The organism is Mediterraneibacter flintii (assembly GCF_055387595.1).
On sequence record NZ_AP031405.1, the window covers coordinates 865074 to 1095759 of the forward strand.

The window sequence follows — 230686 nt, forward strand, 5'->3', positions numbered from 1 at the left end:
ATCGTCGAATGATTAAGAGGAGGATTTTTGATGAATACATTGAAAAACTTACTTTCCTTGAATGATGATGAACGCTTACTTGCCGAAGTAAGAACATATCAGGAAAAACTCATAAGCAATGCTGAAGAACCGATATGGGAAAGAAAGTGGCTGACAATCGAAGAAGCCGCAGCATATTCCGGTATAGGAAGAACGAAGTTGCGTGAGTTGTCTAATCAAGCAGGTTGTCCCTTTGCAATATGGATAGGCAATAAAATCCATATTGTGAGGGAACGACTGGACAAATATATAGATAAGCAGTTTAGAATTTAGGAGGATACAATGGCGACAAAAAGAAAAGATAAATCAAGGGTTGTTCTGAAAACCGGAGAGGTTCAGAGAAAAGACGGTACTTATCAATTTAGCTGGCAGGACAGCCAGATGAAAAGAAGATTTGTTTACGCAAGAACTTTAGATGACCTGAGAGAAAAAGAGAAGCGTATTCAGAAAGATAAATGTGATGGTATTAAGACCGAAGCACGATACACAACCATTGATGAATTATTTGACCTTTGGGCAAATATGAAAAGAGGGCTGAAGAATAATACCTTTGAAAATTACAAATATATGTACAATACCTTTGTTCAACCAGTGATTGGAAGTAAAAGAATATCAACGCTAAAAAAATCGGATATTAAGAAATACTACAATTATCTTGTTGATGAAAGAAATTTGAAGCCTTCAACGATTGATAATATACATACGGTTCTTCATCAGGTTTTACAGATTGCTGTCGATGATGACTTCATCAGAAATAACCCGTCAGATAATGTGTTGAGAGAATTGAAAAAAGCACATTGTTTTCAGTCGGAAAAGCGTAGAGCGTTGACGAAACCGGAGCAGGAGCTATTTCTGAATTTCCTGAAAACCCACCCTGTATATGAACACTGGTATCCGGTCTTTGCAGTAATGATAGGAACTGGACTTCGTGTGGGGGAAGTAACTGGATTGAGATGGTGTGATATTGATATGGAAAGTGGAATGATTGATGTTAATCATACTCTTGTATATTATGACCACAGAACTGAGGAAAGTAAAAGCGGCTGTTATTTCAATGTAAATACAACGAAGACTCCGGCAAGTATGAGGCAGGTTCCAATGCTCGGTTTTGTGAAAGAAGCATTTGAACAGGAGAAACAGAAGCAGAAAGATTTAGGGCTTCATTGCGAGGTCACGATTGACGGATATACAGATTTTATTTTCATCAATCGTTTCGGTCAGGTACAGCACCAAGCCACACTCAACAAAGCAATCCGAAGAATTATCCGTGATTGCAATGATGAGCAGTTTTTGCACAGTGATGAACCTGATGTGTTACTTCCTCATTTTAGCTGTCACTCGCTTAGACATACATTTACAACAAGAATGTGTGAAGCTGGAGTAAATATAAAGGTTATTCAAGACGCACTCGGACATTCAGATATTTCAACTACACTGAACATCTATGCTGATGTTACAAAAGAAATGAAAGCGGCAGAATTCAAAGGATTGGATAGCTACTTCAAAGTATAATATTGGACTTCACATATGGAGAGAGAACATACAGAGTGTTGTGTGTTCTTTTTTCTTGTTCTGAAGCAGGAAAAGATAAGGCTTCGTTACTTTGATGTGGATTGACATTGTAAATAAAAGAAGTTATAATTTGATGCATATTACTATGTGTTTTCCTATTTGATTATCACCCTACATCATCTACATCAAATTTTACATCATTTGCCCGCAAAATGACTCAAAGAAGGGCAAAGATATAGAGGAGGCGATAATTTGGAAATAAGTAATTTATATAGTATTAGTACGAGCTTGGGCGAGTATGAAGGAACCACAAAAAAGGTCCCGACAATGAAGTCACAGGGTGCTGCGAAGAATGCAGCTAACAACGAAGCACAGGGTGAAAAAGCTATTGTAGAAGAAAAGACGGCGGAAAAAATTGATTTTTCCAATGTGAAAATTGAGCCGCTGTTTGAAGAAATGGTGGATTTTGATACTTTTAGCAAGTCAGATTTCCGCGCTGTGAAGATAGAAGATTGCGAGGCGGTTCCGAAGTCAAAGAAGCTTTTAAAGTTTACACTGAACGACGGAACAGACCGCAAGCGCACGATTTTAAGCGGGATTCACGAGTATTACGAGCCGGAAGAATTGATAGGAAAGACAGCGATTGCAATCGTAAACCTGCCACCTAGAAAGATGATGGGAATTGATTCTGAGGGTATGCTGATTTCAGCGGTACACGAGGAAGATGGCAAAGAGGGATTGAACCTGTTGATGGTGGACAATAGGATTCCGGCAGGTGCGAAACTCTATTAAAGTGATGTAAGGATGTATCATTTTGCAGGACAAAACGAGATGTACTTCATTTGATGAATTTCCGAAAAAACAGCAATTTGTAATAAATTTACATCATCTGATGTGGAAATCGGTGCAAGCAAAAAAATCGCATAATTAGTACAATGAGTGGGCAATTCCAATTGGGATTGCCCATTTTCTGAATGGACGGAAACGCAAATCGAGAGATTGGATGTGATAATGATAAATACGAAAAATGCTTATGGAACTGAGATAAGGGGGTTATGATGAACGAGCGAATTCAAAATATTATGACGAATATAGATAACAAAGTGTTTAAAAAGATTGCAAAAAACTATTAAAAAATGTAATATGAAATCTGAAAAAGATACGGGATTTATTTGCAAATGAAAAATTTAATTGGAATTACACTCTTTGGAGTAATATAGACCGAGCAATTGCCAAAAAGTTTCGGTTGGGTGTTTGGATTCAATGGTAAGGTAGATACTTGCACCGGAAAGCGTGAAAGAACAGTACAGACAGATGATTGCAAAAGCCGATGAGGATATGCAGGAAAGTGAGTAGCAAAATGCCGTTTTCAAGAAAATAAAGATTTTAGGAGATATTTATATGAAAACTATCCGATTATTATACCCGGACTATGTAAGTGGTGGGCTGGATACATATTATTTTGGTGCGAATATAATGGCACATATTTTACCACAAAATGAAAACCAAAAACTTGTTAAGGTTGACATTGAACTACCCGATGGAAAAACACTGCCAATAAGTGATGGCATTTATGGGAAAGATATTGTTATACAAGGCATTAAAAATGCAATGGAAAAGATTACAGTAGAAAAGCCTGATAAGATTATTACGATTGGTGGAAATTGTATAGTGTCACAGGCTGCGTTTGATTATCTCCACGGGAAATATGAAAATGTAGGCATTATATGGATTGACGCTCATCCAGATGTTTCTATGCCTAAAGACGGTTATCCTAATGCGCACGCTATGGTGTTAGGATCTTTGCTCGGTAGTGGCGACCCAGCGTTGTCAGACTTGATGCAGAATCCTAAATTTAAACCAAATGAAATACTTTATGTTGGTTTACAAGGTCTGCATGATTATCAGAAGAAGTTTTTGGACGAAATAGGTGTTGATTATAAAGTTCAAACGGAGTTTTTTATTTCTAATAATGAAATTAAAGTATTTACCGACCGTTTTGAACACATTTTAGTTCATTTTGATATTGATGTGTTGGACGAACATTTTTTCCATTCCACATATTTTGCTAATCCGGAATTAGTCGGAGATGGTGCAGGTGGTGGAAAAATGACAATAGAAAAACTTTCAGAAATACTGCAATATATTCAGGAAAATACGGACATTATAGGTTTTACTATTGCAGAATATCTTCCATTTGATGAGTACAGATTGCATAAAATGTTTTCTGCAATCAGTTTGTTTTCTGATTAAAGAATTTTCGATTAGAATAACAATGAAGCGAGGTAGTGGATATGGAAAAAGACCCGTTTAAGGAATATTTAAGGGAGTCTGAACCGGATAAAGTTCATAAGAGCTATGCTTGGAGCACAGCAATCGGACTTCAGGCGGTGGACGGACTCAAACCATCTAAATATTTGATTGATACTGCCATTCAGAATATTGAGGGCAAAATCACGATGAAGGAAGCGCAGAGTCTTATCGACAGCTACTATAAAGAAAGACCCGTGCATTTGTCTGATGATGAGCGTACCGAAGAAGCAGATAAAGTTTCTTCCCGTATTGCGGAAATTCTTTCTGAAACAGCGTTCTCATTTTCTCCGAATGCGTATATCTCTATCCACCGCAAACTCTTTCAGGGCATTTACAAACACGCCGGAAAGATTAGAGATTACAACATCACAAAGAAAGAATGGGTGCTTGATGGGGCAACCGTTATGTACGGTAGTGCTTCAGAACTGAGAGCAACACTTGAATATGATTTTTCACAGGAGAAAGATTTTAGTTATAAAGGACTTTCTATGGACGAGATTATTCATCATCTTGCGGTGTTTATTTCAAGGTTATGGCAAATCCATATCTTTGGCGAAGGTAATACGAGAACGACGGCAGTGTTCTTCATTAAATATTTGAGGACGCTCGGGTTCTCTGCAACCAATGATATTTTTGCGAAAAATGCGTGGTATTTCAGAAATGCACTTGTTCGTGCAAACTACACGAATTTAAAAAAAGGTATTCACGAAACAACAGAATATCTGGAAGCGTTTCTCAGAAACTTGCTTTTGGACGAGAAAAATGAACTTCATAATCGAAGTCTTCACATAAGTGAACTTTTGAATGAAGAAAAAGTGGATATTGAGAATGAAAAAGTAGATATTCAAGACAAAAAAGTGGACATTGAAAGTGTACTTTCCGAAAAAGGCAGTGATTTCTCAGTAAAAACAACTGTTCATATCCGTAGACTCTTTGAGAGGTTTGGCTTTGATGAAGTGTTTGGAAGAAGTTCAGTTATGAAACTTCTTGAGCTGAAAAGTTCAGGTGCTTCCAAACTTCTTTCCAATCTGGTGCGGGCAGATATTATTGAACCGGTATCCGGTCACGGAAAAGGAAAATATAAATTCAAAAAGTAATTTAAAGGAAAATATTGAGAAATACAAAAAAATCAGTATTTTACTTAATGTTAAAATACATTGCTTGCATCAACGGGCAGTTCTGTCTACAATGGAGATAATCTATGGGAAGGAGATTATCCGAATTCTAAATGAAAATATGAAAGCAATTAGAAAATCAAAAGGACTTTCACAGCAGCAACTTGCTGTTAAGCTGAATGTAGTACGACAAACTATATCTAAATGGGAACAAGGATTGTCAGTTCCCGACTCTGATATGTTGATTATTATATCGGAAGTACTTGAAACACCCGTAAGCACATTGCTTGGAGAAACTGTTGCAGAGAACGAGACGGATGATTTAAAAGTGATTTCTAAAAAATTAGAGGTGATAAATTCACAACTGGCACAAAGGGAAATTATGAGAAGAAAGCTCCTTCATTGGCTGCTTATTTCTTTGTGTATGGTTATAATAGCAATTTTTACAGTTCTAACAGTTATAAACAGTCCATATTTAGGTTGGGATTACAGTGATCCGGAAATTGCTGTCTTGGGAGTGGCTTTTCATTCATTTGAATGGCTGTTTGTCAGGGTGGCGCCGATTATCTTTATCGGTGCAATGATTGGAGTTTTCTTGACAAGGAAGAAGGTATAAAGATAGAAAATCGTTTGAGCAGTTAGTCTATAAATCCTAGGTTAACTGCTTTTTCTATGATATAAGAAGCGTTGTTTCCTAATACAATAAAACTTTTCAGGAATGTACACTGCGCATAATTGGAAAATGGATGTTTACAATTTATTTAAAATTTCAAAAAGACTTGACTTAGAGTATACTCCAGGATATATGATGGCTTAGTAACGTAAAGCAAAGAATCATATAGGAGGGAAACGAATATGCAGAATTTTGATTATCAGACACCGACCAGACTGATCTTTGGAAAAGGAGTGATTTCCAATCTGCCTGAGGTGATGAAACCACTTGGAAAAAGGATTCTTTTGACATATGGCTCGGGAAGCATAAAAAAGTTAGGATTGTATGACAAGGTAAAAGAGCTGCTTGCAGAATTTGAAATCTATGAGCTTTCTGACATCCAGCCAAATCCGAAGTATGATCCGAGTGTACTGGATGGTGTACGTATCTGTAAGCAGCATACAATAGATGCTATCCTTGCGGTAGGCGGCGGCAGCGTACTTGACTGTTCCAAAGCGATTGCGGCAGGGGCAAAATATGACGGTGATCCGTGGGATTTGATTTCCTATAAGGTATCCGCGAAGGACGCTCTGCCGATTGTAGATATCCTGACGCTGGCAGCTACAGGGAGTGAATATGACTGTGGAGGGGTAATTTCCAGAACAGAGACAAATGATAAAATTGGATACGTCGATCCACATTTATTTCCAGTATGCTCTATTCTTGATCCGACGTATACATTTTCGGTATCGAGAAAGCAGACGGCAGCCGGCTGTGCGGATGCGATGAATCATGTCATGGAGCAATACTTCACGGAGGATACGACATTGTTGAATGACGGTTTCTGTGAGGCAGAATTAAAAAGCTTGATGGTGAATACCAAAATTGCCTTAGAACATCCAGAGGATTACAGGGCAAGGGCAGAATTGATGCTCTGCTGTACATACGGGTGCAATGGTATTCTTGCGCTGGGAAACAGTGCCTCCGGTTGGCCCTGTCATGGTATGGAGCACGCGCTTAGCGCTTACTATGATATTACGCATGGAGAAGGGCTTGCCATTCTTACACCGAGGTGGATGAAGCATATTCTGAATGACAAAACCGTAGGACGTTTTGTAAAATATGGGGTCAATGTATTTGGAATAGACAAAAATCTTGATAAATATGAGATAGCAAATAAGGCTATTGAGGAAACCTATAAATTTTTTGAATCCATAGGGCTTCCAATGCATTTAAAGGAAGTAGGTATTGACGAGACCAGAATCGAAGAGATGGCACATCATATTGCAGTAAATGAGGGGCTGGAAAATGCATATGCACCTTTGACGGAAAAAGACATTACCGCTATTTTAAGGGATTCTCTATAATAGTTTATACAAATACTGCCGCGTTTCGGCGTGAGAAAGCCCTGTTTGCTCAGAGCAGAAATCGTTATTCCGGTTATAGACGAAGAAGCGAATGTAACGTATCATAAGGTTTATAAAAGACAGAAGAAAGAGAGAGAAGAGATGATATTAAGTGTGAGCAGAAGGACAGATATACCAAAATATTTTTCCGACTGGTTTTTCCAACGGATAAAGGAGCAGTATGTCTATGTCCGTAATCCGTTCAATTCGCGGCAGATCAGTAAAATAGATATTTCACCGGAGGTAGTAGACTGTATTGTATTCTGGACGAAAAACCCCGAAAATATGATGAAGCGGTTGGATGAATTAGCAGGATATACGTATTATTTTCAATTTACCCTGACAGGCTATGGAACGGATATAGAGACAGATACTGCACATAAGAGAGAACAAATTATACCTGTATTTTGGAAGCTGGTGGAAAAAGTAGGAAGAGAAAGGGTAATATGGAGATATGACCCGATTCTTTTTACAGAACGGTATACAGAAGAATATCACTTAAATGCATTTGGACAGATAGCAGAGGCTCTGTGTGGATATACAGATAAATGCGTAATCAGTTTTGTGGATATATACAAAAAAATTAGAAAAAATATGGAGGCCCTCGGAAGAAAAGAGATAGACAAAGCGAGACTCATAGAATTTGCAGGTAAAATTAGGAAGGCGGCGGAAGCAAACAGGATACAGGTGTGCTCTTGTGCAGAGGAGCTCGATCTTGAATTATGCAAAATCCAGCATAACTGCTGTATTGACAAAGAACTGATAGAAAAGCTGACAGGCTGCAAAATCCAGGCAGAGAAGGACAAGGGACAGAGAACAGTTTGCGGATGTGTGGAGAGTATTGACATTGGCGCTTATAATACTTGCTTAAACGGCTGCAAATACTGCTATGCGAATTTCAAACCGGAAACAGTTAAGGAAAATTTAAAGAACTATGATCCTAAATCACCTTTGCTATGCGGTGTTATTTCGGAGAAAGATAAGATTACAGAGAGAAAAGTAAAGTCTCTAAAGGAAGAACAGATATGTCTGTTTGAATCATAGAGTAAAAGCCCTCCGGGCGGGATGCGCACGCCGCAATAAGGAAATTTTACTGCTTTGCGGCATTGCGGCGGCGCGCAAAGTGGACAATCCCCTTAAGAGTGAGAGGCAGGAGAGTTGAAGTGGGCTTGCCCACTTTGTTCGGTATCAGAGCTGGCTTTTACAAGAAAAACGGCAATTCCCAAGAGTATGGTCGCGCCTGCGGACATACACAGAAAGGTAATATTTAACCCGTGCATACCGGCATTTTCTCCGTATTGAGGGACAGAATTATCAGCGATTACTGTCATAATGCCCACGAAGACGGCAGAGCCGACCGCACCGGCAATGGTGCGCAGGGAGGTTAAAAGAGCAGTCGCATCTGCCACCTGTGTATTTCTGACATAGGAGGTCCCCCATGTGATAAGCGGCATCATAAGACAGCCGATTGCAATACAGCGGATGACATTATAAGAAGCAGCGATTATGACAGAAGTATGCATTGTAATGAAATACATTCCCAGATTACTGATGATAAGAAAAGCTGCGCCGTATATAAAGAGTTTCTTCATTCCCAGCTTGTCGAAGATTTTTCCGGCGAGGGGGCTGACGATCGCCATCGCGAGGGAACCAGGCAAGGTGACAAGCCCAGAAACTGTGGCGGAATATCCCATTATGGACTGTACATATAAAGGCATGATGACAGAAGAGCCCATCATAATAAAATACAACAGCATGCTTCCGATGACGCTTAAAGCGTACTCTGTACTTTTTAATATACCGAGTTCCAGAAATGGTTCTTCTATATGAAGCTGCCTGTATGTAAATAGAGCAGAGGTGATGATGCCTGTTGTCAGAGGAATGAAAACAAGAGGAGAAGTAAGGCCGTAAGCGCTGATATTTCCGATACCGAGAGTGACCCCGCCGAAGGCAAAGACACTTAAGATAAAAGAAAGAGTATCAAATTTCTTTTTATACGTTTCCAAAACATCATCAAATACAAACCATGCGATTATAAGTGAGAGAAGCATAACTGCAAGCGCCAGCCCAAAGATGGCTCTCCAGTTGATGACATCGACAAGGATGCCGGCCAGTGTGGGGGCAATGACAGGTGCAGCGCCGCATGCCAGTCCGTACCAGCCCATGACAGTTCCCTTTTTTTCTACAGGGTAGATGGAAAGGATAACGACCTGGGAGATGGACATTAAGATCCCATTTCCACATGCCTGCAATACTCTTCCTGCCATCATAACAGAGAATGTGTTTGAAAAAAGGCTGATGACCAGACCTGCGATAAAAATAGAAATTCCACCCAGATATAATTTTTTTGTGGGGAGCCTCCGGATCAGAAAGGCAGTGAGGGGCATAATGATCCCCATTGCCAGAGAATATCCGCTTGTCAGCCATTGACCTGTCGTGACACTGATAGACAGATCCGCAGCGATAGGAGGCAGAGCTGTTGTCATGGCTGTGGAAAGCATAGAGGAGGCAATCGTGGAAACCAGTATGTTCATAAATATAAATGTTTTTCTCCGGTCTGTTATTTTAGTTGTATCGTACAATTTATATATCCTCCTGTTTTGTATAATATTCTTTTATTTTTTCCAGAATTTTGTAAAGAGCATACTTATCATCATCAGACAGTGGGTCTGTGAGCTCATGGTGCTCTTTTAATCGTATACTTCTTACACGCTGGGCCTCTTTTCTCCCATCTGATGTGACAGAGATAATATAAGTTCGTTTGTCCGTTTCTGAAAGCGTTCTTGTAATGTATCCTTTTTTCTCCAGCTTTGACAGTATTTCACTTAAGGAGGTGGAACGAATCTCAAGAATATGGGAAAGGCGTCTCTGTGTGATTGTGCCTGCTTCGTCCAGGAGAAAGAGACACTTATACTGTCCGGAAAAAAAGTTCATATTTTTATGGCTGGATTTTGCGAGGTTTTCCAATTGCCGGACAACCTGGTAAAAAAGCTCAGTCAGCTCATGATCATCGGGATAACACATGATTTTTGTTTCCTTTCTTTTAAGAGGTACCTCTAGAATAATACAAGAGGTACCTCTTAATGTCAATAAAAAGTTTTAAATAGTGTATAGAATGATATAGATCGTTAAAAAAATAGCACTCACCTCTTGACAGTGCTAACAACTATGTGCTATATAATAGATAGAACAAAGGAAGAGGAACAAAAAGGAAGGTTCTGATTCCTTAGATTCTTTGCTTACAACACTTAAGTATTTGTCTAAGAGTGCTGATGGCAGCCGCGTAAGCGGTTCATAGAACAAAAAGATTAGAATTTGAAAGGAGAAATGACTTATGTTGATGCCTAGTATTTTTGGAGAAAATTTATTTGATGATGATTGGATGAACTTCCCGTTCGAGAGTGACTTCTGGGGAAAGAAGAATCCTCTGTATGGAAAACACGTAAAAAATATGATGAAGACGGATATTCGTGAGCATGAGGGCGGATATGAGGTCGACATTGATCTTCCTGGATTTAAGAAAGATGAAATCAGCGTCCAGCTGGAGGAAGGGTATCTGACAGTGTCTGCTTCTAAAGCTATAGACAAAGATGAGGAGGATAAGAAAGGGAAATATATCCGTAAAGAGCGCTATGCAGGGGCAATGCAGAGAAGCTTCTATGTAGGAAATGCTCTTACACAGGAGGACATCAGGGCAAAATACGAAAATGGTATTTTGCGGCTGTCGATTCCGAAGAAGGATGAAAAAGCAGTGGAGACGAAAAAGCATATTGCAATTGAAGGCTGATGCCAAAAGAAAGGTGTTTCGTCACATAGAGCATAAGAAAGAGCCCTGTCAACGTTGGCAGGGCTCTCTTTTCTTTCTGGAAGCTTACTCGATTTTCCACTTTCTTGCTTTTCGATTGGCAGTCCAGAAGTCCTTATACATACCCTCCTCTTTGAGCAATTCTTCATGCGTCCCAGACTGCATAATCTGTCCATCATTTAATACCAGGATTTGGTCAGCATTGCGAATAGTAGAGAGTCTGTGCGCAATTACGACTAAAGTCTTATCCTTAACCAGTTCACTAATTGCACGTTGTAACAATACTTCATTTTCTGGATCAACGCTGGCCGTCGCCTCATCTAACAGAATAATAGGAGCATTTTTCAGCATTGCTCTCGCAATAGAAATCCGTTGGCGTTCTCCGCCGGATAAATTAGCGCCTCCTTCGCCGATTCGTGTCTGATAGCCGTCCGGCATAGCCATAATAAAATCATGGCAGCAGGCTCTTTTTGCCGCATCAATTACCTGTTCGTGAGAGACAGCCGGACTTCCGAATTTAATGTTGTTTTCGACAGTGTCTGAAAACAGATATACATTCTGAAATACCATGCTCATATTTTTCAGTAAACTGTCGCAGGTATATTCCTTTACAGTATGACCGCCTACAAGGACAGCGCCTTTCTGAACATCCCAGAATCGGGCAATCAAACGAGAGATTGTTGTTTTACCGCTTCCGGATGGACCGACGATCGCAGTCATCTTCTTTTCCGGCACGCGGAAGCTCACATCCTTTAAGATCGTTTTTCCCTTTTCATAAGCAAAATCCACATGTTGAAATTCTATTTCCTGTGATTGTAAAGGAATATTCTTTCCACTTTCATCCAATACCTTTGCGTGCTTCATTTCCTCTACGCGATCCAGTGACGTCTCCAGAATTCGTATCATCTGTGTCATCTGTCCCATAACCTCCACCGGTGTGAAAACAGAAAAAGCTGCGAGCAGACTGACCGCAAGCATAGGGAAGCTCATTTCGCCGGACAGCATAATAAGCTGCGCACAAAGCATAATAAAACATGCGGCTATGCGGAAGATAGAAGAATATATCGTGTTTAACGGGGTAAAGGTTTTTTCCAGTGCGTAAGCTGCAGCCGCCCCTTTTTCGTAAGCGGCGCGTATAGTACTTAAATTTTTTTGACACATATTAAAGGATTTTACAACAGAAATTCCCTGGATATACTCTAAAGTCGATTGTATGGCTTCTGTCTGAGCCTCCTGCTGCTTTCGAGTAAGTTCCCGCCCCTTTTTTTGCATGACATTGTAAACAAGGAAAGAGAGGGCAACTCCCGCTGCAAAAATCATTCCGATACGCCAGTCAAAAAGCAGCAAAGCAGCCGTAATCACAATCATGCTGACAACGCCGGTTGTTACTTTATCGAGAATATGCATGGCATACTGCTCCAAAAAAACCAGATCTGTTGTTACGGTTGCGGTAATTTCGCCTAAAGATTTTTCGTGATAGTAACCCATGGGAACACTGCGAAGCCGATTTCCCAATGCAATCCGTTCTCTGGCGACAAATTCGAAGCCGGCTGTACTTTGCAGGCGATATACAAGATATTGAAATAAGATTTTCAATATAAGAGCTGCTGCAAGGATTCCCAATACAACGCCCCATGTATGACCATTAAGAGTCTGGTCCAGGAAGGCTTGTATAAGGAAATAGTATACCGCAGCCAGAGGCAGCATGCCCGCCATAGCATTCAAAAATCCACAGATAAAACTGCCCCAAAGCCGCCCCTTTAGATTACCAGAAAGATCGAGTACTCTTTTTATTATCTTTAACATTTGATTCTACCTCCGTCCTACATCATCCATTCCATGGTACTAATATGTGCTTTCCACATATCCTGGTAGGTATGGGAGGACAGCAGTAGCTGTTCATGGGTGCCATGGGCTGTAATCTTCCCATTTTCGAGTACGCAGATCTGATCTGCATACATGATTGTGGATAACCGGTGAGCTACGACAATCAGTGTTTTTCCTTTTGTAAGCCGGCTGATGGATTGCTGCAGCTTATCTTCATTCTCTGGATCAATAAAGGCAGAAGCTTCGTCTAATATAATAATCGGAGCGTCTTTTAAAATTGCTCTGGCTATAGCAAGACGTTGTCGTTCTCCTCCGGAGAGGCGTGTTCCGGCATCGCCGGCATCCGTATTAAGACCTTGTGGAAAACGGGTCAGAAAATCGCCGCAGCCCGCTTCCCTGGCAGCCCGTTCTACTTCTTCATCTGTTGCTTCCGGGCGGCCGATCCGGATATTCTCGCGCAGACTCATATAGAACAGAAAATTATCTTGTGAAACATAACTGATATGCTCCTCAAGCTCCTGTAGCGAAAGATTACGAATATCTTTTCCGTCAATCGAAATAACTCCGTCATTCACGTCCCAAAATCGGGCAATCAATTTAGCCAAAGTAGATTTACCTGAACCGGAAGGACCTACAAGGGCAGTGACGGTTCCGGTTTTTGCCTTTAAAGAAACACCCTGGATTACTTCTGCATTCCCATAGCCAAAATGCACGTCATGCAGCGCTATATCTCCACCTCGAATATGCTCTGGCTGCTCTGGAACAGGCATCTCTTGCATGTCCAGTAAAGCCTGTATTCTAGGCTGTATCTCATTGATAGCAGCCAGGTTTTCCATAAATTCCATCATTTTTTGTAAAGAGGACGAGATACTCATAGACAAAAGAATACAGACGATTAGTTCTGAAAGCGTTAAATGATCGTTAAAAATAAGGAGCATCCCGATTGGAAGGACAAATGTAATTGCGGAAGGCATGATTGCCTCTCCTGTACTCATAAATGGCCAACAGTGCCGATACCATTTTAAAGTAATATCCCGTACTTTCAGGATGGATGCCTTCAGACGATCCATAGGTGAGGTACTCTGGTCAAAGGCTTTGATGACCTCCATACCATTTACATATTCCACAATCGCGCTGTTCATAGCCGCATTGGACTCCATATATTCCTTCATTACTTCTCTGCGTCCAAAAACCATGCTGTAATAGACAATTGCGCCCAGGACGGAAGGAAGCAAAGCGGCCAGCGCCATCCGCCAGTCAATCGTAAGCAGATAGATGACGACAAATGCCGGCACCAGTATGGCTGCCGTTAGTTCTGGGATTGCGTGAGCCAAAGGATATTCCAGCCTTTCTGCGTCATCAATAATCAGCTGCTTATATTCACCGGAGGATTTCTGCTGTACCGTACCCATAGATACCTTTGCCATTTTTTCCATAATCCGGCAGCGGATATTCCGGATAATCTCATAAGCTGCTTTGTGGGAACACATGGTAGATTTCGCATACAAAATTCCCTTGCATAAATATCCTGCAAGAGCTGCCAATGTCAGGAACACTGCCAGATTCACTGTCAGTTCCCCCGTTAGTACACTGCTTAGTATGATTGCTACCGCGATATAGGGAAAAATGCCGAAAGCAGATGACAGGACAGACAGAATGACTGCAAAACGCAGCTGTCCCTTTTCCAATTCTGCAAATTTTAAGATACCTTGTAAAGGAGATTCCTCCTTTTGCTTTTTCAATCTTGTCACCTCATTTCTCAAACTGCATGATCTCATCATAAATACCATCTAAAAATTCCATGTCATGCGTAATAACAAAAATTAATTTTCCCTGCTTTTTCAATTCTTGAATCGTTTCTTTTAATCGTTGCATATTTTTTCCGTCCAGACCACTTGTAGGCTCATCGAACACTAAAATGTCGGAGCCGGATACAAAAGCGGCAGCTATGGTTACGCGCTGCTTTTGTCCGCCGGATAACGACAAGGGATGGCGTTCTGCTGCTTGCGATAAGCGAAGCTGTTCTAGAATGGTATCCATATCACAGTTTCTATGATTTTTTCGTTCTGCCAGTTCCAGCTCGTGACGGACGCTTTCTGTAAAAAGCTGATAATCGGTATCCTGCATTACAAAATAAGTTTGTTTATTCCGTTCTCTTGCGGAAACTGTTTTTCCATCAAAAAGAAACGTCCCTGCGGAGGGTTTTAATAAGCCGCAAAGTATTTTGGCAAAGGTTGTTTTACCGGAACCATTGCTGCCTACAATTCCGACCACTTTGCCAGTAGAACTCCAGTCGAAACGAAAATTCAAATCATGGAATATCTCGGTTTTATCCAGATGAATGGCCAGGCCGCGCCCTTCCACAGTCCGAGTGCTTTTCTCTTTTGTTACTGCCTTTGAAATATCGTGCATACTGATTTTCTGGAAGCTCCGTAATCCCATCCTTTTTCTTTTGGCTTCACTTAATTGTTCGACTTGTTCAGGAGACCAAATCTGCTTTATTTCTCCATTCTGAATGTAGACGTAACGGTCTGCAACACCCCTTAAATAAGAAAGCCTATGTTCCGATATAATCATCGTTTTTCCTTCACGCTTTAAATCCAGTAAAATTCCCCTTAAGATCTCCATTGTTTCCAAATCCAGATTTGCGGAGGGTTCGTCCAGTACCAGTACAGGCGTATCCATTGCGTAGATAGAAGCAACAGCCAGCTTTTGACGTTCCCCGCTGGAAAGTGCAAATAGGCTGCAGTCCTGCAGAGATTCCATATGCAGATTGTGAAATGCTTTCTTTATGTTCTGATTGATGTTCTCGGTGCTCATAGACAGATTTTCGCAGCCGAAAGCGACTTCGTCTGTAGAATTTACAGTGAAAAACTGTGAACGCGGATCCTGAAATACAGTACCGATATGACGACTGATCTCGTATTGGGGCATTTCTGGAAGATTTTTGTCGTTTAACAGTAGTTCTCCGGTTAATCTTCCTTCATAGAAATTTGGCACTAGTCCATTGATACAGCGAGTAAGTGTTGTTTTTCCACACCCACTTTCTCCGGTCAGGACAAGACATTCACCGTCCGGTATTGTAATATCAATGTGTTGAATTGCCTGAACTTCAGAATCAGCGCTATATTGAAAACATACATCTTTTAATGTAATCATTGAAATCCTCCCCGCCTTTCTATCCTAAATGGTCATATAAAAGAATACCTACGTCTACTGCCAGAACAAGCAGAAAATACACAATATCTTTTATACGAATTTTTGTAGGAACCCGTTCCCCGCGAGGGGAAGGATTTTCGATTGCCCGCGTTACTGCAGACGCAGATAATTCATCTGCTACGCGGACACCACGCATCATAAATGGAACCAGAATATATTCTGTAGTCAATACCGGCGCTTTTAAAAAGGTAAGAGGGTTCAGAGGAACGCCCCGCGTTTTAAGAGCGTCCCGAATCTGTGACAGCTCCTGGCTGATCGTAGGAATAAAGCGCAGAGCGACGGCTACGGTCAACGCCATTTTTCGGGGACAGTGAAGCTTTTGCATTCCGGTGACCAGTTGACTGACACTGATACTGCGGATGGACAGTATCATAATTCCCACCATAGGAGAAAGGCGATGAAGCAGGAAACAAAGCCTTTCAATGAATAGAGGCACCGGATAAAAAGCGGTCAGTTCAAACAGCAGGTCGATTACAGCAAAGTATACCGCCAGGCGCAGCGCTTGTCTGGGTAGTCTTAAATACAATAAAAACAGGAGCAGACCACATATTTCAAGAAATATTCCTATAGAAGAAGAAATCCAGAACATACATATTGCCGTAACCAGCACTTGTAAAATAATCATTCTTGGATCAATCCGGCACATATTTAGATAACTCCTGCCTTTTCAAAGTGCTTACGCAGCATTTTCTTTGCAATGAAAGCCGCCAGAACAGAAACAACCAGCATTACAGGAACAGCCACATAAGCTGCTGTCGTATGTGCCGCATTTATCAATCCTTGTGTAGCTTCTTCTGAATAGCCATGTGTATAATAGTAAGAAGAATAGTAATACAGTGGTGCAAGTGCGCCCAGATAATAGGCAGCCACATACAGGACAAACGTAACTGTCAGAGCTTTATAATTTTGGTATTGTGTTTTACTTGCGATCACTTCTCCGACAATACCAAGAATAAGCATCCAGAGCAGAACAAAGACTCCTCCGAACAATGCCCACAGAACACCGACAATCGCGCAGGTCATAAGTACCGCGCCTTTCTTATGTACCTTTGCCATAATCAGCATATAGAATGGTGCTGAAAACAGAGCGACAAAGGAACAGGAAAACATATAAATTGTCATCTCCATGCCTGTTACAGCTCCTATGAGCATTGTTACTACGTAAAGAATGGCTCCAAAGATACCAATGGTTGCAATATCCTTCATTTTTAAACCTTGTTGTTTCATTTTATAACTCTCTCCTTTCTTGGTTAGTTTTATCTAACTAAAAACGATCATATCAATTTCAAAAATACTTATGTGTCACATTTCCGCCAAAATATAGCACATTTCAGTATAACCATATTCATTTTGCAGAGAATGAAGATATGTGCACACAAAAACCGACGTATCCATTTTGGGTACGTCGGCATATATCTTTTTGTCTTATTTGACATACTATTTATTGCTTTTTCGCATTTCTCCCGGGGATATTCCGTAGTGTTTCCGGAACACGCGTATAAAATATCCTGTATGGGAATAGCCTACCATCCATGTCACATTGCTGGCAGTATATTTTCCTGTAAGCAGCAATTCTTTAGCGGTTTCCATTCTTTTTTCAGTAATATATTCGTTGACCGTACAGCCAAAGCAGTGCCGAAAGCCTTCTGTCAGGCGTTTTTCACTGATTGCTGTCCGCTTGGCAATTTGCGTAATCGTAAGCGGATGTGCGAAATTGTTGTTAATAAATTCGCGGGCCCTCAGCAGTGCTTCATACTCTCCGTCTGTAATTGCAAAACCCAGAATATTACTTGGAGATTGACAGATCACTTCTTCGCAAAAAACAGCGATTAGGCGTAAGATTTGCCCTTCTACATATATTTTTTTCAACTCGTCGCAATAAGAACAATTCATAATTTCAGATAATATTTTACTGACATTAGGCGTATAACAATATAGTTTTGTTTGTCCGGCTGTTTCAGTACTGCTAAGTGCATTGCGCAGACAAATTGCAGAAAAAATTTGCCGATAGGTGTTTCGATCCAATGTAATACTGACAGAACGACAACGCTGTCCACCGCGGAACATACTGCGGCAACGTCTGATTATGCCATAGCTGACCTGGCATTGTTGCGCGCCCAGAAGAAAATGATATTCTTTGTTCTCTTGCAGATAACACCATTCAAACCGGCCATCCAGACAAAAGTAGATTTGGAAAATTTCTTTTTCTTGAAATTCTTCTTCCATCACCGTATCTCTTGAAAAGACAAAGTCCGATATTGTCAGGCTCATACCTGAACGAATATCGATTGTCTGAATATTTCCCTGTCCGATTCCATCAGGAAAGCTGAATTTTGTAGTCTTAATCCGCCTTCCTTCATTTCGTTGGCCATTGAACAGCAGATACATAGAATTTAGTGCAATGGCATTTTGAGGATAGTCAATGAGCATGCGGCACCTCCATAAAATGAGATACAATACAATTTCATTATAGTTAGCGATGACTAATCGGTCAAGCTGTTCTTCGGGCAACAAATTTATATTTCATATTGACTTAGAGTTTGCTTCAAGTGCTACAGTAAATATATAAAATGGAAATGGAGGTTATGACTATGAATAAAAGACTGGTGACGTATTTTTCGGCAAGTGGTGTTACAGCAAGAGCAGCAGAGATTTTGGCAGAAGCGGCGGAGGCTGACATATATGAGATCAAACCGAAGGTTCCTTATTCTGCTGCAGATTTAAACTGGATGGATAAAAAGAGCAGAAGCTCTGTGGAGATGAACGACCCTGATTCACGTCCGGCGATTGCAGGGAGCACTGCTCATATAGAAAAGTATGATGCAATTTTCTTGGGGTTTCCTATCTGGTGGTATACGGCACCCACGATCATAAAAACATTTTTGGAAAGTTACGATTTCACAGGCAAAAGGATTATTCTATTTGCGACGTCAGGAGGCAGTGGGCTGGGAGATATAGCAAAGACATTAAAAAAGGTATGTCCGGAAGCAGACATAAAAAATGGAAAGCTGTTAAATGGAAGGCAGGACAGGGAGAGCTTGAAAAAATGGGCGGACAGTATGTCTATATAGGCAGAGGGGACTGCAAAAATCAATAACGAAAGGAGTAACAGATGGATACAGAAAAAATGCAACATGACTTAGGTGAAGGCGCGGTTTTCGAAACAGGGGAGCCTAATACTGCATTTGCAGAATATTTTACCGGACAGAGTTATCTAAAAATGCTCACGACAGATAGAATCGGTATTGGAAATGTGACATTTGAACCAGGGTGCCGCAATCATTGGCACATACATCATAAAGGCGGCCAGGTGTTGCTTGTGACCGGCGGGAGAGGATATTACCAGGAATGGGGAAAAGAGGCAAGGCAGCTTCATCCTGGTGATGTGGTAAATATTCCACCGGGGGTAAAACATTGGCATGGAGCCGCGCCGGACTCCTGGTTTTCCCATATTGCAGTGGAAGTTCCGGCAGAAGGGGCATCAAATGAATGGTTGGAGCCTGTAAATGATGAGATATATGGAACGTTGAAATAGTAAGTAAGAGAACATCCGGCTGGATGGACCATCCCATGCGGCCGGAAAATTTTTTAATCGGAGGGAAAGGAAATGACAGAAAAAGCAGAGCTGTATTACAAAAAATTATATCCAAAGAAGGAGCCGGAATTAAAAGAGACAGATCCAGAATTTGCGGAATTGTTTTATAACTTTTCCCTGGATGATGTGGTAAACAGTGATGGACTGAAAGACCGTACCCGTATGATGGCAGTCCTTGCAGCGTTAATAGGATGTCAGGGCGTGGAAGAGTTTGCAGAGATTCTTCCGGGAGCGCTTCATATGGGAGTGGCGCCTGAGGAAGTAAAGGAAATTACCTACCAGGCGGTGGCATATCTCGGAATAGGCAGAGTACGTCCGTTTCTGACAGTAGTAAATTGGGTATTCAGGCAACAAGAGATCCCGCTTCCGACCAAAGGACAGACGACAGTAGAAAGAAGGGAGCGAAAAGAAAAAGGAGAGGAAAAGCAGGTAGAAATTTTCGGAGAAGGGATGAAAGGCTTTGCAGAGTCCGGCCCAGATGAAAGTCGGCATATCAACCGATGGCTTTCGGAAAACTGTTTTGGAGATTATTATACACGCAGTGGATTGGATATAAAAGAACGGGAAATGATTACATTTTGCTTTATCGCGGCACAGGGAGGCTGTGAACTGCAGCTTATCTCTCACGCGTTAGGAAATATGAAGATAGGAAATGATAAAGTATTCTTGATCCAAATTATTTCTCAGTGTTTGCCGTATATCGGATACCCCAGGAGCTTAAATGCCCTTCGCTGTGTAAACGAAGCAGAGAAACAGTTATGACAGAGTATGTGCATTAGCTGATACCTGCCTTTCGACAAAAAATTTCCTTTTTCTGCATAAGTGTGATAAGATACCCTCATATGACAGAAAGGAAATGAAAAATGCAGTATACATTTTATGAGTTAGTCTGGCTGTACTATATCTATTCGTTTATTGGTTGGGTGGCAGAGGCAGGGGTTGCCGCCTACAAAAGACATACCTTTGTCAACCGCGGGTTTGTAAATGGACCGCTTTGTCCTATCTATGGGGCTGGTGCGGTGGCAGTGGCGGTTTTTCTTCCAGAGCTTAAGCATCGGATTGCTTTTTTGTTTCTGGGAGGCATGATTATTACTACATTTATTGAATATCTGACCGGCCGCCTGATGGAAAAGCTTTTTCAGAGAAAATGGTGGGACTATTCGAAAGAACGGTTTCAGCTAGATGGATATATTTGTCTGAAAAATTCAGTATTGTGGGGCCTTTGTTCCGTTGCCATGATCTGCTTTTTTAATCCACTGTTTTGTGAAGGGATTCTGTGGCTTCCCCAGTGGATAGGAGAAATTGTGCTGTGGGTATTGTCAGGGTTTCTCATAGTGGATTATATTGGTTCCGCACTTGCAGTTCTTGGGCTGAAGAAAAAAGGCGGGCGAATCGAACAGATTACAAAAGAGCTCAGAAAAACATCCAGAATATTGGAAAATGCTTTGACCCGTCAGATTCAGAAACGTATGGTAAAGGCATTTCCTAATATCGGACAGGAAAAAAGCATCGAGCAGGAAAAGTGTGTACCTAGAGTATTTGCGGAAGGGTGCGGATTCTATAAGCTGGCCTCTTTATTTTTTATCGGAGCGTTTCTAGGAGATATTGTGGAGACCGTTTTCTGCCTGCTTACGACAGGGAGGCTGATGAGCAGAAGCAGTGTCGTGTACGGGCCGTTTAGCCTTGTATGGGGAATTGCATGTGCAGTGCTGACCTGGATTCTCTACAGGTACAGAGAGAAAAGTGACCGGTATATATTCTTATGTGGTACATTTTTAGGAGGCGCATATGAATATATATGTAGTGTCTTTACAGAGCTGGCGTTTGGCACTGTGTTCTGGGATTACAGTAAAATACCGTTTAACCTGGGAGGAAGAATCAATCTGCTGTACTGCTTTTTCTGGGGAATTGCAGCAGTTGTGTGGATGAAGGGCATCTATCCCAAGCTATCGCAGTGGATAGAAAAACTTCCTGTAAAGCTGGGGAAGATTCTGTGTATCTGTATGCTTGTATTTATGTCTGTAAATGTGGTTGTATCGGCTCTGGCGCTGAACCGATACACAGAGCGTCAGGCGGGAAAGGAAGCGGAAACGGCAGTCAGTGTATTTTTGGATGAACATTTCCCAGATGCAAGGATGGAACACATTTATCCGAATATTATTCTGACGCAATAAGCTGCAGTTGGTGTTATAATAGGAAGGAAATAATGAAGAAGGAAGGAATATTTATGTGTAGTGATTATATGAATCGGGCAGCCAAAATGGAAGAAGAATTGAAAAATTGGAGGCGGACGCTTCATCAGATGCCAGAGCTGGGGCTTTCGCTAAGTAATACCAGCGCTTATATTGCGAAAGAGCTTGACAAAATGGGAATTGCATATCGAATATTGGATAAAGGTGCGGGAATTTTAGGAGAGATTGGAGGCAATGGTGCAACGGTTCTGCTTAGAAGCGATATGGACGGACTGCCGATTCGTGAGGAAAGTGGTGAGGAGTTTGCGTCTGTAAATGGAAATATGCATGCCTGTGGGCACGATATGCATGCGGCGATTCTGCTGGGGGCTGCAAAAATGCTGAAGGAGCAGGAAGCATCCCTGCAAGGGAAGGTACTGCTTTTATTCCAGAGTGGAGAAGAACCGTTAAAAGGGGCGATAGAGGTTGTAAAGCAGGGGGTAGTTGACTCTGTGCAGGCGGCATTTGCCATGCATGTGGCGTCGCAGCTTCCCACCGGTGTGCTGATATACGGTGAACATCCAATGTCCTCCTCTACAATTTTTGAAATTACATTTCAAGGGAAAGGCGGACATGGCTCCATGCCGGAATATTGTATTGATCCGATTCATGCCGGAGTACAGGCATATCTGGCGTTTGAAGAGCTGATTGCCCGCGAATGTGCAGGAAGTGACGAGGTAGTCCTTACAATCGGAAGCTTTCAGGCTGGAAGTGCGCCGAATATTATACCAGACAATGCAGTGATGCAGGGAACGCTTCGGACATTTGACAGAGAGAAAAAAGAATATATATTGGGACGTATACATGAAATGTTAGATGGAATTGACAAAATGTGCAGAGTCAGCCACACATTTACTATATTAAGTTCGGTAGATGACGTAGTGTGTGATAAGGAGCTTAACAGACAATGTGCGGCAAGTATACGTAAGCTTTCGGACAAGCTGGTGATAAAGGAACTGTTCCATGTGATGGGTTCCGAAGATTTTGCGGCAATTTCGCAGAAGGTTCCGTCCAGTTATTTTGGACTGGGGGCCGCGGTGGATGTACCTGAAAAATGTTATGGACAGCATAATCCAAAGGTTCGGTTTAATGAAGCTTGTCTTCCTGTAGGGGCGGCAGCTTATGCCCAAGTTGCAGCAGACTACCTGGAAAGATGGAATCAGGAGGAACAGAAAAAAGCATAGAATACCTTTTTGATTTATGAAATTTACGTTTTATTTCTCGTTCACATGTAGTTTCTCCCATTTTCCTGTCCGATACCGGAAATAGGAAATCAGATAATTTGCAAGCCACCCGAGAGGAACCGCCATCCAGACCATCGCGATTCCATATCGGGGAGCCATGCTGGCTGCAAAGAGAACGCGGATGCTTAAATTTACAAGGTTTGCTATAGTGAACATTGTCATATCTGAGGCGCCGCGAAGAACGCCGTCTGTAATCATTTTCAGCCCGATCAGAGCATAGAACCATCCCATAAAGCGGGTACAGCTTATTCCGGTAGAGAGGGCGAGTTGCGTCCCTTCTTCTCCGAGAAACATAAGGATAAGTGGCCGGCTTGCAAGCTCCAGAAGCAGACAGAGCACGACGGCGATCACTGCGACAATCCGATACCCAGTGTGATAACCCTTTTTTACGCGAGTATATTCTCCGGCGCCGATATTTTGGGCAGTATAAGAAGAGATTGCATTGCCGATGGCTGACATAGGGACAACGCAAAGACTCTCAATGCGCATGGCGGCAGAATATCCGGCAAGCATCTGTGCTCCGAAGCTATTTACGACAGACTGGACGAGCATCATTCCGATAGATACAGTAGACTGCTGCAGAATAGATGGAAGGGCAATTCGGGTCATAGAGACAAATGCAGAGGCAGAGAACCAGGAAGTTTTTTCACTCTGATATGCGCGCAGTTCTTTTAAGAAAATAAAGAAGGAAAGACCTGCCGAGATTCCCTGTGCAATAAACGTCGCCCATGCGACTCCGGCAACGCCGAGATGTAGAATATATACGAAGTAAATATCCAGAAGGATATTGAACAGGGAAGAGAAGATAAGCAGATACAGGGGAATACGGGAACGCCCTAACGCGTTGAACATAGAAGAGAGAACATTATACATGAAAAGAAAGGGAAGTCCCAGAAAATAGATCCGCAGATATTCTGCTGCCTGATCCAGAATATCTGCGGGTGTATTTAACAATTTCATGATCGATTCTCCTGCGGCGAATCCGAATATACCGAGCAGAATACTTAAGGCGAGAAAAGAGACAAGTGCCGTATGGACAGTAAGGCGCATTTTCGCGTAATCTCTTGCCCCAAATGCCTGTGAAACAATGACCGAAGCGCCAATTCCGCCTCCGATAGCGATAGAAATAAATACGGTAGTAAGAGAGTAAGAGGCGCCTACCGCAGCAAGCGCACGCTCACTGACGAAACGTCCTACAACAATAGAATCTGCCATAGTGTAGAACTGCTGGAACAGATTTCCAATCATCATAGGCAGAGAAAAGATAAGCAGGGCTTTCATGGGACGTTCGTGAATTAAATACTCTTTCTCCATATTTTTCCACCTTTCTAAAATATACTCTAAAGGGCACAACGTAATTCATTCCCGTATAGTATATGCAACTTTTAGCGTAGAATGTGTCCGTCTGTTGTGATTGTGATAGTCTGTCGGGGAAGAAGCTTGCCGCTGTTTTGCAATGCGTTTGCAACGGCAGCCTCGATACCGCCGCAGCATGGAACCTCCATGCGTATGACTGTGACATCTCGGATAGAATTCTGACGGAGAATTTCAGTAAGCTTCTCTGTATAGTCTACTGCGTCCAGCTTTGGGCATCCGATCAGTGTGATCCGTCCGCTTATAAAATCTTGATGAAACGAAGCATACGCATATGCCGTACAGTCTGCCGCGATCAGCAGAGAGGCATTTTCAAAATACGGCGCTGTAATAGGGGCCAATTTTATCTGGACAGGCCACTGCATAAGCTGCGAAGGAGTGTGTAAAGCAGAAGGGGCACGCTCTGTGTCTGGGACTGACGGTAAAGCCTCTTTGGAAGCGGAGCGCAGGAGACGCGCGCGGCTTCCTGGACAGCCAGCGGCGGAAGGCTGTAAGTTCGGCTTGTGTTTCTTTTTCATATTCGCCTCTACTGCTTCTTTATCGTAAGCCGCAGCCTCACGTTCTACAAAGGTAATTGCTTTTGTGGGACAGGCGGGCAGACAGTCGCCAAGACCGTCGCAGTAGTCGTCACGAAGAAGCTTTGCTTTTCCATCTACCATGCCGATAGCTCCTTCATGGCATGCTTTGGCGCACAGCCCGCAGCCATTACATTTCTCTTCATCAATCTGAATGATTTTTCTTATCATATAAATTCCTATCCTTTCTACTGTATCATTTGCTTTTACAAGGACAGTATACTATACTTTTTAACATAAAAATGTTGTTTTGACAACGAAAGGAACATGATTTTATGAAAATAGAGGATATTTCAAAGACAGTTTTGTTCCAGGAGATGGATAAGAATGCCATAGAGGAGCTTCTGCAATATTTAAGTGTAAAAGAAAAGACATACCAGAAAGGGGAAGTCATCTATCATATGGGTGACAGTGTGCAGAGCATAGGTATTGTGGTGTCAGGAAGTGTGAATATTACCAAAGGGGACGTATGGGGGAATGAGACGCTGTTGGATCATGTTGTATGCGGGCAGGTATTTGCGGAGACGTATGCCTGTGTCCAAACAGAACCAATGATGGTAGAGGTCGTTGCGGCGCAGGAAACGAAAATCATATTTCTGCATATAGGGAATCTGCTGCAGAGGAAGCTTCCGGCATGCAGGTGCTATGAGCAGTTTTTGAAGAATCTAATCCAGGTTATGGCTTCTAAAAATCTGCATCTCTCACGCAAGATGAGTCATGTTACTCCAAAGACCATTCGAGAAAGGCTGCTCTCCTACCTGTCTTATGAGGCAGTGAAGCACAGGAGCAGGGAATTTGATATTCCGTTTAACCGGCAGCAGATGGCAGATTATCTTCTGGTGGAAAGAAGTGCGTTGTCTAAGGAGCTGTCTAAGATGCAGAGAGAGGGTATGCTCACATACAGAAAGAATCACTTTCGCTTATACGAAAAAACGTAATGATTGTACCAATGCGGTTTTCAATTCATAAAAAAATATGATAGAATAAAGTATTACCAAAGGCAGCAGTCTTTGAAGACTTGTAGAATAGTATTGAAGAAAAAGTGGGGAAGACCGCATGTATCATATTGCGATTGTAGAGGACGAGAGAACATTTTCAGAACAGCTACAGGAGTTCTTAAAAGAATACCAGGAAGAGAAGAATATAAAGTTTAAAATTTCTGTATTTAAAGACGGGGCAGAGATTTTAGAGGAATATAAGCAGATCTATGATATTATTCTGCTGGATATCGAGATGCCGGAAATAAATGGGATGGAGACGGCAAGACGTATTCGAAAGACGGACGCAGAAGTTGTTCTGATGTTTATTACAAACATGGCATCCTACGCAATACACGGGTATGAGGTAGGAGCTTTGGATTTCATTATGAAGCCTCTGACATATTATACATTTTCGGTGAAGCTGACGCGGGCGCTAAGGAGGGTGAAGAAGAAAGAACAAAAAGAGATTCTTCTTACACTGCCGGATGGTGCGAAAAAGATAGAAATCCAGCAGCTTTATTATGTGGAAGTGCAGAACAGGATCCTGCATTATCATACAGATACAGGGGTCTATCGGATAAGGGGGACAATGCAGAGCGTGGAACAAAGGCTTGCACCATATCCGTTTGTAAAGTGCAATCACTGGTATATCGTGAATCTGATGCATGTGTCAGAAGTGAGAGGCAACATTGTAGTTGTCGGTGGAAGCAAGCTGGAGATCAGCAGGCGGAATAAGACGCCGTTTTTGAAAGCACTGACAGAATATGTGGGAGGGGCGTATGATGGATACAGTAAATAGCTGGATTTGTGAAATTGCCCTTCTGACAAGCGGATGTATCTATATACGCACGATTGAGAAAAGGGAAAAATTCCGCAGGGTGGTTTTGCTGGATGTGGCAGTATTTCTGCTTCTGGCGGGGATTTTGATTTACATAGTAAAGGCAGAGCTATCCTTTGGCAATCTTCTTATGCGAGCGTTAGAATTTCTGGTCATCGTGCATTTTATGTGTGTTGCCAGGAAATTGTCTGTAAAGGCGGGAATCTATTATGCGATATGGGCGTTTATGTCCTGGCAGATTTTATATGAAATCTGGTTTATGATAGAAGTGTCAAGAGAATACTTTTTTAAAGAAAATTTTGTAGTCAGTGTATGGATAGAATGTATGGTTTTTCTGGCAGGCTATCTGATCGCGGCATTTACCATCGCCAAGTGGATGCCGGAGAAGGGACGCAAGAAAATCGGCCCAAGACAGCTAAGTGCCGCATGCCTTACATTCTGTGTATTTGAATGTATCGCGTTCGCGCAGCAAAATAGAGCGCTTACGGAGAACGTAGAGAGATGGTCTATACTGCATGTTTCGCAGGTTTTACTGGCGGTTGTATTATATTTGCAGAATGAACTATTTAAAAAGAGTGAAATGAGGCAGGAATTAGACATGCTGAATTTCCTGTGGAAGAAAGAGCAGGAACAATATCTTCTTTCGAAAGAAAACATAGCTCTGATCAATCAGAAATGCCACGATTTGAAGCATCAGATACGGGCGATCCGGCAGTTAAAGCAAGAGGATATGGAGCAGTATTTAAAGGACATGGAGGAGTCTATACAGATTTATGAAGCAATTGTAAAGACAGGCAATGAAGTATTAGATACGATCCTGACAGAAAAAAGCCTGTACTGTAGACGACATGGCGTTACAATATCCTGTGTGGCGGACGGAACCCTTCTTGATTTTATCCAGACAGTAGATCTGTATGCAATTCTGGGAAATGCGGTGGACAACGCAGTGGAAGCGGTGGAGAAATTCCAGGAGAGAGAAAAGCGGCAGATTGATATTTTAATATACAAAGAAAAGAAATTTCTGGTGATCAATGTTGTAAATCCAATAAAAGAAAATTTGGTCTATGGGGAGGAAGGAACGTTTCCGATCACAACAAAGAAGGACAAGCATTATCATGGTTTTGGACTTCGCAGTATCGAACATATGGCAAAGAAATATGGCGGATGTGTGAATATCCATGAGGAGGACGGCTGCTTTTCTCTTACGATTCTGATACCGCTTCCAGAATAAAGAGAACCACATAGGTCACATTTTTGACCAGTTAGGTAAAATAAATTGTAATAAAAGAAAGAACTTTGTAAAGTATGTAATATAGAAGTACAAAGTTCTTTTTTTATATGGATTAGAGTGTCAAAAGTTACCTTTTGACACCCGAATCATCATAGGAAAATCCTTCGGGCAGTATGCACACTGCGCGTAAGAGGGAGCTGGCTGAAAACAGCATCTTCAAGTCCAAAAGGAAAACAGAGGGTTTGAAGAAGAAAGGAGGAGAATGAGAAGGACGGTAAATCTGATGAAGGACTGGAACTTCATCAATCAGAATGGCAAGAAACGCCTGGTAGACTTGCCGCATACATGGAATGACACCGACGGACAGGACGGCGGGAACGACTATTTCAGAGGAACCTGCATATATGAAAAGCAGATAGAAAGGCCCAAAACTGCGGAAGAAGAAAGAATATATCTGCAATTTCATGGAGTGAATTCCAGTGCAAAGATTATCTTAAACGATGAGGTAATCGGAACCCACGAGAATGGATATTCTACCTTTCGCTTTGATGTGACGGACAAGCTTAAAGAAGTCAATCAATTAAGAGTGGAAGTAGACAACGGTGTAAACGATAGAATTTATCCGCAAGTGGCAGACTTTACATTCTATGGAGGCATCTACAGGGATGTGGAATTTTTGATTGTATCAGAGAAGCATTTTGCTCTGGACTATCATGGAGGCTGCGGAGTGAAGGCGACGCCGGATGTAAAAGATAAAAAAGGGATTCTGCATGTCCAGTCGTATATAAATGAAAAGGCAGAAAAGGAAGACTGTTCTGTACTGCTGGAATTACAGGACAGTGCCGGAAACACAGTGGCAGAGGCGGCTGGGACGGACGTGACAATGGAAGTAATGGACGTCCATCTCTGGCAAGGGGTGAAAGACCCTTATCTTTATAAATTAAAAGTGCGCCTTATGCAGACAGGGGAGATACTAGACGAAATAGAAATAAACTGTGGATTTAGAACCTTTTATGTAGATCCGGATAAAGGATTTTTCCTAAATGGGAAATCTTTTCCTCTGCGCGGTGTATCCAGACACCAGGATCGCAGAGGAATCGGCAATGCCATCTCACAGGAACAAATGGAAGAGGATATGGAGATGATACGGGAGATTGGAGCGAATACGATCCGCCTCGCCCACTATCAGCATGACGCATATTTCTATGATTTGTGTGACCGTTACGGCATAATTGTCTGGGCAGAAATTCCATATATTTCTGTGCATATGCCAAACGGAAGAGAGAATACGTTTCTACAGATGACCGAGTTGATTGTCCAAAATTATAATCATCCTTGTATTGTGGCATGGGGACTGTCCAATGAGATTACTATTTCTGGAAATTCCAGGAAAAATAAAAAGGATATGCTGGATAACCACAGAAAGCTGCAGGAATATGTCAAGAAGATGGATCCGACAAGAGTGACTACACTTGCCTGCTATGCAGTCTGTCATCCGTTTCATCCGGTATCTAAGATCACAGACGTTGTGGCGTGGAACCTATATCTAGGCTGGTATGTGCCGGGATTGTTTTTAAATGACTGGTTTATGAAATTTTATCACTGGAAGTATCCAAAGCGGTGTCTTGGATATTCTGAGTACGGTGCGGAGGGAATGCCAAACCTGCACAGCGCCAAACCAAAGCGCGGGGATCACTCGGAAGAGTATCAGGCGAAATACCATGAATATATGCTGGAATGTTTTGAAAGACATCCATTTTTGTGGTCAACCTATGTATGGAACATGTTTGATTTTGCGGCGGATGCCAGAGATCAGGGCGGCGAGCCGGGGATGAACCACAAAGGGCTTGTGACATTTGACCGGAAGATAAAAAAGGACAGCTTTTATATATATAAGGCATGGTGGAGCAAGGAACCGTTTGTACATCTCTGTGGGAAACGTTATGAATACCGCGCAGAGAAAACAACGGAAGTTACAGTATATTCCAACCAAAAAGAGGTTACTTTATATCAGAATGGAAAGCGGATCTCCACCAAGCAGGGGCGGCATGTATTTCGTTTCCAGGTAGAGTTAGAAGAGGAGAATCATCTGGAAGCGATTGCCGGAGAGTGGAAAGACAGTGCAGTGATTTACAGGACATCAAATCCGCGTCCGGAGTATAAGGTGAAGAAAGGAAAGAGCCAAAACTGGGTATAAGAAGGAGGGTATTATGGAAGAAAAAAAGAAGGAAATGAAAACAAGGAAGAAAGCGTATAACAAAGCGCGGAGAAAAGCGATCCGCCCGTGGAAAGGATTGACGATATTCAGTGCAGTGCTTTCCGTCATTTTGATTCCGGCGCTGATCGTGCTGTCAATTTTTGACAATACTGTAGCAGCATTCGTAGGAGGAACCTTCTGGGAACTGCAAAATGAAGACAAAAATGCGGTGTATTATGAATCGGATTTTGCTTCTGTAGAAGAGATGAATGCATATGGACTGGAAATCTGTAAACAAGTGGAGGCAGAGGGGGCGGCCCTTTTGATGAATGAAAACAATGCTCTTCCACTTGACAAGGGAGCAAAGCTTAGCTGCTTTTCAAATTCTTCCACGAATTTGGTATATGGTGGTACAGGCTCCGGTAATATTGACGCTTCCAAAGCAGATAATTTAAAGACAGCCCTGGAGAAAAGCGGATTTGAAGTAAATGAGACGCTCTGGAACTTCTATGCCGGAGAAGAGACAGAAGAATATGCACGCGCCCAGGGTGGAATGGTAAGCTTAGCGAGTGCCTCTGTCTCAGAGGTACCGTGGGATGTCTATACAGAAGAAGTAAAGGACTCTGTAGCTTCCTATGGGGACGCAGCAGTTGTGGTATTGTCCCGTGTCGGAGGAGAAGGGGCAGACCTGGAATTTAAGGAAAAGAATTATCTTGCATTGGATGAAAATGAAAAAGAGATGATGGAGAATGTGGCGGCGATGAAAGCGGACGGAACCATCAGCAAGATTGTCGTTCTTATCAACTCAGCAAATGCACTCCAGGTAGATTTTCTAAAAGAAAATGTCTATGATGTAGATGCCTGCATGTGGATTGGAGACGTAGGAATTTCTGGTATAAACGCGGTCGCAGAGATTCTGTCCGGAGAGGTCAATCCTTCAGGAAGCCTTGTGGACACGTATTTATATGATAACTATTCCTCACCGGCTATGGTAAACTATGAACCTATCACATATGAAGGCTATGAAGAGGGCGTGATTCCGGAAAATGCGAGCACGTATATGATTTACCAGGAAGGCATTTATGTCGGTTATAAATATTACGAAACCCGTTATGAAGATTATGTTATGGGAACCGGAAATGCAGGGGAATATACCTACCATGAGGATGTCGCGTATCCATTTGGATATGGAATGAGCTACACAGACTTTGCCTACAGTGATATGAAAGTGCAATACAATGCTTCCTCCGATCAGTTTGAAGTGTCTGTAAAAGTAACGAACACTGGGGACACCTATGCGGGTAAAGAGACGATTCAGGTATACTCTCAGTCTCCATATACACAGTATGATATAGAGAATGGAGTGGAAAAGGCGGCAGTATCACTCTGCGGATTTGCAAAAACAGACAGCATTGCTCCGGGAGAATCTCAGACAGTGACAGTGTACGTTGACAAAAGAGATCTTGCGTCCTATGACACATACGGAGCAGGCACCTATATTCTGGATGCAGGAGACTATTACCTGACAATCGGAACAGATGCCCACGACGCAGTCAATAATACACTGGCGGCAAAAGGATATACAACAGAGAACACGAAAGGGCGCATGGACAAAGACGGAGATGCTTCCCTCGTGTATAAATGGAACCAGCCAGAATTCGACGCAGAGACGTATTCTGTATCTGCAAACGGAACAAAGATTGAAAACCAGCTTTCCAACGCTGACATTAATCTGTATGAAGGAACCGAACAGGAGATCACATATCTTTCCAGAAATGACTGGGAGGGAACCTTCCCTGTAGAAAGCCTGAAGCTGGAACTGACAGAACAAATGACAGAAGATCTCCAGGACGTACAGTATGATCCGGCAGACTATGAAGAAATGGAAATGCCGACAATGGGTGCGGACAATGGATTAAAGCTCTATGATATGATGGGACTGGATTTTGATGATGAAAAATGGGAGGATCTACTCGATCAGCTTACCTTTGACGAGATGGTAACTCTGATAGGAGATGCGTTCCATTGGACAATGCCTGTAAAATCGGTGGAGGCTCCGGGAACGAGAGATGAAAACGGGCCGCAGGGACTGACCGCTTCCCTGATTGCTTCTGACAAAACACAGATGGATGCCACCGCATTTACATCGGAAGACGTGATGGCGGCAACCTTTAATGTCGATCTTATGACGGAGGTTGGTAAGATTATCGGAAACAACTGTATTCATGCAGGCGTATCCTGCCTGTATGGCCCGGGAAATAATATTCACCGTACACCGTTTGGAGGAAGAAACTTCGAGTATTATAGTGAGGATGGCTTCCTGTCCGGTAAGATGAGTGCATATGAGATAGGTGCAATCCAGGATAAAGGAATCAATGTTGTAATGAAACATTACGCACTGAACGACAGCGAACAGGATCGAATCGGACTTGGCGTATGGGTAAATGAACAGGCAGCGCGCGAGATCTATCTGAAGGCATTCCAGGCTCCAGTGGAAGAAGGCGGAGCAAACGGTGTGATGACAGCGTATACACGCTGGGGCTGTATCTGGTCTGGCGGACACCGAGGATTGATGACCAATATTCTGCGTGATGAGTGGGGATGTACAGGAAAGAATATAACAGACAATGTATTGACAACTTATGTAAACGGAGTAGACGGCCTGATGGCAGGCGTGACCATTTTTGATGCGATGCTTCCTTACGTTACCGATCAGCTTCCAAAATACGAAGAGGATCCTGTGATTGTAAACGCAATGCGGACAGCATGCCACTACAACCTGTATGCAACGCTGCATTCCGCAGGGATGAATGGAGTAGGAGAGAATACGACCATTAAAACGGTTGACTTAACGGTACTTGTGATATTGAGAATTGCAGTAGCTATATTTGCAATCCTGTTTGTACTTTCTCTTGTAATGTGGATCTTAAGAAAGCGGAAATTCAAACAGACGGAAATTTATACAAGCTACAAAGAATATAAGAAAGCGTATAAGAGTGAAAGGCAGAAAGAATCATGAATGAGATGAAAGCGGCATCAGTAAATCGGGCAAAGCTCTATCAGTTGGTGCTTTTCCCCTTCAACAATGGTGCGACAAATGTATACTACATCCTGACGATGAATTATATAGCGTACCATGCGAATGGTGTTCTGGGGCTTGCTTTGATGTTTGCTACGACAATGGTGACGGTAATGCGTGTCTTTGACGCGTTTACCGACCCGATTATCGGGATGCTCATAGATAAAACATCTGGAAAACTAGGGAAATTCCGCCCGTATATTATCCTGGGAAATGGAATCATGGCGGTGTCCGCGGTGATTCTGTATTTCGGAACCCGTATGATCCCAGAAGACATGATGTGGCTGCGTTATACGGGATTTGTGTTGATGTATATGCTCTATGTCATCGGGTATACGTTTCAGACGGCGTGTACACGTTCTGGCCAGACGGTACTTACCAATGATCCGAAACAGCGCCCATTATTTACCATATTCAATACCGTTGCTTCACTGGTCGGCATGGGCTTGATTCAGATTGTGGCGACAGTGGTAGGCGGAAAAGTAGGATATGGATCAGAGGCATTTTTTAATTTTGTAATTCCACTGGCCATCATTCTTTCCGCAGTGCTTACACTGCTTGCGGTGATTGGAATCTGGGAGAAAGACCGACCGGAATACTTTGGAATTGCGGGAGAGAAGAAAGAAAAGGTAAAGCTGAAAGAATATGCGGATATTCTTGTGAAGAACAAGGAACTGCGCATGCTTATGCTGGCAGGAGGAAGTACAAAGCTGGCATTTTCCATTGCGACAAACGCCAGTGTGGCATGTATGCTCTATGCCTCTATGATGGGAAACTACAGCGGACTGTATCTTCCCATATATATCATCTGTTATGCGGCTTCTGTGCCCTTCTTTTTGCTCAGTGTAAGAACTGCACAGAAAAAGGGGCAGAAAGCGGCTCTGGCACAGTATACAAGGGTGGCGCTTATCTGCTATGTTGGGGTATTGGCACTCTTGCTGTTCTGGAAAGAAGGCAGTGTGCTTACGACTCTGTCACTTAGCCATCTGAATCTCTATACGATTTTATTTATACTTTGTTATGCAGTTGGCTACGGTGCATATTATTCTACGGCAGATATGCCGATTCCTATGGTCGCGGACTGCTCGGACTATGAAACGTACAGAAGTGGAAAATATGTGCCGGGAATTATGGGAACCTTGTTCAGCCTGGTAGATAAGCTGGTATCATCACTGGGTTCTACGGTGGTGGGAATTGCAGTTATGGTAATCGGAATCCAGAAGCTTCCAGATACAAACACTCCTTATATGGAGGGAATGAAATGGGTTGTGATCGTACTGTTCTGTATCATTCCTATGATTGCGTGGGTACTCACCTTATATGCAATGCACCGTTACAGCTTGTCCGGAGACAGGATGCGGGAAATCCAGGAAGTTAACGCAGCGCGCAAACAAGCGGTCAGTGAGGGAATGGATATAGAAGAAGCGATGGAAAAGTGGAAAACAATGGAAGATTTAGAAGAGAAAAAGTAAAGGTCTGACAAAACTAATAAAAAGACAGGTGTAAAAATCTATCGCAGAGGATAGATAAAAGAAGAAGCACCGACTTGTGTGACGGCGGCGGAAGCGCGTCATGCAGGCGGTGCTTTTTGTGATGCAGGAAACAAAAACCAAAATTTACAGAATCTTTCAACAAACGTGCAAAATATTCCTTGACATTCGGGGGGGGGGGTACTATTATAGTCATAGAATTTTATTTATAATTTCAAGGAGGCAGAAATGAGAAAGGGATTTATAAAGAGAGTGGCAGGACTTGCCGCAACGGCGGCTTTTGCGTTTACCATGGTGTTTGCCGTTGCAGCGGTTGACGTGCAGGCGGAGGACAAGCCGATAACGCTGACGCAAGGGGAGACGACGGCGACGTATGCCACGGTAGCGGAGGCGGTTGCAGCCGTGCAGACAGGCGGCGCGCAGGCAACGATTACGCTGACCCAGGATTTTACCGGGGCAGGCGTAAAGGTTCAGGCAGGACAAAATATCGTATTTGATTTAGGCGGACATACATGGGATATTACAGATACGGTAGGTTCGGCGGGGACGGAGACAAATGGATTGCAGCTTTTGCAGGGTTCCACGGTGACCATAAAAAATGGAAAGGTTACTTCAAGCACGGCGAAACTCCTCGTACAAAACTATTGTGATTTGACAATAGACGGCGTTACCATGAAGGCGGCTGACGGCAGCGGTAATTTAACCGTTTCCAACAACAACGGAAGCACGAAAATCACAGGCGGTTCGGTCATTGATGCGCCTGCGGGCGGATCGGCGTTTGACAGTGACAAGTGGGGCAGTTATGACGGTGGAAATGTGACGTTGGAAAATGCCGTTGTGAACGGCAATGTGCAGGCAACGAACGGTGGTAAGATAGAACTTCAAGGCGGAACGATAAACGGAAATGTTTTCGCAAGTAATTATGGAAGTGATGCGTTTAGCAAAGAGTCAGCGACGGTAACGGTTTCCGGAACAACAATCAATGGAAATTTTACCGTTCAAAATAACGGAGCAGGTACGATTTCCGGCGGTATGGTAACGGGTACGGTATCTTCTGAGGGAACGAACACGGTATCGGTAACGGGCGGAGAAATCGGAACGGTCGGCAGTCAGGTTACTATCTCGGGCGATTATGCGAACATCACCACAGCAAGTGGTGCGACCAAAACCGTTGTAGGAACCGCAAGGGTACAGGCAGAAGTGCAGGCCCTTCAATCGGGAGACAGCGTGGAGATTTATGTTGGGGAAGGAACTCAGCTGACGGTTGCGGACGGCGTGAAAGTCTCAAACAAAGGAAACGGCAATGTGGTAATCAACGGCGAGACGGTTGACGCAAACGAGAATGTCACGGTTCACACGCATCAGGCGCAGAAGGTAGAGGCAAAGCAGCCTACGGCGACGGAAGCGGGAAATATTGCATACTGGTATTGCGCGGGCTGTGACAAATATTTTTCCGACGAGGCTTTGACAAAGGAAATTCAAAAAGCGGACACCGTGATTCCTGCTACAGGTAAAACGGAGGACGGAAAAGGAGACGACGATAAGGGCGAGAAGCAGCAGACAACAGAAAAGGAACAGATTTCAAAGGTTCCGAAAACAGGAGATACCGCAAATATCTCTGTTTATGCGGCAGTGATGCTGGCGGCTCTGGCAGTACTTGGCGTAGCGGCGGCAGGCAAGAAAAAAATGTAAATCACAAGCAGATACAAGAAGAAAAAGGACAGTCAGCTTACCTGTCCTTTCAGACGGAAGACAAACCGGGATTAGAAAAGATAAGAAATCCCCGGTTTGTCTTTTTCTTTGAAAATTCAAGACAAAAAAGAAAAGCCGTTTTCTTAAAGACGGAAACAGCCTGTATCTTTCTTTTTTGCCAACTTCTTTATTCCCTATGGTATGGCGTATGTTCTCACAGATTTCCATATAGTCTTCCCATACAGCTTCCTGTGGTCTTTACTGTCTGTATATTTATGCAGATAAGGACAGCCTTTACATTCGCATGGCCCACATCAAGAGAGCTTTTGACAGAAAAAATGAATGGTGCTCAAGAGGTCAACAATACGGTTATTGAAGGAACAAAAGATACCGTTTATAAAGAATATGAAATTTCTGAATTGATAGGCAGTAAAATAGACAAAAGTGATCTGAATAAACCAGTATCGGAGATTACTAAAAAATATCATGCAATTTAGATGTAAAACAAGGGTTTATGAAAAAAATACTTGCAATTTGATTACACATATGATAATATATTACTCGTGTCAGAGATGATGCGGGTGTAGTTCAATGGTAGAACACCAGCCTTCCAAGCTGGATACGTGGGTTCGATTCCCATCACCCGCTTTTTTCATACCTAAAAATAAAATACCTTTTGAGTCTGCAAAAAGCAGGCTCTTTATTCTTATAGGGAAAACTTCATTTTCTATACAAGAAAACCCTCTGAGGATGCACATTTCAATGTTGTCAACTTAAATTAAAAAATGCGCACTGCGCGCAGCTAGAAAATGGCTGCTGACGCAGCCTTGCTTCGGCGCGAGAATGTGCAAAGTACATTCTTTATTCTTCTGGCAGGATACATACGCCGCGGTGGGAGATAAAAAGAGATAATTTTTTTGTTCCTACAGGCACAAGATATGCTATACTATATTTTAAAAGACACATCGTAACCCATTCCCTTCGGGTTTCGGCAGAACATTAAGAAGAAAGGCGATATACATTATGAAGTTTAATATAACCGACAATGTTGTTACAAGGGCGCTTTCGCGTATCTGTGATTTTGTGATTCTCAACATTTTGTGGCTGGTCTGTTCGATTCCGATCGTGACAATCGGCGCATCGACAACAGCTTTGTATTCTGTGATGCAGAAAATCGTAAGAAACGAAGAAGGATATATTGCCCGAAGCTTTTTTAAAGCATTTAAACAGAATTTCAAACAAGCTACCATAGTGTGGCTGCTGATTGCGGCACTGGGCTTGATTCTTTCGGTGGATCTAAATATGGCTCGTTCCTTAGAAGGGACTATACGGATTGTATTTCAGGTTATATTTGGATTTTTTAGTTTTTGGTTGTTTGCTATATTCTTATATGTGTTTCCTTTGCTTGCCCGATATGAGAACAGTACGAAGGCAACATTGAAAAATGCAGTGATTCTGTCCATTGCGAAACTGCCCTTTACGTTTTTGATGATGGTAGTTGTAGTAGTTCCTGTGGCAGCTTCCCTGCTTACTGTACGGACAATTCTTTTGTCGGTTCCAATCTGGATGGGAATCGGAGTTTCGATAGTGACATGGTTAAATGCGTATATTTTAAAAAGAGTATTTAAAATATTTGAAACAGATTAGAGAGGTTGGAGAGATGAATTTTTTAGAAGAACGGATCGTGAAAGACGGAGTAGTCAAAGAAGGAAATGTATTAAAGGTAGACAGCTTTTTGAATCATCAGATGGATATTGAATTGTTGGAGGAGATGGGAGGAGAATTCAAACGGCGTTTTGCCGGAAAGCATATTAATAAAATTCTTACGATTGAGGCGTCCGGGATCGGGATCGCCTGTATTACGGCGCAGCATTTTCATGTTCCTGTTGTTTTCGCAAAAAAGTCACAGAGTATCAATCTGGACGGAGAAATGTATGTGGCAGAGGTAGAGTCTTTTACTCATAAATGTAAAAACCATGTGATCGTCGCACAGAAGTTTTTAGGGCCAGAAGATCATGTCCTGATTATCGACGATTTTCTTGCCAACGGATGTGCTTTGCAGGGGTTAATTCAGATTGTGCAGGCCGCAGGTGCGACTGTGGAGGGAATCGGAATCGCCATTGAGAAGGGATTTCAGTCCGGTGGAAGAATTATAAGGAATTTGGGCTTTCAGTTAGAGTCTCTTGCGATTGTGGATGGAATGGATGCGCAGACTGGAAGTATTCAGTTTCGTCCCCAGGAGGAGAAGCAATGAGCCAGAAGAAACCAGCGCCGATAGAGGGGCTGGTTTTTGATATGGATGGACTGCTCGTAGATTCTGAAAAAATAGTGCAGAGATCCTGGGAGCATGTGGGGAAAATCTTAGGGTATCCGGATATTGGCTCTCACATTTATCATACGATCGGTATGAATGTGGTAGGCAGAGAGGAATATTTTAGGAAACATATAGCGGAGGACTTTCCGATGGAGAAATTCACTGCTATGACAAGACAGAAATTCCATGAAATTGTAGATACAGAAGGACTGGATATAAAGCCGGGGGCAAAGGAGCTGCTTCTCTTCGCGAAGGAACGCGGACTTAAGATGGGCCTTGCCACCTCGTCTCGCAGACAGCATGCGCAGGAAAATTTAACCCGACTGGGGATATTTGGCTACTTTGATGGTGTAGTCTGTGGGGATATGGTGACAAGAAGCAAACCAGATCCGGAGATCTATGAGAAAGCATGCCGTATAATTGGTACAAGACCGGAGAATACAATCGCGCTGGAGGATGCACCTTCAGGTATACAGTCCGCATATGGGGCGGGGATGCGCCCGATTATGATTCCGGATATGGTGGAACCGGCGGAAGAGACAAGGAAGCTTATCTGGCACCGGTTTGATACTTTGTTTGATGTAATAAAGCTGTTGGAGCATATTCTTCTATGAAGAGAAATAAGTGAATTTTATAAAATTAAGCTATAAATTCTGTGAATTTTGCACATTGTTATTATGAGACCGTTCTCCTTTTATTTAAGATTTCAGCAGCATTTTTCTTGCGAATATAGCGGCTCCGATGATTCCTTTTCCTACAAATGGAGTGGAATAAATAACGTCAAATCCATAAGACAGCACATCTTTTCCGACAGAGGCATTAATTTCCTTTTCGAACTGTTCTTTTGGGAAATCTTTCATTTCAGGAATGCCGCCTCCGATGATCAGTGCATCTGGATTAAATATGGTTGCCATAATTGCATATATATTAGCACAGGCTGATACAAAATCTAGTAGAGGCTCTTCTGTTTTGTGTAATGTAAATAATTCGCTGATCGGGGAATCGGGATAATATTCTTTCCGAATTTGCTGTAAGCGCCAACCAGAAGCATAGCATTCACAGCATCCTTTTTTTCCACAGCTACAGAGTTCTTCTTTGCCATAATAGGGAATGTGTCCAAGATCAAGTGCAGCCCCATTTTTCCCTTTTAAAAAGTCTCCGTTGATGATTACAGAAGCGCCGACACCTGTACCGATATAAATTCCAACCAGAACCTTTTTATCCTCAAGATGATGGGTTAGCGTGTCATATAACATTAGATTGTTGACATCATTATTTACAAAAACAGGAACGTGGAAGTGTTTTTTAATATTTTCTGCGATATTTACATGTGAAAAGACAGCTTCCCCAGATTGATTCCGGATATTTGTTGTACATATTACCGTGGCATTGTCATTTTCTACGGAAGAAGGAACACCAATAGAAATGGCGTCGATATGGGTGATATTTGTGTCGTACAGATATTCCTCAATCAACTTACAGAGCGTGCTAATAGGAGAAGAGGAGCTTGCAATGCACTCACTTTTCAGAACAAGTGGTTTGATTAAGTTATTTTTATTGTTTACAGCTCCAATTCTCAAATTTGTGCCGCCCAGATCAATTCCGATTATCATATTTTCCATAGTTTCTGCTATTCTCCATCCTTTTTATTTTTTGGAAATGTAGTGTCAGTATACAAGAGAAACATAGTATCCTTCGTATACTGACATTATTTGTAACTGTGAAGAGATGAAACAGTTAATTTTATATTAAGAAAAGCAAATGAAGATGTCAATACAAGAGTTTTAGTAAATAGTTATAAAAAACACGTGGACAAATTAAACAAAATAAATAAAAAAAATATAGTTTAGATATACATGTTGACAAATGAAAGGAGAGAGATATATAATCAAGAAAACGTTTACATACAGAGCGCGAAGTGGGGGAAAGTACAATGGAAAACAGGAGAGTTAGTATCAAAGATGTGGCGAAGAAAGCGAATGTGTCAACGGCTACGGTTTCCAGAGTTGTAAATAATAAAGATGGAGTAACACAGCAGATTTCAGAGAAGGTACAGGAGGTTATCAAGGAATTAGGGTATAGTCCCAATACAGCGGCAAGATCGCTCGTGAGGCAAAGAACCAATGCGATTGGAATCGTAGTAAATAATCTGCATGATCCATTTTTTTATGATTTGATCAAAGGATTTGAGACAGCGGCACAGCAGACAAGTTATTCGGTTGTATTTTGCAGTGCGCTGGGCGGAGATGTAAAAAGTAAAGAGAATTATGTAAAATACCTTTCGAATGGTGTAGTTGATGCAGTTATCCTATATGGTTCTTACCGAAGCGATGAAAGCATGATCAAGTATATACAGGATAATGAGCAGATAGAATTTGTGATGATTGAAAATGATGTACCGTCTTTACAGTGTAATAAATTACTGATCGATAATTTTGGCGGCGCAAAAAATGCAGTGAATTATTTGAAAGAGAAGAAACATCGAAAGATTGCACATATTTGTGGAAATCCGAATAAAAAGGTTACGATCGAGCGATTTAATGGCTACATACAGGCGATGCAGGAAGCTGATCTTGAAGTGAAAGAGGGATATATTCAGTATTCGTCGGCGGATTATAGAAGTGGGTATGAGAGAATGAATGCACTTTTAGATCTGGAAGAAAGACCTACGGCAGTTTTTTGTTCTGATGATGCGCTTGCCAGCTATGCTGTACGGGCGGTGCTTGACCGAGGATTAAGAGTTCCGGAAGATATTTCGATCATGGGATTTGATAATCAAAGAATTTTACCGGATCGATACAGGGGACCGGAAATTACAACGGTAGAACAGCCGTTGTACACGATTGGAATGGATAGTATCCGATTGGTGAGTGAACGACTGAGTAATACAGATACGAAAATGCCTGTAAGAAAAATGTATGAAACTAAGATTATAGAACGGGAGACCGTTTGTGAGTATCATGGATAAATTATAAAAACGGGAGAGCTGGTATGAAGAATTATAATCGGTTATTAGAGGGAAAACGAGTATTTGTCACAACAGGAGCCCGGGGGATCGGAAAAGAAATTGCATTATTATTTGCGTCACAGGGAGCTGTTGTGGCGGTGGGCGGGAAGAACGTGCCACGCCTTTGCCAGACAATCAAAGAAATACAAGAAGTATCCCCCAAAAGCCGCGGATATGAAGTGGAACTTGGAAATAAAGAGAATGTTGAGCAGGTAGGAATACAGATTTTAGAAGACTTTGGCGGTATTGACATATTGGTGAATACAGTAGGGATCAATGACCATGGCAGAGTCGATGAATGTACGGAAGAACAGGTGGAGAAAATGATTTCCGTGAATTATAAAAGTTTTCTTCGCTTTTCTAAAATTTTTTTACCGGGAATGAGAGAACGGAAGAACGGAAATATTATAAATATTTCTTCAATACACAGTGTAGAAACAATGCCAGGATTTGGAATCTATGCGGGAACAAAGGGGGCGATGAATGCGACATCTCGTGCAATGGCACTAGATTATGCATCAGAAGGTATCCGTGTAAATTGCATCTGTCCGGGTTTGATTATGAGTGACAATATGATAGATGAAATCCAGACATATCCGGAGGGAGAGGAAAGAGAACGATTTATGGAACTTTTATATCGGATGCAGCCATTAGAACCGGGAACAATGGAAAATATAGCAGATGCCGCACTTTATCTGGCAAGTGATATGTCAACGTATACGACAGGTCAGATTCTCATGGTGGACGGAGGCGCAAGCATTAAAGCTCATTGAGTAAAGGAGAACAAAGAATGGATTTTTACGAGAAAAACGGAATTATTCCGTATATTAATGCGCATGATACCTATACTATGTATGGCGGAAGCAGGATGGCGGAGAATACATTGCAGGCGATGAAGGAAGCTGCCGCTTCTTTTGTGGATCTTAAGCAAATGCAGATTCAATTTGGAAAGAAAGCAGCAAAATTAACAGGAAATGAGGCGGCATATTTTACAAATGGTGCAGAAGGAGCGTTGCTGCTATGTGCTTGTATCTGTATTGCAGAAGACAGTGAATATTATTATAGGAAATTACCTGAAATTGTAGGGACAAAAAGAGAATTTATTATTATGCGGGCACAAAGAAACGCGTATGATGCAGCATTGGCAGTTAGTGGTGCAGATATTGTGGAAATTGGTGATGCAGACGAAACACTAGAGATGGAATTGGAAGGTTCTATCAATGAAAAAACAGCAGGGGTGGTCTATTTTGCATCTACATTATATCAAAGAGGGTCACTTCCACTGGAAACTGTAATTGCAATAGCAAAGAAATACAACGTACCCGTCATTGTAGATGCTGCGGCACAGCTTCCACCGAAAGAAAACCTGAAAAGGTTTACACAAGCGGGGGCGGATATGGTGATTTTTAGCGGAGGAAAAACTTTATGCGGTCCGCAGGACAGTGGTGTGATTTTTGGAACGAGACAGTGGATTGAAAGATGCATTCGGTTTGGTGCGCCGGAACATGGAATCTGTCGTGTATCAAAAACGTCCAGAGAAGCAATGGCAGGGTTGTATATAGCACTTGAAAACTATGTACTTCAGGATGAAGAAAAAAGAGATGGTGAACTTCGTGAGATTTTGCGAAGGATTTCTGAAAGAGTAGCAAAAATAGAAAAAGAGATTACGTTAAAAATTATCGAACGGGGACCGGTAGGCCAAAAATATCCCAGATTATTTTGTTATCTTTCTGAAAAGAATAGTTCTGAAAAAATTGTAAGTTTTTTGAAAAAAGAAAGAATTTATATAGGAGAGGATAGAATAAACAATGCCGTATATATCAGCCCTTTAAATTTATATAAAGAAGAGGCAGATATAGTAGCAGAAGTGCTTTGCAAAGCACTCGAAGCAGAATAAAATATTTTTTTTAGCTTAGAAAGTAAACGTTTACAAAGGGGCAAAATATGAGAAAGAGTTTTTATGAAGCACATAAAAATGAAATAAAGAAGCTTGGAGAATCAGCGAAGAAACAGCTATTAGAAGATCACATTCCATTTTGGGAGCCAAGGGTTTTGGATCAGGAATATGGAGGATATTTTAACTGTTTTGACAGAGAAGGAAAATTGATAAAGACAGTGAAACCTGGATGGTTTGTAGGAAGAGATATGTATAGCTTCGCAGCTTTGTATCGATTTATCCAGAAAAAAGAGACATGGCTTAATATTGCAGAGCAAGGGTATCGTTATACAAAGGGAAATTTTTATGCAGGCAATGGGCGGTTTCAAAAATTGCTTACGAGAGAGGGAAAAGTTTTAGAAGGAACGACTTCGATTTTTACCGATCATTTTGCGATAAAAGGGTTATATGAATATTTTAAAGCTGTACTGCCTGACGAAGAAGAGCTTGCAAAAGTGCGGCAGTTGACAGAACAATTATTTCAAAATGTAAAAGATGAACAGGTTCTACGAAAAGAAGGAATCCGAGCAGGATGGCAGAAGCATGCAGTGAATTTTATGACGTTATTGGTTGCCTTGGAAAGTTTTGATTTATTTGGAAACCGATATGAAGATGTATTGAGAGAATGTGTCAGAAAATCGTTATATGAATTTGCAAACAGTGAACTGCAGGCACCATTGGAGTATGTAAAGCAGGACGGAAGACCAGAGTTGAGTGGAGAAGGAAGATTGGTAGATGCTGGACATGCTATGGAATCGTTATGGTTTGCGATGGAAGCGGGATGCATGTTAGATGAACAATCATGGAAACTGCGTGCAGAAGAGGTTTTGGATTGGGTGATCGAACGCTGTTATGATGAAAATTATGGTGGATTTATCCAACATATCGATGTGGCTGGGAAAGCACCGGAAGAACAATTTTTGGTGACGGATTATGAAGGAATACCGGCCGCATGGGACAGCAAAATCTGGTGGGTACAGGCAGAAGGTTTGAATGCGTTATTTATGAGTGCACTGTTGAATGAAAATGAAAAACATTTTATTTACTTTAAGAAATTATATGAATATACAGAACTTTATTTCAGAGATAAAAAATATGGGGAATGGTATTCAATTTTAAACAGGGAGGGAGGTGTTTTATGTGATTGGAAAGGTTTTGAATTAAAAGGCCCATATCATATTACAAGATGTTTAATGAAAATCAGTCTTCTTGCAGAAAAGTATTTAAAATGTAAAGAAGACGAGAATGAAAAGGAGGAAAAATCAATATGAAAAAAAGAGTTGCAAAAAGATGGATGGCGGTAGCGCTCGGCACAACATTAGTTGTATCTATGGCAGCAGGATGTGGAAAGGGAAGCTCTTCTTCTGAAGAACAAGAAGGTGTGAAAACCATTGAATGGTGGACACCAAACTGGGATGAAGTAGAAAGTAAAGAGATGGCAGCCGAATTTGAAAAAGAACATCCGGATATAAAAGTAGATATTGTGGTAACTGATTGGGATACATATAAAAGCAAAATTACAACAGCAATCAGTACAGATAATGCACCGGAAATATGCACCATGCTGTTGACAGATGTTGCTCCGTTTGCAAACAAAGGCTTGTTAGAGCCAATGGATGAATTGGGAAAAACAGCTGGAATTGATTTTGCAGATATTGTGGAACCGGCATTGGATATTACGTCTGTGGATGGAGAAGTATATGGAGTTCCTTTCCGATATGATGGTTCTGGAATTTACTACAATATAGATATGTTGAAAGCAGCAGGATATGAGACATTTCCAGAGACATGGGATGAAATGGTAGAAATGAGTAAGAAACTTTCAACAGATGGCAAATATGGTTTTGCATGGCCGTTAGGAAATCAGGCAAATGCGGCGACACGTCTGGTGCAGCAGATGTATACATATGGCGGAGATGTATTGGATGAAAATGGAAAATGTATGATGAATAGTCAAGCGGCTAAGGAAGCACTTAAAAATATTGTAGATTCAATTCAAGAAGGCTATGCTTCACCGGGAAGTTCTGAATTTGATAATACAACAATGAGAGAATCTTTTGGACAGGGGAATCTTGCATTCATGCTGACAGGTCCGTTTGATGTAGAGACATTGAAGACAGATTATCCAGAGCTTAATTTTGGAACAGCTGTTATTCCGGGGGGTTGATGGAATGGGAACAACAACAGCAAATGGCTGGTGTGTAGCATTGTCATCTAAGAGTGAAAATAAAGAAGAAGCAGCTGAATTTATGGCATATATCACAACACCGGAAAATCAGGCAAGACTGACAGACTCTTTCCCGGCAAGTAAAACAGCAATGGAATATGAACAGTTTGCAACAGAAGAGTTGAAACCATTTATGGAGCAGTTAGATAATTCAAAAGCAGAACCGACATATGAAAGATGGTCAGAGATGGAACCGATCATTTTCCAGTATATGCAAAATGCGGTGGCTGGAACGATGTCGGTAGATGAAGCTTGTGAAGCAATGGCAAAAGATATTGATGCATTACTTGCAAATTAATGAAAGGGAGGGACTTCCCTCCCTATAAATTATAAGAGGCGGAGGTAAAAATGAAAAAATTTTATTTGACAAGAGATGAAAAAAAGGCGATTCCATTTATACTTCCGGGAGTTGCTGTGACAGCATTACTTATCATATATCCATTATTTTATATCATATCTATGAGTTTTAGTGAGAATGCGATTGGACAGAACGGTTTTGCAGGGTTGACAAATTATCTCCGCTTGTTTAAAAATCCAATGTTTACATCTTCAATATGGAATACGCTGGTGTGGACATTGGGAACCGTGATACCGGCATTTCTGCTCGGATTTATACTTGCACTTTTGATCAATAGAAGAGGAACAAGGATAAAAGGTGTATTTCGTAGTCTCATATTTGTTGCGTGGATCATTCCGGGAGTTGTGAAGGCAACGGCATGGAAATGGTTGTTTACCACAGATGGAGGAATGATCAATCATTTATTGATGAGTATCGGAGTAATTGAAAAAGAGATTTCCTGGCTGTCCAGTCCTCAATATGCGATGTTATCGGTAATCATTGTTCAGGTATGGGCATGTGCACCATATGTTATGCTTATGATGACAGCAGGATTACAGCAATTACCGAGAGATCTGTATGAGAGTGCAGAATTGGATGGAGCCGGTTGGTTTAAAAAATTATGGTATATTACACTTCCAATGTTAAAGGATGTAAGTTTCATTTGTATTTTGATGCTGCTTGTATGGGCAATCAATGAATTTTCACTGATTTTTATTATGACATCAGGAGGACAGAAAACAACAACCCTTTCGATTTTGGTATATAATCAGTTCCAGGTTCTTAATATTAATTCAGCTTCAGCAAGTGCTGTAATGCAGTTATTGATCACAATGATATTTGCAGCGCTGTACGTGAAATTTGTCATTAAGGAGGAGAATTGATGGATACGAAAAAAAAGAAAAAATGGCTGGGACATATAGGAATTGTTCTAACATATATTGTTCTAGGATTCGCAGTGATCGCAGCATTATTTCCGCTTGCATGGGTTGCAAGTACTTCTATCAAACCCGGAAACGAGGTGTTTTCCAATCCTCCGTATTGGATTCCGAAAATGCCGACATTGAGCAACTATCTGTTAGTGCTTACGGAAAGTTCGATTCCAAGAGCATTTTTGAATAGTATGATTGTAGGTGGAATTTCTACTGTTATTGCACTTCTTTTAGGAGGAAGCGCCGGATATGCGTTTGCTCGATTCAAATTTAGAGGAAGTAAAGGATTGTCCCTTTTTATGTTGATCAGTCAGATGCTTCCATTAACAGTTTTGATGATTCCGATGTATTATATGGAAAATGCAGTGGGTCTGGTAGACACAAAACTGGGGCTTGCGATTGCACATTTGGCAATCAGTATGCCGTTGGTTACATGGATGGCAAAAGGATATTTTAAGGGAATCCCAAAAGAAATAGAAGAAGCAGCGGTGATGGATGGATGCTCGACGATACAGATGCTTTCCAAAATCGTGATTCCACTTTTAAAACCGGCATTGGCGGCAACCGGAATCTATGCTTTTATTTCATCATGGAATGAATTTGCGATTGCAAATGTACTTACGAGAAGTGAATCCAGCAGGACAGTTCCGTTGGCACTGAGTGAATTTTCATCTTTTTACAGGGTAGACTGGGGACAGACAATGGCGGCTGCAATGTTAATCACAATTCCAATTATTATTGTTTTTATGCTTGTACAAAAGCAGTTTGTAGAAGGATTAGCGAGTGGTGCGGTAAAAGGCTAAATAAAAATATAGAAGGAGAAATAAAAAATGAGTGAGACAGGAAAAAGATTAGAAAATTTAGGAATTACACTTCCGGTTAGAAATAGAAAGGGACAAGGTGTTGTAGATGCTTGTATAAAAGGAGATCTTCTCTTTTTATCCGCACATTTTCCGGTAGATGTAGAGGGAAAACCTGTTTATCAGGGAAAAGTTGGAGCAGAGATAGACAAAGATACGGCGTATGAAGCTGCCAGACTTTGCGGATTGAATATGATTGCAACAATGAAAGATTATATCGGTGAATTGGATCGAGTAGATTATTTTGTAAAAGCGCTTGGATTGATCAATAGTGCAGGAGATTTTTGCGAACAGCCGTATGTTATGAATGGATTTTCAGATCTTATGGTAGAAGTTTTTGGAAGAAGAGGTCAGCATGCACGTTCTGCAATGGGAGCATATGCATTATGGGAAAATGTTCCTGTTACAGTTGAGGCGATTGTAAAAATACGAAAATAGCAGGAGGGAGCATGAATGGACAGTATTAATAGAATCATCGAAGATGGACAGGAAAAAGAACCTGTATATAAAAAGAAAAGAGGAATTGTTCTTTTAAGACAAACAGATGATCTGATTTTTGTTTCAGGACATGGACCGGAAGACCAGATTACTGGAAAAGCACTTTTTTCAGGTAGAATAGGTGAAGATTTAACATTGGAAGAAGGATATGCAGCTGCAAGAGAGTGTGCAATTATTATACTGGGAGCGTTGAAAGATACACTCGGAAGTTTGGATAAGGTGAAGCGTATCGTGAAAGCATTTGGGTTGGTGAACTGCGGAGAAGGTTTCACTGATGTGGAAAAAGTATTTGATGGTTTTTCAGATACGATTGCAGATGTACTTGAAGAACGGGGGTATCATACAAGAACTGTAATGGGAACGAGAAATCTTCCAAATCATAATATTCCGGTTGAAATAGAAGTGATTGTGGAAGTAGAAAGCTGATTTGGGATGGCTGAAAAATATTTTGTGGCAACAGGATATGGCGATATAGAGAAGCATTCCAATCTTATTGTATTGAAAATCACTGATAACGGGAAAATACAAAGAGAACAAGAGGATTATTATGATGGCGGTCCCTCTTATCTAGTTGAAAAAGTTGTATCTGACCGTAGAAGTTATATCTATGCTGCCTTTGAAAAAACGAATGAAATTGTAAAATTTGTATGGGAAAATGGAAATCTGATTGAAGAAAAAAGATTTCAGGCGCCGGGAGAGGGCCTTTGTCATTTATGCTTATCGGAAGACCGTACCATGCTTTATGGAAGCTGTTATATGAGTGGTGACTTTTTTGCAGTGGATACAGAATTGACGCAATGTATTTGGATGAAAAAAGGGCAGAAAGAGTCGCATGCGCATTGTGTTTATCAGGGAAAAGAAAATCAGCTTTACTTGGTGGACTTAGGTTTATCCAGAGTGTGCAGACATCAGCAGAAGGGAAGGGCTTTGGGAGAATGCAATTTAAATTTTCCAATTGACGAAGGTGAAGGACCACGCCAGATATTACTGTGGAATTCGGAAAAGAATGCGGTAGTTATTAACGAGTGTGCAAGCACACTGTCTTTTTGGCAGATGAAACAACAGGTACAGCGAATATGTACCAAGAATACGACAATGTATGTAGGAAATAACGTACCGGGAGATGCGGATATCTGGAAAGAGAAGATTTTATTTGTAGGAAACAGAGGTACAGAAACAGTTTCGGCTTTTTCACTGGAGAGACTGGGAGAAAAGATCGGAGAATGGGATTGCGGAGGGAAATTTCCCCGTGGACTTTTGATTGCGGACGATGAAATTCTTTTGATTTGCTGTCAAAAGAGTGGAAAGCTTGTTAGTTGTCGGTGGGATGAGGAGAATACCCAACTCAATATTTGTGATTCTCTCGACCTTCCGGGAGTGACCAATGTGATTAAAATAACAGCAGAGGAGGAATGACTTTGAAAGATTATATTTTAAAAAACGGGAGGGTATATAATTCTCAAAGCCGGTGTTTTGAAGAAAAGAACATTGTAGTGTCAGAAGGAAAGATTACTGCAATGGAGGCAGGAATTGAAAAAGAAGGTATTACAGAAATTAATCTGGAAGGAATGATTCTATCTCCAGGATTGATTGATATGCATACGCACATATATCCATTATGCGGTTCATCGGAAGATACACTTCCGATGATTGATGGAGAAGCACATATGTTTCAAAATGGTGTGACAACTGCGGTAGATGCAGGAAGTTGCGGATGTAAAGATTTTTTTGATTTTAAAGATCGTTTTATAGATAAATCAAAATTGCGGATTTTGGCATTTATCAATATTGCCTATGGAGGAATGGTCAGCCTCGCTTCTGAATTGGAACCACGGAATTTTTATATAGAAACAGCGGCTGCAATCGCAAGAGAAATTAAGGAAGTTGTAGGCGTGAAAACAGCACATTATCATGTGGGAAAACCATTTGATGAGGAGCATCCGGCGTGGGCTTCAGTGGATGCTGCAGTGAGGGCAGGAGAATTGGCAGGAAAACCGGTTATGGCTGATGTTCAACCGTACTTGCCGGGACGTCCATATGAGGAACTGATTCTTCGACGGCTCAGACCAGGGGATATTCATACGCATGTATATGCGCAGCAATTTCATATCCTGAATGAGAAAAATGAAATGCAAGAGTTTATGTTGGAAGCAAGAAAAAGAGGAACTCTTTTTGATTTGGGACATGGTGCAGGAAGCTTCTGGTTCAGAAATGCAATACCGGCATATGAACAAGGTTTTTATCCGGATACACTGTCCACAGATCTATACCTACACAATGTAAATGGCCCTGTATATGGTCTGCTGAATGTTATGTCAAAGTATTTAAATATCGGAATGTCGCCAGAAGAGGTACTGTATAGAACAACAGCACGTCCGGCAGAGATTATCGGACATCCAGAGCTTGGAAAATTAGAAGTGGGTATGGATGCAGATATAGCTGTTCTGAAAATAAAGGAAGGAAATTTCGGATTTGCAGATAGTGGAAATGCGCGAATGCAGGGAAGACAGATGTTAGAATGTATGCTTACGATACGTGCTGGAGAATTTGTGTATAACCCAATGGCATATGGAATGCCAGATTGGAAGGCAGCTCCGGAAGCTTACCGGATTGCACCAGGAGTCATTGAATTATAAAAGAGAATGCCGGATGGACAAGGAGGAACGAAATGTGATTATCAATACAAGGGAAGAAATTATAGAATTGACACAGGAGTGGAAGGGAGAGCGATTAGAAGACGGACGACCGAAAGTTCCAGATGTATATTTAGATAAATTAAGAACAATGACATTGGAAGAAATCTGGCTTCCACTTTATGTAAAAGGATACCATTTTCAATATGAAGGTGGAATGAAGTATCTACATAGTGAAAAAAAATTAGTGGGAAGAGCAGTGACTTGCACCTTCATGCCGATTCGTCCGGATTTGGCAAAGGTTGTGCGAAAACAAGGAGAAGAAAAGGGCTGGGAAGGATTTTTCAATCAATGGGTTGTGGATAATCTTGGAAACGGAGATGTTGTAGTTGCAGATATGTTTGATAAAGTCTATAACGGTACTTTTGCCGGCGGAAATCTTACAACTGCGATTCATGTAAAAACAGGGAATGGCGGTGCAGTAATATGGGGCGGTGTTCGAGATATTGAGCAGATGAAAAAGATTGATACACAAGTTTTTTATCGGGGAATCGATCCTACACCGATTCGTGAATGTGTGCTGACAGATTTGAATGGCGCCTGCCGGATCGGCAGTGCGGTATGTCTTCCAGGAGATATTGTAATGGGAACAGAGAGTGGATTACTTTTCATTCCGAGTCATTTAGTAAAAGATGTGATCAATAGTGCTGAAAAGACACATGCAAAAGATATTTTTGGCTTTGAGATGTTAGAGAAGGGAATCTATACGACGGCGGCGATTGACAATTCAGTATGGAATCTGGAAATGATGGAACGTCTGATTGATTTTGTAGAAAATGATGATCGGTGTAAGAAATATAGAGGACTGGACTGGAGTTTGGAACTGGGGGCAGCAAAAGGCGCTCCGGAATGCTTGGAAGAAGTGCTAAAAACGTGTCTCATATGAGTCTGTTTTAGAAAGAAATGGAGGTAGAAATGAAAAGATCAGAAATAAATAGATGCATTAAGGAAATGGAAGAACTGGTCAGAAAAAATGGATTTTATCTTCCACCGTTTTGTAATTTTACCCCAGAGGAATGGAAGACAAAAGGCCATGAGTATGACGAAATAAGAGATAATATGCTGGGGTGGGATATTACTGATTATGGATTAGGCGATTGGGAAAAAGTAGGCTTTGCATTGATCACATTGCGCAATGGAAATCAGAATAATCCAAAATATTCTAAAGTGTATGCTGAAAAGTTGTTAATGTTAAAAGAAGGCCAGCATTCGCCGATGCATTTTCATTGGAAAAAATCAGAAGATATAATTAATCGCGGTGGAGGTACGTTGATCATTCATGTATATAATGATGACGGAAAAGAACAGTTGGCAGATACGGATGTTTTAGTAAATGCAGATGGAAGAAGTTATTTGGTTCCTGCCGGAACCGGCGTAGAACTGAAACCGGGAGAAAGTATTACCCTGTGGCCGCACCAATTTCATGATTTTGATGTGAAACCTGGTACAGGAGATGTTTTGATCGGAGAAGTATCCATGTGCAATGATGATAATACAGACAATTGTTTTCAGCCTCCGGTAGGGCGTTTCCCAGAAATTGAAGAAGATGAAGAGCCATATCGTTTGTTGTGCAATGAGTATCCGACGGCTAAATAGAAAAATAAGGGAACATATCAGTTTATGATAGGTGAAGCACATTCTTTTTTTATTCTTAAGAAATTCTTTAAAATCTTATAACGGCCTCCTTTAGAATTACAGTATATTCTGTAAATAGTTAAAGGAGGCTTATCTTATGAATATCCAGACATTGACGAATTATTTTCTTGAATATGGGGCCTTTTTTATTTATTTGATTGTTTTATTGGAATATTTGAACCTTCCAGGTTTTCCGGCCGGCCTGATTATGCCTCTTGCCGGTATCTGGGCAGCGAAGGGAGAAATCAGTTTTCCACTTGTGATGGTGCTGACTGTAGCGGCAGGACTTACAGGAAGCTGGCTTTTGTATCTGCTCGGAAGGCTTGGAGGGCCGAAAGTTATGGGCTTTTATTTCCGAAAGTTTCCAAAACATAAGGCAGTTATTGAGGAGAAGATGGAGCTGCTTAGAGAAAAAGGCCCAAAAGGAGTCTTTATAAGCAAGCTGCTTCCGATGGTAAGAACCATTATTTCGATTCCGGCAGGAATGGTACAGATGGAATTTATGAAATACACAGTTAGCTCTGCACTCGGTATTTTTATCTGGAATCTGGTATTTGTCGGCGCGGGATACTTTTTTGGAGAAGCGGCAATCCAGTTTTTATCATAGGAGGGGGACAGACATGAAAATAGCGATGCTTACAAACAATTACAAACCCTTTGTAGGAGGTGTTCCGGTTTCTGTGGAACGTCAGGCACAGGAGCTTGTGAAACGAGGACATGAGGTGACTGTGCTGGCTCCAAAATACGATGGATATATAGAGGATGACAGTACACCGGAGAGGATTCTGCGGTTTCATACGATGAAGCGCAAGATGGAAAATGGAATGGTATACCCGGGAATCTACATCAAAGAGGCGGCAGATTTGTTTCAGAGAGAAAGTTTTGACCTGATTCATGTACACCACCCTATGTTTACCGGGCCATGTGCCTTATACTTAGGGAAGAAATACCAGATTCCTGTGATCTATACCTGGCATACCAGATATGAGGATTATCTGCATTATATACGCAGCTTTCAGATAGAAGAGAACAGCCCGCTGTTAAAGAAAAAGATAGTTTCTTATCTAAAAGAAAAAGTAGTGCCGGGGTATATGCGCTGGTTTACAAATCAGTGCGATATGGTGTTTGCACCTTCTGAAGGAATGAAACAGCAGATGCAGTCGAACGGTACATGGACACCGACAGAGGTGCTTCCAACTGGACTGAAGGAAAGCTTTTATATACAGGACGCCGCGCATGCACAGAGTATACGCAGACAGTATGCAGAGGGAAGAGACTATGTATTGTGTACAGTATCACGTTTGGAAAAAGAGAAGAATCCGTTTTTTCTGCTGCAAGGAATTGCAGAAATAAAAAAGAGACTCGGAGCGAAGTTTAAAGTATTGTTTATTGGAGAAGGAAGTCAGAGAAAAAAACTAGAGAAGAAGGCAGAAGAGCTTGGAATACGTAAGGAAGTGGTGTTCACTGGCAGTATTCCCAACGAAGAAATACAGTATTATCTACAGGCATGTGATTTGTTTTTATTCGCATCAAAATCGGAAACACAAGGGATTGTGCTGGCAGAGGCTCTTGCGGCAGGAATACCGGTTATCGCGGTGAAGGCAGTCGGTGTGGATGACATTGTACACGATGGAAAGAACGGATTTAGGACTGGGGAAAATATAGAACAGTGGGCAGAAAAAGCAGTGCTGGCATTAAACCCCAGGCAACATGAGAGCTTGAAAAGACAGGCGTTGATTTCGGCACAGGCATACCGTGCAGAGCAGATCGCCCTGCACGAAGAAAGCTTGTACGTTCAATGTATTCTAAGGAAGCAGGAGGAACTTAACTCCAGAAGAAAACTGGAGGAAGGCTGGTCATACAGGGAAAGGAGAGGCAGCAGGGCATGAGAATGAAGAAAGTAGGGCAGTGGATACTGCAACATATTTTTACAGGATATTTGTTACTTCTTAAGAAAACAGTGACCATACAATGGCAGGAAGACACCCAGTATGGTGCGAGTCAGATTTTTGGTTTCTGGCATGAGGACAGTTTCTTTATGAATCTGGTGTTGGAAACACTGGCACATAAAACAAATCCGGTGGATGTGATTGTAACGGCAGATACGCGGGGAAACTATATTGAACATATGATAGGCAGGTGTGGAGGAAGTGCGCTTAGAGTGCCGGACGGATTTCGGGCATTTCGGGAATTAAAAAAGATTTTGCAGGATTCCTACGAAAAAACACGTTCTCTCGCTGTTGCGCTGGATGGGCCGCTTGGTCCCAGACATGAACCGAAAAAGTTGGCGTTTTATCTGTCAGAGCAGGCAGAAGAAGAGTTTGTCGGTATCAGTGTGTCCTATTCTTCCTGTATCCGTCTAAGTCACAGATGGGATAAATACGTGATTCCGCTTCCTTTTACGACTGTGAAAGTACATGTGCAGGATTATGGGATTGTAAAAAAGAATCAGATTCCTGTGCTTCCTGTAGATGCCAAACAGCAGGAATGTGGTATACTGGTAAAGGAATTTTGATGACAGACAATAACATGAGGAGGATAACATGAAGACAAACCATATCTTGATTGTGGAGGATGACAAGGAAATAAGGGAAGGGATTCAGATATATTTAAAAAGTCAGGGATATGAAGTGTTTCAGGCGGCAGACGGAATAGAAGGACTTGAGATTTTGGAGAGAGGAGATCCATCTGGCGATTGTGGATATTATGATGCCTCGAATGGACGGCATCCATATGACAATGAAGCTGCGGGAAAAGTATGATTTTCCTGTGATTATGCTTTCTGCGAAATCAGAGGAGGTAGACAAGATAACCGGTTTGAACCTGGGCGCAGATGATTATGTGACAAAGCCGTTTACGCCGATGGAACTGATGGCGCGTGTAAATTCCCAACTGAGACGGTACAAGAAATTTATGGAGAAGCTGGCGCCCAAAGAAAATCTCCATGTGATCGGCGGACTGGAAATTAATGAGGACACAGTGGAGGTATCTGTGGATGGTAGTCCGGTGAAGCTGACACCGATCGAGTATAAAATTCTTCTGTTGCTTGCAAAAAATCCAGGAAGAGTATTTTCAGCAGAAGAGATTTATGAAAGGGTATGGCAGGAGAAGGCGATTAACACAGATACGATCATGGTGCATGTGCGCAATATCCGCGAAAAAATAGAAATCGATCCAAAAAATCCAAAATATTTAAAGGTGGTGTGGGGTGTTGGATACAAAATCGAAAAACAAATATAGCTGGGGAATTCTCGCAATGCTTATCGTGGCAGCCCTGTGTTCTGCGGGAATGTTGTCCACGTACCGGCTTGTGGCCGAGGATATGGAAGAAGTATCCTCCGAGCGTTACATCACAAGAGAAGCCTATTATGGAGTTGCAGATGATTTGTGTGAGGGGATTTATTTTCTTTATAATGAGTATTCGAATGAGACAGATAAAGCGGATATTCTGGCTGACTATACAGAGAGTGGATTCCTATTGCTGCGCAAATACATGGACTGCGGCGTATTCGATAAGGAAGGAAATCCACTGATAGAAAATTTTTCGGCAGATACGGCAAAAAAATTGACTGCAGAGGAAACAGAGTATGCTTTTCGAGTTGAATTTACGTTTCAAGGGGACGGAGATCTTTCTGACATCAGTGTAAACGGAAGAGAGGTAGACGAACGAACGCAGTATTATGCGCAGAGAAGCTACCTAAAGGAAATGGAAGATACGCAGTTGTCTTATTGGAGTGAGATTTCTACTCCGCGGGACGTGACGATTATCTACGGCATGACAGAAGACAACTTAAATGCATATGTAAATGCTTCCAGTAGTATACAGCATATATCTGCTTATGGCATTATCGGATACAGCCGGCTGATGACGTTTATGATAGTATTCGCCATGATAACCGGCGCGGCGGCATTACTTCTTCCGTTCTGGAAAAAATTAGACATAGGGAGTGCGGCAATATTTCATGCTCCTCTGGAAGTCGCCTTGCTTGTTCTATGGCTGCTGCTGTATGGAATGGTTTATTTTCCGGCATCTGTAGTGATGGCGACGATAAACAAGGATTTACCGCTGATTATTCCAGGGCAGAACAGTCCGGCAAATGAGATGTTTGGCATATTGATTAACTTTGTCATGTGGCTTTGCTTCTATGTAGTTGTATATTGGAGTTTTACCTGTTTGAGGGCTGTATTTACTATGAAGAAGGAATATTTTGTGAAAAGGACACTGACAGCGCGCGCGATACGCTGGTTAAAGACGGGCGGAGGAAGCGTCGGGAAGAAAATCGGAAGTGGAATCGGTAAGGTATGCAGGCGGACAGGTAAATTTGCGGCAAAGCAGTATGATACCCTGCTGCATCTGGACTTTCAAGACAAAACGAACCGGACTATTTTCAAAATTATCGGAATTAATTTTATTGTTCTTGCGATTATATGTAGTATGTGGTTTTTCGGACTTTTCGCACTGCTGGTCTACTCGATTATACTGTTCTTCTTTTTGCGGAAGTACTTTCACGATTTGCAGGATAAATACAAATTATTGTTAAAATCTACAAACCAGCTTGCAGACGGTGATCTGGATACTCCGATAGAAGGGGACATCGGCTTGTTTAATCCGATTCAGAATGAATTGAAAAAAATCCAGGCAGGATTTAAAAAAGCAGTAGAAAAGGAGGTGAAGAGTGAGCGAATGAAGACAGAGCTGGTGACGAATGTATCGCATGACTTAAAAACACCGCTGACGGCGATCATCACGTATACAGATCTGTTGAAAACAGAAAAGGACGAAGAGAAAAGAAGGGAATATATTGATGTACTGGAGAGAAAATCCCTTCGATTAAAAGTCCTGATAGAGGATTTGTTTGAGATTAGTAAGGCGGCGAGCAAAAATGTCATTATGCACTATATGAAAGTAGATATTGTAGATTTACTCAAGCAGGTCGGGCTGGAAAATGACAGAAAGATCAAGGAAGCGAATCTGGAATTTCGCTGGAAGCTGCCGGATCATAAGATTGTTTTGAACCTGGACAGTCAGAAAACATACAGAGTATTTGAAAATCTGATTGTCAATATCACCAAATATGCGCTACCTCATACGCGGGTATATATTGAAATGACAGAGACAGACTCCCGGGTGCATATTTTTATGAAAAATGTCTCTGCCGCGGAGCTTGACTTTAATGTAGAAGAGATTACGGACAGATTCGTCCGAGGGGATTCTTCCAGAAATACGGAAGGGTCCGGTCTGGGGCTGGCGATTGCAAAGAGCTTTACAGAATTACAGCACGGGGAGTTAAAGATTGAGACAGAAGCAGACTTGTTCAAAGCAGAAATCGTATTTCCTAAAAATAATATAGAAGAAACAGAGGAGAACTAAGAAAACTGGCTTTGCAGTGTGAAAGAACCTTTAGACACTGCAAAGCCAGTTGTGTTATAATCTATGTCTTTACTCTCAAAACAGTTCAGACCACTATCAGCCATCAGTCATCTGAATGGGGATTAGCGCGGATTTCACATTTACATGAACGGGGATTTGAGTTATACGTTCTTTTTACAAATGAAAAATGAAAAACATATATGAGTTTTTTAATATATGTAATGAAAATGAACATTAGATATGGTATAATACCTCAATTAAAGACTCAAACCTGTGCTATGGCCCAATACAAGAATGGAGTAAAAGCCAGCAATATATTTTATTAAACTGAGACAAAGGGTATAGGAGGAATTATAGAAATGCCTGCAATAACTGTTATGATGAAGCCATCATCGGGAATGTGTAATATGACTTGTGATTATTGCTTTTATTGTGATGAGACGCAAAAAAGGATACAAGAATCATATGGATTCATGTCAGAAGAAACACTTAAAAATATTATCAGAAAGACAATGATAAATGCAGATGTATCGGTGAATTATGCCTACCAGGGTGGTGAACCTACTTTAAGAGGAATTAATTTTTTTAAAAAGGCCGTAGAATTACAGAAAAAATATAATCGAAAGAATCTTCAAGTGAATAATGCCTTTCAAACAAACGGACTTGCAATTGATGAAGAGTGGTGTCGTTTTTTCGTAGAGAATAACTTTTTGGTTGGTGTCTCTATTGATGGAATATCAGAAGTTCATGATGCTTACCGTCATGATAAAAAAGGTGGCGGTACGTATCAAAGAATCGTGAGAGCAACAGAATTAATGGATGATTATGGTGTAGACTACAACATATTAACGGTTGTAAATCAGCGCACAATAGAAAACATCAATACAATTTATAAAGAGTACAAAAAAAGAGGGGTGAAATATCAACAGTATATTGCATGTCTTGATCCGTTGGGGGATGAACATGGCAAGACGGAATATGGAATTTCAGCAAAACAATATGGGGAGTTTTTAGTACGACTATTTGAACTTTGGTATCGTGACTGGAAAAAAAACAGGCAGCCATATATACGGCAGTTTGATAATTATATCGCGATGATTTTAGGTTATCCACCGGAAGCTTGTGACCAAAGAGGGATATGCGGCGTGCAATATGTAGTTGAGGCAGACGGTGGTGCATATCCTTGTGACTTCTATATGTTGGATGAATACCGGCTTGGCAACTTCAATGAGAATAAAATGAAAGAAATGGATAAGAAACGGGAAGATATAAGATTTATAGAACGTTCACGGCATCTGGAGCCAGAGTGTAGACAATGCAAACACTTTTATTTGTGCAGAGGGGGATGTCAACGTCATCGTGACTTTGTTTATGAAACAGGGAATTTTAGTAATTATTTATGTGAGGGATATAAATTGTTTTTTGATAAGTGCAGTGAACAGATGCTGGAAATAGCAGCTACATTACGATGAAAAAGATGTGGGTTTATGGTGGAGGATATTTTATGAAAGAAAATGCAAAAGACAATTTGTATCAAATCGTCAAATTTGTTGAATCACAAGACATGGAAAAAGAAATAGATATAAAAATGATAGTTCCATATTTAAATAAATATATGAAAATACGTGAAATACCTAAAAACCATTATATTACCAGGGAACAGGAAATGCTTAATAAAGTATATTATATTATTTGTGGGGCTTATGATATGACCCGACTATCCGAGAAAGGAAAGATGAAAGTTCAGGCACAAAGGAGAGCACCACAGTTTATTGGGATAGATAAAGCAATCGACAAGAATATGAAAGGCAATTTTACAAGCATAGCCCTAGAGAAATGTACAGTTTTAGAAATAGATCAGAAATATTTTGTGGAATGTATTAAAGAAAATGGGGATTTGGCGATAAAACTCATTAAAAATATTTCAGAAAAATTGGTGAATGCGTCATTGGAGATAGACCGTTTGGTATTTAACACGCCAAAGGAGCAATTGATGCACTATATATATCAATATTGGAAGGAAAGCCCTGCCAAGCATTCGATATGTAGAATTGAGGAAAAAAATAGTTATACAGCGGATAATGTAGGTATAAGTATAAGAACTTTTTACAGAGTATTGGATATTTTAAAGAAAGAGAAGTTAGTCTGTATACATAAAGGCTGTATAGAGGTGGATGAAAAACAAATAAAAAAAATAAAAGAATTGCTATCTCTGGAATGAAGAACATATGCTTGCGAAATGCCATATGGCATAGACAGTATCGGGAGATTTGCTATTATAAAGATACGAAAATTATATACTTTAAAGTGAATAAGTATCAGGAGGTTTAAAAATGGCAAAGAGACCCAATATTGTTTTTATTTTGAATGACCATCAAGCATATCATGGGCACGGTGTAAATGGCAGTGCAGGTCCTCTTCGACCTAAATTTGATGCATTTGCAAAAGAGGGAATCAACTTTATAAATGGATATTGCGTATCACCGATGTGTGGTCCTGCAAGAAGAAGTCTGCTGACGGGACTATACCCTCATACACATGGACAGATCCATAACGAAAATGATCCGGAATATGTACATCAAGTATACCTGGATAAACTGGCAGAAGAAGGATATAACAACTATTATTATGGAAAATGGCATGCAGGTCCAGGTTGCGCTTATGATCATCACTGCGAAGGCCTTTCAGAAACAGGTTACGGGAATCCGTATAATACACAGGAATACGATGATTATTTAAAGAAAAGGGGGCTTCCAAGAGCACAGCACAGAGTCGAGAGAGTCTTTACACAGGATGACTATGATAGAAAGAATTATTTTCCAAAGTTAAAAGAAGGAAAATTATATCAGTGTGAAGATTTTTGGTGCGGAGAACACGCTATTGGTGTCACAGTTACGCCTAAAGAAACTCATGAATCTTTCTTTTTAGCAAATTTAGCCTGTGATAAGCTGGAGGAACTGGCAGAGAAGAAAGCGGATAAGCCATTTATGTTGAGAGTGGATTTCTGGGGACCACATCAGCCGTTTTTTCCTACACAGGAATTTCTGGATATGTATGATCCTGAAAAAATATTGGAATATCCCACTTTTAATAGTAAGTTAAAGGACAAGCCTCATACGCTACATATGGAGGCAAACCGCCCGATTGGAGATGGAGAAAACATTATATATCCAAATCCTATTTCATGGGGGGAGTGGCAGAAAATACTGGCACATTGCTACGCGCATGGAACTATGCTTGACGCAGCGGGAGGAATGATTGTTGACAAAATTAAGGAACTTGGCTTGGATGAGAACACAATCATCATATGGTCAACAGATCATGGAGATGCAATTGCATGTCAGGGCGGTCATTTCGACAAAGACTCGCATATGGCCCAAGAGGTTATGAGGATTCCTATGGCAATGGTGTGGAAAGGAGTAATCGATCCAGAGCAGATATGCGATAAGTTAGTGTTTACATGTGACATCCCGGTGACAATGTTAGATGCAGCGGAGACAAAATTTTCTAACCCGGTAGATGGAAAAAGCCTGCTTGATCTGGCACTCCATAAAGAACAAGCTAATCAGTGGAGAAAGGAATTAATGTGTGAGACTTATGGGCATGGCTATGGACTTACAATAATCGGAAGAATGATTACGGACGGAAAATGGAAATATGTTTGCACAGAAGACGATCTGGATGAACTGTACGATCTAGAAAGTGATCCATATGAGAAAGTGAACCTTGCAACAATAGAAAAATATTATTCTAAAGTAGAAGAAATGAGAGAAAGACTCAAAAAGTTGCAACAGGAACATCATGATCCGATAAAATTAGAAGATTTGTTGACAAAAGCAGAAAAGTAAAGCGAAATCTAAAGGAAAAGAAACTATATCAGTGTGGAGATTTTGGGTGTGGTGAACATGCTATCGGAGTAACCGTAACTCCAAAAGAGACACAAGAATTCTTGGATTTATTTATGGGGAGGATGGTCACAGACGGACGATGGTTAGTAGACGAAAACACACAGGGAGGTAGATGAGATGAAAAAGCCCAATATTTTATTGATTACGACTGACCAACAGAGATACGATACTATCTGCGCTATGGGATATGAACATATGATAACACCAAATCTTGATCAGATAGCAAGGGAAGGATGCTGCTACCCAAATGCGTATTCTCCAAATCCTGCCTGTCTTCCGGCAAGACACAATATTATTACGGGATTACCAGCAAAATTTCATGGATTTGATGATAATTATTTTGATAAAAATGCAAGGACGATTCCACAAGATCTTCCTACATTTGCACAAATCTTATCTGACAGTGGATATGATACGATAGCTGTGGGAAAAATGCATTTTCAGCCATGCAGGCGGCATAATGGTTTTACAAAAATGGAACTTATGGAAGAGATTCCGAGACACTTAGAAGACGATGAATATGCAATGTATCTTCAGGAAAAAGGATATAAAGACATCCAAAGTATCCATGGAGTCCGGCATATACTTTATATGATGCCTCAGCGGTCACTGTTACCAGAAGAATATCATGGGAGCAGCTGGGTGGCAGAAAGGAGCGTTTATCATCTAAAACAAAATGATGGAAAAAGGCCATTTATGTTGTGGAGTAGCTTTATAGCTCCACATCCACCTCTGGATGTTCCTGAAAGGTGGGCAGATCTCTACAAAGATGTGAAGCTTCCGCCTGTGAAGAAAACAATAACCCCAATCTCTGAATTGGCGGAGGAACAAAGAGATATGACAGACTATCCCAGTGAGAAATATCTGCAAAGAGTACGTGAATTGTATATGGCAGCAATCTCTTTTGTGGATTATAATATCGGAAAGATAATACAACAGCTAAAAGATATGGGGGAATATGATAATACTTTAATCATATTTACCAGCGATCATGGAGAATTGCTTGGGGATTATGGTACATATCAAAAATTCTTGCCATATGACGGCTCTGCAAGGATTCCTTTTATAGCAAGATATCCAGGAAGAATAGAGGCTGGAAGTAAGGATGAAAGATTCGTCGATTTAAATGATCTTTTGCCCACCTTTTTGGATGTGGCTAAAGTGATGTATCCAAATCCGGAAATACTGCCTGGTGAATCAATTCTTGTTAAGCATGGTGTGAAAGATCGCACTGTACAGTATTTAGAATATAGTCATGGTAACAAACGGTGGGTGAGCATCAGAAACAGGAGATATAAATACAATTATTATTATGGCGGTGCGAAAGAAGAATTATTTGATATGCTTCACGATCCTGATGAAACAAAAAATCTGCTATTTGAGAATAGTTCATGTGGTATAAGAAATATCGCAAATGAGTTCAAAGAGCAGTTGATTGCTTATGAGAAAAAATATGGTCTGGACGGCTGTGTTGAAAATAATCAATTTGTTTTGTTTGACGATTATAAAAAAGTATTCCGCAGGGAGAATAATCCGCCTAAATTTACAAAGTATGAAAAGTACCATTATATAAGTCTTGAAGATGAGGTGAAGTTAGCAATTAAACAGGAAGAAGTAGTAAATATAAATGAAATGGATCTGACATTTTATGAAGAAAAAGGTTATTTAGACTTAGACTTATTAAAAAGAGAATAAAACAGTCAGTAGGCTCTTCTGCAAATTCAAAATTGTAGGAGAGCTTGTTAGTTTTTACAAGAAAAAATAGATTATGTTTGAAATAGTTGTACACTGAAGTTGTAGTAATTGAACAAAAATTAAGAGAAAAAATGTAAATAATATCTAAAATATAGTAAGTGTGCCATATGGCATAGAAACATGTAAGGTAAATCGGTTAGAGTAATAACAACTTATAAAGTCCTTGTAAAAAATAAAAGAAAGAGAGGAAAGTTGTATGACAAACAGTGGCAATGGGGGCAAAAATAGAAAAACAGACTATCTAAATTTTGGTAAATATTCGGTTGGTGGAGTAGGATATAGTATGACCAATCAGATTATACTGGCTTATCTGACATTCTTTTGTACAGATATTTTTGGCATTACAGCGTTTACAGTAGCGGGCTTGATGCTTGTTACAAAAGTAATCGATGCGATTACTGACCCTATTATGGGATTTATCGCTGACCAGACGAGAACAAAAAGAGGACGTTACAGACCATATTTGATGTTCGGGGCTCCCATATTAGGCTTTTTGATTTTCATGCTTTTCAGTTCGCCAGATCTTACGCCGGCTTTGAAGGTTATCTTCCTGTATGTGGCTTACATAGCATATTCGCTGGCATTTACAGTGGTCGGAGTACCATTTCAGGCGTTAGTACCTGTTTTGACAAAGGATGCAAAGGAACGATCAATTGTTGTATCATGGAAGAACATCATGGTTCAGGTGGGCAAATTTTTTATTACTTCTTTTGCACTGCCACTTGTAGAACTATTCGGCGGAGGAGTTATGGGCTGGAGAACATACGGAGGTCTTGTCGGAGTTCTGGTTACTATATGTTTCTGGAGCGTTGCTTCTGCAGTAAAAAAGTACGATACTGTTGATGTGGAAATAAAACGAAAAAAAATAAATTTCAGAAAAGAAGCACATTTGATTACAAAGAACAAACCTTTACTAATGCTTATCATTGCTTTTGGTACAGACATGATAGCAAACTCAGCGTTGATGGCAGCAAATGTATATTACTTCAAATATGTATTGAACAGAATGGATCTTGTCGCGATTTCAGCGACAGCATTGACTATCACAGGTGTCATTTCAAATATTGTAATGCCGGTATTGGTAAAGAAATTCGGGAAGAAAAGATTATATTGGTGGGGAACATTTGCGTCCATTATCCCATTGGCAGTTCTACTTGTAAAACCGGTTGTTCCTGCGAATATCTTAATGATTTTACTGGTTATATTTGGCTTAATTTCCGCATTGCCAAGTTCACTGGCATGGGCTATGCTTCCGGATTGTGCAGATTATGCGGAGTATAAGACAGGAATATCCGGAAATGGAGTGATAGCTTCAACATTTACATTTATGAATAAGCTGTGCATCGCAGTAGGAACCTCTGGAGCCAGCTTTATTCTAGCAATGGTTGGTTTTACGGCAAATTCGGTACAAACAGAACTTGTACTGGCTACAATTGTCTTTTTAAGATTTGGAATGCCGATTTTAGGATATATTGCCTCTCTGATTTCTATGCATTTTTATGAGATTACGGATGAAATGCACGCTGAAATCACGAAAGCACTTGAAAAAAGAAGGTAAAGAACTTATAAAATTTTATTGCTGAATGGTTAAGTTAGGAGGAACCATGAAAAAAAATCTTTTATTTCTTATGACAGACCAGTTTGTCTATAATGCTATGGGACATTTGACAAGTGGGATTCTGACCCCTTGTCTCGATGAAATCGCGGAAAAATCCATATGCTTTTCAAACTGTTATACAAATTCACCACTGTGCATGCCTGCAAGGGCAAGTCTTGCGACAGGTCTTTATCCAGAAGAGCTGGGGATCAATAATAATAGCTGTGAAGGGCTTAACTGCCACTCTGTTACTTGGATGCAGCAGATACGAAAAGCGGGATATGAAACAGTACTATTCGGTAAGGCTCACCTTCACAAATTCCCGGCAGATATGCGGGATAAGGAAGAACAAACAAGGGGATATGGATACGATATTGTAGATGAACTTCCGGGACCACGTACATATGGGAAAAAGAAATCAAGTTATTATGACTACTTGAAAAAAAGGGGTCTGCTTGAATGCTACTGCAAAGATATGGATAGACGTTATAAAAATGGACATGTATATGACAGCAGTCCAACGCCATTGGAGACGAGAGATTATGCAGATGTGTATATTGCTAATCGGGCAATTGAGTATTTAGAACACGTATCAGAAAAAAAGCCATGGTTTTGTACAGTAGGTTTTGGCGGGCCACATGAACCATGGGATACGCCAAAAGATTATGTAGAGCTTTATAAAGATATGATGCCGCCCCGGCCTCTTAATGCACCTTATACTTTTAATCCAAACCGTCCTAAGGGAGTGTATGATGAGATATTAAATGGCAAATATGATCCAAATCTTACAGAAGATATATTAAATATGACGTCGGACGATATTTCTGCTCTGCGTCGCAGCTATTATGGACATATTACCTTAATAGACGATCAGATCAAGAGAATCTTAAGCTGTCTTAAGAATAGGGGGATGTTGGACAATACCATCATTGTATTTACTGCTGACCACGGAGAACAAAATGGAGACTATGGTTTGCTATTTAAACAGACCTTTTTTGAAACTTCTATAAAAGTCCCGATGATGATTTTATTACCTTCAAAAGAAGGATGTGAAATAGACAAACCGGTTGAACTAATGGATATAGGTGCAACTTGCTGCGACTTATTAGGCATAGAACAAGAAATTGGTCATGCACGCTCATGGCTCCCATTTTTAAACGGAAGTGGAGAATTAAAAGAACGGATTATAGCACAACTTTATGGTGAAACAATGCTGTTAGAAAAATCGTATAAGGCAGTGTTTAACGGAACAGATGAAATCTATTTGCTATTCGATCTGAAAAATGATCCAAAAGAAAGTGAAAATCTGGCAGGAACTGCAGAGGCTGAAGAGATAGAAAAAAATATGAAAAAATCTTTGGAGCAATGGCGTAAAGGCTTGAGGCAGAGATAATTCTTTAGACTGCTTATAAGATGATTGGTGGTGAGGAGAAAATATGAATAATAGAAATGTTTTATTGATTACAGTTGACGATATGTCATGGGATTCTTTAGGGTGTATGGGATGTAGGGTCCCAGATATTACGCCTAATATCGATCGTTTGGCAGAAGAAGGGGTGTTATGTGAAAACTCTTATGTGGCCATAGCGGTCTGTCAACCGTCGCGCTCCGCATTGATGACTGGAAGGTATCCACATAAAAACGGTGCAAGAGGGTTTGAACAGATTGATTTTTGCGTTACCACGCTGACGGAACATCTGCGGGAATATGGGTACTATAACGGTATTATTGGAAAAGTGCCCCATTTACAGCCAGAAGAAAAATTTGCATGGGATTACGCAGCACATACGCTAACGGAAGAAGAAAGCTGGGGACGGGATCCAAAACGGATGTATGAGCATACGAAAAAGTTTATCAGGCAGGCAAAAGAGAAAAAACGTCCGTTTTTTCTGATGGCAAATTCCCATGATCCTCATCGTCCGTATGCAGGTTCTGAATTCGAAACACCAGAATTTTTGTCAAAATCTGGTAAATGTACCAAGAGAGAGACGGACTTAAATGACGGATCATATTTTCGTGGGAAATATGTGTCGGCAAGGAGATACTACAAGCCAGAGGAAATTGAAGTACCGGGTTATCTACCGAATCTGCCGGACGTGCAAAGAGAGGTTGCAGACTATTATTCGTCCGTACATCGCGCTGACGAAGCTGTTGGATGTATCCTAAAAGCGTTGGAAGAGGAGGGGATGAGTGAAAATACTTTCATTATGTTTCTTTCAGATAATGGAGCAGCGTTGCCATTCGCAAAAACAAATTGTTATCTTCATGGTACAAGGAGTCCGTTTATAGTGCGTCTGCCTGGTGTTATTCCATCCGGAAAACGGACAAAAGCTCTGATATCTTCAATTGACTATACTCCTACAGTACTTGATTTTTTGGAAATAGAGCAGATTGCCGGTGTTGACGGAAAGTCTTTGCGCAATGTACTGGAGCATGATGTACCCCATCAGTATGATACTGTTTTTACTTCTTTTTTTAAAACGGCTAAAAACGCCAGTACAGGGAAAGAACGACATTATCCAATGCGGTGCGTGCAGGGAGTAAAATATGCCTATATATTTAATGCATGGGCAGGAAATGGTGAAAAATTTTTAAATGAATCCACATCAGGGCTTACATTTCCCGCAATGCAAATTGCTGCTGAAACGGATGAAACTATCAAAAGCAGAGTGGATTTTTTTCTGTATCGAATACCGGAAGAATTTTATGACATAGAGAAAGATCCAAATTGTTTATATAATTTAATGGATGCTCCGTCATATCAGGGGCTGATCATATCCTACCGAAAAAAAATGCATCAATATATGGAGCATACGCAGGATGGCTTATTAGATATTTTTAAGAAAAAAGTGATGGATGCAAACCGTCTTCTGTCATAAAAAATCAAAAATATAATGAGGGATAGAGAATGAAAACAGAATTACTAATTGAATTAATGGGGTATTTTGGCTCGATACTCGTGGTTGGGTCCATGCTGATGTCTTCTATTGTAAAATTAAGAATCATTAATTTGATAGGAAGCAGTATTTTTTCTTGTTATGGATTTATTATTCATTCATATCCGATTGCATTCATGAATTTATGTCTAGCAGCTATTAATATTTATAATCTGGTGAAATTGACAAATAATGATAAAAACTATCACTTGTAAGAGGTGTCCGGATTGTCTGCTATCTATTTGAACTTCTTTCACGACCAATACTGAGTGGCATGATTATTTGTGGCATTTTAGGCGGAGTGGTGGGACGTGCTATTAATGCTAAAATTGAAAGCAGCATTGTAGATAAACTTTTCATAATACTTATGTTTGTTATTATCATGATCTGTTTTTATAATATATATTGTTTTTCCTAAAATATTTTAATGGGAAAACGGAATAATATGGTCTTACGGTATTAGTGATAGAACTAAAAATCTTAAGAACGGAAACCAGACAATGTTGATTACAACAACGATAAGCGTTTTTGGAATGACTTAATATTTAAGCGTAAATATTAGAAAAGGGACTGTCATCTTATGACATTGATTATTAACCTTCTTCTTTTGTATATATGAAAGATGTTTATTTATGTACAATGGAAGGAGGTTTTTTATGCCTTTTGAAAACTCTATAGTGATTTTCCCAGTGTGTTGTTTATATAGTTGTGTTATAATCAGGAAAATGATATTGTAATACAATCCTTTCAGGATAGCGGAGTTCGCCTGATAAGGTGTAAAAAGAAAGGGGAACAGAATTGGAAGAGGAAAAGAAAAAGGAATACAGGACACTGCGGCCCTGGCAGGGATTTCTGGTTATTCTTGTGGCGGCCGTATACCTGTTTTTGATTGCCCCGAAAATCGTAGGACAATTGGGAAGAATGGGAAGTATTTTAGGAGAAGCAGGTTTTTTCATTCTGTCTGTGGCTGCGGTCTGGATATGGAAAGGAAACTTAAAAGAAGTGTTCCCTTTCCGAAAGCCGTCTTTTACAGCTATAGCAGGGGTTGTTATTATGTGGATGGGGATGATGCTGGTACTCTCTGTCACTACGCTGATATTACAGTTGTTTTTCCCGGCAGTATATTTTGAGTCAGGGGTTGAGACAGCACTTGGATATGCGGGCACACCGGTAGTCCTGCTGACATTGATCTTAGCGGTATCTCCTGCAATTTGTGAGGAAGTGTTATTTCGGGGTGTGTTTGTCAACAGTCTGCGTCCCCTGAAAAATAAATGGGCGATCCTTCTCATCAGTGGTATCATATTTGGGCTGTTTCATGGCAGTCTGGCTAAATTCCTGCCGACGACTCTGGGCGGCATTGCACTTGGATTTATTTTCCTGGAGACAGGGAATCTGTTTTATAGCTGCCTGTATCATTTTATCAATAATATGTCCTCTGTTGTAGTGATTGCCGCTTTAGGAGATATATACCGGTATATGGCGCAGAGCAGCTATGGGCTTGAGATGCAGGAAATTCCGCTGGCAAGCATAGGATTGTCGGTGATTCTGTCAGCCGCAGCTCCGGCCTGCCTTTATATCGGCAATTATTTGCTGCACAGCCAGACAGAGGGCTATCGTGACACCTTGTTTCCGCGGAAAAAACCGGGTGTCGTGATTTCATTGATTGCAGTCTCCGGCATTCTATTTGTTTCCGGCGTGTATCTTTTTATCTATGGAATGATAGAGGCAGGGCCTATGTTGTATAAGTGAGAAATAGTAAGACACAGCAGAAAAAATACAGTATAATGGAAATAGAGTGTGAAACGGTATGGGAATGGCGAAGAGGAGGTACAAAGGATGAAGTATGAAATAAAAGGGGAAACACTGCCGGCGGTAGTCTGCTATCTGGACAGAGGAGAGCAGATGATCACAGAGAAAGGCTCTATGTGCTGGATGTCTCCGAATATGAGAATGGAGACAACCTCAAACGGTGGATTTGGCAAGGCATTTGGGAGAATGTTTGCAGGGGATTCCTTTTTCCAGAATGTCTATACCGCAGAGGGCGGGAATGGGATGATTGCATTTGCCTCCAGCTTTCCGGGGAGAATCATACCTTATGAAATTCTCCCTGGAAGAGAATTGATTGTCCAGAAATCCGCTTTCCTTGCTTCAGAAGCGGAGGTAGAGCTTTCTGTATATTTTCAGAAAAAACTGGGAAGCGGCATTTTCGGCGGCGAGGGATTTATCATGCAGAAGCTTTCCGGCAGAGGCATGGCGTTTCTGGAATTTGACGGACATATCGTAGAATATGATCTACAGCCCGGACAGCAGATTGTAGTCGATACCGGATATCTTGCGGCGATGGAAAGCTCCTGCATGATGGATATTCAGACTGTGCCGGGGTTAAAGAACATGGTGTTTGGCGGGGAGGGTGTATTCAATACGATTGTAACAGGCCCCGGGCATATCTGGCTTCAGACAATGCCGATGTCGAATGTAGCGGGAGAAATTTTTAAATTCATGCCTTCGAGGTAGAAAATACAGCCGTACTTCGCTTTAAAATCCCTTTCATGTGTGCGATTGCAGTTCCGTAATTGGTGATGGGAATTCCCTGATCCTTCGCACAGCATAGGCGGTATTGCATTTCGCGGTCGTTCAGCATACAGCCTCCGCAGTGAATAACCAACCGATAAGGGGACAAATCAGCGGGGAATTCCGTTCCGCTTGTGAAGGAAAAATGGATATTTTTTCCGGTATGGTTTAAAATCCACTTGGGCAGCTTGACGGTTCCAATATCATTGCATTGTCTGTGATGGGTGCATCCTTCGGAAATAAGAATCGTGTCATTGTCATTTAGTCGATCCAGCATGAGGGCGCCCTCTGTTAAAGTCTGTAGATTCCCTTTATATCTGGCGAACAGGATAGAAAAGGAAGTAAGGGGAATCTCCAGGGGGGTGTCAGCGGCAACTTTTTCAAACACCTGGCTGTCTGTGATTACAAGAGCAGGTGTTTTTTTCAACTGATGGAGGGTTTCTTTTAGCTCTGTATCCTGTACGGCGACTACGGCTGCGCCGGAATCCAAAAGATCCCGCATTGTCTGCTGCTGGGGCAAAATCAGACGGCCTTTGGGCGCGGCGTCGTCGATGGGAATGACAAGAACGACAAAATCTCCGGGAGCAACCAAGTCGCCCACGATTTTTTTCTCCTGCCTTTCTTTCGGCACACAATCTGCGATTCGATTTTTTAGCGTGTCTATGTTTTCTCCTGTATCCGCGCTTACCCATACACTGTTTTGTGTATCAGCGTATGGGGGCCGGACTAAATCACATTTATTATAGACAATGATAAAGGGAATTTTTTTCTCCTGAATTTTATTTAGAATCTCTCTGTCTTTATCGGTGATTCCGGTCCTTCCATCCACAACGAGGAGAGCAATATCTGTTTTGTTCAACATCTGGACTGCTTTTTTTATCCGCAGAGCTCCAAGTTCTCCCTCGTCATCAAGCCCCGGGGTGTCTATGAGGACAACCGGCCCCAGGGGCAGAAGCTCCATGGATTTTAGTACGGGATCTGTGGTGGTTCCCTGTACCTCAGAGACAATCGCCAGATTTTGTCCGGTAACTGCATTGATAATGCTGGATTTTCCGGCGTTTCTTCTGCCGAAAATCCCGATGTGCAGTCGGTTTGATGAAGGTACTGCGTTAAGGCTCATAATATTTCTCCTCTCTTTGCTTCGTAAGAATTGTTCTTACTTGCGATATTTAAAAGACAGATCAGGATTAAAAGCGGAAATCCCTGCGGTTATCTTGTTCAATCAGCCTCAAATTATCCAATACTACAGCGCGTGCCTTTTCGTTGGGAACGTTTAATACCTCTTTTTCAATCAGCTTGTCTCCGATTGCCTTTGTTTTCGGTGAGGCATAGTCTGTCAGATATTCCTTTAAGGTCATCAATGCATTCGGATGGCAGCAGTTCTGAATCTGCCCGCTTTTGCACAGAGACATGAAACGATCGCCGGTTCGTCCTTCACGGTAGCAGGCGGTGCAGAAGCTGGGAATATATCCCATTTCCATCAGCCAACAGACCACTTCATCAAGGGTTCTTGTATCGATAACGTCGAACTGCTCGGATTTTTCGGCATCTGATTCCGGTTCGCAGTAGCCGCCCACGCTGGTACGGGAGCCGCCGCTTATTTGAGAAATACCTAGGTGGAGTACGTGCTCTCTTGTTTTCTGGCTTTCACGGGTAGAAATGATCATGCCGGTATAGGGAACTGCGATGCGGATACAGGCAACCAGCTTCGCGAATGTGTCATCGTCGATACCGTTTTTAAACTCTGAAGAATCAATGTCATCCGCATCACGTAGACGAGGAACACTGATTGTATGAGGTCCTACCCCGAAAGCCGCCTCTAAATGTTCTGCGTGCATCAAAAGTCCGGCAAATTCATAGCGGTATTTATCCAGTCCAAATAAAACCCCCACTCCTACGTCGTCGATTCCGCCTTTCATTGCACGATCCATTGCTTCTGTATGGTAATCATAGTCATGCTTTGGCCCTGTCGGATGAAGGTTTAGGTAGCTTTCCTTATGATAGGTTTCCTGGAATAAAATGTAGGTGCCGATGCCTGCTTCTTTTAAAAGGCGGTAATTGTCCACAGTGGTTGCTGCAATATTGATATTGACTCTGCGGATGGCGCCGTTTTTGTGCTTGATGCTGTAAATCGTGTTGATACAGTCCAGATAGTACTCCATTGTATTACGTACAGGATCTTCCCCTGCCTCGAGAGCGAGGCGCTTATGCCCCATATCCTGCAGTGCAATGACCTCTTGGCGGATCTCCTCTTGAGTTAGTTGTTTTCTGGCAATGTGCTTGTTCTTGGCATGGTATGGACAGTAGGTACATCCATTGATACAGTAGTTGGAAAGATAAAGAGGGGCGAACATGACAATCCGGTTGCCGTAGAAATCTTTCTTAATCTGTTCTGCCAGTTTAAAGATTTCCTGATTTTTTTCCTCCAGGTCACAGGCGAGCAGGACAGAAGCCTCTCTGTGGGAAAGTCCTTTTCGTTTTTTCGCCTTTTCAATCAAGGCGTCAATCAAGGCAGTATTGTGCTTGTTTTCGTCTGCATAGGCGAGCGTCTCCAGGATTTCTTCGTGGTTGATAAAGTCCTCTGCGTGTTTTGAGTTTACATCATACATTGTTATATCCTCCATAGTATTATTTAGTAAGTATTATTTAATAAAGGTCATTTTTCTTCGGTTGTGTTTAAAGAATCGCCACGAGTGACTGTGATATGGCAGCCGACAGAATGTATGCGCTGTTCTAAGTCCTGTATGCATTCTGCCGCCTCCGCCCCCGTACAGATTTTATTGTCATAGAGCGCGTAGTCTTTGCGGACGTTCCCAGGTGAAAGATTTGGCATCACTACATTCGCACCGGCAAGAATTCCCTGCTCCCTTCCGTCTGGTGCGATCGTACCAAGCGCGGTGGTGGCGGGCAGAAGGACTTTGGGAAGCAGCAGGCGGATAAGAGCGAGCAAGAAAAGCGTCAACTCTAAAGTACCTGCGCTTTCGCCGGAAAAAGGCGTGTCGTGGTGCGGGATAAAAGGCCCGATCCCTACCATGTGCGGGTTGAGCTCTTTCAGAAAAAGCATATCCTCTGCCAGATTTTCCGGAGTCTGGTAAGGAGAGCCGACCATGAATCCAGTACCGACCTGGTATCCGATTTTTTTTAAATTCCACAGGCACTGCTGCCGGTGCGCGGCGCTTAGAGACGCCGGATGAAGCCTGGCATAATGGGAAGCATTATAGGTCTCATGGCGCAAAAGATAACGATTGGCTCCAGCGTCAAAGAGTCTCTGATAGCTTTCAAGGGAACGTTCTCCGACAGACAAGGTAATGGCACAGTCAGGGAAAGAAGTATGGATCGACTTTACAATGTCTTCCAGGACAGGATCGGTATAGTACCCGTCCTCCCCGCCCTGGAGTACAAATGTACGGAATCCAAGCTCATAGCCTGCGCAACAGCAGGAGAGAATTTCTTCTTTTGTCAGGCGGTAACGGTTTACATGCGGATTACTTCTGCGTATGCCACAGTAGAGACAGTCATTTTTGCAGTAGTTAGTGAATTCAATCAGTCCGCGTATATAGATGTCGTCACCGTAATATTTTTCACGTGTCCGGAGTGCCAGCGAAAATAAATATTCGCTCACTTCGCTGTCTCGGCTCTGGATAAGCTGTACCCATTCTTCTTTTGAAAGGGCATGGGTGCAGGCAAGCTTGTCGATAAGTTTATTTAAGCTCTTCATGTGTACTCTCCGATTATGCGTTTGTTTTGGCGTAGATAGTTTTTGTGCTGATTCCGGGAAGCATACCCAGTTTTCCGGACAGGGCGCTGATAACGTCATTTGGGGCGTCAATGGCGACGCTGATAATAGAGATCCCCTTTTCCCGGTAGGGGATTCCCATTCTGCCGATAATGTAAGTGGCATATTGACTTAATAGGTGGTTCAACTCGTCTATATGGGTATTTGAATTGACGACGATCCCGATAAGGGCTATTCGTGTTTCCGTGGCAGACACCTCCTTGTAGTATGTGTTTAATCTGTCCAAAGGCTCCCAGTGTGAAATAGCTTTAGTGGCAGGTCTTTCCTGGAAAACAAAAAGACCTGCGCCTTTTAAGCGCAGGTATGACAAAAGCAGAGGGAAACCCTCCTTTACTACCTTTTCATATATGCGCCTTCTTACTTAGGAAATTCCTTTGTAATCAGAACGAAGCTATGAAGAAATTATAGCATATTGAGAAAAAATACACAATAGAGGAGGAAAAGTTCTGCACAACAAACACATGAATGTGTTTCCCTGCTAAGCCTATTGAATTTTAAAAATTTTTACAAATCCATAAGCTCATCCAGATGTTTTTCTGGATTTGTTCCAATTGCATAACGTTCGTTTCTTTTTTATGCTTAACGGACGACGACCCACTTCTGATATCTTTAAGATATTCAATGCCAGTGATAACTTTCTATCATCCAGTGCCCCCGCACTGCTCTCTGGATCTTTTCTATATCTGTCGGAAGACTGCTGATAAAATATCTCTCATCCACTGCCTCTTTTCCATCCGCTTCTGTTATCGTATTCCGTGTCGGCACTATGCTCTTTAACCCGTCTACTTTTTCTTCCGGCTTAGCCACGAGATATCTTCTGTCTGCCAGTACTCCCGTTTCTCTATCTTTCCCCGTGGTTTTTCTATTTTTTTTGTATGCACATTTTTGCAGGAGTTCTTCATCCGAAAAATACCCTTTCACATCCTCCATCAGACTTCCTTGGGTCCCTTTATATTCAGGCTGTCTAATAATTCAGGGAGTGCTGTTATCTCATTTGTTTTTTCTTCCACGCACTTCTGCTCCAGACAGAACCCTCTTTCATCTACTGCACTGACGATATGATTGCCTTTCTGCTTTTTATTTCCATTTCCCCTCTGGGTTGGCAATCGTGGCAAAAAAACACAAGCATGATAATATCCATCCTTTTTTTCGAATATACCAGAAAATCAGGATAGATGTTTACAATTTATTCATTCATGCGTTTGTCGTGGGCTTCGCTCGACAAGGTATAGATTTTTGGCAATACTTTTGATAAAATAGAACTATCATTTGCGATGGTCAGCGTCGGTGTATCATATTGTTTCCTGCGCATCGGCGCCGGAAGAGAGAAAGGGAAAAACAGTATGACAGTGGATGAGATATTACAGAAGATTGTAAAAATTTGCAGGCAATATAATGTAAGGGAGGTATTTTTGTTCGGTTCACGTGCAAAAGGGACGCAACGAGAACGAAGCGATATAGACATTGCAGTTTCAGGAACGGAGGACTTTTCAGTGTTAGAAGAAGAAATCATGGCAATTTCTACGCTTTATAAGATTGACCTTGTAAATATGGATGAATGTGAAAATTCCCTATTACTGGAGGATATAGAAAAGTATGGACGTAAAATTTTGTAAAAGGTATGCATCCTTTCAGAATTCTCTGGCTTCCCTGGCGGAGGCAAAGGACAGAGACATGTCGGATTCTTTTGTATTAAGTGGGACAAGTGCAAAGTTTAGTATTACCTTTGATTTGTCTTGGAAAGTGATGAAGGATATTTTGATTCAATATTACGCGATTACGGGATTTATAGCTGGTTCTCCCAGAGAAGTATTAAAAGAGGCATTCAAAGCGGAATTAATTGACGGGGATGTCTGGATGGAAATGCTGCAGGTGAGAAATCAGCTTATACATGATTATGACGGAATGATTGTTAAAAAGTATTGCAGGCAGATCATAGAAATATATATTGATAAATTTTATGAATTCCAAAAAAGAGTAGATAGCATTGGTGTATAAGAGGCAACACGCCTCAAGCTGCGTGATTTCGGCGATTTTCAGCGTTATACTCAATCGTTGCACTTCATCAGTACGCCTCAATCGTCTGTCCTTCATCGACCGTATTGCTCTTTGTACACCGACGCTACAGTGTTGAGAGAAATATAGAAGCAGAGGAACAGATTTTTCTTGTCGTATATGTAAGCGTGTGATAAAATTAGACTAAAGTACAAACATCAGTCTAAAAAGTGGGCACGACAAATTTGCCGGACGTTAAGGGGGGAGAGAAGATGAGGCTGATTACAGATATACAGAAGTATTCGATCCACGACGGAGATGGGATCCGCACAACGGTATTTTTTAAAGGCTGTGCGCTGAAATGTCAGTGGTGCCATAATCCGGAGACGCAGAAGGCAGAAAAAGAGCTGCTGTATAAGGAAGATGGCTGTATTGGCTGCGGCGCGTGCAGTAAGGTCTGTCCGCGTGGGGCGGTCAGTATACAAAATGGCAAGGCGCATACGGACAGAAAAGTATGCACCGCCTGCGGAGAATGTGCAGATGCCTGTAGTCTGAATCTGCGGGAAATTGCAGGAAAAGAATATACGGCAGAGGAACTCGTCAAAGAGCTGAAAAAGGATGAAATGTTTTATGAAGAGTCCGGCGGAGGAGTAACATTATCCGGCGGAGAGGTGATGCTTTTTGACATGGATTTTGTGGAGGCAGTGGCAAAGAAGCTGAAGCGCGCGGGAATTGATGTGGCGATCGATACGTGCGGGTATGCTCCGCGTGAGAATTTTGAAAGAATTCTTCCTTTTGCGGAGACCTTTCTCTATGACATAAAGACGATGGATAATGCGGTACATAGGAAATATATTGGCTTTGGAAATGAACAGATTCTAAAAAATCTGGAATATTTAAGTCGTATGGGAGCAAGGATATACATTCGCATACCTACGATAAGAGAGGTGAATGGAGATGCGGCAAGTATGAAAGCGATTCTTTCGTATCTGAAGGAAAAGAAGATACGGGTAGTACAGATTCACCTTCTGCCCTATCACAATACAGGCAGTTCTAAATACGCGCGGATCGGGAAGCAATATATGGGGGAAGCGCTGCATGCTCCTTCGAAAGAAGAGATGGAAGGGCTTGCGAAGCTATTCAAAGAAGCAGGATATAAAGTGAAGATTGGAGGATAAAAGGAGGCAGTAATGGAAGAAAGAGGTATGAACGAAAGAATCAGGAAGCTAAGAAGAATCAGTTTAGACACATCGGCGCATATTGACTTAGAACGCGCAAAATCAGAGACAGAAACGTACCGAAAGTATGAGGGGGAGTTGTCGGTGCCGGAGCTTAGGGCGCAAGTGCTCAAAGAGTATTTCGCGTCTAAAACGCTCTATATCGGAGAAGGAGAATTGATTGTGGGAGAGAAGGGGGATGCTCCGCAGGCGGCGCCTACTTTTCCGGAGTTGTGCTGTCATACGGTGGAAGACATGCGTGTAATGAATGACAGGAAACTGATTCATTTTAAGGTAAACGAAGAAGATTACAAGGTGCAGAAGGAAGTAATGCTTCCCTATTGGGAGAAGCGCTCTATCCGGCACAAAATTCTGCGGGAAATGACGCCGGAGTGGAAGGCTGCCTATGAATGTGGGATTTTTACAGAGTTTATGGAACAAAGAGGGCCGGGGCACACGGTGGGCTCTGTGAAGATCTATGAGAAAGGATTTCAGGATTATAAAGAAGAAATTCAGGAGGCAATCGCACATCTGGATTTCTTAAATGATGCAGAGGCATATGACAAGAAGAATGAACTGGAAGGAATGAAAATTGCCTGCGACGCCATTATGATTTTGGGAGAACGCTATGCGGCATATGCAAGGGAGCTGGCGGAGAAAGAAGCGGATGAAACGCGCAGGGCAGAGCTGCTTCAAATTGCCGCTAACTGTGATGTTGTTCCGGCGCATAAACCGCAGACATACTGGCAGGCGATCCAGATGTACTGGTTTGTACATTTAAGTGTGACAAGCGAGCTAAATCCATGGGATTCATACAGCCCGGGGCGTCTCGACCAGCACTTGAATCCTTTCTATCAGAAGGATATAGAAGCGGGGATTCTGGACGAAGAGAGGGCGTTGGAGCTGCTGGAGTGTCTCTGGGTGAAATTCAATAATCAGCCGGCGCCGCCGAAGGTAGGAATTACGCTGAAAGAAAGCGGTACATATACCGATTTTGCGAATTTGAACACAGGAGGGATTACTCCGGAGGGTGAAAACGGGGTGAATGATGTCAGTTATTTGATTTTGGACTGTATGGATGAGATGAAGCTGCTGCAGCCAAGCTCGAATGTGCAGATCAGTAAAAAGACCCCGATGAAATTCTTAAAGCGCGCCTGTGAGATTTCGAGAAAAGGATGGGGACAGCCGGCATTTTATAATACAGAGGCAATCATACAAGAACTGCTCAACGCGGGAAAATCCCTGGAGGATGCCAGAAAGGGAGGAACAAGCGGCTGTGTGGAGACAGGGGCATTTGGAAATGAAGCGTATATTCTGACCGGATATTTTAATCTGCCGAAGATTTTTGAGCTGACTTTAAATAATGGATATGATAAAGTGGCAGGCAGACAATTAGGGCCGCAGACCGGAGAGGCGGCAGGATTTTCCACATATGAGGAGCTGTTCGAGGCATATAAAAAACAGATTGCGTATTTCCTGGATATAAAGATAAAGGGCAGTAATGTAATTGAGAGGATTTACGCGGAACATATGCCAGTGCCATTTCTATCAGTGATTACAAATGACTGTATCGCAAAAGGGAAAGACTACAACGGCGGAGGAGCCAGATATAATACGAAATACATCCAGGGAGTGGGGATCGGTACAATAACAGACTGTCTGGCAGCGGTAAAATATAATGTCTATGACAAAAAGAAATTTACAATGCAAGAATTATTAGAAGCGCTGGAAGATAATTTTGAAGGACATGAAAGAATCTGGAACCTGGTAAAAAATAAAACACCGAAATACGGAAATGATGATGATTATGCAGACGATATTATGAAGTCCGTATTTGCTTATTATCGGGAACAGGTTACGGGCAGGCCGAATATGCTGGGCGGCACGTACCGGATTAATATGCTCCCGACCACCTGCCACGTATATTTTGGAGAGGTGATGATGGCCAGCGCCAACGGACGCCTGGCGCACAAGCCGGTTTCCGAAGGGATTTCACCGGAGAAGGGGGCAGATACAAACGGGCCGACAGCCGTTGTAAAATCCTGTGCAAAAATGGATCATCTTCAGACTGGCGGGACACTTTTAAACCAAAAGTTTACACCTGGTGTCGTGGCAGGGGAAGAAGGACTTACCCAGATGGCAAATCTGGTGCGCACGTATTTTAATATGGACGGGCACCATATTCAGTTTAATGTAATCGACAAGGAGACCTTAATCGAAGCGCAGAAGCATCCAGACGATTACAAGGATTTGATTGTACGGGTAGCAGGCTACAGCGATCATTTCCGTAATTTGAGCAAGGCTCTGCAAGATGAGATTATAGAGAGAACAGAACAAAGCTTTCATTAAGAAAAAGGCGGTGGGACAATGTCGGAGGTGAGAAAGCATATTGTATTTCATGGCAGAGTTCAGGGAGTGGGATTTCGTTATACTGCAAAATATCTTGCCCAGTCTCTGGAGCTTACCGGATGGGTACGAAATGAATGGGACGGTACTGTGACAATGGAAGTACAAGGACGAGAAGCCCTGATAAATAAACTGTTGAAAGGGCTAAATGGCGGGCACTTTATTTCGATTGAATGGATGGATACGAAGGAAATTCCTCTAGAAGAAGAACGGGGATTTCGCGTACGATAAGGACAGAGAAAGAAAATAAGAAGGAGAAAAGAAAATGAAGCTTGGATTTATCGGAACAGGTAACATGGCGGGAGCCATCATGGGCGGTATCATCAAGAAAGGGGTTTTTAAGCCGGAGGAAATCATTGGTTCAGACATAAGCGAACAGGGAAGAGAGAGAATAAAAAAGATGTACGGCATCTGCGTGACGGCAGACAATAAGGAGGTGGCTTCCAGTGCAGAGGTACTGATTCTGTCAGTGAAACCGCAGTTTTATGAAGAGACGATCGCAGAAATAAAAGACTGTATAGAGGGAAGCAAGATTGTGGTTACGATTGCGCCGGGAAAGACATTGGAGTGGCTTAAGGGACAGTTTGGAAAAGAGGTAAAGCTTGTCCGTACAATGCCGAATACTCCTGCAATGGTGGGAGAGGGGATGACGGCCGCCTGCCCCAATGAATTGGTTACGGAAGAAGAAAAGGCGTATGTGCTGCATATATTAGAGGCATTTGGAAAAGTGGAAATTGTTCCGGAGAGGCTGATGGATGCGGTTGTCTCTGTAAGCGGCAGTTCTCCGGCGTATGTGTTTATGCTGCTTGAGGCGATGGCGGATGCGGCAGTGGCGGCAGGAATGCCGAGACAGCAGGCATATAAATTCGCGGCACAGGCAGTATATGGTAGCGCGAAGATGGTGCTGGACACAGGGAGGCATCCGGGAGAATTAAAAGATATGGTCTGCTCTCCGGCAGGAACAACGATTGAGGCGGTAAGGGTACTGGAGAAGAATGGGTTTAGAAGTGCGGTGATGGAAGCAATGAAAGCATGTGCAGAAGTCTCAGGGAAGATGTAAGATGAACAAAGACAGCACGAAGAAAAGTATAAAAACAAGAATAGTATCTGCGGCATGGCAGTTATTTTATGAGAAAGGCTATGACCAGACAACAGTGGATGACATCATTGCATTGTCAGGCACGTCAAAAGGCTCCTTTTACTATTATTTCAGTACAAAGGATGAGCTTTTGGAGACGTTGTCCAACGTATTAGATGATTTCTATGAAGAATTGGCAGGAAAGATGGAATCATCTATGAATAGCTTTGACAAGCTGTTGTACTTAAATGAAAAGGCACATGAAATGATCGAGAAAAAGGTGCCGATTGACTTGCTTGCTTCTCTGTATTCCACACAGCTTACCGCAAAGGGAAACCGACATCTTCTGGATAAGAATCGGGTATATTACCGTCTTATCACAGAGATTACCGAGGAGGGGCAGAGAAGAGGGGAAATCAGACAGGACAAACCGGTCAGCGAAATTGTAAGATATTATTCCCTGTGTGAACGGGCGCTGATTTCAGATTGGTGCTTAAACCAGGGAAGCTACTCGTTAAGCAGTTACACGAAAGAATATATGCCTGTTATGATGGCGTATTTCAGACAAAAATTGGAGGGATGAGGATGGGAATACAGGGAATCCAGAAGCTGACACTTTTAGACTTTCCTGGAAAGGTAGCCTGTACACTTTTTACTGCCGGCTGCAACTTCCGCTGCCCGTTCTGCCACAATGCTTCCCTGGTTACACATGTAGATGGGAAAAGGGATATACCGGAGGAGGAAATTCTTGCCTTTCTGAATAAACGGCGCGGTGTGCTGGACGGAGTATGTATCACAGGAGGGGAACCGCTACTTTGGACGGACATAGAAGCATGTATCCGTAAAATACGGGAACTAGGTTATCTTGTGAAGCTGGATACAAATGGAAGCAACGTATCGTTGCTAAAGCATCTGGTAGAGGAAGGGCTGTTAGATTATGTGGCGATGGATATTAAGAACGCGCCGGATAAATATGGACTAACAATTGGGATTGAGGGATACCATTTAGAAAATATTCTGCAAAGCGTAGATTTTCTGCTCACAGGTACTGTGCCGTATGAATTTCGCACGACAGTTGTAAGAGAGTTTCATAAGCGGGAAGATTTTGCCGCGATCGGAAGGTGGATAAAAGGGGCGGAAAAATACTACCTCCAGGGATTTCAGGATTCGGGTGATCTGATTGCGCCGGGACTTAGGGGATATACAAAAGAAATAATGGAACAGGCGCTTGCAATTGTCAGGAAAAATGTACCAAACGCAGAACTGCGCGGGATAGAGTAATAATATAGGAAATAAATGACAGTACACCAATATCTAGTGTGTAAACGCAGTAATAAAAACTAGATATTGGTGTTTTTTGTTGACACCATTTTCCATGAATGATACAATGAGTACAGTGTCCGGCAAAAGTAGTCTGCCTGGCATTTACTGTCCGTATACTATGGAAAAGAGAGAAAGATAAATACCTGCCATTGTGCAGCTGGGAGGATATAAAAAGAAAGGAGAAGGAACGTAACTATGTATCAGGTGACAAAGAGGGATGGGAAGATTGCAGAATTTAATCTGGTGAAAATCAGCGAAGCAATCCGCAAGGCATTTGAGGCGCAGGAAAAGCAGTACAATCAAGATATTATTGATTTACTCGCGCTGAAAGTGACGGCGGATTTTGAGCCGAAGATAAAGGAGGAGCTGGTCTCTGTAGAGGACATTCAGGACAGCGTAGAGTCTGTACTGATTAAGGCGGGCTATGCAGATGTGGCAAAAGGCTATATTTTATATAGAAAACAGAGAGAAAAAATCAGAAACTTAAACTCTACCCTGCTGGATTATAAAGAGATAGTGGACAGCTATGTGAAAATAACCGACTGGCGTGTAAAAGAGAATTCTACTGTGACGTATTCTGTCGGAGGGCTTATTTTAAGCAATTCCGGAGCGATCACCGCGAACTACTGGCTTTCAGAAATTTATGATGAAGAGATCGGAAAAGCACATAAAAACGCGGATATCCATATCCATGATTTGTCGATGCTGACTGGATACTGTGCAGGCTGGTCTCTAAAACAGCTCATCCAGGAAGGACTGGGAGGTATTCCAGGGAGAATTACGTCTGCTCCGGCTAAGCACTTAAGTGTTCTGTGTAACCAGATGGTAAATTTCCTCGGCATTATGCAGAATGAATGGGCGGGCGCGCAGGCATTTTCTTCTTTTGACACATATCTCGCGCCGTTTGTCAAGGCAGATCATCTGACATACCCGGAAGTAAAGAAATGCATTGAGTCCTTTATTTACGGGGTGAATATCCCATCACGCTGGGGAACACAGGCGCCGTTTTCCAACATTACGCTGGACTGGACGGTACCGGAGGATTTGAAAAATATTCCGGCAATTGTAGGGGGAGTAGATCAGGACTTCACTTACGGCGACTGTAAAGTAGAGATGGATATGATCAACAAGGCATTTATTGAGACGATGATAGAAGGAGACGCGGAAGGAAGAGGATTCCAATACCCGATTCCTACTTACTCCATCACAAGCGACTTTGACTGGTCGGATACAGAAAATAACCGTCTCTTGTTTGAAATGACGGCAAAATACGGTACTCCTTATTTTTCAAATTATATCAATAGTGATATGAAACCAAGTGACGTGCGGAGTATGTGCTGCCGTCTGCGTCTGGATCTGCGCGAGCTCCGCAAAAAATCCGGTGGTTTCTTCGGAAGCGGGGAAAGTACCGGCTCTGTAGGAGTTGTGACAATTAATATGCCGAGAATTGCATATTTGTCGGAGAATGAGGAAGAATTTTATAAGAGACTGGATCGCATGATGGATATTTCTGCAAGGTCTCTGCACATCAAACGGACTGTTATATCAAAGCTTCTGGATGAAGGGTTGTATCCGTATACAAAACGTTATCTTGGCTCCTTTGACAATCATTTCTCTACAATCGGGCTGATCGGAATGAACGAGGCGGGCTTAAATGCGAAGTGGATACGAAAAGATATGACGCATGAGGAAACACAGGAATTTACAAAGAATGTATTGAACCATATGCGGGAACGGCTTTCAGACTATCAGGAAATGTATGGAGATTTATATAATCTGGAGGCAACTCCGGCAGAATCAACCACATACAGACTTGCAAAGCATGATGTGGAGCAGTTTAAAGATATTATTACAGCGGCAGAGTGCAACGGAACACCATACTATACAAACAGTTCTCATCTTCCGGTGGGATATACAGAGGATGTGTTTGCCGCGCTGGATATTCAGGACGAACTACAGACCTTATATACGTCCGGAACGGTATTCCATACATTTTTAGGTGAAAAACTGCCGGACTGGAAAGCGGCTGCATCTCTGGTAAGAAAGATAGCTCAGAATTATAAACTGCCCTATTATACAATGTCTCCGACGTATTCTATCTGCCAGAACCACGGATATTTGTCAGGTGAGCAGTATAAATGTCCGATCTGCGGAAAAGAGACGGAGGTATACAGCCGTATTACGGGCTATTACCGTCCTGTGAAGAACTGGAACGATGGAAAGACACAGGAATTTAAAGAGCGTAAGGTATATGACATTACCCATTCACATATGAAAATAAAAACAAGAGCAGCGGCAGAGGAAGAGAATAGTGTGCAGGCGTCAGGAGTAGAAATGGGCAAGACAGAGACAAGGACATATCTTTTTACGACTAAGACATGTCCAAACTGTAAAATAGCAGTAAGTTCTCTTGAAAAGGCACAGATACCTTATGAGGTAATAGATGCAGAGGAGCATACAGATCTTGTGAAAAAATATGGCGTGATGCAGGCGCCTACCCTGGTTGTTGTGAAGGACAATGAGGTGAAGAAGCTGGCGAATGCGTCGAATATCAGAGAATACGCAAGGAAGGAACAGCAGGAAAAGTAAAAGATTGTAAAATCATTGTACACAGTTATGAGGCAGGGGCAAGAAAAGGAGGCAGCAGTTTATGTACGATATTGGAATTATAGGCGGAGGCACAGCGGGAATGACGGCGGCGATCTATGGACAGCGCGCCGGAAAGCGTACGGTTATCATAGAAGGTACAAATTTTGGAGGTCAGATTGTATCTTCTACCAATGTAGAAAACTACCCGGGAATTGCGAGTGTAAGCGGCAGTGAATTCTCTATGAATCTGCTGGATCAGGCAATGAAACTGGGAGCAGAAACTGTGGTAGAACAAGCAGATAGTGTACAGAAGGAAGATGGAATGTTTGTCATTGAGACTTCTGAAAAAGCGTATCCTTGCCGTTCTGTGATTCTGGCTACCGGAGTGACCCACCGCCATTTAGGAATAGAGAAGGAAGAAAAGCTGGTAGGGGCAGGAGTATCCTACTGTGCAACTTGTGACGGGGCATTTTTCCGAGGAAGAGACGTGGCAGTGATCGGAGGAGGAAATACTGCTTTGCAGGATGCCGAATTTTTGTCAAATTACTGTAGAAAAGTATATCTGATACACAGGCGAGATGAGTTTCGAGGAGAAAAAAGCCTCGCAGAACGTTTGAAAGAAAAAGAGAATGTGGAGTTTGTGCTAAGCGCCACAGTCAAAGAGATTGTCGGAGAGACAATGGTGGAAGGGCTTATCCTGAACAACAAGAAAACAGGGGAGGAGTTCAAGATAGAGGTATCCGGTGTTTTTGTGGCGATCGGACAAATACCGCAGAATGACAAGTTCAAAGATCTGATAAAGTTAGATGAGAATGGATTTATCCTGGCGTCGGAGGACTGTTTGACATCCTGTACGGGAGTCTTCGCGGCGGGAGATTGCCGGACAAAAGAAGTGCGCCAGCTTACAACGGCGGCTGCGGACGGAGCAGTGGCAGGACTGGCGGCCTGCAAATATCTGGCAGGGGAATAAACTGGTTCCACATAAGAGCAGAGGATTTTAACAGAGAGAAATAAAAAACAGATGTTCTGGAAAGGACATCTGTTTTTTATTTATAAAGATTAGAGTATCAAAAGTTACCTTTTGACACCCTAATCTTATAAAAGAATTAATCTAAGAATAATTTCATTCCCATCCACTGCTTCATGTGATTCAGCATTTTTTCGTCCGGCTCAAGTAATACACATGTATTTTTTTGCTCCAGAGAAATCATAACTGCATAAGTTTTAGCGTTAGGTTCTCCGGAAGTAAAGTCATATGTTTTTTCCGCATGATAGGAATTTAAACGCGGTGACTTTGAAGGAGCAATGATCTCAGCCTGCTGGATGTCAAAGCTTAACTTTGGCTTTCTCTTTGCTTTGCTATAAATCGCATCAATTTGTATATCATGGTTCAAGATAGCGTATTCAAATTCTACATTCAGACGCGGAAAAATAAGATAGTAAGCCAGAAATCCCAATATCAGCGCTGGAAGCAGAGCCAACATTCCAATCAGAGGAATACCGAAAAAGAGAATCACAACAATCAGAAGTACAATAAGGATTCGGATAAGCATATCGTAAGACTTAGGCTTACGGGCAATAATCTGTTCATACATAGCATCATTCATAATCAAAGGTTCCTTTCTGTCTGTAAATAATTGATGACCATCATTGCAATTTTATAGGTCATCGCGTCTTCAAATTTTCTTATATCTAATCCAGTTCGTTTCTCCACCTGATCCAACCGATAGATCAACGTATTCCTATGCATGTGAAGCTGTCTGGAGGTCTCCGCTATATTTAAATTGTTTTGAAAAAATTTATTGATAGTGACAGCAGTGTCTTCATCAAAGGTATGTGGAATCTCATTTCCAAAGATTTCTCTTAAAAAGCTTTCACACAGGCGTACTGGAAGCTGGTAAATTAAGCGTCCGGCGCCAAGCTCATTATATGGGAAAACAGTTTGCTCTGAGAAAAAGAGCTTTCCAACTTTCAGTGCCAGGCAGGTCTCCTCATAAGCTCCAGGTAAATCGGATAATGTGCGGATAAGCGAACTAAAGGATACACGCACATGCGTCAATGCTTCCGTATTCAAAGTATCCACAATCATCCTGGCACTTCTGGTACAGTCCTTTGCAGAGATGTCTTCAGACTTTACAGGCTTTATAACAGCAATACTCTGTGCATTTATTGGAACCAGATACGTTTTTGACTGAGACGGGAACAAATTTTTTAAAATTTCTAATACAGTTTCTTCATAGGAAGTTTTTGTTTCCAACAGAAATAAAACACGCAGTTCCTCTGCCTGTATATGCAGCCGCGCTGCGCGATCTGACAAGTCGCAGACAGGGAGTTTGCCGGTCAAAAGGCTGCGAAGAAAATCGGTCTTGTTATATTTTTCTTTATAGGCGGCGCCAAGACAATGAATTTGATTTAACACCGCTTCTATATCATCTTCGGCAGAAAGGTTTACATCAAGAGTAATACCGGTAATTCTTCTTAATTCATTCAGCGCTCGTTTTAGCTTGGGTGTCTGTTCCATAACGTACCTCTTTATTTTATGATTGCCAGGGAATCATAGATTTTCTTAGCAGAAATTTTGCACAGAGTAACCGCGGCAATGCTGGAAAAGGCTGCACCTTAAGTGCAGCCCTTTTGTTATTCTAAGTAATAAACTATGCGGTCATGCCGCCGTATAAAATAGCCACTGTGTGTCAGACAAGCTGCTATTCTTCATTGTAATAGATTAGTTTGTAATCGTCAATTCAGTTTCCTTGTCAAAAAGATGAATTTTTTCCATATCCAGGGCGAATACCGCTTTATCTCCGGTTCTTAAGGTTGTGCGCGGATTTACGCGGGCAGTCATCTGTGTTCCTTCTACATCGAAATACAGGTAAACCTCTGCACCAAGAAGTTCATATACCTTAATAGTAGATTTGATGACACTGTCGGGAGAATTACTGATAAACGCTTCGGAATCGTGTACGTCCTCCGGACGGATACCCAGGACAACCGTCTTTCCGTCATAACCACCATCAATAAGTGCCTGCTTTTTGGAAGCTGGAACCTTCAGCACGTGCTCTCCGATTGTCAATGTGACATCTTGACCGTTTACTTTTACAACGGCATCTAAGAAGTTCATCTGAGGAGAACCGATAAATCCGGCAACAAAAAGATTACAAGGTGTATTGTAGAGATTCTGAGGTGTATCTACCTGCTGAACAACTCCGTCCTTCATAACGACGATTCTTGTGCCGAGCGTCATAGCTTCTGTCTGGTCATGGGTTACGTAGATAATTGTCGCGCCTAAATTTTCATGCAGCTTGGAAATTTCGATACGCATCTGTACTCTCAGCTTTGCATCCAGGTTGGAAAGCGGCTCGTCCATAAGGAATACCTTCGGATTACGAACGATGGCACGTCCCATTGCAACACGCTGTCTTTGACCACCGGACAGGGCCTTTGGCTTACGATCCAGCAGTTTCTCCAAATCAAGAATTCTGGCTGCTTCTTTTACTTTTTTATCGATTTCTGCCTTTGGCACTTTACGAAGCTTCAGACCAAAAGCCATATTGTCATATACGGTCATATGCGGATACAGAGCGTAGTTCTGGAATACCATTGCGATATCACGATCTTTTGGCTCTACATCATTCATTACCTTTCCGTCAATCTCTAAAGTACCGCCGGAAATATCTTCCAGACCTGCAATCATACGTAATGTTGTGGATTTTCCACATCCGGAAGGTCCTACAAAGATGATGAATTCCTTATCTTCAATATCCAGATTGAAATCTTTTACTGCGTGGAATCCGTTAGGATAAATTTTTTGAATTCCTTTTAATGATAAACTTGCCATTTGTATAGCCTCCTTGAAAATTTACTTTTCGTTATCTTATGTACTTAGTATAATCGGTGCCGGCAGGAGGGACAATGTAACCAGTAACCAAAAAAAATAAGAAATTATGTACAGATCAACCAGAAATTAAGATAGGCTCTGTCTGACAGAGTATACCCTAAAGGGCACACCGTAATTTACTTCCTTCGGGATGTCGGGCGTTACCCGATAAGGTATGGAAAATAGAGTACAAAATACTTCAAAAAGTAGATAAAAATGGGAAAAGACCTAATATTTTTGTGTCAATATGTCTATGATATATTAATTGTATAGGAAATAGTTCGGTGATTTTAAAAGACAGGTGAGGAAATGATAAAAAGGCAGGATGTTCTTTTAACTAAGTTACTAATGAAAGACAAAATATCAATGAAAGATTTATCCGAAGAATTTCAGGTTTCGGAAAGGACACTGAGGAATGATATTCAAAGACTGCAAGAACTGACAGATGGAGAAGAACTGATTGTGATTTCCAAAGGGTTTATTCATATACGGGACAGTGAAAAATTTCAAAAAGAAGTACAAAAGGCTGCTAAAGATAGTGATTTTTATCAATATCGATTATCAGCGGAAGAAAGACGAATGGCAGCGATTATTATGATTATTTGCGAAGAAGAGTATACAACAGCAGATTATCTTGCAGGTCGCTTGTTTGTGTCCAGAAGTACGATGACAAAAGAAATTATTGAAATAAAGAACAGGCTGGCAGAAGAAGGGATTATTCTGGAAGCAAGAACAAAAAAGGGGTATCGGATCTGCGGAGACGAACTACAAATTCGCAGGCTAGCTTACAAGTTGTTTAAAGGGTTGAAACACGAAGAAGGGATCTATTCCTGGCTGATTGAGAAAGTGCTGCAGGAGAAGATAGAGGGAGCTTATATCAGGCAGGCGCTTCTACAATATGAAGCAGACTATAAGTTGGATCTCCTTGACACCTCATTTAAAGCAATTGAGACATATCTTCTAATTACAGTGATTCGCATTTTACAAGGGAATATAGCAGGTTCTTCTCCAGTGACATCAGAAAATCAGTTTAGTCAGGCAGCTTTGGAGTTACTGCAGAAAGTTTTGAAAGAGTTCGGATACGATGGGGAAGTGACAGAGGAAGAAGTACAGGGATTTAATGAGATATTCATGGACAATTTTAAAATTTCTAGTCAGGATTCTACTACTGATATAGAGATGGTTACAACACAAATGATTATTGCTTCTTTTGTATGGACAGTCTGTATGAGTTTAGACATCAAAGACAGAATTGGATACCAGAACTATGAATCATTGATGGAACATATTAAATCTACGATCTATCATCTGAGAAATAATGACTACAAAACACAGAATCCTTTGTGTGAAGAACTGGAACAGATGTATCCTGAAATATTTGAACATGTGGCGGAGAATATCAAAGATATTGAACGGATGATAGGAAAGAAAATGGAAAAAGACGAAATCTCGTATATTGTCATGCATATTGCTTCGGCTCTAGAACTGCTCAAAGCAGAAAAACAGGAAGTGTCTGCTCTGATTATATGTCCGGCAGGACTTTGCACAGCGATGCTGCTAAAAGTAAAACTGAAACAGAATTTTAATATCTATGTTGAGGACATAATTCCTGCACATAAGCTAGAAAAATACGATAGGAGCAATATAGATATGGTGATAGCTACAGTGCCGCTAAAGGATGAACTAGATATAGCTGTTCAGATTAATCCGCTTCTTTATGAGAATGATATTATAAAAATCCAAAATTATATAAAAGATAAACATATAAGAGAAAAAAAGAAGAACAGACAGCATAAGAAAGAAATCAGCAGGATTCTGTCTTATGTAGAAGAGTATAACAAAATTATTTCTGAAAATGATACGGTTGCACTTTTTTCTTCCGAGGAAAAGCTAGATAGATTGAATCAAAAATATAAACTAATGCCGGAAAAAATACAGGGAAATCAATGGTTTTATAGGGAGCTTTGCGAAGAGATGATGACGTTAGACTTGATAGTAAATGATTGGAAAGAAGCAATCTATGCGGCAGGGAGAATGTTAGAGAAGGTAGGGCACTGTTCAAATAAATATACAGAAAGGATGGTGGAATTGGTTCGGAAAAACGGACCGTATATTGTTTTTGCACCAGGTGTTGCAATCGCTCACGCGTCACCGCGGGACGGGGCGGTAAGTTTGGGAATTAGTTTTATCAGATTAAAAAATCCTGTAAATTTCGGACATGATATAAATGATCCCGTGAAATTCGTACTGGCAGTAAGTATTCCAGATGAAAATAGTTACCTCTCTGTTTTTTTTCATATGGTACGTTGTATGGCAAATAGGGAGATACAGACACTGCTTTTTGCAGCGGAGAATAAAACGGATATTATCAATATGATTAAGTTTTATGAAATACGTCAGTTTAATAATGAACAATAAATAAAAAAGGAGGTGAGCATATGCAGGGAAGGCCAGTTAAGATTTTGATTGCATGTGGCAGTGGCATCGCTACGTCGACGCTTGCAGCACAGGGAGTGCGTGAGATCTGTGAAGAACGTGGAATTGAAGCTGTGATACAGAAAAGTAATATGAGTGAAGTTATGTCCAAGGCAAGCCAGGTGGATATTGTATTTACAACCAATATGTACCGAGAAGAACTTCCGGTACCACTCATGAGCGTAACAGCTTTAATTACCGGTATAGGAGAAGAAGCTGTAAAAAAGAAGTGTGGAGATTTACTGGAAGAGGTTGCCTCAAAGATTTAGAAACTAGGAACGGCGAAGGAAAAGAGATTTATTAAAGGAGGGCTCATATGGAAATTTTAACGAATATAATTCAAGAAATTTTGAATATTGGAGCGATTGCATTTTTACCGATTATTGTTACTATTTTAGGATTGGTTTTCAGAATGAAATTCTTTGAGGCGTTTAAAAGTGGATTACTTTTTGGTATCGGGTTCCAGGGATTAAAACTTGTTATTTCTCTTCTGACAACAACGATACAACCGATTATTGATTATTATGCAGGTTCAGGCGTCTCCCACAGCTTTACTACGATTGATGTAGGCTGGCAGACCTTGTCAGCAGCGGCATGGACATCACCGTTTGCAGCAGTGGTTATACCAGGCGGTTTGATTCTTAATTTTGTTTTGATTAAAGCAAAGGTAATAAAAACATTAAATATTGATATATGGAATTACTGGCATATTCTGATGTCGGCATCCATTTTATATTATATTCTGGGAAATGCAGGTGTATCAGGTGCTCCGGCTGTGATTATCAGTTTTGTTTTTGCGATGGCGCTTATGGTATTTATTAATTTTGTAGGGGATAAGATCGCTCCATGGTGGCAGGAGTATTTTGGATATGAGGGAACAACTTGTACAACAAAAAGTTCAACTCTGGCGGCGATTCCGGTAGTTTTTGTAACAAACAAAGTATTGGACAAGATCCCCCATATTAATAAAATTAACATCAATTTATCCTGGATCAACAAAAAACTTGGAGTACTTGGCGATCCTGCTATTGTAGGTTTTATTGTAGGGCTTTTTATGGCAGTAATTACGTTACAGACACCTGCAGTTATGATACAGGTAGCAGTAGGAATTTCAGCGGTTATTGTACTTCTTCCAAGAATGGTAAGCTTGTTTATGGAAGGACTTGCTCCAGTAAGTAAGGCTGCAAAACAGTTTGTAGTGAAACATTTAGGAGAGGATAGAGAGATTTTGCTTGGCTGTGATTCTGCATTTGGACTTGGAGATCCAGCAGTAATTACTCTTGGGCTACTGTTGATTCCGATTACAATTGCGATAGCTTTTATCATTCCGGGCAATACGTATTTCCCGGTAGGTATATTGGCGTCCATTCCGTATTATGCTGGGATGACCTGTATGATTAGCAAGGGAAATCTGTTTCGAGGATTGGTAAATGGAACGATATTTATGGTTCTTCTGGTATTCTTTATGAATTTTATGGCGGACATAGCAACTACTTTTATAAGCGCCGCAGGAGTTATGGAGATCGCAGAGGGAACAAAAGTTACGGGAGCTTCTCTGGCGAATATTGTGGATATTATTGTAGTGGGCATCGCTAAAATTTTCGGAGCAGTGTAAATTTTTAAAATCAGGAGAGAAGATATGTTAGTGAATTCATACGAAATGTTAAGACAGGCAGATAAATCTACATATGCAGTTTTGTCCCCCGACTTTTTTAACCAGAATAGCCTGAAAGCATATATAGAAATAGCGGAAGAATTCCACAGACCGATTATCGTGGCATATAGCGGAAATATGAAAACAAATTTTCTGACTCTGGAAGATGCTGCCGAGATAGGGAGGTATTATGCTAAAAAAGCAGAAGTTCCGGTGTGCCTTCACATCGATCATGGATATGATCTTAAATTTGTGAAAAAAGCCATTGATTTAGGATTTACGTCGGTAATGATAGATGGTTCTAGTGATCCTTTTGAAACAAATGTAGAAAAAACACAGGAAATCGTTCATTATGCAAAAGAAAAGAATGTCTGTGTAGAGGCAGAAATTGGACATGTAGGTTCTGGAAAGAATTATGAGAACGAAGAAGAAAATGATTCAGTGTATACGGAAGTGAAAGATTGCGTTGAGTTTGTAAATAGGACAGGTATAGATTCTGTAGCTGTATCTATCGGTACAGCACACGGAATATATGCCAAAGGAACGCCGAAATTAAATTTCAAAAGGTTGAAGGAACTGAAAACAGTGGTAAACATTCCTCTCGTTTTACATGGAGGTTCATCCAGTGGGGATGAGAATTTAAAAAGGGCAGCCGAATTAGGGATCAGTAAAATTAATCTTTTTACAGATATTGCAATGAGTGGTTATAGACAGCTAAGGGAGTCAAATGCGCAAAATATGATGGATATGCTGGATGACGGAGATAGAGGGATGAAAACAGCTTTGCGGCATTATTATCATCTTTTAGGGAAATAGGAGTCAGTTATGAAAAAGATAATAAAAACACCTGTATTCGGTATCAATTCTAAATCTTATATGTATGGAGCAGCACTCTTGGAGCTTGCAGAATATGCGGATCACCTTGCAGAAGAATATGATATGTCTATTATGTTTAGTGCTCCGTATGCTGACCTGGGTAAGATTGCAGCAGAGACAAAGCATATTATTTTAAATGCACAGGGAATGGATCCGATACATACCGGCAGAGGAATGGGGCATGTGTTGCCAGAATCACTGGCAGAGGCTGGAGCTGACGGAGTCTTTCTTAACCACGCGGAACGGCCTATGACACTGAGCCAGCTAATTAAAGCGGTTTCCCGTGCAAAAGAATTACAGATGCATACAATTGTTTTGGCAGACTCTGTACAGGAAGCGCGGATGACAGCTCTGCTTAAACCTACGATGATTATATGTGAACAAACGGAATTAATAGGCACAGGAAAAACAGCGGATGTGAAATATATGCAAGAAACAAAAGAGGCAATTAAAGAAATACATCCAGGAATTATTGTATTACAGGGAGCCGGAAACAGAACCGCAGAAGATGTATACAACGCGATTAAAAATGGATCAGAAGGCTCAGGGGCAAGTTCGGGAATTTTCTTAGCAAAGAATCCGAAAGAAAAGATTAGGGAATTGTTTGAAGGCGCTTTAAAAGCGCGTGAAGAATTTGGAAGCAGGGTGTATGGGGAGGAGGAAATATGACGGTTAAAACAAAAGAACTGAGTTTACAGACGAAAGGGAAAAAGATAACTTTTTTTAACATCACAGAAGCAGTGAATCAGTTTATAGAAGAGACAAAAATTGTGGAAGGGATCCTAACCGTGCAGACAGAACATACAACTTGTTCTGTATTCTTTGAAGAGATGGTACACGATTTTGACATAAAAGGCGATGAGTTTCTTCAGGTGGATTTAAACAAAGGTTTAGAAAAGTTATTTCCAAATCAGACAAGCAATGATGGATATTATCGATATCCGGGACCGGAGCATCTGCGGTTGGCAGAAACAAACCAGGCATTTATTGACGATCCGTCTATTATGTTAAACGGACCGGCACATTTAAAAGCGACGATGTTGGGAGCGAGCCAGACGTTTGTGATTAAAAAATGTAGGATACAAACAGGCAGATGTGGAGACATCTATTTTGCTGATTTTGATTATTGCCGTCCGCGGTCCCGTAAAGTTCATATGTGTGCTCTGGGAGAATAAAATTCAAAAAATAAAGTAAATACAGGAGAAATGGAGGATTGGCAGATATGGAAGAAACAATGAAAATGGCACTCTGGTATGGCCCAGGGGATGTAAGGATAGAAGAACGTCCCATGTTTGAATTGGAAGAAGATGCAATCATCATGAAAGTAAAAGCGTCGTTGACATGCGGAACAGATGTAAAGACATACAAAAGAGGGCATCCAAGCTACAAGCCGGGGATTTCTTTTGGACATGAAGCGGCAGGAATTGTACATAAAAAAGGGAGTAAAGTGACAGGATTTGAAGTGGGTGACAGGATTGTTCCTCACAGTGCAGCGATGTGCGGCGAATGTTACTACTGCAAAACAGGAAGGAATGATGGATGCTGTGAACATAGAGTACGGATTAAAGGAGGTCATTCGGAATATGTTTACATTCCTGGACCCGTTGTACGGCAGAATACATTCCACATTCCAGATGATGTCAGTTATAAGGCAGCGGCATTGACTGAACCGCTGGCATGTGCGATGTACGGAGCAGATATGACAAAATTCAGTTATGGAGATACGGTTGTGGTAATGGGAGCAGGTCCAATAGGTCTGATGATTGCCTTAATAATCAAAAGAAGGGGCGCTCATGTTATACAAGCTGATTTTTCGAAAGACAGGCTGGAAGTCTCACGAAAACTTGGAATTGATACGACGGTAGTCTTGAATCAGGAGATGGATATTGTTCATATGATTCGAAATCTTACTCCGCAGAAACGAGGGGCGGACGCAGTCGTTGATGCGACAGGTCAGCCTGCTGCATGGGAAAATTGTATTATGATTGCCCGCAAAGGGGGCTATATCAATCTATTCGGAGGCTGCAAACCGGGTACGAAGATAACAATAGATACGCAGACGATGCATTACGGAGGATTGACGATTGCTGCTTTTTTCCATACGACACCAAAGCATGTGATGATGGCGAACGAGATGATTAATCACCATGAAATTCCGGAAGATATTTTTGTTACAGGGGAATATCGGCTGGAGAATCTGATTGATGCACTTGAAGCACATGCAAACCAACAGGGGATTAAAAATGCAATTATATATGAGTAGACGGTTGGTTTAGATGGAAAATTATGAGGATATTGTAGAGCGCATTGACAAGACGGAGGAAGAAGAAATGATAAACGAAATATTAATAATTGAGGATAATCCCGGGTCATGGGAAGAGGCGGTTCGGGCGGCATATAAAGAACTTCATGACAGGCATTTTGTAAAGGAATCTTTTTTACAAGGGTGCATGGAACGGGAAAAGATTTATCCGACAGGCTTAATGACAGAAGTGCCGGTTGCGATACCTCATACCGATTCTATTCATGTAATAGTTCCGGCAATTTGTGTAATAAGACTGAAAGATCCTGTTTTATTTCGGAATATGGAAAGCCCGGAAAATGAGGTGCCTGCACAGTTTGTATTCTGTATGGCGTTAAAGTCAGGAGATGCTCAGATTGACATGCTGAAAGCAATATTAAATACAGCGCAGGATAAAAAATTTTTACAGGAAGCAAAGACAGAATCTCTGGAGACAGTAAGAAAAAAATTGATGAGAAGATGGGAGGTAAAAGACTATGTATGATACAATTGAACAGGCGAAAGAGGATGTGATGTGGGGTGTAAGGACAATGGTTGAAAAAGGATATGCACTCGGTACTGCCGGGAATATAAGTGCCCGTGTACAAGACAAGGAAATGTTTGTGATTACACCTTCCTCGCGTTCTTATGCAACACTTAAAAAAGAGGATTTATGCCTTCTGGATATGGAAGGGAATATAGTAGAGGGAAAGTATAAGCCGTCTGTGGAGGCGGTGATGCACCGCTATATATTTGAAATGAGACCGGAGGTAAAGGCGATTGTACATTCTCATTCGAAATATGGTACTCTGGTAAGTTCCATTAAAGGAGTAACAAAATTACCGATTATAGATGTAGAAAGTATATCTTATTTAGGCGGTGAAGTGCCGGTCGCACCGTTTGCCCCCGCGGGTTCTCTGGAACTTGCAGAAAATGTAAAGGGAGCAATAGGTACAAGCGCAGGAGTGCTTATGGAAAACCATGGAACAATCGGAGTTGGAATATCTATGGAAAAAGCGATGATTGCCAGTGATAATATCGAAAGGACGAGCGAACAGTATTTGATACTTCTTGCATCTGGAAAAGAAAAAAAGGAGATACCAGAATCATACATAGAGACTGTAAAAAAGATTTCACTTAGAAATCGAAATATTGAAGGATAAAGGAATGCCAGGAAAGAAGAAGGAGACAATTATGGGAAAGTTTAAAATAGCGCCGGAAATATATGAATATGCTGACTTTGGGGGATTTATAAAAGATTTTCCGATACAAAAGGATGACTTAATACTGACGCAGAGATTTATTTATACTCCTTTTATTGCACCTTTTCATCTAGAGTGTCAAGTGATTTTTCAGGAAGATTTCGGAGAAGGAGAACCATCAGACGTAATGGTTGATGCGGTACTAGAAAAAGCTCATAGTCTGAAGTATCGCAGAGTTATTGCAGTGGGTGGGGGCACAGTGATAGACATAGCGAAATTGTTGGCCTTAAAGGCATTTCGCTGTGCAGAAGAAATTTTTTTAGACTCGTCTAAAATTATAAAAGAAAAGGAATTAATTATTATACCAACTACCTGTGGAACAGGAAGTGAGGTTACAAGATCTTGTATTATTTCATCTATAAAGAAACAAACAAAAGTTAGAATGGCCTTTGATGCGTTCTATGCGGACAAAGCAGTTTTAATCCCACAGTGTATACATACCTTGCCATATCGTTTTTTCGCCTATAGTTCTATCGATGCACTAGTTCATGCAGTAGAATCATTCTTGTCACCGAAATCAAATGCCTATACTGATTTGTTTTCAGTTGATGCAATAAGACTGCTTGTAAAAGCGTTTGACAAAATAGTGGTGGAAGGAGAGGAAAGCAGGCAGAAGTGGGAGTCAGATATTTTAAGAGCAAGTAATTATGCGGGAATATCTTTTGGCAATGCAGGGTGCGGTGCAGTACATGCTCTTGCTTTTCCGCTAAGTGGTAGATACCATGTAGCACATGGGGAAAGCAACTATCAGTTTTTCTGTGCTGTCCTGGATAAATATTATGAAAAGAATGCAAAGGGAAAAATGAGCAGATTGTGCGATATTCTGTCAGAAATACTTAAGTGTAAAAAAGAGAGAGCACTTTCCGAGCTTAAGGAGCTGTTAAATCAAATATGGCCAATCAAAAAACTCAGGGACTTTGGGATGAAAGAAGAGGAAATAGAAGAGTTCGCAAATGAGGTGTACGATGAACTTCAGCCAGTGCTTGCGACTAGCTATGTGCCATTATCCAGGGAAGAGTTGAAAAGGATCAATCAGAGTTTATATTAGTAAAAAAAGCATTTTCAAATACGAAGGCGTATGAGGCGTAAGGTTTCATACGCTTTTTATCATATATTTACATAGGTCATTCCCCTATGTTATTCTTTTTACAGAATCTATTGGAATCTGAATATAAGAAGGAATAAGAAATGACAAGAGAAAAGACCGGATTGATTACCTTACATACAGCAGTGCTTCTTATGGGACTTGCAGGACTTTTTGCAAAATGGCTGCATCTTCCCTCCATAGTGATTGTATTGTGGCGTGTTCTGTTTTCATGTCTTTTTCTTCTGATTCTTTTAAAAGTGAAAAAAGACAGTTTGAAATTGAGATGCAGAAGGGATTATTTATTTTTGATTGCGGCAGGAGCTGTGCTTGCTGTACACTGGACGACTTTTATGCAGTCTATACAAAGTGCCACAGTTGCAGTGGGAACACTGACATTTTCTACATTTCCGCTTTTTGTAACGTTTTTAGAACCGATACTATTTAAAGAAAAATTGAGAGCAGGCAACGTACTGTCAGCGGTAGTGATGCTTGCGGGAGTGGGGATCATTGTACCTCGGTTTGAGCTTGGAAATTCTATGACGCAGGGAATTCTCTGGGGGATGGCGGGGAGCTTAAGCTATGCGGTACTTTCTTTGATGAACCGAAAATGTATGGAGAAGTATTCCAGTATACTGACGGCGTTTTATGAACAGGCGACGGCGAGTATCCTTCTGCTTCCAGTGTTATTCTTCAACAAGGAGAAGGCGCAGGGAAAGGAGTTTTTACTTTTGCTTTTGCTGGGAGTTTTATTTACGGCAGTGGCGCATACATTGTACATTGAAAGCCTGAAATATGTAAAAGTCCAGACGGCAGGAATTGTATCCGGTTTGGAGTCGGTTTACGGCATTGTGGCAGCGTTTCTGTTTTTAAAGGAAGCGCCGACAGCGAGAGAGTTGATTGGAGGCGGCATTATACTTGGAGTGGTCTTTTATACAAGCATAGTATCGGCGCGCAAAAACGCAGACGGTTTAAAAGGAAAATAACAGGAGGAAGAGGTGAAGAAAACAGGATGGAAAAGGTATTGGAATATTTTACGATAGACGGGGCAGTCGGAGGCAGTCAGGCATGGTTTCACAATGTAGTTATGTATATGGGAGGATGCGCTGCGGCGACAGCATGTGACAGTAGCATTTATTTCGCTTTACATAAAGGATGGACAAACTTATACCCGTTTGATATACACCATCTTACAAAGGAAGAGTATGTGCGCTTTGCGATGAAAATGAAACCCTATTTAAAGCCAAGAGTGGGTGGAGTGAAGAAGCCTTCCATGTTTATAGAAGGATATGCGGCATATTTAAAAGATGTAGGCAACAAAACGTTGCACATGGAGGCGTTTGAAGGGGAACATTCTGATGAAGAGGCAGAACATTACATCAAGCAGCAGATTGATCGGGGGTATCCGGTACCCTATTTAATGTTGCGGCATCAGGACGAGAGGTATAAAGATTTTGAATGGCATTGGTTTTTGTGCTATGGGTACGAAATACGGGATAATAGGATGTGGATCGCAGTAGCTACATATGGGCAGAAGAGTATGCTTCCACTAAAGGAGCTGTGGAATACGGGATGGGAAGAAAAGGGAGGACTGATTGGATTTTATTGACGAAAGAAGGGAAATTCGTTACAATATGTGCAGTATATATGAAAGAAAAGAGGAAAAGAATATGGCAAATCCAGTAGTGACATTTGAAATGGAAAATGGAGATATTATGAAAGCAGAATTGTATCCGGAAATCGCGCCGAATACAGTGAAAAACTTTATTTCTCTGGTAAACAAAGGGTTTTATGACGGATTGATTTTTCACCGTGTAATCAGCGGATTTATGATCCAGGGAGGCTGTCCCGACGGAACCGGTATGGGCGGCCCAGGATATACAATCAAAGGAGAGTTTTCTCAGAATGGCTTTGCAAATGATTTGCTCCATGATGAGGGGGTCCTTTCTATGGCGCGTGCAATGCACCCAGATTCTGCGGGGTCACAGTTTTTTATTATGCATAAGAAATCTCCGCACCTTGACGGAGCATATGCGGCATTTGGCAGGATAACAGAAGGCATGGACGTGGTAAATAAAATAGCAGATACGGCAACGGATTACAATGATAAGCCGTTAGAGACACAGAGAATGAAAAAAGTAACAGTAGAGACGTTCGGTACGGAGTATGACGAACCGCAGAAAGCGTAACTTTTACGGAGAAAAACAATGAGAAAAAAGCTGACACAGCCGGCAGGTGTATGCCTGCTGGCGCTTTTTTGTTGCGCTCTTTGGGGAAGTGCTTTTCCTTGTATTAAGATAGGGTATGAGTGGTTTGAAATAGAAGGGGTGGGGAGTCAGATTCTCTTTGCAGGGTATCGGTTTTTCCTGTCTGGTATTTTTACATTTCTGATAGGATGTATACTGGAGAAGCGGATTTTGACAATGAAACGTTCCTCTTTTCCTTATATTCTGCGCCAGGGGCTTCTTCAGACGACAATACAGTATGTATGTTTCTATGTAGGGCTTGCGCATACTACTGGGACAAAAGGCTCTATTATCAATGGTTCAAATGCATTTTTTTCTATTATTGCGGCGCATTTTATCGTGAAGAATGAAAAGATGACTTGGACGAAAACGGCAGGTTGCCTGTTTGGACTGTGTGGAGTCGTTGTGATTAATCTCGCGCCGGGTGCGCTTTCCGGCGGATTTCATATGATGGGGGAGGGAATGGTGCTGCTGTGCAGTATGGCATACGGGATCAGTACGGTGCTGGTGAAGCTGATTTCTGACAGAGAGAGCGTTATGACAATCACTGCCTATCAGACTTTGTTTGGAGGTTTTGTATTGATCCTCATGGGGATGGCTTTAGGAGGAGAAGTAAGCGGCGGCGATTTTAAAAGTGTGTGCCTGATGCTATATATGTCTATCCTTTCTACGGGTTCATTTAGTATATGGACAATCCTTTTGAAATATAATCCGGTGGGACAGGTTGCAATATACGGATTTACGATTCCGATATTCGGGGTGTTATTTTCAGCAATATTTTTGGGAGAACAGATCGTGTCTATCCAGAATATTGCCGCCCTGGTTCTTGTCAGTGCAGGAATCTGGTTGACTTACAGGAAGCCTTGCAAAGAAAAAGAAGAGACGGTACAATAGAGAACGATATAAGAATATTTGGTGTAATCTTTGGAGACAAAAGCCGATGGAAATGATAGAAGCGAAAAAGCTTGTATATGAATATGAAAAACGAGATGAAGATGGGAATGTGACAGGTCTAAACAGAGCAGTCGATGGAATTGATCTGCGGATTTCTGAAGGTTCTTTTGTTGCGATTCTGGGGCATAACGGTTCTGGAAAATCTACTCTTGCCAAGCATTTGAATGCGATACTGGTACCGACAGGAGGTACGGTGTGGGTGGACGGTAAGGACACAAAAGATCCAAAGGAACTGTGGAATGTACGCCAGAGCGCGGGTATGGTGTTCCAGAATCCAGACAACCAGATTATCGGTACGGTTGTGGAAGAAGATGTAGGGTTTGGTCCTGAAAATTTGGGTGTGCCTTCAGAGGAAATCTGGCAGAGAGTGGAGGACAGCTTAAAGGCCGTCGGTATGATAAAATACAGGAGCCATTCTCCAAATAAGCTTTCTGGAGGACAGAAGCAAAGAGTAGCAATCGCAGGGGTGATTGCTATGGAGCCAAAGTGTATTGTGCTGGATGAACCGACCGCCATGTTGGATCCAAACGGAAGAAAAGAAGTGATCCGCACAGTAGAAAGATTGAGGAAGGAAAAAAATGTAACGGTCATTCTGATCACGCATTATATGGAAGAAGTAATTGACGCAGATGAGGTATTTGTGATGGATGGAGGCCATATTGTGATGCATGGGACTCCGAGGGAAGTATTCAGTCAGGTTGACCGGCTTAAAGAAATCAGGATGGACGTGCCCCAAGTGACGATGCTGGCAGAAATGCTGCGTAAGCGAGGGATTGCATTGCCGAAAGGAATATTAAGGAAAGAAGAGCTGGTGGAGGCATTATGTCGATTAAATTAGAAGAGATCAGTTACGTATATAGTCCGGGGACAGCCTATGAACAGCATGCGCTGAAAAACGTCAATCTGGAAATTCCTAAGGGACAGTTTGTAGGCATTATTGGTCATACGGGGTCTGGGAAATCTACACTCATTCAACATTTAAACGGTCTGGTGAAAGCAACCTCCGGCAGACTGTACTATGAGGGAAAGAATATCTATGAGGAAGGATACGATTTGAAGAAACTGCGCAGCCAGGTAGGGCTAGTGTTTCAGTATCCGGAGCACCAGTTGTTTGAGGTAGATGTTTTAAGTGATGTCTGCTTTGGGCCTAAAAATCAAGGGCTTTCTCCAGAAGAGTGTAAGAAAAAAGCTGTAGAAGCACTGCATCTGGTAGGGCTTTCCGAAGAGTGCTACGGACAGTCTCCTTTTGAATTGTCTGGAGGGCAGAAGCGCCGTGTGGCGATTGCGGGAGTTCTGGCGATGCATCCGAAAGTACTTGTGTTGGATGAGCCCACGGCGGGACTGGATCCAAAGGGCAGGGACGAGATATTGGATCAGATTGAAAGCCTGCACAAAAAGACGGGAATGACTGTCATACTGGTTTCCCACAGTATGGAAGATATTGCGAAGTATGTAGAACGGATTATTGTGATGAATCAAGGAGAAAAAATGTTGGACGGCTCACCGAAAGAGGTGTTTTCCCACTATCAGGAGCTGGAGCAGGTAGGTCTTTGCGCACCTCAGGTAACCTATATCATGCATGACTTAAAAAAGCGGGGATTCCAGGTGAGTACAGATGTAACTACAGTGGAAGAGGCAGCAGAGGAAATTATAAACAGCTTAAAGAGGGAGAGACAATGATTAGGGATATTACTATAGGACAATATTATCCGGCCAAAAGTGTAATACACCGTTTAGATCCAAGGGCAAAGATTGTTTGTACCCTGTTGTTTTTGGTTTCTTTATTTGTTCAGAACAGTCTTCTGGGCTATGTGATTGCCACCGCTTTTTTGGGGACGGTCATATATCTGAGCAAGGTGCCTTTGAAATTCATTGTCAAGGGATTGAAGCCAATTCTAATTTTGCTTTTATTTACGGTTGTGATGAATTTATTTTTAAATAAAGGCGGGGAAACGCTTGTGTCATTCTGGATCTTTCAGATAACAGAGAATGGACTTAGGGTGTCTGTGTTTATGGCAATCCGCCTGATGTACCTGGTCGCTGGTTCCTCCATTATGACGTTTACTACGACGCCGAATGCATTGACAGATGGAATTGAAAAGCTTCTTTATCCTCTGAATAAAATCAAAGTACCGGTACATGAAGTGGCAATGATGATGTCTATCGCACTTCGATTTATTCCGATTCTGCTGGAAGAGACAGACAAGATTATGAAAGCGCAGATTGCCAGGGGCGCTGATCTGGAGAGTGGAAACATTTTACAGAGAGCAAAGGCGATGGTGCCGATTTTGGTGCCGTTATTTGTGTCGGCATTCAGGCGGGCGAATGATCTGGCTATGGCGATGGAGGCGCGGTGCTACCGCGGCGGTGAGGGCAGAACAAAGATGAAGCCGCTTGTGTATCATGGCAGGGACAGGGTGGCCTATGTCATTGTGCTTGTCTATCTGGCAGCAGTCTTTTGCGTCGGACGTTTTGTTCCTTTTTCTATCTGGATATTCTGACAGATGCGCGTTACAGCCACTTCTGAAAAAAGGTGGTCAGCGTGTCAAATGGAATTATATCTGTCCGGTCGTATAAATCTGTATGAACAGCATTTGGAATCAACAGTAGTTCTTTGTTATTCCCTTTTAGTTTCGCGAAAGCGTCTTTGCTGAAATAGCAGGAATGCGCTTTCTCGCCATGCACAATAAGCACTGCACTGCGGATTTCGCTTGCATACTGTAAGATGGGCATATTCATAAAAGACATTGTGCCTGTTATATTCCAGCCGTCATTCGAATTAAGCGAGCGTTCGTGATACCCTCTGCTTGTTTTATAATAATCGTAATAGTCTTTCACAAAAAATGGCGCATCCTCCGGCAAGGGATCGATAACTCCGCCTCCTCTTGCATACTCCCCGTTTTTATAGTCGATACTCCTCTGTGCATTCCATGTCTTTTTCTTCTCGTAGCGAGCCGCTTCGCTATCTTCTGCATCGAAATATCCGTTCGCATTTACCCGACTCATATCGTACATAGTCATAGTGGCGGTTGCTTTTACGCGTGTGTCGATTGCGGCTGCGTTTAATGCCATTCCGCCCCAGCCGCATATACCGATAAGACCGATTTTTTCAGGGTTCACATTTTCTTGAACAGACAGAAAATCTACTGCCGCCTGGAAGTCCTCTGTATTGATGTCCGGTGAAGCCATATATCGGGGAGAGCCGCCGCTTTCTCCGGTGAAGGACGGATCGAAAGCGATTGAAAAAAATCCTCTTTCCGCCATTTCCTGTGCATACAGTCCGGCAGCCTGCTCCTTTACCGCCCCAAACGGACCGCAGACAGCAATAGCAGGTAATGTTCCGTTTATATCCTTTGGGGCATATAAATCGGCTGCTAAAGTGATGCCATAGCGGTTATGAAATGTTGCTTTATGGTGATGGACCTTATTGCTTATTGGGAATGTTTTGTCCCATTGTTCGACTAGTTTTAAATGTTCGTTCATTTTTCGTTTCCTCCTTAGCAGATCTTCCTGCCCATATCATAGGCATTTTTTAATGCCGCGTGTCCTTTGATTTCTCCGATTGCTCCAACGCCGCCAGCGAAGATGGTTTTGGCGAGGCGGACTTTTTCAAAACAATCGATCCAGCCCTGTAATCCCTTGATAACTCCGTCCATAGCAGTTTCTTCGGTGTCCGCGGCAGTGGCTAACAGGTATAGCTCTCTAAACATATAGTTAGATGGAAAGAGTGGATTAGAACGGTCAAGCAGAGTTTTCATCTGTCCGCACATTTCATAAAAATAGACAGGCGTAGCAAATACGATAACATCGGTCAAAAACATTTTCTTAATAATCTCATTTACATCATCGCGGATAATACAACGCTGTGTTTTTTGACAGGAAAGACATCCTTTACAAAAACCGATTGTTTTATTATATAGAGAAATTTTTTCTACGATATTTCCCGCCTCTTTTGCTCCACGTGTAAATGCATCTGCTAAAATTTCAGAATTTCCATTTTTTCTGGGACTGGTAGAAATAATCAATACCTTTTTACTCATTGCAGATCCTCCGTAACAACTGTTTTTATTATTTTGGCGGGTACTCCGCCTACAACAACATTTTCCGGCACATCTTTTGTAACAACTGCGCCTGCAGCAATAATGGAACCATTTCCAATCGTTACGCCTGGAACAATCGTTGCGTTTGCCCCTATCCAGACATTTTTACCAATAACGATGGGAGCTGGGTGCAAAGTGCCTCGTTTGGACGGTGAGAAATCGTGATTTAATGTTGCAAGTACAACACAATGACCAATCAATGTGCCGTCTCCAATCGTGATGCCTCCCTGGTCTTGAAAATGGCATCCTGAATTGATAAAAACATTTTTGCCGACTGTGATATTTTTCCCGCAATCAGAATAAAACGGCGGAAATAATCGGAAAGACGGGTCAACTGGTTTTCCAATCAGCTCTGAAAACAGGGCTCTTATTTCTTCCGGCTCATGGTAACGTCCATTTAATCGGGAGGTAATCTGCATTGCTTCCTCGCTGACCTTGTGCATAAACTCGTGCAGCTCTGAATTGCCAATCACCGCTTTTCCGCAATTCAGATGTTCTAAAAAATCATGTAAATCCATATAATCTCTCCTTATGTATCTGATTTCTTTATAGTATATAATCTGTCTGTGAAAGTATCAAATACCTATATAAAATAAGACTATATGCTTGACAGGCATATAATTAAAACGTATAATTTCACTAGTAAAAATAAGGGGATAGGATATATGGAAGTTCGTATCTTACGGTATTTTCTTGCTGTGGCAAGAGAAGAAAGCATCTCTAAGGCAGCTCAATATCTGCATATTACGCAGCCGACACTTTCGCGGCAGCTTATGGAATTAGAAGAGGATCTGGGAGTGAGGCTCTTAAACCGCGGAAGGCGCAATCACAAAATTACTTTAACGAATGAAGGGGTTCTATTACGTAAACGCGCAGAGGAAATTATTGCTTTGGTTGACAAAACGGAATCAGAGCTTGTTGCGGAAGATGAGATGATTAACGGGGATATTTACATTGGCGGTGGAGAGACAGACGCTATGCGTTTGATTGCCAAAGCTGCCCAAAATCTACAAAAAATGTATCCTCATATTCGTTATCATCTGTTTAGTGGAAACGCGGATGACGTAACAGAAAAATTGGATAAAGGGGTACTTGATTTTGGGATTTTGATAGAACCTGCCGATATAGAAAAGTATAACTATATTAAGCTGCCGGTAAGAGATTGCTGGGGGCTTCTTATGAGAAAAGACAGTCCTTACGCGAAAAAAGAAAAAATTTCACCGGAGGATTTAAAGGAAATTCCCCTTATTACTTCCAGACAGGCGTTAGTACGCAATGAAATATCTGGTTGGAGTGGACAAAATTATGAACAATTCAATATTGTTGCTACATATAATCTAGTCTATAATGCTTCTCTTATGGTTGATGAGGGATTTGGGTATGCATTATGCCTGGACAAGCTGGTGAATACATCAGAAAGCAGTAACTTATGTTTCAAACCTCTTACACCGCGGTTAGAATCACAGTTAGACATTGTCTGGAAAAAACAGCAGGTGTTTTCTAAAGCTGCTGAAAAATTTTTGACAGTGTTAAAAAAGGAAATTGCAATTACAGAATAGAAGGCGAAAGGAAACGGTATGAAAAGAATTAAATTGACCGTTGCGTATGACGGAACAAACTATTGTGGATGGCAGATACAGCCAAATGGAATTACAATAGAAGAAGTGCTCAATAAAAGGCTGTCGCAGGTTTTAAAAGAAGATATACGGGTAATTGGAGCCAGCAGGACAGATTCTGGCGTACATGCATTAGGCAATGTAGCGGTATTTGATACAGACACCAGTATTCCTCCTGTAAGGATCGCGTACGCTGTGAATCAAAAACTTCCAGAGGATATTGTGATAGTCAAGTCAGAGGAAGTACCGGCAGACTGGCATCCGCGGTACTGCGACTGTGAGAAAACGTATGAATACCACATATGGAATGCCAAGGTTCCAGATCCGACTCGGAGACTTACGACCTATTTTGTATCATATAAGCTGGATTTAGACAAAATGCGGCAGGCAGCAGCCTATCTGATCGGTGAGCATGACTTTGCCAGCTTTTGTAATGTGCGGACAAATGTTGAAAATACAGTGCGCAGAATTTATGAACTTACAATAGAGCAAAACGAATGCGAATGGATTATCCGCATCAGAGGAAACGGCTTTCTCTATAATATGGTGCGGATCATTGTCGGAACGCTTCTGCGCGTAGGGAGAGGATATTATACTCCACAAAAGGTAGAAGAGATACTTAAGGCGCAGGATAGGCAGGCAGCAGGGGTGACTGCGCCTCCGCAGGGACTCATTTTAAAAGAAATAACCTATCACAGCGGAAGCTGACGAAAACGATCCGCGCAAGAGGGAGTGTATTGCAACGTTCGTCAGGGCTTCGCCGGAATTTCTCTTTTTTATAACACACTCCTTACGCTTACACTTTCTCATACGCTTCATTTCGCTATGGGCAGTCGCCGAATGACAAGAAACAGGAAGCCCTCTGTTTATATGCAAGCATGACACAGAGTCTTCCTGTTCTTTTCGCACCGCTTGTTGCTTTGTTAACTTTATATTTCTTCCATTAATTTTTGAATAGTTTCTATATCTTCTTCCAGCATTTCTGCAATTTCTTCTACTGAGAATCCCTTTTGTACTTTCTTTTCCACTTGCTTTCGTAGTTTTTGTATGCCGCCTTGTGTTAAACCTTCTCTTAATCCAGAAGCATGTCCTTCCTGACGCCCTTCTTCACGTGCTTTCTCTTGTTCCAGTATCTTTTCTTCCCATGCCTGCATGTATTTCACCCCGATCTTTTCACTGGATTTGATTGCATGGATCCGTTTCTGGATATTATGTATCCTCTCACTGGTACAAGAGGCACTTACTTCCTCTGTGGTATGCTCCATATACCTTAACAGCTCTATCAGTTCTTGTGGTACGCCTTCTGTGCGCTGTCCGCGGGTATTTAAAAATATCCGAACAGCGTCGTCCTGCAAGGATAATCCAGGTACTTCCTTACACTGCATCTGGAAGGTATATCGATATAATCCATAACCGAATAAATCAAAAGGGCAGATAAGAATAATATAGACAGGATTCAGCCTTTGAAATCCCACTTCCCCTGGCTTTAAAAGGTTGGAATCGATTAGCGCCTGATAAAACCGGCTCCGTTTTGGCAGATTCCCTGTATCCTCTCTCTGCACCTCTGCGTTGTATATGCGTTCCTCTTCGTCCATTGCCCAAACATCCAGCCGGACATACCGATTCAGTGGATGGGTGCGCTGCTCCTTTTCTGTCTGGGGCAGGAGCTTTAAGACAACCTCCCTTCCCAGAATAATCTCCAGCATGTCCCGCATTGTATCTGGGTCATCAGCAGCCTGTGAGAATAAAAAACGATCCAGCAGATTCAAATCCTTCAATGTTTTTTGTTTTTGTTCCATATTACTTTTCCTCCTTTTATTATAGGGAAAAGCCTTACGGTTTACAACACTTTCCCCTTAAGTTACACAGCATTTGCCGCAAACGATATAGTGCTTTCTGCAAAGTAGACATTAAACACACAAATATATACCTCACCTGCAGCGTAAGTAATAAAACAGATGCTGTCACAGCAGTTTCCTTTGTTTCATTGGGTAAAAATTTAGAATGCCCTGGCAGTTAAATACCAGAAAAACCGATTGTCCATCAGATGAACATAAATAGAATGATACATGTAAATTTTTAGAATGTAGATTCCTTATATAAGAAATAAAGATACTTCCCTTTCCCTAATATAGATAGATATTAGAAAAGATACCCTTACCTTAACACATCAGAAAACAAACTACAAGAAAAATAAATATAAATTTAACTCACATCATTTTTTCTGTTATCACGCGAGAGGTTTTCTTTTTGTTTTCAATCGCACGATTTCCTAATTTTTTATAGACTTCTGCATAAAGAATGTCAACTAAAAATAACTGTGCAGTTTTATTTGCGATGGAACCTCCTTCCATTGGGCCTTCATTTGCGCCGCATAAAAGCAGGACGTCTGAATACTGTGCGGCAGGAGTTTTTAAAAACTGAGTGATAAAAATAACAGGCACTTTGGAGGAATGGCAAATATGTGCAATTTCAATACAGTCCTTCGTAATACCGGAATTGCAGAAAATAATAGCAATATCTTCCGGGGACAATAATGCTGCCTGTGTCAGCTGTATATGAGCATCTGAATTATAAATGAAGTTAGGAAGAATTTTCATAAACTTGTTTTTTGCTTCGTTTGCACTGGTGCCTGAACCGCCAAATCCAAAGAGATTGATTGTGCGTGCACTCAAAATCAAATTTACGGCTCGGGAAACTGCACTGAAGTTTAAAGTCTCAAAGGTCTGCTCAAGGGCAAGAATATATGCACGCTTTACGTTTGCAGCAGTTTCACGACAATTTGGAGTAGCAGCGACATCGATCGTCTCTTTTTTAAAGCTGGTTTCAGGACTAGATGTGCTAAGTGCAAGAGAAAGCTTGAAATCTTGGTATCCCTTGAGAGATAAGGTACGGCAGAAACGGAATACACTGGTTTCACCTACGTGGCAGAGCCTGGACAAATCTGTGATTGTGGCGTTCAGTGCAGCCTGGGGAGAGGAAAGAACAAAATCCGCAACTTTTTTTTCAGCCTTGGTCATTTTTGAATATCTGCTTGTGATTTCCGTCATCAGGGTAGTTGTAGCCATAGAGACACCTCGCTTTTCTTTACATTGTAACATAGGGGAAAAATGACTGTCAATTTAACCGGAACTAAGAAGAAAAAAGAGGATACGTACAGACCGATTAAATGTCATTAATTAAATATAATGATTCGGGTGTCAAAAGGTAACTTATTTAAATTCTCTTGTCACTTTTCACAAAAAGTAACTTTTCAGACTCCGGTGCGCGGAGCATTCCGATGAACCTCTTAATACGAAAATCACGTCAGCAAAGGCTTCCGTGATTTTTGAGTTTCATCTCCATCGCGCATAAAGTCGTCTGGCAAGTTATCTTTTTGTGAAAATTGCCGGAAGCATTTGCAAAAGTTACCTTTTGACACTCTAATCATATAATAGAATAAAAAAGAAAAAAATTCTTTTTTTATTTATTGTAAAAATATCATAAATTGAATCATAAATCAACTGATAAAATATAAAAAACACACAAAATACGTGTTGACAACTGAAAATAAAAATGATAATCTTATTTCAGAAAAAATATTTTTTGAAAATTCATCAAATTATAATTTGATAAAAAAGAAAAAATTTTCAAAAAATATTCCAACGTAAAATTTTAAAAAGGAGGATGTGTAGAAATGAAAAAGAAAATGGTAAGTGTACTTTTGTGTATGTCTTTAGCGGCTGGCATGCTGGCGGGCTGCGGGGGCGGTGAAGAGAAAAAGTCGTCCAGTGCAAATGGAGATAAGCCATATGCTGGAGAAAAGCTTACCGTACTGTATATGTCAGGTGTATATGCAGATGCGGCGAATAGCATGGTAGATGAGTTTGAAGAACAGACGGGGGCTACTGTGGAGGTTGTAGACTTTCCATATGCAACATTACATGAAAAAGCATTACTGGATCTGACAAGTGGTACGGGCTCCTATGATGTCATAGATGTAGCAAGCCAGTGGGACGGGGAATTTGCACCATATATGACAGATCTTCAGGAATTTATGGATAAGGATGATTACAGCACAGACGTTTTTATTGAAAAAGTGCTTGAAAACTGTGGTGTATGGCAGGGAGTGACGACAGGAATACCGAATGCATGTACTCCGCAGCTCTTTGCTTATCGTACAGACCTTTTGCCCGAAGGAATTCCAGATACATGGGAGGAATATCGAGAAGTAGCGAAATCTTTGACAAATAAAGAAGAAGGTATGTATGGTATATCCGTATCCGCAACAACCGGTCAGCTTGGAGGTACATTTGACTATGTACTGTGGTCTATGGGAGGCGCCTGGGCAGATGAGGACTGGAATGTAACGATTGATTCCGACGCGACGAGAGAGGCCCTGAAACATTTGAAGGAAATTCAGGATTACGCAGATCCATCGATTTTGTCATGGGGAACAGAAGAATCTATCAAGGCATTCCTCGACGGAAATGCGGCGATATGCGAGACTTGGCCAACACTGGGACTGACACAGGCGGCGGATGATGAAAGTCAGTCAAAGGTCGTAGGAAAATGGGCGCTTGATGTAATTCCACATGATGAGACAGGAACAACACTTCTGAGTGCTTGGGATGTATCTATTCCGGCGGCATCTAAAAATCAGGAGCTTGCATGGGAATGGATAAAGATGTATACAAGCGAAGAAAAACAAAATCAATTTTATGAAGAATATGGTATTCTCTCACCACGGGAAGCATTCTGGGAACAGGACGGCATCAAAGGTACATATATGGATACAGTAAGAGAAGCGCTTGATACTGCAAATATGTGGTGGAGAATTCCGGCATCTACAGAGGTAGATACAATGTTAAATACGGTAGTGAGCCAATATATGTCCGGACAGATTGAGTTGGAAGAAGCGGTTTCAAAAATGGAAGAGGGCATGGAGGCAGCATTGAAGAACGCGCCGCCGGAGGAAGGAACGAAGAACTATAATCTTTAAAAGAGATTCAGAGCAGGGCTGTCATATGACAGCCCTGTATGGAAAGGAAGAAAGGTATGGCAAACAGGAAAAAACATGTGCAGAAGAATATCAGAAAAAGCAAAAGCGATAAAGCGGCATCCTGGCTTTTTTTGACTCCGACGATGATTTTTCTGGGAGTAACGGCGCTGCTCCCATTACTTTATTCAGTATATTTGAGCTTTTTTAAGATGAAGCTGAATCTCCCCAATGCGGTTCCGGAATTTGTAGGACTTTCGAACTATATCAGAATGCTTACAGATGAAGCACTCCATGTCAGTACATTAAATACATTATTATTTGCGGTGGTTTCTGTGACACTGGAGGTATTGGTGGGACTTTTTGTTGCTATGGCGCTTTGCTCAGATAAAATGTGGGCGAGGATTATCACTTCGATCTTCTTGATCCCAATGATTATGGCTCCTGTAGCTGTCGGTACTCTCTGGCGCATGATGCTGGATTCTACAACAGGAGTTATTAACTATCTTTTAAGCTTTCTGGGAATACCAAGCATTACCTGGCTAAGCAGCACGAAAACGGCGATGATAGCGGTTATCTTGGTCAATGTGTGGCAGCTAGCTCCATGGGTGACGATTATCTGCGCAGCAGGACTGAAAGCGCTGCCTCAGGACAGTCTGGAAGCAGCAAGTGTGGACGGAGCGTCTAACGGTGTAATCTTCCGGAAAATTGTACTTCCTTACATAGCTCCGCTTCTTACTATTGTTGTGATGCTGCGCTTTGTAGATGCATTTAAAGTATTTGACACAGTGTATGTTATGACAAACGGCGGTCCAGGAAATGCTACAGAAATGCTTCCGAACTATATTTATAAGCAGGGACTGAAATTTTTTGACGCAGGATATTCTGCGGCTCTGGCGATTGTATTTGTAGTAGTTATGACGTTGGTAACTGTAGGATTTTTGAAAATGAGAGATAGGATGGAGGCGCAGATATGAAGAAAATGAAACACAAAGCACCGACTACAGACAACATTATTGGAAATTTTGCGGGGAAACCGGTGCGGGTTATCCTCATTGGGATTTCTTTGATTCTGATTGTGTTTCCTCTCTATTGGCTCATAACAAGCTCTTTTAAAATAGAAGGAGAGTATTTGTCCAACCCTCCGGTCTTATTTCCCAGTATATTTACACTGGATAGTTATCAGGAAATTTTCGGAAAGAACCAGCTTTTGCAGCATTTTATGAATACATTGATTGTGGCGGGCGGCTCAACGATTATATCTGTTATATTTGGAAGTATGGCGGCTTATGCAGTTGCGCGCGGAAGCATTGGAAACAGAGCGAGAAAATGGTTCGGACTATGGTTCATGGTACAGAAAATGTATCCGGCGATTGCTACAGCTATACCAGTTTATCTGGTTATGAGAAGCCTGCATCTGATCGATACAAAGACAGCATTGATTATTATGAATACTAGTTTTAATCTGCCGCTTGTAATCTGGCTTATGATGGGATTTTTCGAACAACTTCCTTTGGAGCTGGAAGAATCGGCTATGCTGGATGGATGTGGGTTTACCAAACGCTTTTTTCTGATTATTTTCCCCCTTACCAAACCGGGAATCATTGCCTCTGCGATTCTTGCGTTTGTAGGAGCGTGGAATGAATTTTTATTTGCTGTTATTTTGAGCATCAATAAATCAAAGACACTTCCGGTCGTCATTGCAGGATTTATCACAGATAGGGGCTTGGAATGGGGGCCAATGGCCGCTACAGCAGTAATTACACTTGTACCGGTTTTAATTCTTGTGTGGGTGCTTCAGAAAAATTTTGTTCAGGGACTTGCGATGGGAGCAGTGAAAGGTTAGGTATAAGAGATGAAGAAAAGAGTATTGTGTTTTGGAGATTCGAATACATGGGGATATGATGCTGTGACAGACGGGCGTTTTCCAGAAGAAGTAAGATGGACAGGCAAGCTTGCCGCACGTCTAGGGAGTGAATACGCTGTAATAGAAGAAGGATTAAGCGGAAGGACAACAGTGTTCGAAGACCCACTGAATGAAGGAATGAGTGCACTGTCATTTCTATATCCCTGTCTAATGTCACAGGCGCCTCTTGATTATATGATTATTATGCTGGGGACAAACGATTGTAAAGAACGCTTCTGTGCAACATCCAAAAATATAGCAGACGGAATGAAAAGACTAGTATGTAAAGCGGCGGCGACACCAGCGTGGAGAGAAAAAGCCAAGATTCTTATTGTTGCTCCGGCTCCCATTGCTCCACAGTGTGAGCAGTCAAAGGTAGCAGGGGAAATGGGAAAGTGCAGCGCTAAATCGGTAGAGCTTGCAGAAGAGTTCAGAAAATGTGCCGAGGAATGTGGATGTGATTTTCTGGACGCGGGACCTGTCTGTACAATGAACCAGATAGATTTTATGCATATGGATGCGGCGAGCCATGATAAATTTAGCGCTGAAATTGAAAAAATAGTAAAAAGGCGGGTATGATTATGGGAAAACCAGTTGAGACGATAAAAGGAAAACTAATAGTATCCTGTCAGGCGCTTCCGGAAGAACCACTACATTCTTCTTTTATTATGGGGAGGATGGCATTCGCGGCTATGGCAGGAGGTGCTGCTGGAATCAGGGCAAATACGAAAGAAGATATAGCCGAGATAAAAAAGAATGTGGATCTGCCTGTAATTGGAATTGTAAAAAGAGATTATGAGGACAGTCATGTATATATTACGCCTACTATGAAAGAAATTAGAGAACTGATGGAAGTAAAACCGGAAATCATTGCCGTAGACGCTACTGGAGGAATACGGCCGGGCGGGCTCAGTCTGAAAGAGTTTTATAAGGAAATCAGAAGCAATTATCCAGAACAACTTCTTATGGCAGACTGCTCTACTTTGGAGGAGGCAGTGTATGCGGACGAATTAGGGTTTGACTTCATTGGGACTACCCTGGTTGGATATACAGAACAAAGCAAAGGAATTAAAATAGAACAAAATGACTTTTTCTTGATCAGAGAAATATTAAAGCGTGTGAAACACAGAGTTATCGCAGAGGGAAATATCAATACCCCTGAGAAGGTACATAAAGTGATGGGGCTTGGTGTATATAGCGTAGTGGTAGGAACGGCAATTACAAGACCGCAGGAGATTACGAAAGAATTTGTAAGGGCATTAGAAAAATGAAAGAATATTATGTAAGCATTGATGTGGGAGGAACAGCCCTGAAATATGGTATAATAGACGAACACGCGCAGATTATAAAAAAGGATAGTGTTCAGACGAATACGGCAGGAAAAGGCGAAGGAATTCTGGAACAGATAGTAAAGATAACGGAAAAAGAACAGGAAAATTTTAAGATTTCTGGAATCTGTGTGTCTACCGCAGGAATTGTAGACTGCGAAAAAGGAAAAATTCTGTATGCAGGAGAACTGATACCTGGTTATACCGGCACAGAGATTAAAAAGCAGATGGAAGAACGGTTTCAAATACCATGTGCAGTGGAAAATGATGTGAATTGTGCGGGATTGGCAGAAGTAGTAAGCGGAGCTGCCGTAGGACGCAAAAGTGTCGTATGCCTCACAGTCGGCACAGGAATCGGAGGTTGTGTGATTCTGGATGGAGAGGTTTATCACGGATATGGAAATTGTGCAGGTGAAGTAGGGTATCTGTATATGGACGGAAGTGATTTCCAGACTCTAGGAGCTGGGAGCATTATGAGTAAAAAGATAGCAGGCAAAAAGAATGGCAGACCAGAAGAGTGGAATGGAATTAAGATTTTTGAATATGCAAAGCAAGGGGATGAGGACTGTATTAGAGCAATTGAGGAAATGACAGAAGTACTCGGGAAAGGAATTGCGTCTATCTGTTATGTCCTGAACCCACAGATGGTTGTGCTAGGTGGAGGGGTAATGGAACAAAAAGAGGTTCTGAAGCCCCTTATAGAAAAACAGATACAAAAATATTTAAAGCCGATTTTACTGGAAAAGACAGAAATTGCGTTTGCGAAACATGGAAATAATGCAGGAATATTAGGGGCTTTTTACAATTTTAAAAAATATTACAGGAAGGAGAAAAACAAAGAGGCAAGAGCATTTGAAACTTGACAATCTGTCAGGTAATTGATAGTATGAAACTAATTAAATGGACTGGATTGTTATGAATGGAGGCAAAACCAGATTTTCGAGGAATAAAGTAAGATTCTTTATATTCTGGAAATCTGGTTTTTTCATCTTTGTAAATCGTTCCATAATAATCTCAGCATAGAGGAGGAATCTAAAAATGAAAATCTACAAAGCAAAAGATTACCAGGAAATGAGCAGGATCGCTGCGAACATTATAGCTGCCCAGGTTATTCTGAAGCCAGATTGTGTTTTGGGGCTGGCAACAGGCTCTACGCCGATTGGCACGTATGACAGGCTGACAGAACTGTATGAAAGCAAAGACTTGGATTTTTCCCAGGTTAAGACAGTGAATCTGGATGAGTATAAGGGGCTTAATCATGCCAATGATCAGAGCTATTATTATTTTATGCACAAAAATTTGTTCGACCGTGTAAATATCAAAGAAGAAAACACCAATGTTCCCAATGGAATGGAGCCAGACGCGGCGAAAGAATGTGCAAGGTATGAAGAGTTGATTCGCTCTCTGGGCGGGATTGATTTGCAGCTTCTCGGATTGGGCCATAACGGACATATTGGTTTTAATGAACCTTGTGATATTTTTGAAAAGGAGACACACTGCGTGGAACTTACGGAGAGTACAATCGAAGCAAACAAACGATTCTTTGCTTGTGCAGATGACGTCCCAAGACAGGCATATACAATGGGAATCGGCACGATTATGACGGCAAAGAAGGTTCTGCTGGTTGCAAATGGAGAGGCGAAGGCAGATATTGTGGCAAAGGCGTTCTTTGGAGAAATTACGCCGCAGGTTCCGGCATCTATTCTGCAGCTGCATAAGGATGCGATACTTGTATGTGACGAAGCAGCATTGTCAAAAGTTCCGCGGTAGTGTGCGGTTTTCTTAAAAAGGAAGGAAAGATAGAGATGAAATGCACACTGGAAGTATGTGTGGACAGTGTTCAGTCTGCTTTAGAAGCACAGAAAGCAAAGGCAGACCGTATAGAATTGTGCAGCAATTTAATCATTGGCGGAACATCGCCGGGAAAGGCACTTTTTCAGCAAGTGAGGTATTACACGGATTTAAAAATCCGTGTATTGCTTCGTCCGCGGTTTGGAGATTTTTGTTATGATAAATATGAGTTTACCCAGATGAAGGAAGAGGCAGAAATGTATCGTGAACTAGGGGCTGACGCGATTGTAACGGGAATTTTGTGCCCTGACGGTACATTGAATGTAGAGCAGATGCAAGGGCTCATTAAAGCAGCGGATGGCTTGGAATTTACCTTACATCGGGCATTCGATATGTGTCGGGATGCGTTTATGGCTTTAGAGCAGGCTGTGGAACTGGGGATTGGAACGATTCTCACAAGCGGACAAAAAAATTCAGCATGGGAGGGCCGTAAGCTGTTAAAAGAGCTGGCAGAAAAAAGTGCAGGTCGTGTGGAAATTCTTGCAGGTGCAGGAATTACACCGGATGTGATTGGAAAATTAGTTTCCTATACAAAAATTACAGCCTATCATATGTCGGGAAAGGTTGTAAAGGACAGCGCCATGGAATTCAGAAGAACGGGCGTAAACATGGGAATTCCAGGGTTCAGTGAGTATGAGATCTGGCAGACAGATGCAGAAAAGATCAGAGAAGCAGCCGAAGTGCTTAAAGGAGTTTGCAAGGATGATTAAAGTAATTGCGTCCGATTTAGACGGGACGCTGTTAAATGAAGAACATAGAATATCAGAGAGAACAATTAAGGCAGTAAAGCGCGCACAGGAGGAAGGTATCTGCTTTATAGCCGCGACCGGCAGAGGCTACAAAGAGGCAGAGCTTGTGTTAGGGCCGGCTGGGATTCGCTGCGGCAAGATTGTTACCAGCGGATCAGAAGTAAGAGATGCGTCCGACAAGATTATCAAAACGATTGCGATGGAGAAAGAGGCTGCGGCGAAGATTTTAGAGATTTCCGAAAAAGCAGGGATTGCGGCGTATATATTTACGGATGAACTGGATGGAGTTATCGGCACGGAAAAAGAGGTAGAAGATTTTCTTGTCGCGCAGATACAGACGTTTCATTTAAACGGTACAAAAGAGGAAATTTTAAAAACCGCTGTGTTTGAAGAGTACAAAAAGAGTACAAATGTAATACCTGATAAAGAGAAGATATTAAAATCTAACTGTAGTATATATAAAATTTTTCTGTTTTCTACCAATCTGGAAATTATAGAAAATATTAAAAAAGAAGTAGAGCGTATACCGGACATTGCCTCGGCTGCGTCATCGCTGGACAATGTAGAGATTACCAGTGTACAGGCACAGAAAGGTCCTGTGCTGAAATGGTATATAGAGAGTATGGGATACCGCATGGATGAGGTAATGGTACTGGGTGATAGCCTGAATGACTATTCTATGCTGTCGATGGATTTTGGCGCCTGTGTAGCGATGGAAAATGCCGTAGAATCGTTAAAAGACATAGCGCCTTATCGTGCGCCATCTAATAAGGAGGATGGGGCAGCATATGCGATTGAAAAGGTGTTGGAAGGAAAGCTGGAGGAACTAAGAGCAGATAAAATAGTGTAAATACGCTCTTGACAAACCATACATAATAGGATAAGATTTCAGCAGATATGAAACAGGCATAGAAGGGAACAAGTAGTAAATGCTCTTCCTGTAAATGGAAGTTGGAGAAAACAGAAAGTAGCCGGCTGATGAGAGGCGCATGATACCGACATTTACGAATACATCTCGGAGCTGCGCATTGAAAGCATATAGAGTAAGAGATAAAGCGTTTTTAACGAAACAGATGTATGTGTGAGTAGACTGCGACGTGGGCACGCGTTACTGTGCAGGGGCTTAAAGCATTGAGCTCTGTGAGATCGGCAGTGTGAGCTGTCGGTAAAACAAGGTGGTACCACGATTGATTCGTCCTTATCTTTTCAGATAAGGGCGTTTTTTGTATACTAGGAAATTTATCGAAATTTCCTAGTATACAAAAAGCCCTCCGGACAGGATGCACCCTGCGCGCAAATAGAACTCTTTTTCTATCCGGTTATATATGCAAAAGAGCACCCCACATTTATGCCTATTCAGACTGGCGGGCTTTTCCCGATAAGGTATTAGTATATGGAGAGCAGAGGGAGGGAATATGAAAAAGAAACTAAGTCCGGCGAAAAAGAGAATCATAGAAAATTATGAGCGACAAAGAACAGAATTTATAGAACGGGGATATCAGGAGAAGTCAGAAGTAATTTCTATAGTGCAGGCGAATGTAATGGTACTTGCTGCGGCGCTCCCGCTTATTATTATAGGGAGGTTTATATGGGGAATATTTAATAGAGGGGATTGGTGGATAGGGGGATGGAATGTCCCGTTACTATGGCTTTTGGTTATCTTTTCTATGGCTATCCATGAAGTATTGCATGGAGCAGGCTGGTGTATGGGAGCGAAAGAAAAATGGAAGAGTATGTACATCGGAGTGATGTGGGAATCACTGACACCTTATTGCCATTGTAAAGAACCACTGCAGCCAGGCAGGTATTTAATTGGATGCCTGTTGCCGGGCGTGATTCTGGGAGCTGGTATATATATTGCTTCAATTATAACAGGAAACGCAATGCTTTTATGGTTGAGTATGATAAATATTCTGGGTGCAGGAGGAGATATATGGATTGCCTGGCGGGTGAGGAAATACCGCACAGGGTATGTGTTAGACCATCCCACAGAATGTGGTTTTCTTATATTTCAGAAACAGGATTAGACATTGTCCCAAATGAGGTGTAAAAAAGAAAGGAGAGAAGAAAAATGGGAATTTATGAAGAACTACAGGCGCGCGGACTGATTGCGCAGGTGACAGATGAAGAAGAAATCAGAGAATTAATTAACAATGGAAAGGCAACCTTTTATATCGGGTTTGACCCTACTGCAGACAGCCTCCATGTAGGACATTTTATGGCGTTGTGTCTGATGAAAAGGTTACAGATGGCAGGGAATAAACCGATTGCTTTGATTGGCGGAGGAACAGGATATATAGGAGATCCTTCCGGAAGAACAGATATGCGTTCTATGATGACACCAGAGCAGATACAACATAACTGTGATTGCTTTAAAAAGCAGATGAGCCGTTTTATTGATTTTTCAGAAGGAAAAGCATTGATGGTAAATAATGCGGACTGGCTTTTAGACTTGAACTACATTGAGTTACTCAGAGAGGTTGGTGCACATTTCTCGGTTAATAGGATGCTGACGGCAGAATGTTATAAACAGAGAATGGAGAAAGGATTAAGTTTTCTAGAATTTAACTATATGATTATGCAGGCATACGATTTTTATGCACTGTATCAAAAATATGGCTGTAATCTTCAGTTTGGCGGAGACGATCAATGGAGCAATATGCTTGCAGGTACAGAGTTAATTCGCCGTAAATTAGGAAAAGACGCGAGCGCCATGACGATCACATTGCTTTTGAATTCTGAAGGAAAGAAAATGGGTAAAACACAGTCTGGAGCAGTGTGGCTTGATCCAGAGAAAACGTCGCCGTTTGATTTTTATCAATATTGGAGAAATGTGGCTGACGCAGACGTGCTTAAATGTATCCGCATGCTTACCTTCCTTCCATTGGAAGAGGTTGACAAGATGGATAGTTGGGAAGGCGCGCAGTTGAATACGGCGAAGGAAATCCTGGCTTATGAACTTACGAAGCTGGTACATGGAGAAGAAGAGGCAAAAAAGGCACAAGAAAGTGCAAGGGCGCTGTTCAGCCAGGGGAGCGCGGCGCAGATGCCGACGGCAGAGCTAGAGGACGGAGATTTTGTAGATGGAAAAATTGATGTTCTCACTCTACTGGTAAAAAGTGGGCTGGTTCCCTCTAAATCAGAGGCAAGACGTGCTGTACAACAGGGAGGCACCTCTGTTGATGGAGAGAAAGTGACAGATATTGCGACATCATATGGACAGGATATGTTCTTAAAAGAGGGAATAGTTTTGAAAAAAGGAAAGAAAAATTTCCGTAAAATTATACTAAAACATTAATATTTATCGGAGAACATGAAATGAAGAGGAGGTAATCGTATGGGATTTAAAGAAGTAAATATTGAGACTTTGGAATTTAACCCTTTTACAAAAATTGGGAAAGATTGGATGCTCATTACGGCCGGAGATGAAAAAAAGCATAATACAATGACTGCCAGTTGGGGCGGTGTGGGAATTATGTGGGGAAAGAGTGTAGCTACCGCTTACATTAGACCGCAGAGATATACAAAAGAATTTGTAGATGCGCAGGAAACCTTTACGCTTTCATTTTATGATGAAACCTACCGCAAAGCCTTGAGTATCTGTGGGAGTAAATCTGGACGTGATTGCGAAAAAGAAAAAGAGGCAGGACTGACACCTTACTATGTAGATGGAACGACCGCTTTTGAAGAAGCAAATATGATTTTTGTCTGCCGTAAATTATATTGTCAGGAAATGGGCCCACAGTATTTTACGCAAAATGATGGAATTGATGAAAAATGGTATCCTGAGAAAGATTACCATGTAATGTATATGGCAGAAATAATCAAAGTATTAGTAAAAGAAATATAAATTTAACGAAGCAACAAGCAGTGCGAAAAGAATAGGAAGTCCCTTGTGTCATGCTTGCATGTAAACAGGGGGCTTTCTATTTCTTTTCATTCGGCGACTGCCGATAGCGAAATGAAGCGTATGCGGAATTGAGCTGGCACTGTGGAAATTGGCAAAAATGCATTCCTTGTCTGTTAGAAAAATTTTAATAGAAGGTACGCAAAAAACACTGTATCAGAACACAGGGCAGGACCCGCTTTACCTCATCCGTTCGAGTGGTTCTAAGCACAAAGTATCTGTGTGTCCATTGGAACATGCAGATACTTTGCACTAAGAACCAGGCGAACTGTATTCGGAACGCTCCTTGTCAATGCCCTGCTTATCTGACACAGTGTTTTTTGCTGTCACTTCCAGTAGAAGTTTTTTCCCCCGCCATTCGGAAGGCGCTTTGTCAGTTAAATTTCTATGAAAAGAAATCGACTTCACGCTGCCACGAATTCCCAACCAGAAAAATTTGTTTACTTCTGATTGGAATATATAGCAACGTGAAGTCGATCTCTTCCGCTTGGAAATATAAACTTAAGCTGGCGAAAGTGTAAGCGCAAGAGGGCGTGTGTTGCAAAAGTGAGGAATTCCGGCGAAGCCCTGACGAACGTTGCAATACACGCCCTCTTGTGCGGATCATTTTGTCAGCTTCCGCAGTGCCAGCTCAATTCCGCATGTGCTTCATTTCGCTATCGGCAGTCGCCGAATGAAAAGAAGCAGACAAACTTCTGTTTACATGCAAGCATGACACAGCGTTTGCCTGTTCTTTTCGCACTGCTTGTTGCTTCGTTAAATTTATATTTCTTCTATTAATTTTTGAATGGTTTCTATATCTTCTTCCAGCATTTCTGCAATTTCTTCTGCTGAGAATCCCTTTTGTACTTTCTTTTCTACTTGCTTTCGTAGCTTTTGTATACCGCCCTGTGCTAAACCTTCTTTTAATCCAGAAGCATGTCCTTCTTCACGTGCTTTCTCTCGTTCCAATATCTTTTCTTCCCATGCCTGCATGTACTTCACTCCGATCTTTTCACTGGATTTGATTGCATGGATCCGTTTCTGGATATTATGTATCCTCTCACTGGCACAGGAGGCGCTTACTTCCTCTGTGGTATGCTCCATATACCTTAACAGCTCTATCAGTTCTTGTGGTACTCCTTTGGTATGCTGTCCGCGAGTATTTAAAAATATCCGAACAGCGTCGTCCTGTAATGACAATCCAGGTACTTCCTTACACTGCATCTGGAAGGTATATTGGTATAACCCATAGCCGAACAAATCAAAGGGACAGATAAGAATAATGTAGACGGGATTCAGCCTTTGGAATCCCACTTCTCCTGGCTTTAAAAGGTTGGAATCGATTAACGCCTGGTAAAACCGGCTCCGCTTCGGCAGATTTCCGGTGTCTTCTTTCTGCACCTCTGTATTGTATATGCGCTCCTCTTCGTCCATTGCCCAGACATCCAGACGGACATACCGGTTCAGCGGATGGGTGCGCTGCTCTTTTTCTGTCTGGGGCAGGAGTTTTAAGACAACCTCCCTTCCCAGAATAATCTCCAGCATGTCCCGCATTGTATCTGGGTCATCAGCAGCCTGTGAAAATAGAAAACGATCCAGCAGATTCAAATCTTTCAATGCTTTTTGTTTTTGTTCCATATTTACTTTTCCTCCTTTTATTATAGGGAAAAGCCTTACACTTTACAACACTTTCCCCTTAAGTTACACGGCATTTGCCGCAAATGATATAGTGCTCTCTGCAAAGTAGACATTAAACACACAAATATATACCTCACCTGCAGCGTAAGTAATAAAACAGATGCTGTCATAATAGTTTCCTTTGTTTCATTGGGTAAAAATTTAGAATGTCCTGGCAGTTAAATACCAGAAAAACCGATTGTCCATCAGATGAACATAACTAGAATGATACATGTAAAATTTTAGAATATAGATTCCTTATATAAGAAATAAAGATACTTCCCTTTCCCAAAATATAATAGAAAAGGTACCCTTACCTTAACACATCAGAAAACAAACTACAAGAAAAATAAATATAAAGTTAATTGACGAAATATAAAATTTAAGCGACAAAAGGGTCGTGTGAAAGAGATGTTTTGCATCGTTCGTCAGGGCTTCGCCGAAATTCCTCACTCACGCAAAGCATCTCTTTCACACTCACACTTTCTCCAACTTAAGTTTATAATTCGTAACGGAAAAAATCGGCTTCACGCTGCTATGCATTTCCAATCAGAAGTAGTATAGATACTTCTAATTGGAGGTCTATAACAACGTGAAGCCGTTTTCTTTTGTTAGGGCACACTTCCCTATAGACGAAGGAAAAACTTCCGACTGGAACTCTGTAGCAGCGTGAAGTCGATTCTTTTTTGTCTGAAATTATAAACTTAAGCTGGCGAAAGTGTAAGCGCAAGAGGGCGTGTGTTGTAAAAGTGAGGAATTTCGGCGAAGCCCTGACGAACGTTGCAATACACGCCCTCTTGCGCGAACCATTTCTTCAGCTTCCGCAGTGCCAGCTCAATTCCGCATGTGCTTCATTTCACTATAGGCAGTCGCCGAATGAAAAGAAGCAGACAAACTTCTGTTTACATGCAAGCATGACACAGCGTTTGCCTGTTCTTTTCGCACTGCTTGTTGCTTCGTTAAATTTCTATTTCTTCAAGCATCTGTTTTGGATTTTCTGCGGGTTTTACTTTGAACAGTGCTTTTTGGATTACTCCATTTTCATCAATTAAATAGGTGCTTCTGACAACTCCCATCATAGTCTTTCCATACATCTTTTTTTCATGCCACACGTCATATGCTTGAATTACTTTCAATTCTGGATCAGAAAGAAGTATGAAAGGAAGGTTATATTTTTCAGCAAATTTTTTGTGTGAAGTGGAGGAGTCTTTGCTAATACCGATAACGATGGCTCCTTTTTCCGTAAACTGTGGGTAGAGTTCCCCGAAAGCGCAGGCCTGCTTTGTGCAGCCAGGAGTATTATCCTTTGGATAAAAATAGAGAATCACTTTCTTCCCTTTAAAGTCAGAGAGGGATATTGCATTTCCGTTTTGGTCGCTGAGCGTAAAGTCCGGCGCTTGTGTTCCAATTTCCAACATGTTTTAAAGCCTCCTAAAAAATAATGAATAAACAATAGTTAAGTGTATGAAAAGAATTATAACACAGATTACAGTACAATGCTTTCTCTTTTTTTGTGAAAGGATTTGTAGTGAGTGGATATGGAAAAGGCGCAAAAAGTAAAGTTATAATTTTAATAGAAAGGAGGTATGCCCAATATGCAGCAAGTGTATATGAATGCCAGATGCAGAGAGATATTACAGATGCTCCTGGAAAGCGATACATATCTGACCCAACAGCAGATTGCTGAGAAAATGCAAGTGTCGAAACGCAGTATTTATTATGACTTGTGCAGAATCAATGAATGGCTTGAATTTTACCATATTCCGGAATTGGAAATGGTCAGAGGAAAAGGGATTCTGATAGAGAAAGAACTGCGTTCTAAGATAGAGGCATGCGCCGAAGGAATTGAAAAGGATGAGAACTATATTCTTTCACCGATGGAGAGAGTACATCTGATTATCTGCATCATTATTTATTCAAAGGAACCGGTGTATATCGACCAGCTTATGGACTACTGTATGGTAAGTAGAAATACGATTTTTAATGATATGCGTGTGGTAGTCAATCAGCTCCAGGACTATGACCTAAAGTTGGAGTATGAGTCGAAAAGGGGATATAGGATCTCCGGAGATTCTATCAAAATTCGGGCAATATTTTTGGTGAATTTTCAGGAATTACAGTCCTTGTTTGAAAATAGAAGTCTGGATTTTATAGAAAGAGAAAGAATCCGTGACAATATCGAGAAGCTGAGAAAAATAGAGGAAGAACTAAATACGAAATATGTAGAGGGAAGCTTAGACTCTTTGGCAGTACTTCTTCCGTTGATGGATGGAAGAGATACAAATTTATATTTTCCTAATCTGAAAAAGGCAGAGCTGGAGAGTACAAAGGAATTTCAATTAGTGGAAAAATATTTTCCTAAACTGTCGGAGAAAGAGAAAATATATCTTTGCTTGCACCTGCTGGGGGCACGTGTAACAGTAGCCTCCAACGATATTTTTGAGGAAGAGTCCAACCAGACGGTCTATGAAATAACGAAAGCGCTGATTGCAGAGTTTGAAAAGATCGCCTGCGTTACATTTGAAAATAAAGAGGAACTTGGACGGGCGCTGTTTGTTCACATTAATTCCTCCCTGTACCGTTACCAGTACGGAATTCAGATCATGGATACCATGAGTAAGGACATTATCCGAGAATATCCGGATTTATTTGATATTACGAAAGTCGTAAGTAAGTATATAGAAAGGCAGATTGGACTGCCGATTCAGGATGGAGAGATCGCATATCTGGCGTTGCACTTTGGGGCACATCTTCCTATCTCTAGAGACAGCCATAATTCTTTTCGCATCTTAATTGTGTGTGCAAACGGTATATCTACAGGAAATATGCTGAGGAGAGAGCTACAGAAGATGCTGCCGGAAGCGCAGATCGTAGATGTGATAGCGGCACAGAACATTCAGAATGCACAAAATATTTGTGATTTGATTGTATCTACTGTACGGATAAAAAGCGTGGTTCCGGTGGTGCATGTACATCCCATTTTAACAAATGCAGACAGAGAAGAAATTTTGAGGCATGTAAAGGAAAAACCGCTTCTGAGAGATGTGGAGAATTTGTTTTCGATTGTAAAACCGTATATTGGTGAAAAGGACTATGAAACGGTAAAAAAGAAGATTGATAATTATTTTTTCCGCGGGAAAAGAGAGGGATCCGGCGATACAAAAGGGAAAGCAAAAGGATTTTTAGATTACCTGGTTTCGGGGCATGTCCAAATTTACAACGAGGAATACCGCTGGACAGACGCTTTGCGTGAATCGGGGAAATGCCTGTTAGAGAATAAAAGCATTGAAAAGCGGTACATTGATGATATTATTTCCCAGCTTCGCTATTATGGCCCGTATATGTTTATCACATCAAGGGTAGTGCTGGCTCATTCAAAGCCGGAAGAGGGGGTAAACCGGCTGGATGTCTCACTCCATATATTTAAGAAGAGTATTGCATTTTCAGACTTTCATCGGGCAAATATCATTATCATGCTGGCAGCGGAGGATCAGGAGAGCCATCTGAAGATTTTAAGGGATATTCTGACTGTATTCTCTATACAGACCAAAATAGATGATATTTTGCAGTTGGAGACACCGGAGGAGGTTCTGGCATATTTGGGAAAATCACTGGAACATGGGGAAGATATATAAACAGGTGCAAAAAACACACGATCTTGCACAAAACAGGTACAATACTTGGACTTCTAAATAAAAAAATGAGATGGTACGATAAATGCGATTCAACAAGATGTGGGAGGGAACAGATCGTGATTTCAGAAATGCTGAGAAAAGAAAACATACAGATTCTGGACCATATAGATGACTGGAAAGAAGCAGTACACATAAGTATGAAACCTTTGGAAGATAAAGGGTATGTAGAACCGCGTTATGCGGAAGAAATTATCAGAAATACAGAAGAGATCGGTCCGTATTATATTCTGACAGAAGACATAGCATTGATTCATGGAAGACCCGAGCAGGGAGTTTTGAAAAAACAAATGGCAGTGACACTGGTAAACAAGCCAGTTAAATTTTCGCAGGACAGTTATCCTGTCAGAATACTGATCGCGCTTGCCGCTACAGATGCGAACTCACATATTGACGTTATGCAGGTATTGGCATCTATTTTTATAGATGAGAAAAAAATACAAAATATGGCAAACTCTAAATCTGTAGAAGAAATCTATACGTTCCTTTTAAATGAGGAACAGGAAAGGAGGCAAATCTTATGTTAAAAATTCTTACAGTATGCGGCGCAGGGCTTGGGAGCAGTTTCGCTTGCCAGATGAGCGTGGAGACTGTGCTAAAAGAATTAGGTGTGGAAGCAAAGCTGGATCATACAGATATTTCCAGTGTTGCGGCACAGACGGCAGATATTGTGATTTCAGGCAAGAATTTTGAAAAACAATTTGAACGTATCACACTGAACTGCCCTGCTGTTTTTCTGGACAGACTGGTAGATAAGACAGAGATTAAAGAAAAACTGACACCCGTATTAAAAGAAGTGGGGGCGTTGTAAAAAAACGGAAGAAAGGGAGAAAGTGAGGAAATTTATATGGCGGTATTAAATTTTATTATCAATAATATTCTGACACAGGCGTCTGTCATCATCGGGTTAATCGCGTGTCTGGGGCTGCTGCTCCAGAAAAAGCCGGCAGGTGTGGTATTGTCAGGAACGATGAAAACCATGCTGGGCTTCCTGGTGTTATCGGCAGGCTCATCCGTACTTCAGAGTGCGCTAACCTTTTTCGGAGCAGCGTTTAATGCGGCATTTGGGCTGGAATCAGCAGTTGTGGCATCTATCGAAAGTATTAACGGTCAGGCGATGGATGCACTTGGACTAGGCGGCGATATTGCGATCACTCTGGCAGGTATCTTTATCGTGAATATCATTCTGGCACGTGTCACCAAATTCAAATATATCTTTTTGACAGGCCAGGCACTGTTGTGGGAAGCGACATTGTGTGTTGTATTTGCATATTTTCTCGGACTGGAAGGGCTTCCGCTTATCATTGTAGGAAGTATTGTGGGAGGTCTGTTTGCAACGCTGATGCCTGCGTTTGCACAGCCGGTTGTGCGCCAGATTACAGGCAGCGACGACATCGCTCTGGGACATTTTTGTACCTTTGGATATATGGTAACGGCGCTGGTTGCAAAGCTGACAGGAAACAAGGAGAAATCCTCCGAGGACATTAAGCTTCCGAAGAGTCTGGAGTTTTTACAGGATACATATTTGTCTGTCATGGTCGTTATGATCCCATTCTATCTGCTGGCGGCAGGATTTGCGGGGCCACAAGCTTGTGCAGAGTATTGCGGAAGTACGAACTATATGGTGTATGCCTTTTTGCAGGCAATGCAGTTTGTAGTCGGGCTGTATGTATTGATGACAGGAGTAAGAATGCTGCTGGCTGAGATTGTTCCTGCATTCCAGGGGATTTCCATGAAGCTGGTTCCAAACTCAAAGCCTGCGCTGGATTGTCCGGTATTGTTTCCATACGCACCGAATGCGGTAATTTTAGGCTTCATCTTTACGACGATTGGATCTTTGATTGGTATGTTGATTTCTCCATATTTCGGAGCGTTTGTAGTTCCAGGAGTTATGAGCAACTTCTTCGCCGGAGGAACGGCGGGAATTTTCGCAAATAAGATGGGCGGACGCAGGGGCGTCGTGATTGGATGTATCGTACACGGTATTTTTATTATGATACTGCCGGCGATGCTTTCTCCAATGCTTGCGGATATTGGCTTCCAGAATGTTACCTGTACGGATGTAGATACCATCATTACTTCCTTCTTCTTTGTAATCATCAAGGGAATTGCAGGAATTTTCTAATATAAAAGAATGGCCGCAGAACAAATGGAGGTATGAAGATGTTCTTATTTGGAAAGAAAAAATCTTCTGCGAAGGAAGAAACTGTGCAAAAGCCGGAAATAAATACAGAAGAACTGTTTCAAAAGGCAGAAGAACTCAAAGCGGAATTAGACAATGCTTTAGACAAAGAACAGAAAGCAAAGCTTTTAACAGAAATAGGGAGCTGCTACTTTCAGGCGGAGGATACGGAGCAGGCAATATACTATTATGAACAAAGCCTGGAAGAAAATAAACAGCTTGGCAGGGCATATACAGATTTATTAAAGCTGTACAATCAGAAACGCCAGGAAGCTGCTGAGGCGAAGGATGATGAAAAAATAAAGGAATATATGGACAAGGTGCAGGGACTTATGCAGTTGTCAAAAGACGTATTGCGAGGCAAGGTTTAGGAAGGAGACAAAAATTTCATGTATAAGAATTTAATTGACTTGTTTAAAGAAAACGAAGGAAAAGGGGCGGTAGGGGCATTTAACGTACATTGTTTTGAAATGCTGCCTTCCATGATAAAGGGTGCGGAGGAATTAAATGTTCCGGTCATTTTACAGACCTCACTGGGGACGGCGGAATATATCGGCTTTGAACCACTGATCGCGGCGGTAAAAGCACTGGCGGAAACATCCTCTGTCAGTGTGGCGCTCCACATGGATCATTGTAAAGACATAGAAGCGCTGAAAAGAGCGATCAACTGCGGGTATTCCTCTGTCATGTATGACGGCTCCTCTCTGCCACTGGAAGAAAACATAAAAAATACAAAAGAGGTGGTGGCGTACGCACATGCACACGGTGTGTCCGTAGAAGGAGAGGTAGGCTCTATCGGCGGCGCAGAGGAAGGCGTGGTTGTGGCGAAGGACGCCGCTATGTATACCAGACCAGAGGACGCGCTGCACTTTGCTTCAGAGACAGGCGTTGACGCACTGGCAGTTTCTATAGGCACGACACATGGACAGTATAAGTCGAAAGCGAAGATTAACTATGAACTGCTTGCGGAATTGAAGGCAAAGCTGGGAGATACAGGGCTTGTACTTCATGGAGGCACAGGTGTATCGGATGAAGATATGAGACGGTGCGTGCGTGAAGGAATGAAGAAAATCAACGTAGGGACAGAGCTGAATAAATCCTATATAGAGGTGGTAAGCAGAACCTTTACGGCCGATGACGTGACACCGCTGACATCACTGCGGAAGCTTTTAGGGCCTGCGAATGACAGAATCAAAGAGATTGTAAAAGAGAAAGCGTCTTTATTTAAGCTATAAAGCGTAAAAAGCAGAGAATAAAAAGGGGAGGGGTGTCCGGTGGAGCCGGCGCCCCTTCCTGAGCGTAAGGGAGAAGATAAAATGAAAGAGACAATGATTCTGCTTGCCGGCTATCCTGCCACCGGGAAGTCTTATCTGTGTAAGCAGATTTTAGAGAAGTATCCTCAGTTTCAAGTGATTTCCCAGGACGATATGAAAGAGGCACTATGGGACGAATACGGATTTGACAGCATGGAAGAAAAGACAAAGCTGGAAATGTTAAGCTGGGAAAAGTATTATAAGGCGGCAGATGAAAAAATGCAGGAGGGGAGGATGCTGATTTCGGATTATCCTTTTAGTGAAAAACAAAAAGGAAGACTAGCAGATTTGGCAGAAAAAAACAAGTATCAGATGATCACGATCCGTCTTACCGGAGATATAGATATACTGTATGAGCGTTCCAGAAGTCGCGATCTGGATCCGTCCAGACATTTAGGGCATCTGGTGAGCAAGTATCATCTGGGGGATGAAATGGAAGATAGAAGCAAGGCGGATTGCATCGTAACGCATGATATTTTCAGAGAACGCTGTATGACAAGGGGATATGATACATTTGAGCTGGGGATTCTTATAGAAATAGATGCGACAGATTATAAGAAAATTAACTATTCAAAGATTCTGGAACAAATTGGAAGGAAAATAGAAAGTGGGGGAAAGGAATGAGTATTTTTTGTATTGGCCAATCTGCATATGATATTACGGTACCGATTGACAGACCGCTGATAGAAAATCAGAAATATCGGGTTGAAACGTTTAAAGAGTGTGGCGGAGGACCGGCTCTGAACGCGGCGTGTCTGTGTGCCATGTGGGGAGCAAAGGCACAGCTTGTATCCAGGATTGGCAAAGATAAATATGGAAATAAATTAAAGGCGTTATTACGAGAATATGGGGTGGGAACAGATTATTTGATACCAGATGAAGAAATAGAGACTCCATACAGTCTGATCGTTTCACGTGCAGAAAACGCAAGCCGTACTATTTTTAATTTTCCAGGGGTGAAAGCAGATATACAGTATACAGTTCCAAAGGAAAAGGCGGATGTGATTCTAAGTGACGGACATGAACCGGATATTACGCTGAAGATGCTTAAGGAAAATACAAATGCTGTGTCGGTAGCAGATGCGGGAACGCTTAGAGAGGGGACTTTTCGGGTAGCGCAGAAGGTGGACTACCTTGTCTGTTCAGAAGATTTTGCGGAACAATACACAGGAAAAACAATGAATCTAAAGGATTGGAAAGCCTGTCAGGAAATTTTCGCACAGATAGAAGCCATCAATCAGAAAATAGCAGTCATCACATTAGGAGAACGGGGGCTTTTGTACCGGAATGAAGAGGGAGAAATCTGTCGTCTTCCTGCCTGTCAAGTGCAGGCAGTCGATACATCAGGTGCAGGGGATATTTTCCATGGCGCTTTTGCATATGGGCTTTATAAGAAGTTCCCCCTTCTTGAAAATCTGAAACAGAGCTCTGTCACGTCGGCGCTTTCTGTGCAGAAGATAGGAAGTCAGGCGGCTATTCCGACCTTGGAAGAAGTGAGAAGAGCAGGGAGAGGGGAAAAATGAGTTTTTATCTATACAGCGCCAAATACGGTGCTGTATTTTTTGTCTAATAATGTATTGATAGAAATTTTGTCACAAAAACATAGGAAGAAAATTGGTGTTTTCATTTAAAGAATTGTAAAGTACGATAATTATAAATAGTTTTAAAACAAAAAATAGTGCAAAAAGTACATATGTATTTCCGCGGAAAAGAAATAGGCTATGAATAATTCATAAAATAAGCTGTTGGAGGAAAGGTAATGCTTAGTGAGTATTTAAATGAAAAAACAATTAGAACAAATATTGCGGCAAGTGACTGGAAGGAGGCGATACAAAAAGCGGGACAGATTCTTGTAGATGAAGGCATAGCCGAAAATACATACATTGAGGCAATGATTGAGAATGGGGAAGTAAACGGCGGATATTTCGTACTGGTGCCGGGAGTGGCAGTGCCGCATGCAAAGAGTGAGGCCGGCGTGAACAAGGTAGGAATGAGTCTTATGACACTAAAGGAACCTATCAATTTTATAACATCACCAAATAATCCGGTAAAGTTGGTTATCTGCCTGGCGGCCACTGATAATAATACACATATAGACGCTTTAAAGCTTTTAGCAGATTTTCTGGGTGATGAAGACAGTGTTTGTCAGGTGATGCAGGCAAAAGAGAGAAAGGAGGTCATAAATGTATTGAATAAATATAACTGACAGAGACTTGCTAAAAAATAAAAAAAGGAGGTGCACAAAAATGAAAATTGTGTGTGTATGTGCGATGGGGCTTGGAAGCAGTCTCATTTTAAGAATGAATGTAGAAAAAGCGTTGGAAAGACTGGATGTCAAAGACGCGAAGGTAGAGGTAGCGGATACTGGTTCTGCCAGAGGAGCAAATCCAGATGTGATTGTATCTTCTCATTCATTTTGTGAAGAACTCGCAGATATGAATGTACCTATGGTAGAAGTGGTAAATTATACAGATATTGCATACATAGAAGCAGAATTAAAAAAAATACTGGATAGATAACAGAGGAATCCCCTCCCTATGTGATGAAAGAAAAGGCTCTGGACAAGCAATTATTTTCGCCACAAAAGAGGGAATAGCTCCAACGGTAGTGTAGCATAAAATTTTATTTCTGTTAAGTGGGAAGAGAGAAATTCATATGAACATATATTGAGTATACAAGAGGAGGAAATGATGAATACAATTATCAGTATTTTGACATCTGTAATAAGCCAGGCAGCTGTGCTTGTAGCATTAATAAGTTTTATCGGACTTGTAGCGCAGAGAGCATCTGTAGAACGAACAATGACAGGTACTTTGAAAACATTTTTAGGATTTCTGATTATGGGGCAAGGCTCAAATATTATCACAGGTATGCTGGATCCATTAAATGAAATTATGATGGAAGCCTTTCATATTCAAGGGGTTATCCCTGTAAATGAAGCGATAACGGCGATGGCATCCGAACAATATGGAACAAAAATGGCGTTTATCGCGTTTTTTGGATTGATTATTAATATCCTTTTAGCACGTTTTACAAAATTCAAATATATATTCTTAAGTGGACATCATACGATTATTATGGCGGCGTTAACAGCGGTTATGCTTTCCATGTTTGGCCTGCCGACAGCCGGTGTTATTGCAATTGGAGCAATCGTGGTAGGCATTATGAGCGTTCTGACACCAGCTATTTCTATGCCGTTTGTACGTAAAATTACTGGAGGAGAGACATTTGCATTAGGACACTGGGCTACAACCGGTTATATTTTTTCCGGGTTTATAGGCAAGATTTTTGGAAAAAATCCGGAGGAGACATCTACAGAAAAGATGGAGCTTCCCAAGTGGATGGGATTTTTTAAAGAACCTGTCATATTGATGGGAATTGGTGTATTTATCATTGAAATTATTTGCTGTGCTTTTGCAGGCAGTGAGTTTGTAGCGAATTATGCGGGAACAACCCACATGGTAGTATGGGCACTTATGCAGGGATTTATTTTTAGTGCAGGTGTTTCTGTTATCTTGCTTGGTGTCCGTATGATTTTAGCGGAACTGGTTCCTGCCTTTAAAGGAATTGCGGAAAGAATCGTGCCCAATGCTATACCAGCGCTGGACTGCCCAACTGTTTTCACCTTTGCCCCAAACGCGATTATGGTAGGCTTTATAGGTTATACGATCGGACAGTTTATTGCTTTTGGAATCTGTCTGGCAACAGGAATGACTGTAATTATACCAACTTTGCTGCACAGCTTTTTTATGGGAGGTACAGCAGCGATATTCGCAAATGCGACCGGAGGAAGAAGAGGTGCTGTTATTGGCTCTCTTTTAACAGGTGTTTTAAACAATATGCTTTGTTCGCTGCTGTTCCCGGCATTTGCAGCTCTTGGGTTTGCGGGAACTACATTTGCGGATACAGATTTTTCTATCATCGGTTTAATCTTCTATGGAATCGCACATCTGCTGGGAGTTGCGTAAAATAAGGAAAGACGGAGGCATAAAAGTGAAAGAAGATATTTTCAGAGACAATTTCGAAAGACTAAGAGAAAGTATGAATACGGCGGATGACACATATTTTTTGCCGGCGTATGAATGTATAAAGGCTACAAAAGAAACGATAGAAAATGGCAACAAAGTGTTGTTGTGTGGAAACGGAGGAAGTGCTTCGACAGCGTCACATATCACAAATGATTTTATTGGACACATGAGGAACTGGGAGAGAACAGGATATCCGGCCATTGCTTTAACAGCAGACATTTCGGTATTGACAGCACTGACAAATGACTATGGATATGAGTATGTGTTTTCTAAGCAGGTAAAAGCGCTGGGTAAATCAGGAGATATTTTGTGGGCGTTCAGCACAAGCGGAAATTCGGAGAATATTATTCGCGCTGTCAAAGCGGCAAAGGAAAGCGGGATAAAAACGGCTGTATTTACAGATGCGGATGGCGGAAAGTTAAAAAGTATTGCAGATATATGGCTTCCGGTAAACAGCAGGCATGCAATGATCGTAGAAGCGCTTCATTTATTTTATGTACATAGTATTGCAGAATCAGTAGAAGCGATACTGTCTCCGGTTTAGAGAAAAGGGGGAGCCTATGCTGAAAAACAGAGGAATCTATATTTTAAAGCGGCTGTTGGAAGGGAAAACAGCATTTTCACTGACGGATTTGGCCGATGAGTTAAGCATCAGTTCCCGTGCTGTGCGGTATGAGTTAGATGAAATAGATTATTTCTTAAAGTGCAACGGCTTCCCCTGTCTGATAAGAAAAAATAAATCAGGAATCGGGTTTGCGGGGAACAAAGCGGAACGATGCCAGGTGCTTAAGCTTCTTGAGGAAAGTGGAGCGTATGGAAGAATACTATCCCAGGAAGAAAGAATGTTTACGATCTTTTATCGTTTACTTACGACGGATGAATATATAACAACACAAAAACTTGCGGATGAACTCTTTGTTTCCAGAAGTACAGTTATGAATGATCTAAATAAGATAAAACGGCATTATCCATTCGAAAGTGCAGAAATTCAAACAGTTGCGCATTATGGCATGAAATTGAAGGGAAAAGAGGAGGACATACGGGATTCTGTCGTAGACTTCATGCAGAAATATGTCAAAATAGAGGAAGTGCTGAGAAGTATTAAGAACGGCAGTAATAAAAAGAACAGGAAAGAAGTTAGTTCACTAGATTATATTTTCAAAGATATTCACTATGCCAGTGTAGATTTTTGCATTAAAAAGATAGAATGTAGGACAAACAGAATATTTCCAGATCATATCTATCTATATCTCTTTTCGAGTATTTCTGTTATGCTGCTCCGCATAAAAGAATATGGCAGGTATGAAGGCGGGGCGCCTGTAGAAGCAGAAGATCAGAAAAACAGAGAAATATTAAAAATGATTATCTGTGATATAGAAACAACGTCAGGTCTTTTTCTTTCAAGTTTTGATAAATATTATGCGGGCAAAATGCTCAATAGTATATTGTGCGACGGAAATCTCGCATATAAAAATATCAATTATATAGATAAGCAGGTTGTAATGCTAGATTTTATCGATAGTGTGGGGAAAAGTCTGGAAGTCGATTTCATCAAGGATAAAATATTGATAGATACGCTAAACACAGATATATGTACGATTTTGAACAAAGACAGACATCCATTGGAATTTAATGAGGATGTTCATTCTTATGTATTGAAGCTGTGTCCAGATATATTGCCTGTTGTAAGAGCATCTCTTCCAGTTTTAGAAAAGGGAATTGGAATTTGTCTGAACGAAAACTGGCTGAATCATATTGCATCTATATTTGTAGAGGCGTTACAAAGATACAGACCTCTGGTGGCGGACAAAAAAGAGGTTCTTATTGTATGTGCTTCTGGTCAAATTACTTCTAGATTACTAAATTACCGGCTAAATGCTATCTTTGAGGTAAATGTGGTAGATATTATTCCATATAACCAATTGGAAGAATATACAAAACATATAGAGGAAGAGATATTAATTATAAGTACGATTCCACTGGATACCAAATCGTATATAAAGGTGAGTCCTACGCTTACCCCCGAGGATATCAGGCTGTTGAAACAATATCTTCCCACTAGAGTGATAGACTATAATTTGTTGGCGAAGATCATGGATGCTGTAACGGACAACTGCCAGATTACAAATTATAAAGCACTTTACGACAGTCTGTTAGATATTTTAGGGTTCAGAGAGTACCATAGAAATTTTGAAAGACCGCTTTTAGAAGATATTATAAGGCCAGAAAATATAGTCATTGAGTATGGCTGTGATAACTGGCGGGAAGCAGTGGAGGCTTCCGGCAGTATCCTTATGAAAAATGGATATATAAAAAAAGAATATATAGATGATATTATGGATACCCTGGAGGAAAAACGGGAATACGTGGTGATTTCAAAGGGAATTGCACTTCCACATGCAAGATCCTTCAATCATGTGAACCGAATTGGAATGTCAATTTTAAGGCTAAAAAAACCTGTTCGATTTGGAAATAAATTTAATGATCCTGTAGAGTTCGTATTTGTTTTCTGTACAACGGATAATACATCCCATTTAGAAGCCTTGCGACAATTTAATATTATGATCAGTGATGAAGAAATCTTAAAAGAACTGCGTAAAGCAACAAAAAAAGAGCAAATTACAGAGCTTATAAAAAGGGTATCTCGGCTATAGAACAAGAAATCAGGGAGGCTTTTCATGTATAAAAATTTGGTGGATCTATTTAAAGAAAACGAAGGAAGAGGGGCAGTAGGGGCATTTAATGTACATTGTTTTGAAATGCTGCCTTCCATGATAAAGGGGGCGGAGGAATTAAATGTTCCGGTCATTTTGCAGACCTCATTGGGGACGGCGGAATATATCGGCTTTGAACCACTGATCGCGGCGGTAAAAGCACTGGCGGAAACATCCTCTGTCAGTGTGGCGCTCCACATGGATCATTGTAAAGACATAGAAGCGCTGAAAAGAGCGATCAACTGCGGGTATTCCTCTGTCATGTATGACGGCTCCTCTCTGCCACTGGAAGAAAACATAAAAAATACAAAAGAGGTGGTGGCGTACGCACATGCACACGGTGTGTCCGTAGAAGGAGAGGTAGGCTCTATCGGCGGCGCAGAGGAAGGCGTGGTTGTGGCGAAGGACGCCGCTATGTATACCAGACCAGAGGACGCACTGCGCTTTGCTTCAGAGACAGGCGTTGACGCACTGGCAGTCTCTATAGGCACGACACATGGACAGTATAAGTCGAAAGCGAAGATTAACTATGAACTGCTTGCGGAATTGAAGGCGAAGCTGGGAGATACAGGGCTTGTACTTCATGGAGGCACAGGTGTGTCGGATGAAGATATGAGACGGTGCGTGCGTGAAGGAATGAAGAAAATCAATGTAGGGACAGAGCTGAATAAATCCTATATAGAGGTAGTAAGCAGAACCTTTACGGCCGAGGACGTGACACCGCTGACATCACTGCGGAAGCTCTTAGGGCCTGCAAATGACAGAATCAAAGAGATTGTAAAAGAGAAAGCATCTTTATTTAAGCTATAAAGCGTAAAAAGCAGAGAATAAAAAGGGGAGGGGTGTCCGGTGGAGCCGGCGCCCCTTCCTGAGCGTAAGGGAGAAGATAAAATGAAAGAGACAATGATTCTGCTTGCCGGCTATCCTGCCACCGGAAAGTCTTATCTGTGTAAGCAGATTTTGGAGAAGTATCCTCAGTTTCAAGTGATTTCCCAGGACGATATGAAAGAGGCACTATGGGACGAATACGGATTTGACAACATGGAAGAAAAGACAAAGCTGGAAATGTTAAGCTGGGAAAAGTATTATAAGGCGGTAGATGAAAAAATGCAGGAGGGGAGGATGCTGATTTCGGATTATCCGTTTAGTGAAAAACAAAAAGGAAGACTAGCAGATTTGGCAGAAAAAAACAAGTATCAGATGATCACGATCCGTCTTACCGGAGATATAGATATACTGTATGAGCGTTCCAGAAGTCGCGATCTGGATCCGTCCAGACATTTAGGGCATCTGGTGAGCAAGTATCATCTGGGAGATGAAATGGAAGATAGAAGCAAGGCGGATTGCATCGTAACGCATGATATTTTCAGAGAACGCTGTATGACAAGAGGATATGATACATTTGAGCTGGGGGCTCTCATAGAAATAGATGCGACAGACTATCGCAAAATAAAGTATACAGAGATTTTAGAAAAAGTAGGCAGTCTTTTGAAGGAGTAAAGTCCTTCAAAAGACGGTGTGCCCTTCAGGGGATTTTCTTCTTGACTTTTCTTTTTTTTGTGATATACTTTGAAAGTCAAAGTATTTTAGAATCAAAGTATTAAGCTGTAAAAGCAGCTAGTTAATATGGAGAATGTATATGATTGGAAAAATATATGGAACAGGCTCCAGCCTGCCAAAACGAATAGTGAGCAACGACGATCTGGCAAAGATAGTAGATACGAATGATACTTGGATACGGGAACGAACCGGAGTGGCAAGACGGCGTATTATCAAGGAAGAAACAACGGTTTCTATGGCGACTGAGGCGGCCCAAAAAGCGCTGGAACAAAGCGGCATTGCAGCGGAGGAGGTTGATTTGATTTTAGTCTCTACGATTTCTTCCGAAGTGATACTTCCCTGTACGGCATGTGAAGTACAGAAAAATATAAAGGCAGTAAATGCGGCGGCGTTTGACATCAATGCAGCGTGCGCGGGCTTTCTCTTTGGATATAATACCGCACAGGCATATATCGCGGCAGGCATGGCAAAGACGGTGCTGGTCATCGGTTCAGAAAGCCTGTCGAATCTGGTAAACTGGAAAGACAGAAGTACCTGTATTTTATTTGGTGATGGAGCTGGGGCCGCAGTGTTAAAAGCGGAAAAAGGAAAGTTGCTTCCCAGCGTGAGTCATTCAGACGGCAAAAAAGGAGAAGCGCTTACCTGCCTGAGCAGGCATAGAAAGGGGAGCCCTGCAAGGACGCGGGATTTACAGGCCTATATGCAGATGGACGGGCAGAGCGTGTTTAAGTTCGCTGTGAAAAAGGTTCCAAAAGCAGTGAAAGAGGTGTTAGAAGAAGCAGGTCTTAAGGCAGACGATATTGATTATTTTATTTTGCACCAGGCAAACAGACGAATTGTAGAAGCAGTGGCGAAACGTCTGAAGACAGATATAGAGAAGTTTCCTATGAATCTGGAGGAATATGGAAATACATCCTCCGCAAGTATTCCGATTCTCTTAGACGAAATGAATCGTAAAGGGAAATTTGTAAAGGGACAGAAGATCATTCTTGCCGGATTCGGGGCAGGGCTTTCCTGGGGAGCAGCTCTTCTGGAATGGTAGAAAGTAACGGTTCAGCCCGCGCCATTCGTAAAACCGCACTGCGTGCTTATCGTGGCTACCGCCACCGTTTTACTCATTGATGGGCGCTTAAGCTCATACAGATGTACGCTCGCAAAAACATGCAAGCATGTTTTATGCTTCCCGCACACTGTATGGCTGAACCGTTACGGTAGAAAGTGAAAAAAGGTAATTACCGGCGTTGCCGGATTACAATATAGGATGCCGGAAGCATAGCAAAGAAAGAGTAGCCTTGCAAAACGGCATACAAAGATTGAAAGAAGAAATAAAAGAAAGGAAATGAAAAAATGTTAGAGAAAATCAAAGAAATTGTAGCAGAATCTTTAGGAGCAGACGCAGCAACTATCACAGAGGAGACTTCTTTTAAGGATGATTTAGGCGCAGATTCCTTAGATTTATTTGAAATGGTTATGGCGTTTGAAGAAGAATTTGAAGTAGAAATCCCATCAGAGGATTTGGAAAAGATTGCAACGGTCGGAGATGTTGTAAAATATCTGGAAGCTCATAAATAAATTATGACAAGGCAAAAGCTGGCGGGGGATTTCCCCCGCCGCTGCTAAAAAAGAGAAGAGGAAGGTTGTCAGCATGAAAACAAAAGTAACCGAACTATTAGGAATTGAATACCCAATCATACAGGGCGGAATGGCATGGGTTGCTGAATATCATCTTGCAGCCGCCGTATCCCAGGCAGGCGGGCTTGGACTGATTGGCGCGGCGAGCGCACCGGCGGACTGGGTGCGGGAACAGATAAGAGAAGCAAAGAAACTTACAGAGAAACCGTTTGGCGTAAATATTATGCTGATGAGTCCTTATGCGGACGATGTGGCGAAAGTGATTGTGGAGGAAGGGGTCAAGGTAGTTACTACTGGCGCCGGCTCTCCGGAGAAATATATGAAGATGTGGAAAGAGGCGGGAGTGAAAGTCATTCCTGTTGTAGCTTCTGTAGCACTGGCAAAACGTATGGAAAGAAGTGGTGCTGACGCGGTCATAGCGGAAGGAACAGAAGCAGGGGGGCATATTGGAGAGAATACGACAATGGTTTTAGTTCCCCAGGTTGTGGATGCGGTAAAAATTCCGGTGATTGCGGCAGGAGGTATCGCAGACGGCAGAGGAATGGCCGCAGCGTTCATGCTGGGCGCGCAGGGCGTGCAGATGGGGACGCATTTTGTAGTGGCGAAAGAATCTCAGGTACATGAAAATTATAAGAAATGCATTATCAAAGCGCGAGACATTGACTCCAGAGTGACAGGCAGAACGACGGGACATCCGGTTCGGGCCCTTCGAAACCAGATGACAAAGGTATATCTGGAGAAAGAAAAGGAAGGCGCGACTTTTGAAGAACTGGAGCTTCTGACCTTAGGTGGACTTAGGAAGGCCGTTGTAGAGGGAGATGTCCAGAATGGAAGCGTGATGGCAGGACAGATTGCGGGAATGGTAAAAGAAGAGCTGACCTGCCAGGAACTGATCCAGAAACTAGTGAGGGAAACAGACGATTTAATTGGAGGAAAGGGCTTCTATGAGTAAAATAGCATTTATCTTTCCCGGACAAGGAGCGCAGAAGGCGGGAATGGGAAAGGATTTTTATGAACAGAGTGAAACAGCAAGAAGGATCATTGACAGAGCGTCCGAATTGCTGGATATAGATATGAAAGCCTTGTGCTTTGAAGAAAATGAGAAGTTGGATCAGACGGAATATACACAGGCGGCGCTTGTGACGGTCTGTATGGCAATGGAAAAGGTGTTGGAAGAAAAAGGGCTAAAGCCGGACGTGACGGCCGGATTAAGCCTTGGCGAGTATTGTGCGGTTGCATCTGCGGGCGCAATGAGCACAGAAGACGCAATTAAGACAGTGAGAAAAAGAGGAATCTTAATGGAAACAGCCGTTCCGAAAGGAAAGGGCGCTATGGCGGCAGTGCTGGGCATGGAGAATGAAGCGGTAGAAGAAATTGTTGGGAAAATAGACGGTGTGACTGTGGCAAATTATAACTGCCCGGGACAGATTGTAATTACTGGATGGACAGAGGCAGTGGATAAAGCAGCGAAAGCACTGAAAGACGCCGGAGCAAGACGGGTTATGATTTTGAATGTCAGTGGCCCGTTCCATTCTCCGATGCTTCAAAAAGCAGGAGAAGAGCTTCAAAAGGTGTTAGAAGAGGTAGAGTTAAAGCCACTTGCGATTCCTTATGTAACCAATGTGACAGCAGAATATATAACAGACAGCAGCCAGACAAAAGAACTGCTTTCCAGGCAGGTAGCCTCATCCGTACGCTGGCAGCAGAGTATGGAACGCATGATAGAAGACGGAGTGGATACCTTTGTGGAAATCGGCCCGGGACGTACACTTGCAGGATTTATGAAGAAGATTAACAAAGAGGTAAAAGTCCGAAATGTCAGTTGCATGGAGGATGTAGAAAAGGTGGTGCAGGAGCTATGTTAAATGACAAAGTAGCAGTTGTAACAGGGGCTTCCAGAGGAATTGGCAAAGCGGTGGCGAAGAAGCTGGCTGCGCAGGGAGCGCTTGTAATTATCAACTATAATGGTTCGAAAGAACGAGCAGAAGAGGTGAAGCAAGAGATCGAAGCAGACGGTGGGAAAGCAGAAATCTACCAGTGTAATGTAGCAGAGTTTTCTTCCTGTGAAGCCTTTTTGGGAGAGATTGTAAAACAGTATGGAAGAATCGATATTCTGGTAAATAATGCCGGAATCACACGTGACGGCCTTTTGATGAAAATGTCCGAGGAAGACTATGATGCGGTACTTGATACAAACTTAAAAGGAACTTTCAACTGTATTCGTTTTGCGGCAAGGCAGATGATAAAGCAAAGAAGTGGACGCATTATCAATATGGCGTCGGTTTCCGGCGTTCTTGGAAATGCAGGGCAGGCGAACTATTCCGCATCTAAGGCAGGGATTATTGGGCTGACAAAGTCAGCGGCAAGAGAATTTGCCTCCAGAGGGATTACGGTCAATGCAGTGGCACCGGGATTTATTCGTACGGAGATGACAGCAGTGCTCTCAGATAAGGTAAAAGATACGGCGTGTGCACAGATTCCTCTTGGGAAATTTGGAGAACCGGAAGACATCGCGGAGGCAGTTGCTTTCCTCGCTTCCGATGAAGCAAGATATATCACCGGACAGGTAATAAATGTAGACGGCGGAATGGCAATGTAGAAGGAGAAGAGGTATGAAAAGAAGAGTTGTAGTAACCGGACTTGGGGCGGTAACGCCGATTGGAAATACAGTAGAAGAATTCTGGAACGGAATCAGAGAAGGGAAAGTTGGAATTGGCCCGATCACAAAATTTGATGTTTCAGACTATAAGGTACAGATTGCGGCGGAAGTAAAGGGATTTGTTGCAAAAGAACGCATGGATTTCAAAGCGGCGAAACGTATGGAGCTGTTTTCACAGTATGCGGTTGCTGCGGCGAAGGAGGCGTTTGAGGACGCGGGACTGGACATGAGCAAAGAAGATGCGTACCGTACAGGAGTGATTGTAGGCTCTGGAATTGGAAGTCTGCAGGCAGTAGAGACAAATTATACAAAGATTGTAGAAAAAGGCCCCAGTCGGGTGAATCCTCTGATGGTGCCTTTGATGATTTCCAATATGGCGGCAGGGAATGTATCGATTCAGCTTGGGCTAAAAGGAAAATGCACAAATGTCGTGACAGCCTGCGCTTCCGGGACACACTGTATCGGAGATGCGTTCCGCGCGATTCAGTATGGGGACGCGGATGTGATGGTTGCGGGCGGTACAGAGAGTAGCATCTGTCCAACTGGAGTGGCAGGTTTTACCGGACTGACGGCGCTTTCCACCTCTGCGGATCCAATGCGTGCTTCCATCCCGTTTGACAAGGACAGAGACGGATTTGTCATGGGAGAAGGCGCTGGAATTGTTGTATTAGAGGAATTGGAACATGCGAAGAGGCGAGGCGCGAAAATTTATGCAGAGCTTGTCGGCTACGGTGCGACTGCGGACGCTTACCATATCACCTCTCCGGAAGAGAATGGGGAAGGCGCAGGTATGGCAATGAAGCTTGCCATGCAGGAAGCGCAAGTGAAGCCGGAACAGATTGACTATATCAATGCGCATGGAACTAGTACGCACCACAATGATCTGTTTGAGACAAGAGCAATTAAATATGCACTTGGGGAAGCGGCAAAAGGGGTTGTTATTAACTCCACGAAGTCTATGATTGGGCATTTGCTTGGCGCGGCAGGCGGTGTGGAATTTGTTGTGTGTGTCAAGAGCATTGAGGATGGGTTTATCCATCAGACGATGGGAACGGTACAGACAGATGAGGAATGTGATTTGAATTATGCGCTGGGGGCTCCGGTTGAGAAAGAAATCAACTATGTTTTGACGAATTCTCTAGGATTCGGCGGGCACAATGCAACCTTATTGTTGAAGAAATATGAAGGGTAGAAATAGAAAATGAAATTTGAAGAGTTGTTACAGTTGGTAGAGGCTGTGTCAAAATCAGAACTGACAGAACTAAAATATGAAAAAGAGAATGAAAAGGTCTGCTTAAAGAAACAGGAAAAAGAAGTGAAAATCCAGCAGATTCTCCCTCAGATGGCGTCAGGCGTACCGATGCAGGGACAGGCGGATCTTGCCTCCTGCGGTACGGACACCTTCTTTGCACAGACAGCTCCGGCAGCAGCTTTGACGCCGGAGACAGGCAAGAGAGAGGAAGCAGATAATACAAAGACAGAAGGCAATATAGTAAAATCCCCTTTGGTTGGAACTTTCTATGCGGCGCCTGCTGAGGACGCGAAAGCCTATGTAGAGGTGGGAGATACTGTAAAGGAAGGGCAGGTTCTGGCGATTGTGGAGGCAATGAAGCTGATGAACGAGATTGAAAGTGAATTTTCTGGGGAAATCTGTGAAATCCTTGTAAAGAACGGAGAAGCAGTGGAATATGGGCAGCCCCTATTTGTGATTCGTTAGAAAGGAAAGGTGCGATAGATGAACAGTTTGAATATAGAACAGATTCAGGAAATTATTCCACACAGACATCCATTTTTGCTTCTGGATGCCATTGAGGACTACGAGCCTGGGCAGTACGCTGTAGGATATAAATGTGTCACATACAGAGAAGATTTCTTCAAAGGACATTTTCCGCAAAAGGCGGTTATGCCGGGCGTCTTAATCTTAGAAGCGCTTGCCCAGACAGGGGCGGTGGCAATTTTAAGTGTTCCGGAAAATAAAGGGAAAATTGCCTTTTTCGGCGGAGTACAGAAATGCCGTTTTAAAGGGATGGTATTTCCGGGAGATAAGTTAAAGCTTGAGACCAGGATCATAAAACAAAAAGGGCCTGTCGGAGTCGGAGAGGCGGTTGCCACTGTGGATGGAAAAGTGGTAGTCAGCGCAGAACTGACATTTATGGTAGGAGAGTAAGAACATGATTCAGAAAGTATTGATTGCAAACCGCGGAGAGATAGCGGTTCGGATTATACGGGCATGTCGTGAGATGGGGATTGAGACGGTGGCAGTTTATTCAGAGGCGGACAAAGAAGCGCTGCATACCCAGCTTGCGGACGAAGCGATCTGTATCGGGCCGGCTCCCTCGTCAGACAGCTACTTAAGTATGGAACGAATCATAAGCGCGACTCTTGTCTCTGGGGCAGATGCGATTCATCCGGGCTTCGGCTTCCTGTCTGAAAACAGTAAATTCGCCCAGCTGTGCGAAAAGTGCGGTATCATTTTTATCGGGCCGGATTCCAGTGTGATTGCCAGTCTGGGAAATAAATCGGTTGCCAGAAATACAATGGAAAGCGCGGGGGTTCCGGTTATACCGGGCAGCAAGGAACCGGTGATGGAAGCAGAAAGCGGAGAAAAAATTGCCGGAGAAATCGGGTATCCGGTGATTATAAAGGCAGCGCTTGGCGGAGGCGGCAAAGGAATGCGTGTCGCTAAGGATGCGTCTGAATTTGCAAACAGTTTCCATACGGCGCAGCAGGAAGCTGTAAACGCATTCGGCGACGGAACGATGTATATCGAACATTTCGTACAGCACCCAAGACATATTGAATTTCAAATTCTTGCTGACAAATATGGAAATGTGATTCATTTAGGAGAGAGGGACTGTTCCATTCAGAGAAATCACCAAAAGATGATTGAAGAGTCCCCGTGTATAGCGCTAAATGATACGCTCAGGGAAAAAATGGGAGAAGCAGCGGTCAAAGCGGCGAAGGCGGCAAACTATGTCAATGCAGGAACGATTGAATTTCTTCTGGAGAAAAATGGAAATTTCTATTTTATGGAAATGAATACGCGAATCCAGGTAGAACATCCTGTGACGGAGTGGGTGACAGGAATTGATTTGATCAAGGAGCAGATACGCATTGCAGACGGCAGAAGGTTAAGCTATACTCAGGAGGATGTCAAGATTACAGGGCATGCTATCGAATGTCGGATCAATGCGGAGAATCCGAAGAAAAATTTCCGTCCTTCTCCGGGAACGATTACAGATATGTATCTTCCAGGAGGAAAGGGCGTGCGCATTGATGCCGCTATTTACAGTGGTTATACAGTTCCGCCGTACTATGATTCTATGCTGGCGAAGCTGATCGTACATGCAAAAAACAGAAAAGAAGCTGTGATGAAGCTAAGAAGCGCCCTGGGAGAAGTCATTATCGAAGGGATCGACACAAATGTGGACTATCAGTATGAAATCCTGCATCATCCGGATTTTGTGAGTGGAGATATTGACATAGAATTCATCGAGAAGATGGGAAAAGAAAAGGGAGAATAATCTCTTTGGAGGAATTGTCTGATGAAATTGCAGAATATGTTTAAAAAGACGAGCAGAAAGAATTATATTGCATTGAAAGAGCGTCCGGAAGTGCCGGAAGGTCTTCTGCGCAAATGCAATAAATGTGGGGCGGCGATTATAGCAGAGGATGTAAAGCAGGGATATTATATCTGCCCCAAATGCGGCGGGTATTTCCGCGTGCATGCTTACAGAAGAGTTGCGATGATAGCAGACGAGGGAACGTTCGAAGAATGGGATAAGGAGATGGAATTTGTAAATCCCTTGTCCTTTAAAGGATATAAAGAGAAGGCAGAAAAATTAAGACAATCTACAGGATTGAATGAAGCGGTTGTGACAGGAAAGGTAAAAATCGACGGTATACCGGCAGTACTGGGGGTATGTGACGGACGTTTTCTGATGGCAAGTATGGGAGAAATCGTCGGAGAGAAGATTGCGCGTGCGGTAGAGCGTGCGACAGAAGAACAACTGCCTGTTATTTTGTTCGCCTGTTCGGGCGGTGCAAGAATGCAGGAGGGCATTATTTCTCTTATGCAGATGGCAAAGACTTCGGCCGCGTTGAAAAAGCACAGTGATGCAGGGGGACTGTATATTTCCGTTCTGACCGATCCTACAACCGGAGGCGTGACGGCAAGCTTCGCCATGTTAGGAGACATCATTTTGGCAGAACCAGGAGCACTGATAGGATTTGCAGGGCCGCGCGTGATTGAACAGACGATAGGGGAAAAGCTTCCGAAGGGCTTTCAGCGTTCTGAATTTTTACTGGAGCATGGCTTTATAGATTCTATTGTAGAAAGAGAAAATATGAAACAGGTTCTTTCACAGATAGTACGCCTGCACAGCAAAGGGGAAATTTTGTGTAAGAAGGACAAAACAAAGACAACAGACACCTGCCTGACAAAGAAAGAAGGAAGGCGGCACGTAAAGCTCCATACAAGAAGTGCCTGGGACAGAGTACAGATTTCCAGAAAGAAAGGGCGTCCCGTTGGTGCAGACTATATAGACAGTTTGTTTACGGATTTTATAGAATTACATGGCGATCGTTACTATAAAGATGATCCGGCCGTCATAGGTGGTATTGCCCGTTTTCATGGTATGCCAGTGACTGTGATTACACAGGCAAAAGGAAAGACAACGAAAGAGAACGTAAAGCGTAATTTTGCTATGCCTTCACCGGAAGGGTACAGAAAAGCGCTCAGGCTGATGAAGCAGGCAGAAAAATTTCATCGTCCGGTGCTCTGTTTCGTAGATACGCCGGGAGCTTTCTGTGGGCTGGAAGCAGAGGAAAGAGGACAAGGAGAGGCAATCGCAAGGAATTTGTTTGAATTGTCAGCTTTGAAAGTTCCAGTGCTCTCCATTGTGATTGGAGAAGGCGGAAGCGGCGGTGCGCTTGCACTTGCAGTGGCAGACGAGGTGTGGATGCTGGAAAATGCCGTCTATTCTGTGCTGTCTCCGGAGGGCTTTGCAAGTATTTTATGGAAAGACAGCGGACGGGCGCGCGAGGCGGCTGAAGTAATGAAGCTGACGGCGCAGGACTTAAAGGAACTGGGAGTGATTGAAAAAATCATTCCAGAGCCAGAGGATTTTACAGCAGACACGATACAAGAAGTAACCTTAGAGCTTGAAGAAGAGCTTGACAGATTTCTGGAGACATATACGCAGATAGACGGCAGGGAGCTTGTACAAGACAGGTATAAGCGCTTCCGGAGAATGTAAAATGCCAGCTTGAAGGCGGGCGGAAGGAAGAAGAGCATGAAACAGTTAAAAATCGGAGAGAAAACAACCAGATTTCCGCTTATACAGGGCGGCATGGGCGTAGGAGTAAGTCTTGGAAGGCTTGCAGGCGCTGTGGCAAGAGAAGGCGGCGTCGGAATCATATCCAGCGCGCAGATAGGATATAGGGAGCCGGATTTTGATAAGAATACGAAGGAAGCCAACTTAAGAGCGATCGGGAAAGAAATGGAGAAGGCAAGAAAGCTGTCTCCGGATGGAATCGTTGGTTTTAATATTATGGTCGCCTTGAGAGAATACGCCCAGCATGTGAAAGCGGCGGTCAAAGCAGGCGCGGACATTATCATATCGGGGGCGGGGCTTCCGACAGAGCTTCCGGCGCTGACAAAAGGGAGCAGTACCAAGATTGCGCCTATTGTTTCTACGGAAAAATCTGCAAAGGTTATTTTAAAATACTGGGACAGAAAATTTAAGCGTACGGCAGATTTAGTCGTGATCGAAGGCCCTTTGGCAGGAGGGCATCTGGGATTTCACAAGGAAGAGCTTGACACATATACTCCGGAAAAGTACAAGGAAGAGATTCGAAAAGTGATAGAGACAGTACGCTCCTATGGAGAAAAATACAAAGCGTATATTCCAGTGGTTGTAGCAGGAGGAATTTACGACAGGGAGGATGTAAACGAGGCGCTTAAGACAGGAGTGGACGGCGTACAAGTAGCTACCCGTTTCGTGACGACGGAAGAATGTGACGCAGATATTCGGTATAAAGAGGCGTATATACAAGCAGAAAAAGAAGACATTGCAATTGTGAAAAGTCCGGTAGGGATGCCGGGCAGAGCCGTACTCAATCCATTTATGAAACGTGTGGCAAAAGGAGAACAGATCCCGCACAGCCCATGTCATGGTTGCCTTGCAAAATGTAGTCCGGCGACGATCCCGTACTGTATTACAGACGGACTGATTGAGGCAGTGAAGGGAAATATAGAAAACGGTTTGGTATTCTGTGGTGCGAAGGCATGGAAAGCCAGACGAATAGAGACGGTAAAAGAAGTAGTAGAATCGCTGTTTGCCGTAGTATAGTATACCCGAGAGGGCATACCGCAATACATTCCCTGCGGGAAGGCGGGCTTTGCCCGATAAGGTATACCCTAAAGGGCATACCGTAATACATTCCCTGCGGGAGGGCGGGCTTTGCCCGATAAGGTACAGAAAGGAGGGGCCTTGCATGAATGCGTATGAGACAATCAATGATATTTTAGTCCACCTGTTCAATGAGATTTGGAAACGGGAGGAGGAAGCTATCATTACAGAAGAATATAAAGATATTACCAACAATGATATGCATATTATAGAGGCAATCGGACTGGGAGAAGAAAATACGATGTCCGTAGTCGCAAAGAAATTGGGGATTACAGCAGGGTCTCTTACAACGGCAGTCAACAGTCTGGTCAATAAAAAGTATGTGCTGCGAAAAAGAAGTGAACAGGATCGCAGAGTGGTGTATGTCAGACTGACAGAAAAAGGAAGAAAAGCATATCATCATCACGCAGAATTTCACAGGCAGATGACGAATGCTGTGATTGAGAAGCTGGCTGAGGAGGAGATTCCGATCCTTTTAAAGACATTAGAGGGACTGGCAGAGTTTTTCCGAGGCTATGAAGCAAAGTCAAAGAAGTAGACGTCTGCCGGAAAGGTTTTGACGTTTTGCATGAAATGAGTTACAATAAGGGTTGTAACAGGAAGACTTGGAATTTTTAAGAAGAAAATACTTGGACGTTTTACAGGAGGGAACAAGTATGGCAGTAAGAAAAACATCTTCAAAAGAGAAAACACCGGTAAAGGCAATCGAGACAAAGAAAGATACGACAAAGGCGATTGAGACAAGGGCAGCTGTGCTGAAGGAACCGGTGCCGGCGGAAAAAACAGAAGACAAAACAACAGTAAAGAAAGCAGCGTCAAAAAAGGCGGTGTCTGCGAAAAAGACATCTGTAAGAAAAGCCGCGAAGAAGGTGGAGCTTAAGACAGAGATGTTCCTTCAGTTTGCAGGAAAAGAATATACAGATAAAGAGATTCTCCAGAAGGTAAAAGAAGTGTGGACGAAAGTCCTGAAAAATAAAGTCAGTGACATGAAGGATGTTAAGATTTATCTAAAGCCAGAGGAATCTGCCGCATATTATGTAATTAATGGAGAGGCAACAGGTCGCGTCGACTTATAAGAATCAAAAAAGGCTGTCTTGGAAACGATTGCAGGTTTTCAAGACAGCCTCTTTGACATATAAGAAGAAAAAAGATTGGGAGGATACATATGAAAGGGGTCAGAGTAAGACAGATTGAAATTGGAAACGGAATACCTAAAATTTGCGTTCCCGTTGTAGGAAAAACACAGGAAGAAATTATAAAATATGCGGAGGAAGCAAGAAATTCTCCGGCTGATATGGTGGAGTGGCGTGCAGATTGGTATGAGGAAATTCTGTGCGAAAACAGGGCAGTCGAGACGGCAGGAAAAGTAAGACAGATTTTAAAAGAAAAACCGCTGTTGTTTACCTTCCGTACAAAGAAAGAAGGCGGAGAAAAGGAGATTTCGGTTCGAGAATATAGTGCATTGAACAGTCAGATGATAAAGAGTGGATATGCAGATCTTATAGATATTGAATATTTTATGGGGAAAGAGGTATCAGAAAGGCTGATGAGTCTTGCAAAAGAAAACCGAGTGAAAACGGTGCTCTCCAGCCATGACTTTGAAAAGACACCTTCACGAAAAGAAATGCTGCTTTGCCTCAAGGCAATGGAAGAGGCAGGAGCCGACATAGCGAAGCTGGCTGTTATGCCCCGCAGGAAAGAAGATGTGACGGAGCTTTTGGCGGCTACGGCAGAAGCGGCGGGTTGTCTGTCCTGTCCGGTGATTACAATGTCTATGGGAAAAGAAGGGATGATAAGCCGGATAAGCGGAGAAACATTTGGCTGCGCGGTAACCTTCGGAAGCCTGGGGAAGACGTCTGCACCAGGACAGATAGAGCTGCATGCCCTCCGGCAAGTGCTCAGTATTTTGCACGAAGCGCATAAAGGGTAGAAAACAGTAGACGAAAAAAGGAGAGGAGATAAAAGATGCGTTATGAGCAGGATTACGTCATGCGGATGATTAAGGAAATGACAGAGGTATTAGCGCGGATTATCTTCCATAGAAAAACGCCGTTCTATGAGCTGGATATGGAGAATAAATACCGTAGCGGGGAAGATTTTTATTTAAAACTCTGCAAGCTGGCAGATGCAGGAAAGATCAATGAGGCAGAAAACCTGCTGTACGAAAAACTAGACAGGGAGGAACAGGACTATCTGGAGATGGCGTTGGCATTTTATTATCATATCAATCAGTACACAAACGACTTCCTGGAGAATCATGGGTATTCCCGTACAGAGATAGAAGAAGGGATTGAGACAGTCTTAAAAGAATTTGGCATGGAAGGAATGCTGGAGGTCGCTAAACTGGAAATCAAATAAAAAGGGGAGAGTATGAATGAAAGAGAAGCGGAGAAAAGACAGAGAAGAAACGCTTAAAAGATTAAAGCAGCAGATGGAATTTATTGTGGAAGTGGACAAAGTAAAGAATATTTTCCGTCAGACATATCTTGCAGACGGAACGAGAAAGGAAAATGACGCAGAACATTCGTGGCATCTGGCTTTGTCGGCAGTTCTTTTGCAGGAACATATGGAGGAAAAGGCAGATATTACAAAAGTGATAATCATGGTACTGATCCATGACCTGGTAGAAATCGACGCAGGGGATACGTACGCCTATGATGAAGAAGGCACGCAGTCAAAAAGAGAGAGGGAGGAAAAGGGCGCGGACAGAATTTTCGGGATGCTCCCTGAGGATCAAGGAGAGATGTTCCGCGCTCTGTGGGAAGAATTTGAGGCGTATGAGACGCCGGAAGCAAAATTCGCACACCTTCTGGATAATTTTCAGCCACTTCTTTTAAATGATGCGTCTGACGGGAAAAGCTGGGCGGAACATGGAGTACATAAGTCCCAGATCTACAAGAGGAACAGACGGATTCCTGAGACGTCCGCCATAGTGTGGGAGCAGATGGAAAAAATTGTGGAAAAACATATACAAAAAGGGAATGTAAAAAAGACGTGCTGATTTGAAAAATTGCCGTTGTTCTTTGTTATATCTTTTTTATTTTTAAGGGGAGTTAGACAACAGTTCTGGCGATTATATATGTATATGAAGTACTGTGTGCACCATTAAGAAAATTAAAATAGGAGAAAAAGTTTCTATTAATGAAGGATTACAAATAGAGATTTTGTGGTGAAAATTTGAGCTTTTTAAATTGATAAATGCTCAAAAAATATAAAGGTAGATAAAAGCTGTAAAAACTTACGTTGAATTTTACAGCTTTTTGCGTATAATATAAGTAGCAGAAAAAATATAAAATCAAGGAAGGAGCTGAAAGAATATGGCAAGTATTTTACCAGTATCTGATTTGAGAAATTATAACGAAGTCCTGAAGAATTGCCGCAAAGGTGAACCTGTATATCTTACCAAGAATGGAAGAGGACGTTTCGTGGTTATGGATTTTGAAGATTATGAACGTGATCGTGCGGAAAAGAAGCTTTTGATGAAGCTGCAGGAAGCCGAAGAAGCAGTTAGAGACGGCGAAGGATGGCTGGATTTGGACGAACTGAAAGCACTTGTGGGGGAATAAGATGTTAAAATTGCGGATTAACCCGATTGTTGCAAAGGATCTGAAGAATATTCGAGATTACATTGCTGAAGACAACGAGGAATATGCGGCAAAAATCATAAAGGAAATTTACGGTAAATTTGAGAATCTTCAGATGTTTCCAGGAATGGGCTCAGATCTTTCCAAACGAGTCAGTTTTCGGACAGACTATAAATATGCGATATGGGAAGATTATGTGATTATCTACAAGGCAGGCAACGAGTATGTAGAGATCTATCGTGTGGGCAATCGTTATCAGGATATCACGAGAATCTTTGACTGATAACTGAAATTTGATAACAAATTGATAACACCGTTCAGTATAGTCTGTGGACTTTGGACAGTGGAGAAAATGCCGGTTACGGTCACACAGAACAGATTTTTCCTGGAGGGAGGAATAAAGAATGTATGAGCAAGAAGTAGAACAGCTTCAAAAGATGATTGATGAGAGCAGGAATCTTGTGTTTTTTGGAGGCGCCGGCGTATCGACAGAGAGCAATATACCGGATTTCAGAAGTGCAGAGGGGATTTATCATCAGGCGTATAAATATACTCCTGAAGAGGTGGTAAGTCACACATTTTTTATGAAGCATCCGGAAAGCTTTTATGAATTTTATAAAGAAAAGATGATGATACTGGATGCAAAGCCGAATCCCGCACATAAAAAGCTTGCCAAGCTAGAAGCAGCGGGAAAATTAAAGGCCGTAATTACCCAGAATATTGACGGCCTGCATCAGGCGGCAGGCAGCAAAATTGTCTATGAACTGCATGGAAGTATTCACCGCAATTACTGTATGCGGTGTGGAAAGTTTTATGATGCGGCTTATGTAAAAGCGTCCTCTGGAGTGCCAAGATGTACCTGTTCAGGTCTGGTGAAGCCGGACGTAGTGCTCTATGAAGAAGCACTGGATCAAACAGTGATAGAAAAAGCTGTTCGGGCAATTACAGAGGCGGATACGCTGATTATCGGCGGCACATCATTGGTGGTCTATCCGGCAGCAGGCTTTATTGATTACTTTAGGGGGAGACATCTTATTGTGATTAACAAGTCAGAGACAGCAAAAAGTGTAAGGGCTCACCTTACGATTTCTGCACCGATCGGAGAAATTTTAAGTCGGATTCAGGTGCGATAAAATACCTGAATCCGAAAAAGAAAATTAACGTTCCCATCTGCCGGAAGCACCGCAGGGAAGAACCAGACCGCTGTTTTTGACCGGAAGTCCGATTTCTTCAGAAACGACATGTCCCTGCCAGGGGTTTAATTCAGTTGCAATCAAGTAGGTTAAGACAGCCGGAGCAAGTCCGGTTGTATAAGAATTTACAAGAAAAAACAGGGCGTCCTTAGATAAAATTTGTGTACATAGTCTGATGAATGGATGTACCATATCTTCAATCTTCCAGATTTCCCCTTTGGGGCCTCTTCCATAGGAGGGAGGATCCATGATAATAGCGTCATAGGTATTGCCGCGCCGGATTTCTCGTTCTACAAATTTCACACAGTCGTCCACAAGCCAGCGGATAGGGGCGTCTTTTAATCCAGATGATACAGCGTTTTCTTTCGCCCAGGTGACCATTCCCTTGGAGGCGTCCACGTGTGTAACCTGCGCTCCTGCGGCTGCGGCTGCAAGCGTTGCGCCGCCCGTGTAGGCAAACAGATTGAGCACTTTTACCGGACGGCCTGCATTTCGTATTTTTTCAGAAAACCAATCCCAGTTGGCTGCCTGTTCTGGGAAGAGCCCTGTATGTTTAAAATTGAAGGGCTTTAGATTAAAAGTAAGAGGGCCATACTGTATCTGCCATTGCTTGGGCAAATCAAAGAATTCCCATTCACCGCCTCCTTTTTTACTGCGGTGGTAATGTCCGTTTTTCTTTTTCCATCCGGTGTCTGTTCGGGGAGTATCCCATATAACCTGGGGATCCGGACGCACTAAAAGATAGCTGCCCCATCGTTCCAGCTTTTCTCCTCTGGAACAGTCAATGACTTCATAATCTTTCCATTTATCTGCAATCCACATCTTATGTATCCTTTCTCATTACTGAAATCTTCAAAATCTGCATATATAATCTCATATACTGCCTGCTTTTTCAATAGTAGAAGTACAGATCCGAGGAAATACAAATAGAGGTCTGGAGGAAAGGCTGGAAGATTTTAGATAGAGGGGAGAGATGAAAAAATTACTTTCTTGGTTCGGTTCTTGTGGATAATAAGCCGATAATGTGGTAAAGTCAAAGAGCAAAGATAAAAACGCAACGTAAGAGGTGCGCTCTTACAGAGCCGGTAGGTAGCCCGGCCGCACCGTCTGGTGTAAGTAACCCTCCCTCCTTAGGGTCGTCCGTTCTTTGTTCATTACAATCATTTTTAAGGAGGAATTGTCATGGACAAAGTATCAGGCAGATTGACAGTATTTTTTGAGGGACCATTTTGGGTAGGTGTTTTTGAATGTATATCGGAGGAAAAACTATCTGTATGCAAGGTTACATTTGGTGCGGAACCAAAAGACTATGAAGTGTATGAATTTGTCTTGAAAAATTACTATCGGCTGAGATTTAGTTCGGCTGTGGCAACTGATGTAAAAGAGACTGTGCGTAATCCGAAACGGATACAGCGAGAAGTGCGAAAACAGGTACAGAACATAGGAATAAGCACAAAATCACAACAGGCTTTGAAATTGCAGCAGGAACAGTTCAAAATTGAACGTAAGACTTTGAGCCGAGAACAACGGGAGGCAGAGAAACAGCGGCAGTTTGAACTAAAACAGCAGAAAAGGAAAGAGAAGCACAAGGGAAGGTGATGGCCGTCCTTATACCTTCGTTTTTGGGCAAATAGATAAAATGTGGTGGAAAGAGATAGTTCAATGGCTAAATAGGTCTGAGAATAATAAACTTGTGATTTATTATAAGAGCGATATATTTAAAATAAAGAGATTGGATTTGTGTCTTAAATAAACTATATTGATAATAATCGTTTTTATTATTTGATGTATGAAAATATGCATAATTACGCATATTCTGTATATGATTTTAGAGAGAAGGCCCTATTGACTTTCTTCTTTGTGCTTGCTAGAATGTAGGTACAAAGAAAGTTTACCACTGACCGATATGTGGTATATAAATGGTCGGGTTGAAAGTATAGTCCTTCGCCGCAAGGCGGGGGACTTTTTCATAATGAGGATATACAAATGAAGAAATCAGGAAATCATCTGATACTTACTAGTGAGCATACTGCTAAAGAGATTGAGCGAAAAGCAAGAAAAATTATAGGAATGTTGAAACGTGGTATTAAATTTACTCCAACGCAGCCGAATGTTATGGTGATATTGAAGAAATTAAGGGAACGCAGATAACTGGTTTTATGGAGTTCAAATATATCTATACCTTGTCGGGCGAAGCTCGCCGTCCCAAAGGGAGTAAAATACGGGATGCCCTTTGGGTATACCTTGTCGGGCGAAGCTCGCCATCCCGAAGGGAGTGGGTTATGATATACCCGTTAGGTATAAGTAAAGACAAAGGAGTGTGAAAGTATGATAACAGTAAATGCAATAGGGGACGCTTGTCCTCTTCCAGTGGTTAAGACGAAAAAGGCACTGGAGAATTTAGCGGCGCCGGATATGGTGGAAGTATTTGTCGATAACGAGACTGCTGTGAAGAATGTCACAAAGTTTGTAAGCCAGACAGGGAAAAAGGCAGTTTCTAAAAAAATAGAAGAGGGCAGATACCAGATTTTGATTGACTGTACAGGAAACAGTGAGGAGAAAGACGGCAGCAAAGAGACACAGCCAGCAAAAAGCGGCGGTTGTGCGGAAAACACAGGAAACGCCGGCGGTACAGTGGTTGTGATTTCTTCAGACAGAATGGGAGAAGGAAAGGATGAACTGGGGAAGGTGCTGATGAAAGGATTTTTGTTCGCACTTACGCAGCTAGATGTCCTTCCTGAAAAAATCCTGTTTTATAACGGAGGGGCGCAGCTTACCTGTGAAGGGAGCGACGTACTCAAAGATCTAGAGTTTATGCAGGAGCAAAAGGTGGAAATACTGACCTGTGGGACATGTCTGGACTACTATGGATTAAAGGAAAAATTAAAAGTAGGAAGTGTGACAAATATGTACACGATCGTTGAGACAATGGCAGAAGCAGGAAAAATTATAAAGCCGTAATCGTTTCAATAACGAAGGCGACAAAAAAGGAGGTGCCTGTGCTGTGAGCAAAGAAAAACAGATTCGTCTGACACAGATGACAAAGACAGCCGGGTGAGCAGCGAAAATAGGTCCAAAGACCCTCTCCCAGGTTTTGGGGGAGCTGCCAAAATTTCAAGATGAAAATCTTTTAGTAGGAATGGAGACATCAGATGACGCCGCAGTATATAAAATTACGGAGGAGCTTGCTATGATACAGACCGTTGATTTTTTTACTCCGGTGGTAGATGATCCATATACATTCGGGCTGATCGCGGCTGCGAATGCGTTAAGTGATGTCTATGCGATGGGTGGAGTGCCGAAAACTGCTTTAAATATTGTGGGATTTCCGAACTGCCTTTCGCCGGATATTTTAGGAGAAATTCTAAGAGGAGGGGCAGAGAAAGTAAAAGAAGCAGGCGCCGTACTCTCAGGGGGACACTCTGTGCAGGATGATGAGCCCAAGTATGGACTGTGTGTTTCTGGTTTTGTCAATCCGAACAAAATGTGGAAAAATTATGGCTGCCAGCCAGGAGATGTATTGATCTTGACGAAGCAGATAGGAAGCGGGATCATCAATACAGCAGTGAAAGCAGAGATGGCATCTGAAAGTGCGGCAAAAGAAGCGGTGCAGGTGATGGCGTCTTTAAACAGAAAAGCAAAAGAAGTATTGGAAAAATACCCAGTCCACGCATGCACAGATATTACCGGTTTTGGGCTGTTAGGGCATATGGTGGAGATGGTGTCGGCAAGCAGTGTGTCTGTGAGAGTAAACGTAGAGGCAATTCCTTATATGGAGGAGGCGCTTGCCTATGCGAGGATGGGGCTTGTACCCGCGGGAGCATACAGAAACAGAGAGCACAGCCAGGCATATGTAAATATTGGAGATGTAGAGGAGGCGTATACGGACGTGCTGTACGATCCGCAGACGTCAGGAGGGCTTCTGGCAAGTGTTCCAAAAAAATATGCAGAGAGGATACTCTGTGAACTAAGACAGGTGAATACAGGGACAAAATCTGCTGTGATAGGAACTGTGGAAAGCAAAAGAGAGACATATATTTATCTGGAGAAGGAGAACGAAGCAGATGGACAGAAATGAATGGCTTCGCAGAATACCAAAAGTAGATCCGCTTCTGGACAAAGAAACTGTCAAAAAAATGGGGGAACAGTACGGATATAACATGGTAAAAGAAGCAGTACGCTATGAAATAGAAAATCTGCGTACATTTTTGCTTGCATGTGAGACAGAAAAAGCGGCAGAAGAAGCAATCGGGAAATTAGAAGAAAATATAGAATTGACCCTTGCAGATTGGAGCCGCCCGTCCATGACGAGGGTGCTAAATGGGACGGGAACGATCCTGCATACAAATTTAGGGAGGGCTCCTGTCGGTAAGAAGGTACTGGATTCTGTCTCTTATCTGGCAGGAGGATATTCGAATCTGGAATATGATTTGGATGAGAAAAGCCGCGGCGAGCGTTATTCTCATTTTGAAAAGCTGCTTGTAAAGATTACCGGAGCCGAGGCTGCAATGGCGGTGAACAACAATGCGGCCGCAATGCTTCTGATATTGAGTACAATGGCGAAAGGCGGAGAAGTGATTGTATCCCGCGGCGAGCTGGTGGAGATCGGCGGAAAATTCAGAATTCCGGATGTGATGGAACAAAGCGGCGCGGTTTTACGTGAGGTGGGAACGACAAACAAGACGCGGTTAAGTGACTATGAAAATGCAGTATGTGAAGAAACAAAGGCAGTTTTGAAAGTCCATACGAGCAATTACCGGATTGTAGGTTTTACAGAGTCTGTTGAAACAAAAGAACTGAAACCCTTAAAAGAAAGCTGTCAGATTCCGCTTATCGAGGATCTGGGCAGTGGGAGCCTGATCGATCTAAGCCGTTATGGACTTCCTTACGAGCCTACCGTACAGGAGACGCTTTGCAATGGAGCCGATATTGTAGCGTTCAGCGGAGATAAGCTCTTAGGAGGGCCGCAGGCAGGGATCATTGTGGGAAAGAAAGCCTATATTGACGCGATGAAGAAGCATCCGCTTACCCGCGCGCTGCGTATCGATAAGTTTACAGCAGGGGCGCTGGAGGCGGTTCTTTTGGAATATCTTTCAGAAGACAAGGCAATCAGGAATATTCCGGTACTTAATATGCTGACGAAAAGAGTAGAAGAAGTAAAACAAGACGCCGAAGAACTAAAAAGTATGCTTGAGAAAGCCTGCGGCGGGGCAGAATTTTTCGTGTGTCCATGCGAGGCGCAGATTGGAGGCGGCGCTCTACCTATGGAGGGAATCAAAAGCTTTGCTGTAGGAATAAAGCCAGAGAAAATTACGGCTGCGAAGCTGGAAAAGCGGCTGCGCAGCCTTCCTCTTCCTGTCGTGGCGCGCGTGGCGGAGAATCAGGTTTATCTGGACATGCGTACGTTTGAAATGCAATTTGCTTCTGCCTTTGTAAAACAAATAAAGGGGCTTGGTGTTCTGGAAGAGGTCTGTATAACAGTAAGAGGCAGATAAGAAGAGGAGAAGTTTCATGGAAAATGTGATCATAGGGACTGCGGGACATATCGACCACGGAAAGACAGCGCTTATCAAGGCGCTGACAGGACGGGACACAGACAGGCTGGAGGAAGAAAAACGGCGGGGGATCACGATTGATTTAGGTTTTACCTATTTTGATTTAAAAGACGGAAGCCGCGCCGGAATTATCGATGTGCCGGGACATGAAAGGTTTATCCACAATATGACCGCAGGCGTGGCGGGTATGGATCTGGTGCTTCTGGTGATTGCCGCGGACGAAGGGATTATGCCGCAGACAAGAGAACACATAGATATTCTTCATTTGCTGGGGGTAAAGAATTGTATTATCGTTTTAAATAAATGTGATCTGGCAGAGGAATCCTGGATTTGCATGGTAGAGGAGGAGATACGTAAGGAATTAAAGGGTACCTTTATAGAACAAGCGCCTCTTGTCCGAGTGTCGGCGATGACGGGAGAGGGAATAGGCAGGCTTACCGAAGAAATAGAAGAGATGGTGCACACAAGAGCCAGGGAGGAGAAACAGGAATTGCCGGTGCGGCTTCCGGTTGACAGAGTGTTTACGCTGACTGGTTTTGGTACGATCGTGACGGGGACATTACTCGGAGGCAAAATAGAAAAAGAGGATACTCTGACGATCTACCCGTCAGGGCTTACATGCAGAGTGCGCAATATACAGGTACACGAAAAGGATATGCCGGTTTGTTCGGCAGGGCAGAGAGTTGCCCTGAATTTAGCCGGCTGTACAAAGGAAGACATAAAAAGAGGACATGTACTGGCTCTGGAAGGTTCCATACAGAGCAGCCGCATTGTAGATGTGAAGCTGACTCTTTTAGAAAATGCAAAAAGAAGTATTAAAAATCAGACAAGACTTCATTTCTTGAGTGGGACAAGCCAGGTGCTCTGCCGCGCTGTGCTTTTAGATACACAGGAATTAAAGCCGGGAGAAAGTGCATACGCACAGCTTAGAATGGAAAAAGAGGTTGCTTTAAAAGAAAAAGACAGGTTTATTGTAAGATTTTATTCTCCCCTTGAGACGATCGGGGGCGGCGTAGTGCTGGACGCGCACAGTGTGAAAAAGAAACGTTTTCAAGAGGCGGTGCTAAAAGACCTGCAAGAGAGAGAAACAGAAGATATACTGACGATACAGATACAGAAGCTCTGCCATATTCCGACATCTGAAAGCGACCTGCACAGGCAGACAGGGCTTGCAAAAGAGACTGTGCAGCTGCTTATAGAGAAGCTGGAAAGACAGAGGAAGCTCCGGTGTATAAAGCTGCAGGGGAAACGATATTGGTGGGAGTCAGCACAGGAGGCGGCATGCAGAGGAAAGATAGAACGTTTCCTGGAGGATTATATGAAACGTTACCCATACAGGCTGGGAGCGCCCCGCGCGGAAGTGAAAAACCAGTTCTTTAAAGAAGGAAAGAAAAATGTATTTGACGCTTATATAGAAATGCTGAACAGAAACAGGGCCCTCATGGTTTGCCAGGAATTCCTCCTTCCGTGCGGGTACCGGGTCCCAAAGGAGGGGGCTTACCAGGAGGTGCGCAGAAAGCTGTATGGGGCGATAAAGCCGGCAAAATATGATTTTGTCAGGCTTTCGGATATTTCATTTGGGAAAATACCCAGACAGACGGTAGATGAGATTCTGACATTGCTTATGGCAAAGGGAGAGATTGTAAAGGTAGCGGAAGATACATTTACAACGAAGGCATATATGGAGGCGGCAAAAGAAACGATCGTGAAAAAATTAGAGAAGGACGGTAAGATTACGATCGCCCAGGTGAGAGATATGTTTGGCACGAGCCGCAGAAGTGCGAAGCCGATTCTGGAATATATGGATAGGATAAAGGTGACACGTAAAGACGGAGCAGAGAGTGAAAGGGTATCAAATCTATGAATTTAAAGCAGTTAGAGGCTTTTGTGAAGGTGGCACGGGAACGAAATTTTTCAAAGGCGGCAAAAGATCTGTTTCTTACCCAGCCTACCGTAAGCGCTCACATAGCCTCTTTAGAGAAAGAACTAAATGTCCGTCTGTTTGTGAGAAATACGAAAGAGGTAGAATTATCTGAGGATGGGAAAAAGCTATTTTACTACGCACAACAGATGGTGGAACTCGAAAAGCAGATCGAGGCAGAATTTGACAAGAGCAGAAAGGAAAGCAGCAGTCTGATTAAGATCGCTGCCTCTACGGTTCCTTCTCAGTATCTTTTGCCAGAAGTACTTGCCTGCTTTGGGCAGCTCTATCCGCAGATCCGCTTAAAGGTGATGGAGACAGACAGCAAAAGGGTGGCAGAGCAGGTAGCGGAAAATCAGGTGGATATAGGCTTTACAGGGACAGTGATAGAAAAGAGAGAGTGCGTGTATCTTCCATTTTACGAGGATGAGCTTGTCCTGATTGCGCCAAACAAAGAGCAGTATCGAGAATATGCCCGACAAAAGGGAAGCGTAGAATGGGTGAAGCAGGAAAACCTGATTCTCAGGGAAGAAGGCTCTGGGACGCGGACAGAGGCAGAAAAGAAGCTTAAGAAGATGGGGATCTACAGACAAGACTTACATATAAAGGCAAGCATTGAGAATACAGAGACAATCAAACGTCTGGTAAGCGGCGGTGTAGGGATTTCTATTTTGTCTAAGCTGGCGGTGAAGGACAAGCTGACGAGTGGAGAAATACTGGGGATTCCTCTGGAAAAAGAAGGCGGAAAAAGAAATATCCATCTTGTTTATAATAAAAATTTTCAGCTGTCAAATCCGGCAAAGGATTTCATGGAGCTTGTAAAGAAGGTCTATAAGGCGGATAAATGCCTGTGTACATCTGGAGAGATATAGAATATTCCTATAAATCAAGAGTTTATATGGGAATTATCGATTAGACATATAAGGGGACAGAGAGATATACTAAAAATACGGGAAACAGGAGAAAAATATGATTTACATGGATAATGCTGCAACAACCATGCAAAAACCAAAAGAAGTGGCAGAGGCAATATGTCAGGCATTGTCTGTGATGGGAAATGCCGGCAGAGGGGCCACAGAGGGTGCGCTGAGCGCGTCAAGAATCATTTATGGGGCGCGGGAAAAACTGGCGGCATTTTTTGGCGCTGAAGATGCGTCCTGTATTGCATTTACAGCAAACTCTACGGAAAGTCTGAATATTGCATTGAAGGGAACACTTCAGACGGGAGATCATGTGATCACGACTGTATTGGAGCATAACTCTGTCCTTCGTCCACTCTACGAATGTCAGGAAAAGGGAGTGGAGCTTACCATTTTAGGCTGTGATAAAAAGGGGAATATTTCTCTGCAAGAGCTAGAAGACAGTATTCATAAGGAAACAAAAGCGATTGTCTGTACACATGGTTCGAATCTGACCGGAAATATGATAGATATTGAAGCAGTGGGAAGAATCGCAAAAAGGCATAAGCTTCTTCTGATTGTGGACGCCTCGCAGACGGCAGGAATTTATCCCATTGATGTACAGAAGATGGGGGTGGATATTCTGTGCTTCACAGGACATAAGGGACTTCTGGGGCCGCAGGGGACGGGCGGGCTATATGTCAGGGAAGGTGTAAAGGTGCGTCCATTGTTAAGCGGCGGAAGTGGAATTGATACATACAATATGCATCATCCGGACAAAATGCCGACAGCGCTGGAGGCAGGAACCTTGAATGGACATGGAATTGCAGGGTTAAGCGCGGCGCTTGATTATCTGGAACAGACAGGGATTGACGTGATACGTGAGATTGAGTTAAAGCATATGAGACAATTTTTTGAATCTATTTCCCGAATGCCAGGTATTCGGATATACGGGGATTTTTCTGCAAAACAGAGATGTCCGATCGTATCTCTTAATATCTGGGACTATGATTCTTCTGAAGTAAGTGATGAATTGAACATGTCCTTTGGGATCGCTACCCGCCCGGGAGCGCACTGTGCGCCCTTGATGCACGAAGCATTGGGAACAAAAGAGCAAGGGGCGGTCAGATTTAGTTTTTCCCACTTTAATACAGAAGATGAAATAGAAGCTGCTGTTTTGGCAGTAAAAGAACTTGCGAAAAGGTAGGAGAGAGGGAAGATGAACTTATCAGATTCAAAGAAAAAACTGGCGTTAGCAGGAATCCTGTGCGGCGCGGTTGCGGCGTGTCTTGCATGGTTTGGAAATCCGGCTAATATGGCGTTTTGTATTGCATGCTTTATACGAGATACAGCGGGAGCTCTCGGCATGCAGTCGACAGAGACAGTACAGTATGCAAGACCGGAAATTATCGGGCTTGTGCTTGGCTCCTTTATCATATCTGTGCTGACAAAAGAGTACCGTTCAACGGCGGGATCTTCGCCTATGATACGTTTTGTACTCGGTATGGTTATTATGATCGGCTCGCTTGTATTTTTGGGATGCCCGCTTCGGATGATTATCCGTATGTCGGCAGGAGATTTAAATGCATGGGTGGCATTGATTGGATTCATACTTGGAGTGGGAACTGGTTGCATTGCTTTGAAGAAGGGCTTTAGTCTTGGAAGAGCACATCTTACGAACCGGATGAGTGGAGGGGTGCTTCCAGTGTTATTGACGGGGGTTCTTCTGCTGTCCGTATGTACATCCCTGTTAAAGGCGAGTGTGAGTGGCCCGGGAAGTATGCATGCGCCGATTCTTTTGTCTTTGGCAGGAGGATTGATTTTTGGAGTGTTTGCGCAGAAATCCAGGATGTGCTTCGCAGGAAGTATTCGGGACGTCATGCTGATGAAAAATTTCGATTTGCTGACGGTCATCGGCGGCGTATTTGTAGTCATGCTTATTTTTAACTTGGCGACAGGAAAATTTGTACCTGCGTTTGATACACCGGGGATTATCGCGCACTCTGAACATTTGTGGAATATACTCGGTATGTATGCAGTTGGCTTTGCGGCTGTATTGGCAGGAGGATGCCCTTTACGTCAGTTGATCCTGGCAGGACAGGGATCTTCGGATGCGGCAGTGACAGTTCTGGGAATGTTTATAGGAGCAGCTCTGTGCCATAATTTTGGACTCGCGGCGAGTGGGACAGCCTTAGATGCGAAGACAAATGAAGTTGTAGCGGGCGCGGTGCCGCTGTATGGAAAAATCGCAGTGCTGATTTGTATTGCGGCATGCTTTGTAATCGCATTTCTCAACAAGCGTAAAGAAAGTAAATAGACAGACAAAGGGGATGGAAGAATGAAAGAAGTAGATGCAAGAGGTCTTTCTTGTCCGGAGCCGTTAATGCTTACAGCACAAGCGTTAAAAGAAAATAACGGTCCCGTCCGGATCTTAGTGACAGAACCACATCAGAAAATGAATGTTGAAAAATATGCAAAAGACCACGGAAGAAAAACAGTATCTGAGGAAACAGCAGATGGGTTTGCGGTGGTGATTGAATAATGCTCAGGAAAAAAGAAAAGAAGCTGATTGTGACATTTCACACAACAGCAGATGCTATGGCTATGGAAAAAGCATGTAAAGAAGCGGGGACAAAGGGGCGTTTAATTCCGGTTCCCCGCGCACTTTCCGCCGGATGTGGTCTGGCATGGTGTGCAGAGCCAGAGGAAAAAGAGCAAATTGCACGAATCATGGAAGAAAAGAAGATTGAAAAAGAAGCCTTACACGAAATGCTTGTGTAAGGCTTCTTGGGTTATAAGTATCATCTTTTTTGCTGACGATATTCCGCCGGTGTCATACCAGTTTCCTGCTGGAAGGATTTATAGAAATAAGAGTGGTAATGATAGCCTAAATAGATCAATATTTCATTTACTGACATATCCGTATTTACCAGGAGGTTTTTGGCTTTATCCATCCGTAAAGTATGTACATATTGGGAATAGGTTAAACCGGTGTTTTTTTTAATCAACCGGTTATAATAATCTGCTTGATAGTGAAACTGTTCGCAGAGCTTTTCTAGACTGATATCCGCTATGTTGCTGTTAATGTATTTGGCAACAGCCTGAAAAAATTTTGTTCCTCGAAGGCGCTTAGAAAATGTATGGATATCAGTGGTATCTGTTAGTTTAAAATTATTTAAGAGTCGCAAAGTATGAATCTGAGCAATCCGTCCATATCCGGTAAGGGCCTGCTCCATCTCGTGGAAGATGGATGCAAGATTCTCTTCGATCTGCACCGCCGCGTCAGAACCGGCATGAAGTTTTAGATAGCTGACATCTCCTTTTAGTTTTCCCCGGACAAGAAAAAAGTCCCGGATTCTTTTGTTTGTCAGGTGATTAAAGAAATAGCTATCCAGTATCTTGTTGGTAATACAACAATAAAAAGCAATTCCTTCGCTCATGGAGCGAATATCTAAATGGGCACACATTGTGTCAAATATACAGATGTCATGTTTGTTTAATACAAGTGTCTGATTCTCAACTTGTGTTACCCTTTTTCCTTTATACACATAAATCATTTCAAAATAATCATGTCTGTGCATATTAGTATCTTCGTTTTCATTTTTCAAAAGATAGGTTTTCTGAGATACCGGCAATGGACAGGGAGAGTAAGTAGATAGTAGATATGTTCTGTCTTTGAGAGGACTGCAATATTCGATTGTCATAAAATATTCGTAGGGAATCTGCAGCACCTTATTAATATATCCATCAAAACTGTAGGGGTTCCAAAAATTCTCTTTTTGAGAAAAAGAAAGATATTTCACGCCATAATTCTCTAAATTTTTCTTGTATTCATTAGCGAAAACTTTTTCTATATGCTCTAAGATCCGCTGCATAAATGCTCCTCCTCGCATGGCATTGTAATAGTGATTACTCTATTATAGTAATACTAAATGGAAAATACAATAGAAAGTCGGATTAAAGTCATTGCAGTTTTACGAAAGTCGGATTAGACAGATTGCTGTATGAATTGATTTTGAATAGAATGAGCGTATCAATTAAACATACTAAACCATTAAGGAGGGACAAAAGAATGAGTAACCAAAAAACAGGTTTTTTACCAATGTGGAAAAAGATTGCTTATGGAAGCGGGAATGCAGGAGGCGGCTTTATCTGGGGAATGGTAACAACATTTCTGTTGATTTATTGTACAAATGTAATCGGCGTTAGTGCGGCGATCATAGGTACGTTATTGATGATAGCAAAAGTATTTGACGGAATTACGGACATTTTTATGGGAAGAATAATTGATCGGACAAATTCTAAAATGGGAAAGAGTAGATTTTGGTATCTGATCAGTTGTGCACCGCTGGGAATATGTATGTTTTTGCTTTTTAATGTTCCCGGAAGGATGGGAGAGGGAGCAAAAAATGCATGGATCTTTATTTTCTACCTATTAATCAGTGCTGGTTTTTATACGATGAATCAAGTTGCCTATAATGTGATGTTGGCCCGTGTAACAAGAAACCAACATGACCAGGTTACAATGAGTGGGGCGGCAATGCTTGGAGGAACTGTAGGAAGCGTGGCTGTTGCTTCTGCTACATCCGGTTTAGTTGAATCTTTTGGCGGCGGTCAGGAGGGCTGGACAATGGTTGCCTTGATTTATGCAATCGTTGGAGTTGCAATTTTACTGATTCCTTTCTTTGTATTGAAAGAATTACCGGAAGAAGAGTTTCAAACGGCAGTATCAACTTCAGATGCGGGAAAACAGGTTATAGAGGAAAAAATTTCGTTTGGTCAAACAATTATTGAATTATTAAAAAATAAATATTTTATTCTTATATTATTACTATATTTTGTTGGGTTTATTAATTCAGGAATGATGCAGTCAAGTATGGCTTATTATGCTGCATATTCATTAGAGAATCCGGACATGACCGGAATGTTAGGAATGTGCTCCACAATACCGCTGGTAATAGGAATTCCGTTTATGCCAAAGTTAATTGATAAGATGGGAATGAGAAAAGCGAATGTCTGTGGAACGTTTATTTCTTTGCTGGGGTGTTTGATCGCTGTTTTAGGACAGTTCTTAGGGGGCATTACGATTATTATTGCGGGGTTGCTTATTAAAGCAGCAGGTACAGTTCCGGGTTCGACAACCTATACGCCATTTATGGTTAAGGCAGATGAATACCATTATCAGAAAATGGGGCACCGTGTTACCGGCTCTCTGTTCTCGTGTGCGACAGTAGGAACCAAGGTCGGGCAGGGACTTGGAACAGCGATTTGCGGCTGGGTACTCACATGGGGCGGATTTGACGGCACAGCGGCAGTGCAAAGTGTGGCGGCCACAAATGCAATTAACTTTTTATATCTTGGATTTCCTGTAATTTTTACCATTATTACAGCATTTTTATATTCACAAATGAAAGTGGAAGATGAAATCAAACAGTAAATATAATTGAAATGATGCGAAAGGAGATAAAATGTTAAAAATTAAAGATTTAAAATGTATGCATCTGGTACGTCCGTTTGGAATTGAAGAGGCACCGTATTTCTCATGGGTGTTGGATAGTGATGAAGAAAATGTAATGCAGGCATATTATCGCCTGCGGGTGACAAATGAAGAGAAGGAGCTTGTCTGGGACAGCGGGAAGCAAAGGACAGATCAATCTACATATGTAAACTATGAAGGAGCAGAGTTAAAAAGCAGAACAAAGTATATTTGGACAGTTATTGTAGAAGATAACCATGGGAATCAGGCAGAAGCCGGCTCGGAATTTGAAACCGCTTTTTTGCATAAGTCTGACTGGAAAGCAAAGTGGGTGAAGTCTCCATTTCCGACAATGGAGAGGAAGGCTCATTTAGGAGACCAACCACCCGCCGTGTTATTTAGAAAAAAGGTAATGCTTGACAAGAAAGTGAAAAAAGCAAGACTTTATGCAACATGTCATGGCGTATATCATTTGACCGTTAACGGCGAGCGCCCGGATGATCGGGAATTCGCGCCAGAATGTACGGTATATCGGGATTATCTTTGCTATCAGACCTATGACGTTACAACCTATCTGTGTGACGGAGAAAACATTCTTGGCATGCATGTCGGGGATGGCTGGTATCATGGATTTATGACCAAGGCAGAGGATGATACATATGATCCTGCTTTTGCAATTTTACTACAGTTAGAAGTGACTTATACAGACGGTACAACGGGGTGTTTCGGTACTGACGAAACGGTAAAAGTAAAGGAAGGTCCGGTACGTTGTGCAGATCTGTATGCGGGCGAACGCTATGATGCGAATTTTATTCCGTATGGTTGGGATAAGCCAGATTTTGATGATCGGGATTGGGCAGACAGTATTGTTGCTGATTTCACCTATGAGACCCTTAAAGCGCAGTATGGACAGCCTGTTCGACCGGTGCGAATTTTGCCGGTCAGAGAAATTTTGACTTCGCCTAAAGAGGAGCGCATTATTGATTTTGGTCAGGTGATTGCAGGGCGGGTACGAATAAAGATTGATGTTCCAAAAGGTACCCAGATAACAATAACGCACACGGAGGGTCTGGATGCGGAGGGTAACTTTTTTGACAATAATCCAACTGCCGACCAGCGGATTGAATATATTTCCGACGGTATAGCCAGAACGTATGAGCCACATTTTACATTCCAAGGATTCCGTTATGCAATGGTTGACGGTATTGAAGAATTAAAAGCGGAGGATATTGTTGCAGTAGTGCTCAGTTCCGAAAAGGAAGATGTTGGAACATTTGCATGTTCCAATGATGATATAAATAGATTATACGAAAATACCCGCTGGTCACAGCGCGCGAATATGTTGTCTATCCCGACAGATTGTCCGCAGCGTGAAAAAGCGGGGTGGACAGGCGATATTCAGGTATATGCGAAAACGGCGTTACTGAATGAAGATGTCACGCCGTTTCTGACCAGATGGATGGAAAATCTTGCCTGCGAGCAGAGAGAAAATGGTTCGGTACCGTTTATCGTACCATTAGCAGGCGCTTTCGCCGGACAGTATAAGATGTACGAAGAGCAGTTCCATACACCGGACGGAGTGGCGCCGGCAGGGTGGGCAGACGCGGCGGTCTTAATACCGTACTATATGTATTGTCTGACTGGAAATACACTTATTTTGAAGCGGCAATATGGTTCGATGAAACAGTGGTGTGATTTTGTTTTGAAGACTGCAAAAGAGAACTGTCCAGATGACAGTACGCTTCCTGATGAGATTGAACAGTATCTGTGGGATACCGGACACCATTACGGGGAACATTTGATACCAAGCTATTCAAAAAAAGGATATGGAGAAGCGACCTTTGAGGCGATTCGTGTATCGACAAAATATGTCGCGCCAATCTATGGCTACTATTCGGTATTCTGTATGTCAGAAATAGCAAAGATACTGGGAAGAGATGAAGACGCCGCTTATTATGGCGGGATGTCCGGTAAAATGAAAACAGCTATTCAAAAAGGCGTCATGGATGAAGATGGGAATATGCCGGGAGATTTGATGGGAGCATATGCTATGCCGTTATACTATGGATTGGTACCGGAGCATTTAAAACAGAAATTTGCGGATAATCTGGTCAGAAAGATAGAGGAGAATGACGGTTGCCTAGATGTAGGATTTCTGGGGATACCGATTCTGCAGGATGCGTTATGCCAGATTGGAAGAACTGACTTAGCCTATGATTTACTCTTTAATGAAAAAGCACCATCCTGGCTTTATGAAGTAAAACATGGTGCCACTACAATTTGGGAAAGCTGGTTTGCATTGGATGAAAGCGGCGCGCCTTTTATCTCAGAGATGGCAGGAATGGTATTTTGTATGAGCCTCAACCATTATGCCTTTGGCTGTGTAGATGATTGGATGTTCCGCAATATCAACGGAATTGATTACGAACAGCCTGGATATAAGAAGATACTGATTCAGCCAAAACTAGATGAGCGCTTAGAATGGGCAAAACGAACGTTTGCATCGGAATATGGAGACATTGTTTCAGAGTGGAAGAAAAACGCAGGAAACTTCGAACTGCATGTTAAGATTCCATGTAATACAACGGCAGTGATCATTCTGCCAAACGGAGAACAGTATGAACGCGGCAGTGGGGACTATCATTTTCAGAGTAATATTTAAACACGAAAATAAATATAGAGTAAAGGAAAAGAGGAATATGGTTACAAAGTCAAATACATTAAAAGAAATCAGTGCATTACCTGAATTTGATGATTATGGAAAGAGCATTGTACCCTCTGAAGGACAGATGGCAGAGATGACGCTGGAACAGTTTGCAGGGCTTTCATGTTGGAATGCACAGAGTATGGCAGATGGCTATAATCGACTTTTGGAGATTGCTAAAACAGGACGGAAAATATATTATTCACTCTGGGATGAACAAGCAGATACTGTGTTAAAAGAGCGTTATTTGGTACATTTTGCAGTAGAAGAAAAGGCGCCATTTGTAATTGTGTGTGCGGGAGGCGGTTACCTGGGGTGTGCTTCGATGATAGAGGCGTATCCCACTTGTGTCCACTTGAACCAAATGGGATACCATGCGTTTGTATTAAATTATCGCTGTGGCGAAAATGCTAAGGCGCCCAATCCATTGGACGATATGGCCTATGCGGTTTCCTTTATTCTGGAGCATGCAGAAGAGTTAGGGGTTGATGAAACAGATTATGCCATTGCCGGATTTTCGGCAGGCGGACATTTGGCGGCATGCTTTGGGACAGAATCGGTAGGGTGGAAAAGCTATAGTTTACCAGCGCCCTCAGCAGTATTTTTGGGTTATCCTGTCATAACATTAGGAGATAAATCGCATGGATCGACAAGAGAAATGTTTCTCGGTAAGGAGAATCTAGGAGACGTTCAACTAATTCAAAAATATTCAGTGGAGCAGCAAATCACACCATCATATCCCCCTACATTTGTGTGGCAGTGTGAACAAGATGATACAGTGCCGATTGAAAACACACAAGTGATGGCGAAGGCATTGGCGGAGAACATGGTGCCATATATTTATGAAACGTTTAACAGTGATGCTCATGGTTGGGGAGCAGGAGATGATACGTTAGCGGCAGGATGGATAGAACGGGCGGTATCATTTTGGGAAAAGGAAAGGTAATAGCGCGATGAAGAACACAGAGAAATCGAATGGGTGCGATTTGGACAGCTTACGAGACAGCTAAAGATATTTAATATATAGTATAACGCCGGTGCACAGGAGTGTTTTGTCGCCTGTACACCGGCGTTACTGTATATTAAACACCATTTTCAAATGTATCCAGAACATGAGGAAGAAGCCTGTCACTATAAGCGGACAGGGAATAATCCCCCTCGCATAGTGCCCAGTCATAGAGAAGGGAACGCTCATACATGGTATATATTTTTGTCAGCTCTTCGACAGAGGAAGTGCCTTTAAATTCACCGGTCTGTATCCCGCCCTCGATGACTTCACGGATCAACTGGAAATAATACCGGTTGTCATCTAACAGGGAACGGCTGTCTTTTGTGATAAGCTGAGAAGAATACAAATAAGCCAGAAGCTTTAAATCAATGCTTGTCTCAATCATATAGAAGAGTTCGTGATTTAAAAGCAGCAGCTTTTCCCGCGCTTTTAGATTAGGATCCATGGAACTGCTGATTTCTTCATATTTCTGGTCGAATAAATCAGACAGGGTGGAAAGGAGCGCGTCTTTCCCCTTAAAATAGTGATAAAATGTTCCTTTGGAGGTTTTGGAAAGCTTTATAATATCCTCAACAGTGGTGTCATGGTAGCCATACTTATAAAATAAATTCCAGGCAGCTTTCACAATTTTGTTTTTGGTGGTTGATTTTTTTCGGGGCATAGTATTATGAAATTCCTTTCTAAAACCGCAGCGGTGATACGCCGGCCCAGTTTTATACTGTATTTATTATATACAGAACACCGCAGATTTTCAAGAATACTCTTGCAGACCTTATGCTTTGGCGCATGAAATTACAGCGCTTCTCCGCGTGCGACTTTGAAACCATATTTGAGAGGGTCATCTGGATCTATGACATAAGTTGAGACGCCGGTTATATACGCGCTTCCGGTAATCTGCGGTACAACGGCTTTAAACGGCCCCACAGTTGTCTCTTCTTTAATCACCCCTTTAAACTGAGAACCGATAAAACTTTCATACACGAAAGGCTCGCCGATCTTGATTTCTCCTTTGGCATAGAGTGCGGCTAATTTAGCGCTTGTTCCGGTGCCGCAGGGAGAACGATCTGACATATAATCCCCGAAAATAACGACATTTCGGTAATTGCATCCTGGCGTATCTGTATGACAATAGAATTCTACCAGATCTAAGGTAGTAATATCCAAGGCAGGATGACAAATAGGGACTTCTTGATTAATCTGACGGCGCAGCTTCATCCCCAAATCAGTCAGCTTTGGGATGGATTCTTTATCGACAGTCCATCCAAGCTGTTCTACATCTGTCAAGGCGAAGAAACTTCCCCCGAATGCGATATCATACCGGATTGTTTTTCCGTCAATGACAGTAGAGAGATTCTCTTTATAAAGAAAGGCGGGTACGTTTGTCAGGGTTACGTTTAAAACCTTCCCATTTTTTACTTCTGCTTTTGCGCGGATAAGTCCGGCAGGAGCATCCAGCACGATTTCTGTGTAGGGTTCTTTAGCGGGAACAAGACCAGATTCGATGAGCGCTGTGGTGGTTCCAATGGTTCCGTGACCGCACATATTTAAGTATTCTCCGGTATCCATGAAAATGACTCCAAAATCCGCCTCCTCATGGACAGGCTCGGTGATAAGGGCTCCGAACATATCGTGGTGTCCCCGCGGTTCATACATCAGTGCTTGGCGGTATTTGTCGTAATGCTTCGCAAGATATTGTTTTCTCTCTATCATCGTCTTTCCTTCTAATTTAGGAAAACCAGAAGTAATAATACGGGTAAACTCTCCGACAGTATGTGTGTCAATCGCATGAAAGACAGATTCAAAGGAATTCAGTTTAATGACAGGGGTATAATTCATGTTCATTCCTCCTAAATTAAAATTTTCATAATAGACAGATGAAAAGTATACCCTAAAGGGCACACCGTAATACAATCCCTTCGGGAGGGCGAGCTTTGCTCGATAAGGTATACCCTAAAGGGCACACCGTAATACAATCCCTTCGGGAGGGCGAGCTTTGCTCGATAAGGTATACCCTAAAGGACACACCGTAATACAATCCTTTCGGGAGGGCAGGCGTTGCCTGATAGGGTATGATTTTGTAAATGCCTATAAATAGACTGCATTCTAGTATTTTGTACGAAAAAGTATAGACCATATTCTAGTATTAAGTTCATTCTTTAAGTATTATTATGGCCGAAACCCCTTGAAAAGTCAATGATTATTTGTTACTATAATTTTGCAGTAGTAGCAGTTCAACCATAGAGTGTGTGGGAAGCATAAAACATGCTTGCATGTTTTTGCGAGCGTACATCTGTATGAGCTTAAGCGCCCATCAATGAGTAAAACGGTGGCGGTAGCCACGATAAGCAGGCAGTGCGGTTTTACAAATGGTGCGGGCCAAACTGTTACGTTGCGTTAATTGTGGAATATATGGGGGTAGAAAGGTAACTGGTGTGCCTCCTGGTCTTCAAAACCAGTGTTGGGCGCCTGCTGCGTCCTGGGTGGGTTCGATTCCCACATGCCTCCGCCAGAAGAATCACTGCTTACAGCAGTAAAAATAAAGGAGTGGCAGAGTAATGGAAAATCTTCAGTTTCTTTTAAAACAACATGTCGGCGCACCGTGCAGATCAGTGGTTGAAGAAGGTGAGAAGGTGGAGAAAGGAACTCTGATTGCAGTTTCGGAAGGTCTGGGCGCGAATCTGTTTTCCAGTGTATACGGAACAGTGAAAGAGGTCAGAGAGGATCGCATTATTGTCTGTCCAGATAAAATACAGAAAGCGGAATATGTACAGCTCCCAGAAGGAACACCCCTGGAGATGGTGAAAGAGGCCGGTATTGTCGGAATGGGAGGGGCCGGATTTCCGACAGGGTTAAAGCTGGATGTAAATTTACAGGGGGGAACCATTCTTGTGAATGCGGCAGAATGTGAACCGGGACTTTGCCACAATATCCGTCAGATAGAGGAACAGACGGATATCACAATAGAAGGGGCGAGGATTTGTAAGGAGATAACGAAAGCATCCAAAGTGATATTTGCAATAAAGGCGAAGAATAGACACGCGGTGGAAAAGCTAAGGGCTGCTTTGCAAAAGGAGGCGGATATGTATATACATCTGCTTCCGGATATTTATCCGATGGGAGAAGAAAGGGCAGTTGTACGGGAATGTCTGGGAAAGCTTTTAGATCCGGTACAGCTTCCGACGGCGGCAGATGCGGTGGTGATCAATGTAGAGACCGTACTGCGTATTGCAGAGGCGGTGAAGCTTAGAAAGCCCTGCTTTAGCAAAAATATAACTGTAATAGGAAAATTAAAGGGCGGAGAAGAACCACATGTGTATATGGATATTCCTGTCGGGACAAGTGTAAAAGATATGATAGAACGCGCCGGCGGCATTGACGGGGTATATGGAGAAATTATTATGGGAGGGCCTTTCACCGGCAGGGCGGTGAATCTGGAAGAACCAGTGACAAAGACAACGGGAGGGATTATTGTGACAATCGACTTTCCGGATCTGCATGGGGCTCCGGTAGGGCTGCTTGTATGCGCCTGCGGCGGAAGTGAAGAACGTATGCGGGATATATGCAATAAAATGCATGGCACAGTAGTGTCTGTAGCAAAGTGTAAGCAGGCAGCAGAGATGCAGAACAAAGCGTTGAAATGTGAAAATCCGGGGAACTGTCCCGGGCAGGCGGCAAAATGTCTCCAGTTTAAAAAGGACGGAGCGCAGTATATCATTATTGGAAATTGTTCTGACTGTTCGAATACGGTAATGGGTTCTGCACCGAAAATGAAATTGAAGGTATTTCATCAGACAGACCATGTGATGCGGACGATCCATCATCCGTTGTACAGAAGGTTGAGAGTTTCGAAGCAGGAGGAGCAGTTGCCGGGAGGAAAATAAATTCCAGGCGACAAAAAATTTTGAAATCATAAAGAACAGATAAAAGAAAAGATATAAAGAAAAGACAGGAGGAGAGAGGATATGTCTATTTCGGCAGAAACTGCGAAAGAACACGCGAAAGATCCGGCAGTGCTTTGTTGTCGGGCGGAAGAAGGAATCACAATCCAGGCGTCCAACTTAGAGGATCCGGCAATCTTTGACGATCTGGTGGATTCCGGACTTTTAGACTTGACAGGGGCACTTACCATTGAACAAGTGCTCGGAGCAAAATTGACAAAAACATGCGACTCTTTGTGTCCGCTGACTTCGGATGTGGTAGAAGGAATTACTGCGCCTACAGAGAAAAAAGATGAAAAGCAACAAAGCGTTGCTTTTGCGGATGAGACAGATCCGATTTTGCGTACGGGATCTGTGCAGAAAGATTGGACATCTGTACAAGGCGGCGTGTTGAAAATTCATATCGGCGAGGGGAAAGATATTGATATTGAACTTCCTGTGACGGCGGCGACGCCAGCAGAGTCTTCTGTTCAGACAGTGCCGGCAGCCTGCGGGGCAGTACAGACACCATCAGCAGACAAAATACAGGATCCGGAGGCAGAGACGGAAGAAAAGACAGTCCGCAGCCTTACAAGAAAACATTACAGAATCAAAGAGGTAAAGCGTGGGCTAGAGACGAAGATAGATAAAGATGTGCTTTACATCCGAGAAGGAATTGAGGCAGAATGTGTGGCTTCCCAGGAGCTAGTACACGATCTGAAAATCGACATTATTACGCCACAGGAGTACCATACGTATTCAGAGACGATTATGGATGTGCAGCCTATTGCCTGCAAAGAAGGAGACTGTGAGTTAGGTACGGGTGTGACAAGAGTTTTAGACGGCGTTGTTATGATGGTGACAGGAACAGACGACAACGGAGTGCAGATTGGAGAATTTGGTTCTTCAGAAGGATATTTGGACGAAAATATTATGTGGAACCGGCCCGGAGCGCCGGATAAGGGTGAAATTTTCATCAAAACACAGGTGACTATCGAAGCCGGAATGAATATGGAGAGGCCAGGGCCTTTAGCAGCGCACGCGGCGACAGATTATATTACGCAGGAGATCAGAGAAGCACTTAAAGCGTTGGAAGATGATTCTCTGGTGGCAGACATTGAAGAATTTCATCAAGTGAGAAGACCTGGAAAGAAGAAGGTTGTGATCGTAAAAGAAATCATGGGGCAAGGAGCAATGCATGATAATCTGATTCTTCCGGTTGAGCCAGTGGGAGTGTTGGGAGCAAAGCCAAACGTAGACTTGGGAAATGTACCAGTTTGTGTATCTCCGCTGGAGGTTCTGGACGGTTGTATCCATGCACTGACCTGTATCGGTCCTGCATCTAAGGAGATGTCCAGGCATTATTGGAGAGAACCCCTTGTTCTCGAAGCGCTTTATGACAAAGAGATAGATTTGTGTGGAGTGATTTTTGTCGGAAGCCCGCAGATTAACGCAGAGAAGTTTTATGTTTCGAAACGGGTAGGAACGATGGTGGAAATGATGGATGTGGACGGCGCATTCATAACAACAGAAGGATTTGGAAATAATCATATTGACTTCGCAAGTCACCATGAACAGATCGGTATGAGAGGAATTCCGGTGGTGGGACTTTCCTTCTGCGCGGTGCAGGGCGCTCTCGTGGTAGGCAATAAATATATGACAAATATGGTAGACAACAATAAATCGGAATCAGGTATTGAAAATGAAGTGCTTGCCTGCAATACGCTCTGTACAGAGGATGCACTCCGCGCCCTTGCCATGCTGAAAAACGCAATGGCAGGTGAAGAAGTGAAAAAACCGGAAAAGAAATGGAATCCAAATGTAAAGTCCTCAAACGTAGAATTGATTTCAAATGTTACAGGAAAGCCGGTGGAGCTGGTAAAAAATGAGCAGTCTCTGCCTATGAGTAAAAAGAGAAAAGAAAAATATGACTGACAGAAAAGAATTACAGTATGGTGATAAGATGATACGTATGGAAGGCGTGATTGTGGAGATCCATGAAGGCTGTGTCGGAATTGATTTAAAGGGAAGGCTTGGATTTCTGAAAATTCCCATGAGGATGCTGATTACCGAGTATCCTCTGAAAGTCGGACAGGAGGTCGCATGGAATATGAGCTTTGTAGAACAGCTTGGCCCGAAGGCAAATGAGAAGTACGTATCGAATCTTGACACATATAGCAGACATCGAAAAGAGATGGAAGAAAAAAATGAAGAAGGAGGCAGACAGAGGTGAGTTTAACGACGGTAAAAGGAATACAGTCAGAAATTTTTGTTCCAATTACTCCGCCGCCAGTTTGGACGCCGGTAAAGAAAGAGCTGAAAGAAATGTCCATTGCACTTGCTACAGCGGCGGGCGTACATTGTAAAAGCCAGGAACGCTTTAACCTGGCCGGAGATTCTACCTGGCGGAAGATTACAAATGATACGCCCTCGAGCGAGTTGATGGTATCTCATGGGGGATATGATAACAGTGATGTCAACAAAGATATCAACTGCATGTTTCCGATAGACCGCATCCATGAATTGGCTGCAGAAGGTTTTATACGGGCGTGCGCTCCTGTGCATGCGGGCTTCATGGGAGGCGGCGGCGACCAGGAAAAATTCAAACATGAAACAGGGCCTGCGATAGCCAAAATGTTCAAAGAAGAAGATGTGGACGCAGTGATCCTGACAGCCGGGTGAGGAACCTGTCATCGCTCTGCAGTTTTGGTGCAGAGAGCAATCGAGGAGGCTGGAATTCCGACAATTATAATTGCAGCGCTCCCACCGGTCGTCCGTCAGACCGGTACGCCACGTGCAGCGGCTCCGCTAGTGCCAATGGGCGCTAACGCAGGCGCGCCGAATGACGTAGAAATGCAGACGGGTATCGTAAAAGCAGCATTAGAACAACTGGTGAAGATTGATACACCGGGGAAGGTGGCACCGCTTCCGTTCGAATATGTCGCAAAAATATAATTGGACGAATAGAGAAGAAACCAGAGGAGTCGGTATTCTTCTCTATTTTTAAATTTCAGGAGCTATTTCTTTTATAATTTTACCCTCATGTATCTGTAGAATACGGTTACAAACAGGATAGAGCGTATCCAGGTAAGCGGAGATAATAAGTTGGGAAGTCTTCTTTTTCTGGGTTCGAAGAATATCCTGATAAAAGAGTGCCTTCTCATGCAGATCCATTTTTAAACAAGGATTATCATATATAATTATTCTGGCGCCACAGGCGACAGCGCGGCAGATGGAAGCTTTCTTTTTGATTAAAGGGTTATCTGTGATAAACTGATTGGCAAATAGGCGATACCCTTCATCGCAAAAATACTCACTTAATAAATCGTGTGTAAGATAGAGCAGTCTGCCTTTTTTCAGAACGATTCCTGCGGAGGAATTTGACTTAAGTGCACTAAAGCAGATATTTGCTCCTAAGTTCATATTGGTAAAAAAGTCATCTTCTTCCGGTATCAGCATAAGTTTATGCTGCTGTACATTTTGCTGTTCCGGAGAATATATATTCCCGTTTACGCGGATGGTTCCGCAGAGAACAGGGAGATTTCCGCGCATCAGTGCAAAAAGCGCTTTGCCGGAATGATAGTTTTTGTTCCACAGTCCCAGAGTCTCACCCTCATAGAGAGAAAAAGTAAGATCCTTTAATTTGTTATTCCATGTATATATGTGAGAAAAATCCAGTAATTTTTTAGAACTGTCGGCGGGGGAGATTTGGGAGAAAACACCGTTTTTTGGAGGCAAGGTTTCTCCTTCAATTAGGGACAGAATAAGAGGGAGCTCCATTTCATCTCGCCCTAATTCCGCAGTGATTCTTCCCTTACGCATGATACAGAGACGGTCTAGGTATGGGAGGATGCAATTTGCCTCGTTTTCAATTAGAACAAGGCTGATACCATGTATGCGCAAGATGTTGAATACAAGGGTCATCTCCTTTCTTGCAGAAGCAGACAGAAGGCTTACCACGTTATCGAGAACCAACACCTGACTGTTGCAAATAACTGCCTGCGCCATTTCAATAAGGAGCCTTTTATGAAAACTTAAATCTGCTATATAGGTATCGGCGGGTTCTTTTATCTTAAGCAGATCGAAAATATAGTTACATTTTTTCGCGTATTCTTTATAACTGTATTTTTTTCTGGCAAAGGCAAAGTTCAATTTGAGTGTATCACGGATGGAAAAGTTGTCGATGAGTGAACCTGATGGCTTAATCAGAAAAATTCCTTCTTTGCGGGCCTGTTCGATGGAACGGAGTACCTTTTTTTGTTCTTTTATATATACGATTCCTGTTTTAGCAGGGAACTCTCCCGTAGCTGCGCCTAATAATGTGGTTTTACCGGAATGGTTTCTGCCTGCCAGACCGACAATCTCTCCTGCAAAAACCCGAAAATCAGCATGGCGGACAATTTTGACAGCATTTTCTTCAAAACAGATATTATGCAGATACAATATTTCTTTTTTCATATAAAACTCCTATTGTCGGCAGAGAAGCAGAGGGAATGTTACCTCGGAGGTTGTCCGTATATTCGGAGTACTGCTTAAAGATATGCCGTATTCATTGCCAAAGGTCAGCTTAATTCGTCTGTTGATATTAATCAGGGCGATTCCGGCGTGTGTGTCTGTACCTGTTGCATGGCTATAATCCGAATAGGCGATGTGCATTGCATTTTCCAGAAATTCAAGACGTTCCTCGCTTATGCCAGCACCATTGTCTGTGACGGCAAGAATAAATTTATGCTCTGTTGTGTAGGCGCGAATCTGTATACGTCCTCCTTCTATTTTGTGCTCCAACCCATGGGTTATGGCATTTTCTACTAAAGGCTGTAATACCATGCGAGGAATCATATACTTATCAGGTAATTCTTCTTCTACGTCAAAGGAATAATCAAATTTATTATTAAATCGGAATTGCTGAACCTTCATGTAATTGTTGATGTTATCCATTTCCTGGCGAAAAGACAAAAGTTCCTGCTTGTCGGAAATCATGTTCCGAAATACGCGTGAGAGAGCTTCTGTTATATCAGAGATTTCTTCCATATCATGTATAAGGGCATATCCTCTGATTGAATCTAAAGCATTATAAAGAAAATGTGGATCGATTTGAGAGGATAATGCGTAGAGCTCGGCCTTTTTTCTTTGTTTTTCTTCAAATCTCTTCTGTGCATTGGCAAATTCCTGCTGCCGGATCAAATGATATAGAGTTGTATCAATCGTAGGAGAAGAAAAGATGTCTCCTGCCTTTTCTGCATCGAAGACAGAAGCGTGCTTTGTAATAAATTCTTCTATATTCCAAAGCTGGCGGATGAGCAGCAGATAAGTAAAAACTCCGCTTAATAAAAGAGAAAGCCCCAGGCATAGTGCAGTTTCGCGGTAAGAAAAATAGCCCTTTGCAGGAGGCTTTAGTTCGTTTAGCAGCCAGCCAAAGAATAAAAACGTACAGATAATGAGCAGAGTGTCTAGCAAAAACACAAAGATTACCTTTCCGGAAGTCAGAAATTTTAGATTCTTCGATACTTTCATTTTTCCCCTCCGTTTGTTCCTAAATGACGTTTTCTATATTCGGAAGGTGTGATTCCCACGGTTTTCTTAAATATTTTAGAAAAATATTTCGTACTGCCGAAACCAGACAGGGAAGCTGTCTCAAGAATATTATGTTTTACGTCTTTCAACAGATTTTTTGAAATGTCAATCCGATATTGGTTCAGGTAATCTAAAAAATTGATCCCTTCTTCCTTTTTAAATAGTCTGCTTAAATATACAGGAGAAAGATTTACTATTTTTGCCGCATCGGATAAGCTGATATCTTCGCTGTAGTGCTCGGCGATATACCGCTTTACAATCCGGATAGGGGGGGGGGTAGAACGACTGTCGGCAGACAGTTGATTTTCGGCTACCATGCGTGCAGTCTCTGTAGATAAAGAAGCAGCATATTTCTGCGGAGAAGATGCGGAAATATAGAGTTTAAGCATACGTTCTTTAAATGCAGTTTCGGATTCATTACATACACCGATGTCATGAAAATAGAGGTAGATTTTTTCAAGTAATTTTACGTATAGGCGATAATATAAAAGACTGTCTTCCTCCAGGACATAGTACGCCCTGGAATACATATCTTTTATGCAGCGTCGTATTTCTGATTCATTGAGAGAGGCTAACGCGTTGGAAAGTGCCTCTTTCCGGTAATCTATAATTGTATTGAGCAATTCCGGCGCAGCATGAAGCTCAGAAGGTGTAAGCAGCTTCTTATTCCAAAGTGCGGTTCTGGAAAGGAGACATTTTATAAGGCTAGAAGCCGCATCAGAGAATGACAGCGGCTCATTGCAAAGACTGCCTAAACAGATATGGAAAGACAGTCCGGCGAATTTCTTTGTACTCCGTTCGCAGTTTTCCAGATGCTTTTTTAAAACAGGGAGAAGGGACTCCTGTTTTTCCACTGTATAATTTAGAAAAAAGAAAGAAATATTTTTGTAAGTATATTCCAATGTTTCCATACATAATTCTTGCAGGGCAGAAAAAAGAACTGTACGGGCTTCCATGAGTAAAAGCGGAACAGTTTTGCCTGAATCCGAGGTGTTTGCCGACGCATCAAGAACCAGGGCGCACATCTGGAATATGCCGGGACGAAAATGCGTCAGATATTGCTCATTAATGGAAAATAATTCACATGGAAAAGAAATGTCCCCTTTAAGTACATGTTCAAAGAATATTTTCTGTGCCTGCTTTCTGCCTGCATCTAGTTGAATTGAGATTTCCTTTAGGGAGTTTTCTCGCTGCTGTGTTTCTGCCAGTTGTTCATATACACGGCGGACAGCACATTCCAGCTCTTCTTTATTAATAGGTTTTAGGAGGTAGTCTACCACATTGCTGCGCAGAGCCTCACGAGCATAGTCGAACTGCTTATGACCGCTGATTACGATAAATTTTACGTTGGTATTGAATTTGCGGACTTCGTTCATAAAGGTCAGACCGTCATAACCGGGCATACGTACGTCTACGATTACGAGATCTGGAACAATTTCCTTTACCAATGAAAGGGCGGCTACTCCATCGTTGGCTGTAGCGGCTATTTCCATTTGATATTTCCCCCATGAAATAAGTTTCTGAATTAACGCTACGACATAAATCTCATCGTCTACGATCAGCACTTTAAACATGAATATCCTCCTAATATGTTTCTACCTTCTATTCCATGTGCAGTGCAGTAAATGAGTTGTTTCACTGCCTACAGAGAATGATTTAATTAACGCTAATCAAAATTTTAGCAGATTTGGAAAGGCTTGACAATAAATAAGACTTTTAAAACCTGCAGTGGTTAAAAATGTATACTTTATGTAAAAAATGGTTCCTTTTTTTCGTGAAATTGACGGTATAAAATGTTTTTAACAACAAACGAAAGGAAGGAGTTGAGGAAATGATTGGAGATACTATATTAAAACTGAACCACATTTCCAAACTGTATCCGGGGGTTGTAGCGTTAGATGACATGAACATGGAATTCAGAGAAGGAGAAGTTCATGCTATCGTAGGAGAAAACGGAGCTGGGAAATCAACAATGATTAAGACGATCTCCGGAGCGATTGAACCTAGCCGGGGAACAATAGAGATATGTGGAGAGACCTTTGACAAGCTCACGCCTAAGCTTTCCAGACAGAAGGGCGTAGCGGTGATATATCAGGAATTTACTTTGGTTCCGGTATTGTCGGCAGCGGAAAATATTTTTATGGGAGAATATATGCTCAAAGGGATGGTTCTGGACAGAAAAGCAATGGAGGAAAAGGCAAAAGAACTTTTTGAAAGACTGCATGTCAGGATTGATCCAAAAGTGAAGGTTGCAGACTTGACAACGGGTTTCCAACAGATTGTGGAGATAGCAAAGGCAATTTCAAAGGATGCGAAAATACTGATCATGGATGAACCGTCAGCCCCCTTGACGATCACGGAGGTTGAAGCGATGTATGAGATTGTGGACAGGCTTAAGGCAGAAGGAGTCACGATACTTTATATTTCGCATCGTATGGAAGAAATATTCCGGTTATCCGATCGAGTGACAGTTATCAGGGATGGAAAGTACATAACTACAGTCAACACAGCAGATACAAATAAACAAGAGCTTATCCGACTGATGGTTGGAAGAGAGTTAAACGAATCGTATCCGGTTCGAAAAAAACCAGCAGGGGAAACGATTATGAAGCTGGATAAGCTAAGTGGAAATGGAATAAAAGACATCAGCTTTGAGATAAAGAAAGGAGAAGTTTTAGGACTGGGAGGGCTGGTAGGAGCCGGTCGTACAGAACTGGCACAGCTTATATTTGGCAGTGAACGGATCACCTCAGGGAAAATCATATATAAAGGAAAAAGTTTTCGGCCTAAGAATTGCCGGGAGGCGATAGAAAATAATATCGCTATGATTCCGGAAGACAGAAAAAGGCATGGAGTTGTCCTGGAGATGAGTATTCGGGAGAATACAACAATGCCGTGTCTGAAACATATATCAAAATATAGTGTGATTAAGTCTGCAAAGGAAAATGAAGTGACAGAAAAATATGAAAAAATACTGCGGATTAAAACGCCAACGATCGAACAGCTTGTGAAAAATTTAAGTGGAGGGAATCAGCAGAAGGTAGTACTGGCAAAATGGCTTGCTATGGATCCGGATATTATTATTTTCGATGAACCTACCCGAGGAATTGATGTAGGCGCAAAGCAGGAAATCTATGAGGTGATGAATGAACTGGCAAATCAGGGAAAAGCCATTGTTATGATTTCATCAGATATGGAAGAATTAATTGGAATGTCAGATCGGATTATCGTGCTGTGTAAAGGTAGGATGGCAGGAACATTAAATAAAAATGAAATATCACAAGAAACAATTTTAACGAAAGCGGCAGGTGCGGAATAAATGAAGAGAATTATAAAAAGTAAAGAATTTGCGGTTTTTATCGTACTATTGGCATTGATGTTGTTTTTCAGCATTGTGTCACCACAGTTTATGCAGGCGAAGAACTTTTTTAATATTGCGAAACAGATAGCTACAGTTGGTATTTGCTCAGTCGGATTTAGCTTTGTTCTTATTACTGGAGGAATTGACCTTTCGGTAGGATATCAGATTTCTGTAGATATTGTAGTGACGGCAGTGTTGATGAAAAATTTTGGAATGAACTGGATGCTGGCATGTGCTGTGGGTATGCTGCTTGGAACAGCGATTGGATTAATTAACGGTATCATTATCACAGAAACCCATGTAGCGCCTCTGATAGTAACTCTTTCCATGATGACAATACTGGAAGGAGTCAGCTTCTTAATTACAGGAGGGCTTGCAATCTTTAAGTTCGATGATGCCTTTGTAAAATTAGGACAGGGAACTGTGGCGGGAATCATTCCGATCTCCATCTTTTTCCTTCTCATTATTATTGCTGTCGGCGTGTTTATTCTTAATAAAACTGTTTACGGACGGTACTTTTACGCAATAGGAAACAACGTGGAGGCGGCGAAGCTGTCGGGGGTAAATGTAAAGAGGATTCAGCTTCTGGCATATAGTCTGTGTGGATTCTTTACTTCTATCGGGGCGATTTTGATGTTGGCACGGTTGAATTCGGCACAATCCTCCACAGGAGACGGGTATGAGTTTAATTGCTTGACAGCCTGCGTAGTAGGCGGGGTCAGCACGAACGGCGGGAAAGGAACCATATTGGGAGCATTTATCGGATGTCTGATTGTCGGTGTGCTGGAGAATGGTTTGGCAATTATGAATATCAACGAATATGTGCAGAAGGTCATCAAAGGGTTAGTGCTTCTGGCAGCAGTTATCTATGACACAATGTCACTGCGGAAAAATGAAAAGGCGAAGAAAATGAAAGCAATTAATGCAGAAAACTGATGCATTATATGATATACCCAGAGGCGGGAAAAATAGCACTATAAAATATTAAAAAAAGAAAGGAAGAAAGGTTATGAAAAAGAAAGTGTTGGCGGTTATTTTAAGTGTGGCAATGATAACAGGGGTGGCGGCAGGATGCCAGAGCAGCTCCGGAGGAAGTGCGGGAGGAGATGAGGATTCTTATACGGTAGGAATGACTTTGAATCTAGGAAATCTGACCTGGGCAGAGTTGTCAGAGGCAGCAAAAGCACATGGAGAAGAATTGGGTATGACGGTAACTGTACAGAATTCCAATGATGATGCGACAACCCAGGTATCTCAGATTGAAAACTTTATACAGTCCGGCGTGGACGCTATTATTGTTGCGGCGGTAGAGTCGAACTCTGTAGAGGACGTATGTAAAGAAGCACAGGAGGCAGGGATCAAAGTAATTGCTTATACCCAGACGATTGAAAATTCAGATGCACAGTACTTAGTTGACGCCTACAATACAGGGTATGCCTGCGGCGAAAGAGCAGCGCAGTGGATCAATGAGGTCTATGGAGATGAAGCGATAGAATGGGCGCTTGAAGATCTCCCCAAATATCCTGAAATTATCGACAGGGCAAACGGGATTAAGGACGCGATTGCGGAACTGGCACCGAACGCAGAATTAGTAGCGACACAGCCGGCAGAAGTAATGGAGGATGGACAGAAAAATGCGGAAAACTTTATGCAGTCTAATCCAGATATAAAAGTCATTTGTTCGATTGGTTCTGGTGGAGGAGCCGGCGCTAACGAGGGGGTAAAATCCTATATTTCGGCAGATGAATATGACAAGTTCGGAATTTTCGGAATTGATGCTACAGAGCAGGAAATCATGAACATTATCAATGGAGATCCGCAGAAGTCTTCTGTAAGTCTTGGAGGAGGCGCAGTTCATGGGGAAACATTGATCGACATTGCGGAGAATTTCCGGCAGGGTACGGAGCAGGAGGAAATACAGTATATGCCGATTACAGTGATCGATTCCAGCAACGCACAGGAATATTATGATGAGCATTTCGGTAATGAATGAAAATAAACAGAAAAGGGAGAGATAAATTATGGCAGAAAAAATGAAAGCACTTGTATCTTATGCGCCGTATGACAACAGGTATGAAGAATATCAAAAGCCGAGGGCGGAAAAAAGAGAGATTGTCCTGAAGGTAAAAGGATGTGGTATCTGTGCAGGCGATATAAAGGCATATCACGGCGGTATACGCATATGGGGAACATCAGAAGAAAACAGATATATAGAAGCTCCTTGTATAGGCGGGCATGAATTTTTCGGCGAGGTCGTAGAGATTGGAGAAGACGTAGAAGACTACGCCGTTGGGGACGTTCTTGTGGCCGAGCAGATTGTTCCGTGCGGAGAGTGCAAATTCTGTAAAAGCGGGGCCTACTGGATGTGTACAAGATCAGCGGTGTTTGGGTTTAAACAATATGCAAACGGTGGGTTTGCGGAATATGTAAAGCTGGATAAAAATTGTCTTATCCATAAAGTGCCAAAAGAATTTACGGCAGAACAGGCTGTTTTGATAGAACCTATAGCCTGCGGTATGCATGCGGTAGAGCAGGCACAAATACAGCACAGTGATGTAGTTGTGATCGCGGGTCTGGGCGCAATCGGGACATCTATGGTCAATATTGCATCTCTGGCACTCCCGAAAATGGTGATTGGAATTGATGTAAAAGAAAATCGCCTGGAGATGGGAAAGAAATTCGGCGCAGATGTAGTTCTTAATCCGGCAAAGTGCGATGTGGCGGAGGAAATTCGGCGCCTGACAGATGGACTGGGGTGCGATGTATATATTGAAGCTTCAGGCAGCCCAAGAAGTGTAACACAGGGAATGGATGCTCTGAGAAATCTCGGAAGATATGTGCAGATGGGAGTGTTCGCACAGGAAGTAACGGCTGATTGGAATACAATCGGGGATGGAAAAGAACTGACAATTATCGGTTCCCACCTGTCAGCTCTTACATATGATTCTGTAATACAGGGAATTGCATCGGGTAAGATCAAGACAGAAGGGCTGATTTCCCATAAATTTAAACTGTCTGACTGGGAAGAAGCGTTTAAGGCGACAGAACTGCCGGATGCCATGAAGGTTATGATGGAACCATAAGGAGACGCTATGGAGGAAAGAAAGTATGCATATATAGGCGACATTTCTCAGCTTTTTCGTGTAGAAAATTACCGGATGGAGGGCGGAAGAAAAGACGGTGTACGTGCTACCCATATAATGAATGAAAGCGGACTCCAATTTACGGTCATTGCAGATCGATGCATGGACATTGCGTATGTGTCCTATAAAGGAGTGAATCTAAGCTATATCAATCCAAATGGGATTTGTGCTCCGCAGTATTATGACAATAGAGGAACAAAGTGGCTGGAAAATTTCACGGCAGGCTTTGTAACAACATGCGGGCTGGATAATATAGGCAGTCCATGCGTAGATGGGAAAGAATTAGGTCTGCACGGTAAAATCAGCAATATTCCGGCAGATGACTACAGTGTAAGAATGTTGGAAAAAGAAGAGGGAAACGAGGTACAGCTCACAGGGAGGATGAAGGAAAGCTTTCTGTTTGGTGAGAAGCTGCACCTAAGGAGGACGATAACTGCATATCAGGAGAAGAACAGAATTGTTCTGGAAGATGAAATTATCAATACAGGCTTTGAAGAACAGGAATATATGCAGCTATACCATTTCAATATCGGGTATCCCTTTCTATCACCTTCGTGTGAATTATTTATTCCAACAGAAGAGGTAAAAGGTGCAAACGAATATTCAGAAAGAAATCTGGGGAAATGGAATCAGATAGAAGAACCCTCAAGTACAGGAGAAATGTGTTTCTTACATCGATTGAAACGGCAGGGCGATACGACATGTGTAGGTATGTTTAACCATAAATTGCAGATGGGATTTACGCTTAAGTTTGACAATCAGACGCTAGATAAATTTCTTCAGTGGAGATACCTGAATAAAGGAGAGTATGTGTTAGGATTTGAACCTGCCACAAATTACATAGGAGGGAGAATAGAGGAACGTAAAAAAGAAAAATTAAAAACGCTTTCTCCTAGAGGAAAGGAAACACATAAGCTGCAAATAGATTTTTATGACAGACTGGAGGATGTGAAAAACAACATATTGTTATAAAGGAAATAGATGCAAGGGAGAGCCACAGCTGCTGAGTGTGCTCTCCCTATTGTAATGTCCTTTTCTCATTTACATTCTGAAGAAAATGGGATATACTCTCGTTGTAATGGAGTATTTTAGTATCGAAGTAACGGAGGGACGGACAAAATGTTTAAAGTGTTTTATCCCTATGAATACGTAGACAGTGTGTTTGCTGTTGATTACGAAAAATTGTACATAAAAGGTTACAGAGGACTTTTATTTGATATAGACAATACATTGGTGCCTCATGGGGATGATTCTACAGAGGAAGTGGATGCGTTCTTTTTAAAACTGCACAGCATGGGATTTAAAACGCTGCTTTTATCAAACAATGATGAGGAAAGGGTAAAGAGATTTAAGAAGAATATTGATTCATTTTATCTGTGTGATGCGCAGAAGCCAAGACCGGAGAAGTATTTAAAAGCGGTGAAGATGCTGGGGATGAAGAAGGAAGAAACAGTTTTTATAGGGGATCAGATATTTACAGACATTTGCGGTGCAAATTTAAGTGGTATTGCCAGTATACTAGTAAAGTTCATAGGATATGATCAAGAAACAAAAATAGGAATCAGAAGAAATTTGGAGAAGCTGATTCTAATATTATACGGATTAAATAAATCCTGCCAAAAAAGGCTGGGAGATATACAAAAGAGGGAGGAATCTGAACATGCTATGGAAAAGGGACAGGCTTTTTTGTGAAATCAGTCCAGTTTGCTATGAGATTGCACTTCAGAAAGAGATATTGAAACGCCATATAAAAAATTTTTTTGAGAAAGAAAAGTTCGCGGAAACGATACAGAGAGAAAAACTGCCAAATGTTGTAGCGGCTCATAGTTCAAATCTGATAAAAAGAGGGAAAGGAATAGATATTCGCCTGCAAGAAGGAAAAGCACAGAATATTAAGCTGGCGTGTGAGAAAATAAACGGACTTGTTCTTCGCCCGGGAGAAGTCTTTTCTTTTTGGAAGACCGTAGGCAAGACGACAAAGAGAAAAGGATATAAAGAGGGACGGGTTATCAGCGGAAATACAATAAAGGCGGGTATCGGAGGTGGACTCTGTAATTTAGGAAATACGATACACTGGCTGGTGCTGCATAGTCCTTTGGAGGTGACGGAATTTCATAAACATTCAGACGCACTGGCTCCTGACGAGGGCAAGAGAGTTCCGTTCAGCTCTGGAACATCTGTCTGTTACAACAGCATAGATTATCGCTTTAAAAATAATACAGAACAAAATGTGCAGCTTCTTGTGTGGTGTGAAGAAGAAAAACTATACGCAGAGTTAAGAAGTGAAGAGGCATATCCGCGGCGCTATGAGCTGGTGGAGGAAAACCATCACTTTGCAAAGGAAGGAGAAAAATATTATAGAAATTCAGAGATTTACAGAAATGTTATCGATAAAGAGACTGGCAAGGTTCTGGATAAGGAACTTGTTTTGAAGAATCATTCAGAAGTAATGTATGATTACAGCCTCATTCCTCGGGAGCAGATAAAGAACGAAATTTAAATATTGCCTGTGCACCTCGGAAATTTTGTGAAGGACGACAAAATCCTGTTATGCATACCTTATCAGGCGAAGCCTGCCCTCCCGAAGGGAATGTATTACGGTATGCCCTTTAGGGTATACCTTATCGGGCAAAGACCGCCATCCCGAAGGGGTTGTATTACGGTGTGCCCTTTAGGGTATACATATAGCGGCATACATTGTCGATCTGTTCGTTAAAAGTTTTGCCGAATTTGTGTTCAAAAAAAGCGCCGCCTATGGTAAAGGCCCAGGGAGAGGCTTCCTTGATTTCGTCAAGTCGTCTGTAACTGTCTACACTGCCTGCGATACAGACTGGAGCGTCTATTTCAGATACAAATCTCTTATTAAGAGAAAAGGCGTCCCCTGTATATCTGTAACCTAATAAATCAAAGCCATAGACTCCTTTTTCGAGATAAGATTGGGCTTCTGCAATCATCTCTTTTGGCGTACCGTTTAGAATAGATGGCCTGTCTGTAACCCTTCCAACGAAAGGCATGTATTTTAAATGGTGTTCTTTGCAGAAGGTGTTGATCGAGTCAAAAAATAACGTACCCAGCAGAATGTCACAGCCGCAGGCAGCAGCCATTTTGGCACCTTTCATACATTCTTCTTCCGTATATGCCACTACCTCCAGAAAGGTAGTTTTTCCGTATTCTTTCATATAAGTATATAATGTTTTCATTTGCGGCAGCGGAAGCGGCTGTTCTTTAAAGCCCCAGAAGTCTGCCTTGCTGCGCTTGCATTGCTCAAAAATTTCGTAGGCGTTTCTGACAGTACAGTCATGGTGTGTCAGCATTACAATCAAATGCGGACGGTGAGTCATACTAGTTCCCCCTTCTGAAATATATATTTTTTCCCCGTTGCTTGCGGCGGGGGCTTTGACTATCGAAAATTACCGAATCTAATTATAACTTGAGGGAAAGAGGATGGCAAATAATAAGAATAGACTGTCTGTATCATATGAACACCTGACACAAACAGATCTGACAATTTTCTGGAAAAAAATCTGGCAGCATATTATAATAAAGAAGGCATGGGGATAAAAGCAAAGCTGGGGAGGGATAAGAGATGAAACAGACAGGCAAAGCATTATACCAGATGTTGACAGGCAAACAGAAATGGAATTTTGTGCTTATAACGGTGATCATGGTTGTATCGGCGGGGGCTGCTCAATTACTTCCTGTCTGTATCGGAAAGCTGACCGATACTCTGCTCAGACATAAAACGGCATTTTCCTTCCAAAGAGTGCTGCCCTTTCTGCTTTTTATACTGGCAGTCAGCATTTTGAATCAGCTCCTTATTATAGGAAGAAGGCTGATGGTGGAAGATACGGCTACCCGGTTTGAGAAAACAGCACGAGTCTGCGCGACAGAGGCGCTTTTAAAAGCTCCACTGTCATATTTTCAGAGTAATATGACAGGGAATATCCACGGCAGGTTGAACCGGAGCTTGGATGGTACGGTAAAATTATTGAAATTGCTGTTTATGGATTTTGCGCCGGCAATCTTCAACGGAATTGCAGCGATACTTGTTATCTATTCACAGGTTCCGGCATTTTTGGCAACGATCATGATGCTGGTTATACCAGTGGGGATTTTGATTGTGTTTCGCCAGATTTCTACACAGAAAGGAATTCGGGTCAGACTGCTGGAAGAAAAATCAGAAATGGACGGCGTCATGGTGGAACTTTTAAATGGAATAGAAGTAATTCGGGTTTATGATACGGTGAAGGAAGAAAAACAGCGTTTTTCAGATAAATCCGAACGACTTCGGAAACGGGAAATGAAACACCACAAGGCGATGGCAGGATACGACTGTCTGAAATATATAAATGAAGCGGTCTTTACAGTTATTATTATCGGTGGATCTGTATATCTTGCAGGGAAGAATGTCATCAGCGTGGGAACAATTCTCACCGCGTATCTTTGCTTTACCCAACTGACATCGCCTCTGCGGGAGCTGCATCGCATATTGGACGAGCTTTCAGAATCTTGCGTGCTTGCAGAAGAATATTTCAAGATAAAAAATCTTCCGAAAGATTTTTCATATGAAGCGGCCGCACAACTGGCAGAAAAAGAAGAATTAAATAAAGCGCTCTGTGTGCAGATGAAAAATGTAAGCTTTAAATATGAAAATACAGAGAAACAGGTTTTGAAAAATATCAGTCTGGAGATAGAGCCGGGAAGTTTTCTTGGAATAGCAGGCACTTCCGGCGGTGGAAAATCTTCTCTTATCAAGGTGTTGTGCAAATTAGAAAAATGCAGGGGAATCTTTATAAACGGAGTTGAACTGGACGAGGTTTCGAGAGAGGAAATTGCGGCAAGCTTTACTCTGATACCACAGACTCCGTTTCTTATTGCAGGAACGGTCAGGGAAAATATCTGTTATGGCATGAAAACAAACGTGACGGAGCAGGAGGTAAAAGAAGCTGCACGCAGGGCATGTTTGGAAGAATATATAGAAAGTAAACCGGAAAGCTATGACTTTTTGGTGGCAGAAGGCGGAAAAAATCTTTCTGGAGGGCAAAGACAAAGGGTAGCATTGGCGCGCATCTTTCTGCGCAAGCCTAAAATATTAATACTAGATGAGGCAACCAGCGCTCTGGATAATACGACAGAAGCTAAAATTCAAGGGGAGATAGAAAAATTGCGGGAAGAGACAGGGATGACGATTATTTCCATTGCTCACAGACTGACAACCTTAAAAAACTGTGGCAGAATTCTAGTATTTGACGGTGGTGAGATAGTACAGACAGGAACGTTTAAAGAGCTTATACAAACAGAAGGCAGATTTAAAGAAATGTATACTGGAAAAAATATCTGAGCAGGATATGTTGGCAGAGAGGGAGGGAAAAAAGAAAGGATTGTACTGAAAAACGAAAAAGTTCAGCCCGCGCCATTCGTAAAACCCCACTGTGTGCTTATTGCGGCTGCCGCCACCGTTTTACTCATTGACGGGCGCTTAAGCTCATACAGGAGTACGTTCGCAAAAACATGAAAGCATGTTTTATGCTTCCCACACCCTGTATGGCTGTCTGTTACAAAAAAATACAATATTTTTGAAAAAAGTACTTGAAAAAAATGGATGAATCTTATATACTAAGAGAGCTGTGGCATGATAGCTGTGAAGCGTGAGGTTGCTGTCCGAGGTGTGAAAGCACTGTGTGGCAGGTTTTCCGTGGAGCGAATGTCAAGTTAGGAAACTGGCGACAAGTCACTGTACGTATCACAACTGATTACTGTTTACCATAAGGTAAGAGTAGGAAACAACGTGTGAGTTTCTCACGACACACACGGGAGAGTGTACAGTCACCGCTTGTCGTACTGAAGTCAAAAGTACGAAAAGGAGGCGACTTTTTTTATGGCAAGTCAAGTAATGAGAATCACATTGAAAGCGTATGACCATCAGCTCGTTGATGCATCCGCGAAGAAAATCATCGAAACTGTAAAAAAGAACGGGGCGCAGGTTAGTGGACCAGTACCACTTCCGACGAAGAAGGAAGTAGTTACAATCTTAAGAGCAGTACACAAATACAAAGACTCCAGAGAGCAGTTCGAGCAGAGAACTCATAAAAGACTCATCGATATTATCACACCGACGCAGAAAACTGTAGATGCCCTTTCCAGACTGGAAATGCCGGCAGGTGTTTATATCGACATCAAAATGAAAAAGCAGTAACAATCCTAAAATTTAGGATGAGCGCATAGGCGCTCCGCTGTAAATCACAGGAGGTAATTATAATGAAGAAAGCTATTTTAGCAACAAAGATTGGAATGACCCAGATCTTCAACGAAGAAGACGGCAGATTAATTCCGGTAACAGTTCTTCAGGCTGGCCCATGTGTAGTTACACAGGTAAAAACAGCAGAAAAAGACGGATATAGTGCTGTTCAGGTCGGATTTGTTGACAAGAAAGAAAAAATTGTTACAAAAGATAAGAGTGGCAAAAAAGAAATTGCACACAGAAATGGTGTGACAAGAGCAGAAAAGGGACATTTTGATAAAGCGGGCGTATCTGGAAAGAGATATGTGAAAGAATTTAAGTTTGAAAATGCAGAGGAATATACACTGGCACAGGAAATCAAGGCGGATATTTTTGAAGCGGGAGATAAGGTAGATGCTACTGCAATTTCCAAAGGTAAAGGTTTCCAGGGTGCGATCAAACGTCACAACCAGAGCAGAGGGCCTATGACACATGGATCTAAATTCCATCGTCATGCTGGTTCCAACGGCGCTGCATCTGATCCGAGTAAGGTATTCAAAGGCAAAAAGATGCCAGGACAGATGGGATGCAAAAAAATCACTGTTCAGAATCTTGAAGTTGTCAGAGTAGATGCTGAAAATAATCTGCTGTTAGTAAAAGGGTCTGTTCCAGGGCCGAAGAAATGCCTGGTAACAATCAGAGAAACAGTAAAGAACGGCAAATAATCTGGCAGATAAGAAAGGAGGAACACACAGATGGCTAACGTATCTGTTTATAATATCGAAGGTAAAGAAGTTGGTACAATCGATTTGAACGATGCTGTATTTGGTGTTGAAGTAAATGAACACCTTGTACACATGGCGGTTGTAAACCAGCTTGCAAATAATCGTCAGGGAACACAGAAAGCAAAAACACGTTCAGAAGTTTCTGGCGGCGGTAGAAAACCGTGGAGACAAAAAGGAACAGGGCATGCAAGACAGGGCTCAACAAGAGCTCCGCAGTGGACAGGCGGCGGGGTAGTATTTGCTCCAACTCCGAGAGACTATTCTTTTAAAATGAATAAGAAGGAAAAAAGAGCAGCTCTGAAATCTGCACTTACTTCCAGAGTAGAAGAGAACAAATTTATCGTGATAGATGAATTGAAATTCGACGAAATTAAGACAAAGAAATTCCAGGAAGTGTTAAATAACTTAAATGTGAACAAAGCATTGGTAGTTCTGGAAGATGGGAATACAAATGTGGAAATCTCCGCAAGAAATATTCCGGCTGTAAAGACAGCACGTACAAATACGATTAATGTATATGACGTCCTGAAATACAACACAGTAATCACGACGAAGGCTGCTGTTGCAACGATTGAGGAGGTGTACGCATAATGGCAAACGTTCAGTATTATGATGTGATCCTTAAACCGGTAATCACTGAGAAGAGTATGGAGCTGATGGCTGACAAGAAATATACATTCCTTGTTCACACAGAAGCTACAAAGTCTCAGGTAAAAGAAGCTGTTGAAAAGATGTTCTCCGGAACCAAAGTAAAAAGCGTCAACACAATGAACTTAGACGGAAAGACAAAAAGACGCGGAATGACTTATGGGAAAACAGCAAAGACAAAGAAAGCAATCGTTCAGCTCACAGAAGACAGCGCTGACATTGAAATTTTCGAGGGGTTATAAGACTTGCTGAAGGCAAGCGTAAGCGAAGGCTGAAGCTTAGTCGGGACCCGTTCCCAAGCGTTAGTGAAAGCGAGTGTAAACGAAGCTTGAACTTAGGCGTATGGAACCTGGCATCAAGCCGAAGGTTCATCAATCTAAACGGTGCAAATCCGTGAAACGAATAATTAGGACAAACGAAAGGAGAGACAGTAATGGGAATCAAAACATATAACCCATATACACCTTCCAGAAGACAGATGACTGGCTCAGATTTCTCTGAAATCACAAAGACAACTCCTGAGAAATCCTTGTTGGATTCCAAGAGCAAAACAGCCGGCCGTAACAATCAGGGAAAAATTACAGTAAGACACCGCGGAGGCGGCGCAAAGAGAAAATATAGAATTATCGACTTTAAAAGAAAGAAAGATGGAATTCCGGCAAAAGTAATTGGTATCGAATATGATCCGAACAGAACAGCAAATATCGCTCTTATCTGCTACGCAGACGGAGAAAAAGCATATATCCTTGCTCCGGAAGGATTAAAGGATGGAATGACAGTTATGAATGGACCGGAAGCAGAAGTAAGAGTAGGAAACTGCCTTCCGCTTTCAGAAATTCCAGTTGGTACACAGATTCATAACATTGAGCTGTATCCGGGCAGAGGTGGACAGATGGTTCGTTCCGCAGGAAACAGCGCACAGCTGATGGCAAAAGAAGGAAAATATGCAACACTTAGACTTCCTTCAGGTGAGATGAGAATGGTTCCGATTATCTGCCGCGCATCAGTCGGAGTAGTAGGAAACGGCGATCACAACCTGATTAATATAGGTAAAGCAGGGCGTAAACGTCATATGGGCATCCGGCCGACAGTACGTGGTTCTGTTATGAACCCGAATGACCATCCGCACGGTGGTGGTGAAGGAAAGACCGGAATTGGACGTCCGGGTCCATGTACTCCATGGGGTAAACCGGCACTCGGTCTTAAGACACGTAAGAAAAATAAAGCTTCTAATAAGCTGATTGTAAGAAGAAGAGACGGCAAAGCGATTAAATAATTAGATTCACAAGGAGGTTAGAACCTATGGCTCGCTCACTTAAAAAAGGACCATTTGCAGACGAAAGCTTACTGAAAAAAGTAGACGCTATGAATGCATCAGGTGATAAAACAGTTATTAAGACATGGTCACGTCGTTCTACAATCTTCCCGTCATTTGTCGGACACACATTTGCTGTCCATGACGGAAGAAAGCACGTGCCTGTATATGTAACAGAAGATATGGTTGGACATAAACTCGGAGAGTTTGTTGCAACAAGGACATACAGAGGACACGGCAAGGACGAGAAGAAGTCAAAAGTCAGATAATGATTCATATATTTTGAAAGGAGGGTTCATCCATGGCAAAAGGGCATAGAAGTCAAATTAAGAGAGAGAGAAACGAGCAGAAAGATACAAGACCATCAGCGAAGATTTCTTACGCCAGAGTATCTGTTCAGAAGGCCTGCTACGTTTTGGATGCCATCAGAGGCAAGGATGTACAGACAGCGCTTGGTATTTTAGCTTATAATCCAAGATATGCTTCAAGCGTAATAGAAAAATTATTGAAATCAGCAATCGCAAATGCTGAGAACAACAATGGTATGAGTGTTGAGAACCTTTATATTGAGGAATGTTACGCAAATAAAGGGCCAACAATGAAGAGAATCAGACCGAGAGCACAGGGAAGGGCATACAGAATCGAAAAGAGAATGAGCCACATCACAATCGTGCTGAATGAAAGATAAGGAGGGCAATAATGGGACAGAAAGTTAATCCTCATGGCTTAAGAGTCGGCGTTATAAAAGACTGGGATTCCAGATGGTATGCAGAAAAAGAGTTTGCAGACAATCTTGTGGAAGACCATGAAATCAGAACATTTCTTAAAAAGAGATTATACAGCTCAGGTGTTTCCAGAATTGAAATCGAAAGAGCATCTGACCGTGTAAAGATCGTGATTTATACAGCAAAACCTGGCGTAGTAATCGGAAAAGGCGGAGCTGAGATTGAAAAAGTAAAAGGTGAACTTGCAAAATATACAGATAAGAAACTGGTTGTTGACATCAAAGAAATCAAAAGACCAGACAAAGATGCGCAGCTGGTAGCAGAGAATATCGCACAGCAGCTTGAGAACCGTATTTCTTTCAGACGTGCTATGAAATCTTGCATGTCAAGAACAATGAAAGCGGGAGCACTTGGAGTTAAGACTTCTGTTTCAGGACGTCTTGGCGGTGCAGATATGGCGCGTACAGAGTTCTACAGTGAGGGAACAATTCCGCTTCAGACACTGAGAGCTGACATTGATTATGGATTCGCAGAAGCTGACACAACTTACGGAAAAGTCGGTGTAAAGGTTTGGATTTACAAAGGCGAAGTTCTTCCGACTAAAGCAGATAAGGAAGGGAGCGATAAATAATGTTAATGCCAAAAAGAGTAAAACGTCGTAAACAATTCCGTGGTACCATGAAAGGAAAAGCCTTGAGAGGTAACACGATTTCTTATGGTGAGTACGGTATCATCGCAGCAGAGCCTTGCTGGATTCGTTCCAACCAGATTGAGGCAGCCCGTGTTGCTATGACCCGTTACATCAAACGTGGTGGTAAGGTTTGGATCAAAATCTTCCCAGATAAACCAGTAACAGCAAAACCAGCAGAAACTCGTATGGGTAAAGGAAAGGGAGCATTAGAATACTGGGTAGCAGTAGTAAAACCAGGTCGTGTAATGTTCGAAATTGCAGGAGTACCAGAGGAAACAGCTAGAGAGGCACTTCGTCTTGCAATGCATAAATTACCTTGCAAATGCAAAATCGTTTCTCGCGCAGACTTAGAAGGCGGTGATAACAGTGAAAATTAATACATTTGTAAACGAATTAAGAGGAAAATCTGTAGAAGAATTAAATGAAGAATTAGTAGCTGCGAAAAAGGAACTGTTTAACCTTCGGTTCCAGAATGCAACGAATCAATTAGACAACACAAGCCGAATCAAGGAAGTTAGAAAAAACATCGCCAGAATTCAGACGATGATTACGGAAACCAAAAGAGCTTAGTGAGAGAACTTCATTTATAGCATGTTGAAAGGAGTAACAACTGTGGAAGAAAGAAATTTGAGAAAAACTCGTACAGGCAAGGTTGTTAGTGATAAAATGGACAAAACAATCGTTGTTGCAGTTGAAGACCACGTGAAGCATCCACTTTATAAGAAAATCGTAAAGAGAACTTATAAACTGAAAGCTCATGATGAAAATAACGAGTGCAATGTAGGAGATACAGTAAAAGTTATGGAAACAAGACCTCTGTCCAAAGACAAGAGATGGAGACTTGTAGAAATCATGGAGAAAGCGAAATAAGCTGTTTCGCATATAATTTTGAAGGAGGTTTACCTGCATGATACAACAAGAAAGCAGACTGAAAGTAGCAGACAACACAGGTGCTAAAGAATTACTTTGTATCCGTGTTATGGGCGGTTCTACAAGAAGATATGCCAATATCGGAGATGTAATTGTTGCGACTGTTAAAGATGCAACACCAGGCGGCGTTGTTAAAAAGGGCGATGTTGTTAAAGCTGTTGTTGTCCGTACTGTAAAAGGTACACGTCGTAAAGACGGTTCCTATATCCGGTTCGATGAAAATGCTGCAGTTATTATAAAGGATGATTTGAATCCACGAGGAACACGTATTTTTGGACCAGTAGCCAGAGAGTTAAGAGAGAAACATTTTATGAAGATTGTTTCCCTGGCTCCGGAAGTACTCTAGGAGGTGCCGAAGATGTCAACAATGAAGATTAAAAAAGGTGATATGGTGAAAGTCATCGCCGGTAAAGATAAAGACAAAGAAGGCAAAGTAATTGCTGTAAATAAAAAAGATGGAAAAGTTCTGGTTGAAGGTGTCAACATGCTGACAAAGCACACGAAGCCGAGTGCTGCGAATCAGAATGGCGGTATCGTTCATCAGGAAGGTCCGATTGACATTTCCAATGTTATGTATGTACACAAAGGAAAAGCTACAAGAATTGGATTTAAGATGGACGGAGACAAAAAGGTTCGCGTTGCAAAATCAACGGGCGACGTAATTGACAATTAATTCGAGGAAGGAGGTCCAGGACTTTGAGCAGACTGAAAGAAAAATATCAGAATGAAATCATTGACGCAATGATTAAAAAATTTGGATATAAAAATATCATGGAAGTGCCGAAGCTCGACAAAGTTGTAATCAACATGGGCGTCGGTGAAGCAAAAGAAAACGCGAAAGTGTTAGAATCAGCTATTGCTGACATGGAAAAAATTGCCGGTCAGAAGGCTGTTGTCACAAGAGCAAAAAACTCTGTGGCAAACTTCAAAATCAGAGAGGGCATGCCGATTGGATGTAAGGTTACATTAAGAGGCGAAAGAATGTATGAATTTGTAGATCGTCTGATTAATCTTGCGCTGCCACGTGTACGTGACTTCAGAGGTGTCAATCCGAATGCGTTTGACGGCAGAGGCAATTATGCTCTTGGTATTAAGGAACAGTTGATTTTCCCGGAAATCGAGTACGATAAAGTTGACAAAGTCAGAGGTATGGATGTAATTTTCGTTACAACAGCTAAAACTGACGAGGAAGCTCGTGAATTATTGACACAGTTCAATATGCCATTCACAAAGTAAAGGAGGGAAATTCATGGCTAAAACATCAATGAAAATCAAACAGCAGCGTAAAGCGAAATTTTCTACAAGAGAATATAGCCGCTGCAGAATCTGCGGACGTCCGCATGCATATTTAAGAAAATATGGAATTTGCCGTATCTGCTTCCGTGAATTGGCATATAAAGGACAGATTCCAGGAGTAAAAAAAGCCAGCTGGTAGGCCGAAAGCAGCTTGGCGAGGTTTTTTCGAGTCTAGCGCGAGGCCGTTCTTGGAGCTTAACGAGACGTTGTCGAGTTTAGCGAGAAGGACTTCGTTAGGGGCGCTGACAGACCAGAAAGCCTGACAGGCATTTAAAGAATAGAAGGAGGATACTTTCACATGAACATGAGTGATCCAATCGCAGATATGCTTACAAGAATCCGTAACGCAAATACTGCTAAACATGATACCGTTGATGTTCCTGCATCCAGGATGAAGACAGCGATTGCTGAGATTCTCTACAATGAAGGATACATTGCAAAATATGATATCGTAGAAGATGGAAACTTCAAAACAATTCATATTACACTGAAGTATGGCGCAGATAAAAATGAAAAAGTTATCTCCGGTCTGAAGAGAATTTCCAAACCAGGACTTCGTTTTTATGTAAACAGCGAAGAGATTCCGAAGGTACTCGGAGGACTTGGTATTGCGATTATTTCTACAAACAAAGGTGTAATCACAGACAAAGAGGCAAGAAAACTCGGCGTAGGCGGAGAAGTACTCTGCTTCGTTTGGTAGACCGAAAGCAGCTTGGCGAGGTATTTTCGAGCCTAGCGCGAGGTCGTTCTTGGAGCTTAACGAGGTATTATCGAGTTTAGCGAGAAGAACATACCCATTTAGTGCAGCTTGGCGAGGTTATTTCGAGCCTAGCGCGAGGTCGTTCTTGGAGCTTGACGAGGTATTATCGAGTTTAGCGAGAAGAACATACCCATTTAGTGCAGCTTGGCGAGGTTATTTCGAGCCTAGCGCGAGGTCGTTCTTGGAGCTTGACGAGGTATTATCGAGTTTAGCGAGAAGAACATACCCATTTAGTGCAGCTTGGCGAGGTTATTTCGAGTCTAGCGCGAAGCTGATAAATAAGAGTACAGAGGAAATAAGAACCTCATAAGTACTCAGAGCAACTGAAAACAGAGTGGGCTAAAGTCCCCATTCCGAAAATTTAAGTTAAGGAGGAAACAGGTATGTCACGTATAGGAAGACTGCCGATAGCAATTCCAGCAGGCGTTACTGTAGAAGTTGCAGATAACAATGTAGTGACTGTAAAAGGTCCAAAAGGAACTCTTGTAAAAGAGCTTCCGGTTGAAATGGAAATCAAAGTTACAGGCGAAGAAGTCATCGTAACAAGACCAAATGATTTAAAGAAAATGAAATCTTTACACGGGCTGACAAGAACATTGATTAACAATATGGTGATCGGTGTGACAGAAGGCTATCAGAAGGTTCTGGAAGTAAATGGTGTTGGTTACAGAGCCGCAAAATCAGGAAACAAATTGACATTGAGCTTAGGATACTCTCATCCAGTTGAAATGACGGATCCGGAAGGTCTTGAGACTGTCCTGGAGGGGCAGAATAAAATTACTGTAAAAGGTATCGATAAAGAAAAAGTAGGCCAATACGCTGCTGAAATCAGAGACAAGAGAAGACCAGAGCCATATAAAGGCAAAGGTATCAAGTATGCTGATGAAGTTATCAGACGTAAAGTTGGTAAGACTGGTAAGAAATAAATAAGGAGAGTGTGAAAATGGTTAGTAAGAAATCAAGAAGCGAAGTTCGTAGAAAAAAACACATGAAATTACGTAACCGTTTCAGCGGTACGGCTGAAAGACCACGTTTAGCTGTGTTTAGAAGTAATAATCATATGTATGCTCAGATTATTGACGATACAGTTGGAAACACTCTGGTTGCAGCTTCCACTCTTCAGAAGGACGTGAAAGCAGAATTAGAAAAAACCAACAATGTTGATGCTGCGGCATATCTTGGAAAAGTAATTGCTGAAAAAGCAAAAGAAAAAGGAATCACAGAGGTTGTCTTTGACAGAGGCGGCTTTATATATCAGGGAAAAATCAAAGCATTGGCAGACGCAGCGAGAGAAGCTGGGCTGAATTTCTAGGGAAGGGAGAACACAGATGAAACAGGAACGCATTGATGCTAATCAATTAGAATTAACAGAAAAAGTGGTATCAATCAAACGTGTTACCAAAGTTGTTAAAGGTGGTCGTAACTTCCGGTTCACAGCTTTAGTTGTAGTTGGCGACGGAAAAGGCCATGTAGGTGCAGGTTTGGGAAAAGCTACTGAAATCCCGGAAGCAATCCGCAAAGGGAAAGAAGACGCAATGAAGAAAATGATTTCTGTTGCGTTGGATGAAAACGAGAGTGTTACACATGATGTTATCGGAAAATTTGGAAGTGCTTCAGTACTTTTGAAGACAGCTCCGGATGGTACTGGTGTGATTGCCGGAGGTCCGGCGCGTGCCGTAATTGAGATGGCAGGAATTAAAAACATTCGTACAAAATCATTGGGCTCTAACAATAAACAGAATGTAGTGCTTGCTACGATCGAAGGTTTAAAATCAATGAAGACACCGGAAGAGGTTGCAAGACTTCGTGGCAAATCAGTAGAAGAGGTCGTAGGCTAAGATAGGCTTTCCCGTTTTCAATAGAACGGGGCAGGCTTTATCGCATAGGAGGTAAACAAAATGGCAAATTTGAAAGTGACATTAGTAAAGTCTACAATCGGTGCTATACCTAAGCATAGAAGAACTGTTGAAGCGCTGGGGCTGAATAAACTCTATAAGACAGTTGAATTACCGGATAATGCAGCTACCAGAGGTATGGTACAGCAGGTTAGACATTTAGTGAAAGTTGAAGAAGCATAAATTAAGAAACGATAAGGAGGTAACGTCATGGACTTATCAAACTTAAGACCGGCAGACGGTTCCAAACAGAGCGATAATTTCAGAAGAGGCCGTGGACACGGTTCTGGAAATGGCAAAACAGCCGGCAAGGGCCATAAGGGTCAGAAGGCACGTTCAGGAGCGCCAAGACCAGGATTTGAAGGTGGCCAGATGCCTTTATACAGAAGATTGCCAAAGAGAGGGTTTAAGTGCAGAAACTCTAAAACAATTGTTGGTATTAATTTAAGCGCGCTGGAAGTATTTGAAGACGGCGCTACAGTTTCCGTAGATACCTTAATTGAAAGCGGAATTGTAAAAAATCCAAAAGATGGTGTTAAAATTCTTGGAAATGGAGAGTTAACTAAGAAACTTACTGTTCAGGCGAATGCGTTTAGCGCAAAAGCGGCTGAAAAGATTGAGTCCCTTGGTGGAAAAGCAGAGGTGATCTAATGCTACAGACTGTACGAAGGGCATTTCAGATAGAGGATGTTAGAAAAAGAATTTTCTATACATTTATGATGCTGGTTGTTGTAAGATTCGGCTCTGAATTGCCTACTCCAGGCGTGGATCCAACCGTACTTCAGAATTTATTTGCGAGCCAGACCGGTGATGCATTCAATTTTTTTGATGCATTTACCGGCGGTTCCTTTACCAAGATGTCTGTATTCGCGTTAAGTATTACGCCGTATATTACATCTTCTATCATTATGCAGCTTCTGACAATCGCAATTCCAAAACTGGAGGAAATGCAGAAAGAGGGAGCAGATGGAAGAAAGAAAATTGCAGCGATTACGCGTTATGTAACAGTTGGACTTGCATTGATTGAATCCACTGCAATGGCGGTTGGATTTGGCCGTCAAGGACTTCTGGTAGAGTACAACTTTGTGAATACGGCAATCGTTGTGTGTACGCTGACAGCCGGCAGTGCATTCCTGATGTGGATTGGTGAACGCATAACAGATAAAGGAGTCGGAAATGGTATATCCATTGTTCTTCTGATTAATATTCTTTCACGTGTGCCAGATGATTTTGTCACATTGTATACACAGTTTGTAAAAGGCAAAACATTGGCAAAAGGAGGGCTTGCTGCCCTGATTATACTGGCTATTCTGCTGGTAGTAGTAGTATTTGTAGTCCTGCTGCAGAGTGGGGAAAGAAGAATTGCTGTTCAGTATTCCCAGAAAGTACAGGGGAGAAAGACTTATGGAGGACAATCTACACATATTCCACTGCGAGTGAATACAGCAGGGGTTATTCCAGTTATATTCGCATCTTCCTTGATGCAGACTCCGATTGTAATTGCTCAATTCCTTGGAAAAGGAAATGGAACCGGTATTGGAAGTCAGATTTTGAAAGGAATGAATTCCAATACATGGTGTGATCCGGAAAATCCGATTTATTCAATCGGGCTGGTTGTTTATATTTTACTGACAATATTCTTTGCATATTTCTATACATCTATTACTTTCAATCCGTTGGAGATTGCAAATAATATGAAGAAGAGTGGAGGATTTATTCCGGGTATTCGTCCAGGAAGACCTACGGTAGAATATTTGCAGAAAATATTGAATTACATTATTTTCATTGGAGCATGTGGACTTATCATCGTTCAGGTAATACCGTATTTCTTTAATGGTGTATTTGGGGCAAATGTTTCCTTTGGCGGAACATCCCTTATCATCATAGTGGGAGTTGTATTGGAGACATTGAAACAGATTGAATCACAGATGCTCGTACGCAACTATACAGGATTTTTGAATAACAAAGGAAGCAACATGAAGAACAGTTTCCTTGGATATTAATTAGATTACTTTAGCGAGGGTGACCCGGAAGAACTGTAAAAGCATATTCAGGGGCACACTCGTTATTGTGCATTAACGGAGGTATACGGGTATGAAAATTATTATGTTGGGAGCTCCAGGCGCCGGAAAAGGAACGCAGGCAAAAAAAATTGCAGCAAAATACAATATTCCTCATATTTCGACAGGGGATATTTTTCGGGCAAATATTAAAAACGGAACAGAGCTGGGGAAAAAGGCAAAAACTTATATGGACCAGGGGCTTTTGGTACCGGACGATCTGGTGGTAGATTTGGTGGTAGACAGGGTGAACCAGACAGACTGTGAAAATGGATACGTTCTGGATGGATTTCCAAGAACGATTCCACAGGCAGAAGCATTGGACAGAGCGCTTGCCAAGCTGAATCAGAAAGTAGATTTTGCGATCAATGTAGAAGTACCGGATGAAAATATTATTAAACGTATGTCGGGACGCCGTGCCTGTGTAGACTGTGGTGCGACCTACCATATGGTTTATGCGGCTCCTGAAAAAGAAGGAATCTGTGATAAATGCAGCGGAAATTTGATTCTCAGAGATGATGATAAGCCAGAAACAGTTGAGAAGCGTCTGCATGTATACCATGATCAGACACAGCCTCTGATTGAATATTATACACAGGCAGGAATTTTAAAAGAGGTAGACGGTACAGTGGACATAGATGTTGTGTTTGATGCAATCGTAAAAATCCTGGGAGAATAACAGATGGTATTGAAACCAGGAATGATCGTGAAATCAAAGGCAGGACATGATAAAAACTGTATATATGTAATTATTCATGTCAATGATGAATATGTATATCTTTCGGATGGGCAGAAACATACATTTGAAAGACTGAAAAGAAAAAATAGAAAACATCTGCAGGTGATTCTAAAGGAATATGTTGAGGATACAGCGGATGAGGTAGCAGTTAGGAATGTGATACTGAAATATTCCCTTAGAAAAAGCGGGAATGCAAAAATGCTGTAAATGCAGGAGGATTAAGTATGTCAAAGGCTGACGTAATTGAAATTGAAGGAGTTGTAGTTGAAAAGCTGCCAAATGCGATGTTTAAGGTAGAGCTGGAAAATGGGCACATCGTTCTGGCGCATATCAGTGGAAAATTACGCATGAATTTTATTAAGATTTTACCAGGAGACAAAGTAACTCTAGAGATGTCACCATATGATTTAAGCAAAGGAAGAATTGTTTGGAGAGATAAATAGAAGAGTATTTTTTGTAAGTCTGTTGGTGGACAGTAATAATTGCTCTAAAGTAGAAAAACGAATTTAGTTATTGACTTTATAGGTATTTAGGAGTTATACTATTAAGTGGCTGTTTTTGGGTTGGTGTGTCCAAAACAGCGGGAAATGTAGGCAGAGCAAAGCAGGGAAAGGAGGATTTAACATGAAGGTTAGGTCATCAGTAAAACCAATTTGTGAAAAATGCAAAATCATTAAAAGAAAAGGAAGCATCAGAGTAATCTGTGAGAATCCGAAGCACAAACAGCGTCAGGGATAGAAATGGAACACTTAATGAATCCGAATTAGGATAGACTTTATGTATGGAGATGTTCAAATCAAAAAGACGTAAATATTTGTGTAATTATTTAGGCGGCTGACAGCACGATACACCAGGAGGTGTGTAGAGCTGTTTAATATACAGTAAGGATACACCGTGACTGCGCAAGGTACCGGCAGAACGGGTAGTCTGCTGCACTTATACAGCGATTCGAAAAAGTGCAGGTGTATATTGCTTATAATACTCGGCGTTTGCATTGGCGGACAAAGTCCGTGCCGGGAAAGGGTATGCGTAAAAAGCATGCCTGGGCTGGGATATTGGGGAAAGAAAGTACCCGGTAGGACGAAACACACACATTCATCGTCCACAGCCTCAATTAGGGACAATATGTAACAACGTAAAGCCATGCACAGAACTGGCGGAAACGCGGCTGCAAGTTTACTTGCAAGACGCGGTTCAGACAGGAATGTATGTGGCGCACGCCACAGCGAGATTAAAGCGGCGAAGCGGCGGAATTGAGCTTGCATGGCGGCAAACAGCGACAAAAAAGAAAATGGAGGAAAGACACATGGCTCGTATCGCAGGTGTAGACTTACCAAGAGACAAACGTGTAGAAATTGGTTTGACTTATATTTATGGAATTGGAAGAACAAGTTCAAACCGCATTTTAGCAGCGGCAGGAGTAAATCCTGATACTCGTGTCAGAGATCTGACAAGTGAAGAAGTAAAGAAAATCAGTGCAGTGATTGATGAAACTCAAGTTGTGGAAGGTGATTTGAGAAGAGACATCCAGCTCAATATCAAGAGACTGAAAGAAATCGGCTGCTATCGTGGAATCCGTCATAGAAAAGGACTTCCAGTACGTGGACAGAAGACAAAGACAAATGCAAGAACATGTAAAGGTCCTAAGAGAACAGTAGCAAATAAGAAGAAATAATGCGAAAGTAACTTGACGAAAATGAAGGCTGCGTTTATATTGAACGGGCATTCAATCAAGCAAAGAATAAAAGAAAGTAGGTTAGTTTAAATGGCTAAAAAGGTTGCAAAAAAAGTAACAAAAAAACGTGTCAAGAAAAACGTTGAACGCGGACAGGCACATATCCAGTCATCTTTCAATAATACAATTGTAACACTGACAGATGGACAGGGAAATGCTCTTTCATGGGCAAGTGCAGGTGGTCTGGGATTTAGAGGTTCAAGGAAATCTACTCCATATGCAGCACAGATGGCAGCTGAGACAGCGGCAAAGGCAGCATTAGTACATGGTCTTAAAACAGTAGATGTTTTCGTAAAGGGTCCAGGTTCAGGCAGAGAAGCGGCAATTCGTGCACTTCAGGCTTGCGGAATTGATGTAACAAGCATCAAGGATGTAACACCGGTACCGCACAATGGATGCCGTCCGCCAAAGCGCAGAAGAGTATAATCTCAGTTTGGCAGGTTTTAAGTTTAGTATACACTGGAAGTAAACGAAAAATGCGGTGAAAATCCGCTGACATGTATAAAATTTAGGAGGAAAGACATGGCAGTAAATAGAGTTCCGGTTCTTAAAAGATGCCGTTCCTTAGGGATGGATCCAATCTATTTAGGAATTAATAAAAAATCTAACAGACAGTTAAAAAGAACAAATAGAAAAATGAGTGAGTATGGTTTGCAGCTGCGTGAAAAACAGAAAGCAAAATTTATCTACGGCGTGCTGGAAAAACCATTTAGAAATTACTATGCAAAAGCAAAACAGATGGAAGGCATGACAGGTGCAAACCTGATGATTCTTCTGGAATCCAGATTGGATAATGTAATGTTCCGTATGGGATTCGCAAGAACAAGAAAAGAAGCAAGACAGATTGTAGATCACAAGCATGTACTTGTAAATGGCAAACAGGTAAACATTCCATCTTATCTGCTGAAAGCCGGAGATACTATTGAAATCAAAGAAAAGCACAAAGGATGCCAGAGATACAAAGACATTCTGGAAGTAACAGGTGGAAATATGATTCCGGACTGGCTGGATGTTGATTCTGAGAATCTGAAGGGCACAGTAAAAGAACTTCCGACAAGAGAGGCAATCGATGTTCCTGTTGATGAGATGTTAATCGTCGAGTTGTATTCTAAATAATAGAATCTGCGCCTAAAAGGCACAGATTAGGTGAAATCGTACCCCTCAACATATTTTAACCCATAAGGAGGGTCTGTGTAGTGTTTGATTTTAATAAACCGAATATTGAAATTACAGAAATTTCAGAAGATAAAAAGTATGGAAAATTCGTGGTAGAGCCGCTGGAGAGAGGTTATGGAATTACATTGGGAAATTCCTTAAGAAGAATTATGCTTTCTTCCTTGCCAGGAGCTGCAATCAGTTCTGTAAAGATTGACGGGGTTTTGCACGAATTCAGTTCCATCCCGGGAGTAAAAGAAGATGTAACTGAGATTATTATGAACCTGAAATCTCTGGCAATTAAGAACACATCAGAATCAGACGAAGTTAAGACTGCATATATTGAGTTCGAAGGTGAAGGCGTTGTGACAGGCGCTGATGTACAGGCAGATTCAGATATCGAGATCATGAATCCAGATCAGGTCATTGCTACGCTAAGCGGTGGCAAGGACAGTAAGCTGTATATGGAGCTTACCATTACAAAAGGTAGAGGATATGTAAGTGCAGACAAGAATAAAAGTGAAGACTTGCCGATTGGGGTTATCCCGATTGATTCGATCTATACACCAGTAGAGCGTGTGAATCTTACGGTTGAGAATACACGTGTAGGTCAGATTACAGATTATGACAAGCTGACGTTAGACGTCTGGACAAAAGGAACAATGCATCCAGATGAGGCGGTAAGCCTTGCGGCAAAGGTTTTGAGCGAGCACTTAAAACTCTTTATTGATCTATCAGAGGTTGCACAGTCTGCAGAAGTTATGATCGAAAAAGAAGACGATGAGAAAGAAAAAGTATTGGAGATGAGCATCGATGAGCTCGAACTCTCGGTACGTTCTTATAATTGTCTGAAGAGAGCCGGTATCAATACGGTAGAAGAGCTGACAAATAAAACGCCGGAGGACATGATGAAAGTACGGAATCTTGGACGTAAATCTTTGGAGGAAGTACTTGCAAAATTGAAAGAACTGAATCTGGAATTAAACCAGGGAGATGAATAATCTCAGCAGAAAATTATTATTTGAATTATCCTGCCAGTAAGACCGATGAGCGTGGCGGGGGCATTTGATTAATAAGACCGAAGACGCATAACCAAATGTTGATAATGGAGGATTTAAAAAATGGCAAAGTATAGAAAACTAGGAAGAACTGCTTCCCAGAGAAAAGCTTTACTTAGAAATCAGGTAACAGCACTGCTGAACAACGGAAAAATCGTTACAACAGAAGCAAAAGCAAAGGAAATCCGTAAAATTGCAGAAGGCTTAATTGCAATGGCTGTAAAAGAGAAGGACAATTTTGATGAAGTTACAGTGATGGCGAAAGTTGCCAGAAAAGATAAAGATGGCAAGAGAGTCAAAGAGGTTGTTGACGGAAAAAAAGTGACTGTATATGATGAGGTAGAGAAGAAAATTAAAAAGGATCAGCCAAGCAGACTGCATGCTAGAAGAGAAATGCTGAAAGTTCTCTATCCTGTAAAGGAAGTACCGGCTGCAGGCGCTGGAAGAAAGAAAAATACAAAGAATGTAGACTTAGTAGACAAACTGTTTACAGAAATTGCACCAAAATACGCTGACCGCAATGGCGGATATACAAGAATTGTAAAGATTGGACAGCGTAAAGGTGACGCGGCTATGGAAGTTCTGATTGAGCTTGTATAGTTTTAAGAATGATTTAGAAACCCTATGTGAATTCGAAAAGCATTTACATAGGGTTTTTATTTATATAATAGGAAATTTCGATAAATTTCCTATTATACAAAAAGCCCTCCGGGCGGGATGCGCACGCCGCAATAAGGAAATTTTACCGCTTTGCGGTATTGCGGCGGCGCGCAAAGTGGACAAGCCTCTCAAGAGTGAGGGACTTGTCCACTTTGTTCTATCTATCCTGTAAAAATTGTTACCCTATTTTAGGAAGAACTTTGATTTAGTAATAGTCACTCAAGGTAAATTTATATAAAATTATCCTTGAAGAAATATAAAACTGTACACAGAGTACTTCTAGAGAATCATTGAGTATAGTAAAAAAGAAAATTTTGTATAAAATGCACAAATAATGTTAAAAAAATAACGTTAAAGTGTTGACAAATGGCATATTGACAATTATTTAACAACTCTGTATACTGAGAATTGTGGTTAGGAAAAGTTTATTATTTTCAATTACAGGAGGATTATTGAAATGGCGAAAAAAGAGAAGGTTGTAGTGCCGGATGTTGTTGACAGTGTAGAGACGCTGGAAGCAAAAATGAAAGCAATGCGTGAAGCACAGAAGATTTTTGCTACGTTTTCACAAGAACAGGTAGATAAAATTTTCTACGAGGCTGCTATGGCGGCAAATAAGCAGAGAATTCCGTTGGCAAAAATGGCAGTGGAAGAAACACAGAGAGGTATCGTAGAGGATAAGGTTATCAAAAATCATTATGCGGCAGAGTATATCTACAATGCATATAAGAATACAAAGACCTGCGGAATTATCGAAGAAGATGCAGCTTATGGCATTAAGAAGGTAGCTGAGCCAATCGGACTTGTGGCAGCAGTTATTCCTACGACAAATCCGACATCTACGGCTATCTTTAAAACACTGATTTGTTTAAAGACAAGAAATGCAATTATCATCAGTCCGCATCCGGCTGCAAAGGCTTGTACGATTGCAGCAGCAAAAGTAGTTTTGGACGCAGCAGTAAAGGCAGGGGCTCCGGAGGGAATTATTGGATGGATCGATGCTCCTTCACTGGAACTGACAAACATGGTAATGAAGGAATCCGATATTATCCTTGCAACAGGCGGCCCGGGAATGGTAAAGGCAGCGTATTCATCCGGAAAACCGGCTCTTGGCGTAGGTGCAGGAAATACACCCGTTATCATTGATGATACTGCAGATGTGAGAATGGCGGTAAACTCCATTATCCATTCTAAGACCTTTGACAATGGTATGATATGTGCTTCTGAGCAGTCTGTCACTGTTTTAGACAGTATATATGACGAGGTAAAAAAAGAATTCGCATACCGCGGCTGCTATTTCCTGAAAAAAGGTGCGGAGCTTGATAAGGTGCGTAAGACAATTATCATCAACGGCGCGCTAAACAGTAAGATTCCAGGAAAATCAGCTTATGAGATCGCTAAGATGGCGGGCGTTGATGTTCCTGAAGACACAAAGATTCTGATTGGTGAAGTAGAATCTGTGGATATATCAGAAGAATTTGCCCATGAAAAATTATCTCCTGTACTTGGTATGTATAGAGCGAAAACATTTGACGAAGCACTTGAGAAGGCAGCACAGCTGGTAGCTGACGGCGGATATGGACACACAGCTTCTCTGTATGTACATCCAGCGCAGAAAGAAAAAATTGAAAAGCACGCAGCAGCAATGAAAACATGCCGTGTATTGATTAACACTCCATCCTCCCATGGTGGTATCGGCGATCTTTATAACTTCAAACTGGCTCCATCCCTGACGCTTGGATGTGGTTCATGGGGCGGAAACTCCGTATCTGAAAACGTAGGAGTAAAACACCTGTTGAATGTAAAGACAGTCGCTGAGAGGAGAGAGAATATGCTGTGGTTTAGAACACCTGAAAAAGTATACTTTAAGAAAGGCTGTATGCCGGTGGCACTGGATGAGCTTGGAACTGTCCTGCACAAGAAAAAAGCATTTATTGTTACAGACTCTTTCCTGTACAAAAATGGATATGTAAATCCAATTGAAGAAAAATTAGATGAGATGGGAATTCAGCATACATGCTTCTTCGAGGTTGCTCCAGATCCGACTCTGCAGTGTGCACAGAAGGGTGTAGACCAGATGCGGCAGTTTGAACCAGATACAATCATTGCTCTGGGCGGCGGTTCTGCAATGGATGCCGCAAAGATTATGTGGATTATGTATGAACATCCGGAAGCTGATTTTGAAGATATGGCAATGGACTTCATGGATATCAGAAAGAGAGTATTTACTTTCCCGAAAATGGGTGAGAAAGCGTACTTTGTAGCGATTCCTACATCTTCAGGAACAGGTTCAGAGGTGACTCCGTTTGCTATCATTACAGATGCGGATACAGGAGTAAAATGGCCGATTGCTGATTATGCTCTGCTTCCGAATATGGCGATTGTAGATGTAGACAACATGATGACACAGCCAAAAGGATTGACAAGCGCTTCTGGTATCGACGTTATGACACACGCAATCGAAGCATATGTATCTATCATGGCGACAGATTACACAGACGGTCTTGCTATGAAGGCAGTAAAGATGGTATTTGAGAACCTTCCGTCAGCTTATGAGAATGGGGCAAATGACCCGAAAGCACGTGAAGAGATGGCGAATGCCTCCTGTCTGGCAGGTATGGCATTTGCAAATGCGTTCTTGGGTGTAAATCATTCTATGGCTCATAAATTGGGAGCATTCCATCATTTGCCACATGGTGTTGCAAATGCGGTTATTCTGACAGAGGTTATGAGATATAATGCGGCAGAAGCTCCTACAAAGATGGGGACATTCTCACAGTATCAATATCCACATGCGCTTGCAAGATACGCGGAGTTAGGACGCTTTGCAGGCTGTACCGGAAAAGACGACAAAGAAGTATTCGAAAACTTCCTTGCAAAGCTGGAGGATCTGAAAGAGAAGATAGGAATTAAGAAGACAATCAAAGACTATGGCATTGATGAAAAGTATTTCCTGGATACATTGGATGAAATGTGTGAACAGGCATTCAATGACCAGTGTACGGGCGCAAACCCGAGATATCCTTTGATGAAGGAAATCAAAGAAATTTATCTGAAATGCTACTATGGTAAATAATTAACAATCTTTTTAAGGTGAAAAAGTTAGTTAAAAAATGCACAAAATTAACTCCCAGGGCTTACATTGTCCTGGGAGTTGTTGTATAATAAGGGCAATTCAAAAAAGGATATAGAAGCGAAAAAATAGAATATCCGGAAAAGGAGGATGTGCCATATGAAATTAGAAAACAAAGAACTCATTGTGAAACGCCCTTATAAAGAAGTGTATAAATGTGAGGATGCAATTGTAAAAGTTTTCGAGGAGTCTCATCCAAAATCAGATGTATTTAATGAAGCCCTGATTACTGCTCGGATAGAGGAAACAGGTCTGGATATACCTAAGGTAAAAGAAGTATTCCAAGTGGACAAAAAGTGGGCAATTGCAATTGAGTATAAAGATGGAAAGACACTGGAAGAGATGATGGAATCCGATAAGAAAAATCTGGAGAAGTATATGGAAGACTTTGTGGATTTACAGTTGGAAATCCATAAAAAGACCTCTCCGCTGTTAAAAGGAATGAAGGATAAGCTGGTACGTCAGATTAACAGCCTGAAAGAACTGGACGCAACAAACAGATATGAGCTGCTGACACGCCTTGAAAGTATGCCGAAGCACAATAAAGTGTGCCATGGTGATTTTAATCCAAGCAACGTAATTGTAGGGAAAAATGGAAAGATGACCGTTGTCGACTGGGCGCATGCGACACAGGGGAACGCGAGCGCAGACGCGGCAATGACATACCTTCTGTTTGCGCTGAAAGATCAGGACACCGCAGATTTGTATATGAGACTATTCTGTAAAAAGAGCGATACCCCAAGACAGTACGTACAACAGTGGCTTCCGATTGTAGCAGCGGCACAGCTCACCAAAGATAACGAATTAGAAAAAGAATTTCTAATGAAATGGATTGATATTATTGATTATCAATAGGAAACGAGATGAAGATAGAAGAGATAGCAAAGTTGGCAGGGGTGTCACCGGCAACCGTATCGAATGTTTTGAATAACAGAAAAAATGTCGGTGAAAATACGAGAAAACGAATACTTGAAATATGCAATGCAAGTGGATATAGTCAAAAAAGAAAAAAGAAGCTGGAAAAGTATGACAATAAGACTATATTATTTAATTTCAGCGATTACGACAGAAAATTTTATTTGAAAATTATTCATGGCATCAGTGATTATGTATATTCAAGAGGGTATGATCTGATTATATGTACGAGCAAATCCTGTCAGCGGTTTATGGATTCCAGTATGACGAGTGGTACGATTATGCTGGATATGAAATGCAGCGACTCCATGCTTATGGAAAAGGCAGAAACAGGATATCCTATCGTGACGCTTGATCGGATTATAGAAAGACCGAATATCAAAAGTATTGTTGTAAACAATTATGTAGCCATGTGTGAACTGGTGCAGGGACTAGTTGACAGAGGATACAGGCGTTTCGGATATTTGGCCGGGATTGATACACTGGATAATCAGGAACGTTTTCAGGCATTTCAAGATGTTTTGTTTAAAAATCAGATCCGCTTTCGGAGAAGAGACTATCTGATGGGAGATTACCTGGAAAAAAGTGGATATCGTTCAGCAAAGCTGATGCTCCTGTCAGAGGATATTCCGGAGGTGCTTGTGTGCGCAAATGATAATATGGCAATTGGAGCGTTGAAAGCGCTTCGTCAGGAAGGAGTACGTGTACCTGAGGATATTGCGGTGACTGGGTTTGATGGGACAGATACGGCGGATCTTATGAATCTTACAACGGTGGATATTCCTAACTATGAAAGAGGATATCTGGCAGCACAGTTTTTATTACAGATGATAGCGGGAAATACAAATTGCGATATGTTTAAAATAGCAGCAAAGGTGCATTGGCGTGAATCTGTGGAAAATAGGAAAAAGGAATCCCGGTTTTATTAGAAATAGGGAGGAAAGAAAAGGAGGAAGTGGTCTTGTGCTGCGTCCTTCTTTTTTGTATAATAGGAAATTTTGATAAATTTCCTATTATACAAAAAGCCCTCCGGGCGGGATGCGCACGCCGCAATAAGGAAATTTTACCGCTTTGCGGTATTGCGGTGGCGCGCAAAGTGGACAAGCCTCTCAAGAGTGAGGGGCAGGGGAGTTGAAGTAGGCCTGCCTACTTTGTTCTAAATAGAGAAAATAAGAGGTGAAAATGAATAAAATTTTACTTAATATAAGTAAAATTTACTGAAATTGTAATTGAGAGTATACAAATTGCATGATATGTAATTGGTGTAAATGTAGAAAATGCACAATAAATATTGACTTAAAATATTTTAACTTGTAATATATATACAAACAAAGCGAACTTGTATTCAAGGAGGTAAAAATGAAAAAGTGTAAAATTTTATCAGTTCTATTGGCAGCGTCTTTGGGAACATCTCTGTTGATAACCGGCTGTGGAGGAAGTTCAGGAGGAGATGAAAAATCAGATGGAGGAAGTGGTGCAGGCAAGATAACCATTTTCCAGCAGAAAACAGAGATTTATGACCAATTAAAAGACATGGCGAAAGTCTATGAGGAAGAAACTGGAGTAGAAGTGGAAGTATGGCAGATTTCCGGAGATGATTACTATCAGAACCTAAAAACATACATGTCCAGTGAATCTGGCCCGACTGTTTTTTCACTTTCCTCTTCTACGGAGATTGAAGAAATGTCTGATTATCTGGAAGACATTGGAGATTTAGAATTTCTGGATAAGATTAATGAAGACTTGATTGCAAAATCAGGAGAGACAACAGTAGGAGTTCCGATGACTGCGGAAGGGTTCGGACTCGTATATAACAAAGATATGGTAAGTGAGGAGGAAATCAATACGACAGATGCCTTGATATCTTACATAGAGAGCAGCGCGGGAGAGGGAATCACAGGACTGGGACTTTCCCAGGAGGCGTTCTTCCTGATCGGACAGATCATGAATGTACCGTTTGCACTTCAGGAGGATCCGGTACAGTTCTGCCAGGATCTGTACGACGGTAAGATTAATCTGAAAGACGTAGAAGAGTTCCAGGAATTCGCAAAGCTCTACGAAGCGATCAGAGAAAATGAACAGAATCCTCTGGAGGTGACATATGACGCTAACTGCGGTAATTTTGCAACTGAAAAAACAGCAATGATTCATCAGGGAAACTGGTGCTATTCACTGTTTTCAAGCTATGACGTAGCGTTTGACATGGGGCTTGCTCCACTTCCTATTGCAGGAAATACAGCAATTTCAGTCGGTGTTCCGTCTGTATGGTGTGTAAATACAGATGCTTCTGATGAAGAAAAGCAGTTGGCAAAAGATTTCTTAAACTGGCTGTATACAAGTGAAACAGGCACTCACTATCTGATGGACGAATTTGGTTTTATCCCGGTTGTGGACGGTATGACGTCAGAAAACCTGGATCCTATATCTACGATTGTATCCGAAGCGATTGCAGAAGGGAATATTCTTCCTTGGACATTCAATGAAGAATGGCCAGCCGGAATTAACACAACTTATCTGGTACAAAATGCAGAAGAATACTTTACCAGTGATATGAGTACGGATGAATTTCTCGATATGCTGACAGAGTCATTTGTGACGGCGGCAAACGAATAGGAAAGAAAATCAAAGAGGGTGCTTTGAAAGAAGGCACCCTTTTTCATTCAAAAAATAGGGATTTAACAGGGGAAATTCCTGTCTGAATGAGAGGAGAAGAAAGAAATGAAGATTAAAAAAAGATGGTATGCATTATTTACCGCACCGTTAATGATTGTGTTTTTTATCATTATGGTGGTTCCATTCATAACAGGAATCGGTTATTCTTTTGTTTCATGGGACGGACTGGCAAAGAGTGAGAAAATCTTTGTAGGATTTGACAATTATGTAAAGCTGTTTTCAGATACACAGTTTCTTACTTCTATTGTCAGAACGACAGTATTTACTCTTGTTACAGTTGTTATCGTAAATTTACTTGCGCTTGCATTCGCGCTGCTCGTGACAACGAAGCTGAAAGTAAGGAATATAGCGCGGACAATGTTGTTTCTTCCGTATCTGATAGGCGGTCTGATTCTAGGGTATATCTGGCAGTATGTATTAGGAGAGGCGATGACTTCCTTGAGCGTGATGACCGGAATGGAGAATCTGTTTTTTAACTGGCTGGTAGATAAAGATTTCGCGTTTTATGCAATGATCGTAGTTGCAACATGGCAGATGGCAGGCTATATGATGATTGTCTATATTGCGGGTCTGGAATCTATATCAGACGATGTGATTGAAGCGGCGCAGACGGACGGTGCGGGTTTCTGGCAGACATTGTTACGAGTAAAGCTGCCTCTTTTAATGTCATCTATCACGATTTGCCTGTTTCTGACACTTTCTAACTGCTTTAAGATTTATGATGTGAATGTGTCTCTGACTGGCGGAGGGCCGAATAATTCTACGGAGATGGTATCTATGAATATTTTCAATGAGATATTTACAAAAAGTAATTTCGGATACGGACAGGCGAAAGCAGTTTTGTTCTTTATCATAGTCGCAGTGATCACACTGATACAGGTGAAGGTTACGAAGGATAAGGAGGTAACATTGCAATGAGAGGAAAATCAATCGGAAAAGCAGTTGTCAACATATTCGTCGTGTTGTGCTGCTGTATCTACCTTTTTCCAGTCTATCTGATTATTGTAAATGCTTTCAAAAGCAGGGCGGAATTATATGAAAATATTCTGGCATTTCCAAAAGAATTTACACTGGAATATTTTAAGGGCGCGTTAGATAAAATGGATTTCGTACTCGCTTTTAAAAATTCGATTATTGTTACAGTAATATCGGTTGCGATTATTGTGATCTTAAGCGCCATGACGGCGTGGATGTTCGTGCGTTCGAATAATAAGCTGAGTAAATTTCTTTTAAATCTTCTGATCGTGACTATGCTGATTCCCTTTCAGACGATAATGATGCCTTTGATGCAGGAAATGAATACGTTCGGAAAGATCTTCGGGGTTGCGTTTAAGGACTCTATAGGTGGACTGATATTTATGTATATCGGAGCAGGAGCAGGCATGGGAGTCTTTCTATATCACGGCTTTGTAAAGGCATCGGTTCCAGTTTCCTTGGAAGAAGCGGCAATTATAGATGGGTGCAGTACATGGCGCGTGTTTTGGCAGATTGTATTTCCAATTTTAAAACCGATCACAGTGACGGTGATGATATTGGACGTCATTTGGATTTGGAACGACTATCTTCTTCCGTCTCTGACGCTGACAAGCAACAATAATAAAACGATTCCTCTGGCGATGTCACTGTTTTTCGGACAATATAATATCGAATGGAATATGGCGATGGCCGCGTTGACCTTTACAATTGTGCCGGTGATTATTTTTTATCTGCTTTGTCAGAAACACATTATCAAAGGCGTGGCAGCAGGCGCTGTGAAAGGATAAAGATCGGGAAAGAAGATAGAAAACAGGAAAGGAAACAAAAACGGATGGAAAAGAGATATTGCGTCCAAAATTGTCAGATAAACGAGGAAAATATAATTCTTCAGGAAACGCTTTTCCATAATGCGAACGGATATATCGGTATCAGAGGTACGCTGGAGGAAGGCTGTCCGGAGGAATTTGACACCATGAGGGGGGCATATATTAATGGGTTCTATGATATTGCTCCGATGAAGCAGGCGGAGAAGCTCTGTAATCTGACAGAGGATAAAGAGACTATGTTAAACGTGGCAGATACACAGACGATTATCCCTAAGTTTTCAGGTGAAAGATTCTCTATGTTTACAGGAGCAGCAACAGAGTATGAACGGATTCTGGATATGGAGAACGGAATAACGGTAAGAAATCTGAAGTGGGAAACGAAGGATAAGAGGAAGGTAGAATTTTCCATTACAAGAATGACATCATTTGCAGAGAAATCGTTGTTTACAATCGATTATCAGATACGTTCAGATGATTTTGAAGGAGACCTGTGTGTAGAATCCTTGCAGAAAGGGCTTGTCAAAAACTATTTTAACCCCCACGATCCAAGACTGGCCGGGGAGAGTCATATACATTTGAAAAAGAAAGACGCATGGGTAGATGGCGAATGCAGCTATCTTGCCAGTGAAACGATAAAAAGCGGATTATCAGTGGTAAGTGCGGTGTCGCATGAAATATATATAAACGGAGAGAAATTTGACGGCGCTGTTTTAGAATATGCAGAAGAAGAGCATAAAGCATGCGTAAGCTTCTGTATACAGATACATCCGGGAGACAGGGTACGTATTGTAAAATACAGTGTGTTTCAAGATTCTGTGAGAAATGCAGACTGCCTGCAGGCAGCGCGGACTTGTATGAAGGAAGTAACGGAAAAAGGACTAGACTACTATTATAGCAAACAAAAAGAGTATCTGCAAAAATTCTGGGAAAATTCGGAACTGGAAATTAAAGGAGATGCAGATTTGAATTCTTCTGTGTGCTTTAATATGTATCAGCTTCTTCAGTCAGCGGGAACAGACGGATGCTCCAGTATAGCGGCAAAGGGATTAAGCGGAGAGGGATATGAAGGACACTACTTTTGGGATACAGAAATGTTTATGCTTCCGTATTTCGTATTAACGAATCCGGATATCGCAAGAGGACTTCTGAATTACCGCTATACTATTCTACCGCAGGCAGAGGAAAATGCAGCATTACTCGGACATGAAAAAGGAGCGCTCTATCCGTGGAGAACGATAGCAGGAAAAGAGTGTTCAGGATATTATCCGTCAGGAAGCGCACAGTATCATATAAACGCTGATATTGCATATGCAGTTGTACTGTATTATAAGGTGACGGGCGATTGGAAATTTATGTGCGAACAGGGAATGGAAATTCTGTTGAAAACAGCACGGCTATGGCTGGATGTGGGGAATTTTTATAAGGGAAAATTTCAGATTAATTGCGTGACAGGTCCGGACGAATATACTTGCATTGTGAACAATAATTATTATACAAATGCTGCGGCGAAATACAATATAGAGCAGTTTCTCCTGTTGACAGAAAAATTTATGGAAGAAAAAAAAGAGTGGGACAAATTTTGTTCCCTGCATAAATTGACGAGGGCGGAGCTAGGCGAAATGAAACAGGTGGCTGACGCTATGTACCTGCCTTATGATGACGAGCTAAAAATAAATCCGCAGGATGATTCATTTTTACAAAAACCGATATGGAATCTGGAAGAGACACCGAAAGAAAAGTTCCCTCTTTTGCTGCACTATCATCCACTTCATCTCTATCGTTATCAGGTATGTAAACAGGCGGACACTGTTTTAGCACATTTCCTGTTTCCAGATTATCAGAGTGAAGAAACCGTAAAAAATTCTTTTCTCTATTATGAAAAAATAACGACACACGACTCATCGTTGTCCACCTGCATATTTAGTATTGTGGCATCGGCACTCGGTATGAGAGAGAAAGCACTTTATTATTTTGGGGATTCGGCAAAAATGGATTTACTGAATACACATAAAAATACGAAAGACGGTATTCATGCGGCGAATATGGGCGGCTGCTATATGGCAATTGTCTATGGATTCGCAGGACTTAGAATTGAGAAAAACGCTCTTGTGCTCAATCCTTATGTACCAGAAGGGTGGGACGGATATACATTTCGGATCCGGTATCAAAATTCTCTGCTGTTTGTGTGTGTGGAAAAGAATGCGTGCAGTGTCCGGCTTCTTCAGGGAGATGCAGTACACATAGAATTATATGGAGAACCAAAGGAGACCATTCCAGGGGAAACGGTTGTAATCAATAGATGAGAAGGTGGAAATATGAAGTGTGATATGATTGAAATAAAAACAAAAAAAGCTTCAACGGCGAGGTTGTTTACCTATTTTTTAGAGAACTATGAAGAGATTGACAGAGACAGAAAAAGACCTGCGGTAATAATATGTCCGGGCGGCGGATACCGAATAACGTCAGACAGGGAAGCAGAGGCAGTAGCGTTACAGTATGCAGCGATGGGATACCACGCCTGCGTATTACGGTACAGCGTAAAACCGGAGGAATATCCGCAGGCCCTCTGTGAACTGGCATGGAGCGTAGGTTATTTGCGGTTGCATGCGAAAAAATATGGAATAGACAAGGACAAAATAATTGTTCTGGGATTTTCTGCAGGGGGCCATCTGGCGGCGAGCCTGGGGGTGTTCTGGAACAGAGAATGGCTGGAAAAGGAAACGGGCTTAAAGAAAGAGCAGATGTGTCCCAATGGTATGATCTTATGTTATCCGGTCATTATCTACAGAACAGACGGACATGTAGAAAGCTTTGAAAATCTGCTCGGCGTACAGTATACAGAAGAAAATGCGAGTAAGCTGAGCCTGGAAAAACAGGTGACTGCCAATACGCCGCCGACATTTTTATGGCACACCTATGAGGATGAAACAGTGCCTGTAGAAAATACATTCGCATTTGCAGAAGCTCTGAGGAAAGTAAATATACCGTTAGAAATGCATATTTTTCCGAAGGGGCCACATGGTTTATCACTGGCAAACGCAGAAACACAGGTAAAAGAGACTGGTTTTGGAATACAGGAGCACTGCCAGGAGTGGATCAAGCTGTCAGGCGAGTGGATAAAAGAACTGTAAGTGAAAAAATAGGGGTGGCAGATATGAAAAAAAAGGGAATTATTTTCGATTTGGACGGCGTTATCGTATCGACAGACCGCCTGCATTATCAGGCATGGAAAAAAATTGCAGATAAGCTGGGGATTGCTTTTGATGAGAAAAAAAATAATAGACTGCGAGGCGTAAGCAGAATGGAAAGCCTGGAAATTATTTTGGAGAGCTATCCAGACAGAGGGAAGATAAGCGAGGAGGAAAAGAGTAGACTGGCAGAAGAAAAGAATCAGTATTATGTGGAGCTTTTGCAGATGCTGGGGAGGAAAGACATTCCTTGTGAAGTAACGGAGACGCTGGGATATTTAAAAAAGAAAGGCTACCTTCTCGCAATCGGTTCTTCTAGTAAAAATGCGGGACTCATTCTACGCCGTACAGAGATGACAGAGTGGTTTAACGCAATAGCAGACGGAAATCATATCCAACATTCAAAACCCGATCCGGAGGTATTTCTTAAGGCGGCAGAATTTTTAAAGCTGCCGCCGGAGGAATGTCTGGTTGTAGAGGATGCAGAGGCGGGAATTCACGCCGCGATAGCAGGGGGGATGGAAACAGTTGGTATAGGAGATGCCTATTATTGTAAAGAGGCAGATTATCACATTCAGAAATTTGATGAATTAAAGAACTACTTATAAAGGAAACTGATGAAAACGATTCGCGCAAGAGAGTGTGTATTGCAACGTTCGTCAGGGCTTCGCCGGAATTCCTCACTTTTGCAACACACGCCCTCTTGCGCTTACACTTTCGCCAGCTTAAATTATAATTTCAGACAGAACAGAACCGGCTTCACGCTGCTACAAAGTTCCAGTCGGAAGTTTTTCCTTCGTCTATAGAAGGAGGCGCTCTAACTGAAATTCATAAAAAAGAGGACGGCTTCACGTTGTTATAGCTCTTCAATTAGAAGTATCTATAATACTTCCAATTGGAAATGCATAGCAATGTGAAGCCGATTTTTTCCGCTTGGAACTATAAACTTAAGCTGGCGAAAGCGTGAGTGTGAAAGAGATGCTTTGCGTGAGTGAGGAATTTCGGCGAAGCCCTGACGAACGATGCAAAGCATCTCTTTCACACGTCCCTTTTGCCAGTTTCCGCAGTGTCAGCTCAATTTACCAGCTCGGGAAGAATACATTATTTCCTATATTGATTCCAGCGTGTCCGGTGCCTGCGTATAGGAAGTAATAACAGTCAGCTACAGCAGCCAGTCGTGCGCCGTTCACAGCATCCTGTGCGACCTGCATGGAAAGGGAGGTAGGTCCCTGTAACAGAACTTCATCCAGGCGGCCGGTCCAGACGGGTTCAAACTGTCCGCTTGCATAGATAACCTCTGTGATAGTATTCCCAAACCTAGGATCAGCGACACGATTCATGATTACTGTTGCAACTGCAAGGAGACAATCATAATCCTGATATGCTTCGCATTGAATTAACGCTGCCAGCAGAGTTACCTCATCTTCCGCTACAACAGAGCCTCCGCTGTTTATAATCGTATCATCATAGGAGCCATTTACATTAGAAGAGCCTGCCTCCTGTGCAGCCTGCTGCTGCGCTGCCGCGGCGGCAGCCGCCTCCTGCGCCTTGACCTGCTCTAACTGTGCCTGGAACTGGGCTAAGTCTGTAGAAGTAGACGCAGCCTTTGCCTGCAGCTGTGCCTGCTGTGTCTCTAAACTGGTTTGAAGCTCTGTCAGGGAGGACTGCTGTGTCTCCAATGTTTCCTTCTGATCTGCAATTTGCTGCTGTGTTTCCTGGAGTTCTAACAGCATATTGCGGTCATAGTCACTGATATTCTGTATAAAATCTGCTTTGTTTAAGAAATCTGACAGATTTTCGGCGGAACAAAGCCATTCTAACAGTGATGCATCCCCATTTTCATACATATATTTAATACGGGTTTTCATATTGGCGTACTGTTTGGCCTCATTTTCTTCGGCGGTCTGCAGAGATTCTTCTGTTCTTTGGATTTCACCGTTTGTGATTTCAACCTGCATCTCTATAGTAGAGATCTCCTCGCTGATTGAAATCATTTCCTGATTTATACCGGATAATTGATTTTCAAGTTCGGAGGTTTTGCTTTCCAGGCTTTCCGAATCTTCTGCATATGCGGGAAAAAGGGAAAGTACGAGTACGAGGCAGCATACTAGAATAACACCTGTACGAAGCCTGCGCTTTGAATGCAATTCCATATTTTCAATTCCTTTCTGTATCTGATTATTTTCTATCAGATACTCCCTCCTACTGGCTATATATGCCTTTAAAAAGAGAGAGTAAACTTGTACGGAAGCTATTATACTATAAATTGCGTTATTAGGCAAATTTTGATAGAATATGTTATAGATTTTTTAGAAATATCCCGTCTACAGCCGAGAGTTTCATGCTTTTGAAAGCGTATACAAAAAAGACATACTACTTGTAATTCAGGGAAGAAGAGAAGGAAATGACAGAAAAAGAATTCTTAAGAAAGGAAAGCATAAGATGAAGAAAAAGATTAAAATGATTGGATTGGATTTGGACGGGACACTGTTCAATAATAAGAAAGAAATACTTCCATACACAAGAGAAGTGCTCCAAAGGGCAATTGACAAAGGAATTGTTGTATTGGTTGCTACAGGGCGTCCCTGGGCAGGGGTTCCGGATGAACTGAAAGACATGTCGGGGATGCGCTATGCAGTGACCTCCAACGGGGCAAGAGTGATCGAGACAAAAACACAGAAGGCATTGATCGAACATCTGCTTCCTGTTGAAAAAGCAAAAAAAATATTGGAAACCGCGCGGAAATATGATACATTACAAGAGGTATATTTTGAGGGCAGAGGGTACATAGAAGAAGAGCAGTTTGAGAAGATGTACCAGTATCATAAGAATCCGTATATGTGGCAGTATGTTCGTTCTACGAGAATAACAGTACCGGATATTATGACTTTTTTAGGACAACTGAATAAACCGGTTGATAAAACGCAGATATTGTTCGCTGATATGGAAGAAAGAGCGAGGGCATGGAAGGAACTGGAGCAGGACAAGGAGATCGTTCTGGTTGGCTCTCTCGGATATAATATAGAAATAAATGGTGCAGGCGTGAATAAAGGGCAGGCGCTTGTAGAGCTGGGCAAGATACTTGGAATTGAACGGGAAGAAATTATGGCATGCGGAGACGGGGACAACGACGAAGCTATGCTGAAAGAAGTCGGGCTGGGCGTGGCAATGGAAAATGCAGAAGAGCAGGTAAAAAAAGCGGCAGATTATATTACGGGAACGAATGAAGAAGAGGGCGCGGCAAAGGCGATTGAGAAATTTGTTCTTTAGAGGAGGAAAAGCATGTTAGAGGCATTAAAGGTCATAATATTAGGAATCGTGCAGGGGATTACAGAGTGGCTCCCCATAAGCAGCACTGGACATTTAATTCTTGTGGAGGAGTTTGTAAATCTGAAAGTGAGCCAGTCCTTTATGGATATGTTTAATGTTCTGGTACAGTTAGGCTCCATCATGGCTGTAGTTGTTATTTATTTTCACCGTCTGAATCCGTTTTCACCGAAGAAAACGCAAAAGCAGAAAATGATGACAATTCAACTCTGGATAAAAGTTGTCATTGGTTCTATTCCGGCAGGTGTGGTAGGCATCCTGTTCAATGACTTTATTGAAGAAAAGTTCAACAATTCTTATGTAGTTGCAGCTATGTTGATTGTATATGGTATTCTGTTTATTATAGTAGAGAACTATCATAAGGGCAAAACCCCAAAGATTAACAAAATATCACAGCTGACGATCCCTACGGTGCTTATTATCGGGGTATTTCAGATGCTGGCGATGATTCCGGGAACCTCTCGGTCTGGTGCAACAATAGTGGGAGCCTTGATTTTAGGGACTGCGCGAAGCGTTGCAGCTGAATTTACATTCTTTCTGGCGATTCCGGCAATGTTTGGAGCAAGCCTGGTAAAGCTGAGGCACTTTGGACTGGGATTTACGGGGATGGAAGTATTTTTACTTTTATTGGGAATGCTGATTTCCTTCCTTGTGTCCATCTTTGCTATTAAATTTTTGATGAAGTACATACAAAACCATGATTTCAAAGTATTTGGATATTACAGAATCGCTTTGGGAATCGTTGTGTTTTTATATTTTGGCCTGATAGCATTCCTTGCATAAAGATGTATTAAATGTAGTATAAGGGTTGATTTTTCGTAAAAACATGTTAAAATTATGAAGATGAGCTGTATTATTATGCAGAATGAAAGATGAAATTGGAGGAGAGAACGATGAAGAAGTTTTTAGCACTGTGTCTGACAGTAGCTCTTGCAACCGGTATGGTTGTTGGATGTGGTAGCAAGGACGAAGGAAAAAGTGGTGGTTCAGAGGATGAAAAGGGCGGGGCAGTATCAGCAAAGGTAATCGATATTGACCTTACAAATGAAGAGTACGCTTTTGGTATAGATAAAAACCAGCCGGAGCTTTTAGAAGAAGTAAATGCATTTATTGCTGAAATTAAAGAGGACGGAACACTGGATGAAATCTGCGACAAATATTTTGGCGGCGGTGAACCGGCGGCGGTAAAATCTGCGGAACTGGATGAATCCAAAGATCAGCTTGTAGTTGCGACAAACGCAGCTTTTGAGCCGTTCGAATATACACAAGGTGAAGACTATTATGGAATAGATATGGAAATTGCTTCATTACTGGCAGATAAGCTGGGAAAAGAGCTTGTGATTCAGAATATGGATTTCGATGCTGTATGTCTTTCAGTAGGACAGCAGAAATGTGATATTGCAATGGCTGGTTTGACAATCAGCGAGGATAGGAAGGAATATGTAACATTCTCGGATTCTTATTATCAGGCTTCACAGCGTCTGATCGTGCCGAGTGACAATACAGAGTTTGACGACTGCAAGGATGCAGAAGCAGTAGCGGCAAAGCTGAACGAGCTGAAAGAATCAGATGTAATTGGCGTACAGCAGGGAACAACAGGACAGAGCTATGTAGAAGGCAGTGAAGATCTTGGATTTGCGGGACTTCCGGCAAAATGCCAGACATATAAGAGTGGTTCTCTGGCAGTACAGGATATGCTAAACGGAAATATTCAGTATGTGATCATTGATGCTGCGCCTGCGGCTGCAATTTCAGAATCGATCAATGAGATGCTGTAATTTATAGAAGAGCCAGAAAAGAGCAAGACTTAAAATTAAAAACAGTGTAAGAAAACAGGATGAAAAAGAGGAAGGCGCAAGATATGAGGAAACGCCTTCCTTCTTTTAAGAAAGGGAAACAATGGGCAATTTTAGTCAGAAAATAGATAAGTTTATAGAGATTTTTCTGGAGCAGAATGGCTATGTGAAAGTAATAGAAGGGCTGCAAAACACACTTATGATAGCAGTCTGCGGCTTGATCATAGGAATTATCATAGGAACAATCATTGCTACCGTACGGGTACTGCCGAAATATAAAATACTGCCGAGAATTTTAAATGGCATTTGCGGCTTCTATGTGGCATTGTTCCGCGGGACTCCTGTAGTAGTACAGCTTCTGGTCTTTTATTATGTACTGCTTCCGATTATAGGGTGGAAGCTGACTGGCGTGCAGGTATCCATGCTTGTGTTCGGATTAAACAGCGGTGCATATATATCGGAAATTATGCGCAGCGGTATCCAGTCGGTGGATCCAGGGCAGATGGAGGCAGGACGTGCAGTGGGCTTAAGCTTTGGCGCCAGTATGTCGAAAATTGTTATCCCACAGGCAGTGAAGAATATTTTACCGACGCTGGGCAATGAATTCATTGCATTGATTAAGGAAACATCTGTAGTAAGCTTTGTAGGAGCAGCGGATCTTTATGTTGCATTCAATTACATTGGAACGAACAGCTACGAATTTATGGTTCCATATCTCGTGATGGCGCTGATTTATATTGCGCTTGTGCTGTTGATTTCCCTGCTTGTAAAATTATTAGAAAGGAGCCTGAAGAAGAGTGATAGACGTAATTAATCTGAAGAAAAGCTTTGGCGATACAGAAGTGCTTAAAAGCATCAATATCACGATTAACAAAGGGGATATTGTAGCTGTGCTCGGACCATCTGGCTCCGGAAAAAGTACATTCTTGAGGTGCTTAAACTGTATGGAGGATCCTACAGAGGGAAGCATTATATTTAAAGGTGTAGATATTGCAGATATGAAGGTGGACATCAATCTGCACCGCCGTAAAATGGGAATGGTATTTCAGCATTTTAATTTGTTCAACAATAAAACAGTGCTGCAAAATGTGATGATGGCGCCTTTTTATTTGAGATGCAAAGATTTAAAGAAAATAAAAAGAAAAAATTCCATAGTCCGGTTTACAAATATATTTCGCGGAAAGAATAAAAAAGAACTGCTTCCAGTCGATACAACAAAGGAACAGATAAAAGAAGAGACAAAGAAGCAGGCATTGGAGCTTTTAAAAAGAATTGGACTGGATGACAAGGCAGATGCGTACCCGTCGACTTTGTCGGGAGGTCAGAAACAGCGTGTGGCAATTATTCGTTCTCTTGCGATGAACCCAGATGTAATACTCTTTGACGAGCCGACATCAGCTTTGGATCCGGAGATGGTTGGAGAAGTTTTAGAATTGATGAAAAAGCTTGCCCAGGAAGGAATGACAATGGTTGTAGTTACCCATGAGATGGGGTTTGCAAGAGAAGTGGCATCCAGGGTCATTTTCATGGACGAAGGGCGTATTGTAGAGGAAGCGCCGCCGAAAGAGTTTTTTGAAAATCCAAAAGATGCAAGACTGAAAGAATTTTTGTCCAAAATATTATAGTCTAAAGTGGAGCGAATCCAACAGACAGAGGAAATGGAAAGGAACTATGGCAAAGGGAAGCATAGTTCCTTTTCGCGTTTAAGTAATAAAAGTTTGCTTCCATAGAAAGTGTACATATGGTATTCTGGTAAAAGTAAGACAGAAGCGGAGAAATAAAATGAAATATGAAAGAATAGAAAAGGGAATATTTATAGAAAGGCCAAACCGTTTTATTGCGTATGTGCAAATGCATGGAAAGCAGGAAACGGTACACGTGAAAAATACAGGAAGGTGTGCGGAGCTTCTTCGTCCTGGAGCAGAAGTTTATGTACAGGAAAGTAAGAGTGAGAACCGCAGTACAAAATGGGATTTAATTGCCGTTCAAAAGAAAGAACGATTGGTAAATATGGATTCTCAGATACCGAATAAAGTAGTAAGAGAATGGATCGAGTCAGGACATTTGTTTCCTGCGGTGACGTGTGTGCAGCAGGAAAAGACCTACAAAAATTCTCGGTTTGATTTGTATGTGGAGACGGAAGACCGTAAGATTTTTATAGAGGTAAAGGGGGTTACGCTAGAAGAAAACGGGGTATGCAGGTTTCCAGACGCGCCCAGTGAACGGGCGGTGAAGCATGTGAAGGAATTGTGCGAGGCGCAAAAGGAGGGGTATGAGACATATATATTTTTCGTGATTCAAATGAGCGACGTGCGTTACTTTACCCCGAATACAGATACGCATCCCGTATTCGCAGAGGTTTTAAAAGAGGCAAAAGAAAAAGGAGTGAAAATACTGGCATATGACTGTAAGGTAGGAAAAACCAGTATTGAGATACAAAAGAGGGTTCCTGT

General features: G+C 42.0%; 235 protein-coding genes, 2 tRNA genes and 2 pseudogenes (2 of these 239 only partly in view). 204 read left to right on the forward strand and 35 right to left on the reverse strand.

Annotation, left to right across the window (positions count from 1 at the left end; translation table 11 throughout):
- The 9 genes and pseudogenes from ACZ5C4_RS04030 to ACZ5C4_RS04070 all read left to right on the forward strand — a co-directional run.
- A protein-coding gene (locus ACZ5C4_RS04030; RefSeq protein WP_002594705.1) for an excisionase crosses the window boundary here: on the forward strand, positions 1-65 show its 3' end. It extends 163 nt beyond the left edge of the window; only the last 65 of its 228 coding nucleotides appear in the window; its start codon lies off the left edge, out of view; the stop codon is at positions 63-65.
- Positions 31-312 (forward strand): excisionase, encoded by a 282-nt coding sequence (locus ACZ5C4_RS04035; RefSeq protein ID WP_023920548.1) that lies wholly within the window; start codon positions 31-33, stop codon positions 310-312. Before ACZ5C4_RS04030 ends, ACZ5C4_RS04035 begins: the two co-directional genes overlap by 35 nt.
- Positions 313-321: 9 nt before the next feature.
- On the forward strand, positions 322-1551 hold the full coding sequence (locus ACZ5C4_RS04040) for a tyrosine-type recombinase/integrase (RefSeq protein ID WP_464519873.1): 1230 nt from the start codon (positions 322-324) through the stop codon (positions 1549-1551).
- A 321-nt stretch (positions 1552-1872) separates the two neighbouring features.
- Positions 1873-2343, forward strand: a pseudogene (gene metG / locus ACZ5C4_RS04045) (methionine--tRNA ligase subunit beta); the annotation flags it as partial.
- A 609-nt stretch (positions 2344-2952) separates the two neighbouring features.
- Positions 2953-3804: an arginase family protein gene (locus tag ACZ5C4_RS04050; RefSeq protein WP_464519874.1), complete on the forward strand. Its 852-nt coding sequence runs from the start codon at positions 2953-2955 to the stop codon at positions 3802-3804.
- A gap of 41 nt (positions 3805-3845) precedes the next feature.
- On the forward strand, positions 3846-4961 hold the full coding sequence (locus tag ACZ5C4_RS04055; protein WP_464519875.1) for a Fic family protein: 1116 nt from the start codon (positions 3846-3848) through the stop codon (positions 4959-4961).
- A gap of 124 nt (positions 4962-5085) precedes the next feature.
- The gene (locus ACZ5C4_RS04060) at positions 5086-5595 is read left to right on the forward strand and encodes a helix-turn-helix domain-containing protein (protein ID WP_464522302.1); all 510 of its coding nucleotides are present in this window, start codon (positions 5086-5088) and stop codon (positions 5593-5595) included.
- Positions 5596-5834: 239 nt separating this feature from the next.
- A complete protein-coding gene (locus ACZ5C4_RS04065) occupies positions 5835-6998 on the forward strand; it encodes an iron-containing alcohol dehydrogenase (RefSeq protein ID WP_464519876.1) in 1164 nt (387 codons plus the stop codon).
- Positions 6999-7139: 141 nt separating this feature from the next.
- On the forward strand, positions 7140-8081 hold the full coding sequence (locus tag ACZ5C4_RS04070; protein WP_464522303.1) for a DUF1848 domain-containing protein: 942 nt from the start codon (positions 7140-7142) through the stop codon (positions 8079-8081).
- Between the two features lie 92 nt (positions 8082-8173).
- On the opposite strand, the gene ACZ5C4_RS04075 is transcribed toward ACZ5C4_RS04070, so the two are convergent.
- Both ACZ5C4_RS04075 and ACZ5C4_RS04080 read right to left on the reverse strand, forming a co-directional pair.
- Positions 8174-9619, reverse strand: coding sequence for a DHA2 family efflux MFS transporter permease subunit (locus ACZ5C4_RS04075; protein WP_464519877.1), 1446 nt, complete (start codon positions 9617-9619; stop codon positions 8174-8176).
- 1 nt (position 9620) lies between these two features.
- Positions 9621-10061, reverse strand: a complete 441-nt coding sequence (locus ACZ5C4_RS04080) for a MarR family winged helix-turn-helix transcriptional regulator (protein ID WP_464519878.1) — start codon at positions 10059-10061, stop codon at positions 9621-9623.
- A gap of 310 nt (positions 10062-10371) precedes the next feature.
- Between ACZ5C4_RS04080 and ACZ5C4_RS04085 the strand changes: the two genes are divergently transcribed.
- On the forward strand, positions 10372-10824 hold the full coding sequence (locus ACZ5C4_RS04085) for an Hsp20/alpha crystallin family protein (protein WP_464519879.1): 453 nt from the start codon (positions 10372-10374) through the stop codon (positions 10822-10824).
- Between the two features lie 84 nt (positions 10825-10908).
- On the opposite strand, the gene ACZ5C4_RS04090 is transcribed toward ACZ5C4_RS04085, so the two are convergent.
- The 6 genes from ACZ5C4_RS04090 to ACZ5C4_RS04115 form a co-directional block, all read right to left on the reverse strand.
- A complete protein-coding gene (locus tag ACZ5C4_RS04090; protein ID WP_464519880.1) occupies positions 10909-12648 on the reverse strand; it encodes an ABC transporter ATP-binding protein in 1740 nt (579 codons plus the stop codon).
- Between the two features lie 17 nt (positions 12649-12665).
- The gene (locus ACZ5C4_RS04095; RefSeq protein WP_464519881.1) at positions 12666-14411 is read right to left on the reverse strand and encodes an ABC transporter ATP-binding protein; all 1746 of its coding nucleotides are present in this window, start codon (positions 14409-14411) and stop codon (positions 12666-12668) included.
- 10 nt (positions 14412-14421) lie between these two features.
- Positions 14422-15828, reverse strand: a complete 1407-nt coding sequence (locus ACZ5C4_RS04100) for an ABC transporter ATP-binding protein (RefSeq protein WP_464519882.1) — start codon at positions 15826-15828, stop codon at positions 14422-14424.
- A gap of 19 nt (positions 15829-15847) precedes the next feature.
- Positions 15848-16534: an energy-coupling factor transporter transmembrane component T gene (locus tag ACZ5C4_RS04105; protein ID WP_464519883.1), complete on the reverse strand. Its 687-nt coding sequence runs from the start codon at positions 16532-16534 to the stop codon at positions 15848-15850.
- Between the two features lie 2 nt (positions 16535-16536).
- Positions 16537-17115: an MptD family putative ECF transporter S component gene (locus ACZ5C4_RS04110; protein WP_464519884.1), complete on the reverse strand. Its 579-nt coding sequence runs from the start codon at positions 17113-17115 to the stop codon at positions 16537-16539.
- Between the two features lie 210 nt (positions 17116-17325).
- Positions 17326-18318: a helix-turn-helix domain-containing protein gene (locus ACZ5C4_RS04115; RefSeq protein ID WP_464519885.1), complete on the reverse strand. Its 993-nt coding sequence runs from the start codon at positions 18316-18318 to the stop codon at positions 17326-17328.
- A 161-nt stretch (positions 18319-18479) separates the two neighbouring features.
- On the opposite strand from ACZ5C4_RS04115, the gene ACZ5C4_RS04120 reads away from it, so the two are divergent.
- The 5 genes from ACZ5C4_RS04120 to ACZ5C4_RS04140 all read left to right on the forward strand — a co-directional run bounded on the left by ACZ5C4_RS04120 (position 18480) and on the right by ACZ5C4_RS04140 (position 22898).
- Entirely contained in the window at positions 18480-18959 is a 480-nt protein-coding gene (locus ACZ5C4_RS04120) for a flavodoxin (RefSeq protein ID WP_464519886.1), read from the forward strand.
- Between the two features lie 41 nt (positions 18960-19000).
- Positions 19001-19423 carry a cupin domain-containing protein gene (locus ACZ5C4_RS04125; RefSeq protein ID WP_464519887.1) on the forward strand — a complete coding sequence of 141 codons (423 nt, stop codon included), beginning with the start codon at positions 19001-19003 and terminating at the stop codon, positions 19421-19423.
- A gap of 72 nt (positions 19424-19495) precedes the next feature.
- Positions 19496-20245, forward strand: coding sequence for a carboxymuconolactone decarboxylase family protein (locus tag ACZ5C4_RS04130; RefSeq protein WP_464519888.1), 750 nt, complete (start codon positions 19496-19498; stop codon positions 20243-20245).
- A gap of 101 nt (positions 20246-20346) precedes the next feature.
- Positions 20347-21657, forward strand: coding sequence for a putative ABC transporter permease (locus tag ACZ5C4_RS04135; protein ID WP_464519889.1), 1311 nt, complete (start codon positions 20347-20349; stop codon positions 21655-21657).
- Positions 21658-21689: 32 nt separating this feature from the next.
- Positions 21690-22898, forward strand: coding sequence for a M20 metallopeptidase family protein (locus ACZ5C4_RS04140; protein ID WP_464519890.1), 1209 nt, complete (start codon positions 21690-21692; stop codon positions 22896-22898).
- Positions 22899-22928: 30 nt separating this feature from the next.
- Here ACZ5C4_RS04140 and ACZ5C4_RS04145 read toward each other — a convergent pair whose 3' ends face one another.
- Positions 22929-24272, reverse strand: coding sequence for an MATE family efflux transporter (locus ACZ5C4_RS04145; protein WP_464519891.1), 1344 nt, complete (start codon positions 24270-24272; stop codon positions 22929-22931).
- 71 nt (positions 24273-24343) lie between these two features.
- Positions 24344-25078: an ATP-binding protein gene (locus tag ACZ5C4_RS04150; RefSeq protein ID WP_464519892.1), complete on the reverse strand. Its 735-nt coding sequence runs from the start codon at positions 25076-25078 to the stop codon at positions 24344-24346.
- 104 nt (positions 25079-25182) lie between these two features.
- Here ACZ5C4_RS04150 and ACZ5C4_RS04155 point away from each other — a divergent pair, with 104 nt between their 5' ends.
- From ACZ5C4_RS04155 to ACZ5C4_RS04210, 12 genes are all read left to right on the forward strand, one after another.
- Positions 25183-25845: a Crp/Fnr family transcriptional regulator gene (locus tag ACZ5C4_RS04155; protein ID WP_464519893.1), complete on the forward strand. Its 663-nt coding sequence runs from the start codon at positions 25183-25185 to the stop codon at positions 25843-25845.
- A 118-nt stretch (positions 25846-25963) separates the two neighbouring features.
- The gene (locus ACZ5C4_RS04160) at positions 25964-26686 is read left to right on the forward strand and encodes a LytR/AlgR family response regulator transcription factor (RefSeq protein ID WP_464519894.1); all 723 of its coding nucleotides are present in this window, start codon (positions 25964-25966) and stop codon (positions 26684-26686) included.
- A complete protein-coding gene (locus ACZ5C4_RS04165) occupies positions 26667-27956 on the forward strand; it encodes an ATP-binding protein (RefSeq protein ID WP_464519895.1) in 1290 nt (429 codons plus the stop codon). The genes ACZ5C4_RS04160 and ACZ5C4_RS04165 overlap by 20 nt, the downstream gene beginning before the upstream one ends.
- A 262-nt stretch (positions 27957-28218) precedes the next feature.
- Positions 28219-30153, forward strand: coding sequence for a glycoside hydrolase family 2 protein (locus ACZ5C4_RS04170; protein ID WP_464519896.1), 1935 nt, complete (start codon positions 28219-28221; stop codon positions 30151-30153).
- 13 nt (positions 30154-30166) lie between these two features.
- Entirely contained in the window at positions 30167-33172 is a 3006-nt protein-coding gene (locus ACZ5C4_RS04175; protein ID WP_464519897.1) for a glycoside hydrolase family 3 C-terminal domain-containing protein, read from the forward strand.
- Entirely contained in the window at positions 33169-34704 is a 1536-nt protein-coding gene (locus ACZ5C4_RS04180; protein WP_464519898.1) for an MFS transporter, read from the forward strand. Before ACZ5C4_RS04175 ends, ACZ5C4_RS04180 begins: the two co-directional genes overlap by 4 nt.
- 246 nt (positions 34705-34950) lie before the next feature.
- Positions 34951-36414 (forward strand): hypothetical protein, encoded by a 1464-nt coding sequence (locus ACZ5C4_RS04185; protein WP_464519899.1) that lies wholly within the window; start codon positions 34951-34953, stop codon positions 36412-36414.
- Positions 36415-36752: 338 nt separating this feature from the next.
- Positions 36753-36911, forward strand: a complete 159-nt coding sequence (locus tag ACZ5C4_RS04190; RefSeq protein WP_464519900.1) for a hypothetical protein — start codon at positions 36753-36755, stop codon at positions 36909-36911.
- Between the two features lie 80 nt (positions 36912-36991).
- Positions 36992-37062, forward strand: a tRNA-Gly gene (locus ACZ5C4_RS04195).
- A 375-nt stretch (positions 37063-37437) separates the two neighbouring features.
- Positions 37438-38061: a YesL family protein gene (locus ACZ5C4_RS04200; protein WP_464519901.1), complete on the forward strand. Its 624-nt coding sequence runs from the start codon at positions 37438-37440 to the stop codon at positions 38059-38061.
- Between the two features lie 13 nt (positions 38062-38074).
- Positions 38075-38668: a xanthine phosphoribosyltransferase gene (locus ACZ5C4_RS04205; protein ID WP_464519902.1), complete on the forward strand. Its 594-nt coding sequence runs from the start codon at positions 38075-38077 to the stop codon at positions 38666-38668.
- Complete coding sequence (locus ACZ5C4_RS04210; RefSeq protein WP_464519903.1) at positions 38665-39342, forward strand: HAD family hydrolase; 678 nt, start codon at positions 38665-38667, stop codon at positions 39340-39342. Before ACZ5C4_RS04205 ends, ACZ5C4_RS04210 begins: the two co-directional genes overlap by 4 nt.
- A gap of 84 nt (positions 39343-39426) precedes the next feature.
- Here the strand turns inward: ACZ5C4_RS04210 and alsK are convergent, their stop codons facing one another.
- A complete protein-coding gene (gene alsK / locus ACZ5C4_RS04215; protein WP_464519904.1) occupies positions 39427-40350 on the reverse strand; it encodes an allose kinase in 924 nt (307 codons plus the stop codon).
- A 311-nt stretch (positions 40351-40661) separates the two neighbouring features.
- On the opposite strand from alsK, the gene ACZ5C4_RS04220 reads away from it, so the two are divergent.
- From ACZ5C4_RS04220 to ACZ5C4_RS04355, 28 genes and pseudogenes are all read left to right on the forward strand, one after another.
- The gene (locus ACZ5C4_RS04220) at positions 40662-41696 is read left to right on the forward strand and encodes a LacI family DNA-binding transcriptional regulator (protein ID WP_464519905.1); all 1035 of its coding nucleotides are present in this window, start codon (positions 40662-40664) and stop codon (positions 41694-41696) included.
- A gap of 23 nt (positions 41697-41719) precedes the next feature.
- Positions 41720-42508 (forward strand): SDR family NAD(P)-dependent oxidoreductase, encoded by a 789-nt coding sequence (locus ACZ5C4_RS04225; RefSeq protein ID WP_186875556.1) that lies wholly within the window; start codon positions 41720-41722, stop codon positions 42506-42508.
- Between the two features lie 17 nt (positions 42509-42525).
- Positions 42526-43632: an aminotransferase class V-fold PLP-dependent enzyme gene (locus tag ACZ5C4_RS04230; protein WP_464519906.1), complete on the forward strand. Its 1107-nt coding sequence runs from the start codon at positions 42526-42528 to the stop codon at positions 43630-43632.
- 47 nt (positions 43633-43679) lie between these two features.
- Positions 43680-44942, forward strand: coding sequence for an AGE family epimerase/isomerase (locus ACZ5C4_RS04235; RefSeq protein WP_464519907.1), 1263 nt, complete (start codon positions 43680-43682; stop codon positions 44940-44942).
- Positions 44939-45838 carry an ABC transporter substrate-binding protein gene (locus ACZ5C4_RS04240; RefSeq protein WP_464519908.1) on the forward strand — a complete coding sequence of 300 codons (900 nt, stop codon included), beginning with the start codon at positions 44939-44941 and terminating at the stop codon, positions 45836-45838. The genes ACZ5C4_RS04235 and ACZ5C4_RS04240 overlap by 4 nt, the downstream gene beginning before the upstream one ends.
- A gap of 4 nt (positions 45839-45842) precedes the next feature.
- A complete protein-coding gene (locus ACZ5C4_RS04245) occupies positions 45843-46196 on the forward strand; it encodes a hypothetical protein (RefSeq protein WP_464519909.1) in 354 nt (117 codons plus the stop codon).
- Positions 46197-46246: 50 nt separating this feature from the next.
- The gene (locus tag ACZ5C4_RS04250; RefSeq protein ID WP_186875552.1) at positions 46247-47119 is read left to right on the forward strand and encodes a carbohydrate ABC transporter permease; all 873 of its coding nucleotides are present in this window, start codon (positions 46247-46249) and stop codon (positions 47117-47119) included.
- Positions 47119-47970: a carbohydrate ABC transporter permease gene (locus ACZ5C4_RS04255; protein WP_186875551.1), complete on the forward strand. Its 852-nt coding sequence runs from the start codon at positions 47119-47121 to the stop codon at positions 47968-47970. The genes ACZ5C4_RS04250 and ACZ5C4_RS04255 overlap by 1 nt, the downstream gene beginning before the upstream one ends.
- Positions 47971-47997: 27 nt before the next feature.
- Positions 47998-48465, forward strand: coding sequence for a RidA family protein (locus ACZ5C4_RS04260; RefSeq protein ID WP_464519910.1), 468 nt, complete (start codon positions 47998-48000; stop codon positions 48463-48465).
- Positions 48466-48480: 15 nt separating this feature from the next.
- Positions 48481-48951 (forward strand): RidA family protein, encoded by a 471-nt coding sequence (locus ACZ5C4_RS04265; protein WP_464519911.1) that lies wholly within the window; start codon positions 48481-48483, stop codon positions 48949-48951.
- Positions 48952-48957: 6 nt separating this feature from the next.
- Complete coding sequence (locus ACZ5C4_RS04270) at positions 48958-49941, forward strand: lactonase family protein (protein ID WP_464519912.1); 984 nt, start codon at positions 48958-48960, stop codon at positions 49939-49941.
- Entirely contained in the window at positions 49938-51161 is a 1224-nt protein-coding gene (locus tag ACZ5C4_RS04275) for an amidohydrolase family protein (protein WP_464519913.1), read from the forward strand. The genes ACZ5C4_RS04270 and ACZ5C4_RS04275 overlap by 4 nt, the downstream gene beginning before the upstream one ends.
- A 34-nt stretch (positions 51162-51195) precedes the next feature.
- The gene (locus ACZ5C4_RS04280; RefSeq protein WP_186875546.1) at positions 51196-52104 is read left to right on the forward strand and encodes an RraA family protein; all 909 of its coding nucleotides are present in this window, start codon (positions 51196-51198) and stop codon (positions 52102-52104) included.
- 29 nt (positions 52105-52133) lie between these two features.
- Entirely contained in the window at positions 52134-52814 is a 681-nt protein-coding gene (locus ACZ5C4_RS04285; protein WP_464519914.1) for a D-lyxose/D-mannose family sugar isomerase, read from the forward strand.
- A gap of 136 nt (positions 52815-52950) precedes the next feature.
- Positions 52951-53460 carry a DedA family protein gene (locus ACZ5C4_RS04290; protein ID WP_464519915.1) on the forward strand — a complete coding sequence of 170 codons (510 nt, stop codon included), beginning with the start codon at positions 52951-52953 and terminating at the stop codon, positions 53458-53460.
- Positions 53461-53473: 13 nt separating this feature from the next.
- Positions 53474-54742 (forward strand): glycosyltransferase, encoded by a 1269-nt coding sequence (locus tag ACZ5C4_RS04295; RefSeq protein ID WP_464519916.1) that lies wholly within the window; start codon positions 53474-53476, stop codon positions 54740-54742.
- Positions 54739-55368 (forward strand): hypothetical protein, encoded by a 630-nt coding sequence (locus ACZ5C4_RS04300; protein ID WP_464519917.1) that lies wholly within the window; start codon positions 54739-54741, stop codon positions 55366-55368. Before ACZ5C4_RS04295 ends, ACZ5C4_RS04300 begins: the two co-directional genes overlap by 4 nt.
- Before the next feature lie 28 nt (positions 55369-55396).
- A pseudogene (locus tag ACZ5C4_RS04305) lies at positions 55397-56093 on the forward strand (response regulator transcription factor).
- Positions 56065-58224 carry a sensor histidine kinase gene (locus tag ACZ5C4_RS04310; protein WP_464522304.1) on the forward strand — a complete coding sequence of 720 codons (2160 nt, stop codon included), beginning with the start codon at positions 56065-56067 and terminating at the stop codon, positions 58222-58224. The pseudogene ACZ5C4_RS04305 and the gene ACZ5C4_RS04310 overlap by 29 nt, the downstream one beginning before the upstream one ends.
- Positions 58225-58583: 359 nt before the next feature.
- Positions 58584-59696: an anaerobic sulfatase maturase gene (locus ACZ5C4_RS04315; RefSeq protein WP_464519918.1), complete on the forward strand. Its 1113-nt coding sequence runs from the start codon at positions 58584-58586 to the stop codon at positions 59694-59696.
- Between the two features lie 32 nt (positions 59697-59728).
- Positions 59729-60445, forward strand: a complete 717-nt coding sequence (locus ACZ5C4_RS04320; RefSeq protein ID WP_464519919.1) for a Crp/Fnr family transcriptional regulator — start codon at positions 59729-59731, stop codon at positions 60443-60445.
- Between the two features lie 112 nt (positions 60446-60557).
- Positions 60558-62072 carry a sulfatase-like hydrolase/transferase gene (locus ACZ5C4_RS04325; protein ID WP_464519920.1) on the forward strand — a complete coding sequence of 505 codons (1515 nt, stop codon included), beginning with the start codon at positions 60558-60560 and terminating at the stop codon, positions 62070-62072.
- Between the two features lie 177 nt (positions 62073-62249).
- Entirely contained in the window at positions 62250-63827 is a 1578-nt protein-coding gene (locus ACZ5C4_RS04330) for a sulfatase family protein (protein ID WP_464519921.1), read from the forward strand.
- A gap of 256 nt (positions 63828-64083) precedes the next feature.
- Entirely contained in the window at positions 64084-65445 is a 1362-nt protein-coding gene (locus tag ACZ5C4_RS04335) for an MFS transporter (RefSeq protein WP_464519922.1), read from the forward strand.
- 46 nt (positions 65446-65491) lie between these two features.
- Positions 65492-66877: a sulfatase family protein gene (locus tag ACZ5C4_RS04340; protein WP_464519923.1), complete on the forward strand. Its 1386-nt coding sequence runs from the start codon at positions 65492-65494 to the stop codon at positions 66875-66877.
- Positions 66878-66920: 43 nt separating this feature from the next.
- Entirely contained in the window at positions 66921-68363 is a 1443-nt protein-coding gene (locus ACZ5C4_RS04345; protein WP_464519924.1) for a sulfatase family protein, read from the forward strand.
- Positions 68364-69218: 855 nt separating this feature from the next.
- Positions 69219-70169, forward strand: coding sequence for a CPBP family glutamic-type intramembrane protease (locus tag ACZ5C4_RS04350; RefSeq protein WP_464519925.1), 951 nt, complete (start codon positions 69219-69221; stop codon positions 70167-70169).
- A gap of 87 nt (positions 70170-70256) precedes the next feature.
- Positions 70257-70934, forward strand: coding sequence for a TIGR00266 family protein (locus tag ACZ5C4_RS04355; protein WP_464519926.1), 678 nt, complete (start codon positions 70257-70259; stop codon positions 70932-70934).
- Here ACZ5C4_RS04355 and hydF read toward each other — a convergent pair.
- The 5 genes from hydF to ACZ5C4_RS04380 all read right to left on the reverse strand — a co-directional run bounded on the left by hydF (position 70918) and on the right by ACZ5C4_RS04380 (position 75717).
- On the reverse strand, positions 70918-72111 hold the full coding sequence (gene hydF, locus ACZ5C4_RS04360; protein WP_464519927.1) for a [FeFe] hydrogenase H-cluster maturation GTPase HydF: 1194 nt from the start codon (positions 72109-72111) through the stop codon (positions 70918-70920). The genes ACZ5C4_RS04355 and hydF overlap by 17 nt on opposite strands.
- Before the next feature lie 67 nt (positions 72112-72178).
- A complete protein-coding gene (gene hydG, locus ACZ5C4_RS04365; protein WP_464519928.1) occupies positions 72179-73600 on the reverse strand; it encodes a [FeFe] hydrogenase H-cluster radical SAM maturase HydG in 1422 nt (473 codons plus the stop codon).
- Between the two features lie 47 nt (positions 73601-73647).
- Positions 73648-74709 carry a [FeFe] hydrogenase H-cluster radical SAM maturase HydE gene (hydE, locus tag ACZ5C4_RS04370; RefSeq protein ID WP_464519929.1) on the reverse strand — a complete coding sequence of 354 codons (1062 nt, stop codon included), beginning with the start codon at positions 74707-74709 and terminating at the stop codon, positions 73648-73650.
- A gap of 13 nt (positions 74710-74722) precedes the next feature.
- On the reverse strand, positions 74723-74983 hold the full coding sequence (locus tag ACZ5C4_RS04375) for a TM1266 family iron-only hydrogenase system putative regulator (protein ID WP_464522305.1): 261 nt from the start codon (positions 74981-74983) through the stop codon (positions 74723-74725).
- A 422-nt stretch (positions 74984-75405) separates the two neighbouring features.
- A complete protein-coding gene (locus ACZ5C4_RS04380) occupies positions 75406-75717 on the reverse strand; it encodes a hypothetical protein (RefSeq protein ID WP_464519930.1) in 312 nt (103 codons plus the stop codon).
- A 413-nt stretch (positions 75718-76130) separates the two neighbouring features.
- On the opposite strand from ACZ5C4_RS04380, the gene ACZ5C4_RS04385 reads away from it, so the two are divergent.
- The 10 genes from ACZ5C4_RS04385 to trxB all read left to right on the forward strand — a co-directional run bounded on the left by ACZ5C4_RS04385 (position 76131) and on the right by trxB (position 86365).
- The gene (locus tag ACZ5C4_RS04385; RefSeq protein WP_464519931.1) at positions 76131-76403 is read left to right on the forward strand and encodes a nucleotidyltransferase family protein; all 273 of its coding nucleotides are present in this window, start codon (positions 76131-76133) and stop codon (positions 76401-76403) included.
- Positions 76384-76785 carry an HI0074 family nucleotidyltransferase substrate-binding subunit gene (locus tag ACZ5C4_RS04390; protein WP_464519932.1) on the forward strand — a complete coding sequence of 134 codons (402 nt, stop codon included), beginning with the start codon at positions 76384-76386 and terminating at the stop codon, positions 76783-76785. Before ACZ5C4_RS04385 ends, ACZ5C4_RS04390 begins: the two co-directional genes overlap by 20 nt.
- A gap of 269 nt (positions 76786-77054) precedes the next feature.
- Positions 77055-77960, forward strand: coding sequence for a trans-4-hydroxy-L-proline dehydratase activase (locus ACZ5C4_RS04395; RefSeq protein ID WP_464519933.1), 906 nt, complete (start codon positions 77055-77057; stop codon positions 77958-77960).
- Between the two features lie 12 nt (positions 77961-77972).
- The gene (gene hypD, locus ACZ5C4_RS04400; RefSeq protein ID WP_464519934.1) at positions 77973-80348 is read left to right on the forward strand and encodes a trans-4-hydroxy-L-proline dehydratase; all 2376 of its coding nucleotides are present in this window, start codon (positions 77973-77975) and stop codon (positions 80346-80348) included.
- Positions 80349-80366: 18 nt separating this feature from the next.
- Complete coding sequence (locus tag ACZ5C4_RS04405; RefSeq protein WP_186875530.1) at positions 80367-80636, forward strand: acylphosphatase; 270 nt, start codon at positions 80367-80369, stop codon at positions 80634-80636.
- Between the two features lie 34 nt (positions 80637-80670).
- A complete protein-coding gene (proC, locus tag ACZ5C4_RS04410; protein WP_464519935.1) occupies positions 80671-81465 on the forward strand; it encodes a pyrroline-5-carboxylate reductase in 795 nt (264 codons plus the stop codon).
- A gap of 1 nt (position 81466) precedes the next feature.
- Positions 81467-82066, forward strand: coding sequence for a TetR/AcrR family transcriptional regulator (locus tag ACZ5C4_RS04415; protein WP_464519936.1), 600 nt, complete (start codon positions 81467-81469; stop codon positions 82064-82066).
- Between the two features lie 2 nt (positions 82067-82068).
- Positions 82069-82764 carry an anaerobic ribonucleoside-triphosphate reductase activating protein gene (locus tag ACZ5C4_RS04420; RefSeq protein ID WP_464519937.1) on the forward strand — a complete coding sequence of 232 codons (696 nt, stop codon included), beginning with the start codon at positions 82069-82071 and terminating at the stop codon, positions 82762-82764.
- Between the two features lie 237 nt (positions 82765-83001).
- Complete coding sequence (locus tag ACZ5C4_RS04425) at positions 83002-85395, forward strand: ribonucleoside triphosphate reductase (RefSeq protein WP_464519938.1); 2394 nt, start codon at positions 83002-83004, stop codon at positions 85393-85395.
- 61 nt (positions 85396-85456) lie between these two features.
- Positions 85457-86365, forward strand: coding sequence for a thioredoxin-disulfide reductase (gene trxB, locus ACZ5C4_RS04430; RefSeq protein ID WP_464519939.1), 909 nt, complete (start codon positions 85457-85459; stop codon positions 86363-86365).
- A gap of 136 nt (positions 86366-86501) precedes the next feature.
- Here the strand turns inward: trxB and ACZ5C4_RS04435 are convergent, their stop codons facing one another.
- From ACZ5C4_RS04435 to ACZ5C4_RS04445, 3 genes are all read right to left on the reverse strand, one after another.
- Positions 86502-87002 carry a DUF6106 family protein gene (locus tag ACZ5C4_RS04435; protein ID WP_464519940.1) on the reverse strand — a complete coding sequence of 167 codons (501 nt, stop codon included), beginning with the start codon at positions 87000-87002 and terminating at the stop codon, positions 86502-86504.
- 2 nt (positions 87003-87004) lie between these two features.
- Positions 87005-87916 (reverse strand): PucR family transcriptional regulator, encoded by a 912-nt coding sequence (locus tag ACZ5C4_RS04440; protein WP_464519941.1) that lies wholly within the window; start codon positions 87914-87916, stop codon positions 87005-87007.
- A 204-nt stretch (positions 87917-88120) separates the two neighbouring features.
- A complete protein-coding gene (locus tag ACZ5C4_RS04445; protein WP_186875518.1) occupies positions 88121-89233 on the reverse strand; it encodes an ABC transporter ATP-binding protein in 1113 nt (370 codons plus the stop codon).
- A gap of 348 nt (positions 89234-89581) precedes the next feature.
- On the opposite strand from ACZ5C4_RS04445, the gene ACZ5C4_RS04450 reads away from it, so the two are divergent.
- The 17 genes from ACZ5C4_RS04450 to ACZ5C4_RS04530 all read left to right on the forward strand — a co-directional run bounded on the left by ACZ5C4_RS04450 (position 89582) and on the right by ACZ5C4_RS04530 (position 104605).
- Positions 89582-91690 (forward strand): BglG family transcription antiterminator, encoded by a 2109-nt coding sequence (locus ACZ5C4_RS04450; protein WP_464519942.1) that lies wholly within the window; start codon positions 89582-89584, stop codon positions 91688-91690.
- Between the two features lie 20 nt (positions 91691-91710).
- Complete coding sequence (locus tag ACZ5C4_RS04455; RefSeq protein ID WP_186875516.1) at positions 91711-92016, forward strand: PTS sugar transporter subunit IIB; 306 nt, start codon at positions 91711-91713, stop codon at positions 92014-92016.
- Between the two features lie 47 nt (positions 92017-92063).
- On the forward strand, positions 92064-93362 hold the full coding sequence (locus tag ACZ5C4_RS04460) for a PTS transporter subunit IIC (protein ID WP_464519943.1): 1299 nt from the start codon (positions 92064-92066) through the stop codon (positions 93360-93362).
- A gap of 24 nt (positions 93363-93386) precedes the next feature.
- Positions 93387-94217 (forward strand): class II fructose-bisphosphate aldolase, encoded by an 831-nt coding sequence (locus ACZ5C4_RS04465; RefSeq protein ID WP_464519944.1) that lies wholly within the window; start codon positions 93387-93389, stop codon positions 94215-94217.
- A gap of 9 nt (positions 94218-94226) precedes the next feature.
- The gene (locus tag ACZ5C4_RS04470; RefSeq protein ID WP_464519945.1) at positions 94227-94946 is read left to right on the forward strand and encodes a triose-phosphate isomerase; all 720 of its coding nucleotides are present in this window, start codon (positions 94227-94229) and stop codon (positions 94944-94946) included.
- Complete coding sequence (locus ACZ5C4_RS04475; protein ID WP_464519946.1) at positions 94943-95452, forward strand: YjbQ family protein; 510 nt, start codon at positions 94943-94945, stop codon at positions 95450-95452. The genes ACZ5C4_RS04470 and ACZ5C4_RS04475 overlap by 4 nt, the downstream gene beginning before the upstream one ends.
- Positions 95453-95499: 47 nt before the next feature.
- Complete coding sequence (locus tag ACZ5C4_RS04480) at positions 95500-96540, forward strand: zinc-dependent alcohol dehydrogenase (RefSeq protein ID WP_464519947.1); 1041 nt, start codon at positions 95500-95502, stop codon at positions 96538-96540.
- 13 nt (positions 96541-96553) lie between these two features.
- Positions 96554-97063 (forward strand): PTS sugar transporter subunit IIA, encoded by a 510-nt coding sequence (locus ACZ5C4_RS04485; RefSeq protein ID WP_243207090.1) that lies wholly within the window; start codon positions 96554-96556, stop codon positions 97061-97063.
- Positions 97056-97721 (forward strand): class II aldolase/adducin family protein, encoded by a 666-nt coding sequence (locus ACZ5C4_RS04490; RefSeq protein WP_464519948.1) that lies wholly within the window; start codon positions 97056-97058, stop codon positions 97719-97721. The genes ACZ5C4_RS04485 and ACZ5C4_RS04490 overlap by 8 nt, the downstream gene beginning before the upstream one ends.
- 31 nt (positions 97722-97752) lie before the next feature.
- Positions 97753-98868, forward strand: coding sequence for an iron-containing alcohol dehydrogenase (locus ACZ5C4_RS04495; protein WP_464519949.1), 1116 nt, complete (start codon positions 97753-97755; stop codon positions 98866-98868).
- A 140-nt stretch (positions 98869-99008) separates the two neighbouring features.
- Positions 99009-99890 carry a DMT family transporter gene (locus ACZ5C4_RS04500; RefSeq protein WP_464519950.1) on the forward strand — a complete coding sequence of 294 codons (882 nt, stop codon included), beginning with the start codon at positions 99009-99011 and terminating at the stop codon, positions 99888-99890.
- A 26-nt stretch (positions 99891-99916) separates the two neighbouring features.
- A complete protein-coding gene (locus ACZ5C4_RS04505; RefSeq protein ID WP_464519951.1) occupies positions 99917-100513 on the forward strand; it encodes a hypothetical protein in 597 nt (198 codons plus the stop codon).
- Positions 100514-100574: 61 nt separating this feature from the next.
- On the forward strand, positions 100575-101093 hold the full coding sequence (locus ACZ5C4_RS04510) for a peptidylprolyl isomerase (RefSeq protein ID WP_464519952.1): 519 nt from the start codon (positions 100575-100577) through the stop codon (positions 101091-101093).
- Between the two features lie 18 nt (positions 101094-101111).
- Positions 101112-102044: a DMT family transporter gene (locus ACZ5C4_RS04515; protein WP_464519953.1), complete on the forward strand. Its 933-nt coding sequence runs from the start codon at positions 101112-101114 to the stop codon at positions 102042-102044.
- Positions 102045-102090: 46 nt separating this feature from the next.
- A complete protein-coding gene (locus ACZ5C4_RS04520) occupies positions 102091-102942 on the forward strand; it encodes an energy-coupling factor transporter ATPase (RefSeq protein ID WP_186875504.1) in 852 nt (283 codons plus the stop codon).
- Complete coding sequence (locus tag ACZ5C4_RS04525) at positions 102927-103784, forward strand: energy-coupling factor transporter ATPase (RefSeq protein WP_464519954.1); 858 nt, start codon at positions 102927-102929, stop codon at positions 103782-103784. Before ACZ5C4_RS04520 ends, ACZ5C4_RS04525 begins: the two co-directional genes overlap by 16 nt.
- Entirely contained in the window at positions 103781-104605 is an 825-nt protein-coding gene (locus ACZ5C4_RS04530; RefSeq protein ID WP_464519955.1) for an energy-coupling factor transporter transmembrane component T family protein, read from the forward strand. The genes ACZ5C4_RS04525 and ACZ5C4_RS04530 overlap by 4 nt, the downstream gene beginning before the upstream one ends.
- A gap of 10 nt (positions 104606-104615) precedes the next feature.
- Here ACZ5C4_RS04530 and ACZ5C4_RS04535 read toward each other — a convergent pair whose 3' ends face one another.
- Genes ACZ5C4_RS04535 through ACZ5C4_RS04545 form a run of 3 tightly spaced genes read right to left on the reverse strand, consistent with a single transcriptional unit; the run spans position 104616 to position 106722 of the window.
- Entirely contained in the window at positions 104616-105587 is a 972-nt protein-coding gene (locus tag ACZ5C4_RS04535; protein WP_464519956.1) for an alpha/beta hydrolase, read from the reverse strand.
- Between the two features lie 14 nt (positions 105588-105601).
- Positions 105602-106144, reverse strand: coding sequence for a flavodoxin family protein (locus ACZ5C4_RS04540; RefSeq protein WP_464519957.1), 543 nt, complete (start codon positions 106142-106144; stop codon positions 105602-105604).
- Entirely contained in the window at positions 106141-106722 is a 582-nt protein-coding gene (locus ACZ5C4_RS04545) for a sugar O-acetyltransferase (protein WP_464519958.1), read from the reverse strand. The genes ACZ5C4_RS04540 and ACZ5C4_RS04545 overlap by 4 nt, the downstream gene beginning before the upstream one ends.
- A 147-nt stretch (positions 106723-106869) precedes the next feature.
- On the opposite strand from ACZ5C4_RS04545, the gene ACZ5C4_RS04550 reads away from it, so the two are divergent.
- Positions 106870-107763, forward strand: a complete 894-nt coding sequence (locus ACZ5C4_RS04550) for a LysR family transcriptional regulator (protein ID WP_464519959.1) — start codon at positions 106870-106872, stop codon at positions 107761-107763.
- Positions 107764-107781: 18 nt separating this feature from the next.
- Positions 107782-108528 carry a tRNA pseudouridine(38-40) synthase TruA gene (gene truA, locus ACZ5C4_RS04555; protein WP_464519960.1) on the forward strand — a complete coding sequence of 249 codons (747 nt, stop codon included), beginning with the start codon at positions 107782-107784 and terminating at the stop codon, positions 108526-108528.
- 221 nt (positions 108529-108749) lie between these two features.
- Here the strand turns inward: truA and ACZ5C4_RS04560 are convergent, their stop codons facing one another.
- Both ACZ5C4_RS04560 and ACZ5C4_RS04565 read right to left on the reverse strand, forming a co-directional pair.
- The gene (locus ACZ5C4_RS04560) at positions 108750-109619 is read right to left on the reverse strand and encodes an Rpn family recombination-promoting nuclease/putative transposase (RefSeq protein ID WP_464519961.1); all 870 of its coding nucleotides are present in this window, start codon (positions 109617-109619) and stop codon (positions 108750-108752) included.
- A 411-nt stretch (positions 109620-110030) separates the two neighbouring features.
- A complete protein-coding gene (locus ACZ5C4_RS04565) occupies positions 110031-110888 on the reverse strand; it encodes a MurR/RpiR family transcriptional regulator (protein ID WP_464519962.1) in 858 nt (285 codons plus the stop codon).
- Positions 110889-111496: 608 nt separating this feature from the next.
- Here ACZ5C4_RS04565 and ACZ5C4_RS04570 point away from each other — a divergent pair.
- From ACZ5C4_RS04570 to ACZ5C4_RS04625, 12 genes are all read left to right on the forward strand, one after another.
- Complete coding sequence (locus ACZ5C4_RS04570; protein ID WP_464519963.1) at positions 111497-112801, forward strand: ABC transporter substrate-binding protein; 1305 nt, start codon at positions 111497-111499, stop codon at positions 112799-112801.
- Positions 112802-112857: 56 nt separating this feature from the next.
- Entirely contained in the window at positions 112858-113775 is a 918-nt protein-coding gene (locus ACZ5C4_RS04575; protein ID WP_464519964.1) for a carbohydrate ABC transporter permease, read from the forward strand.
- Positions 113772-114644 carry a carbohydrate ABC transporter permease gene (locus ACZ5C4_RS04580; protein ID WP_186875493.1) on the forward strand — a complete coding sequence of 291 codons (873 nt, stop codon included), beginning with the start codon at positions 113772-113774 and terminating at the stop codon, positions 114642-114644. Before ACZ5C4_RS04575 ends, ACZ5C4_RS04580 begins: the two co-directional genes overlap by 4 nt.
- A gap of 9 nt (positions 114645-114653) precedes the next feature.
- The gene (locus tag ACZ5C4_RS04585; RefSeq protein WP_464519965.1) at positions 114654-115283 is read left to right on the forward strand and encodes an SGNH/GDSL hydrolase family protein; all 630 of its coding nucleotides are present in this window, start codon (positions 114654-114656) and stop codon (positions 115281-115283) included.
- 2 nt (positions 115284-115285) lie between these two features.
- Entirely contained in the window at positions 115286-115975 is a 690-nt protein-coding gene (locus ACZ5C4_RS04590; protein ID WP_464519966.1) for an N-acetylmannosamine-6-phosphate 2-epimerase, read from the forward strand.
- Complete coding sequence (locus ACZ5C4_RS04595; protein WP_464519967.1) at positions 115972-116895, forward strand: ROK family protein; 924 nt, start codon at positions 115972-115974, stop codon at positions 116893-116895. Before ACZ5C4_RS04590 ends, ACZ5C4_RS04595 begins: the two co-directional genes overlap by 4 nt.
- 175 nt (positions 116896-117070) lie before the next feature.
- Complete coding sequence (nagB, locus tag ACZ5C4_RS04600; RefSeq protein ID WP_464519968.1) at positions 117071-117802, forward strand: glucosamine-6-phosphate deaminase; 732 nt, start codon at positions 117071-117073, stop codon at positions 117800-117802.
- A 35-nt stretch (positions 117803-117837) separates the two neighbouring features.
- Positions 117838-118593, forward strand: a complete 756-nt coding sequence (locus tag ACZ5C4_RS04605; protein ID WP_464519969.1) for a copper homeostasis protein CutC — start codon at positions 117838-117840, stop codon at positions 118591-118593.
- Entirely contained in the window at positions 118586-119482 is an 897-nt protein-coding gene (locus tag ACZ5C4_RS04610; RefSeq protein ID WP_464519970.1) for a Cof-type HAD-IIB family hydrolase, read from the forward strand. Before ACZ5C4_RS04605 ends, ACZ5C4_RS04610 begins: the two co-directional genes overlap by 8 nt.
- 565 nt (positions 119483-120047) lie before the next feature.
- Positions 120048-120659: a DUF3267 domain-containing protein gene (locus tag ACZ5C4_RS04615; protein WP_464519971.1), complete on the forward strand. Its 612-nt coding sequence runs from the start codon at positions 120048-120050 to the stop codon at positions 120657-120659.
- 44 nt (positions 120660-120703) lie between these two features.
- Positions 120704-121930, forward strand: a complete 1227-nt coding sequence (gene tyrS / locus ACZ5C4_RS04620) for a tyrosine--tRNA ligase (protein WP_464519972.1) — start codon at positions 120704-120706, stop codon at positions 121928-121930.
- A gap of 39 nt (positions 121931-121969) precedes the next feature.
- Positions 121970-122482, forward strand: a complete 513-nt coding sequence (locus ACZ5C4_RS04625) for a flavin reductase family protein (protein ID WP_464519973.1) — start codon at positions 121970-121972, stop codon at positions 122480-122482.
- An 819-nt stretch (positions 122483-123301) separates the two neighbouring features.
- Here the strand turns inward: ACZ5C4_RS04625 and ACZ5C4_RS04630 are convergent.
- Both ACZ5C4_RS04630 and bcp read right to left on the reverse strand, forming a co-directional pair.
- Positions 123302-124159, reverse strand: coding sequence for an Rpn family recombination-promoting nuclease/putative transposase (locus ACZ5C4_RS04630; RefSeq protein ID WP_464519974.1), 858 nt, complete (start codon positions 124157-124159; stop codon positions 123302-123304).
- Positions 124160-125157: 998 nt separating this feature from the next.
- Positions 125158-125616: a thioredoxin-dependent thiol peroxidase gene (gene bcp, locus ACZ5C4_RS04635; RefSeq protein ID WP_464519975.1), complete on the reverse strand. Its 459-nt coding sequence runs from the start codon at positions 125614-125616 to the stop codon at positions 125158-125160.
- Between the two features lie 177 nt (positions 125617-125793).
- Between bcp and ACZ5C4_RS04640 the strand changes: the two genes are divergently transcribed.
- The 34 genes from ACZ5C4_RS04640 (at position 125794) to ACZ5C4_RS04805 (ending at position 155108) form a co-directional block, all read left to right on the forward strand.
- Positions 125794-127833, forward strand: a complete 2040-nt coding sequence (locus tag ACZ5C4_RS04640) for a BglG family transcription antiterminator (RefSeq protein WP_464519976.1) — start codon at positions 125794-125796, stop codon at positions 127831-127833.
- 116 nt (positions 127834-127949) lie between these two features.
- Complete coding sequence (locus ACZ5C4_RS04645) at positions 127950-128417, forward strand: PTS sugar transporter subunit IIA (protein ID WP_464519977.1); 468 nt, start codon at positions 127950-127952, stop codon at positions 128415-128417.
- The gene (locus ACZ5C4_RS04650) at positions 128411-128701 is read left to right on the forward strand and encodes a PTS sugar transporter subunit IIB (RefSeq protein ID WP_464519978.1); all 291 of its coding nucleotides are present in this window, start codon (positions 128411-128413) and stop codon (positions 128699-128701) included. The genes ACZ5C4_RS04645 and ACZ5C4_RS04650 overlap by 7 nt, the downstream gene beginning before the upstream one ends.
- 36 nt (positions 128702-128737) lie before the next feature.
- Positions 128738-130015 (forward strand): PTS ascorbate transporter subunit IIC, encoded by a 1278-nt coding sequence (locus tag ACZ5C4_RS04655; RefSeq protein ID WP_464519979.1) that lies wholly within the window; start codon positions 128738-128740, stop codon positions 130013-130015.
- A 38-nt stretch (positions 130016-130053) separates the two neighbouring features.
- On the forward strand, positions 130054-130443 hold the full coding sequence (locus tag ACZ5C4_RS04660) for a tetratricopeptide repeat protein (protein WP_464519980.1): 390 nt from the start codon (positions 130054-130056) through the stop codon (positions 130441-130443).
- 18 nt (positions 130444-130461) lie between these two features.
- Entirely contained in the window at positions 130462-131307 is an 846-nt protein-coding gene (locus ACZ5C4_RS04665; protein WP_464519981.1) for a class II fructose-bisphosphate aldolase, read from the forward strand.
- Positions 131308-131388: 81 nt separating this feature from the next.
- On the forward strand, positions 131389-132009 hold the full coding sequence (locus ACZ5C4_RS04670; protein WP_464519982.1) for a P-loop nucleotide/nucleoside kinase family protein: 621 nt from the start codon (positions 131389-131391) through the stop codon (positions 132007-132009).
- On the forward strand, positions 132006-132908 hold the full coding sequence (locus tag ACZ5C4_RS04675; protein WP_464519983.1) for a PfkB family carbohydrate kinase: 903 nt from the start codon (positions 132006-132008) through the stop codon (positions 132906-132908). Before ACZ5C4_RS04670 ends, ACZ5C4_RS04675 begins: the two co-directional genes overlap by 4 nt.
- A gap of 236 nt (positions 132909-133144) precedes the next feature.
- Positions 133145-133591 carry a PTS sugar transporter subunit IIA gene (locus ACZ5C4_RS04680; RefSeq protein ID WP_464519984.1) on the forward strand — a complete coding sequence of 149 codons (447 nt, stop codon included), beginning with the start codon at positions 133145-133147 and terminating at the stop codon, positions 133589-133591.
- A 40-nt stretch (positions 133592-133631) separates the two neighbouring features.
- Positions 133632-133904 (forward strand): PTS sugar transporter subunit IIB, encoded by a 273-nt coding sequence (locus ACZ5C4_RS04685; RefSeq protein WP_464519985.1) that lies wholly within the window; start codon positions 133632-133634, stop codon positions 133902-133904.
- 168 nt (positions 133905-134072) lie between these two features.
- Positions 134073-135353 carry a PTS ascorbate transporter subunit IIC gene (locus ACZ5C4_RS04690; RefSeq protein WP_464519986.1) on the forward strand — a complete coding sequence of 427 codons (1281 nt, stop codon included), beginning with the start codon at positions 134073-134075 and terminating at the stop codon, positions 135351-135353.
- A 25-nt stretch (positions 135354-135378) separates the two neighbouring features.
- Positions 135379-135957, forward strand: a complete 579-nt coding sequence (locus ACZ5C4_RS04695) for a D-sedoheptulose-7-phosphate isomerase (RefSeq protein ID WP_464519987.1) — start codon at positions 135379-135381, stop codon at positions 135955-135957.
- 16 nt (positions 135958-135973) lie between these two features.
- Entirely contained in the window at positions 135974-138067 is a 2094-nt protein-coding gene (locus ACZ5C4_RS04700) for a BglG family transcription antiterminator (RefSeq protein ID WP_464519988.1), read from the forward strand.
- Positions 138068-138091: 24 nt separating this feature from the next.
- Positions 138092-138937 (forward strand): class II fructose-bisphosphate aldolase, encoded by an 846-nt coding sequence (locus ACZ5C4_RS04705; RefSeq protein WP_464519989.1) that lies wholly within the window; start codon positions 138092-138094, stop codon positions 138935-138937.
- A gap of 81 nt (positions 138938-139018) precedes the next feature.
- The gene (locus ACZ5C4_RS04710) at positions 139019-139627 is read left to right on the forward strand and encodes a P-loop nucleotide/nucleoside kinase family protein (RefSeq protein WP_464519990.1); all 609 of its coding nucleotides are present in this window, start codon (positions 139019-139021) and stop codon (positions 139625-139627) included.
- 139 nt (positions 139628-139766) lie between these two features.
- Complete coding sequence (locus ACZ5C4_RS04715) at positions 139767-140729, forward strand: beta-ketoacyl-ACP synthase III (protein ID WP_464519991.1); 963 nt, start codon at positions 139767-139769, stop codon at positions 140727-140729.
- Positions 140730-141034: 305 nt separating this feature from the next.
- Positions 141035-141259: an acyl carrier protein gene (locus tag ACZ5C4_RS04720; protein ID WP_464519992.1), complete on the forward strand. Its 225-nt coding sequence runs from the start codon at positions 141035-141037 to the stop codon at positions 141257-141259.
- A 28-nt stretch (positions 141260-141287) separates the two neighbouring features.
- Positions 141288-142271 (forward strand): enoyl-[acyl-carrier-protein] reductase FabK, encoded by a 984-nt coding sequence (gene fabK / locus ACZ5C4_RS04725; protein WP_464522306.1) that lies wholly within the window; start codon positions 141288-141290, stop codon positions 142269-142271.
- Complete coding sequence (gene fabD, locus ACZ5C4_RS04730) at positions 142264-143184, forward strand: ACP S-malonyltransferase (RefSeq protein ID WP_464519993.1); 921 nt, start codon at positions 142264-142266, stop codon at positions 143182-143184. The genes fabK and fabD overlap by 8 nt, the downstream gene beginning before the upstream one ends.
- A complete protein-coding gene (gene fabG / locus ACZ5C4_RS04735; RefSeq protein ID WP_464519994.1) occupies positions 143178-143918 on the forward strand; it encodes a 3-oxoacyl-[acyl-carrier-protein] reductase in 741 nt (246 codons plus the stop codon). Before fabD ends, fabG begins: the two co-directional genes overlap by 7 nt.
- Before the next feature lie 13 nt (positions 143919-143931).
- The gene (gene fabF / locus ACZ5C4_RS04740; RefSeq protein ID WP_464519995.1) at positions 143932-145170 is read left to right on the forward strand and encodes a beta-ketoacyl-ACP synthase II; all 1239 of its coding nucleotides are present in this window, start codon (positions 143932-143934) and stop codon (positions 145168-145170) included.
- A gap of 9 nt (positions 145171-145179) precedes the next feature.
- Entirely contained in the window at positions 145180-145695 is a 516-nt protein-coding gene (accB, locus tag ACZ5C4_RS04745; RefSeq protein WP_464519996.1) for an acetyl-CoA carboxylase biotin carboxyl carrier protein, read from the forward strand.
- Between the two features lie 18 nt (positions 145696-145713).
- The gene (fabZ, locus tag ACZ5C4_RS04750; protein WP_464519997.1) at positions 145714-146145 is read left to right on the forward strand and encodes a 3-hydroxyacyl-ACP dehydratase FabZ; all 432 of its coding nucleotides are present in this window, start codon (positions 145714-145716) and stop codon (positions 146143-146145) included.
- A 4-nt stretch (positions 146146-146149) separates the two neighbouring features.
- On the forward strand, positions 146150-147502 hold the full coding sequence (locus ACZ5C4_RS04755) for an acetyl-CoA carboxylase biotin carboxylase subunit (RefSeq protein WP_464519998.1): 1353 nt from the start codon (positions 146150-146152) through the stop codon (positions 147500-147502).
- 21 nt (positions 147503-147523) lie between these two features.
- Positions 147524-149236, forward strand: coding sequence for an acetyl-CoA carboxylase carboxyltransferase subunit alpha (locus ACZ5C4_RS04760; RefSeq protein ID WP_464519999.1), 1713 nt, complete (start codon positions 147524-147526; stop codon positions 149234-149236).
- A gap of 36 nt (positions 149237-149272) precedes the next feature.
- Complete coding sequence (locus ACZ5C4_RS04765; RefSeq protein ID WP_464520000.1) at positions 149273-150331, forward strand: NAD(P)H-dependent flavin oxidoreductase; 1059 nt, start codon at positions 149273-149275, stop codon at positions 150329-150331.
- Between the two features lie 145 nt (positions 150332-150476).
- On the forward strand, positions 150477-150929 hold the full coding sequence (locus ACZ5C4_RS04770) for a MarR family winged helix-turn-helix transcriptional regulator (RefSeq protein WP_464520001.1): 453 nt from the start codon (positions 150477-150479) through the stop codon (positions 150927-150929).
- 118 nt (positions 150930-151047) lie between these two features.
- Positions 151048-151467, forward strand: coding sequence for a DUF6465 family protein (locus ACZ5C4_RS04775; RefSeq protein ID WP_464520002.1), 420 nt, complete (start codon positions 151048-151050; stop codon positions 151465-151467).
- A gap of 89 nt (positions 151468-151556) precedes the next feature.
- Positions 151557-152321, forward strand: a complete 765-nt coding sequence (gene aroD / locus ACZ5C4_RS04780; protein WP_464520003.1) for a type I 3-dehydroquinate dehydratase — start codon at positions 151557-151559, stop codon at positions 152319-152321.
- Positions 152322-152356: 35 nt separating this feature from the next.
- Positions 152357-152749, forward strand: coding sequence for a DUF6483 family protein (locus tag ACZ5C4_RS04785; RefSeq protein ID WP_464520004.1), 393 nt, complete (start codon positions 152357-152359; stop codon positions 152747-152749).
- Positions 152750-152765: 16 nt separating this feature from the next.
- The gene (locus ACZ5C4_RS04790) at positions 152766-153392 is read left to right on the forward strand and encodes an HD domain-containing protein (protein WP_464520005.1); all 627 of its coding nucleotides are present in this window, start codon (positions 152766-152768) and stop codon (positions 153390-153392) included.
- A gap of 316 nt (positions 153393-153708) precedes the next feature.
- A complete protein-coding gene (locus tag ACZ5C4_RS04795) occupies positions 153709-153957 on the forward strand; it encodes a type II toxin-antitoxin system prevent-host-death family antitoxin (protein ID WP_464520006.1) in 249 nt (82 codons plus the stop codon).
- 1 nt (position 153958) lies between these two features.
- On the forward strand, positions 153959-154258 hold the full coding sequence (locus ACZ5C4_RS04800) for a type II toxin-antitoxin system RelE/ParE family toxin (RefSeq protein WP_464520007.1): 300 nt from the start codon (positions 153959-153961) through the stop codon (positions 154256-154258).
- Between the two features lie 121 nt (positions 154259-154379).
- Positions 154380-155108, forward strand: coding sequence for an NAD-dependent protein deacylase (locus tag ACZ5C4_RS04805; protein WP_464520008.1), 729 nt, complete (start codon positions 154380-154382; stop codon positions 155106-155108).
- Between the two features lie 24 nt (positions 155109-155132).
- On the opposite strand, the gene ACZ5C4_RS04810 is transcribed toward ACZ5C4_RS04805, so the two are convergent.
- Positions 155133-155990 carry a class I SAM-dependent methyltransferase gene (locus ACZ5C4_RS04810; protein ID WP_464520009.1) on the reverse strand — a complete coding sequence of 286 codons (858 nt, stop codon included), beginning with the start codon at positions 155988-155990 and terminating at the stop codon, positions 155133-155135.
- 360 nt (positions 155991-156350) lie between these two features.
- Between ACZ5C4_RS04810 and ACZ5C4_RS04815 the strand changes: the two genes are divergently transcribed.
- The 11 genes from ACZ5C4_RS04815 to ACZ5C4_RS04865 all read left to right on the forward strand — a co-directional run bounded on the left by ACZ5C4_RS04815 (position 156351) and on the right by ACZ5C4_RS04865 (position 166324).
- On the forward strand, positions 156351-156767 hold the full coding sequence (locus tag ACZ5C4_RS04815) for a YjdF family protein (protein WP_464520010.1): 417 nt from the start codon (positions 156351-156353) through the stop codon (positions 156765-156767).
- A 387-nt stretch (positions 156768-157154) separates the two neighbouring features.
- Positions 157155-157319: a hypothetical protein gene (locus ACZ5C4_RS04820; protein WP_464520011.1), complete on the forward strand. Its 165-nt coding sequence runs from the start codon at positions 157155-157157 to the stop codon at positions 157317-157319.
- A gap of 177 nt (positions 157320-157496) precedes the next feature.
- Complete coding sequence (gene yedF / locus ACZ5C4_RS04825; RefSeq protein WP_464520012.1) at positions 157497-158129, forward strand: sulfurtransferase-like selenium metabolism protein YedF; 633 nt, start codon at positions 157497-157499, stop codon at positions 158127-158129.
- A gap of 76 nt (positions 158130-158205) precedes the next feature.
- Complete coding sequence (selD, locus tag ACZ5C4_RS04830) at positions 158206-159246, forward strand: selenide, water dikinase SelD (RefSeq protein WP_464522307.1); 1041 nt, start codon at positions 158206-158208, stop codon at positions 159244-159246.
- Positions 159233-160663, forward strand: coding sequence for an L-seryl-tRNA(Sec) selenium transferase (selA, locus tag ACZ5C4_RS04835; protein ID WP_464520013.1), 1431 nt, complete (start codon positions 159233-159235; stop codon positions 160661-160663). Before selD ends, selA begins: the two co-directional genes overlap by 14 nt.
- Positions 160664-160679: 16 nt before the next feature.
- Entirely contained in the window at positions 160680-162587 is a 1908-nt protein-coding gene (gene selB, locus ACZ5C4_RS04840; protein WP_464520014.1) for a selenocysteine-specific translation elongation factor, read from the forward strand.
- A complete protein-coding gene (locus ACZ5C4_RS04845; protein WP_464520015.1) occupies positions 162584-163516 on the forward strand; it encodes a selenium metabolism-associated LysR family transcriptional regulator in 933 nt (310 codons plus the stop codon). The genes selB and ACZ5C4_RS04845 overlap by 4 nt, the downstream gene beginning before the upstream one ends.
- A 97-nt stretch (positions 163517-163613) precedes the next feature.
- Positions 163614-164750 (forward strand): aminotransferase class V-fold PLP-dependent enzyme, encoded by a 1137-nt coding sequence (locus ACZ5C4_RS04850; RefSeq protein ID WP_464520016.1) that lies wholly within the window; start codon positions 163614-163616, stop codon positions 164748-164750.
- Between the two features lie 12 nt (positions 164751-164762).
- Positions 164763-165860, forward strand: coding sequence for a YedE family putative selenium transporter (gene yedE, locus ACZ5C4_RS04855; protein ID WP_464520017.1), 1098 nt, complete (start codon positions 164763-164765; stop codon positions 165858-165860).
- Positions 165861-165881: 21 nt separating this feature from the next.
- A complete protein-coding gene (locus ACZ5C4_RS04860) occupies positions 165882-166085 on the forward strand; it encodes a sulfurtransferase TusA family protein (RefSeq protein WP_464520018.1) in 204 nt (67 codons plus the stop codon).
- Entirely contained in the window at positions 166085-166324 is a 240-nt protein-coding gene (locus ACZ5C4_RS04865; protein WP_464520019.1) for a putative Se/S carrier protein, read from the forward strand. The genes ACZ5C4_RS04860 and ACZ5C4_RS04865 overlap by 1 nt, the downstream gene beginning before the upstream one ends.
- A 20-nt stretch (positions 166325-166344) precedes the next feature.
- On the opposite strand, the gene ACZ5C4_RS04870 is transcribed toward ACZ5C4_RS04865, so the two are convergent.
- Positions 166345-167418 (reverse strand): helix-turn-helix domain-containing protein, encoded by a 1074-nt coding sequence (locus ACZ5C4_RS04870; protein WP_464520020.1) that lies wholly within the window; start codon positions 167416-167418, stop codon positions 166345-166347.
- 197 nt (positions 167419-167615) lie between these two features.
- Here ACZ5C4_RS04870 and ACZ5C4_RS04875 point away from each other — a divergent pair, with 197 nt between their 5' ends.
- The 3 genes from ACZ5C4_RS04875 to ACZ5C4_RS04885 are packed head-to-tail and all read left to right on the forward strand — an operon-like array spanning position 167616 to position 172669.
- Positions 167616-168980, forward strand: coding sequence for an MFS transporter (locus tag ACZ5C4_RS04875; protein WP_464520021.1), 1365 nt, complete (start codon positions 167616-167618; stop codon positions 168978-168980).
- A 31-nt stretch (positions 168981-169011) separates the two neighbouring features.
- Positions 169012-171681, forward strand: coding sequence for a family 78 glycoside hydrolase catalytic domain (locus ACZ5C4_RS04880; RefSeq protein WP_464520022.1), 2670 nt, complete (start codon positions 169012-169014; stop codon positions 171679-171681).
- Positions 171682-171718: 37 nt separating this feature from the next.
- Positions 171719-172669, forward strand: a complete 951-nt coding sequence (locus tag ACZ5C4_RS04885) for an alpha/beta hydrolase (protein WP_464520023.1) — start codon at positions 171719-171721, stop codon at positions 172667-172669.
- Between the two features lie 136 nt (positions 172670-172805).
- Here ACZ5C4_RS04885 and ACZ5C4_RS04890 read toward each other — a convergent pair whose 3' ends face one another.
- Together ACZ5C4_RS04890 and ACZ5C4_RS04895 are read right to left on the reverse strand one after the other, a co-directional pair.
- A complete protein-coding gene (locus ACZ5C4_RS04890; RefSeq protein WP_464520024.1) occupies positions 172806-173393 on the reverse strand; it encodes a TetR/AcrR family transcriptional regulator in 588 nt (195 codons plus the stop codon).
- Between the two features lie 131 nt (positions 173394-173524).
- Entirely contained in the window at positions 173525-174568 is a 1044-nt protein-coding gene (locus ACZ5C4_RS04895; RefSeq protein WP_464520025.1) for a proline racemase family protein, read from the reverse strand.
- Between the two features lie 575 nt (positions 174569-175143).
- On the opposite strand from ACZ5C4_RS04895, the gene ACZ5C4_RS04900 reads away from it, so the two are divergent.
- From ACZ5C4_RS04900 to ACZ5C4_RS04925, 6 genes are all read left to right on the forward strand, one after another.
- A tRNA-Sec gene (locus ACZ5C4_RS04900) sits at positions 175144-175241 on the forward strand.
- Between the two features lie 46 nt (positions 175242-175287).
- Positions 175288-176613, forward strand: a complete 1326-nt coding sequence (prdC, locus tag ACZ5C4_RS04905; RefSeq protein ID WP_464520026.1) for a proline reductase-associated electron transfer protein PrdC — start codon at positions 175288-175290, stop codon at positions 176611-176613.
- Positions 176614-176694: 81 nt separating this feature from the next.
- A complete protein-coding gene (prdA, locus tag ACZ5C4_RS04910) occupies positions 176695-178584 on the forward strand; it encodes a D-proline reductase (dithiol) proprotein PrdA (RefSeq protein WP_464520027.1) in 1890 nt (629 codons plus the stop codon).
- On the forward strand, positions 178577-178882 hold the full coding sequence (locus tag ACZ5C4_RS04915) for a CBO2463/CBO2479 domain-containing protein (protein ID WP_464520028.1): 306 nt from the start codon (positions 178577-178579) through the stop codon (positions 178880-178882). Before prdA ends, ACZ5C4_RS04915 begins: the two co-directional genes overlap by 8 nt.
- On the forward strand, positions 178879-179331 hold the full coding sequence (locus ACZ5C4_RS04920; protein ID WP_464520029.1) for a glycine/sarcosine/betaine reductase selenoprotein B family protein: 453 nt from the start codon (positions 178879-178881) through the stop codon (positions 179329-179331). Before ACZ5C4_RS04915 ends, ACZ5C4_RS04920 begins: the two co-directional genes overlap by 4 nt.
- A gap of 27 nt (positions 179332-179358) precedes the next feature.
- Positions 179359-179604 carry a hypothetical protein gene (locus ACZ5C4_RS04925; RefSeq protein WP_464520030.1) on the forward strand — a complete coding sequence of 82 codons (246 nt, stop codon included), beginning with the start codon at positions 179359-179361 and terminating at the stop codon, positions 179602-179604.
- A 48-nt stretch (positions 179605-179652) separates the two neighbouring features.
- On the opposite strand, the gene ACZ5C4_RS04930 is transcribed toward ACZ5C4_RS04925, so the two are convergent.
- From ACZ5C4_RS04930 to ACZ5C4_RS04940, 3 genes are read right to left on the reverse strand one after another with little or no spacing between them, the layout of a single operon-like run.
- Positions 179653-181107, reverse strand: a complete 1455-nt coding sequence (locus ACZ5C4_RS04930) for an ATP-binding cassette domain-containing protein (protein ID WP_464520031.1) — start codon at positions 181105-181107, stop codon at positions 179653-179655.
- Between the two features lie 9 nt (positions 181108-181116).
- Entirely contained in the window at positions 181117-182163 is a 1047-nt protein-coding gene (locus tag ACZ5C4_RS04935; protein WP_464520032.1) for a sensor histidine kinase, read from the reverse strand.
- A complete protein-coding gene (locus ACZ5C4_RS04940) occupies positions 182160-183797 on the reverse strand; it encodes a response regulator transcription factor (protein WP_464520033.1) in 1638 nt (545 codons plus the stop codon). Before ACZ5C4_RS04940 ends, ACZ5C4_RS04935 begins: the two co-directional genes overlap by 4 nt.
- Positions 183798-184054: 257 nt before the next feature.
- Here ACZ5C4_RS04940 and ACZ5C4_RS04945 point away from each other — a divergent pair, with 257 nt between their 5' ends.
- From ACZ5C4_RS04945 to ACZ5C4_RS04975, 7 genes are all read left to right on the forward strand, one after another.
- Positions 184055-185542, forward strand: a complete 1488-nt coding sequence (locus tag ACZ5C4_RS04945; RefSeq protein WP_186875421.1) for a sugar ABC transporter ATP-binding protein — start codon at positions 184055-184057, stop codon at positions 185540-185542.
- Positions 185543-186520: an ABC transporter permease gene (locus tag ACZ5C4_RS04950; RefSeq protein ID WP_186875420.1), complete on the forward strand. Its 978-nt coding sequence runs from the start codon at positions 185543-185545 to the stop codon at positions 186518-186520.
- A gap of 73 nt (positions 186521-186593) precedes the next feature.
- Positions 186594-187577 (forward strand): sugar ABC transporter substrate-binding protein, encoded by a 984-nt coding sequence (locus ACZ5C4_RS04955; RefSeq protein WP_464520034.1) that lies wholly within the window; start codon positions 186594-186596, stop codon positions 187575-187577.
- A 28-nt stretch (positions 187578-187605) separates the two neighbouring features.
- Positions 187606-188667, forward strand: coding sequence for a zinc-binding dehydrogenase (locus ACZ5C4_RS04960; RefSeq protein ID WP_464520035.1), 1062 nt, complete (start codon positions 187606-187608; stop codon positions 188665-188667).
- 9 nt (positions 188668-188676) lie between these two features.
- Complete coding sequence (locus ACZ5C4_RS04965; RefSeq protein ID WP_464520036.1) at positions 188677-189699, forward strand: aldose 1-epimerase family protein; 1023 nt, start codon at positions 188677-188679, stop codon at positions 189697-189699.
- Between the two features lie 147 nt (positions 189700-189846).
- Entirely contained in the window at positions 189847-190419 is a 573-nt protein-coding gene (locus tag ACZ5C4_RS04970) for a YqeG family HAD IIIA-type phosphatase (RefSeq protein WP_464520037.1), read from the forward strand.
- A complete protein-coding gene (locus tag ACZ5C4_RS04975; RefSeq protein WP_464520038.1) occupies positions 190388-191227 on the forward strand; it encodes a VanW family protein in 840 nt (279 codons plus the stop codon). The genes ACZ5C4_RS04970 and ACZ5C4_RS04975 overlap by 32 nt, the downstream gene beginning before the upstream one ends.
- Positions 191228-191384: 157 nt before the next feature.
- Here the strand turns inward: ACZ5C4_RS04975 and ACZ5C4_RS04980 are convergent, their stop codons facing one another.
- A complete protein-coding gene (locus ACZ5C4_RS04980) occupies positions 191385-192068 on the reverse strand; it encodes a hypothetical protein (RefSeq protein ID WP_464520039.1) in 684 nt (227 codons plus the stop codon).
- Between the two features lie 245 nt (positions 192069-192313).
- Here ACZ5C4_RS04980 and ACZ5C4_RS04985 point away from each other — a divergent pair, with 245 nt between their 5' ends.
- The 41 genes from ACZ5C4_RS04985 (at position 192314) to pgmB (ending at position 223718) form a co-directional block, all read left to right on the forward strand.
- Complete coding sequence (locus tag ACZ5C4_RS04985) at positions 192314-194068, forward strand: ABC transporter ATP-binding protein (protein WP_464520040.1); 1755 nt, start codon at positions 192314-192316, stop codon at positions 194066-194068.
- Positions 194069-194605: 537 nt separating this feature from the next.
- Complete coding sequence (rpsJ, locus tag ACZ5C4_RS04990) at positions 194606-194923, forward strand: 30S ribosomal protein S10 (RefSeq protein WP_186875412.1); 318 nt, start codon at positions 194606-194608, stop codon at positions 194921-194923.
- Between the two features lie 62 nt (positions 194924-194985).
- A complete protein-coding gene (rplC, locus tag ACZ5C4_RS04995) occupies positions 194986-195672 on the forward strand; it encodes a 50S ribosomal protein L3 (protein WP_464520041.1) in 687 nt (228 codons plus the stop codon).
- Between the two features lie 30 nt (positions 195673-195702).
- Complete coding sequence (gene rplD / locus ACZ5C4_RS05000; protein ID WP_464520042.1) at positions 195703-196323, forward strand: 50S ribosomal protein L4; 621 nt, start codon at positions 195703-195705, stop codon at positions 196321-196323.
- A complete protein-coding gene (rplW, locus tag ACZ5C4_RS05005; RefSeq protein ID WP_186875409.1) occupies positions 196323-196622 on the forward strand; it encodes a 50S ribosomal protein L23 in 300 nt (99 codons plus the stop codon). Before rplD ends, rplW begins: the two co-directional genes overlap by 1 nt.
- 191 nt (positions 196623-196813) lie before the next feature.
- Positions 196814-197656, forward strand: coding sequence for a 50S ribosomal protein L2 (gene rplB, locus ACZ5C4_RS05010; protein ID WP_186875408.1), 843 nt, complete (start codon positions 196814-196816; stop codon positions 197654-197656).
- Between the two features lie 26 nt (positions 197657-197682).
- A complete protein-coding gene (gene rpsS, locus ACZ5C4_RS05015; RefSeq protein ID WP_059067893.1) occupies positions 197683-197964 on the forward strand; it encodes a 30S ribosomal protein S19 in 282 nt (93 codons plus the stop codon).
- 32 nt (positions 197965-197996) lie between these two features.
- Complete coding sequence (gene rplV / locus ACZ5C4_RS05020) at positions 197997-198383, forward strand: 50S ribosomal protein L22 (RefSeq protein ID WP_059067895.1); 387 nt, start codon at positions 197997-197999, stop codon at positions 198381-198383.
- Between the two features lie 11 nt (positions 198384-198394).
- Entirely contained in the window at positions 198395-199051 is a 657-nt protein-coding gene (gene rpsC / locus ACZ5C4_RS05025) for a 30S ribosomal protein S3 (protein WP_464520043.1), read from the forward strand.
- Complete coding sequence (rplP, locus tag ACZ5C4_RS05030; protein WP_186875405.1) at positions 199051-199488, forward strand: 50S ribosomal protein L16; 438 nt, start codon at positions 199051-199053, stop codon at positions 199486-199488. The genes rpsC and rplP overlap by 1 nt, the downstream gene beginning before the upstream one ends.
- On the forward strand, positions 199478-199681 hold the full coding sequence (gene rpmC, locus ACZ5C4_RS05035) for a 50S ribosomal protein L29 (protein WP_186875404.1): 204 nt from the start codon (positions 199478-199480) through the stop codon (positions 199679-199681). The genes rplP and rpmC overlap by 11 nt, the downstream gene beginning before the upstream one ends.
- Positions 199682-199702: 21 nt before the next feature.
- Positions 199703-199981: a 30S ribosomal protein S17 gene (rpsQ, locus tag ACZ5C4_RS05040; protein ID WP_207723883.1), complete on the forward strand. Its 279-nt coding sequence runs from the start codon at positions 199703-199705 to the stop codon at positions 199979-199981.
- 37 nt (positions 199982-200018) lie between these two features.
- Entirely contained in the window at positions 200019-200387 is a 369-nt protein-coding gene (gene rplN, locus ACZ5C4_RS05045) for a 50S ribosomal protein L14 (RefSeq protein WP_186875403.1), read from the forward strand.
- 12 nt (positions 200388-200399) lie between these two features.
- Entirely contained in the window at positions 200400-200714 is a 315-nt protein-coding gene (rplX, locus tag ACZ5C4_RS05050; RefSeq protein ID WP_243207085.1) for a 50S ribosomal protein L24, read from the forward strand.
- A 23-nt stretch (positions 200715-200737) separates the two neighbouring features.
- On the forward strand, positions 200738-201277 hold the full coding sequence (rplE, locus tag ACZ5C4_RS05055) for a 50S ribosomal protein L5 (RefSeq protein ID WP_186875402.1): 540 nt from the start codon (positions 200738-200740) through the stop codon (positions 201275-201277).
- 13 nt (positions 201278-201290) lie between these two features.
- The gene (locus ACZ5C4_RS05060) at positions 201291-201476 is read left to right on the forward strand and encodes a type Z 30S ribosomal protein S14 (protein WP_059067910.1); all 186 of its coding nucleotides are present in this window, start codon (positions 201291-201293) and stop codon (positions 201474-201476) included.
- Positions 201477-201635: 159 nt separating this feature from the next.
- On the forward strand, positions 201636-202037 hold the full coding sequence (gene rpsH, locus ACZ5C4_RS05065; protein WP_186875401.1) for a 30S ribosomal protein S8: 402 nt from the start codon (positions 201636-201638) through the stop codon (positions 202035-202037).
- A gap of 443 nt (positions 202038-202480) precedes the next feature.
- Positions 202481-203023, forward strand: a complete 543-nt coding sequence (gene rplF, locus ACZ5C4_RS05070) for a 50S ribosomal protein L6 (RefSeq protein WP_464520044.1) — start codon at positions 202481-202483, stop codon at positions 203021-203023.
- 17 nt (positions 203024-203040) lie between these two features.
- The gene (gene rplR / locus ACZ5C4_RS05075; RefSeq protein ID WP_059067916.1) at positions 203041-203409 is read left to right on the forward strand and encodes a 50S ribosomal protein L18; all 369 of its coding nucleotides are present in this window, start codon (positions 203041-203043) and stop codon (positions 203407-203409) included.
- A 16-nt stretch (positions 203410-203425) separates the two neighbouring features.
- Complete coding sequence (rpsE, locus tag ACZ5C4_RS05080; RefSeq protein WP_186875399.1) at positions 203426-203935, forward strand: 30S ribosomal protein S5; 510 nt, start codon at positions 203426-203428, stop codon at positions 203933-203935.
- Between the two features lie 60 nt (positions 203936-203995).
- The gene (gene rpmD, locus ACZ5C4_RS05085) at positions 203996-204175 is read left to right on the forward strand and encodes a 50S ribosomal protein L30 (protein ID WP_186875398.1); all 180 of its coding nucleotides are present in this window, start codon (positions 203996-203998) and stop codon (positions 204173-204175) included.
- Between the two features lie 27 nt (positions 204176-204202).
- A complete protein-coding gene (rplO, locus tag ACZ5C4_RS05090) occupies positions 204203-204643 on the forward strand; it encodes a 50S ribosomal protein L15 (RefSeq protein WP_186875397.1) in 441 nt (146 codons plus the stop codon).
- Positions 204643-205995 carry a preprotein translocase subunit SecY gene (gene secY, locus ACZ5C4_RS05095; RefSeq protein WP_186875396.1) on the forward strand — a complete coding sequence of 451 codons (1353 nt, stop codon included), beginning with the start codon at positions 204643-204645 and terminating at the stop codon, positions 205993-205995. The genes rplO and secY overlap by 1 nt, the downstream gene beginning before the upstream one ends.
- A gap of 91 nt (positions 205996-206086) precedes the next feature.
- Complete coding sequence (locus ACZ5C4_RS05100; protein ID WP_464520045.1) at positions 206087-206731, forward strand: adenylate kinase; 645 nt, start codon at positions 206087-206089, stop codon at positions 206729-206731.
- A 3-nt stretch (positions 206732-206734) separates the two neighbouring features.
- Positions 206735-206998: a KOW domain-containing RNA-binding protein gene (locus ACZ5C4_RS05105; protein WP_464520046.1), complete on the forward strand. Its 264-nt coding sequence runs from the start codon at positions 206735-206737 to the stop codon at positions 206996-206998.
- Positions 206999-207015: 17 nt separating this feature from the next.
- Positions 207016-207234 carry a translation initiation factor IF-1 gene (gene infA, locus ACZ5C4_RS05110; RefSeq protein WP_004074886.1) on the forward strand — a complete coding sequence of 73 codons (219 nt, stop codon included), beginning with the start codon at positions 207016-207018 and terminating at the stop codon, positions 207232-207234.
- A gap of 181 nt (positions 207235-207415) precedes the next feature.
- Positions 207416-207529, forward strand: coding sequence for a 50S ribosomal protein L36 (rpmJ, locus tag ACZ5C4_RS05115; protein ID WP_003497809.1), 114 nt, complete (start codon positions 207416-207418; stop codon positions 207527-207529).
- 568 nt (positions 207530-208097) lie between these two features.
- A complete protein-coding gene (gene rpsM, locus ACZ5C4_RS05120; RefSeq protein WP_464520047.1) occupies positions 208098-208466 on the forward strand; it encodes a 30S ribosomal protein S13 in 369 nt (122 codons plus the stop codon).
- Positions 208467-208556: 90 nt separating this feature from the next.
- Positions 208557-208952 (forward strand): 30S ribosomal protein S11, encoded by a 396-nt coding sequence (gene rpsK / locus ACZ5C4_RS05125; RefSeq protein WP_059067930.1) that lies wholly within the window; start codon positions 208557-208559, stop codon positions 208950-208952.
- 96 nt (positions 208953-209048) lie between these two features.
- Positions 209049-209642 (forward strand): 30S ribosomal protein S4, encoded by a 594-nt coding sequence (gene rpsD / locus ACZ5C4_RS05130; RefSeq protein WP_186875393.1) that lies wholly within the window; start codon positions 209049-209051, stop codon positions 209640-209642.
- A gap of 80 nt (positions 209643-209722) precedes the next feature.
- Positions 209723-210682 carry a DNA-directed RNA polymerase subunit alpha gene (locus ACZ5C4_RS05135; RefSeq protein WP_186875392.1) on the forward strand — a complete coding sequence of 320 codons (960 nt, stop codon included), beginning with the start codon at positions 209723-209725 and terminating at the stop codon, positions 210680-210682.
- A gap of 120 nt (positions 210683-210802) precedes the next feature.
- Entirely contained in the window at positions 210803-211339 is a 537-nt protein-coding gene (locus ACZ5C4_RS05140; RefSeq protein ID WP_186875391.1) for a bL17 family ribosomal protein, read from the forward strand.
- A gap of 517 nt (positions 211340-211856) precedes the next feature.
- On the forward strand, positions 211857-214475 hold the full coding sequence (gene adhE, locus ACZ5C4_RS05145; RefSeq protein WP_464520048.1) for a bifunctional acetaldehyde-CoA/alcohol dehydrogenase: 2619 nt from the start codon (positions 211857-211859) through the stop codon (positions 214473-214475).
- A 156-nt stretch (positions 214476-214631) separates the two neighbouring features.
- Entirely contained in the window at positions 214632-215387 is a 756-nt protein-coding gene (locus ACZ5C4_RS05150) for an aminoglycoside phosphotransferase family protein (RefSeq protein ID WP_464520049.1), read from the forward strand.
- Between the two features lie 8 nt (positions 215388-215395).
- A complete protein-coding gene (locus tag ACZ5C4_RS05155; RefSeq protein WP_464520050.1) occupies positions 215396-216376 on the forward strand; it encodes a LacI family DNA-binding transcriptional regulator in 981 nt (326 codons plus the stop codon).
- 430 nt (positions 216377-216806) lie between these two features.
- Positions 216807-218060, forward strand: a complete 1254-nt coding sequence (locus ACZ5C4_RS05160) for an ABC transporter substrate-binding protein (protein ID WP_464520051.1) — start codon at positions 216807-216809, stop codon at positions 218058-218060.
- A 105-nt stretch (positions 218061-218165) separates the two neighbouring features.
- Positions 218166-219038, forward strand: a complete 873-nt coding sequence (locus tag ACZ5C4_RS05165) for a carbohydrate ABC transporter permease (protein WP_464520052.1) — start codon at positions 218166-218168, stop codon at positions 219036-219038.
- The gene (locus ACZ5C4_RS05170) at positions 219035-219883 is read left to right on the forward strand and encodes a carbohydrate ABC transporter permease (protein WP_464520053.1); all 849 of its coding nucleotides are present in this window, start codon (positions 219035-219037) and stop codon (positions 219881-219883) included. The genes ACZ5C4_RS05165 and ACZ5C4_RS05170 overlap by 4 nt, the downstream gene beginning before the upstream one ends.
- A 44-nt stretch (positions 219884-219927) precedes the next feature.
- On the forward strand, positions 219928-222225 hold the full coding sequence (locus tag ACZ5C4_RS05175) for a glycoside hydrolase family 65 protein (RefSeq protein WP_464520054.1): 2298 nt from the start codon (positions 219928-219930) through the stop codon (positions 222223-222225).
- A 12-nt stretch (positions 222226-222237) separates the two neighbouring features.
- Entirely contained in the window at positions 222238-223053 is an 816-nt protein-coding gene (locus ACZ5C4_RS05180; RefSeq protein ID WP_464520055.1) for an alpha/beta hydrolase, read from the forward strand.
- 23 nt (positions 223054-223076) lie between these two features.
- On the forward strand, positions 223077-223718 hold the full coding sequence (pgmB, locus tag ACZ5C4_RS05185; RefSeq protein ID WP_464520056.1) for a beta-phosphoglucomutase: 642 nt from the start codon (positions 223077-223079) through the stop codon (positions 223716-223718).
- Positions 223719-224189: 471 nt separating this feature from the next.
- On the opposite strand, the gene ACZ5C4_RS05190 is transcribed toward pgmB, so the two are convergent.
- Positions 224190-225263, reverse strand: coding sequence for a cell wall hydrolase (locus ACZ5C4_RS05190; protein WP_464520057.1), 1074 nt, complete (start codon positions 225261-225263; stop codon positions 224190-224192).
- Positions 225264-225552: 289 nt separating this feature from the next.
- Between ACZ5C4_RS05190 and ACZ5C4_RS05195 the strand changes: the two genes are divergently transcribed.
- From ACZ5C4_RS05195 to mutY, 6 genes are all read left to right on the forward strand, one after another.
- Positions 225553-226380: a Cof-type HAD-IIB family hydrolase gene (locus tag ACZ5C4_RS05195; protein WP_464520058.1), complete on the forward strand. Its 828-nt coding sequence runs from the start codon at positions 225553-225555 to the stop codon at positions 226378-226380.
- Between the two features lie 12 nt (positions 226381-226392).
- The gene (locus ACZ5C4_RS05200; RefSeq protein ID WP_186875380.1) at positions 226393-227220 is read left to right on the forward strand and encodes an undecaprenyl-diphosphate phosphatase; all 828 of its coding nucleotides are present in this window, start codon (positions 226393-226395) and stop codon (positions 227218-227220) included.
- A gap of 110 nt (positions 227221-227330) precedes the next feature.
- Positions 227331-228215 carry a transporter substrate-binding domain-containing protein gene (locus tag ACZ5C4_RS05205; RefSeq protein ID WP_464520059.1) on the forward strand — a complete coding sequence of 295 codons (885 nt, stop codon included), beginning with the start codon at positions 227331-227333 and terminating at the stop codon, positions 228213-228215.
- 121 nt (positions 228216-228336) lie between these two features.
- Entirely contained in the window at positions 228337-229047 is a 711-nt protein-coding gene (locus ACZ5C4_RS05210; RefSeq protein WP_464520060.1) for an amino acid ABC transporter permease, read from the forward strand.
- Positions 229031-229858: an amino acid ABC transporter ATP-binding protein gene (locus ACZ5C4_RS05215; protein WP_464520061.1), complete on the forward strand. Its 828-nt coding sequence runs from the start codon at positions 229031-229033 to the stop codon at positions 229856-229858. The genes ACZ5C4_RS05210 and ACZ5C4_RS05215 overlap by 17 nt, the downstream gene beginning before the upstream one ends.
- Positions 229859-230015: 157 nt before the next feature.
- Positions 230016-230686: the start of an A/G-specific adenine glycosylase gene (mutY, locus tag ACZ5C4_RS05220; RefSeq protein WP_464520062.1), read on the forward strand. The gene runs 1075 nt beyond the window's last position; 671 of the gene's 1746 nt are visible here — the first part of the coding sequence; the start codon lies at positions 230016-230018; the stop codon falls past the right edge of the window.

Coding starts and splice junctions, on each gene's coding strand:
- bcp (WP_464519975.1), bottom strand. CDS start 125,616: ATGTTGGAAATTGGAACACAAGCGCCGGACTTTACGCTCAGCGACCAA.
- rpsJ (WP_186875412.1), top strand. CDS start 194,606: ATGGCAAGTCAAGTAATGAGAATCACATTGAAAGCGTATGACCATCAG.
- fabD (WP_464519993.1), top strand. CDS start 142,264: ATGAGTAAAATAGCATTTATCTTTCCCGGACAAGGAGCGCAGAAGGCG.
- ACZ5C4_RS04490 (WP_464519948.1), top strand. CDS start 97,056: ATGTATGATACAATTGAACAGGCGAAAGAGGATGTGATGTGGGGTGTA.
- ACZ5C4_RS04540 (WP_464519957.1), bottom strand. CDS start 106,144: ATGAGTAAAAAGGTATTGATTATTTCTACCAGTCCCAGAAAAAATGGA.
- ACZ5C4_RS04415 (WP_464519936.1), top strand. CDS start 81,467: ATGAACAAAGACAGCACGAAGAAAAGTATAAAAACAAGAATAGTATCT.
- ACZ5C4_RS04515 (WP_464519953.1), top strand. CDS start 101,112: ATGAGAAAAAAGCTGACACAGCCGGCAGGTGTATGCCTGCTGGCGCTT.
- ACZ5C4_RS04465 (WP_464519944.1), top strand. CDS start 93,387: ATGTTAGTGAATTCATACGAAATGTTAAGACAGGCAGATAAATCTACA.
- ACZ5C4_RS04755 (WP_464519998.1), top strand. CDS start 146,150: ATGATTCAGAAAGTATTGATTGCAAACCGCGGAGAGATAGCGGTTCGG.
- rpmJ (WP_003497809.1), top strand. CDS start 207,416: ATGAAGGTTAGGTCATCAGTAAAACCAATTTGTGAAAAATGCAAAATC.
- ACZ5C4_RS04630 (WP_464519974.1), bottom strand. CDS start 124,159: ATGGAACAAAAACAAAAAGCATTGAAAGATTTGAATCTGCTGGATCGT.
- ACZ5C4_RS05175 (WP_464520054.1), top strand. CDS start 219,928: ATGGAAAAGAGATATTGCGTCCAAAATTGTCAGATAAACGAGGAAAAT.
- rpsQ (WP_207723883.1), top strand. CDS start 199,703: ATGTTGAAAGGAGTAACAACTGTGGAAGAAAGAAATTTGAGAAAAACT.
- ACZ5C4_RS04265 (WP_464519911.1), top strand. CDS start 48,481: ATGGACAGTATTAATAGAATCATCGAAGATGGACAGGAAAAAGAACCT.
- ACZ5C4_RS04960 (WP_464520035.1), top strand. CDS start 187,606: ATGGCAGAAAAAATGAAAGCACTTGTATCTTATGCGCCGTATGACAAC.
- ACZ5C4_RS05160 (WP_464520051.1), top strand. CDS start 216,807: ATGAAAAAGTGTAAAATTTTATCAGTTCTATTGGCAGCGTCTTTGGGA.
- adhE (WP_464520048.1), top strand. CDS start 211,857: ATGGCGAAAAAAGAGAAGGTTGTAGTGCCGGATGTTGTTGACAGTGTA.
- ACZ5C4_RS04670 (WP_464519982.1), top strand. CDS start 131,389: ATGAAAGAGACAATGATTCTGCTTGCCGGCTATCCTGCCACCGGGAAG.
- rpsC (WP_464520043.1), top strand. CDS start 198,395: ATGGGACAGAAAGTTAATCCTCATGGCTTAAGAGTCGGCGTTATAAAA.
- rplR (WP_059067916.1), top strand. CDS start 203,041: ATGGTTAGTAAGAAATCAAGAAGCGAAGTTCGTAGAAAAAAACACATG.
- ACZ5C4_RS04795 (WP_464520006.1), top strand. CDS start 153,709: ATGGCAAGTATTTTACCAGTATCTGATTTGAGAAATTATAACGAAGTC.
- ACZ5C4_RS04125 (WP_464519887.1), top strand. CDS start 19,001: ATGGATACAGAAAAAATGCAACATGACTTAGGTGAAGGCGCGGTTTTC.
- ACZ5C4_RS04070 (WP_464522303.1), top strand. CDS start 7,140: ATGATATTAAGTGTGAGCAGAAGGACAGATATACCAAAATATTTTTCC.
- ACZ5C4_RS04585 (WP_464519965.1), top strand. CDS start 114,654: ATGAAGAAAAGAGTATTGTGTTTTGGAGATTCGAATACATGGGGATAT.
- ACZ5C4_RS04675 (WP_464519983.1), top strand. CDS start 132,006: ATGAGTATTTTTTGTATTGGCCAATCTGCATATGATATTACGGTACCG.
- ACZ5C4_RS04500 (WP_464519950.1), top strand. CDS start 99,009: ATGACAAGAGAAAAGACCGGATTGATTACCTTACATACAGCAGTGCTT.
- prdC (WP_464520026.1), top strand. CDS start 175,288: ATGGAAAATCTTCAGTTTCTTTTAAAACAACATGTCGGCGCACCGTGC.
- ACZ5C4_RS04055 (WP_464519875.1), top strand. CDS start 3,846: ATGGAAAAAGACCCGTTTAAGGAATATTTAAGGGAGTCTGAACCGGAT.
- ACZ5C4_RS04435 (WP_464519940.1), bottom strand. CDS start 87,002: ATGAATGATGCTATGTATGAACAGATTATTGCCCGTAAGCCTAAGTCT.
- ACZ5C4_RS04790 (WP_464520005.1), top strand. CDS start 152,766: ATGAAAGAGAAGCGGAGAAAAGACAGAGAAGAAACGCTTAAAAGATTA.
- ACZ5C4_RS04495 (WP_464519949.1), top strand. CDS start 97,753: ATGGGAAAGTTTAAAATAGCGCCGGAAATATATGAATATGCTGACTTT.
- ACZ5C4_RS04210 (WP_464519903.1), top strand. CDS start 38,665: ATGAGCCAGAAGAAACCAGCGCCGATAGAGGGGCTGGTTTTTGATATG.
- ACZ5C4_RS04050 (WP_464519874.1), top strand. CDS start 2,953: ATGAAAACTATCCGATTATTATACCCGGACTATGTAAGTGGTGGGCTG.
- ACZ5C4_RS05210 (WP_464520060.1), top strand. CDS start 228,337: ATGGGCAATTTTAGTCAGAAAATAGATAAGTTTATAGAGATTTTTCTG.
- ACZ5C4_RS04185 (WP_464519899.1), top strand. CDS start 34,951: ATGAGAAAGGGATTTATAAAGAGAGTGGCAGGACTTGCCGCAACGGCG.
- ACZ5C4_RS04300 (WP_464519917.1), top strand. CDS start 54,739: ATGAGAATGAAGAAAGTAGGGCAGTGGATACTGCAACATATTTTTACA.
- ACZ5C4_RS04640 (WP_464519976.1), top strand. CDS start 125,794: ATGCAGCAAGTGTATATGAATGCCAGATGCAGAGAGATATTACAGATG.
- ACZ5C4_RS04955 (WP_464520034.1), top strand. CDS start 186,594: ATGAAAAAGAAAGTGTTGGCGGTTATTTTAAGTGTGGCAATGATAACA.
- ACZ5C4_RS04155 (WP_464519893.1), top strand. CDS start 25,183: ATGAAAATAGAGGATATTTCAAAGACAGTTTTGTTCCAGGAGATGGAT.
- ACZ5C4_RS04275 (WP_464519913.1), top strand. CDS start 49,938: ATGACTTTGAAAGATTATATTTTAAAAAACGGGAGGGTATATAATTCT.
- hydG (WP_464519928.1), bottom strand. CDS start 73,600: ATGTATGATGTAAACTCAAAACACGCAGAGGACTTTATCAACCACGAA.
- ACZ5C4_RS04890 (WP_464520024.1), bottom strand. CDS start 173,393: ATGCCCCGAAAAAAATCAACCACCAAAAACAAAATTGTGAAAGCTGCC.
- ACZ5C4_RS04320 (WP_464519919.1), top strand. CDS start 59,729: ATGAAAGAAAATGCAAAAGACAATTTGTATCAAATCGTCAAATTTGTT.
- ACZ5C4_RS04035 (WP_023920548.1), top strand. CDS start 31: ATGAATACATTGAAAAACTTACTTTCCTTGAATGATGATGAACGCTTA.
- ACZ5C4_RS04425 (WP_464519938.1), top strand. CDS start 83,002: ATGTATCAGGTGACAAAGAGGGATGGGAAGATTGCAGAATTTAATCTG.
- ACZ5C4_RS04565 (WP_464519962.1), bottom strand. CDS start 110,888: ATGGCTACAACTACCCTGATGACGGAAATCACAAGCAGATATTCAAAA.
- ACZ5C4_RS04720 (WP_464519992.1), top strand. CDS start 141,035: ATGTTAGAGAAAATCAAAGAAATTGTAGCAGAATCTTTAGGAGCAGAC.
- ACZ5C4_RS04970 (WP_464520037.1), top strand. CDS start 189,847: ATGTTTAAAGTGTTTTATCCCTATGAATACGTAGACAGTGTGTTTGCT.
- ACZ5C4_RS04040 (WP_464519873.1), top strand. CDS start 322: ATGGCGACAAAAAGAAAAGATAAATCAAGGGTTGTTCTGAAAACCGGA.
- rpsK (WP_059067930.1), top strand. CDS start 208,557: ATGGCTAAAAAGGTTGCAAAAAAAGTAACAAAAAAACGTGTCAAGAAA.
- rplW (WP_186875409.1), top strand. CDS start 196,323: ATGGCAAACGTTCAGTATTATGATGTGATCCTTAAACCGGTAATCACT.
- ACZ5C4_RS04390 (WP_464519932.1), top strand. CDS start 76,384: ATGGACGTAAAATTTTGTAAAAGGTATGCATCCTTTCAGAATTCTCTG.
- ACZ5C4_RS04110 (WP_464519884.1), bottom strand. CDS start 17,115: ATGAAACAACAAGGTTTAAAAATGAAGGATATTGCAACCATTGGTATC.
- ACZ5C4_RS04850 (WP_464520016.1), top strand. CDS start 163,614: ATGATTTACATGGATAATGCTGCAACAACCATGCAAAAACCAAAAGAA.
- rplP (WP_186875405.1), top strand. CDS start 199,051: ATGTTAATGCCAAAAAGAGTAAAACGTCGTAAACAATTCCGTGGTACC.
- ACZ5C4_RS04190 (WP_464519900.1), top strand. CDS start 36,753: ATGAATGGTGCTCAAGAGGTCAACAATACGGTTATTGAAGGAACAAAA.
- rpsH (WP_186875401.1), top strand. CDS start 201,636: ATGAACATGAGTGATCCAATCGCAGATATGCTTACAAGAATCCGTAAC.
- ACZ5C4_RS05190 (WP_464520057.1), bottom strand. CDS start 225,263: ATGGAATTGCATTCAAAGCGCAGGCTTCGTACAGGTGTTATTCTAGTA.
- ACZ5C4_RS04475 (WP_464519946.1), top strand. CDS start 94,943: ATGACGGTTAAAACAAAAGAACTGAGTTTACAGACGAAAGGGAAAAAG.
- fabG (WP_464519994.1), top strand. CDS start 143,178: ATGTTAAATGACAAAGTAGCAGTTGTAACAGGGGCTTCCAGAGGAATT.
- truA (WP_464519960.1), top strand. CDS start 107,782: ATGAAAAGAATTAAATTGACCGTTGCGTATGACGGAACAAACTATTGT.
- ACZ5C4_RS04760 (WP_464519999.1), top strand. CDS start 147,524: ATGAAATTGCAGAATATGTTTAAAAAGACGAGCAGAAAGAATTATATT.
- ACZ5C4_RS04715 (WP_464519991.1), top strand. CDS start 139,767: ATGATTGGAAAAATATATGGAACAGGCTCCAGCCTGCCAAAACGAATA.
- ACZ5C4_RS05060 (WP_059067910.1), top strand. CDS start 201,291: ATGGCTAAAACATCAATGAAAATCAAACAGCAGCGTAAAGCGAAATTT.
- ACZ5C4_RS04220 (WP_464519905.1), top strand. CDS start 40,662: ATGGAAAACAGGAGAGTTAGTATCAAAGATGTGGCGAAGAAAGCGAAT.
- ACZ5C4_RS04820 (WP_464520011.1), top strand. CDS start 157,155: ATGAAGAAATCAGGAAATCATCTGATACTTACTAGTGAGCATACTGCT.
- ACZ5C4_RS04930 (WP_464520031.1), bottom strand. CDS start 181,107: ATGAAAAAAGAAATATTGTATCTGCATAATATCTGTTTTGAAGAAAAT.
- ACZ5C4_RS04085 (WP_464519879.1), top strand. CDS start 10,372: ATGTTGATGCCTAGTATTTTTGGAGAAAATTTATTTGATGATGATTGG.
- ACZ5C4_RS04980 (WP_464520039.1), bottom strand. CDS start 192,068: ATGACTCACCGTCCGCATTTGATTGTAATGCTGACACACCATGACTGT.
- rplC (WP_464520041.1), top strand. CDS start 194,986: ATGAAGAAAGCTATTTTAGCAACAAAGATTGGAATGACCCAGATCTTC.
- ACZ5C4_RS05140 (WP_186875391.1), top strand. CDS start 210,803: ATGGCAAAGTATAGAAAACTAGGAAGAACTGCTTCCCAGAGAAAAGCT.
- ACZ5C4_RS04505 (WP_464519951.1), top strand. CDS start 99,917: ATGGAAAAGGTATTGGAATATTTTACGATAGACGGGGCAGTCGGAGGC.
- ACZ5C4_RS04520 (WP_186875504.1), top strand. CDS start 102,091: ATGGAAATGATAGAAGCGAAAAAGCTTGTATATGAATATGAAAAACGA.
- ACZ5C4_RS04450 (WP_464519942.1), top strand. CDS start 89,582: ATGATAAAAAGGCAGGATGTTCTTTTAACTAAGTTACTAATGAAAGAC.
- ACZ5C4_RS04975 (WP_464520038.1), top strand. CDS start 190,388: ATGCTATGGAAAAGGGACAGGCTTTTTTGTGAAATCAGTCCAGTTTGC.
- ACZ5C4_RS04550 (WP_464519959.1), top strand. CDS start 106,870: ATGGAAGTTCGTATCTTACGGTATTTTCTTGCTGTGGCAAGAGAAGAA.
- ACZ5C4_RS04335 (WP_464519922.1), top strand. CDS start 64,084: ATGACAAACAGTGGCAATGGGGGCAAAAATAGAAAAACAGACTATCTA.
- ACZ5C4_RS04340 (WP_464519923.1), top strand. CDS start 65,492: ATGAAAAAAAATCTTTTATTTCTTATGACAGACCAGTTTGTCTATAAT.
- secY (WP_186875396.1), top strand. CDS start 204,643: ATGCTACAGACTGTACGAAGGGCATTTCAGATAGAGGATGTTAGAAAA.
- ACZ5C4_RS04775 (WP_464520002.1), top strand. CDS start 151,048: ATGGCAGTAAGAAAAACATCTTCAAAAGAGAAAACACCGGTAAAGGCA.
- ACZ5C4_RS04230 (WP_464519906.1), top strand. CDS start 42,526: ATGGATTTTTACGAGAAAAACGGAATTATTCCGTATATTAATGCGCAT.
- ACZ5C4_RS04345 (WP_464519924.1), top strand. CDS start 66,921: ATGAATAATAGAAATGTTTTATTGATTACAGTTGACGATATGTCATGG.
- rplF (WP_464520044.1), top strand. CDS start 202,481: ATGTCACGTATAGGAAGACTGCCGATAGCAATTCCAGCAGGCGTTACT.
- trxB (WP_464519939.1), top strand. CDS start 85,457: ATGTACGATATTGGAATTATAGGCGGAGGCACAGCGGGAATGACGGCG.
- nagB (WP_464519968.1), top strand. CDS start 117,071: ATGAAAATCTACAAAGCAAAAGATTACCAGGAAATGAGCAGGATCGCT.
- ACZ5C4_RS04255 (WP_186875551.1), top strand. CDS start 47,119: ATGGATACGAAAAAAAAGAAAAAATGGCTGGGACATATAGGAATTGTT.
- ACZ5C4_RS04090 (WP_464519880.1), bottom strand. CDS start 12,648: ATGTTAAAGATAATAAAAAGAGTACTCGATCTTTCTGGTAATCTAAAG.
- ACZ5C4_RS04595 (WP_464519967.1), top strand. CDS start 115,972: ATGAAAGAATATTATGTAAGCATTGATGTGGGAGGAACAGCCCTGAAA.
- ACZ5C4_RS04865 (WP_464520019.1), top strand. CDS start 166,085: ATGCTCAGGAAAAAAGAAAAGAAGCTGATTGTGACATTTCACACAACA.
- ACZ5C4_RS04860 (WP_464520018.1), top strand. CDS start 165,882: ATGAAAGAAGTAGATGCAAGAGGTCTTTCTTGTCCGGAGCCGTTAATG.
- rpmD (WP_186875398.1), top strand. CDS start 203,996: ATGGCAAATTTGAAAGTGACATTAGTAAAGTCTACAATCGGTGCTATA.
- ACZ5C4_RS04935 (WP_464520032.1), bottom strand. CDS start 182,163: ATGAAAGTATCGAAGAATCTAAAATTTCTGACTTCCGGAAAGGTAATC.
- ACZ5C4_RS04545 (WP_464519958.1), bottom strand. CDS start 106,722: ATGGATTTACATGATTTTTTAGAACATCTGAATTGCGGAAAAGCGGTG.
- ACZ5C4_RS04870 (WP_464520020.1), bottom strand. CDS start 167,418: ATGCAGCGGATCTTAGAGCATATAGAAAAAGTTTTCGCTAATGAATAC.
- prdA (WP_464520027.1), top strand. CDS start 176,695: ATGTCTATTTCGGCAGAAACTGCGAAAGAACACGCGAAAGATCCGGCA.
- ACZ5C4_RS04270 (WP_464519912.1), top strand. CDS start 48,958: ATGGCTGAAAAATATTTTGTGGCAACAGGATATGGCGATATAGAGAAG.
- ACZ5C4_RS04570 (WP_464519963.1), top strand. CDS start 111,497: ATGAAAAAGAAAATGGTAAGTGTACTTTTGTGTATGTCTTTAGCGGCT.
- ACZ5C4_RS04580 (WP_186875493.1), top strand. CDS start 113,772: ATGAAGAAAATGAAACACAAAGCACCGACTACAGACAACATTATTGGA.
- ACZ5C4_RS05200 (WP_186875380.1), top strand. CDS start 226,393: ATGTTAGAGGCATTAAAGGTCATAATATTAGGAATCGTGCAGGGGATT.
- ACZ5C4_RS04145 (WP_464519891.1), bottom strand. CDS start 24,272: ATGGAGAAAGAGTATTTAATTCACGAACGTCCCATGAAAGCCCTGCTT.
- yedE (WP_464520017.1), top strand. CDS start 164,763: ATGAACTTATCAGATTCAAAGAAAAAACTGGCGTTAGCAGGAATCCTG.
- ACZ5C4_RS04455 (WP_186875516.1), top strand. CDS start 91,711: ATGCAGGGAAGGCCAGTTAAGATTTTGATTGCATGTGGCAGTGGCATC.
- ACZ5C4_RS04200 (WP_464519901.1), top strand. CDS start 37,438: ATGAAGTTTAATATAACCGACAATGTTGTTACAAGGGCGCTTTCGCGT.
- ACZ5C4_RS04940 (WP_464520033.1), bottom strand. CDS start 183,797: ATGTTTAAAGTGCTGATCGTAGACGATGAGATTTATGTCGTAGCGTTA.
- ACZ5C4_RS04805 (WP_464520008.1), top strand. CDS start 154,380: ATGTATGAGCAAGAAGTAGAACAGCTTCAAAAGATGATTGATGAGAGC.
- ACZ5C4_RS04130 (WP_464519888.1), top strand. CDS start 19,496: ATGACAGAAAAAGCAGAGCTGTATTACAAAAAATTATATCCAAAGAAG.
- hypD (WP_464519934.1), top strand. CDS start 77,973: ATGGAAGAAAGAGGTATGAACGAAAGAATCAGGAAGCTAAGAAGAATC.
- ACZ5C4_RS04845 (WP_464520015.1), top strand. CDS start 162,584: ATGAATTTAAAGCAGTTAGAGGCTTTTGTGAAGGTGGCACGGGAACGA.
- ACZ5C4_RS04445 (WP_186875518.1), bottom strand. CDS start 89,233: ATGGCAAGTTTATCATTAAAAGGAATTCAAAAAATTTATCCTAACGGA.
- ACZ5C4_RS05195 (WP_464520058.1), top strand. CDS start 225,553: ATGAAGAAAAAGATTAAAATGATTGGATTGGATTTGGACGGGACACTG.
- fabZ (WP_464519997.1), top strand. CDS start 145,714: ATGAACAGTTTGAATATAGAACAGATTCAGGAAATTATTCCACACAGA.
- ACZ5C4_RS04950 (WP_186875420.1), top strand. CDS start 185,543: ATGAAGAGAATTATAAAAAGTAAAGAATTTGCGGTTTTTATCGTACTA.
- ACZ5C4_RS04295 (WP_464519916.1), top strand. CDS start 53,474: ATGAAAATAGCGATGCTTACAAACAATTACAAACCCTTTGTAGGAGGT.
- ACZ5C4_RS05155 (WP_464520050.1), top strand. CDS start 215,396: ATGAAGATAGAAGAGATAGCAAAGTTGGCAGGGGTGTCACCGGCAACC.
- ACZ5C4_RS04560 (WP_464519961.1), bottom strand. CDS start 109,619: ATGGAACAAAAACAAAAAACATTGAAGGATTTGAATCTGCTGGATCGT.
- rplD (WP_464520042.1), top strand. CDS start 195,703: ATGGCTAACGTATCTGTTTATAATATCGAAGGTAAAGAAGTTGGTACA.
- rpsE (WP_186875399.1), top strand. CDS start 203,426: ATGAAACAGGAACGCATTGATGCTAATCAATTAGAATTAACAGAAAAA.
- ACZ5C4_RS04205 (WP_464519902.1), top strand. CDS start 38,075: ATGAATTTTTTAGAAGAACGGATCGTGAAAGACGGAGTAGTCAAAGAA.
- ACZ5C4_RS05100 (WP_464520045.1), top strand. CDS start 206,087: ATGAAAATTATTATGTTGGGAGCTCCAGGCGCCGGAAAAGGAACGCAG.
- ACZ5C4_RS04260 (WP_464519910.1), top strand. CDS start 47,998: ATGAGTGAGACAGGAAAAAGATTAGAAAATTTAGGAATTACACTTCCG.
- ACZ5C4_RS04875 (WP_464520021.1), top strand. CDS start 167,616: ATGAGTAACCAAAAAACAGGTTTTTTACCAATGTGGAAAAAGATTGCT.
- ACZ5C4_RS05170 (WP_464520053.1), top strand. CDS start 219,035: ATGAGAGGAAAATCAATCGGAAAAGCAGTTGTCAACATATTCGTCGTG.
- fabF (WP_464519995.1), top strand. CDS start 143,932: ATGAAAAGAAGAGTTGTAGTAACCGGACTTGGGGCGGTAACGCCGATT.
- ACZ5C4_RS04120 (WP_464519886.1), top strand. CDS start 18,480: ATGAATAAAAGACTGGTGACGTATTTTTCGGCAAGTGGTGTTACAGCA.
- ACZ5C4_RS04945 (WP_186875421.1), top strand. CDS start 184,055: ATGATTGGAGATACTATATTAAAACTGAACCACATTTCCAAACTGTAT.
- ACZ5C4_RS04710 (WP_464519990.1), top strand. CDS start 139,019: ATGAAAGAGACAATGATTCTGCTTGCCGGCTATCCTGCCACCGGAAAG.
- yedF (WP_464520012.1), top strand. CDS start 157,497: ATGATAACAGTAAATGCAATAGGGGACGCTTGTCCTCTTCCAGTGGTT.
- ACZ5C4_RS04395 (WP_464519933.1), top strand. CDS start 77,055: ATGAGGCTGATTACAGATATACAGAAGTATTCGATCCACGACGGAGAT.
- ACZ5C4_RS05165 (WP_464520052.1), top strand. CDS start 218,166: ATGAAGATTAAAAAAAGATGGTATGCATTATTTACCGCACCGTTAATG.
- ACZ5C4_RS04625 (WP_464519973.1), top strand. CDS start 121,970: ATGGGATTTAAAGAAGTAAATATTGAGACTTTGGAATTTAACCCTTTT.
- ACZ5C4_RS04470 (WP_464519945.1), top strand. CDS start 94,227: ATGAAAAAGATAATAAAAACACCTGTATTCGGTATCAATTCTAAATCT.
- ACZ5C4_RS04610 (WP_464519970.1), top strand. CDS start 118,586: ATGATTAAAGTAATTGCGTCCGATTTAGACGGGACGCTGTTAAATGAA.
- ACZ5C4_RS04355 (WP_464519926.1), top strand. CDS start 70,257: ATGAAGTATGAAATAAAAGGGGAAACACTGCCGGCGGTAGTCTGCTAT.
- ACZ5C4_RS04895 (WP_464520025.1), bottom strand. CDS start 174,568: ATGAATTATACCCCTGTCATTAAACTGAATTCCTTTGAATCTGTCTTT.
- ACZ5C4_RS04065 (WP_464519876.1), top strand. CDS start 5,835: ATGCAGAATTTTGATTATCAGACACCGACCAGACTGATCTTTGGAAAA.
- ACZ5C4_RS04115 (WP_464519885.1), bottom strand. CDS start 18,318: ATGCTCATTGACTATCCTCAAAATGCCATTGCACTAAATTCTATGTAT.
- alsK (WP_464519904.1), bottom strand. CDS start 40,350: ATGGAAAATATGATAATCGGAATTGATCTGGGCGGCACAAATTTGAGA.
- pgmB (WP_464520056.1), top strand. CDS start 223,077: ATGAAAAAAAAGGGAATTATTTTCGATTTGGACGGCGTTATCGTATCG.
- ACZ5C4_RS04800 (WP_464520007.1), top strand. CDS start 153,959: ATGTTAAAATTGCGGATTAACCCGATTGTTGCAAAGGATCTGAAGAAT.
- hydE (WP_464519929.1), bottom strand. CDS start 74,709: ATGAAGAGCTTAAATAAACTTATCGACAAGCTTGCCTGCACCCATGCC.
- ACZ5C4_RS04815 (WP_464520010.1), top strand. CDS start 156,351: ATGGACAAAGTATCAGGCAGATTGACAGTATTTTTTGAGGGACCATTT.
- ACZ5C4_RS04325 (WP_464519920.1), top strand. CDS start 60,558: ATGGCAAAGAGACCCAATATTGTTTTTATTTTGAATGACCATCAAGCA.
- ACZ5C4_RS04690 (WP_464519986.1), top strand. CDS start 134,073: ATGATGAATACAATTATCAGTATTTTGACATCTGTAATAAGCCAGGCA.
- ACZ5C4_RS04605 (WP_464519969.1), top strand. CDS start 117,838: ATGAAATGCACACTGGAAGTATGTGTGGACAGTGTTCAGTCTGCTTTA.
- ACZ5C4_RS04680 (WP_464519984.1), top strand. CDS start 133,145: ATGCTTAGTGAGTATTTAAATGAAAAAACAATTAGAACAAATATTGCG.
- ACZ5C4_RS04535 (WP_464519956.1), bottom strand. CDS start 105,587: ATGAACGAACATTTAAAACTAGTCGAACAATGGGACAAAACATTCCCA.
- ACZ5C4_RS04105 (WP_464519883.1), bottom strand. CDS start 16,534: ATGTGCCGGATTGATCCAAGAATGATTATTTTACAAGTGCTGGTTACG.
- selA (WP_464520013.1), top strand. CDS start 159,233: ATGGACAGAAATGAATGGCTTCGCAGAATACCAAAAGTAGATCCGCTT.
- ACZ5C4_RS04140 (WP_464519890.1), top strand. CDS start 21,690: ATGAAGAAGGAAGGAATATTTATGTGTAGTGATTATATGAATCGGGCA.
- ACZ5C4_RS04510 (WP_464519952.1), top strand. CDS start 100,575: ATGGCAAATCCAGTAGTGACATTTGAAATGGAAAATGGAGATATTATG.
- ACZ5C4_RS04080 (WP_464519878.1), bottom strand. CDS start 10,061: ATGTGTTATCCCGATGATCATGAGCTGACTGAGCTTTTTTACCAGGTT.
- ACZ5C4_RS04460 (WP_464519943.1), top strand. CDS start 92,064: ATGGAAATTTTAACGAATATAATTCAAGAAATTTTGAATATTGGAGCG.
- ACZ5C4_RS04685 (WP_464519985.1), top strand. CDS start 133,632: ATGAAAATTGTGTGTGTATGTGCGATGGGGCTTGGAAGCAGTCTCATT.
- ACZ5C4_RS04915 (WP_464520028.1), top strand. CDS start 178,577: ATGACTGACAGAAAAGAATTACAGTATGGTGATAAGATGATACGTATG.
- ACZ5C4_RS05105 (WP_464520046.1), top strand. CDS start 206,735: ATGGTATTGAAACCAGGAATGATCGTGAAATCAAAGGCAGGACATGAT.
- ACZ5C4_RS04330 (WP_464519921.1), top strand. CDS start 62,250: ATGAAAAAGCCCAATATTTTATTGATTACGACTGACCAACAGAGATAC.
- ACZ5C4_RS04965 (WP_464520036.1), top strand. CDS start 188,677: ATGGAGGAAAGAAAGTATGCATATATAGGCGACATTTCTCAGCTTTTT.
- ACZ5C4_RS04480 (WP_464519947.1), top strand. CDS start 95,500: ATGGAAGAAACAATGAAAATGGCACTCTGGTATGGCCCAGGGGATGTA.
- ACZ5C4_RS04285 (WP_464519914.1), top strand. CDS start 52,134: ATGAAAAGATCAGAAATAAATAGATGCATTAAGGAAATGGAAGAACTG.
- ACZ5C4_RS04245 (WP_464519909.1), top strand. CDS start 45,843: ATGGGAACAACAACAGCAAATGGCTGGTGTGTAGCATTGTCATCTAAG.
- ACZ5C4_RS04525 (WP_464519954.1), top strand. CDS start 102,927: ATGTCGATTAAATTAGAAGAGATCAGTTACGTATATAGTCCGGGGACA.
- ACZ5C4_RS04315 (WP_464519918.1), top strand. CDS start 58,584: ATGCCTGCAATAACTGTTATGATGAAGCCATCATCGGGAATGTGTAAT.
- selB (WP_464520014.1), top strand. CDS start 160,680: ATGGAAAATGTGATCATAGGGACTGCGGGACATATCGACCACGGAAAG.
- proC (WP_464519935.1), top strand. CDS start 80,671: ATGAAGCTTGGATTTATCGGAACAGGTAACATGGCGGGAGCCATCATG.
- ACZ5C4_RS04530 (WP_464519955.1), top strand. CDS start 103,781: ATGATTAGGGATATTACTATAGGACAATATTATCCGGCCAAAAGTGTA.
- rpsD (WP_186875393.1), top strand. CDS start 209,049: ATGGCAGTAAATAGAGTTCCGGTTCTTAAAAGATGCCGTTCCTTAGGG.
- ACZ5C4_RS04170 (WP_464519896.1), top strand. CDS start 28,219: ATGAGAAGGACGGTAAATCTGATGAAGGACTGGAACTTCATCAATCAG.
- tyrS (WP_464519972.1), top strand. CDS start 120,704: ATGGGAATTTATGAAGAACTACAGGCGCGCGGACTGATTGCGCAGGTG.
- ACZ5C4_RS04985 (WP_464520040.1), top strand. CDS start 192,314: ATGAAACAGACAGGCAAAGCATTATACCAGATGTTGACAGGCAAACAG.
- rplO (WP_186875397.1), top strand. CDS start 204,203: ATGGACTTATCAAACTTAAGACCGGCAGACGGTTCCAAACAGAGCGAT.
- ACZ5C4_RS04240 (WP_464519908.1), top strand. CDS start 44,939: ATGAAAAAAAGAGTTGCAAAAAGATGGATGGCGGTAGCGCTCGGCACA.
- ACZ5C4_RS04650 (WP_464519978.1), top strand. CDS start 128,411: ATGTTAAAAATTCTTACAGTATGCGGCGCAGGGCTTGGGAGCAGTTTC.
- ACZ5C4_RS04440 (WP_464519941.1), bottom strand. CDS start 87,916: ATGGAACAGACACCCAAGCTAAAACGAGCGCTGAATGAATTAAGAAGA.
- ACZ5C4_RS04225 (WP_186875556.1), top strand. CDS start 41,720: ATGAAGAATTATAATCGGTTATTAGAGGGAAAACGAGTATTTGTCACA.
- ACZ5C4_RS04250 (WP_186875552.1), top strand. CDS start 46,247: ATGAAAAAATTTTATTTGACAAGAGATGAAAAAAAGGCGATTCCATTT.
- rpsM (WP_464520047.1), top strand. CDS start 208,098: ATGGCTCGTATCGCAGGTGTAGACTTACCAAGAGACAAACGTGTAGAA.
- rplV (WP_059067895.1), top strand. CDS start 197,997: ATGGCAAAAGGGCATAGAAGTCAAATTAAGAGAGAGAGAAACGAGCAG.
- ACZ5C4_RS04665 (WP_464519981.1), top strand. CDS start 130,462: ATGTATAAGAATTTAATTGACTTGTTTAAAGAAAACGAAGGAAAAGGG.
- ACZ5C4_RS05205 (WP_464520059.1), top strand. CDS start 227,331: ATGAAGAAGTTTTTAGCACTGTGTCTGACAGTAGCTCTTGCAACCGGT.
- ACZ5C4_RS04655 (WP_464519979.1), top strand. CDS start 128,738: ATGGCGGTATTAAATTTTATTATCAATAATATTCTGACACAGGCGTCT.
- ACZ5C4_RS04885 (WP_464520023.1), top strand. CDS start 171,719: ATGGTTACAAAGTCAAATACATTAAAAGAAATCAGTGCATTACCTGAA.
- rplN (WP_186875403.1), top strand. CDS start 200,019: ATGATACAACAAGAAAGCAGACTGAAAGTAGCAGACAACACAGGTGCT.
- ACZ5C4_RS04700 (WP_464519988.1), top strand. CDS start 135,974: ATGCTGAAAAACAGAGGAATCTATATTTTAAAGCGGCTGTTGGAAGGG.
- aroD (WP_464520003.1), top strand. CDS start 151,557: ATGAAAGGGGTCAGAGTAAGACAGATTGAAATTGGAAACGGAATACCT.
- rpsS (WP_059067893.1), top strand. CDS start 197,683: ATGGCTCGCTCACTTAAAAAAGGACCATTTGCAGACGAAAGCTTACTG.
- ACZ5C4_RS04290 (WP_464519915.1), top strand. CDS start 52,951: ATGAATATCCAGACATTGACGAATTATTTTCTTGAATATGGGGCCTTT.
- ACZ5C4_RS04810 (WP_464520009.1), bottom strand. CDS start 155,990: ATGTGGATTGCAGATAAATGGAAAGATTATGAAGTCATTGACTGTTCC.
- ACZ5C4_RS05150 (WP_464520049.1), top strand. CDS start 214,632: ATGAAATTAGAAAACAAAGAACTCATTGTGAAACGCCCTTATAAAGAA.
- ACZ5C4_RS04705 (WP_464519989.1), top strand. CDS start 138,092: ATGTATAAAAATTTGGTGGATCTATTTAAAGAAAACGAAGGAAGAGGG.
- ACZ5C4_RS04100 (WP_464519882.1), bottom strand. CDS start 15,828: ATGATTACATTAAAAGATGTATGTTTTCAATATAGCGCTGATTCTGAA.
- rplX (WP_243207085.1), top strand. CDS start 200,400: ATGTCAACAATGAAGATTAAAAAAGGTGATATGGTGAAAGTCATCGCC.
- ACZ5C4_RS04660 (WP_464519980.1), top strand. CDS start 130,054: ATGTTCTTATTTGGAAAGAAAAAATCTTCTGCGAAGGAAGAAACTGTG.
- ACZ5C4_RS04175 (WP_464519897.1), top strand. CDS start 30,167: ATGGAAGAAAAAAAGAAGGAAATGAAAACAAGGAAGAAAGCGTATAAC.
- ACZ5C4_RS04380 (WP_464519930.1), bottom strand. CDS start 75,717: ATGGAGGATGTGAAAGGGTATTTTTCGGATGAAGAACTCCTGCAAAAA.
- accB (WP_464519996.1), top strand. CDS start 145,180: ATGAAATTTGAAGAGTTGTTACAGTTGGTAGAGGCTGTGTCAAAATCA.
- ACZ5C4_RS04235 (WP_464519907.1), top strand. CDS start 43,680: ATGAGAAAGAGTTTTTATGAAGCACATAAAAATGAAATAAAGAAGCTT.
- rplB (WP_186875408.1), top strand. CDS start 196,814: ATGGGAATCAAAACATATAACCCATATACACCTTCCAGAAGACAGATG.
- ACZ5C4_RS04485 (WP_243207090.1), top strand. CDS start 96,554: ATGGAAAATTATGAGGATATTGTAGAGCGCATTGACAAGACGGAGGAA.
- ACZ5C4_RS04575 (WP_464519964.1), top strand. CDS start 112,858: ATGGCAAACAGGAAAAAACATGTGCAGAAGAATATCAGAAAAAGCAAA.
- ACZ5C4_RS04615 (WP_464519971.1), top strand. CDS start 120,048: ATGAAAAAGAAACTAAGTCCGGCGAAAAAGAGAATCATAGAAAATTAT.
- ACZ5C4_RS04765 (WP_464520000.1), top strand. CDS start 149,273: ATGAAACAGTTAAAAATCGGAGAGAAAACAACCAGATTTCCGCTTATA.
- ACZ5C4_RS04785 (WP_464520004.1), top strand. CDS start 152,357: ATGCGTTATGAGCAGGATTACGTCATGCGGATGATTAAGGAAATGACA.
- ACZ5C4_RS04880 (WP_464520022.1), top strand. CDS start 169,012: ATGTTAAAAATTAAAGATTTAAAATGTATGCATCTGGTACGTCCGTTT.
- ACZ5C4_RS04405 (WP_186875530.1), top strand. CDS start 80,367: ATGTCGGAGGTGAGAAAGCATATTGTATTTCATGGCAGAGTTCAGGGA.
- hydF (WP_464519927.1), bottom strand. CDS start 72,111: ATGAGCCTTAACGCAGTACCTTCATCAAACCGACTGCACATCGGGATT.
- ACZ5C4_RS04150 (WP_464519892.1), bottom strand. CDS start 25,078: ATGATAAGAAAAATCATTCAGATTGATGAAGAGAAATGTAATGGCTGC.
- ACZ5C4_RS04165 (WP_464519895.1), top strand. CDS start 26,667: ATGATGGATACAGTAAATAGCTGGATTTGTGAAATTGCCCTTCTGACA.
- ACZ5C4_RS04420 (WP_464519937.1), top strand. CDS start 82,069: ATGGGAATACAGGGAATCCAGAAGCTGACACTTTTAGACTTTCCTGGA.
- ACZ5C4_RS04135 (WP_464519889.1), top strand. CDS start 20,347: ATGCAGTATACATTTTATGAGTTAGTCTGGCTGTACTATATCTATTCG.
- ACZ5C4_RS04160 (WP_464519894.1), top strand. CDS start 25,964: ATGTATCATATTGCGATTGTAGAGGACGAGAGAACATTTTCAGAACAG.
- ACZ5C4_RS04590 (WP_464519966.1), top strand. CDS start 115,286: ATGGGAAAACCAGTTGAGACGATAAAAGGAAAACTAATAGTATCCTGT.
- ACZ5C4_RS04385 (WP_464519931.1), top strand. CDS start 76,131: ATGACAGTGGATGAGATATTACAGAAGATTGTAAAAATTTGCAGGCAA.
- ACZ5C4_RS05180 (WP_464520055.1), top strand. CDS start 222,238: ATGAAGTGTGATATGATTGAAATAAAAACAAAAAAAGCTTCAACGGCG.
- ACZ5C4_RS04180 (WP_464519898.1), top strand. CDS start 33,169: ATGAATGAGATGAAAGCGGCATCAGTAAATCGGGCAAAGCTCTATCAG.
- ACZ5C4_RS04770 (WP_464520001.1), top strand. CDS start 150,477: ATGAATGCGTATGAGACAATCAATGATATTTTAGTCCACCTGTTCAAT.
- infA (WP_004074886.1), top strand. CDS start 207,016: ATGTCAAAGGCTGACGTAATTGAAATTGAAGGAGTTGTAGTTGAAAAG.